General features: G+C 45.9%; 143 protein-coding genes, 6 pseudogenes, 1 riboswitch and 1 other annotated feature (1 of these 151 cut by a window edge). Of the genes and pseudogenes, 131 read left to right on the forward strand and 18 right to left on the reverse strand.

All coding sequences use genetic code 11. The annotated features are described in order from the left end of the window. Nucleotides 1–307: 307 nt before the first annotated feature. From RQP50_RS13700 to RQP50_RS13710, 3 genes are all read right to left on the reverse strand, one after another. The gene (locus RQP50_RS13700; protein WP_315745759.1) at nt 308–2,149 is read right to left on the reverse strand and encodes an ABC transporter substrate-binding protein; all 1,842 of its coding nucleotides are present in this window, start codon (nt 2,147–2,149) and stop codon (nt 308–310) included. 117 nt (nt 2,150–2,266) lie between these two features. Then, nucleotides 2,267–3,769, reverse strand: coding sequence for an ABC transporter permease (locus tag RQP50_RS13705; protein WP_315745760.1), 1,503 nt, complete (start codon nt 3,767–3,769; stop codon nt 2,267–2,269). A gap of 12 nt (nt 3,770–3,781) precedes the next feature. After that, nucleotides 3,782–5,224 carry an ABC transporter permease gene (locus RQP50_RS13710; RefSeq protein WP_315746146.1) on the reverse strand — a complete coding sequence of 481 codons (1,443 nt, stop codon included), beginning with the start codon at nt 5,222–5,224 and terminating at the stop codon, nt 3,782–3,784. Between the two features lie 132 nt (nt 5,225–5,356). Between RQP50_RS13710 and RQP50_RS13715 the strand changes: the two genes are divergently transcribed. Further along, nucleotides 5,357–7,090 (forward strand): ABC transporter ATP-binding protein, encoded by a 1,734-nt coding sequence (locus RQP50_RS13715; protein WP_072728052.1) that lies wholly within the window; start codon nt 5,357–5,359, stop codon nt 7,088–7,090. A gap of 104 nt (nt 7,091–7,194) precedes the next feature. Here RQP50_RS13715 and RQP50_RS13720 read toward each other — a convergent pair whose 3' ends face one another. After that, entirely contained in the window at nt 7,195–7,815 is a 621-nt protein-coding gene (locus RQP50_RS13720; protein ID WP_021253946.1) for a beta-class carbonic anhydrase, read from the reverse strand. Nucleotides 7,816–7,843: 28 nt separating this feature from the next. Continuing rightward, nucleotides 7,844–8,188 carry an iron-sulfur cluster biosynthesis family protein gene (locus tag RQP50_RS13725; protein WP_021253945.1) on the reverse strand — a complete coding sequence of 115 codons (345 nt, stop codon included), beginning with the start codon at nt 8,186–8,188 and terminating at the stop codon, nt 7,844–7,846. A 171-nt stretch (nt 8,189–8,359) separates the two neighbouring features. On the opposite strand from RQP50_RS13725, the gene RQP50_RS13730 reads away from it, so the two are divergent. The 18 genes from RQP50_RS13730 (at nt 8,360) to glnA (ending at nt 32,828) form a co-directional block, all read left to right on the forward strand. Continuing rightward, complete coding sequence (locus RQP50_RS13730; RefSeq protein WP_072728053.1) at nt 8,360–9,877, forward strand: carboxypeptidase M32; 1,518 nt, start codon at nt 8,360–8,362, stop codon at nt 9,875–9,877. 311 nt (nt 9,878–10,188) lie between these two features. Then, entirely contained in the window at nt 10,189–11,193 is a 1,005-nt protein-coding gene (locus tag RQP50_RS13735; RefSeq protein ID WP_065293001.1) for an ABC transporter substrate-binding protein, read from the forward strand. 38 nt (nt 11,194–11,231) lie between these two features. Next, nucleotides 11,232–12,032 (forward strand): ABC transporter ATP-binding protein, encoded by an 801-nt coding sequence (locus RQP50_RS13740; RefSeq protein WP_315745761.1) that lies wholly within the window; start codon nt 11,232–11,234, stop codon nt 12,030–12,032. After that, a complete protein-coding gene (locus RQP50_RS13745) occupies nt 12,010–12,867 on the forward strand; it encodes an ABC transporter permease (RefSeq protein ID WP_315745762.1) in 858 nt (285 codons plus the stop codon). The genes RQP50_RS13740 and RQP50_RS13745 overlap by 23 nt, the downstream gene beginning before the upstream one ends. A gap of 167 nt (nt 12,868–13,034) precedes the next feature. After that, nucleotides 13,035–14,021 carry an aromatic acid exporter family protein gene (locus tag RQP50_RS13750; protein WP_028533063.1) on the forward strand — a complete coding sequence of 329 codons (987 nt, stop codon included), beginning with the start codon at nt 13,035–13,037 and terminating at the stop codon, nt 14,019–14,021. A 124-nt stretch (nt 14,022–14,145) separates the two neighbouring features. After that, nucleotides 14,146–14,706, forward strand: coding sequence for an outer spore coat protein CotE (locus RQP50_RS13755; protein WP_021253939.1), 561 nt, complete (start codon nt 14,146–14,148; stop codon nt 14,704–14,706). Between the two features lie 259 nt (nt 14,707–14,965). Continuing rightward, nucleotides 14,966–16,633, forward strand: a complete 1,668-nt coding sequence (locus tag RQP50_RS13760) for a putative amidoligase domain-containing protein (RefSeq protein ID WP_315745763.1) — start codon at nt 14,966–14,968, stop codon at nt 16,631–16,633. A 75-nt stretch (nt 16,634–16,708) separates the two neighbouring features. Further along, the gene (gene mutS / locus RQP50_RS13765) at nt 16,709–19,495 is read left to right on the forward strand and encodes a DNA mismatch repair protein MutS (RefSeq protein WP_072728060.1); all 2,787 of its coding nucleotides are present in this window, start codon (nt 16,709–16,711) and stop codon (nt 19,493–19,495) included. A gap of 42 nt (nt 19,496–19,537) precedes the next feature. Then, on the forward strand, nt 19,538–21,886 hold the full coding sequence (gene mutL / locus RQP50_RS13770; protein WP_315745764.1) for a DNA mismatch repair endonuclease MutL: 2,349 nt from the start codon (nt 19,538–19,540) through the stop codon (nt 21,884–21,886). Between the two features lie 56 nt (nt 21,887–21,942). Beyond that, the gene (locus RQP50_RS13775; RefSeq protein WP_315745765.1) at nt 21,943–22,734 is read left to right on the forward strand and encodes a class I SAM-dependent methyltransferase; all 792 of its coding nucleotides are present in this window, start codon (nt 21,943–21,945) and stop codon (nt 22,732–22,734) included. Next, a complete protein-coding gene (gene miaA, locus RQP50_RS13780; RefSeq protein ID WP_021253934.1) occupies nt 22,727–23,668 on the forward strand; it encodes a tRNA (adenosine(37)-N6)-dimethylallyltransferase MiaA in 942 nt (313 codons plus the stop codon). The genes RQP50_RS13775 and miaA overlap by 8 nt, the downstream gene beginning before the upstream one ends. 50 nt (nt 23,669–23,718) lie before the next feature. Beyond that, nucleotides 23,719–23,958: an RNA chaperone Hfq gene (gene hfq / locus RQP50_RS13785; RefSeq protein WP_005549853.1), complete on the forward strand. Its 240-nt coding sequence runs from the start codon at nt 23,719–23,721 to the stop codon at nt 23,956–23,958. 207 nt (nt 23,959–24,165) lie between these two features. Beyond that, nucleotides 24,166–26,883 (forward strand): PBP1A family penicillin-binding protein, encoded by a 2,718-nt coding sequence (locus RQP50_RS13790; protein ID WP_315745766.1) that lies wholly within the window; start codon nt 24,166–24,168, stop codon nt 26,881–26,883. Nucleotides 26,884–27,190: 307 nt separating this feature from the next. Then, nucleotides 27,191–28,174, forward strand: a complete 984-nt coding sequence (locus RQP50_RS13795) for an AAA family ATPase (RefSeq protein ID WP_315745767.1) — start codon at nt 27,191–27,193, stop codon at nt 28,172–28,174. Nucleotides 28,175–28,256: 82 nt separating this feature from the next. Next, nucleotides 28,257–29,543, forward strand: a complete 1,287-nt coding sequence (hflX, locus tag RQP50_RS13800) for a GTPase HflX (RefSeq protein WP_065293008.1) — start codon at nt 28,257–28,259, stop codon at nt 29,541–29,543. Nucleotides 29,544–29,582: 39 nt separating this feature from the next. Continuing rightward, nucleotides 29,583–30,839, forward strand: coding sequence for a methionine gamma-lyase family protein (locus tag RQP50_RS13805; RefSeq protein WP_315745768.1), 1,257 nt, complete (start codon nt 29,583–29,585; stop codon nt 30,837–30,839). A 207-nt stretch (nt 30,840–31,046) separates the two neighbouring features. Next, nucleotides 31,047–31,457, forward strand: a complete 411-nt coding sequence (locus RQP50_RS13810) for a MerR family transcriptional regulator (RefSeq protein WP_065293010.1) — start codon at nt 31,047–31,049, stop codon at nt 31,455–31,457. Between the two features lie 42 nt (nt 31,458–31,499). After that, nucleotides 31,500–32,828 carry a type I glutamate--ammonia ligase gene (gene glnA / locus RQP50_RS13815; protein WP_021253928.1) on the forward strand — a complete coding sequence of 443 codons (1,329 nt, stop codon included), beginning with the start codon at nt 31,500–31,502 and terminating at the stop codon, nt 32,826–32,828. Nucleotides 32,829–33,711: 883 nt separating this feature from the next. On the opposite strand, the gene RQP50_RS13820 is transcribed toward glnA, so the two are convergent. Further along, nucleotides 33,712–34,077, reverse strand: coding sequence for a hypothetical protein (locus RQP50_RS13820; protein ID WP_315745769.1), 366 nt, complete (start codon nt 34,075–34,077; stop codon nt 33,712–33,714). Between the two features lie 58 nt (nt 34,078–34,135). Between RQP50_RS13820 and RQP50_RS13825 the strand changes: the two are divergent. The 4 genes and pseudogenes from RQP50_RS13825 to RQP50_RS13840 all read left to right on the forward strand — a co-directional run. Next, a pseudogene (locus tag RQP50_RS13825) lies at nt 34,136–34,395 on the forward strand (ran-binding protein 10); the annotation flags it as partial. 111 nt (nt 34,396–34,506) lie between these two features. Next, the gene (locus tag RQP50_RS13830; RefSeq protein ID WP_315745770.1) at nt 34,507–35,484 is read left to right on the forward strand and encodes a discoidin domain-containing protein; all 978 of its coding nucleotides are present in this window, start codon (nt 34,507–34,509) and stop codon (nt 35,482–35,484) included. Nucleotides 35,485–35,675: 191 nt separating this feature from the next. Next, complete coding sequence (locus tag RQP50_RS13835) at nt 35,676–36,095, forward strand: hypothetical protein (RefSeq protein WP_072728376.1); 420 nt, start codon at nt 35,676–35,678, stop codon at nt 36,093–36,095. Between the two features lie 308 nt (nt 36,096–36,403). Continuing rightward, the gene (locus RQP50_RS13840) at nt 36,404–36,859 is read left to right on the forward strand and encodes a hypothetical protein (protein ID WP_142542908.1); all 456 of its coding nucleotides are present in this window, start codon (nt 36,404–36,406) and stop codon (nt 36,857–36,859) included. 117 nt (nt 36,860–36,976) lie between these two features. Here RQP50_RS13840 and RQP50_RS13845 read toward each other — a convergent pair. Further along, nucleotides 36,977–37,738: pseudogene (locus tag RQP50_RS13845) on the reverse strand (SDR family oxidoreductase); the annotation flags it as partial. Further along, nucleotides 37,717–38,760 (reverse strand): thiamine pyrophosphate-binding protein, encoded by a 1,044-nt coding sequence (locus RQP50_RS13850; protein WP_315745771.1) that lies wholly within the window; start codon nt 38,758–38,760, stop codon nt 37,717–37,719. The gene RQP50_RS13850 and the pseudogene RQP50_RS13845, both read right to left, overlap by 22 nt. 864 nt (nt 38,761–39,624) lie before the next feature. On the opposite strand from RQP50_RS13850, the gene RQP50_RS13855 reads away from it, so the two are divergent. The 3 genes from RQP50_RS13855 to RQP50_RS13865 all read left to right on the forward strand — a co-directional run bounded on the left by RQP50_RS13855 (nt 39,625) and on the right by RQP50_RS13865 (nt 42,362). Continuing rightward, nucleotides 39,625–39,738, forward strand: a complete 114-nt coding sequence (locus tag RQP50_RS13855; protein WP_028533055.1) for a hypothetical protein — start codon at nt 39,625–39,627, stop codon at nt 39,736–39,738. 127 nt (nt 39,739–39,865) lie between these two features. Beyond that, nucleotides 39,866–40,120, forward strand: a binding site (T-box leader). 105 nt (nt 40,121–40,225) lie between these two features. Continuing rightward, the gene (trpS, locus tag RQP50_RS13860; RefSeq protein WP_315745772.1) at nt 40,226–41,212 is read left to right on the forward strand and encodes a tryptophan--tRNA ligase; all 987 of its coding nucleotides are present in this window, start codon (nt 40,226–40,228) and stop codon (nt 41,210–41,212) included. 517 nt (nt 41,213–41,729) lie between these two features. Then, the gene (locus RQP50_RS13865) at nt 41,730–42,362 is read left to right on the forward strand and encodes a LysE family translocator (protein ID WP_315745773.1); all 633 of its coding nucleotides are present in this window, start codon (nt 41,730–41,732) and stop codon (nt 42,360–42,362) included. Nucleotides 42,363–42,421: 59 nt separating this feature from the next. Here RQP50_RS13865 and RQP50_RS13870 read toward each other — a convergent pair whose 3' ends face one another. Together RQP50_RS13870 and lexA are read right to left on the reverse strand one after the other, a co-directional pair. Then, nucleotides 42,422–43,240 (reverse strand): DUF817 domain-containing protein, encoded by an 819-nt coding sequence (locus tag RQP50_RS13870; RefSeq protein ID WP_315745774.1) that lies wholly within the window; start codon nt 43,238–43,240, stop codon nt 42,422–42,424. A 397-nt stretch (nt 43,241–43,637) separates the two neighbouring features. Beyond that, the gene (lexA, locus tag RQP50_RS13875; protein ID WP_021253918.1) at nt 43,638–44,267 is read right to left on the reverse strand and encodes a transcriptional repressor LexA; all 630 of its coding nucleotides are present in this window, start codon (nt 44,265–44,267) and stop codon (nt 43,638–43,640) included. 277 nt (nt 44,268–44,544) lie between these two features. On the opposite strand from lexA, the gene RQP50_RS13880 reads away from it, so the two are divergent. The 5 genes from RQP50_RS13880 (at nt 44,545) to RQP50_RS13900 (ending at nt 47,493) form a co-directional block, all read left to right on the forward strand. Further along, nucleotides 44,545–44,907 (forward strand): LysM peptidoglycan-binding domain-containing protein, encoded by a 363-nt coding sequence (locus RQP50_RS13880; RefSeq protein ID WP_315745775.1) that lies wholly within the window; start codon nt 44,545–44,547, stop codon nt 44,905–44,907. A gap of 179 nt (nt 44,908–45,086) precedes the next feature. Beyond that, nucleotides 45,087–45,302 (forward strand): DUF896 domain-containing protein, encoded by a 216-nt coding sequence (locus RQP50_RS13885; protein WP_021253916.1) that lies wholly within the window; start codon nt 45,087–45,089, stop codon nt 45,300–45,302. Nucleotides 45,303–45,366: 64 nt separating this feature from the next. Continuing rightward, on the forward strand, nt 45,367–45,897 hold the full coding sequence (locus RQP50_RS13890; RefSeq protein WP_021253915.1) for a hypothetical protein: 531 nt from the start codon (nt 45,367–45,369) through the stop codon (nt 45,895–45,897). A gap of 56 nt (nt 45,898–45,953) precedes the next feature. Then, nucleotides 45,954–46,760: an HAD family hydrolase gene (locus RQP50_RS13895; RefSeq protein ID WP_315745776.1), complete on the forward strand. Its 807-nt coding sequence runs from the start codon at nt 45,954–45,956 to the stop codon at nt 46,758–46,760. Between the two features lie 286 nt (nt 46,761–47,046). After that, entirely contained in the window at nt 47,047–47,493 is a 447-nt protein-coding gene (locus RQP50_RS13900; protein ID WP_315745777.1) for a FixH family protein, read from the forward strand. A 137-nt stretch (nt 47,494–47,630) separates the two neighbouring features. Here the strand turns inward: RQP50_RS13900 and RQP50_RS13905 are convergent, their stop codons facing one another. Then, the gene (locus RQP50_RS13905) at nt 47,631–48,173 is read right to left on the reverse strand and encodes a 1,2-dihydroxy-3-keto-5-methylthiopentene dioxygenase (protein WP_315745778.1); all 543 of its coding nucleotides are present in this window, start codon (nt 48,171–48,173) and stop codon (nt 47,631–47,633) included. A 165-nt stretch (nt 48,174–48,338) separates the two neighbouring features. On the opposite strand from RQP50_RS13905, the gene metH reads away from it, so the two are divergent. The 22 genes from metH (at nt 48,339) to chrA (ending at nt 73,451) form a co-directional block, all read left to right on the forward strand. Further along, nucleotides 48,339–51,776, forward strand: a complete 3,438-nt coding sequence (metH, locus tag RQP50_RS13910; RefSeq protein WP_315745779.1) for a methionine synthase — start codon at nt 48,339–48,341, stop codon at nt 51,774–51,776. A gap of 259 nt (nt 51,777–52,035) precedes the next feature. Further along, the gene (gene rnz / locus RQP50_RS13915) at nt 52,036–52,953 is read left to right on the forward strand and encodes a ribonuclease Z (RefSeq protein WP_072728385.1); all 918 of its coding nucleotides are present in this window, start codon (nt 52,036–52,038) and stop codon (nt 52,951–52,953) included. A gap of 120 nt (nt 52,954–53,073) precedes the next feature. After that, complete coding sequence (locus RQP50_RS13920) at nt 53,074–54,069, forward strand: metal-dependent hydrolase (RefSeq protein ID WP_315745780.1); 996 nt, start codon at nt 53,074–53,076, stop codon at nt 54,067–54,069. 471 nt (nt 54,070–54,540) lie between these two features. Continuing rightward, a complete protein-coding gene (locus tag RQP50_RS13925; protein ID WP_174810255.1) occupies nt 54,541–55,635 on the forward strand; it encodes a Gfo/Idh/MocA family protein in 1,095 nt (364 codons plus the stop codon). A gap of 472 nt (nt 55,636–56,107) precedes the next feature. Continuing rightward, complete coding sequence (locus RQP50_RS13930) at nt 56,108–56,941, forward strand: HAD-IIA family hydrolase (protein ID WP_449411926.1); 834 nt, start codon at nt 56,108–56,110, stop codon at nt 56,939–56,941. Between the two features lie 83 nt (nt 56,942–57,024). Beyond that, entirely contained in the window at nt 57,025–57,912 is an 888-nt protein-coding gene (locus tag RQP50_RS13935) for a DNA-formamidopyrimidine glycosylase family protein (RefSeq protein WP_072728389.1), read from the forward strand. After that, on the forward strand, nt 57,893–58,804 hold the full coding sequence (locus RQP50_RS13940; protein WP_315745781.1) for a deoxyribonuclease IV: 912 nt from the start codon (nt 57,893–57,895) through the stop codon (nt 58,802–58,804). Before RQP50_RS13935 ends, RQP50_RS13940 begins: the two co-directional genes overlap by 20 nt. A 72-nt stretch (nt 58,805–58,876) precedes the next feature. Further along, nucleotides 58,877–59,218, forward strand: a complete 342-nt coding sequence (locus RQP50_RS13945; protein ID WP_072728391.1) for a cyclic-phosphate processing receiver domain-containing protein — start codon at nt 58,877–58,879, stop codon at nt 59,216–59,218. Further along, nucleotides 59,215–59,583 (forward strand): thioredoxin family protein, encoded by a 369-nt coding sequence (locus RQP50_RS13950; RefSeq protein WP_315745782.1) that lies wholly within the window; start codon nt 59,215–59,217, stop codon nt 59,581–59,583. The genes RQP50_RS13945 and RQP50_RS13950 overlap by 4 nt, the downstream gene beginning before the upstream one ends. A 298-nt stretch (nt 59,584–59,881) precedes the next feature. Beyond that, nucleotides 59,882–60,952 carry an SAM-dependent methyltransferase gene (locus RQP50_RS13955; RefSeq protein ID WP_315745783.1) on the forward strand — a complete coding sequence of 357 codons (1,071 nt, stop codon included), beginning with the start codon at nt 59,882–59,884 and terminating at the stop codon, nt 60,950–60,952. Nucleotides 60,953–61,140: 188 nt separating this feature from the next. After that, on the forward strand, nt 61,141–62,667 hold the full coding sequence (locus tag RQP50_RS13960) for a serine/threonine protein kinase (protein ID WP_315745784.1): 1,527 nt from the start codon (nt 61,141–61,143) through the stop codon (nt 62,665–62,667). Continuing rightward, on the forward strand, nt 62,664–63,560 hold the full coding sequence (locus RQP50_RS13965; protein WP_315745785.1) for an SAF domain-containing protein: 897 nt from the start codon (nt 62,664–62,666) through the stop codon (nt 63,558–63,560). Before RQP50_RS13960 ends, RQP50_RS13965 begins: the two co-directional genes overlap by 4 nt. A gap of 85 nt (nt 63,561–63,645) precedes the next feature. Next, nucleotides 63,646–63,915, forward strand: coding sequence for a hypothetical protein (locus RQP50_RS13970; RefSeq protein ID WP_315745786.1), 270 nt, complete (start codon nt 63,646–63,648; stop codon nt 63,913–63,915). 60 nt (nt 63,916–63,975) lie between these two features. Beyond that, entirely contained in the window at nt 63,976–64,713 is a 738-nt protein-coding gene (locus RQP50_RS13975) for a ParA family protein (RefSeq protein WP_072728396.1), read from the forward strand. Continuing rightward, nucleotides 64,700–65,524, forward strand: a complete 825-nt coding sequence (locus tag RQP50_RS13980) for a hypothetical protein (protein WP_072728397.1) — start codon at nt 64,700–64,702, stop codon at nt 65,522–65,524. Before RQP50_RS13975 ends, RQP50_RS13980 begins: the two co-directional genes overlap by 14 nt. Nucleotides 65,525–65,527: 3 nt before the next feature. Continuing rightward, nucleotides 65,528–67,447, forward strand: a complete 1,920-nt coding sequence (locus RQP50_RS13985) for an ATPase, T2SS/T4P/T4SS family (RefSeq protein ID WP_315745787.1) — start codon at nt 65,528–65,530, stop codon at nt 67,445–67,447. A gap of 196 nt (nt 67,448–67,643) precedes the next feature. Continuing rightward, nucleotides 67,644–69,473, forward strand: a complete 1,830-nt coding sequence (locus RQP50_RS13990) for a GTPase SAR1 (protein WP_315745788.1) — start codon at nt 67,644–67,646, stop codon at nt 69,471–69,473. Nucleotides 69,474–69,491: 18 nt separating this feature from the next. Next, nucleotides 69,492–69,962: a hypothetical protein gene (locus tag RQP50_RS13995; protein WP_021253895.1), complete on the forward strand. Its 471-nt coding sequence runs from the start codon at nt 69,492–69,494 to the stop codon at nt 69,960–69,962. A gap of 99 nt (nt 69,963–70,061) precedes the next feature. Next, nucleotides 70,062–70,436 (forward strand): hypothetical protein, encoded by a 375-nt coding sequence (locus tag RQP50_RS14000; RefSeq protein ID WP_315745789.1) that lies wholly within the window; start codon nt 70,062–70,064, stop codon nt 70,434–70,436. A gap of 11 nt (nt 70,437–70,447) precedes the next feature. Continuing rightward, nucleotides 70,448–70,999: a hypothetical protein gene (locus RQP50_RS14005; RefSeq protein ID WP_315745790.1), complete on the forward strand. Its 552-nt coding sequence runs from the start codon at nt 70,448–70,450 to the stop codon at nt 70,997–70,999. Then, the gene (locus RQP50_RS14010; protein WP_072728402.1) at nt 70,986–71,960 is read left to right on the forward strand and encodes a hypothetical protein; all 975 of its coding nucleotides are present in this window, start codon (nt 70,986–70,988) and stop codon (nt 71,958–71,960) included. The genes RQP50_RS14005 and RQP50_RS14010 overlap by 14 nt, the downstream gene beginning before the upstream one ends. A 267-nt stretch (nt 71,961–72,227) precedes the next feature. Further along, nucleotides 72,228–73,451, forward strand: coding sequence for a chromate efflux transporter (chrA, locus tag RQP50_RS14015; protein ID WP_315745791.1), 1,224 nt, complete (start codon nt 72,228–72,230; stop codon nt 73,449–73,451). A gap of 134 nt (nt 73,452–73,585) precedes the next feature. Here the strand turns inward: chrA and RQP50_RS14020 are convergent, their stop codons facing one another. After that, the gene (locus RQP50_RS14020; protein WP_083545000.1) at nt 73,586–74,254 is read right to left on the reverse strand and encodes a thiamine diphosphokinase; all 669 of its coding nucleotides are present in this window, start codon (nt 74,252–74,254) and stop codon (nt 73,586–73,588) included. A 216-nt stretch (nt 74,255–74,470) separates the two neighbouring features. Here RQP50_RS14020 and RQP50_RS14025 point away from each other — a divergent pair, with 216 nt between their 5' ends. Next, the gene (locus tag RQP50_RS14025; protein ID WP_072728404.1) at nt 74,471–74,965 is read left to right on the forward strand and encodes a low molecular weight protein-tyrosine-phosphatase; all 495 of its coding nucleotides are present in this window, start codon (nt 74,471–74,473) and stop codon (nt 74,963–74,965) included. A 120-nt stretch (nt 74,966–75,085) separates the two neighbouring features. Here RQP50_RS14025 and RQP50_RS14030 read toward each other — a convergent pair whose 3' ends face one another. Then, nucleotides 75,086–75,817 (reverse strand): alpha/beta hydrolase, encoded by a 732-nt coding sequence (locus RQP50_RS14030; protein ID WP_065291674.1) that lies wholly within the window; start codon nt 75,815–75,817, stop codon nt 75,086–75,088. 321 nt (nt 75,818–76,138) lie between these two features. Here RQP50_RS14030 and pdhA point away from each other — a divergent pair, with 321 nt between their 5' ends. From pdhA to RQP50_RS14195, 35 genes and pseudogenes are all read left to right on the forward strand, one after another. Continuing rightward, nucleotides 76,139–77,206, forward strand: a complete 1,068-nt coding sequence (gene pdhA, locus RQP50_RS14035) for a pyruvate dehydrogenase (acetyl-transferring) E1 component subunit alpha (RefSeq protein ID WP_021253887.1) — start codon at nt 76,139–76,141, stop codon at nt 77,204–77,206. Between the two features lie 94 nt (nt 77,207–77,300). Beyond that, nucleotides 77,301–78,278: an alpha-ketoacid dehydrogenase subunit beta gene (locus tag RQP50_RS14040; protein ID WP_021253886.1), complete on the forward strand. Its 978-nt coding sequence runs from the start codon at nt 77,301–77,303 to the stop codon at nt 78,276–78,278. Between the two features lie 35 nt (nt 78,279–78,313). Then, a complete protein-coding gene (locus tag RQP50_RS14045) occupies nt 78,314–79,585 on the forward strand; it encodes a dihydrolipoamide acetyltransferase family protein (RefSeq protein ID WP_072728405.1) in 1,272 nt (423 codons plus the stop codon). A 4-nt stretch (nt 79,586–79,589) separates the two neighbouring features. Beyond that, complete coding sequence (lpdA, locus tag RQP50_RS14050) at nt 79,590–81,008, forward strand: dihydrolipoyl dehydrogenase (RefSeq protein WP_021253884.1); 1,419 nt, start codon at nt 79,590–79,592, stop codon at nt 81,006–81,008. Between the two features lie 227 nt (nt 81,009–81,235). Then, nucleotides 81,236–81,712: a zinc ribbon domain-containing protein gene (locus RQP50_RS14055; protein ID WP_065291673.1), complete on the forward strand. Its 477-nt coding sequence runs from the start codon at nt 81,236–81,238 to the stop codon at nt 81,710–81,712. A gap of 1,015 nt (nt 81,713–82,727) precedes the next feature. Continuing rightward, nucleotides 82,728–83,255 (forward strand): antiterminator LoaP, encoded by a 528-nt coding sequence (gene loaP / locus RQP50_RS14060; RefSeq protein WP_072728407.1) that lies wholly within the window; start codon nt 82,728–82,730, stop codon nt 83,253–83,255. Nucleotides 83,256–83,938: 683 nt separating this feature from the next. Beyond that, nucleotides 83,939–84,619 (forward strand): MBL fold metallo-hydrolase, encoded by a 681-nt coding sequence (locus RQP50_RS14065; RefSeq protein WP_315745792.1) that lies wholly within the window; start codon nt 83,939–83,941, stop codon nt 84,617–84,619. Between the two features lie 69 nt (nt 84,620–84,688). Beyond that, complete coding sequence (locus RQP50_RS14070) at nt 84,689–85,669, forward strand: acyltransferase domain-containing protein (RefSeq protein WP_315745793.1); 981 nt, start codon at nt 84,689–84,691, stop codon at nt 85,667–85,669. A gap of 26 nt (nt 85,670–85,695) precedes the next feature. After that, nucleotides 85,696–85,935 (forward strand): acyl carrier protein, encoded by a 240-nt coding sequence (locus RQP50_RS14075; protein ID WP_072728410.1) that lies wholly within the window; start codon nt 85,696–85,698, stop codon nt 85,933–85,935. Nucleotides 85,936–85,951: 16 nt separating this feature from the next. After that, nucleotides 85,952–87,232 carry a beta-ketoacyl synthase N-terminal-like domain-containing protein gene (locus tag RQP50_RS14080; protein WP_072728525.1) on the forward strand — a complete coding sequence of 427 codons (1,281 nt, stop codon included), beginning with the start codon at nt 85,952–85,954 and terminating at the stop codon, nt 87,230–87,232. 70 nt (nt 87,233–87,302) lie between these two features. Further along, nucleotides 87,303–89,633: an ACP S-malonyltransferase gene (gene fabD / locus RQP50_RS14085; RefSeq protein ID WP_315745794.1), complete on the forward strand. Its 2,331-nt coding sequence runs from the start codon at nt 87,303–87,305 to the stop codon at nt 89,631–89,633. Nucleotides 89,634–90,109: 476 nt separating this feature from the next. Next, the gene (locus tag RQP50_RS14090; protein ID WP_227774462.1) at nt 90,110–90,790 is read left to right on the forward strand and encodes an ABC transporter ATP-binding protein; all 681 of its coding nucleotides are present in this window, start codon (nt 90,110–90,112) and stop codon (nt 90,788–90,790) included. Further along, a complete protein-coding gene (locus tag RQP50_RS14095; RefSeq protein WP_072728412.1) occupies nt 90,787–92,046 on the forward strand; it encodes an ABC transporter permease in 1,260 nt (419 codons plus the stop codon). Before RQP50_RS14090 ends, RQP50_RS14095 begins: the two co-directional genes overlap by 4 nt. A 16-nt stretch (nt 92,047–92,062) precedes the next feature. Then, nucleotides 92,063–93,430, forward strand: a complete 1,368-nt coding sequence (locus RQP50_RS14100) for an ABC transporter permease (protein ID WP_315745795.1) — start codon at nt 92,063–92,065, stop codon at nt 93,428–93,430. 166 nt (nt 93,431–93,596) lie between these two features. Next, on the forward strand, nt 93,597–95,033 hold the full coding sequence (locus RQP50_RS14105) for an AMP-binding protein (protein WP_315745796.1): 1,437 nt from the start codon (nt 93,597–93,599) through the stop codon (nt 95,031–95,033). A 16-nt stretch (nt 95,034–95,049) separates the two neighbouring features. After that, nucleotides 95,050–96,039 carry a hypothetical protein gene (locus RQP50_RS14110; protein WP_315745797.1) on the forward strand — a complete coding sequence of 330 codons (990 nt, stop codon included), beginning with the start codon at nt 95,050–95,052 and terminating at the stop codon, nt 96,037–96,039. Between the two features lie 80 nt (nt 96,040–96,119). Next, complete coding sequence (locus RQP50_RS14115; protein WP_175560640.1) at nt 96,120–96,887, forward strand: class I SAM-dependent methyltransferase; 768 nt, start codon at nt 96,120–96,122, stop codon at nt 96,885–96,887. A gap of 51 nt (nt 96,888–96,938) precedes the next feature. Beyond that, on the forward strand, nt 96,939–97,994 hold the full coding sequence (locus tag RQP50_RS14120; protein ID WP_072728417.1) for an alpha/beta fold hydrolase: 1,056 nt from the start codon (nt 96,939–96,941) through the stop codon (nt 97,992–97,994). A 25-nt stretch (nt 97,995–98,019) separates the two neighbouring features. Continuing rightward, nucleotides 98,020–98,274, forward strand: a complete 255-nt coding sequence (locus RQP50_RS14125; protein WP_072728418.1) for an acyl carrier protein — start codon at nt 98,020–98,022, stop codon at nt 98,272–98,274. 32 nt (nt 98,275–98,306) lie between these two features. After that, nucleotides 98,307–116,264, forward strand: a complete 17,958-nt coding sequence (locus RQP50_RS14130; RefSeq protein ID WP_315745798.1) for an SDR family NAD(P)-dependent oxidoreductase — start codon at nt 98,307–98,309, stop codon at nt 116,262–116,264. A 45-nt stretch (nt 116,265–116,309) separates the two neighbouring features. Further along, nucleotides 116,310–126,581, forward strand: a pseudogene (locus RQP50_RS14135) (SDR family NAD(P)-dependent oxidoreductase); the annotation flags it as partial. A 186-nt stretch (nt 126,582–126,767) separates the two neighbouring features. Further along, on the forward strand, nt 126,768–127,583 hold the full coding sequence (locus RQP50_RS14140) for a ParA family protein (RefSeq protein WP_072728421.1): 816 nt from the start codon (nt 126,768–126,770) through the stop codon (nt 127,581–127,583). A gap of 229 nt (nt 127,584–127,812) precedes the next feature. Beyond that, nucleotides 127,813–129,711, forward strand: a pseudogene (locus RQP50_RS29455) (beta-ketoacyl reductase); the annotation flags it as partial. 210 nt (nt 129,712–129,921) lie between these two features. Then, nucleotides 129,922–131,484: pseudogene (locus RQP50_RS29460) on the forward strand (type I polyketide synthase); the annotation flags it as partial. 99 nt (nt 131,485–131,583) lie between these two features. After that, entirely contained in the window at nt 131,584–142,524 is a 10,941-nt protein-coding gene (locus RQP50_RS14145; RefSeq protein ID WP_449411927.1) for an SDR family NAD(P)-dependent oxidoreductase, read from the forward strand. Then, nucleotides 142,521–155,648, forward strand: a complete 13,128-nt coding sequence (locus RQP50_RS14150; RefSeq protein WP_315745801.1) for an SDR family NAD(P)-dependent oxidoreductase — start codon at nt 142,521–142,523, stop codon at nt 155,646–155,648. The genes RQP50_RS14145 and RQP50_RS14150 overlap by 4 nt, the downstream gene beginning before the upstream one ends. Before the next feature lie 47 nt (nt 155,649–155,695). After that, nucleotides 155,696–167,758: pseudogene (locus RQP50_RS14155) on the forward strand (SDR family NAD(P)-dependent oxidoreductase); the annotation flags it as partial. A gap of 262 nt (nt 167,759–168,020) precedes the next feature. After that, nucleotides 168,021–169,280: a hydroxymethylglutaryl-CoA synthase family protein gene (locus RQP50_RS14160; RefSeq protein WP_315745803.1), complete on the forward strand. Its 1,260-nt coding sequence runs from the start codon at nt 168,021–168,023 to the stop codon at nt 169,278–169,280. Continuing rightward, nucleotides 169,280–170,044, forward strand: a complete 765-nt coding sequence (locus RQP50_RS14165) for an enoyl-CoA hydratase/isomerase (protein ID WP_315745804.1) — start codon at nt 169,280–169,282, stop codon at nt 170,042–170,044. The genes RQP50_RS14160 and RQP50_RS14165 overlap by 1 nt, the downstream gene beginning before the upstream one ends. A 168-nt stretch (nt 170,045–170,212) precedes the next feature. Next, nucleotides 170,213–170,971 carry a metallophosphoesterase gene (locus RQP50_RS14170; protein WP_142542838.1) on the forward strand — a complete coding sequence of 253 codons (759 nt, stop codon included), beginning with the start codon at nt 170,213–170,215 and terminating at the stop codon, nt 170,969–170,971. Nucleotides 170,972–171,025: 54 nt separating this feature from the next. Continuing rightward, a complete protein-coding gene (locus RQP50_RS14175; RefSeq protein ID WP_315745805.1) occupies nt 171,026–171,790 on the forward strand; it encodes a 4'-phosphopantetheinyl transferase family protein in 765 nt (254 codons plus the stop codon). Nucleotides 171,791–172,170: 380 nt separating this feature from the next. Beyond that, on the forward strand, nt 172,171–172,965 hold the full coding sequence (thyA, locus tag RQP50_RS14180) for a thymidylate synthase (RefSeq protein WP_021253882.1): 795 nt from the start codon (nt 172,171–172,173) through the stop codon (nt 172,963–172,965). A gap of 85 nt (nt 172,966–173,050) precedes the next feature. Then, complete coding sequence (locus tag RQP50_RS14185; protein ID WP_072728429.1) at nt 173,051–173,536, forward strand: dihydrofolate reductase; 486 nt, start codon at nt 173,051–173,053, stop codon at nt 173,534–173,536. A gap of 219 nt (nt 173,537–173,755) precedes the next feature. Further along, the gene (locus tag RQP50_RS14190) at nt 173,756–175,243 is read left to right on the forward strand and encodes a glutamate synthase subunit beta (protein ID WP_021253880.1); all 1,488 of its coding nucleotides are present in this window, start codon (nt 173,756–173,758) and stop codon (nt 175,241–175,243) included. Nucleotides 175,244–175,345: 102 nt separating this feature from the next. Further along, complete coding sequence (locus tag RQP50_RS14195; protein ID WP_072728430.1) at nt 175,346–177,646, forward strand: type IA DNA topoisomerase; 2,301 nt, start codon at nt 175,346–175,348, stop codon at nt 177,644–177,646. Between the two features lie 129 nt (nt 177,647–177,775). On the opposite strand, the gene RQP50_RS14200 is transcribed toward RQP50_RS14195, so the two are convergent. Further along, nucleotides 177,776–178,534 (reverse strand): HAD family hydrolase, encoded by a 759-nt coding sequence (locus RQP50_RS14200; RefSeq protein ID WP_227774464.1) that lies wholly within the window; start codon nt 178,532–178,534, stop codon nt 177,776–177,778. A gap of 84 nt (nt 178,535–178,618) precedes the next feature. Further along, nucleotides 178,619–179,542 carry an ArsR/SmtB family transcription factor gene (locus tag RQP50_RS14205; RefSeq protein WP_072728432.1) on the reverse strand — a complete coding sequence of 308 codons (924 nt, stop codon included), beginning with the start codon at nt 179,540–179,542 and terminating at the stop codon, nt 178,619–178,621. Nucleotides 179,543–179,665: 123 nt separating this feature from the next. Between RQP50_RS14205 and RQP50_RS14210 the strand changes: the two genes are divergently transcribed. The 12 genes from RQP50_RS14210 (at nt 179,666) to RQP50_RS14265 (ending at nt 192,354) form a co-directional block, all read left to right on the forward strand. Continuing rightward, nucleotides 179,666–180,847 (forward strand): MFS transporter, encoded by a 1,182-nt coding sequence (locus tag RQP50_RS14210; protein ID WP_021253876.1) that lies wholly within the window; start codon nt 179,666–179,668, stop codon nt 180,845–180,847. A gap of 117 nt (nt 180,848–180,964) precedes the next feature. Then, a complete protein-coding gene (locus tag RQP50_RS14215) occupies nt 180,965–181,693 on the forward strand; it encodes a phosphonate ABC transporter ATP-binding protein (RefSeq protein ID WP_072728434.1) in 729 nt (242 codons plus the stop codon). Between the two features lie 127 nt (nt 181,694–181,820). Further along, entirely contained in the window at nt 181,821–182,432 is a 612-nt protein-coding gene (locus RQP50_RS14220) for a DUF3298 and DUF4163 domain-containing protein (RefSeq protein WP_072728435.1), read from the forward strand. A 227-nt stretch (nt 182,433–182,659) separates the two neighbouring features. After that, nucleotides 182,660–183,955 carry a hypothetical protein gene (locus RQP50_RS14225; protein ID WP_315745806.1) on the forward strand — a complete coding sequence of 432 codons (1,296 nt, stop codon included), beginning with the start codon at nt 182,660–182,662 and terminating at the stop codon, nt 183,953–183,955. 28 nt (nt 183,956–183,983) lie between these two features. Further along, nucleotides 183,984–184,682 carry a response regulator transcription factor gene (locus RQP50_RS14230; protein WP_315745807.1) on the forward strand — a complete coding sequence of 233 codons (699 nt, stop codon included), beginning with the start codon at nt 183,984–183,986 and terminating at the stop codon, nt 184,680–184,682. Next, the gene (locus RQP50_RS14235; RefSeq protein WP_083545014.1) at nt 184,661–186,118 is read left to right on the forward strand and encodes a sensor histidine kinase; all 1,458 of its coding nucleotides are present in this window, start codon (nt 184,661–184,663) and stop codon (nt 186,116–186,118) included. Before RQP50_RS14230 ends, RQP50_RS14235 begins: the two co-directional genes overlap by 22 nt. 191 nt (nt 186,119–186,309) lie before the next feature. Continuing rightward, entirely contained in the window at nt 186,310–186,825 is a 516-nt protein-coding gene (locus RQP50_RS14240; protein WP_083545017.1) for a response regulator, read from the forward strand. Nucleotides 186,826–186,870: 45 nt separating this feature from the next. Then, entirely contained in the window at nt 186,871–188,712 is a 1,842-nt protein-coding gene (locus RQP50_RS14245; RefSeq protein ID WP_315745808.1) for a HAMP domain-containing sensor histidine kinase, read from the forward strand. Nucleotides 188,713–188,896: 184 nt separating this feature from the next. Continuing rightward, nucleotides 188,897–189,682 (forward strand): transporter substrate-binding domain-containing protein, encoded by a 786-nt coding sequence (locus RQP50_RS14250; protein WP_021253868.1) that lies wholly within the window; start codon nt 188,897–188,899, stop codon nt 189,680–189,682. Nucleotides 189,683–189,834: 152 nt separating this feature from the next. Further along, complete coding sequence (locus tag RQP50_RS14255) at nt 189,835–190,491, forward strand: amino acid ABC transporter permease (RefSeq protein ID WP_021253867.1); 657 nt, start codon at nt 189,835–189,837, stop codon at nt 190,489–190,491. Further along, nucleotides 190,484–191,206, forward strand: a complete 723-nt coding sequence (locus tag RQP50_RS14260; protein WP_065291663.1) for an amino acid ABC transporter ATP-binding protein — start codon at nt 190,484–190,486, stop codon at nt 191,204–191,206. The genes RQP50_RS14255 and RQP50_RS14260 overlap by 8 nt, the downstream gene beginning before the upstream one ends. A gap of 259 nt (nt 191,207–191,465) precedes the next feature. Then, nucleotides 191,466–191,634: riboswitch (cyclic di-AMP (ydaO/yuaA leader) on the forward strand. Between the two features lie 9 nt (nt 191,635–191,643). After that, nucleotides 191,644–192,354, forward strand: coding sequence for a 3D domain-containing protein (locus tag RQP50_RS14265; protein WP_021253865.1), 711 nt, complete (start codon nt 191,644–191,646; stop codon nt 192,352–192,354). 85 nt (nt 192,355–192,439) lie between these two features. On the opposite strand, the gene RQP50_RS14270 is transcribed toward RQP50_RS14265, so the two are convergent. Further along, nucleotides 192,440–193,612 carry a polysaccharide deacetylase family protein gene (locus RQP50_RS14270; protein WP_315745809.1) on the reverse strand — a complete coding sequence of 391 codons (1,173 nt, stop codon included), beginning with the start codon at nt 193,610–193,612 and terminating at the stop codon, nt 192,440–192,442. Between the two features lie 393 nt (nt 193,613–194,005). Here RQP50_RS14270 and RQP50_RS14275 point away from each other — a divergent pair, with 393 nt between their 5' ends. The 7 genes from RQP50_RS14275 (at nt 194,006) to RQP50_RS14305 (ending at nt 198,881) form a co-directional block, all read left to right on the forward strand. Continuing rightward, the gene (locus RQP50_RS14275) at nt 194,006–194,707 is read left to right on the forward strand and encodes a dihydroorotate dehydrogenase electron transfer subunit (RefSeq protein WP_174809420.1); all 702 of its coding nucleotides are present in this window, start codon (nt 194,006–194,008) and stop codon (nt 194,705–194,707) included. Then, on the forward strand, nt 194,688–195,623 hold the full coding sequence (locus tag RQP50_RS14280) for a dihydroorotate dehydrogenase (protein WP_315745810.1): 936 nt from the start codon (nt 194,688–194,690) through the stop codon (nt 195,621–195,623). Before RQP50_RS14275 ends, RQP50_RS14280 begins: the two co-directional genes overlap by 20 nt. A 45-nt stretch (nt 195,624–195,668) precedes the next feature. Continuing rightward, nucleotides 195,669–196,016 carry a prenylated flavin chaperone LpdD gene (lpdD, locus tag RQP50_RS14285; protein WP_174809418.1) on the forward strand — a complete coding sequence of 116 codons (348 nt, stop codon included), beginning with the start codon at nt 195,669–195,671 and terminating at the stop codon, nt 196,014–196,016. A gap of 290 nt (nt 196,017–196,306) precedes the next feature. Continuing rightward, a complete protein-coding gene (locus RQP50_RS14290; RefSeq protein ID WP_021253860.1) occupies nt 196,307–196,984 on the forward strand; it encodes a PspA/IM30 family protein in 678 nt (225 codons plus the stop codon). A 180-nt stretch (nt 196,985–197,164) separates the two neighbouring features. Next, the gene (locus RQP50_RS14295; protein ID WP_021253859.1) at nt 197,165–197,596 is read left to right on the forward strand and encodes a DUF350 domain-containing protein; all 432 of its coding nucleotides are present in this window, start codon (nt 197,165–197,167) and stop codon (nt 197,594–197,596) included. 31 nt (nt 197,597–197,627) lie between these two features. Next, nucleotides 197,628–198,134, forward strand: a complete 507-nt coding sequence (locus RQP50_RS14300; protein ID WP_072728439.1) for a DUF4178 domain-containing protein — start codon at nt 197,628–197,630, stop codon at nt 198,132–198,134. 9 nt (nt 198,135–198,143) lie between these two features. Next, nucleotides 198,144–198,881: a DUF4247 domain-containing protein gene (locus RQP50_RS14305; RefSeq protein WP_021253857.1), complete on the forward strand. Its 738-nt coding sequence runs from the start codon at nt 198,144–198,146 to the stop codon at nt 198,879–198,881. A 132-nt stretch (nt 198,882–199,013) separates the two neighbouring features. Here RQP50_RS14305 and xerS read toward each other — a convergent pair whose 3' ends face one another. Beyond that, on the reverse strand, nt 199,014–200,102 hold the full coding sequence (gene xerS / locus RQP50_RS14310; RefSeq protein WP_072728440.1) for a tyrosine recombinase XerS: 1,089 nt from the start codon (nt 200,100–200,102) through the stop codon (nt 199,014–199,016). Between the two features lie 146 nt (nt 200,103–200,248). On the opposite strand from xerS, the gene RQP50_RS14315 reads away from it, so the two are divergent. From RQP50_RS14315 to RQP50_RS14360, 10 genes are all read left to right on the forward strand, one after another. After that, complete coding sequence (locus RQP50_RS14315) at nt 200,249–201,610, forward strand: MATE family efflux transporter (RefSeq protein ID WP_315745811.1); 1,362 nt, start codon at nt 200,249–200,251, stop codon at nt 201,608–201,610. Between the two features lie 574 nt (nt 201,611–202,184). Next, nucleotides 202,185–203,942 carry a ribosomal protection-like ABC-F family protein gene (gene abc-f / locus RQP50_RS14320; protein WP_315745812.1) on the forward strand — a complete coding sequence of 586 codons (1,758 nt, stop codon included), beginning with the start codon at nt 202,185–202,187 and terminating at the stop codon, nt 203,940–203,942. 54 nt (nt 203,943–203,996) lie between these two features. Further along, nucleotides 203,997–204,641, forward strand: a complete 645-nt coding sequence (locus RQP50_RS14325) for a histidine phosphatase family protein (RefSeq protein WP_083545046.1) — start codon at nt 203,997–203,999, stop codon at nt 204,639–204,641. A 344-nt stretch (nt 204,642–204,985) separates the two neighbouring features. Then, complete coding sequence (locus RQP50_RS14330; RefSeq protein WP_072728444.1) at nt 204,986–205,975, forward strand: LacI family DNA-binding transcriptional regulator; 990 nt, start codon at nt 204,986–204,988, stop codon at nt 205,973–205,975. Continuing rightward, nucleotides 205,968–206,846, forward strand: a complete 879-nt coding sequence (rbsK, locus tag RQP50_RS14335) for a ribokinase (protein WP_315745813.1) — start codon at nt 205,968–205,970, stop codon at nt 206,844–206,846. The genes RQP50_RS14330 and rbsK overlap by 8 nt, the downstream gene beginning before the upstream one ends. Nucleotide 206,847: 1 nt before the next feature. Next, nucleotides 206,848–207,246 (forward strand): D-ribose pyranase, encoded by a 399-nt coding sequence (gene rbsD, locus RQP50_RS14340; protein WP_315745814.1) that lies wholly within the window; start codon nt 206,848–206,850, stop codon nt 207,244–207,246. Between the two features lie 144 nt (nt 207,247–207,390). Continuing rightward, complete coding sequence (locus RQP50_RS14345) at nt 207,391–208,872, forward strand: sugar ABC transporter ATP-binding protein (RefSeq protein ID WP_142542791.1); 1,482 nt, start codon at nt 207,391–207,393, stop codon at nt 208,870–208,872. 1 nt (nt 208,873) lies between these two features. Then, nucleotides 208,874–209,842: a ribose ABC transporter permease RbsC gene (rbsC, locus tag RQP50_RS14350; protein ID WP_021253848.1), complete on the forward strand. Its 969-nt coding sequence runs from the start codon at nt 208,874–208,876 to the stop codon at nt 209,840–209,842. An 18-nt stretch (nt 209,843–209,860) separates the two neighbouring features. Next, entirely contained in the window at nt 209,861–210,778 is a 918-nt protein-coding gene (gene rbsB, locus RQP50_RS14355; RefSeq protein ID WP_028533030.1) for a ribose ABC transporter substrate-binding protein RbsB, read from the forward strand. Between the two features lie 140 nt (nt 210,779–210,918). Next, the gene (locus RQP50_RS14360) at nt 210,919–211,200 is read left to right on the forward strand and encodes an IS3 family transposase (protein WP_315745815.1); all 282 of its coding nucleotides are present in this window, start codon (nt 210,919–210,921) and stop codon (nt 211,198–211,200) included. Between the two features lie 119 nt (nt 211,201–211,319). Here the strand turns inward: RQP50_RS14360 and RQP50_RS14365 are convergent, their stop codons facing one another. After that, nucleotides 211,320–213,320, reverse strand: coding sequence for a CAP domain-containing protein (locus RQP50_RS14365; RefSeq protein WP_315745816.1), 2,001 nt, complete (start codon nt 213,318–213,320; stop codon nt 211,320–211,322). A gap of 451 nt (nt 213,321–213,771) precedes the next feature. Here RQP50_RS14365 and RQP50_RS14370 point away from each other — a divergent pair, with 451 nt between their 5' ends. From RQP50_RS14370 to RQP50_RS14430, 13 genes are all read left to right on the forward strand, one after another. Beyond that, entirely contained in the window at nt 213,772–213,912 is a 141-nt protein-coding gene (locus RQP50_RS14370; protein ID WP_315745817.1) for a hypothetical protein, read from the forward strand. 111 nt (nt 213,913–214,023) lie between these two features. Then, the gene (locus RQP50_RS14375) at nt 214,024–216,579 is read left to right on the forward strand and encodes a flippase-like domain-containing protein (protein WP_268623474.1); all 2,556 of its coding nucleotides are present in this window, start codon (nt 214,024–214,026) and stop codon (nt 216,577–216,579) included. A gap of 225 nt (nt 216,580–216,804) precedes the next feature. Then, nucleotides 216,805–217,182, forward strand: coding sequence for a CidA/LrgA family protein (locus tag RQP50_RS14380; protein WP_021253843.1), 378 nt, complete (start codon nt 216,805–216,807; stop codon nt 217,180–217,182). Next, entirely contained in the window at nt 217,179–217,871 is a 693-nt protein-coding gene (locus RQP50_RS14385; protein WP_021253842.1) for an LrgB family protein, read from the forward strand. The genes RQP50_RS14380 and RQP50_RS14385 overlap by 4 nt, the downstream gene beginning before the upstream one ends. Nucleotides 217,872–218,161: 290 nt before the next feature. Next, nucleotides 218,162–219,316, forward strand: coding sequence for a hypothetical protein (locus tag RQP50_RS14390; RefSeq protein WP_315745818.1), 1,155 nt, complete (start codon nt 218,162–218,164; stop codon nt 219,314–219,316). Between the two features lie 302 nt (nt 219,317–219,618). Beyond that, on the forward strand, nt 219,619–221,373 hold the full coding sequence (locus tag RQP50_RS14395; protein ID WP_174809597.1) for a DUF4855 domain-containing protein: 1,755 nt from the start codon (nt 219,619–219,621) through the stop codon (nt 221,371–221,373). Between the two features lie 130 nt (nt 221,374–221,503). Then, nucleotides 221,504–223,186 (forward strand): DUF4855 domain-containing protein, encoded by a 1,683-nt coding sequence (locus tag RQP50_RS14400; RefSeq protein WP_315745819.1) that lies wholly within the window; start codon nt 221,504–221,506, stop codon nt 223,184–223,186. Between the two features lie 365 nt (nt 223,187–223,551). After that, a complete protein-coding gene (locus RQP50_RS14405) occupies nt 223,552–227,199 on the forward strand; it encodes a DUF4855 domain-containing protein (protein ID WP_315745820.1) in 3,648 nt (1,215 codons plus the stop codon). 242 nt (nt 227,200–227,441) lie between these two features. After that, on the forward strand, nt 227,442–228,368 hold the full coding sequence (locus RQP50_RS14410; protein WP_315745821.1) for a decaprenyl-phosphate phosphoribosyltransferase: 927 nt from the start codon (nt 227,442–227,444) through the stop codon (nt 228,366–228,368). Between the two features lie 24 nt (nt 228,369–228,392). Then, the gene (locus tag RQP50_RS14415; RefSeq protein WP_315745822.1) at nt 228,393–229,034 is read left to right on the forward strand and encodes an HAD family hydrolase; all 642 of its coding nucleotides are present in this window, start codon (nt 228,393–228,395) and stop codon (nt 229,032–229,034) included. Further along, a complete protein-coding gene (locus tag RQP50_RS14420; RefSeq protein WP_315745823.1) occupies nt 229,022–229,351 on the forward strand; it encodes an EamA family transporter in 330 nt (109 codons plus the stop codon). Before RQP50_RS14415 ends, RQP50_RS14420 begins: the two co-directional genes overlap by 13 nt. Beyond that, nucleotides 229,341–229,658 carry an EamA family transporter gene (locus RQP50_RS14425; RefSeq protein WP_315745824.1) on the forward strand — a complete coding sequence of 106 codons (318 nt, stop codon included), beginning with the start codon at nt 229,341–229,343 and terminating at the stop codon, nt 229,656–229,658. The genes RQP50_RS14420 and RQP50_RS14425 overlap by 11 nt, the downstream gene beginning before the upstream one ends. 137 nt (nt 229,659–229,795) lie before the next feature. Next, nucleotides 229,796–230,686, forward strand: the 5' portion of a protein-coding gene (locus tag RQP50_RS14430; protein ID WP_315745825.1) for a DUF6080 domain-containing protein. 450 nt of this gene lie beyond the right edge of the window; 891 of the gene's 1,341 nt are visible here — the first part of the coding sequence; its start codon is at nt 229,796–229,798; the stop codon falls past the right edge of the window.

The following is a 230,686-nucleotide window of genomic DNA, read 5'->3' on the forward strand; positions in this document are numbered from 1 at the left end:
AACCGTTCCTTTCGTAAATGGTGGGTGGTACTTCCATTTTACTAAAGAACGGTTTCTTTTTGTTTTACATATTTGAAAACAAGGGGGCGTCCCAAATCTTTTTAGACTTTTGGGACACCCCCTTTTTGATGGTCGACACCGCAGACGAAAATATGTGGTATGGCACTGTTCGGGGCTGCGAATGGTCTTGGCTTCGTTCTAGATCCTGCAATGAGTGGCATTCTATCCTTATCGGCTCCGAGATCGAGCAAGGCTCTGTGCCTCTACAAGGGGAGGACGCAGAGCCTTGCTGCATTCGAAATGATAATTAGGATTTGGATGCTGATCGATACTTGTCTAAGAATTCCTTTACCTTCTCAGGATCTGCCTTCAGTTCATTCCCGGTCTTTACGATTGGGCTGACCGTCGAGGCTGCCTTGAAGATATGGTTATTGTAGAATTTCAAGAAGTCTTCTTGGTTGATAGAGTATAGAACTGCTTTTCGCAGGTCTGCACTCTTGGCTACTTCTCGATTCGCTGTGTTGAAGAGCAGGTAAGATACTGCATTGCTCTCAATGCTTTGCAAGGACAACTTGCTGTCATTTTTCACAAGGTCAAATTTTGTTTCAGGCACTCCATAGTTGACATAGATTTCACCGCTTCGAAGTGCGGCCAATTGGCTGTCAGCATCCTTTATGAAGCGCAGAATGACTTTATTGATTTTCGGTTCATGCTTTGTGCCTCTCAAGTAACCCGGATTTTTGTATAGAATCGCTTCATAATCATTTTTATAGGACAAGATATATGGTCCGCTCGTAACCAGTACGTTATTGTATTTGTTTCCTTCCGTAACTGTATTCTGATCTCCATATGGAATGTCCTTGTTAACATCGAACTTCGCTACATCGTATGTATTGATGCGCTCTACCTGCTGCTTCGATACGATTCCTGCCGACTGATGAGCCAAATAATTTAATACTTGAGGGAAAGGTTCAGTTGTTGTCAATTTGATAACTTGATATTTGCCGGTCTTGCTGTTCGCATCATTTTTATTCGTGACAAGTGAGGAAATCTTGTTTTCAAGTCCTTGCTCTAGCACAGTCTTAATTGTGTCACTGCCTCCTGAGAGCTTCGCAGTTTCCAGCTCCTTCAGATCTGAGACAATCTCAACGGACTTAATATGCTCATGCAGGCTGTACGTGCGATGATCGGGAACAGAGTTCTTATCCTTTGCCCGATTCAGGGAAAATACAACATCGTCAGCTCCAACGCGCTCGCCGGTATCAACAGCAAGCTTGTTCTCAATTTTGGCAAAATGGATATCATCTCTCAAAATAAAGTAATAATCCGAGTTGCCTTCAGCAATTGCGTGATTGTAGGACAAGGAACCGTCTGAAGTGATGCGGTCATCATCGGTCAGATTAATGAGACGTACATACATATTCGTATTGATCATGTTGATCGATCCATCATTGCCTTTAATCGGATCAAGGGAGGTCAGCGTTGAAGATCCTTGCGACAAAATGAGAGGAGTTGCTTGACGCTTGGACGTATCCTTAAAGTCTACATCCTCCCAGGCAAAGGAACGAGACTTGGACAATCTCACGGAATCTCCATTCAGCAGGTCTTTATTGTAAGCTTGGCTCTTTAACGAAATATATAAGGGCGCAATATAAGCTTGATCAAACACGAGCCGCTGCTCCAATTGCTTGTAGGTCTCGATAAACTCCGCAGGGGTCTGTGAGGCCGCTTTGTCGATCAATGCATCGATTTCCGGATCAGCGAGGATACTGTAGTCTCCTCCTGATTTGAATAGGGAACGTACGGCATAATCAGGATTTCCCGTTACGGTGGTCCAGCCTGACAGTGCGATATCATAGTTGCCAGCTTCCTTCTGAGCCTTGAAGCTGCCGTAATCCGGCTGCAAGTTCAGCTTCACGTTGAAGCCATTTTTGGTTAGTTGATCACGAATGATGTTAAGATCGGATTCGCCAGTGCTCATGCCCAGCAGTTCGATGGTCACTGGTGCTCCTGTTTCTGTTTGCGGTTTATTTTCAGCGCTCTTGGCAGGCTCTTTGCCAACGGTATCGGATTTCGTACTTACCGAGCATCCGCTTACTAACACGAGTACAGACAATAGTAAGATGAAGAACTTGCTTTTGGATAGCATATGAGTTCCCTCCCATAATCTCGTATTTATGATTCTGACTTCTTTGTTCGTGCGCATATTTTTGCAGCATGACTTGCGGCCATTTTTGCCTATATTAGGCCAAGTAATCGCATTCCCTTAGTGCATTTTCGGATCTAGTGCATCCCGTATTCCATCGCCAAGGAAGTTAAAGGACAATACAAGTGCGATGATAGCAATGCCTGGGTAGATAGCGAGATATGAATGCGACTCAAGATAAGTGCTGCCAAGCTTCAAAATGTTGCCCCATTCTGGGATATGCGGCTCAACGCCAAGCCCTAAATAACTTAAGCTGCTTGTTGAAATAACAGCGCCACCGATTGTAAGTGTCGACTTCACAATCATCGGGGCAAGTGAATTCGGTACAATATGTTGGAATATAATTGCCAACTTCCGTTGACCGAGGGCCCTAGCTGCTTCTACGTATTCATATGTAGCTACGACCATGACGCTAGCTCTCATCGTGCGGGCATAGCTCGGAATTGATCCGATGCTTAGTGCAGCAATGAGATTGATCGTGTTGGCGCCGAATGCCGCGATGATGGCGATGGCTAGCAATATCCCCGGAATAGCGTAAATCACATCGAGCAGCCGCATAATGATATTGTCCGTCCGGCGTCCATAAAAGCCGGAGATGGCGCCGAGCACACCGCCCACAATGACAGGGATTGCTGTGGAAATGATTCCAACTATGAGTGAAATACGAGCTCCAAATATAATTCTCGAAAATAGGCATCTGCCAAAGTTGTCGGTGCCGAGCGGGTAGGTGAGGCTCGGTGATTGCAGAATCGAACTGTAATCATTCTCCACAGCGATGCTGTAGTCGAAGGTGAAGAAGCTGCAAATCGAGATTGAGAACAAGAAGAGGATAAAGAATAACCCTGACATGGCTGCTGCATTCCGTGTTATTCGTTCCCATACTTCCTTCCACTTCGCACCAGTCTCATCATGCCGATTGTTCAGAAGCAGCATGACTCCAAGCAGCAGAGCGAATAAATTCCCCGTAATCGCTGTGAACAGGAGTAGGACCGCAAAGGTCCGTATCCATAGCCTTATTCGGTTCTGTATAATGCCGCAAGCTATTAGAATGAGGATTGTGAGTTGAAAAATGGCGATCACGATCAGGATCAGCATCGCCGCTGGGAATGTATCGGCCACATAGGGCTTAAATAGGTTTAGAGCAGATACGCCGAGAACAAAGACCTGTGTCAGCAGCATGTATACAGCTAAGGAATAATGCAGCGAAGCTCTGTTCTTCAGCAATTGTAGTGAGGCGGCTGCAACGAACACATTCCCAGTAAGAAGGCTTAGTAATAACGGATAACCGGCAGCTCGTGTGGAGGTTCTGATGTCGCCACTGCAGCTGATATCATGCTTAATCTTGATCGTGACAGCCAACTGAAGCAAGGTGAAGAAGATATATAGGACAGCAGCGGTGAATACATAATGCCGTACAGCTTGATTTGTTACATCATAACTGTTCACCAGGAGGAGTAGAGACAATAAGGATGATACGATGGTCGCGAAGCTGGCGTACTTATATTCTCTGTTTGTTCTCAGTCGGTTTGTGTTATCGCATCGTTTGTCTAGTGATTTGTTCATGATTCACCTGCTTTAGTATTGTTTCATCTTGGTACGAATCCGTGGGTCAATGAAGGCGTACATAATATCCACCGCTAAATTGACCAGTGATATCGTAATCGCCGTGTAGACAACACCTCCCATAATGGCGGGAATATCCGGAATGAACTGCTTATCGATGATATAACTGCCGATACCGCTAATATTGAACACCTTCTCCGTAACAGCAGCTCCTCCAAGCATTGCTCCAAATTGCAATCCCACTACCGTCAGAATCGGAATGAGGGCACTTCTTACAGCATGCCGGAGCAGTACCTGCCGTTTGCGCAGCCCCTTCGCTCTAGCAGTTAAGATGTAGTCCTCATGAATCACCTCAAGAGTAGAAGCGCGGGTCATGCGGGCTACGGATGCTGTCAATCCTGTTCCAAGTACAATGACCGGCATAATGACAGACAGCCAATTATTCGGATTATAGGTGGCAGGCAGCCATTTCAGATGAATGGAGAAGTTAAGAATGAAGACCAGTCCCTGCCAAAAGTTAGGTATCGATAAACCAAGCAATGCGATGAAGATGAACGTATAATCGAACAATGTATTAGGTCGTGTTGCAGAAATGATGCCGATCGGCAGTGCAATGAGGAGAGCAAGTGCAAGTGAAATAATTGTTAGCGTTAACGTAATTGGAAATTTGGCTGCGATGGCAGTTGATACTTCTTCGTTGCCTGCAAATGAACTGCCTAAATCAAATGTGGCGATGCCTCTTAATGTGTTCCACAGTTGAATGAAAAAGGGTTGATCCAAGCCGTGCATCTTATTGAACGCCTCGATCTGCTCCGCTGTCGCCGTTTCTCCCAAAATATTAACTGCAGGATGGAATGGGGACAGCTTCAATATGGTGAATACGACAATAGAGACCCCGATAATTACAAGCAGACTCATCATCAATCGCTCAAATATGTATTTGAGATATGCGTTGTAATACAAGAGCACAAGCAGATACATCGGAAATCCGGGAAGTAAGGTCAAGATGATAAACAGCGGGTGTCGAAGCAAGGCTTGAAAGGTACCAGAGTAGGTAGTGCGTCTATGGAGTCGTTGGTCAAGCATTTTAATGGTATGTTCATGTACGGCTTGGCGGAATTGTTCTTCAGTCAACTTGTGAACCTGGCGATTGAACTGGAGATTGTCTATGTTCTCACCGAAGAAGCGATGCTTGCAGCGTAGTTGATCCTCGAAGTCGGCTTGAAGCTTCTCTTTGTAACCGGAAGCGAGGAGTTCCTGCGTGACCAAATCTCGTGCCGCTTGGACGTTATCATCCCTTCGTTTAACCTGATAGATAATGTATGCCGCAAGGTGGACAGGCAAGCCGAGCAGTATGGCAAGGCGTGCATAGATTGGGTTCAGGCTCAACTTTGTATAGCTGTGGCTGATTGTCTCTGTCCATTTTGGAAGCCTAGGCGCTTCAGTATATTCCATTTGCATGTAGTATAAGCACCTCCTTCACTTTTAATTTGTATAATTCCGATGGATATAGTATATTTTATTTCAAGGTTTTGTCAAGAACTGTTAGCAAACCTATTCATCACTACGATAGACGGGGGAACGGGCATGGAGCATATCCTTCAAGTTCAGGATTTATCGGTAGCATTTCAGAATCGGGAGCAAGAGATTCAAGCGGTTCGAGGCGTAAGCTTCGTGGTCAACCCAGGCGAGACTCTCGGAATTGTGGGCGAATCAGGGAGTGGCAAGAGTGTTACAGCACGATCCATCATGCGCTTGCTGCCTTCATCGATAGCATCAAAGCAGAGAGGTACGATTAGTTTCTTAGGTGAGGACGTGGCGCGTTATTCAGAGTCCGACATGGAGAATATTCGTGGGCGTCACATCGGGATGATTTTTCAAGATCCAATGACTTCGTTGAATCCAACGATGAGCATTGGAAGTCAAATTGCAGAGAGCTTAATCAAGCATCAGGATATGACAGCTGCACAGGCAAAGGCGGAAGCGATCAACATGTTGAAGATGGTTGGGATCCGCAATAGTGAAGTGCGTTATTCTCACTATCCTCATGAATGCTCAGGCGGCATGCGCCAAAGAGTAATGATAGCTATCGCCCTTGCCTGCAGGCCGGCACTCCTCATTGCAGATGAACCGACAACTGCACTGGATGTTACAATTCAGGCGCAAATCTTGAATGTTATGAAGCATATGCAGAGAGAATTTGGTACTTCAATCATTCTCATTACGCATGACCTTGGTGTCGTTGCAGGGATGTGTGATCGCGTGCTCGTCATGAAGGAAGGAGAGATTGTGGAGGAAGGCCCGACCGTAGAGCTATTCGCCAATCCACAACATCCATATACGCTAAAATTATTGAACGCGCTTCCCCGATTACATGAGAAGAAGGTGAAGTCTGCCCCATTCGTTCGTCCTCGGTCAACTGATCAACGTCCATTGCTGGAGGTTCGTTCCTTAAAGCAGCATTTTGATTTGGGCAAAGGGAATATCGTAAAGGCAGTTAACGATATCAGCTTCTATATCCAAGAGGGGGAGACGCTTGGCGTCGTGGGAGAATCCGGCTGCGGCAAATCAACAACAGGAAGAGCGATATTGCGCCTGTATGAGCCAACTGGTGGTGATGTGCTGTATCAGGGCATGTCGGTAAACCGATTGTCAGCACAGGAGATGAAAATCGTTCGCAGGCATATGCAAATGATCTTTCAGGATCCGTACGCGTCATTGAATCCGAGATGGAAGGTTATCGATCTGATCGGTGAAGCGCTGGATGTTCACCGATTGGTCTCAAGCAAGCAAGAGCGGAAGAAGCGGGTAGAGGAGCTGCTCGATATGGTTGGGCTAGAGCCATCTCATGCTATGCGTTATCCGCATGAATTCTCTGGAGGGCAGCGTCAGCGCATCGGAATCGCTAGAGCGCTTGCGGTAGAACCGAAATTCATTGTGTGTGACGAACCACTATCAGCGCTTGATGTATCGATACAAGCCCAAATTGTGCAGCTGATGCAGGAGCTTCAGCAAAATCTTGGCTTAACCTACTTGTTCATTGCACATGACCTGTCTATGGTCAAGCATATTAGTGATCGGGTAGCTGTGATGTATCGCGGCAAAATCGTAGAGTTGGCAGAAAGCGAAGTATTGTATTCGAACCCGCAGCATGCGTATACGAAGTCATTATTAGCCGCAATTCCTGTACCAGATCCGCAGATCGAAATGCAGAAGCCACGTGCATTCATGGAAGAATTGGGGGAATCCGATCCGTATCAGCTGGATCGTTCCCGATTGGTCGAGGTTGCCTCGGGTCACTGGGTGTCCATTCCTTCGTAGGTCAAGCATATATGGGATATTTGACAATAATAACAAAAAAGCTCCTGTATCAGAACGCAAGTTGGTTCTGGTACAGGAGCTTTGCCCGTGTCTATGTAACGGGATTATCGAGTAGCAGAGGGTGAATGCTGCCCATGCCCTGGTTCGGTATCTTTATCTTCCAAGAAGCGATATCCGTCTGCAACCCATTCCAATGCCCCCGTATCTGGATGGATGACCATGCCATGCACAGGTACGTCAGAAGGAAGAAGCGGGTGCTTGCGCAGCACTTGTACGCTGTTCATTACCCCTTCATGGACATCATTGAAGCCTCGCAGCCAGTGGTGCAGCTTAATGCCGGAGTTCGTCAGCGTATCCAGAACAACATCTTCAACGCCGCGCTTTTTGGCCTTGTCGATAATTTGTTGAGAGTTCAAGCCAGTCATCCCGCAGCCATAGTGTCCGATAACGATAACCTCATCGGCTTCCAGTTCATAAATAGCGACAAGCACACTGCGCACAACACTTCCGAATGGCTGTGAAATGATTGCACCTGCGTTTTTAATAATTTTTACGTCGCCATTTCGCAAATTCATTGCTTTTGGAAGGAGCTCGACGAGTCGAGTATCCATGCATGTGATAATGACCATTTTCTTGTCGGGGAATTTGTCAGTCAAGTACTGTTCATATTCGCGTTTCTCGACGAATTCACGGTTGAAATCTAAAATGTTGGACATGTTGGACATGTTTTTCCCTCCCTTGCATGTTGACGCTTCATTTGTTGTCACGTCGATCCTTGCATGCGACATGTGTTGAATAAATTTGTTGTGCACTGCTCAGCTTGTAAAAGCCGCCTGTCCCCGATACATCAAGGTTCAATTTCTCATCAAAAAACACCATGTGATGCCGGTTCATGTAGATGTCAAGCGGGGCATTGCTTTGCAGCTGCACGTCATCTGCGTCAGCCTGCGGGGCGATCCATATGGCGGGCACGCCGTTGACGGCGCAGCCGCAGCCTTCCGTATCGTGTACAAGCTTGATAATTCCGCCATCTGCGGAGCTGAGACGCTGCTTGAGCTGCTCTTCGGCAGCTTCAGTCACTTGAATCCAAATTGACATCGAATCTGCTCCTTTATGGCTTGACATGTTCGAGTAAGTGTACAAATAGCAATGTAACAATGATTCCAAAATACGAATCGTTATTCACAATCGCTTTCGAATGTTGATTATATCGTTTTCACCGCGTATCATCAAGAAGGAAGACTATACATAATTCGAGGTGAAATAGGCATGAATGCGCAAAATGAGGCAATCTTGCAGAAATTTCGGGATATAACAACGAAACTGAAAAGTTATGGTGAAGCATTAAGCATTTTGCATTGGGATCTGCGTACAGGTGCTCCACGCAAGGGGGCTGAACAGCGTTCTAAAACAATCGGAGCATTGTCCGAGGATATGTTCAAGCTGTCCGTATCGGATGAGATGGGAGAATGTTTGGATGCATTGGAGCAGGCTGATGTATTCGGCGAACTGTCCGATGCAGATCGTAAAATGGTTACAGATGCGCGTAAGGAATACAACCGCAGCCGCAAAATTCCTCCCAAGCTGTATCAAGAATATGTCGTATTAACCTCGCATGCAGAGACGATGTGGGAGGAAGCGAAGGAAAAGGCTGATTTTGAAATGTTCGCTCCGTATTTGCGTGACATCGTAGCGAAGACGCAGCAATTGATCGACTATTGGGGCGTGAAGGACACGCGCTATGACACGCTGCTTGATATGTATGAGCCAGGGATGACGGTGGAGAAGCTGGATGCCATCTTTGGTAAACTGAAAGAAGGTCTTGTTCCGCTTGTACATGCTGTACAGGAGAAAGATGAACAGCCGGCGTATGAGTTCTTGCATCGTGATTACGCAATTGAGCAGCAGAAGGAAATCAGCCTGTATTTGCTGAAGGAAATGGGCTACGACTTCGAGGCTGGACGCTTGGATGAGAGCGTTCACCCATTTATGATCGGGTTGAACTCAGGCGATGTTCGTATTACGACGCATTATAAGAAGGATGATGCGGCGAGTGCGATATTCAGTTCTTTGCACGAAGGTGGCCATGCCTTGTATGAGCAGAACATTACTAAGGAATTCGATGGCACTCCATTGTCAACCGGAACATCGATGGGCATTCACGAATCGCAATCCCGATTCTGGGAGAACATGATCGGCCGCAGCCGTCCGTTCTGGAATCGTTACTACGGGGAATTGCAGCGTCTGTTCCCAGAGCAATTGAACGAAGTGGAAGTTGATACCTTCTACCGTGCAATTAACCGGGTAGAACCTTCCTTAATCCGTACGGATGCAGATGAAGTGACGTACAATTTGCATATCATAATCCGTTATGAGATCGAGAAGATGCTGTTCAATGAGAATCTGCCTGTTGAGGAGCTTCCTCGCGTGTGGAATGAGAAATATGAGTCTTATTTGGGCGTGCGTCCGAGCCATGCTGGAGAAGGGGTCTTGCAGGATGTGCACTGGTCAGGCGGCGGATTCGGCTACTTCCCATCGTATTCCCTTGGCAACATGTATGCCGCTCAAATGATGCATACGATGGAAAGCGCGCTTCCTAACTTAGAGACCCTCGTTGAAAATGGCCAGTTGGAGCCAATTAAGCAATGGTTGACGGAACAAGTGTATCAATACGGGAAGCTTTTGACTCCATCCGAGATCATTATGAAGGTAACTGGAGAGGCATTGAACCCGCAATATCTGGTCGATTATTTGACGAAGAAGACGAATGAAGTTTACGGCATGTAACCGAATCAATGTTGAATGTAGAACGCAGTCCCGGATGGGGCTGCGTTTTTTTATGATTTATGCTACTCATTCGGCGGCAGGGAGCACCTCAATCGCAACGATGGAGGATAAGCTTTTTTCAAGCGTTGCCATTTGATTAGGGTCGGGCGAATAACCATTTCAGTAATGGATGCATACAATGCAATAACCGAACAACAGGGCAGGTTCAATTAGGTAAGAGTTTACGCGATTATGGGTCGAGCAGATTGACTCAGAAGAGTACGAACAGGTTCCATGGTATACCCATTCCAGATAAGGAGGACAGATATCGGATGAGACACAAGTGGCGAATAGGTACCTTGGCCATCGTAGTTTTTGCTGTGCTGGTGCTTAGTGCATGTGGTTCAAGCAGTGATTTAGTGAAGATCAAGGTAGGAGAAGTGACGCGCTCTGTATTCTATGCCCCTGAGTATGTGGCGCTTGGCAAGGGATTCTTCAAGGAGGAAGGACTGGACGTTGATCTACAGACGACTTCTGGCGGAGATAAGACAATGACAGCGCTGCTCTCAGGGGGAATTGATGTAGCGCTTGTTGGCTCAGAGACGTCCATCTATGTTGCACAGCAGGGGGCTGAGGATCCGGTTATTAATTTTGCGCAGCTCACGCAAACAGATGGCACGTTCCTCGTTGCCCGTGAGAAAAAGGACGGCTTCGATTGGGATCAACTAAAGGGAAGTACATTCCTCGGACAGCGCAAGGGCGGAATGCCTCAGATGGCAGGGGAATTTACGCTTAAGAAGCATGGCATTGATCCACACAAAGACCTGCAGCTCATTCAGAATATTGATTTCGCCAATATTGCGTCAGCATTCGCTTCAGGGACTGGCGAATATGTACAGCTATTCGAGCCGCAGGCTTCTATTTTTGAGAAAGAAGGCAAGGGGGTTGTTGTCGCCTCATTCGGTGTAGAGAGCGGCAAGCTTCCTTATACGGCCTTCATGTCTAAGCAGAGCTATATCTCTAAGAACAAGGATGCTGTACAGAAGTTCACGAATGCGATCTATAAAGCGCAGCAATGGGTAGAGAAGCAGTCCGCTGAAGAGATTACCGATGTTATTCTGCCATTCTTCAAGGATGCTGACCGGGATATTGTCGCAAGTGCGGTTAAGCGGTATAAGGAACAACAATCGTATGCCGCAGATCCAGTCCTGGATGAGCAGGAATGGAACAATCTACTGGATGTGCTAGATTCGGCAGGGGAGTTGAAATCTCGTGTACATCACGAGCAGATCGTTACGAATGAATTTGCCGAGAAAGCGATAAAGCTGGTGAAATGACGGATGCCCATAACGCTCATTCGAAGGGAGGCGCCTCAATGATACCTGCAGTAGAACTATCCCGTGTGACTCATGTCTATGTGACAGATCGAGAAGCGAAGCTGGCAGTAAATGAACTAACCGCTTCCATCATGCCGGGCGAGTTCGTTAGTCTGGTTGGGCCGAGCGGCTGCGGCAAGACAACAATACTATCCATTATCGCTGGCCTGATGAAGCCAACCTACGGATATGTAAATGTATATGGTCAGCGAGTGAGCGGTACCTCATCTCATGTCGGCTATATGCTTCAACAGGACTATCTCTTCCCTTGGAGATCGATTCTTGACAATGCATGCATGGGGCTGGAACTGACAAAACAGTTAACCCCTGAGATGATGGAGAGAGTTGTTCAGCTGCTTAACGGAATGGGACTCGAAGGGACAGAGAAGCTGTATCCTCATCAACTGTCCGGCGGAATGAGGCAGCGTGTTGCACTGGTCAGGACGCTTGCGACGGAACCGGAGCTTATGCTGCTGGATGAACCCTTCTCTGCCTTGGATTACCAGACGAAGCTGCAATTGGAGGATTTGGTCGTGGAAACTTTGCGTCTACGAAATAAGACGGCCATTCTCGTTACCCACGATCTGTCAGAGGCAATAGCCGTTAGTGATCGGGTGATTGTGTTGAACCGTGATCCAGGCAGCATTCGGCGAACATTCGTCATACCAGAGTCAATCCGCAACTCCCAACCCTTCTATGCACGTGAGCAGGAAGGATTCAATGATCTGTTCCATGACTTGTGGAAGGAACTTGAGGCGTCAGATCGGAGGGAAAGCAATGAGCCGACATTCGGATCTTGATGATTCAACGCCCATACCCCATCCCTCAGATAATACGAAGGAGCTAGTAGCATCGACCTATGCGCAATATCGCGCACGCAGACGTGCACTGTCAACATCAGTTACGGTGACACAGCTAATCATTCTAATCTCCTGTATAGCGCTCTGGGAGCTAGCAGGCCGACTGAAGTGGATCGATGTTCTGTTATTCAGTTATCCGAGCAAGGTAGGCGCGCAAATTGTGCAGGATGTCATGAACGGTTCCATTTGGCCCCATTTAGGGATGACAGTAGGTGAGACGATTGTAGGCTTTGTACTCGGTACTGTTTTCGGCACTCTGCTTGCCGTGCTCATTTGGTGGTCAGAATTTCTTGCGCGAGTGCTAGATCCGTACATGGTTGTCTTCAACAGCATGCCGAAAGTTGCGCTTGGCCCCTTGTTCATCGTCGGGTTTGGAGCGGGATTTACAGCCATTGTGGCTACCACTTTATCCATCACCGTAATCATAACAACCATTGTTGTGTACAATAGCTTTCGGGAAGTCGATCCAAATTACATCAAGGTTGTCCGTGTATTTGGGGGCGGGAAGCGGACGATATTTCGCAAGGTCGTTCTGCCGGCCTCATTTCCTGCGATCGTGTCCACGCTGAAGGTGAATGTCGGGCTTGCATGGGTAGGTGTAATTGTTGGTGAATTTCTTGTATCCAAGGTAGGGCTTGGATATTTGATTATATATGGATTTCAAGTGTTTAATTTTACACTGGTTATGTCATCGCTTGTCATTATCGCAATTGTGGCTACACTAATGTATAAAGCAGTTGCGTTCGCAGAGCGGAAACTCGTGAATCGTACGTAATCCGTATAAGTTCTCGTGGTTTGCCGAAGTGTATATGGAGTGACAGGGGAATGCCAATGAATGGCATTCCTCTTTTTTTGCAACACATCATCCGAGTCGATATAATGAACATGTATCATAAGAAGATAACATTACATAAGGGTCTCATTGAAGGAGCGTACTCGCACATGGTGTTCGGATTTGTTGGTATTCGTGTCATTAAGACAGCGATCGCGTCAATATTGGCGATAATCGTTGCTAACCTTGCAGGAGCAGTGAATCCGCTAGGAGCGGGCTTGCTAGCTATATTAGGAGTGGATGTTACCCGCAAGCGCAGCATAAAGACCGTGTCGGCGCGATTTCTGGCATCGGTTGTCGGCTTGCTGCTAGCTTCATTATTGTTCGGGCTTCTCGGTTTCGAGCTATGGGTGCTGGCTTTATACATATTAGTTGCATTCCCGATTATCGCTAAGCTTAATTTCAAGGAAGGAATCGTAACAAGCTCAGTCGTTGTGTTCCATATCTATGGCGCAGGAACCTTAACGCTGCATGGCGTGTTGAACGAAGTGCTTCTGTTGGCCATTGGACTTGGTGCAGCCAGTGTCGTCAATCTGGTGTATATGCCGAATGAAGAGGATAAGCTTGTCCGAATTAAGAAGGAAGTCGATGCTTACTTTTCCCTGATTTTCACACAAATTAGCTCCAATTTGAGGGATACAACCTATGTATGGGATGGACATGAAATTATTGATGCGGATGAAAAAGTAAATGAAGGAATCTTTATTGCCTCGAAGGCATTGGAGAATCGACTCATGCGTACGGATGATATTCATGCCGATGAGCAGTGGCTGATTTATTTCTACATGCGCAAGGCGCAGCTGGAAAATGTGCAGGGAATCCTTCAGCTGCTCTCTCAAGTGTATCAATCATTCCCTCAGTGCTATTTAGTAGCAGATGTATTCGATCAATTGAGCGAGGATGTGAAGGAGCCGCATTATACGGGCAAGACAGAACAGCTTCTGAATGATTTGGACGAGGTATTCCGTCAAATGGATTTGCCTGTTACACGTGGAGAATTTGAAGTGCGTGCAGCCGTCTTGCAAGTAATTCGCGAGCTTCAACAATATTTGAAGATAGCGAAAAGAGATAAGAAACAACTTCGACTTGGCGTGTAACCCGCGTCAGGCCAGCATATGTTGACTCTCAAAAAATGCGTTCACTCTTAAAAAATTGTTGTCACCCTAGACGACTGTCCTGCATACACTTTAATTGAATGATTGTATGGAGGAGGTCCACAGGATGGCAAACACAGAAAAACACCACTGCCGGGAAATCATCACGAAAGCAGTCTGCGGCAAAGGTCGTAAGTTCTCTGTCGTCACACATACCGTCTCTCCGCCTAATCATCCGACAAGCATATTGGGGGCTTGGCTCATAAACCATCAATATGAATCGGTGCGGGCAGGAGACGGCATTGAAGTAATTGGTACTTACGATATCAACATCTGGTATTCATACGACAACAATTCCCAAACTGACGTTGCGAAAGAAACGGTGTCGTATGTAGATCTCGTTCCGCTGTCGTATGTTGATCCGAAGCATCGTTCTTCCACTGTTGAGGTATCTGCGGAAGCAGTTCAGGAACCGAACTGCGTTGAAGCTAGTGTATCTTCGCATGGACGCGGTGTGACTATTCGTGTTGAGCGGGAATTCGTTGTGGAAATGGTTGCAGAGACAAAGGTATGTGTTCTCGTTTGTAAGGACGGGTGCAATGATTTCGAAGACAAGGATTTTGACTTTAGTGTTCAGGATGAGAGCTTCGACGACTTGGAACCGGACTTGACGGATGAGGAGTTGTAATCATCGCCGCAGGCCCTGACCGCTTGCGGCGGTTTCTCATTTCCTATTGAGGATACTCTCAACCAACATGCGCATGGTGGGTGAGCTGCTGCAAAACCTGTGCTTACAAACTTGATGATATACCCACAGGATATGCAGTAAAGGAAAGATTGTAGAGGGCGGGAGCCCTCCTTTTTTTTGGATTCGCAACAAAAATTCAGGTAATGTTGTTGGTTGGCCTCATAGCTGCAATGTGAATCTAATCAGGATGTAATCATATATGCTGGATGCGAAGGGGGAGGCGACGTTGAGCCGAGACCTTGCTTGTGAAGATAGCGTGGTTGTCATAACGGATGACCGGGAAGCCGCCAACATGTGGAAGCAGTATAAAGTGAAGGCGGTCTCCAATACGAGATATGTGCGAGCCGGAGCTAGGTCAATTGCTGTTCAGGAGCTTGGGAAATTAATCGTATGGTGGAAACGCAGTATGGCACAGCGGAATCGGGAGGATGCGGAGAGAGTAGTGGATCGTCAGGAGGAAGAGGGCGCAATCGTACTCAATCGCTATGCTGCGAGTTGGCGCTCAAGCACCATGCGTGAACGCTTGAAGCTATGGGGGTTGCCTGTGGCCGAATGGGCTACGTGGGCAGATGAATTGCCGCCGAATTCGGGCCAGCATTACGTTCGTTCTATATGCTTCTGGGTCAATGGCTGTCGTATCGTTGCTGCCGCACAGAGTTCAACTCCTCCGCAGGGTCTTCCCATGTATCGTGCGCTTGATGATTGGTCCAAGCCGCCTTATCGCCGGCTTGCCCGGCTGGCTCTGCGAGCTGCATATGCGGTAGGCTGGGACATCGCTGCAGTTACGCTGCGCTGCACACCATCTTCTGCCGTGGAGGGAATGACAGACTTGCCAGCGGGTGTGCTGGATGAGCCCCAGTTGGGTGATGTAATCGTGCATATCGACCCTATACCGCAGCGAATTCCATCATGGGTACGGGAGAGGTATGCTGCAGCATGGCATGAGGAGACAATACAGCATTCACGAATTCGGAACAAGGGAACACAACTGAAGCTTGGGATGGATGTAGAATTAATTCTATATGATGCCCATGCCGAGAAGATCGTCCCCGCCGTTCGGTACTTACCCAAGGGTGGGGCCGCAGGTTGTGATGCCGTGCGTCTGCAAGGACGTGTCATCTATCCTCTGATGGAGCTTCGTCCGGAACCTGCTGAGCGTCCGGCCCAGCTTGTGGAGCATTTGTGCAGGGCTATGCAGCTTGCAGACCGTATCATTGCAGAGAAGCGTGCTTCTCACATGCAGGATTCCAAGCTCGTATGGCTGGGTGGATCGCATCCAGCAGGAAAATTCTCGCTCGGCGGGCATATCCATGTTAGTGGAATTTGGCTAACCTCAGACTTGATAAGAGCGTTGGATACTTATGTAGCTCTGCCGCTGGCTCTTCTTGAGAATCCAGCGGGTTCATTAAGGAGGCGTCCAGGGTATGGGACGTATGGGGATGTGCGCGAACATGATCATGGCGGTGAGGGCGGATTTGAATACCGAACACTTCCATGCTTTATTATGACGCCGGTCCTGACATTAGAGGTTCTAACCTTATTCCGTACGGTTGCAGTGGTTTATCCAAAGCTGACTAGGCGCGATAGTGTGCGTGAAGAGGTGATTCAAGCATTCCATGCTTATCCGACAAGGCGCGATAATTATCTCACAGATGCGGGAAGACAACCTATGCGCATGCTGGCGTTAGAGCTTATGGACGACTTGCTGAGAGAAGTGAGGAAGTGCAGGAATGAATGGAGAGATGATATCCTATCGGTACAGGCCGAACATGCTATTCAAGCGCTGTCTCATCGCATAAGAGCACAATGGATATGGGATGAGCAGGAGGATTTGCGGAGTACATGGTTGGGATCGAGTGAGCGGTGACTGCGTGAAATGCGCGTGAGTCCCCGCTCTTTTTTTGATATAATAGAGTTCTACTTATGTTATCGGAGGGTGTTTATGGTGAAGCTGACACCGATGATGGAACAATATTTGAGCATCAAGGAGCAGGTTAAGGATGCCTTTTTGTTTTTCCGCCTCGGGGATTTTTACGAGATGTTCTTTGACGATGCGATTCAAGCATCGAAGGAATTGGAGATTACACTGACGGGTAGAGGCAGCAGCGGTGCAGAGGATCGTATCCCAATGTGTGGCGTGCCTTATCATTCGGCAGATAATTATATTCAGAGATTAATTGAAAAGGGATATAAGGTTGCCATCTGTGAACAGGTGGAGGATCCAGCGGAAGCTAAGGGAGTCGTCCGCCGGGAAATCGTCCGGATTGTGACGCCAGGCACAGTCATGGAAGGCAAGCTGATCGACGATAAGTCGAATCATTATCTAGTCTGTCTATCCCAAGGGAGTACCAGCAATGCACTGGCTGCCTGTGATCTTTCCACAGGGGAACTGATTGTTACTTCAGCACCGATCGGGCAATCTTGGCTTATTGATGAGCTGAATGTCTATATGCCGACAGAAGTTATTGGCCATCCTGCATTGCTGCAAGAGGCGGAGCCGCTTACGAAGGCGTGGAATCGTTCTGTTCTGTTTACCGAATGGAGCCGCAAGGATGAAGTATTGGCAAGGCAGCAGTTCGGCGAAGCCGTCTGGACTCGACTTGAGGATGAGCGGCAGCAGGCGCTTGCTATGCTGATGGGGTATTTGCAAGAAACACAGAAGCGCTCATTGAGTCAGCTGACGAATATTCGAACTTACGACCCGGATCAATATCTGGTGTTAGATCCTTTTACACGTCGTAATTTGGAGCTTACGGAAACCGTGCGTGAGCGTGCGAAGAAAGGCTCCCTGCTCTGGCTGCTTGATCGCACCGAGACGTCGATGGGGGCAAGGCTGCTTCGTCGCTGGATTGACAAGCCGCTCATGAATCGGCAGGCCATTGAGGAGCGCTTAGAGGCCGTTGATACGCTGTATCATCATCTCATATGGCGAGAAGAGCTGCGTGAGCAGTTGTCCTCGGTATATGATCTGGAGCGTCTTGTAGGCCGGATTGCCTTCGGTACGGCGAACGGTCGTGATCTCGTTGCACTGAAGTCTTCACTGAGTCAGATTCCGATGCTGAAGCAGTTATGCGTGCAGACATCGTCTGCAACACTTCACAATCTTGTTAGTGAATTGGATGCATGTGGAGATATCCACGATTGGATTGAACGTGCGGTGGTGGACGAGCCTCCGGTATCGGTACGTGACGGTGGACTTATTAAGCCAGGATACGATGAATATCTTGATCAGCTCCGAGAAGCAAGTGTGAACGGCAAGCGCTGGATCGCTGAGCTGGAGCGCAGAGAGAAGGAAGCGACCGGAATCAAGTCGCTTAAGATCGGATACAACAAGGTATTCGGCTATTATATCGAGGTAACGAAGTCGAATTTGTCATCCCTGCCGGAAGGACGATATGAGCGTAAGCAGACGCTGGCGAATGCAGAACGATTCGTAACGCCTGAATTGAAGGAGAAGGAAGCGCTAATTCTCGAGGCTGAGGATAAGATGCTCGGCTTGGAGTACGAGCGCTTTAGCGAGCTGCGTCAGCGCATTGGAGGCGAGATTCGCCGCCTGCAGGCATTGGCAGAAGCAGTTGCTGAAATAGACGTCTACCAATCACTCGCTGCAGTCAGTGCAGCTAGGAGATATGTTCGTCCGGCATTCACGGAGCAATTGGATATGCATATTGCTGAGGGACGCCATCCCGTTGTGGAGGCCGTCATGCAGGGTGGAGACTTCATGGCGAACGATACCGAGCTGACAGAGCAGAATGAGACGATGCTGCTCATAACAGGGCCGAATATGGCAGGTAAGAGCACGTACATGCGTCAAGTAGCCCTGATATCGATCATGGCGCAGATTGGATGCTTCGTTCCAGCTGAACGAGCGTCTATGCCGATTGTCGATCGGATCTTCACGAGAATTGGAGCTGCAGATGATCTAATTGGCGGTCAGAGTACGTTTATGGTGGAAATGATGGATATACAGGTGATGACAGAGAAGGCAACGCGCCGCAGTTTGGTCATCATTGACGAGCTGGGTCGTGGCACATCAACGAGTGAGGGGATGTCCATTGCACAGGCTGTAGTGGAATATGTCCACGATCGAATCGGCTGTAAGGCGCTCGTTTCGACCCATTTCCATGAATTGGCGCATATGGCGGATCGCCTGCCACGATTGAAGAATGTATGCATGGCCGTACAGGAAAGCGGTAATCAAGTTACCTTCCTGCGTAAGTTGATTTCAGGCGCAGCCAGCACAAGCTATGGTATCTATTGTGCACGTCTTGCGGGTCTCCCTGATCAAATTATTAATCGTGCATACGACCTGTTGAAGCAGTATGAGACAACGGATCGTGAAGGGACAACACATGCATCCCCTTCGAGTTCGCAGCAAGAGCTTCCTGTCAATCATGTGGAACAGCTGTCCTTATTCGGATGGGATCAGACTGCGGTATCTGCGGATAGTCCCATTCAGTCACCTACACAGCATGTGAAGCCTTTGCAAGACAGTCAGACAGATGACGAGCAATCTGTCATGAGTATGGCAAGTACTGCCGAGACCCATCAAGCGGCACAGCAAGAGAAGCCGGATCATTCCGTTCAATACAGTGCTGAAGTAATAGCAATGAAGGAGTTCATCGGCACTTTGACAGATGTAGATGTGATGTCAATGACTCCATTGGAAGCAATGAATCAACTGCATGATCTGATGAAGCGGGCACGTGAAATTACTCGTGAATCCTAATGAATAGAGCATGAGAAATCGAGAGTTAAGGAGGTGTGAGAGATGGCAATTATTAAAATATTGGACGAGCACATTGCCAACCAGATTGCCGCAGGCGAAGTAGTGGAGCGTCCTTCATCGGTTGTGAAGGAGCTGGTTGAGAACTCGATAGATGCAGGAGCTACACGTATTGATGTATCCGTTGAAGAAGGGGGCCTGCAGCTCATCCGAGTAAAAGACAATGGCTCCGGTATAGCGGATGATGATGCGGAAAATGCCTTTTTGCGGCATGCGACGAGCAAGATCCAGACAGGGAAAGATCTATTCTCGATTCGCAGTCTAGGGTTCCGAGGAGAGGCACTTCCGAGTATTGCGGCTGTTGCCAAGGTAGAGTTGGTAACGTCGACAGAATCCAGCGGGTTAGGCAGGCGGCTTGTTATTGAAGGCGGTGCGATCAAATCATATGAGCCCGCACAGTCCATGCAAGGGACGGAGATTACGGTACGTGAACTGTTCTATAATACGCCTGCACGGTTAAAGTATATGAAAACAATCCAGACGGAGCTGGGGCATATCTCTGATCTCATCTATCGTTTGGCGTTATCGTATCCAAGTATAGCGTTTACCTTGAAGCATAATGAGCACACTCTGCTGCAAACGATTGGCAATGGAGACTTATTGCAGGTTATTGCCTCTGTATATGGCGTTCAGACAGCGAAAGGGATGCTGCAGGTCAAGGGAGAACACTTGGACTTCGAGGTGCAAGGCTATATTGGCAAGCCTGAATTAACGCGCTCAAACCGCAATGCGATGTCATGGATGATCAATGGCAGATATGTCAGAAGCTTTCCGCTGAATCAAGCGATACTTCGTGCGTACCATACGTTCTTGCCGATCAATCGCTACCCGATGCTCGTGCTTCATGTGACGATGCACCCTTCTCTCGTGGATGTGAATGTGCATCCTGCCAAGCTTGAAGTTCGCTTCAGCAAAGAGGCAGAGTTGTGCGCATTCATCGAAGAGACCGTGAAGCAATTGCTGCATAAGCAGCGTCTTATTCCTGAAGCGGCTCCGAAGAAGGCGAAGGTGCGAACGTATGTCGAGCAAGCAGAGCTTCAATGGGAAGCTGCGGAGACGATAGCGGCCAATCAAGAGAAGCAATTAAAGCCAATGGGGGCGCTAGTCATTGAGTCTGATCCGTCCTCTGCCGCGCAATTAGCGAAGGAAGATCGGGAGCAGTCACGAAGCAATGCTGAAACATCCCATCAACCTAACGTGCAGCGACAACCTGAACTAACGGGGAAATGGAATCAGACCGCAGCAGCCGAAATGTCTCGTGTTGCTCCAGAAGCCTTGCAACCTCCAAATGAATCCGTTATTGATTCTATTGCACTAAGTGGCTCGGTAGAACAGAAGAAGACGGAGCAGCAACAACTGCAAGAGATAGGTCGCAAGAACGAGGATGAGCTGGCTGTAGCTGCAAGTGCAGATCCAGTGGCTATTAAGTCCTCTGAATCGACTTCTAGTAACGAGGACACCGTAGACAGTCCGGCGAAACTCAAGCAAGCTGTGGATCACGAATTGATTCCATCAACTTCCTATGATGCAGAGACAGCATCGATTGCAAACGGTCAAGAGGAGAGAGAGAGAGTTCGAGAGACGTCTCCTTCTTACGGTAGCCGCAATGCGGGAAGTTCCAATACGAGTGCTTATTCGAATCCTTATTCGAATGCTAAGCAGCAAGCAGGGCAAGCCGCAGTGAAGGCCGGTGCGGAGAAATGGAAGGAATGGCTGACGGAGGAAGGTAGTACGGACAACGCTGCATTGCCGAAGTTCCCCGCACTTTCTTACATTGGTCAGCTGCACGGAACATACTTGATCGCTTCGAATGAAGAGGGGCTCTATTTAATTGATCAGCATGCAGCGCATGAACGAATCAATTATGAATATTATTTTGAGCGATTCGGCAAGCCGGTAGAAGCCTCTCAAGAGCTGCTTCTGCCGATCACATTAGAGTTTACCCCTGCTGATGCGGAGCGGATTCGATCCCGTATGCATTTGCTGGAGCAGGTCGGGATCATCATGGAGCCATTTGGGGGCCAAACATTCCTAGTTCGTTCCCATCCATACTGGTTCCCTAAAGGGGAAGAAACGGATATTATTCAAGAAATGACGGACTGGGTGTTGAGCGAGAAGGCGCCCGATATTGCAAAATTAAGAGAGGCCTCAGCGACGATGTGCTCTTGTAAGGCATCGATTAAAGCGAATCAGCGCTTGACAGCAGCTGAGGCGGAGACGCTATTCGTCCGATTGGGAACATGCCGCCAGCCATTTACATGTCCGCATGGCAGGCCGATCGTCATTCGATTTACAACATACGATCTGGAGAAAATGTTTAAGCGGGTTATGTGAGAATAGCTGGGGATTTGTAATTCCCTTTCCACAGCGTATATAATGAGGAGGAGCAAATGATAGTCACGACAGGCGAGTATACGTCACCAGAGCTTAAGGAGCGGGCGCGGAAGATGGCCAAGCTGTTCGGATGGTTCTATGCAGAACGGCGCGATCAGACCTTGCCTCGCATGCAGCGTAGATATGGCGACGATGAATTTCTCGTCTACCTGAACGATTGTGTCCGCTATTTGAAGTTAGGGGTCACAGAGCTGACTTATCATCCGAGTATGGCCTATGTGCGGGCGAAGCGGATTTTGTCCGGAGATGCGGACGGGATGATTACAGCGAGTGGTGTTACGCCTGGCGATGAGGTGTTAGACTGTACGGCAGGCCTAGCAGGGGATTCTCTGGTGTTTGCCGTCGCGGTAGGCCCCAATGGGAAGGTTACAGCGCTGGAGAGTGAGCCATCACTTTTTGCGCTTGTGCACGAAGGGCTGCAGCTGTATGAGAGTGGTGTGGACGAGGTTACGGGAGCGATGCGCCGTATTGTGATGAAGCAGGCTGAACATCTATGCATGCTCAGTTCACTGCCAAGCCGTTCCGTCGATGTGGTATACTTTGATCCGATGTTCCGCTCTCCCGTTACAAGCTCGGCATCGATTGATCCGCTGCGTACGATGGCGAACCATAAAGCCTTGACGCATGAAGCGATTGCGGAAGCTTGCCGTGTGGCGCGCAAGAGAGTGGTCATGAAGGAAGTAAAGAACAGCGAAGAATTTGCCCGGCTAGGATTCACCCGTGTGTTACCATCCGGAGCGAAATTGGCATATGGGGTGATTGACATTGCTGGAGGCAACGATGAGTAATAAACCGAGGCTGCTTGTACTCATTGGACCGACTGCGGTTGGAAAGACGAAGCTTAGTCTTGACTTGGCTAAGAAATTCCAATGTGAGGTTATATCCGGTGACAGTATGCAGGTATATCGGCAAATGGATATTGGTACAGCTAAGCTGCCAGTAGAGCAGCGAGAGGGCATTCCACACCATTTAATGGATATATTAGATCCCGATGAGCCGTATTCGGTCGCTGATTTTCAACTTCAGTGCCGGACACTTATCGACGAGATCGCGAACCGCAATCATACCCCATTTATCGTCGGGGGAACTGGGCTCTATGTTGAATCAGTATGCTACGGGTATGAATTCAGTGAACACGGTGCAGATGAAGCATTCCGTCAAGAAATGGTGGAATTTGCAGCTTCTCACGGTGCAGAAGCGCTTCTGGAGCGCTTGCGGGGAGTGGATCCGGAAACTGCTGACAAACTGCATGCCAATGATCAGCGCAGAGTAATTAGAGCCTTGGAAGTATATCATCTTACAGGCGAGCCATTTTCGAAGCAATTAGGCCGTCAGAAAAAGGAGTCGCCGTTCGATCTGTGTATCATAGGTTTGACAATGGATAGGCAGATGCTATATAAACGAATAGAGGCAAGAGTTGATATGATGATGGAGGAGGGGCTGGTGGAAGAAGTTCGCCGGCTGCTCGAACAGGGCTACTCGCGAAATCTCGTATCGATGCAAGGCCTTGGCTACAAGGAAATCGCAGCGTATATTGAAGGTGACATGTCACTCGATGCTGCCGTTGAACTGCTTAAGCGCGATACAAGAAGATTTGCGAAGCGCCAGCTCTCTTGGTTCCGGCACATGAAGGATATTCACTGGGTTGATGTCACAGAATCAGATTGTGCAGATCAACAATTTGAACAAATTTGTAAGCTCATAGCAGGAAAGTTTCGATAACAGGTTGAATATATTTCAACACAATCTCATGATTATTGGGGGTACGGACGATGAATAAATCTATTAACATTCAGGACACTTTTTTGAATCAATTGCGCAAGGAAAGCATTCCAGTGACCGTATATTTGACGAACGGATTCCAGATTCGTGGTGTCATTCGCGCATTCGATAACTTTACCATTGTCATCGATAGCGAGGGACGTCAACAAATGGTGTATAAACACGCCATTTCCACATTCACGCCACAACGTAACGTATCCCTGATGCAAGATCATCAGAACGAGGCGTAAATTAGATGGATTGGGGCAGATTGCCAATGAAACTTTTTGCCCCTCCATCACGTCTAATGGAATATAGTCGCTGCCGAACAACCCTGAAGGGTTGTTCTTTTCATTCGTAGTCATATTGGGTATAAGTATGAGGGATATGCTTCAATCGTATCTCAACAAGGTATGAAGAGAGAGACAATCAAAGGAATAAAGGGAGTCGGATTGCAGATGACGAGAGAAAAAGAATCAACTCAACGTACGCGCACACCGGCACATGGAAATCCTAAGCGCAAAGCTAAGAAGAAAAAGAAATGGACTTGGAAAAAGACGTTTTGGCTTATGTTTTTCACGACGGCATTTGCCGTGTTCTGTGCCGTTGGCGGTTATTTGTTCGTATTATTGAACGGGGAGCGGCTGATGCGTGAATACAAGGATGCTGATATGTTCAAGCTGGCTGAGGTATCCACTGTATACGATGTGAATGGTACAGAGCTTGCTAAGCTTGGTAAAGGCATAGAGCATCGAGAGATTGCGGAGCCAAGAGATATTCCGGAATTCGTTAGCAATGCCTTCATAGCGACGGAAGACAGACGCTTCAAGGAGCACTCCGGGGTCGATCTGTGGTCAATTGGGCGTGCGATGGTTAAGGACGTTGTGTCACGAAGCCTTGCAGAAGGCGGAAGTACCATTACACAGCAGCTTGCTAAAAATATGTTCCTGACGAGTGATAAGACGTTCTTCCGGAAGGCAACGGAAGTGTCGATTGCGCTTTCGTTGGAGAATCATTTTACGAAGGACGAAATAATTACGATGTACTTAAACCGGATCTTCTTCGGTAAAGGTGCGTATGGGCTTAAAGCTGCTGCTAAGGTGTATTTCAATAAGGATGACTTGAATGATCTGAAGCTATGGGAAGTTGCGACTTTGGCAGCTATCCCAAAAGCGCCATCCCGATATAATCCGCTGTCGAGTCCAGAGCGATCGAAGGAACGCCGGGCTGTTGTTCTTCAGCTGATGTATGAACAAGGCTATATTACGGCTGAAGAGGCGAAGAGTGCTGCAGCGGTGGAATATGATCCGAAAATGTCGGGGCACGCGGCTAAGTCGGAGGATAAGCAAAATGAAGCATACAACGCATTCATTGACTACATGGTAGAGGAAGCGACTGAGAAAACGGGTCTTACCGAGGATGAGCTGTATCGCGGAGGATATCACATTTATACGACGATGGATGCGAATGCTCAGCGCATTATGTACGATGCGTTCAACAATGACGATATGTTCGAGCAGAGCCCGGATGATACGAAAATGCAAGGCGCAATGGTTATTACAGATCATAGCAATGGCTCCATCATCGCGATGGTAGGTGGGCGGGATTATGCTCGCAAAGGATTGAATCGTGCTACTGTAAAGCGTCAGCCGGGATCGTCCTTCAAGCCAATCGTGTCCTATGCGCCAGCGCTGGAGACGGGCAAGTACTTCCCGTGGTCGAAATTGAGCAATGAGAAGCAGTGCTTCGGCAAATATTGTCCTACGAACCTTGGGGGCTATACGACATCAGTAGAGATGACGGAAGCGGTTAGACGTTCCATCAATATCCCTGCTGTATGGACATTGAATGAAATTGGAATGAAAAAAGGGTTTGAATTTGCGAAAAGCCTCGGCTTCCCTCTGACGAATGACGATTATAACTTGTCAATCGCATTGGGAGGGATGACGTACGGGGTTACTCCGATCAATATGTCAGAGGCTTATAATGCATTCGCTAACGGAGGGAATTATTATGATGCCTATGCGATTGCAAAGATTACAGACCGCAAAAACAATGACTATTATGTGTATCACGTGCCGAAAGGCAAAAAGGTCATGAGTGAGAAAACGGCTTACTATATGACTGAAATGATGCGCGAAGTCGTTACGAATGGTACGGGTAAAAATGCACAAATCAGTGGTCGTACTGTTGCGGGTAAAACGGGTACGACGCAGTATTCTGTGCCAGGCTACACTGGCAAGGGCGACCGTGATGCGTGGTTCGTCGGATATACGCCAGAATGGACAGCAGCTGTCTGGATGGGGTATGACAAGACTGACAAAAATCACCTTGTCCATGAGAGCAGCCGCAGAGCATCGAAAATGTTCAGCGAGGTTATGGGTAAGGCGCTGCAAAGCAAGAAGTCGGGTTCCTTCAAGAAGCCGGATAAAGTGGAACAAAAGCCGGAAGAACTGCGGGCGCCTAGCGGGTTGAGTGCATCGTACTCTGAGAATACAAAGAGTGTGGCACTGAGCTGGAACAGCGTATCTGGTGATAATATTTCTTACCATGTTTATCGGAAGTCTTCTAAGGACAACACATTCACACAGCTGCTCAAAGGCTTGAAGAGCAACAGCGCTGAAGATGTTGGTGTCTTCCCTGGAGAAACGTACACGTACTATGTTACAGCGGTAAATGCATCCGAAGAGTCAGGAAGATCGAATCAATCTTCCGTCACGATTAAGGAGGAGACACCGGAAACGCCAATTGATCCACCGGCAGTAGATCCACCGGCCGTTGATCCGCCGACAACGGAACAGCCTACGAACCCGGATGAGCCGACACCGCCAACTGTACCGGAAAATCCGGATTCGAATAATAATCAGCCGGAAACGGGCGATAACGGTACAGGCATTGGAGACGGAGGTTCTACAGGGACATCTAGTGGGGATGGTTCCTCAGGATCTACAGATACGACGGGTTCCAATACGTCTAATGGATCATCAGGGATGAATAGCTTCGGAACGAAAGGGTCGGATCGCATTATTAACTCTGGCGGTCAGAAGGATAAAGACAACAGCAGCAAAGATAAGTCTGCAGGCAACGGGGCAGAGGATTCTTCGGTAGAAATTCAATCTGTTACTGGGAAGATAATGAATCACAAGCAGAATAAGAATTCGAATAAGGCTGCTTAAGATAAGAAATAGACCGTGCAAACCGTGAGCAATAGCGGTGTTCTTCATCCACATAAGGTAGCGTAAGGCGATGTGCAGAGTGTGCAGGAGAGAGTTCCTGCACACTTTTTTTGTGATTATGTTTGTGACGTAGTATATATCCATGTTCGGATTGCAATTCCCCTTGATATGAATCATGCTCAGGAATAGCTATAGTAACGAAACTGCTAATAACCTGTCAGACGATAGAATATATTGGAACATCGACTATTTGTGTTCAGTGTTGTGAGGAAACATGATTAGGATGAACGTCGAAAGGGTGACAAGCATGAATGTTAGGCTTCGAGCGGCAAATTCCGAAGGAAATGCACGTCCGTCTCGTCAAATAAATGTCGTGCTGCGACCTGTGGAGCAATCCAATCAGGAGACAGCCGCAAATCAGACAAATGGAGAAGCAGCAGCGGATAGCTTGGCTGTCCCACAGGATGGGCCATTTGGCGAGGTTCGCAAAGAACTTGATCGACTTGTCGGCTTGAAGCATATGAAGGACATTGCCTATGAGCTCTATGCGATTTTACAGATGAATCGTAGACGGCAGGATGCGGGGCTGATCTGCCAATCACATGTATATCATATGATCTTCAAGGGCAATCCTGGTACGGGCAAGACGACTGTAGCCAGGATCATGGCGAAAATGTTCCAGCAGCTAGGAGTGCTCAGCAAAGGGCATTTGCTCGAAGTAGAGAGGGCTGATCTGGTTGGCGAATATATCGGACATACGGCACAGAAGACGCGAGATTTAATTAAAAGGGCAATGGGTGGCATTTTGTTTATAGATGAGGCATATAGCTTGGCCCGTGGCGGAGAAAAAGATTTCGGAAAAGAAGCAATTGATACTTTGGTAAAAGCCATGGAGGATCATAAAAATCAATTTATCCTCATATTGGCAGGGTATTCGGATGAGATGGATTGGTTAATGCAGACGAACTCTGGGCTGCCTTCGCGATTCCCAATACAAGTGGAATTCCCTGATTATTCGGTAGATGAACTTCTGCATATCGCAGAATCTATGGCAAAGGATCATGATTATGTACTAATGCCAACTACACAGGCGCAGTTAAAACAGGTGATTTTGGATGAGAAAATTCTTGCCCCTAATCTGTTCAGTAATGCGCGCTTTGTTCGAAATGTAATGGAAAAGGCGATGCGTAATCAAGCGGTTCGCCTCCTTCAGCTATATCCGCAGCAATCTCCGGGCAAGCTGGAATTAATGACATTGAAGCCAGAGGATTTAAAATGGGAGCGAAAATGAGGTATACTGTACAACGTATATGGTCAATGATCATAGTTCGATGGAAATATGGATGATGAACCGATAAGGAGAATGTACGCGAATGCGAAAAGAGCCTCACCAAACGAATCAAAATATACCCGATCGAGCGGTGCTCGTGACTTTAATAACAGATGATGTCAAGCGGAGCGGGGTTGATCCTCAATATTCGCTTGACGAGCTGGTGCAGCTGGCGGAAACGGCTGGCGTTGAGGTGTTGACCACGATGACACAGCAGCGTGAATTCCGTGATCCTAGATGGTTCATAGGGAAAGGCAAGGTACAAGAACTCAAGGCGGTCATTGATGAGATGGGTGCAACGACCGCTATTTTTGATCAAGAGCTGTCTGGCGCTCAAGTCCGCAACCTGGAACAAGCGTTGGATGTGAAGATTGTAGACCGTACTCAGCTCATTCTCGATATTTTCGCACAACGAGCAAAAACAAGAGAAGGTATCATTCAGGTGGAGCTGGCACAATTGTCATATCTGCTCCCTCGTCTATCCGGACACGGGAAGAACCTGTCGCGTCAAGGCGGTGGTATCGGCACAAGAGGGCCCGGGGAATCCCAATTGGAAACGGATCGCCGCCATATTCGAGGACGTATAACTGACTTGAAGCGTCACCTGCATGAAGTCGTTCGCAACCGCAATCTGCATCGAGAGCGCCGCAAGAAGACAGGAGCGTACCAGGTTGCGCTTGTCGGCTATACGAATGCGGGGAAGTCAACGCTGCTGCGACAACTGACTCAGGCGGATGTGTATGTGGAGAACCAATTGTTTGCGACGCTGGATCCAACTTCTCGCCAGTGGGAGCTTCCTAGCGGCAAGGAAGTGGTCTTAACGGATACGGTTGGCTTTATTCAAAATTTGCCTCATGATCTCGTAGCGGCTTTTCGTGCGACATTAGAGGAAGTGAACGAGGCTGATCTCATTTTGCATGTGATGGACGCTTCTTCGCAGATGCGAGAGGATCATATGCGGGTCGTAGAGGATATTTTGCAGCAATTAGGAGCGGGAGCCAAGCCGCAAATTGTTCTCTATAATAAGAAGGATCTGTGCACCCCAGAACAACGACAGATGCTGCCGCATGATAAAGATCACTTTATTATAAGCGCTTATGATGAAGGGGATCTGGAGCGTATTCGGCAGGCAGTGCAAGATCAATTGTCCGGCCAAACGGTTACCTATCGAATATCCGCGGATCGTGGGGATTTGATTGCCTTGATTTATCGACTGGGAGAGGTTCTGGAACAGGAGATCGACGAGAATGATCTGCTGCTTAAGGTTCGGTTGGATCGGCTAGCTGCTGAGCAGCATGGATATAAGTTGAAAGATTACATCAATAAATAAGCTTTCCTTCATGGGAATGGATCAAGGGGAATGGATAAGATGCAATTTACAGCAAGACTGGAGCAATTGGAGCAGCAAATCGAAGAGAAGATTGCTGGGCAGGTACGGGGAATCGAGCGAATCGCAGAGCGGAATCAATGGAAGGTTATACAGGCCTTTCAGAAGCATCATGTGAGTGATTTTCACTTTGCGGGATCGACGGGGTACGGCTACAATGACCGTGGACGCGAGGTGCTTGATGAGGTATATGCTCAAGTGTTCGGTGCGGAAGCGGGATTGGTGCGCCCTCATTTTGTATCAGGTACCCATACGATTGGGACGGCTCTGTTCGCCGTACTTCGCCCTGGCGATGAATTGTTATACATTACGGGGACACCGTACGACACGCTGCATAAGGTGATTGGCAAAGAGAATGATGGGACGGGCTCTCTGCGTGATTGGGGAGTATCCTATAATGAGGTGCCGCTGACTGAGGCAGGAGATGTAGATTGGGAGCATGTGCGTGAAAGCATAACCGAGCGTACGAAAGTCATAGGCATTCAACGTTCACGCGGTTATGGATGGAGAGCATCCTTCACGGTTGAACAGATCGGTGAGATGGTACGGCAAGTAAAAGCGATTAAGCCGGATGTTGTTGTGTTCGTGGATAATTGCTACGGGGAATTTACAGAACTGCAGGAGCCGACGGAGCTAGGTGTTGATGTAATGGCCGGCTCGCTTATTAAGAACCCAGGAGGCGGTATTGCTGAAACAGGCGGTTATATTGTAGGTAAGCGCGTGTATGTGGAAGCAGCGGCCTCTCGCTTAACTGCACCGGGAATTGGCGGAGAAGTCGGAGCTATGTTAGGGATGACACGTTCGATGTATCAAGGTCTCTTCTTAGCGCCAAGCATCGTTGGACAAGCAGTGCGAGGCAGTGTGTTTGCAGCAGCCTTGTTCGAGGAGCTTGGGTTTGAGACCTCGCCGCATTGGAAGGCGCCTCGTACTGATTTGATTCAAGCCTTGCGATTCCATACAGCCGATCATCTAATCGCGTTTGTTCAGGGGATTCAGAAAGCCTCGGCCGTTGATGCGCACGTCGTGCCTGAACCATGGGACATGCCTGGTTATGAGCATCCAGTCATTATGGCGGCAGGTACCTTCATTCAAGGGGGAAGCTTGGAGTTGTCTGCCGATGCGCCGATTCGTGAGCCATATACAGCATACATGCAGGGTGGGCTTACGTATGCGCATGCGAAGCTTGGAGCGCTGACAGCACTGCAAACCATGGTTGATCGAGGCTTGCTAGAGCTATAAAATTATTTTGTTAGATTTCCTGACATCCATTGACACGTTTGCTTCCAGGGGATAAAATGAGAACAAGAAAGGCATAGCACATACTCTGATCGGAGTAAATTCACTGATGAGCGACCGCGCGAAACAGGCGTTGTTAGACTAGGATGTCAGTTAGCGCACACAGCACGTAAACTTTCTTTTATGACAAACTAGGAAGGTTGATAAGCAGTGGGAGATGAAATTCGCAGAAATATGGCGTTGTTTCCAATCGGCATCGTGATGAAGCTGACGGATTTGACGGCTCGTCAAATTCGTTACTACGAACAGCATGAATTAATTATGCCTGCTCGTACTTCTGGAAACCAGCGTCTCTTTTCCTTCAATGACGTAGAGCGATTGCTTGAAATCAAGACACTTATTGAAAAGGGAGTCAACATAGCAGGCATTAAGCAGGTACTGAATCCGGTAACGAAGGAATCGGAAGAGGCAACTGTGCTTAGTGAAGCTTCGGAGAGCAAACGCAAGGAATTGTCCGATCTCCAATTGCACCGCATGTTGAAGCAGCAGCTTATAGCCGGTAATAGACCGGGGCAAGTATCGCTGATCCAAGGCGAACTGTCTCGTTTCTTTACAAAATAGATATGAATCTAATCACGCTTATGGAGAAGGAGATGTTACCCTGTGGGTTATACCAGAGAAGACATTGAACGCATTGCCAAGGAACAAAATGTACGATTTATCCGTCTGCAATTTACGGATTTGCTCGGTACGATTAAGAATGTCGAAATTCCGGTAAGCCAATTGCCTAAGGCACTGGATAACAAAATGATGTTTGACGGTTCTTCGATTGAAGGTTATGTGCGTATTGAAGAATCCGATATGTATCTTGTCCCAGATTTGGATACTTGGGTTGTCTTCCCATGGGTAACGGAAGATCGTGTCGCTAGATTGATCTGCGACGTATACACAACGGATGGAACGCCGTTTGCAGGATGCCCGCGTGGAATTTTGAAGAAAGCCCTGAAGGAAGCAGAAGCACTTGGCTTCACGTCCATGAACGTAGGTCCAGAACCAGAATTCTTCTTGTTCAAGACGGATGACAAGGGCAATCCTACGATGGAATTGAACGACCAAGGCGGTTACTTCGACTTGGCACCGACGGATCTTGGTGAGAACTGCCGCCGCGAAATCGTATTGAAGCTGGAAGAGATGGGCTTCGAAATTGAAGCTTCCCACCATGAGGTGGCTCCTGGTCAGCATGAGATCGATTTCAAATATGCAGATGCGATTAAGGCAGCAGACCAAATTCAAACCTTCAAGCTCGTCGTGAAGACGATTGCTCGTCAGCATGGCTTGCACGCTACATTCATGGCGAAGCCGCTGTTTGGTGTGAACGGTTCAGGTATGCACTGTAACATCTCCTTGTTCAACGGTAAGGAGAATGCGTTCTACGATGAAAGTGATAAGCTTGGCTTGAGTCCGGCAGCACGTCAATTTATGGCGGGGGTATTGAAACATGCTCGCGGATTTGCGGCAATCACGAATCCAACGGTCAACTCCTATAAGCGTTTAGTTCCTGGCTATGAAGCTCCATGTTATGTGGCATGGTCTGCAAGCAACCGCAGTCCAATGGTTCGTATCCCAGCGTCCCGTGGTTTGAGCACGCGTGTTGAAGTCCGCAACCCGGATCCAGCGGCGAACCCGTACTTGGCTCTAGCGGTAATTTTAAAAGCAGGATTGGAAGGCATCAAGAAGAAGTCTGACCTTCCAGCTCCAACGGATCGTAACATTTACGTCATGACAGAAGAAGAGCGTCTGGCGGAAGGCATCCCAAGCTTGCCATCCAGCTTGAAGGAAGCATTGGAAGAGCTTCTGCGCGACGAGACGATTTGCGATGCACTGGGTGATCATGCATTGCAGCACTTCTTGGAATTGAAAGAAATTGAATGGGATATGTACAGAACGCAAGTTCACCAATGGGAACGCGATCAATACATGACATTATACTAATTCATCTAAACCCTAGAGCCGTAAGGCTTCTAGGGTTTTTACTTTGGGGGCAGGGGGATGTGGTGAATGTCTTTTTAGATTCGTAATAAAGCAAACAACACACGATAGATGACATTGCATCTGGATCGGATCCAGTTGAGAAAAAATCATTCAGGAATGATAAATGAAGCAAGACAGCTTGTGAGTTTCGAAAGTTTACACGTTCAATCTCGATCCCCCAGTAAGTGCGGTAACATAACAAAAGATAAGTTCTTTGGTATTTTCTAAATTAATGCTTGCATTTATTTCAATTGGGGCTTATTAGGGAGGGTATAGAGTGAACAACTTATTACATAGGGGCAAAGCCCAAGGGGAGAGTGTAGAACATGTGCGATTCCCTAAAAATTATGCGCGAAGTTTCAAAGGATACGACAGAAATGTGCTGAATTCATATGCAAGTACTCGGAGTTCAAGAAAAGTTAGAAGCGCGGATAGGCAAACTAAAATAACTGTATGGGGGCAACGACCTTCTAGGGGATGGCTATATCATAAAGAACTGTAAGGAAAAAAATAAGTACACAATCAATTGAATATAGTTACACGAGCGGAATGAACAGAATGAATAAGGGCAACCTGAATGTAGATATTGAAAAGTTTGGAAAGATAAACGAGGTTATCTCTGAACCTTGTGGTGCTTGAGAACATAAACAGGAGGGGCGAGGAAGTTATATGGCACTAACTTGTGAAGATTAACCAGTACAGTTGTGATAAGGTAATTTGCTGTCGCAATCATGTTCGGTTAGAAAGAAGTTTGTGAGGATCCCTGATACGATAGAAGATAGGTACATGCGTGAATACGTCAAGGACTTCCAGGTATACACCTTTGTTTTTGACCCACCAATTTTCAGGAAAAGCAAGAACTATAACCGTCAACAGTAATTTTTATTTTCTCATAATTGCCTGGGGTTACGCTGATAGGATCAGATGGTTCGTTACTTAAATCTACCCGTCTTACTTCTTTCTTGCTTATTGCTTCCCATGTTTCATTTTTATAGGCAAATATCTGATATTTCACATCATCTGTTGGGCCCGCTGCTCCTACGAATTGTACAAAACTCAAATGTAGTGTTTGAGGAAACGTGATTTCTAAACTTCCAGAAAAGAAGTCGGATGTGGGGCCCCATTGAGTGGTTAAATCACCATCAAACACATACTTAGCTAATTGATTATCAAAGTTATTACTATCTACTACCGTCGTACCTTTGGGCATTGGCGAAACTACGTTTGGCTACGAATTAAATGAAGTACCTGATCCAGAAAAATCAACAAATCCAGAGCTGACCAAAGGAAACAGAGCATTATTAGTAGTTACCATGACAACAGGTTTGGAGAAAGAATTCGACCTTAGCATGGAAGAAGTAAATGCGCCTTCATCACATGGTACGAAAATAAGCAGGCTGGATCGGGAACTGCTTCTTATGCAATCAACAAGCACAACAATAACAAAGAGTCATTCAGCGCACGTAAAGACTACGTTATCTTTGATAAGATCCTAACGTTTGAAGTGAACGAGTATACAACTAAATAAACTCAATGCCGCTCCTTCGGGAGAGGTAATTTGTTGACTTTGCAGATATAAATATTTTTCAGATGAGTGCCGATATAAGTTTAGTCAATAAGAAAAAAAGGAATGGCATTTTTGAAAATTACAAAGTTTCTATTGTGTGCAGTATTGATGTTCTCTCTTATTGCAGGTTTAGTATCTGCGCAAGAGGGAAAAAACGAAGTGGCTTTTTCTATTCCTGCAAATTCGTTTTGTGATGCATCACATAAGGTTCAATTGTCATTGAACATAACTAACATCGGTGGCAATGCTGCTGATATTACTTTACAGTTGTATAACGAAGAAGGAGCTCCGATCTCTATAAAAGGTGACTCTCACAACGGAATAAAATCTAATATTACACTTGGAGATTCAACTAATATCGTACCTAAAAAGACGGTATTCTACCAAGTTAGTTTTGGGCAAAACTACTTTTCTTGTGAAGAAATGCCATATTACGGTACATTGCAAGTGAAAGATTCGAGCAGTAAAGTAATTGCAAGTGGATGGATAAGTGCTACTAACGGGAATACACCAATTATTATTAATTCTGGATTGCCGATAACTGGTAGTCAAGGAGGAAACGACGTCAATGGAGGCGAGGAAACGACGCCGCCATCTGATACGAATTTAGTTAAACCATTAGATTGTAATGATCCCGAAAAGGCTATTTTGGCCTTTGCATCAAGTAGTTACAGTCAAAACTTCTTACCATGTAAGGCATTTGATGGAGATATTTATACAAGTTGGGCAACAAAGGATTATACAACGGCAGGGTGGCTAGCAGTAGATTTCGGCGAACCTACCTTAGTGCAAGAATATGAGATTGCTGCAAGAACTAAAGATATAGATGGAACCGGATCAGCACCAAAGACATGGACATTCGAGGGTAGTAACGATAAAATCAATTGGACTGAATTGGATACACAGGTAGACCAAAAATCATGGGAATTCGGTGAAGCAAGAAGCTTTTTAACAAAGAACAAAAATAGTTATCGTTACTATCGAATCAATATTACTAAAAACAATGGCCTAGAGTTATACACTGCTATCGGTGAATTACGTATGTTTTAATGAACAGATAAGAGTATCCTTCTATGGATGCTCTTTTAATTTCTATGTTTTTGTCAACCTCCATAGCCGCTCCTTAGGGGGCGGTACTTTTATTAAGATTAATAGAAAAAGTGATACAGTTTAAGTTAAATAATGGTATTATATAGGAGGGAGTTGGAAAATAACTCTACTACATATGAAGGTGGGATACTATGAAAAAGTTTGTATCAACGCTTCTGGTATTCGCATTAATGTTTGTTTTATCAACTAGCGCTTTCGCGTCAAAAGGCTATGCTGACACTAAGGAAACTGCGGTGGAATTAAACGGATTATCTCAAGCTGGTTCGTTCTTGGATTATCAGGACAGCGACTTTTACAAGTACACAAATAATACTGGAAGAACGATTGTGCTGAACTTTGTTGTTGAGCCGCAAGTAAGTTTTATTAACTATGATATCAGAGGGTATTTTCCTAATGGCGATATCCTTACGGCAAAAGATCAAGGTGCTGGCAACAAGGACATTATTTACGATGTAGAACTCCAGCCAGGAGAGGTTATTTACTTAGAAATTAAGGGTCATACAGTTAGAGACTTTGGAAGGGATGCCCCATATCGCATATACTACCTTTAAGCAAAGAAAGCCCTAATTAGCCACTGAACAATCAGTGGCTTTTTTCATGGAGAGTTCAAAGATCAAACTACTGATCCAGTAGATAAAAGTATTGAAGTAGAGGATCATTTCGCCAGTACATGAAGTAGTTGAGACAGCTAACATAAAAGTCCCTGCTAGGGATAGAAGGGTTAAGGATGGATAATAAAAAGTAGATAATTAGTTTAATAGACAATTCCTTTGTTATATTTACAATTTAACCCTACTGAGTTAATATATTGATATAGGTACAAAAACCCCTATTATATCAATGAGAGGGAAGTGAGACTATGAAAGCAAAAAAAATGTTTGTTGCGTTTTTAATGGCAGTAGTAATGGTAGTGACTTCACCTTCTGTTTTTGCATACACGGGTTTCGGCGATACCTTACAAGAAGCTGTGATGCTTTATAGATGGGGGTACTCATATGAAGACCAATTCACTTTACCAATTGATAATATCAATGACTATGATTACTATGTGATCGATTATACAAATGGTGATCAGAGTGCAATGGGTTTCCATATTAGTATGAAGCCCCAGCCAGGAGTTATTTACGATCTTCAACTTATCGAAACAGATTCAAACGGGAGAATTATTAAAGTAACCGACTACAACGACAACACAATTGAGAAAAATATTTGGCATTCGCTTTATAATGGGCATAAGGCATACATCAGAGTATCCTCACATGGGTTTAATGATTACGGTAAAGATTACACTCTGAAGTTTAAGAGAGTTGTATAATAGATATAACACGAGTATGAGCCGTAGGAATCCCGCGGCTCTTTTAGTTTACTTTGCTGTCCTAAATCTAGTTGTATGACCGTCACGATTTTCGAATCTACACGAAGCTGGATCTCCTCAGCTGTTCACAATAACACCACCTGTAGCATGAATGAATTGACCCGAAATATACGATGCGTCTTCCGATGCCAGAAATACATACGCGGGTGCGACCTCGCAAGGTTGGCCGGCACGGCCCATCGGATTTTTTTCCCCCCACTTCGCGACTTGAGCGGCAGGAAAGGATGCGGGAATAAGAGGCGTCCATATGCTTCCAGGGACAACGCCGTTTACTCGAATGCCTCGGCTATGCAACGATTTCGAGAGCGACCGGGTAAAAGCAACGATGGCGCCCTTGGTGGCTGAATAATCGATGAGCTGTTCATTCCCCTCATAGGCAGTGAGCGAGGCGGCATTGATAACGCTGCTTCCCTTTTTCATGTGGGGAAGGGCAGCCTTCGTTAAATAAAATACTGAGAAAAAATTGGTTCGAAACGTTCTTTCCATCTGTTCGGATGTAATACTTTCTAAATTGTTCTGAACATGCTGCTCAGCCGCGTTATTCACGAGAATATCCAGTTTGCCGAATTGTGTGACAGTTTGTTCCACGATTTGTTTGCAAAAATCTTCTTGGCCAAGATCCCCGGCAATACACAGACATTTACCCCCTTTTTGCTCGACAACCTGTTTGGTTTCTTCAGCATCCGTATGTTCGTTAAGATACACAATGACGACATCTGCGCCTTCTTTGGCGAAGGCTACCGCTATGGCTCGTCCTTGGCCGCTGTCTCCTCCGGTAATGATGGCCACTTTATTTTTTAGTTTGCCGCTGGATTTGAACGGTAGTCTGTCATGCCTTCTGTAAGTGCTTGGATTATCTCTGCGATATTACCGACGATCCCGACTTGTGACGGAATGACCTCGCCGATAGCTGATATCCGTTCTTCGATATGGATCACTTGCGCATTTTTAGGGACATGATATTCCGGCCACCAAGAGGTACCGATGGCAAGGACGACATCCGCTTGTTTGCATAAGTCGCTTGCAAAAGGATTCCCGCCTTCGCCCAAACCGCCGAGCAGGTAAGGGTGAGAATCCGGAATTATTCCCTTCGCTCCGTAACTCACGACAATTCCGCATCCCCAGCGATCAGCCAGTTTCCGGATCGCATCACAGGCATGATTTGCTCGATTGCCAGCAAGGATCAAGGGGCGTTTCGCCTTAAGCATAAGATTCGCCGCTTGTTGGAGTTGGCTCTGTCCAGCTATTTGATTTATTATTCGAATAGGTTCGCGCGGTTGTGTCCCGCAGGAAAGTGTCCATAGATCGGAAGGGATGGAAAGATGAACGGGAATTGCCTGTTCCATTGCCGTAAACATGGCCTGTGTTAAGGTGTCAACGACTGCATTAGGATGAACGACAATTCGGCTGAACCCGGTAATCGCCTGAACTAGTCCCTGCTGATCAATATACTGCTTATACGCTGTTCCGATCTTGGGGGTAGGCGCTTGACCTGATATAGCCAAGACTGGAACGCGATCTAAGTATGCATCTCCTAGGCCAGTCATTAAATTAGTCAAACCAGGTCCCATTTGCGCGGCGCATACTCCGATTCGACCGGTTAATTTGGCTTCGGCAGACGCCATCATTGCAGCGACAGACTCATGTTTTACCCCAATCCATTCCAAATCATTCTGGCGTGAGAGACCCTCCATCAATCCAAAAATGGCATCCCCGATCACCCCGTAAATCCGCTTAACGCCCCATAATTTCAGTTGGTTGATAATCACATCCGCAACCTTTTGAGTTTCGATTCCTTCCTGCAATTGATTTCCTTTGGCAACTTCCGGGAATATACTCATTTTGGCGCCAGCTCCTTGCCTTTTTCTTAGTATGGATGCGCAGCCTGTGTATTATGAACAAGCTTGGATGAATGTTACGGTTGCTTCGTTGGTTTTGATAGTGAGGGATTAATCGACCTTTTGAGAATGGGTCAAGAAGTAATCGGCACTTTCTACAGTCCATAAAATGAGGCAAGTAGGTAGCAGATGTTGAAGTAGAGAATGAGCTGTTTAAGCGCACTTGTTAGGCCGTTTTACCTATGTGTCGGTGCATAGAAGCTGCAGGCTATCTGATGATAGCTTGGAATGGGGAGTTGAATACGGTGTCTATCCAAAAACAATGAGCATGGTTTATAGCGGAATATGAAACAGGCTTAATAAAGCACTGCGGGAACGGAAGTCTGTGGATCTTAGTATTTTTTACAATGAATAGGGTATAGCCGAGACACGCACATAACTACCTTAATACTATATGTATTGTATCTAGCGAGAGGAGGGCATCTCAAATGAGTGAAATTGGTCATCATCATCGCTTTACTTCTACAGCCATAATATTGGTTCTGTTTATTTTGTTGGTCATCGTACTCTGTGGCAGCTTTTGTTAATTTGATAAAAGGATCTGAGCTCACACAATTCCCCCATAGGCATTTCACGAGGATCAAATTTACTAATGACGTATCTTCAGTATTGATAACTTGAATATCCTGTTGTCGAGGGGGCATAAAGGCCAGTTCGAATAAGAGCCGATTCAATGGACGGAGTCGTGGAATTCTACCCTTGAAGGGGCAACACCGCCTAATTAATTCAGTATAGGAAATAGCCGAGTCAGAATGAAGGTAACATTTATACGATGTAAATGTGCCAAACGAGAGGAGGTTAACGCATATGGGTGAAGTTGTTGGAGGTTTCTCATGTGGATTTGGAGGTTTCACTTCGATTGGTGTAATCTTGGTCTTGTTCATTTTGTTGGTTATCATTTCCCGTTCATTTATTTTTTAGCATCTAAGTAGATTGATTTCATAGCTCTGTATCTGTACACTGCAAATCTGTTTGAAATACTGGTGTTGTGCCGGCACACCGGTAAGCAAATAAGAGCCGTATGGGCATCCCCCGGCTCTTATACGGATCAACGATGTTGATGAAGAGCAAGTACGTATCAGATAATGAGGTTCAGAGAGTCGGTGGATGCTGTGAACCGATCCTCACCTGATGCCGAATGGACTTCTGAATCGCTCCGCTGAAATGAGTAGGCGTTGCCGGGATTCTCTCTCCGTTATCATGAGAGGAGTATCGTATTGATGGTTAAACCATCTTGCCGTACTTTAGAGTGAATCGCTAATAGCGATTAAAAAGGTGGTACCACGAAAACCTCGTCCTTTATTGGGCGAGGTTTTTTTATATTACTTGAAAGGGGTGATGGCCATGGATGATGGTTGGTGGATCACAAGATTGCATTTCAGAAATAACATTATGAGGAGGAACATAAGTGAAAGAACGGATTTTGACAGGCGATCGGATTACAGGAAAACTGCACCTTGGCCATTACGTTGGCAGTTTAAAAAATCGTGTGGAGTTGCAAAACCAATACGAAACTTTTTTAATACTTGCAGATGTTCAAGCCCTGACTACTCATTTTGAAAAACCTGAATCAATTAAACAAAACTTGCGCAATGTGGCATTGGACTATTTATCAGCAGGTATTAACCCTGATAGCGCAACAATATTTATTCAGAGTATGATCCCAGAGATTGCTGAATTAACCACTTATTTTTCCATGTTTGTTACGGTCAATTCGTTACGTCACAATCCTACTATAAAGGCGGAAGCCACAGAACGTGGATTCCATGATATGTATTACGGATTCCTGGGCTACCCCGTAAGCCAGGCGGCTGATATTACTTTTTGTAAGGCGACTTTGGTTCCAGTAGGAGAAGACCAAGTTCCTCATATCGAACAAACAAGGAAAATTGTCCGGCGGTTTAACCAACTTTATAAACCTGTGTTAGTGGAACCAAAACCACTTGTAGGTGATGTTCCACGACTGGTCGGATTAGATGGAAATAATAAAATGAGCAAAAGTCTAGGTAACACGATCAATTTGGACTCCACTCAGGAAGAGGTTAGTGAGAAGCTAAAGAAAGCGACAACTGATCCTGCTCGGATCCATAAAACGGATATCGGACATCCTGAAATTTGCCCAGTCTACGCTTATCATCAAGCATTTCGTAAAGAAGGCTCCGATGAGATTTATGAAAGTTGTAAAAAGGGGCAGATTGGATGTATGGAATGCAAACGAAAGATATCGCAAAGTATCAACCATTTACTTGAACCAATGAGAGAACGGAGAAGAATGTATCAAAACGATCCCAAAAAGGTCGATGAAATTCTTATGTCGGGTACAGAAAAAGCATGCCTTGTAGCAAAAGAAACGATGTTAGAAATACGTGATGCAATGAGTATGAACTATTTCTAAGCTGATTGTTTGTTGTACCCAATAGAGTATTAACTTACTTTATACATTCAATCCTACGCTTAGATATTGTGTAGAAGATAAACAGCCAATTTCCTACATGTTAGGAAATTGGCTGTTTGCTCAGTTATATCACTCGAATGAAATAGTGTACTTAAATAGAACGCAAGTTCACCGATGGGAACGAAATCAATACATGACATTATTTGCAGTTGAGTTGGATAAACGAGGTGAGGAATTTAATGTACGTGCATTATCTGATCACCCAGGAACGATTGTAACGAATTTATCTCAGAATTTATCGGATGAAGAAATGCGTTCAAATAGAGCTTTTGAGTAGTTAAATATGATGAAGTATTTACGTCCTCTTACATACATATCAATAGGGGTTCATTTTTAGTATGTGTCAACTTTCCTGAAATTTTCAAGTTTGTCATGCATAAATATATAATATTATGTATTTATATAGTATAGTGTATATTGACTAGCAACTATTAGATATAGAAAGTAGTGTTGGAAATTGAATCTTTTCTTCACGTATTTACTAGCGGGGCTTGCCGTTGCAATGCCTGTAGGTGCCATGACCGTTGAAATGACGAAGCAAGGGATGAAAAAGGGATTTATGCATGGCTGGGCTGTTGGACTAGGTGGGATGACCATTGATTTTTTATTAATCGTTTCCTTATATATGGGCTTGGCTTCCGTGCTTGCCATCCCCGTTATTCAAATCCCTATGTGGGTTATCGGAGCATGCTTTTTAATTTATTTAGGCTATGATTCCATCAAAAACTCGGATCAAGGCATTACATTGGCTGGCGATAAACCGAATGCATCATTTTTCAGTTCCTACCGAAATGGACTGCTCGTCGCTATATCGCCAGGTAATCTTGTGTTTTGGATTTCCGTTTTTGGTGCGGTGCTATCTGATTCGTATGATACGACACAACCGGCAAAATTTCTAATCGTAGGTGCAGGAATATTAGCTGGTATCCTCCTCCATGATGTTGGGTTGCTTGCCATTGTGGCTGTCACGAGAAGAGTAATGAGCCGAACTATGATTAAGCGGATGTCTATTATCGCAGGACTGATTTTATTTGGGTTCGCGGGGTATTTCTTATATGAGTTTATAGTAGCAATTCAAGGAATACCGTAACAAAACCTAGAGCTGTTAGGGCTCTAGGTTTTTTGCTTTTGTATTTAAAAGGTTGTGTTTTACTTCTGAAATGTCGACTCATTGAAGCGAGTATGACTATTTCTCTTGAAGTGTCCTCCTTTTACATGCTTCAGATGGGCGACGATCATGAAGGAAACGATGACAAGCAAAAACCATGAGCTGAATTTTCCCCACTTTACGAGATTCCAGCCGTTCGTCTGATGTGGATAATACCATGCGCCCAAGAAAGTCCCGATGTTTTCAGCCACCCATATAAAAAATCCGATTAAGACGAACGACAGAACAATCGGCATTCTTCGTGTCACGCCTAATACGGTATATTCCACGTAGGTTCTAAAGAAGATGACGAATAGCAAAATCATCAAAACCCAACGCAAATCGTAAATGAAGTGATGAGTCATGAAGTTGAAGTAAATCGCCGCACCTAGCGGAATCGTTAACCAAGCAGAAGGGTATCGATTTACCTTGACCTGCAGTCGTCGCCACGCTTGACATAAGTAACTTGCCACACTTGCGTACATAAATCCGCTATATAGAGGAACACCCAGTATTTTAGACCACCCGTCTTCCGGATAGCCCCATGATCCCATATGGATTTTAAATATTTCAAGTGCAAGACCGATGAAATGGAACATACAGATTACTTTACATTCATCCATTGTTTCTATCCCAAACCGGATCATTAGAACCTGCGCCAAGATACAAACAAGCAATAGGAAATCATAGCGATGCATGAATGGAATGTCAATGACCTTCGTGAGTGCCAACATCGCGAAAATATAAGCGGGGAACAAGCAGGACATTGCCTGGTGCCAGCCAAAACTGAGGAATGATTTTAGTTTGAAAAAGTTATTCATAGTTATCTCCTACCTTGTGTTCGTGAAAATGAATTTTGAACAGTTATACGAGGTGTATCATTAGGTATTATCCTATTCAAATACATGCTTTTAGTCAATAAAAAATTATTGTTATACAATAAATATTTATTGCTAAAGTTGATGTGTGTATATATTCGATGTGGTATAAATCTCTCGAACGATTAGGGTTCATAAGAGTGAACAGTGGTGAGGTTGTTTCGGTGAAGATAAGGAGAGAAAGTCGAATTTTATGAATAGAAAAGAGCGTTAATTTTAACTGCTTCTTTTCTAGTTGAGATTGTTCAGGTACTGTTCAGTAAATGATATGAAATAATGAGAAAGCAAAATGCCTCGCTCCCTTCATGAAAAGAAGAGAACGAGGCATCAATGTAATGTCTTAATGAAAATCACGGAACAAACCAATAACTTTGCCCAGAATCGTTACATGCTGTAAGCGAATCGGTTCATAGGTTGGATTCTCAGGCTGCAAGCGGATATGATCCTTCTCACGATAGAAAGTCTTAACCGTTGCTTCATCTTCTTCAGTCATGGCTACCACGATATCACCGTTGTTCGCTGTCTGCTGCTGACGTACGATGACAAAGTCGCCATTATGTATACCAGCTTCAATCATGCTATTACCCATGACCGACAACATGAATACATTCTCGTCATCTCCCACCATATGCATAGGAAGAGGGAAGTAATCTTCAATATTCTCTGTTGCGGTAATTGGCTCGCCTGCAGTTACTTTCCCAACGACCGGCACGCGTGCGAAGGAGCGAGAGAAGTCTGTTGAACGTTCAGATTGATCATGGCTAAGCAGTTCAATAGCACGAGGCTTCGTAGGGTCACGTCGAATGAATCCCTTCTTCTCGAGTCGATCAAGATGACCGTGAACAGTGGAACTGGATGCTAGACCAACGGCTTCGCCTATTTCACGAACAGAAGGCGGATAACCTTTAGCTCGAACTTCATCACGTATAAAATCAAGGATAGCTTGTTGACGACTTGATATTTTAGACAAGGGTATCAACTCCAATGAATACTCTTTTGACAAAATTATACCACAGAACCTCCGTTCGTACAAACATAAGTTCTAAAGATTCTGAAGAAAAAGATTGTGAGAAGTTCGAAAATTACGAGAGAGAAACAAGAGAAAGTTAAATGAGGCTAAATGCTTATTTTTCGATAATATAAAAAGGGGAACGAACGTTCTGAAAAAAATATTGACTCAAACGTGTGTTCGTGTTAGATTACATTATACAAGATAACAGAACAAGTGTTTGGGAGATGAGTCATTTATGATGTATACAACATATCGTTCAATCTATAAGGTGTCGACAACAGCTTCACAACCTATTCAGAAGAAGCGTTTGTTTCCTTTACGTGTTCGATTCATCATGAGCCTGATTGTATTGTTGTTCATTACTTGTGGAAGCATTGTTCAAGCGCTTGGCATGGATGATAGCCAAACGGAAATTGTAAATGGAGCTGCTGTGGAGCGCGTACTTGTTCAGCCAGGAGATACACTCTGGGGGATTGCATCCTCTTATAAGTCAGAACATACGGATACGCGTCAGTTTATATATGAAATCGTGGAGATGAATCAATTGAAAGGTGATATCTTACCGGCAGGAGAAGTATTGCTCGTTCCGATCCGATGAGTCGGGGTCATTGTCGAATTTACGGTTGAGAAGCTTTACATTCCTATACATAAGAGCAGACGGTTGGAGGCCCGAAGAGGCCTCTTTTTTGCGATATAAAAGCTTTCTTGCTGCTTGCTTGACAAGCTGTTACCTCCATGTCAAAGTAGAACATATGCTTACACACATGGAGGTTCCTGATGAATATCGACAAGCTTATTGCACGAATTAATGAATTGGCCCGCAAACATAAGACAGTGGGGCTGAGCGATGAGGAAATGGAAGAACGCGCGAAACTGCGCGAGGAATATTTGGTTCTATTCCGCAAGCAGGTACGCAATCAATTAGACACTATTCGCTATGTAGAAGATGAAGAAGGAACAGATAACTCTGGATCGAACGGGATCGTTCATTAAATGAACCTTCATCGATAACGATGGATTCACATTATTCGTTTACTATACAGGGGGTTGCGAATTCATGTCTCGCAGTTGGGAACGTAAAGTCCGTCAAAATAGTGAAAAGTTAAACAAACAGCGAATGAAGCAAGGCAAGCCGACGTTCGCTGCTGGCAAGCCTGCGCACGAAGAGTTTAAAGGACGCAGCTTCATTATGCCAATCGCTTTAATCGCCTTCGCCATTATGTATGGATTGTTGGGCGGTATCATTACGGACAATCAATATCCAACTCTATATTGGATCACAATCGTGTGTTACGTCGGATTGGGGATTATATTATTCCTGAGAAGACCATTTCTTCGTGTTGGAGCAGGTGAGGTATCTACGATTCGCTGGAATCGTCTCCGTACTCTGTCTGCAAAGGACATGAAGAAAATTGCGATCCAACCTGGTTATGTTGTTATTGAACACACGGGGAAAGGTGCGAATTGGATTTTCTCGCGAGTGCTGAATCGTTATGATACGAATGCAATGGGGGAACGTCTTCGTTCCTTCGCAAATCAACATAAGATTGAATTCGAAGATACATCGAAGAAAGACTCGAAAAAATAGAGAAATCCGATATAGAGGATTCGTTATCATTGTCGCTGTGATGGGAGAGATGAAACTTGGCTATTCGTGCTGTACTGTTCGACCTGGATGATACTTTGTTATGGGATGAGCGTTGTGTTGAGGAAGCTTTTGCTGCAACTTGTAAATACGCGCAAGATAAGACTGGGGTCAATGCAGAACAATTGGAAGCATTCGTTCGCCATGCTGCTCGTGAATTGTATGCCTCTTATGAGACTTATCCTTTCACACAGAATATTGGGATTAATCCCTTTGAAGCGCTGTGGGGGAGATTCGCAGAGGGAGAACATCCTGAATTTCGATTGTTGGAACAGCTTGCGCCGATGTATCGACAATCTGCATGGACACAAGGTCTTCAAGCCGCTGGTCAACCTAATGATGCATTAGGTGCCGAGCTGGCGGAGCGATTTATGAGTGAACGTCGTTCTCGCTCGTATGTGTACGATGAGACTTATGAGGTGCTGCGACAATTGATTGCGCAATATCCACTATTGTTGTTAACGAACGGATCGCCTGATTTGCAGCAGGAGAAGCTGAATGGAGAGCGTGAGCTTCTATCCTATTTCGATCATATCGTTATCTCTGGAGATCATCCACAAGGGAAGCCTGATCCAGAGCTGTTCAAGCACACGATGTCATTGCTCGGCATCGAACCGCATGAAGGGATCATGATTGGCGACAAATTAACGACGGATATTCTAGGCGCGCAGAATGTCGGCATGCATCATGCGTGGCTGAACCGCAAAGGCGTTGAATTGTCTGGCAATATTCACCCTGAATATACGATTGCAAGCTTGCGTGAAATTGAGCAAATTATTGATGAGATAAATTCGAAGGAATCATAAATCGGCGGGGATGTAATTACTTACTCCGCGTGTATGACAAAGAGGCCTGTGGGAACACAGGCCTTTTTGATATACGGTAATCTTCGCGAGGTGTCGGCAAGATTAGTGTGAGTACCTTAATTTGATTACCCTCCACATGAAACTATAAGGGTAAATGTGATAAATGTCATAGGATCGTCACACAATGATGCTCATTATAGCCCAATGGAGTCATGAGGAATTGGAGAATGCTGTCTATAATGTGATACGATAAATCTAGGATACAGTTGAGGAGTGAACGACGATTATGTTCAACAATAAGAGTAAATTAATCGTACTAACAATGGCAATAGGAGCAATGCTATTAGCCGGTTGTGGAAATAGCTCGTCAGCAGGTGGCGGTCATGAAGGACATGCAGGTCATGGCTCCAGTGATAAACAGGACAGTAAAAATGAGATGGCAGCAATGATTAAGGTAAACTTGCAAGTGCCGGAAGAAGTCAAAATCAATGAAGCTGTCACCATCTCTGCACAGGTCACACAAGAGGAGAAAGCGGTAGATGATGCAGATAAAGTAGAGTTCGAGTTGTGGCTGGATGGGGCTGACCACGAGAAGATTGAGGGAAAGCTCACGAAAGATGGCACGTATCAGATTGAGAAAACGTTTGATAAGGCCGGTACCTACACGGTCATTTCTCATGTGACTGCTCGTGACATGCACTCGATGCCGAAGAAGCAATTTACTGTAAAATAAGAATCTAAATACATAAGAAGAATTTATGCGAAGAAGGGGCAGCCTCAGAAGATCCAAATCGGGATCTTCTGAGGCTGCCCCTCTTAATATCAGTAATGGGACGTTTTTTATCGATTATGATTCCGATGATTCAGGAATTACGCCTGTTGGAAAGTAGGATCCGAATACGGATGCGCGATCCATCCTTCTGTTTCAATGAAGAGTCGAACTGCAACAATTTGACGATTATCCATCAGAGTGAAGTAGTGCGGCTTTTCTTCAGGGACGGAAATTACATCCCCAGCTTCCAATTCAACATCCATATAACCGATGTCGTCGCTTCCCTTAATTATGAAAATACCATTTCCGGCCGTAATAGCTCTTACTTCGTCTTCTGTGTGCGTGTGAACCTGTTCAAATTTCTTTAGCAGCTCTTCGATATTGGGAGTAGTGTCTGATAAAGAAATCAAATCCCACGTACGATAGCCCCGTCTTTCAGCCAAATCACGGATTTCTCCTTCATACGTGTCTAAAATGGCTTGCTTCTCTTCATCGGATAGTACGTACTTATCACGCAAAGATGGGGCAAGTTTGTTCGGATCCCAGTGTTCATACAGCACTCCTTGCGCTGATAGGAAAGAACGAACGTTTTCTTCGCCACTTATGATTTCGTTCGTGTTTCGGATACGTACCTGTGCCATTTGCAAAATCCCTCGTTTCCCAATGCGATTTATTTATTTAATTATAGTACAGAGGAAATGTTTGGGCAAGAAACATTTTACGATGACTCATTCATGAGTCTTTTCTAATCGGATCACATCTGCTAAACTAGGGTTTAACGTTTAAGACAGAGGGTGGGCAGAGCGATGAAAACAAGAACGATACAGGAACAACTACAAGAACGCATTCTCATTTTAGACGGTGCAATGGGCACGATGATCCAGCAAGCCGATTTAACGCCACTGGACTTTGGAGGCGAACAATTGGATGGGTGCAATGAGATGTTAGTCCTGACACGTCCAGATGTCATTTCTAGAATACACGAACAATATTTAGAAGCGGGCGCAGACATATTAGAGACGAATACGTTCGGGGCTACCAGTATCGTGCTTGCCGATTATGATATTGCTGATCAAGCACGTGAGTTGAACGTTGCCGCGGCGAAGCTTGCTGTCGAGGCAGCTGCAAAATACAGCACACCAGAATGGCCGCGTTTCGTTGCCGGTGCTATGGGGCCGACGACGAAGACTTTATCGGTTACCGGCGGGGTAACATTTGATGAGCTAATTGACAGCTATTATGAACAGGCAGTCGCGCTTATTGAAACAGGCGTTCATGCGCTCCTATTGGAGACTTCACAGGATACGTTGAACGTTAAGGCGGGTTCGATCGCGATTCAACGGGCATTCGAGTCTACGGGCATCACGCTTCCGCTCATGATATCGGGGACGATCGAGCCGATGGGGACAACGCTTGCTGGTCAAAATATTGAATCATTCTACATCTCCCTAGAGCATTTGAAGCCAATCTCGATCGGATTAAACTGTGCGACTGGGCCGGAATTCATGCGCGATCACTTGCGTACCCTTGCTTCCATCGCGAACTCTGCGATCAGTTGCTATCCAAATGCAGGGCTTCCCGATGAGAATGGTCACTATCATGAATCACCAGAATCGCTTGCCCGCAAAATCGCAACCTTTGCTGAGCAGGGCTGGCTGAATATTGCAGGCGGATGCTGTGGTACAACACCTGAACATATTCGTGTACTAAGAGAGACATTGCTCGAATACGCTCCACGAACTGCATTCGGCGAACATCCTCCGGCTGTATCCGGGATTGAGACGGTATATGTGGAAGATGAGAGCCGCCCTTATATGGTAGGGGAACGTACAAATGTTCTCGGCTCGCGCAAATTCAAGCGATTGATCGCTGAAGGTAAAATCGAAGAAGCCGCTGAAGTCGCACGTGCACAGGTGAAAAATGGAGCACATGTCATCGATGTGTGCGTTCAGGATCCGGATCGCGACGAAGCTCTTGATATGAAGGAATTTCTGCAGGAAGTTGTAAAGAAGGTTAAGGCACCACTCGTCATTGATACGACAGATGCCAAGGTATTGGAATTGTCGTTGAAGTATTCACAAGGGAAAGCGATTATTAACTCTGTTAACTTAGAGGACGGACTAGAGAAATTCGACCACGTCGTACCGCTTGTTCATCGTTATGGTGCAACCTTGGTTGTAGGTACGATTGATGAACGTGGTCAAGCGATTACGCGTGGAGATAAACTTGAGGTGGCGAAGCGATCCTTCGACATCCTTGTAAATGATTATGGTATACAGCCTGAAAACATTATCTTCGACCCACTCGTGTTTCCAGTTGGGACGGGCGATGAACAATATATTGGTTCTGCAAAAGAAACAGTGGAAGGGATTCGCCTCATTAAGGAGACCATTCCAAAGGTTCAAACGATTCTAGGAATCAGTAATATCTCGTTCGGTTTGCCTGAGGCTGGGCGTGAAGTATTGAATTCCGTCTTTCTATATGAATGCACGAAGGCTGGATTGGATTACGCGATCGTCAATACGGAGAAGTTGGAACGCTATGCATCCATCCCAGAACATGAACGCAAGCTTGCGGAAGATCTATTGTACGACACAAACGATGATACACTGGCTGCATTCGTAGCTGCGTTCCGCAACCGCAAAGTCGAGAAGAAAGAAAAGACTAGCAACCTGCCGCTTGAAGAGAGGTTAGCTTCATATGTAGTAGAAGGCACGAAGGAAGGTCTTGTTCCTGACTTAACGGAGGCGCTTCAGAAGTACTCGCCGCTTGAGGTCATTAATGGTCCCTTAATGGAAGGGATGGGAGAGGTCGGAAGACTGTTCAACAACAATGAGCTTATCGTTGCAGAAGTGCTCCAAAGTGCAGAAGTCATGAAGGCTTCGGTAAGCTTCTTGGAACCCCATATGGAAAAGAACGAGTCTGCTGTCAAAGGGAAAATTCTACTCGCAACGGTTAAGGGCGATGTGCATGATATCGGCAAAAATCTAGTTGAAATCATCTTATCGAATAATGGGTATGAAATCGTCAACCTAGGTATCAAGGTTCCGCCAGATCAATTGATCGAAGCCTATCGCAAGGAGAAGCCAGATGCAATCGGTCTGTCGGGCTTGCTTGTGAAGTCTGCACAGCAGATGGTCATAACCGCACAAGATTTGCGAACAGCTGGAATCGATGTGCCGATTCTTGTTGGCGGAGCGGCATTGACGCGGAAATTTACCAAGAATCGGATTAGCCCCGAATACGATGGATTAGTTTTATATGCGAAGGATGCCATGGACGGTCTTGATCTTGCCAATAAAATTATGGATTCTTCAGAGCGCAAGATTCTAGTGGAAGAGCTTCGCGCTCATAAAGAGCGTCTAGCTCGTGAAGCGGAAAATCAATCGAAGTTGCCAGAGCTTACACGTGCGGTACGCTCGGACATAAGAGAAGCAGAAGTATACATTCCGCCGGATTTGGAGCGTCATGTTCTTCGAGATATTCCAATTCCTCAAGTCATCCCTTATTTGAACTTCCAGATGCTGCTTGGCCATCATTTAGGATTGAAGGGATCTGTGGAACAGCTTCTGAAGAATCGGGATCCTAAGACTGTTGATTTGAAAGAAACCGTTGATCAGATTTTAGTGGAAGAATCACAAGCAGGTGTGCTTAAAGCGAACGCGATGTATCGTTTCTTCCCGGCTCAATCGGAAGGGGATTCTATTCATATATACAATCCGGACAACGTCCAGGAAGTACTGCATACCTTTACCTTCCCACGTCAGCAGGTTGAACCTTACTTGTGTCTTGCAGACTTCCTCCGTACGAAAGAAAGCGGAGTAATGGATTATGTAGGCTTCTTGGTTGTAACTGCTGGGGATGATGTTCGCGGCAAGGCCGATCAATGGAAGGAGAAGGGGGAATACTTGCGTTCTCATGCGCTTCAATCTGTAGCGTTGGAGCTTGCAGAAGGACTGGCAGAACGAATTCACCATATGATGCGCGAAGTATGGGGCTATCCTGATCCAGAAACGATGACGATGAAGGAGAGATTTGGTGCTAGATACCAAGGCATTCGAGTCTCATTTGGCTATCCAGCTTGTCCAAATCTTGAGGATCAAGAACCATTATTCAAGCTCATGCAGCCTGAGGATATCGGGATCCACTTAACAGAAGGATTTATGATGGAGCCAGAGGCATCTGTATCCGCGATGGTCTTCGCTCATCCGCAAGCGCAATACTTTAACGTGGATAAAGCATAAATAAGGCATAATTCTAATTCATTTTCGATTTATCAACGGAAATGGTAAGTTGTCTATATTAGGGACACCCTCTTATCTACAGATACACAATGAGCTCCGTATTGCCGGTAGGCGTGCGGAGCTTATTATATCTTTGCATAGTGAGGCATACTATGCACGTTAATCATTTATACAACAAATAGTTAACTAGGTTTAAAATATACATATCACCAATCTTAGCTGGATTGATTACTTCAGAAGTAGGAGGTATTACACGAGTATGGATATATACTTCTTGGGAACAGGAGCGGGTATGCCGACAACTAGGCGCAATGTAAGTAGTATGGCGCTGCGTCTGTATGAGGAACGCGGATCCCTCTGGATGTTCGACTGCGGGGAGGGAACCCAGCATCAAGTGCTGCAATCCCCATTAAAGCTAGGCAAGTGCGAATTTATTTTTATCACCCATTTGCACGGGGATCACATTTTCGGGTTACCGGGACTATTGTCCAGTCGTGCCTATCAAGGTGGAGTTTCTCCACTCACCGTCTTTGGCCCGGTGGGACTTCAACGATTTATACATACTGTGTTCGAATTAAGTGAAACGCATCTGCCTTACGAGCTTCATATTCAGGAGGTGGAGTCAGGAGTCATCTGGGAAGATGAACAATTTGCAGTTACGGCACTGCCTCTTGAACACCGTGTTCTATCCTTAGGTTATCGAGTGCAGCAGAAGGAGAGGCCAGGCAGACTTGATTTGAATCTGTTAAAGGAAAAGAATCTGCTGCCGGGGCCGTTATATGGTCAACTGAAACGAGGGCAAGATATTGTGCTGCCATCTGGTGAAATGGTAGAAGCGTCTTCTGTTCTTGGAAGCCCAATTCCCGGTAAGTCAGTGACGATACTCGGCGACACTCGTCCATGTGAGAATGCAATCAAGTTGGCTCAAGGTGTTGATCTGCTTGTGCATGAGGCGACCTTCATGGACGATAAACGTGAAAATGCAAATGAGTTTGGCCACAGTACGGCTCGGCAAGCTGCACAAATCGCAGTATCAGCAGGCGTTAAGAAGCTTGCGTTAACCCATTTCAGCTCGCGATACAATGATGAACGGATGGAGGAACTGCTGAAGGAGGCGTGCGAATTATTTTCTAATACCGTTCTTGCTGATGAACATATGATCGTTACAACATCTTAATATCACCACAATGCACCGTTAATGGTTCCTCGATACGCTATCCATAACTGGGTTAGTTGGATATGCAATTGCCTAGGCAATTGTATGTTCAGCAACCGTGATGCTAAGGAGGAGTTATGGATGGATACAGCGAGTCATTTGCTGCTTGGGACTTCATTGGCTGGAGCTGCTTGTCTGCACCCTCAGGTTGCGGAGCAGCCGGGATTGTTCTCTGCAATTTTGACCGCCACACTCATTGCTTCACATGCACCTGACTTTGATGCAATTACACGAGTTCGCAGCTATGCTGCCTATTTGCGCCACCATCGGGGCATTACTCATGCGATTCCAGCATGGTTCGTATGGCCAATTGTCATTGGTCTGCCGATCTCATGGTTATTTCAAGTGGGGGACGAATGGCCGCTTGTTCTGCTGTATACTTGGCTTGCAATCATGGTGCACATTGGCTTGGACTGGCTGAATGCATATGGAGTTCAAGCTGGAAGGCCTTTTTCGCTCAGATGGCTTCATGCTGATGTGTTATGTTTGTTTGATCCTTTCTTATTTGTCGTTCATCTAATAGGGGTTATTAGCTGGTTATGGCTGACGCGAACAGATGCTGCATGGTTATTTATCGGAGGATATGCGGTGACTCTGTTGTATATCGTGTGGCGTTGGAAGGTTCACCAGCGTCTCCTGCATCGATTGCAGGAGCAATTTCCAGGCGGCCTTCATTATCAACTTGTTCCAGAGGTCACTTGGCTTAGCTGGCAGTACGTTGTTGAGTATGAACAGCATTATGAGACAGGTTGGATACGACACTGCAAGCCGTTGCGGTTATCGTCAGCTGTAACTTTTGAGAAACACAGCATATACAACAAAATGTTCATAGACGACCGAGTTATGGAGCCGGCCCTAACGACAGATGGAGTACGGGCATTTCTTGGATTTGCTGAACGAGTGATCGTTCGAACACAGCGCTGGAGCGATGGCTACAAAATCATATGGAATGATGTTCGCTTCTGGCATCGAAGAGGGCTGCCGTTCGGCGTTGAGGTAGAGCTTGATGAGCAGTTTCGAGTAGTTAGAACGAAAGTCGGTTGGAGTAAAAAAGGCTGGGAGCCTCCTTATGTATAACAGAAACGTACAGCTTGAATAGCTGAAACATTCCAACTGAGAATAATATGCAAAGTGAATCTACATTAGGAATGACTGGCTCATCTACAAGAAACGGAGCAATCCGTTTCTTTCTTTTTCATCAAGGTTATGGTACAAGTCGTTGGTGATTGACTTGAGATCCAGCAGTCTGAAACGAGCGGAAGGGGAAAAGTAGGGGAGTAGAAAGGCAATTGTACATAAAAGTTTCCCGGGAAAGCGCAGAACCTGACAAATAGTCCGGCTTGCAGCTTGTTTGTATCACGCACTGCCTGCAATCGACAGTCTCTGACATCACTCTACGTCGACGCGACGCATTGTTGAGCCTTATATATGCTCTTGCCAGCCTTGAAATGGTTATTTACAATGTAGAAATAAGTTATTTCATTTCCCAAAGGCACTTCTATTCGAAACATCTTAGTCGTTGCTGGATAAAAGGAAGGTGGATCTGCTATGAATACACTTGGATTTACGATCGTAGGCTTCGGCAATATCGCTAAGACGCATATGATTGCACTGCGTACGATGCCGATTATCAAGCAGCTTCCCGTTACACCGGTATTGAATACACTCGTTACCCGTCGACCTGAACAGACGTTGGATCAGGCACGCCAAATTGGCTTTGTACATGTTACTTCCTCCTTGGAAGAAGCTTTGCAATACGATGGAGCGGAAGCAATTAGCATTTGCACGCCGAATGCGCTCCATGCTGAGCAAGTCCGTATGGCGGTTCAATATAATCAAGCCATCTATTGCGAGAAGCCAGTAACAGAAAGTGCCGCTTCTACCGCGCAAGTGCTGAAGGATGTCCCTTCAACACTGACACAGCAGCTTGCATTTGTCTATCGTTATCATCCGGCAGTTATGCGGATAAAGACATGGCTGGAAGAAGGGATTATCGGCGATGTGCTTCAGTGCAGACTGGCATATTTGCGCTCAGGATATTTAAGTGATGCCAGGCCTTACAGTTGGCGGGTAGACAACTCGTTATCTGGAGGAGGAGCTATTACGGATATCGGTGTTCATGCACTTGATTTACTCCGTCATTGGTTTGGTGAAATGAAGAGTGTGGATGGCAATACCGAAACATTTATTAAGAGCCGTAGAGCAGGAAACGGAACGGACGAACGGTTGGCTGTTCATGTAGATGATTGGGCACTTATGAATTATGTAACAGAGCAAGGCATTCAAGGAATCGTGGAAGTATCCCGTATTGCATTAGGTGAGGATGCGTTCCGTGTGCACATTGTCGGAACGAAGGGCAGCATCACTTGCGATTTGGAAACCGATAAGAAACCGCAGCTGCATCTAGTCAGCGGTCGTCATGGGGCGACACCAGAACCAGAATCACTTGCACTGCTTCCTGATGAGAAGGCAACAATGGGCATATTCCAGGACAGTCATTTCGCTGCGCTGCATCACTTTATTTTGCGCCACTGCGGGGATGAACGTTGGGATAACTTGGCTCCAACACTTGAAGATGGGCTTGTCGTAGAACGCTTGGTAGATCAAGTGATTCACGCCTCACAAGCACGGAAGCAGCGGTAAACGTTCAGAAGCACACAGAATGTAGGCGCAAGATATTCAATCCCAACACGCCAAGCATGGCTCCCGCCCCTCTACATGGGAATAGCGGGAGTTGTTCTATTTCATCGCGTCTGTTCTATGTATCGGAACACTCACTAGCGGCGGGAGTTCTCTACAATCAATAGGAAGCGAATAGGAATCGCCCTTGGATTTGATAAGGGGCTCTGTCCTTTTGGCTCGGAATTGCGTATACTAGCATTGATTCAACTGTATGGGCTTTGATGCTATGGATATCAGGGCAGCAATCTGTGGGGGACTCCAGACAGGTTTTGATTTTGAATCCAATATGTGATGGGGGATTTTCAGATTCTCTATTCGATGATTTGATGAGTACTTCCCATTAGATGGTGGAACGATTGTTCTTGCAGGTAGGTTGCTATTTTCCACAGCATGCTGCAGACATGTGTTAGGCAAGGAAGGAACGTGTATAGAAATGATGACAGAAAAATCGCGCAACAGCATATATGCGCTTATCGATTTAGATGGAACCATGTATCATGGGACTTCTCCGATTGAAGGAGCGGACAAGCTAATAGAGGAGCTTGGTCAACTTAGAGTTCCTTATCTGTTCGTAACAAACAATTCAACGCGCACGCCGGAAGAAGTGGCCAATCACTTGCAGCATTTTGGTATTTCTGCGGGTGCTCAAGATGTTCTCACCTCTGCTCAAGCGGCTGCATCGTATATTCAGAAGAGATTTTCGGATAAAATGGTATTCATGATAGGCGAGCTTGGCTTGCAGCAAGCGCTGGAGGATTCCGGAATATCGTGGACGGATCAAGTAGATGATGTGTGGAATTCTGAGATTGGAGTTGTCGTTCAGGGCTTGGATCGGAGCTTGACTTATGCCAAATTGGAGGCAGCTGCTTGTGCCCTACGTGGGGGAGCTGTATCCATCTTGACTAATCCAGATGTTATGCTGCCATCAGATCGTGGATTTTCCCCTGGAGCAGGTACAATAGGTGCCGCTCTCCAATCCGCTTCTAGTGTGGAACCTATTATTATCGGGAAACCAAGTGAAATTATTATGGATGAAGCTATGAATAGGCTTGGGTGTACGGCACAGGACGTTATCGTTATTGGAGACAACATGATGACTGATATTCTTGCCGGAGCGAATGCAGGATGCCGCACAGCACTTACCTATACAGGAGTAACGACGCCTGACAATTATGTTTCATTTTGTGCTCGTGCCGGTGTGGAGCCAAACATGGTGTTTCATAACATGAAGCAAGTACGTGAATGGTTCATTAAGGAAATGCTATAATGTATATCTTGAAATGTGAATGATTTAATTAATAACATAAAATACATGGCGATCATGAATGTGATTAGGAAGGAAGATGCAAGGTGCCGGAAATTCCAGAAATGGAACGCTACCGCAAACAGCTGGATCAGTTGATTACTGGAGAACGCATTCGCAGCCTTCATGTACAGCGTGAATCTTGGTTGAATACGGATCTCCATAGCTTGACAAATGGCTTGGTTGGGAGACAAATTCTGTATATTGAACGCAAAGGGACAGATTTAATATTGCATCTTGATGATGGCCGTAGGCTTGTTCTTCATGTAGGAACCGGTAGTCGTATGGAAGCAGTTTCTACCCTTCAAGCAGTTGCTCAAGGAGCATCAGGACATATAGAACCAGATGAAGAACAACAACTTGATGTCTCCCATGCACAATTCGCAATTACTACCGATCATGCACAGATGTACATTCATGGTGCACGAAGCTGCCAGATTATGTGGTTAACAGCGAAGCAGGTGGAGGAAATGCATCTCGAGATGGGGCCAGACCCATTATCTCGCTATTTGACAGCAGAGCGCTTCGCTCAGCGGTTCGCTAAGCGTCGTACGACTTTGAAGTCCGCATTGACCAATCCGAACATTATCGCTGGGATAGGAAGTCAGTTGGCGGATGATATCGCATTTGCTGCTGGACTGCTCCCAACTGTACGTACGGAGAAGCTTGAATCAGAACATTGGAATCGTGTGTTTTACGCGATGCTTGATGTGTTGCATATTGAAATTGAGCAAGATGGTTTAGTGAATACGCAGACACAACAACACCAGCCCGAAACAGGGGAAACAACGGGCATAACCATTCATGGCAAGACAGGAGAACCTTGTCCGAAATGCGGCACAGCGATTGAAGTCACGATGATTCAACGTCGTCCTGCGAACTTCTGTCCACATTGCCAGATTGATCCTGCAGCGGATGGCTCCGAACAAGAATGAATCCCGCCATGCTGCGCGCGCATTTGGTTGTCATTTGCCATTACGGGGAGGATATGCACACGCAGCGCGATTGGCAGTTCAACTGCAGCAGGAAGCAGGAGTTCGAAGTTATCAGTTTTTTAGCAAAAATCCGCGAGGTTTATCGATCAAAAGCGGATATGAGGCCGATGCTCAGACTGCACGTGAAATCTGTTCAGAGCATGGCATCCAGTCCATTGCTCATACGCCATATCCGACAAATTTAGCTGTGGATGCAAGCCGTTCACCTGAGAAGTTTCAGCTTACGGTTCAGTCATTACTGAACGATCTTATGATTGCAGAGGCTTGTGGAGCGGTAGGGATTGTCGTACATTTTGGTTCGTATAAGGGGATCTCAAGTACACCCGCCACAGATGCGGAGAAGCTGAGTTGCTACGAAAATATTATTGTTACACTGAACACTGTTCTTTCCGTATGGAATGGTCGAGCTAAGCTGCTGATTGAGAATCAGGCCGGGAATCACGGTGGGTTAGGTGCTACGTTGGAAGAATTGGTGAGTATCCGGCAATTCAGTCAATATCCCGATAAGATCGGTTTTTGCTTCGATACCTGTCATGCGTACGCAAGTGGCTTGTGGAACCCCTCTGCAACGAGTGAACTTCTCATGGCGGGGAACCGTCATGACTTTTGGAAACATGTGCATGCAGTTCATTTGAATGACTCTCGCGAGCCCTATCGTTCCAAGCAAGATCGTCATGCAAATTTGGGGCAAGGGTATATTGGAATTGACGGATTTACGGAGCTCCTCAGAGCGAAGGAATTGAAACGAAGTATGTTCGTGCTGGAGACGCCGGGCGATGCTTCTGGAGGGCATATGCGGGAATGGAAGCTTATCCAGGATATTTTGCAGTAGGCCAATCATTGTACGGTAGTTATGCTGCTGCTTGTTATCAATGGGCATCAGATAGGTAAGGAAGTGATAATGATGATACATGTGTACTTGGATGATTACCGTCGCTGTCCAGAAGGCTTCGTGCTTGCTCGCAATGCGGAAGAGTGCCTTCTGCTATTGGAACATGAACAAGTGGGGATCCTGTCCTTGGATCATGATTTGGGTGAAGATGAGCGAACGGGAACGGAACTAGTTCGAGAAATGGTTGTAAGTGGCTTATATCCGCAGACTGCGATTTATTTGCATACGTCGAGTATGATTGGTAGAAAGCGAATGTTCGAGATGCTCTATGCGAATAAGCCTGAGCATGTTGAACTGATTAATGGGCCGATGCCAGAGTCTTTGCTGATGCGGATACGAGGAAATAAGGTATGATTGAAATTTCGGAAATGCAGCTGAAGGCAGCACAGGTACAATCACAGAGCTTGTCTGCTGTAGAGCTGTTTTTTAGGCAATGGGATGCAGTATTCATACATAGTCCTTTTTGTGGGACTTGCCAGTTAGCATCGCGCATGCTGAACATTGTAGAAGTAACGAATCCGAAGTTGGAAATCGCAGCGGTCAATGTTAGCTCTATCCCTGTATGGGTGAACGCATTACGAATTGAAAGTGTCCCTTGTCTGCTTGTATGGGATCATCGAGAAGGCATGGGCAGCGTTGACAAGATATATGCCTTTCATTCTGTATCTCACATTTATGAACGTTTGAATCCTAGGAGAGAAGAGGAGACCTCTTCATAAATTTAATCCTAATGTGAGCAAGGAGTAGCTCGTAACTCAATCATTCAGTAGAGAATATTTGAATGTTCTTTATAGGGCTGTTCTTCATGCAAGGATTATGCTGGTCAATGGCCGGACGCAGAATGATCTGGTACACCTGATTGGGTGTCTCGTGTTGATTGTCTTAAGCAAGGAAATGTTCCGAACCGTGTAGTTTCGGCAGATAATTAATGACGTAAATAGATTGCAATTGGTTAACATAATGAAATGGAAACAGCTGAAGCAAGTTAAGTTGCTTAGCATTTGGAGGTTGCACTGCTTGGAATTATTACATCCGCTACAATTAGACACAAATTATGAATATGGATCACACTGGATCGTCACGTCCAATCATGGCTATATTGCCTACGCGCAGGAAGAGTGGCGAAGAAGGTTCGGTCAGTTGAAGAGTCGAATGATGGTTTCTGGTGAAATTGCACTAATGGAATTGCCTGTTGATCGCAACGAAGTATTCCAAGCGATGGAGTCTGAGCCGACGATGTTCATTCGCTATTTGCAACCGGTTGACATTGCATTCGATATTCAAGCATTGCAGACTGACACAGTTCAATCATTTGACAGTTTGCTTACTCATTTGATTCATGATCTAGAAGGTTCTATAGAGGGCATGCGACTAGGCGTCCATGTTCGTTCCAGCGCATCGGGTGATTCACTCGACAAGGAACTTCGAGATGCGCTGCGTACTGCTGTTGAGCGTACTGGAGCGTCTGTCGCGATCCAAGATCCCGAGCGAATTGTATCCTTATTTATTCATGATGGCGTTGGTTATGCAGGCCTCATGACAACAGCTGAAGCAGGTTCAGATTGGCCAGGAGGTACGGTACGCTTCCGCAGGGAAGAGGGGCAGGTATCTCGAGCAAAGTTCAAACTTCTTGAGGCGGAACGGACTTTCGGTTTGGACTTTACGGCTTATCGGAATGCCCTTGATATTGGAGCTGCGCCAGGAGGTTGGACAAGTCTTCTTCTGGAGCGAGGTGTGCAAGTTACTGCAGTCGATCCTGCTGCAATGCATCCGAGCCTGATTGATCATCCGAACTTGACTTACTATAAGAGCAATGCAGGGGACGTGGCTTTGGAACCTGGAGAATTCGATTTGCTCGTATGCGACATGAGCTGGAGCCCTAAAGTTACAGCGCAGCTTGTTATTGGCTTATTGGATTCGGTTATGCAAGGCGGTACTGTCATTGTGACTGTAAAGCTGATGCACAAAAAACCGCTGCAGACGATACGGGAAGTGAAGGAAATGTTCCTTGAGCATCTTCACATTATTCGCGCGAAACAATTGTTCCATAATCGCGATGAAATCACTCTGTACATGATGAAGATGTAGCGTATGCTGCGGTGTACTGGCATTGCCTGTTTGGGAAGTTTACTATTCTTTAGAAAAAAGACTGGACATATACTTCCGAATGGCATAAAATAACAACAAATGAATATGAGCGAAGGGAAGCACCCTGATTGTTCCAAACCGATAGGTTTGCAATCAGGGTGCTTTTTTTGTCGCCTGGAGGGAGAATTGTGGCGCATTCCATAACGAACCATTTGCAGGCTGGACACTTATTGCAAGACAGATATCGAATCGTTCGGTTGCTCGGAACAGGGGGAATGAGCGTTGTATATTTAGCCAATGACGAGCGATTGATCGGCAAGCAGTGGGCGATTAAGGAATCAAGACCAGTGGCGCAAGATGTGAGACAGCTTGTTCATGAAGCATCTATTTTAACATCGCTTCGACATCCACATCTTCCGCTTATTGTGGATTTCTATCCACCTGATGCCAGCGGCAGAGCATATCTGGTGATGGAGTATATTGAAGGGCACACGATAGCAGATTGGCTACGCATGAAGCCTCTAAGTTTTGAAGAGACGATGCATATTGTCATTCCGGTATGTGAAGCGCTTGCCTATTTGCACCGGCAGAATCCGCCCGTTGTATTCCGAGATGTAAAGCCATCTAATATTATGCTGGCGAAGGATGGCCAGGTGAAACTTATTGATTTTGGAATCGCAAGGAATGTGAATCCTTTATCTAATCAAGATACGGTTAAGCTTGGTACAGTAGGCTTTGCTGCTCCGGAGCAATATCGGGGACAACAGACCGATGCAAGAACAGATCTATATGGGGTAGGTGCACTCATTAGTCATATGTTGACCGGCGGCATATGGAAGGGAGAGCGTCCGCTAACCGCATCCATGCTGGCAGAAGATGTGCCAGAGAGCGTTTTTTCGGTACTGACACGATTACTCGCAAAGCGGCCTGAAGAACGCTATCAAACTGCTGATGAACTAATTGATCATCTACGACGTTACTATTCAGGACATTCTGAAAACCAAGGAGTTAACCGTGATGAGGTCAAGACATGGCAAGCTTCGAATGCAGGGGTGGTGATTGCTTTTCTGGGTGCTGCTTCAGGACTTGGAACTACACAATCAGCGCTCATGTGTGCCGCCATGCTTGCGAAGAAGGGGCGGAAGACGCTATATATCGATGCTAATGTTAAAGATCCATCTCTTGTTCCATTATTGGCTCAGGAATATGAGGGTGAAGAGGAGCTGTATTTAGCTGATGGGGATGTGTTCAAATTGTTTGGAGTGGATTGCATGGAATGGAAGTATGGTGCGAATCCAATGCCACCCTTGCTCGGATTCTATGACTATATTGTGTTAGACCTTGGTTGTGATGATCATGGAGAACGAATGGATGAATTCATGAGGGCTCATGTCCCTGTGCTCGTGGGAAGCCTGGCTCCGTGGAGAAAGAGTGATTGTACAACAATCGTTGGGGAGTTTGAGCGAAGAGGGTTCCATCGTTGGGTACTAGGCATTCCTTATTCGAATCGTTCTTATCCTGGTGGAACAGTGAAAGGCCGAGGAGCAAAGGTTACCTCCTACATTCCGATTCAAGCAGATCCGTTCGCATGTTCGGACAATACAGCCCGTTGGGTGGAACAATTAGTTGGTCCGATACAACGGGGAGGGCTTATCTATCATTTGCGGCGATGGATGAGTCGGAATAGAACAGAGAGAGGAGAGAGAAGAAGTTGAGAAGATGGACGAGGAAGACCAAGCAGATGATTGCGGCGTCGGTAGGAGGAGCAGCGGTAGCTGGGCTGCTTGTAGGAGGGTATCACTATTGGGCAATTGGCCAGAATGATGCGGCACAGCGTAAGGCAGCAGCGCATTATGAAGATGAGATTGCCAAGCTGCGCAAGCTTGCAGATGCTGAACTGCAAAAACGAACAAGCGTCTGGGTTTTCAATCAGCCACTTCTTGCAGGCAAGCGCATTCGATCCGATGATATTGCCAAGATTGAGATGTCGTCAGACCTAGCCCCGAAACAGGCGTTGAATCATCCTGATCAAATTATCGGGAAAGTATTGAAGATTGACACGGTTCCCCGAACACCCGTGATATCTACAATGCTATATGAAGATGGGAAGATGTCTGATGATTTGCGCTGGGTGGAGACAGCGGTTATTCAGCTTCCTTTACGACTGCAAGAGAAGGATATGATTGACGTACGAATCCGCTTTCCGAATGGTCAAGACTATATCATCCTTAGCAAGAAAGAGATTAAGAGCATGCAATATCCGACCGTTTGGGCACATATGGACGAACAAGAAAGGCTGCTGTTCTCAAGTGCTTGTGTCGATGCTTTTGTTAATGGTGGACAAATCTATGCGCTGCGATACATTGAACCTCAAATACAAAATGAAGCGGTGCCAAATTATCCGGCCAATGAACAAGTGTTGAAGTTGATTGAGGCGGATCCGAGTATTGTAAAGAAGGCAGATACAGACACGATTGGTTCGATCACGGATGGAGAAGGAATGGGAACGACAGAGTGCCAACAAGAGTCTAGCAGATGGTTGGAACAACATGGAGGGGAACCGAACAAATGTAAGCTATGTTTCTACGCATGGAGAGGGTTCGGCTGAAGTTTCAGGATACTCACCTTTAACCGGCAGAGCTGGGGCACCTATTCGTAATTCACCATTTGTTGGACAGCCTGGTTCTAATTCCGTGCAGTCCACGGATCTGTCATCTAATGAAAATCAACGGGAGACGGGTGTAGTCCAACAAGATAACGATACTCGCAAACAGCCAAATCCGAAGAATGGTGAGCAAGGGATCGCTAAGAAGGGGAGCACTATTACTCATGATGCCGAGAATCACCAAGATAAGATACTGAACCGGGACAATCTGAATAAAGAATCGACGGGAGAGGTATCGACAGGGGAAGAGGTCAGCTCTATTTTCTCAGAAGCGATACCGAGCTCAAAGAAGCAGTAGCGAAGAGGATTTCTGTCAAAGAGTAGTTACATAGATGAATATACAGGAGGAGTTAGGAAAATGACGATCGGTATATTCGTGGGCGCTTGTGATAAGAGCGATCATGTAGTGGCGCTAGCGACGTTCCTAACGAGATTAGAGAAGAAGGTGCTTATTGTTGATGCAACAACAACAAGACGGATTGGGACTGAGACAGGGCTGTTCATGCAATCTCAGCAACCTATTATGCACTGGAATGGTTATGATGTGCTGTCAGGAGCTATATCTTGGGACGATATGATTCAGTTGCTTGAACGGCATGGCAGCAGTGTTGAAGGCTACGACCATATCATTATTGACACGGATCGCGCATTGTTTTGTAATGCTGAACAATGGAAGCAGATCGACACTCGCTTGCTTGTGCAGACGATGGAACGCTTTTCATTGCAGAAGAACAGAGAATGGCTGCAAGCATTCCAGCAGCAATACGACGGAGATGAGGAGCTTGAATTCGTGCCCATGATCCTGCGTTCGCTCATGCCGGAGGATGAGTTTGCGTTTATGATCGAATGGTATTATTCCGTATTTGAGCACCGGTGGGCTCGAGAATGTATCGCTATTGAAGAAGATGAGCGTAATTGGACTGCACGCATGTCAGATATTCAGGATGGTCAATTGCACGCATCCAACTATCCACGTGCTACGAAGCGTGCTTGGCGCATCCTTACAGAGCATTTCACCGGTAAACTGACAGAACGGGCTTGGAAGCAGTGTTTAAGAACACCTAAGAAGGGACGAATGAAACATGTCGCTCTGTAAACATTGGATGATTTCGTCAATCGGAAGAGGAATGGCTGGAGGAACAACAGTTGCTGCGTGTACGGCAATTAGTCTCGCTTGGCACTATCGGATGAGAGTGCTGCTCATACATGTCAAAGGAAGAGGGGAAGGAGTTGAGAAGCTATTTCCTCCCACTCTTGATGTTATGCGCCAGGCAGGAGCAGGCGGGCGGCTAATAACTCCGAACGGCTGGAGTGCTCTTGCACGCATGCTTCGTCACCATCAAGTTGAGGAAGAATCGATCTCCTCCTATATGATAAGTGTGATGAGTCGATTAGATATTCTCCCTGGTTATGACTCAGAGGAGATGGGAGATACACTGCATGAGCAGCTTCTGCTTCATGTGCAGAAGCTAGTGAGCAAACGATATGATCTTGTGCTGTGGGATATGAATGAGCAGGATATAACCGCTCTGAAACTCATTGGCAAAATGAATATGCAAGGTACCATCGCAGTGTTGCCGCAGAACCGGTCTGAGATCCATATCTCAATGGAGAAAGCAGGAGAAAGCGCAGATGCATTCGTGATAGGACAGTATGATGCGGATGTTAAGGTAAATCCTATGAACGTAAAACGTATGTATTCGCTCCACCAGCCCTTTTTCACAATGCCGTATGCAGCAGCTTACCGCAATGCTGCAGACGATAGAATGGTGATGGACTGGTATTTGCGCCAATCTCAGCGCCATGAACGAGGGAAACGCTGCCCATTCATTTTAGAGAATATGAAGCTGAGTAAATATATTCTGGAAGAGTCCGGCTATCATCAAGGGAGAAAGGCAGGTGGATAGTGGATGTCAATTTGGGGTTATGTAGGATCCTCAATTTTGGGTGTTTCGGTTCTGCTCCTAGCGATGTTCGTTTGTTGGCGCTTGTTCCGTAACCCTAACAGACACACCTCTTATCCTACTAAGGATGAATGGACATGGGACTTGCTGGATCAAACAGTGAAGGATACGTTTCTTGCATGGACGAGTGATCTGCCGCTGGATTTGTACCGTAATGAAGAAGAATATTCTCGTGAAATGAATCGGCGTGTTTCTCTCCGCAAAACTCTCCGTACATGCTGCAGTGGGGATGTCGCGGATAAAGAGTACATTAAGGAATGGATTGTGGATATGCTCAAAGAGCAAATTAAGCTCAGCAAAGGAAATTCCGAACAGTTATTACCGATAGATCGACCCGAGCTTTTAACTTCACAAGACAAATTTGATCTATTACTGTATGCCTTTAAAAAGCGGTACAGCTTCGATGCCTTGCATAGGTTAATCGATAAATATGGCTGGAGTGAGCGTAAACGCATACCGATGGCACAGGGTGTTCATCAAATGCACGATGTAATTACGGAGGAAGATATCGATGCAGCATATCGGTTAGAAAGGCTTCAATTCAGTTGGGAGGATCGGATCTGGATAATCGCACAGCGGTTGTATCAACGTTATAAGGGATTCTCTGTTATTGATGAGATACGCGACATGCGGATAGATGGTGTCTCAGGTGGTGTGAGTGGTATACCAGATGATGCTATGACAAGAGGGGACTGGCAGAGTCCAAACAAAGCTTCACCGGCAAAGAATCAAGGAGATTTAGTTGCTGGCGGCCTACAGCGGGCATGTGATAGTGTGTGGATCTTTTATAAGGGTAAGTCGATTCAACTCTCCTTCCTATCATTTGGATCGGAAGCTGAACTGCGGCGGGTATGCCACAACATATATAAATACCAGACACCCGGATCATTAACGGAAGCGGACGGCTATCGGATCAATCATATGAAGGACGGGTCGCGTGTCGTTGTGCTGCGTCCGCCATTTGCAGAATCTTGGTCATTCTTTGTTCGTAAGTTTGATACGCAGGTTGTAACACTTCAGCAGCTCATACGAGACAAGAACGCTGAGCTTCCTACTGAATTGCTTCATTTCTTAATGCGAGGGGCGAGAGTGACCGCCATCACAGGTGCGCAAGGATCGGGGAAGACGACTCTGTTAATGGCATTAATTCAATCGATTTATGCGTTCTATCCGCTTCGAGTACAGGAACAGGCATTTGAACTGAATCTTCGTAAGTTATATCCCAACAGGAATATCCTTACGCTCCGAGAGACAGAGCGCATAGCGGGGCAGGCTGGTTTGGACGTACAGAAGAAGACAGACGGAACTGTGCATATTTTAGGTGAGGTGGCAACGGATCCGGTTGCAGCTTGGATGGTACAGATGGCTCAAGTCGCGAGCCTGTTCACCGTCTTCACGCATCATGCCAAGACATTTCCTGATTTGGTGCTGTCGCTTCGGAACTCGTTGGTTAAGACGGGAATGTTCCGTAATGAGTCGATAGCCGAGCAGCAGGTAAGCCAAGTGATTCACTTCGATGTTCATCTCTCTCGGGATGCCGAGGGCAAACGATATATTGAGCGCATTACAGAATGTATTCCACTTCTTAATCATAACGAAGGCGAAGAAATGATTGACACACAAAGTGATGCGAACATGACATGGGATCGCTATATCGAATCCTCGAAGCGTGTGCACCGACATATGATGCGAACTCGAACCTTCACTTACCGAAATATTATCGAATATCATCAAGGCCGATATTACCTCGTGAACCCGATATCCGTGAACCAGAGAGAAGCGATGGAAGCCGAAATGATTGCTGAGGATAAGCAACGATTCCGCGATTGGCTTGCTCAGGAGGGAGGATATTCGGTTGCTAGCTAGCAGCTTATTACTATGGATTGCAAGCGGGGCAATAGCTGTCTCTTTCATGTTATGGATGTTGTCTAGAAAGTTAATGTCGACTGGGATTGCTGAGAATAGGGTACGTACCCATGGACATCAGAATGGAGTTAAGGCTCTCACACAATTGTATAAAAAACTGCTGAGGGATGTCTATCGTTGGAGCTTGAGAGTTCCTATGCTAAAAAAGAAGACGGCGTCACTCCGCCAACAGCTTGCACCGTTATACAGTTATGACGAGTGGCTATTGCGTGAGCGAACAGCCTCCATACTGCTAGGGAGTGGAATAGCGATTCTCATTGCGCTCTCAATATTCGTCTCCTTCGATCAAAATCTGCTGTCATGGATCATGCTTATTGTTGTACTTAGTGTGGTGGAAAGTCTATATCGTGACGTTATGATCACACGTGCCGAAGTGAAGCTTCTTCATTTATCATCCATGTCGATTGGGCATATGAGACATGCCTATCATCGGTACAAGATGGTGGATGCTGCACTAGAAGATACGATTGAATGCTCGCATCCGATGCTCGCACCACATTTACAGCGTATTGCGAAGTTGATTAGCGATCCCGATTCCGATTCCGCTATGGCTGCTTATGAGGAGGCAGCTCCGAATCGTTATTATAAGATGCTTGGAGGCTTATCCAAGTTGGTAGCTGAGTATGGTGATCCGAAGGGAACAGATGGTTCTTCCTATTTGAAGGGACTTGCCATGATTGTTCGTGAAATGCAAACAGAGCTCGTTATGCGTGCACGACTCGATTATCTGCTTGGGGGATTAAAAGCAATTGCCGTTATTCCCGTTCTATTCACAGATCCACTGGAAAGGTGGGCGACGACCTATTTTCCATCTATGGAATTGTTTTATCATTCGAAGCTTGGTTGGTGTCTGCAACTAACAGTTTTCTGTTCCGTCTTGATGTGCCATCGCATATTACAACAGCTTCATTGGAGAAGCGCGATGGCTGAGAATCAATCACAGCGCACTGGGTGGATCAGAAGATTGCTGGAGCAGCGAATCATTCGAAGATTACTGGATGTCTGGGTGAACAGTAGGCAGATCGAGTCGCTGAAGCGTGCTCAGCGCTTATTACATGAAGCAAACGAATCGATGACCTTAGGGCATTTCTATGGCCATCGCTTCATACAAGCGATCGTAACTTGTGGAATCTGCTTTGTGTTAATTGTTTCATTGCACTTGGGATCTACGCAATGGATATGGAATCAGCTGAATACCAAATCGCTAGAAGCGGGACTAAGTATGGAGTTAACTAAGCAATGGATACTAAGTTCCAACCCAGAGACAGACAATCACGGACTTCAACTCGCTCTGAAAACTGCGATCTTGAAGGAACACCCAGACTGGAGCTATCAACGAATCGAACAATCGACGAAGTCGCTCGTACCACTTGCTATTTATCATCGTGAGATGAGAGTTTCATGGTGGGAAGTTCTGCTTCCATTCACCGTTGGGTGGGGTGCATATTATGCATTTGTTATGATTCTGCGGATCCGTATTCGGATTCGACATTTGGATATGCGTACAGAGATCAGTCAAATGCAGTCTCTTTGCATGCTGCTGCGTGCTTTCGAGCGGATGACGGCAGAATCGATGGTGGAGTGGATGAGTCGCTGCACGATTTTGTTCCGTCGCCCTTTACAAATATGTCTGCTTAATTGGGAGAGCGGTACGGATCATGCGCTTCAACAACTGCGAATCCATGCGCCATATCCAGACTTCGTCAGGCTTGTGGACAAGCTGGAGCTAGCCCACAATCATATTCCGCTTAATGAGGCGTTCGATGATGCAGAGCAAGACTGGTTCTATGAACAGGATATGCTTAGACAGCATTATGAGACAAGTATCGAAGCCAAAGCAGGCTGGGGAAGGTGGCTGGGGTTCGCTCCGATGTATACCTTAATTTTTTTGTATCTCGTGGTACCCCTTGTATGGATGAGCGCAGAGCAAATGCGTTCTTCCTTTGAACAAATCCAATCTCTATAACAAAGGAGTGTTAAAAGTATGAATAATGCCCAATCTGCATTGAAGGTGGCAGCAGGAATTTTTCTTACCATTGCGCTAATTACGATTGTTGTGTTGTTGTTCGTTAGTGCGCAGGAAGCGACAAAAACGGCTCAAAATGAATTTTCATCGATCCAGACAGAGTTAAGCAAGGCATCATTTACGGTTTATGATAATACCTCGGTTAGCGGTTCTCAGGTCATTAATGCAATACGTAAATTTTTCAAGCAAGATCAATTCGGGATTCGTGTTGTAACTGGTAAAAATCGTGCAGGAAAATCGGATGGAAATCATTATGGATATTACGTGCTGCCGAACGGTGAGATTGCGGGGAACAATCGAAATGACAGTATAGATTTGGCATTGAATGAATCATCTGATAACTACGTGAATCCTAGCGGAAAGTTTAAAGCAAAGCTAATCGTGGACTCCAGCAACGTTACAAGAGGGATTGTATTTGAACAGCAGTAGGATTTGGGGTGTCACCCTGAGTTTTCTTATATACATATCTCCACTGTGGAATTTTGGGAAACTTATATTTTGACATCAGTGCTTGAAAAGGGAGGCAGTATGCATAATGCGAGTCGAATAGCTGAACTAGCAGTAGCATCGATACTGTTTTTGGTCGCATTGACGGGGGCCTTACAACTCATTGGAAGTACGTCCTATACGATTCGACAAGTAGATCATGCCAATCAAGTGAAGGATCGGAATGTTCGATCTACGATGGAGCCTATACGATCTAAGCCATTAACGGGAGCTGATGTCATTCTATTTATCAGTCAGTTAAGGGAGAATGTTGAGCTTGAGGTTGAAGGCATGAGCGTCAAATCTACAATCCTCCTTGAGGATATTCAGTTCAATTCGATATCACGAACGAAACAATATCATCTTCATATCGAACGAAATGAAGATGGCGACATCCGTAAAATGATCTTCAGGTAGGAGGTAGCGGATTGGGCAATGCAGTGGTTAAGCTGCTTGGTGTGATGATAGGAGTGCTGCTGCTCTTTCTTTACCCGATATTAGAATCATATCAGCGGCAGGATGACCTAGCTGCGATGTATGTGCAGCGAAGTGCATCTACATTCTCAGATGCCGTAAGGGATAAGGGAGTAATCACTCCTGTCATGTGGAATGATTTTATGGCGGAAATGGAGAAGACGGGTAATGTATATGATGTGGTTGTTGAGCATTATGTGAAAAAGTATGATCCGATCTATAGGGATCCCGTTCAAGTCAATACATTTACTGGGGACTTTCTAATCCGTTACCAACTAAACAATAAAGTGATGCTGATGGAAAAGCTGTTTCCGGGAGATGGACAATCTGTTGAATCTCCGTCCCGTACGTATAAGCTGAGCATTGGAGATTATTTCTATGTGTCCGTAAGCAATACGAATCGAACACGTGCGGCCATGATTTTGGACTGGCTGACAGGCTCATTTGGCCCAAATGAACGGATTCGTATTCCTGTCGGAGGAATGGTTCGAAATGAAAGTAGTTAAATTTTCAATACTCTTTGTTCTGATCTGTTTCCCTTTGTTTTGGGTGAATAAGCTACAAGCAAGAGAGGAAGCGAGCAAGCTGCAGCTTGAACTAAAGTATAATGACGCTATGAATCAAGCCGTTGATGATGCAGCCCGTACACTGCAGATATCTGCTGTGTGGAAGGAAACGGAGGAAGGATATGAGTCACAGAAGCGGCTGGAACTGCGTCGTAATGATGCGATTAATTCATTCTTTATGACGTTATTTCTTAACTTTGGTTTATGGAATGAGGAGAAAGAGCAGGATGAATTGAAGCGATATATTCCGGTGATTGCAATCATTGGCTATGATGGTGTTGATATGTATGCTGAGGATGAATATATCGGCCAAAATGGTGAATCCCAGATGCAGCATGTATGGAAGCCGAAGTTGCCTTATGGGTTTATGGATCAAGGTGGAAATGTGATCGGATTTACGTTAGATGATTATATTACCGTGTATCGTCCATCATCGGGGAGCTGGCTTGCAGGATATCAACGGGAGTTAAAAAGCACGGCTGCAGATGTTCCGATACTACAGGATGATCAGTTATTTGATGCGGTAAGACGTACGACAATCGTAGATACCATTCAACAAGCGCTGGCCAACACCATCAATGAACACAACGAACGGGCTTTACGAAATGGTGTCTCCTATACGTTCACCTTGCCTTCCATTTCAGATGAAGAATGGCATAATACCATCAACGACGTGGGTGTTATGGCCTTCATACAAGGTTTGCCTTTAGGCTATTCTTCGTATAATCATTATGCTCTCGGCGGCTCACGGCTGCTTAAGAGAAACAATTATCATGGCGTAATCATGAATGGCATTAAGTATGCATTCCCCGAAAAATGCGCTCCATCGAATGCTTTGGAATCCTATCATTCAGCAGCTGATGCGGCCAAACAAGGATATTTTTTGAAATCATGTCCCTAATGCTATTTCAACTTAATAGGGGTCTTTGCTGTAATACATATCGCAAAGCGACGTTTTAATGAGCCGTCCTGAAAACAGCAGGGCGGTTGTTTATTTTACTGTAAATTTGCTGGGGCTGCTTCTGATTCACAAATTTAAACGCAGTTTGCACAATAATAAGATTATGTAAATCTATTGCTTCAATTCGGATGGTACCTCATCATATAAGAAATGAAGGAACAATGAAGATATATTCGTGCGAAATAGAAGAGGAGTAACAGGAATCGGATGAGAACCTATTGGCATGGAGTTAGAGAAACATTTGTGACCGCATTGCGGCTAGGATTGACTTCTTTTGGAGGGCCGGCTGCGCATATAGGCTACTTTCATAAAACCTATGTACAGCAGTTGAAATGGTTAGACGATCAGCAGTTTGCTGAATTGCAGGCGATTAGTCAAATGCTTCCCGGCCCATCCAGCAGCCAACTTGGAATTGGAATAGGTATGAAGAGAGCTGGATGGCTTGGAGGGGCGATGGCGTGGTTGGGCTTTACGCTGCCGTCTGCTTGTCTGCTTGCCTTATTTGCCTTCGGAATTAGTTGGCTGCCCAATCAAGATCCTGGGTGGCTGCAAGGATTGAAGCTTGCGGCAGTTCCGATTATTATTCAGGCGTTATGGGGAATGAATAAACAATTGACACCTGACGCGCTTCGAAGAACGATCGCAATTGTTGCCGCAATCCTATCCCTTCTTCTTATCGGCGTTTACGGACAGCTCCTTATTATGGGGGGGGCACTTGCTGCAGGTGTCGTCCTATTCCGAAATCGGGCGGAAAATAGCGAACCAGCGATCAGGACCAATCAAAACCAATATGAGTGTATTGAAGAAGGGAAGTCAAACATTTCACGTACATTTGCAAAATGGATGACTCTGTTATTTTTCGGACTGCTTATCGGGTTGCCAATGCTGGCGTATTATATACCAAGTGTAGTGACACAGCTTATGGAAATCATGTATCGTACCGGGTCAGCGGTGTTCGGTGGCGGACATGTTGTTCTTCCTGTACTGAAGCATGAACTGATGACGGCAGGGTTGCTGGATGATTCTTCACTGCTCGCAGGGTATGGGGCAGCACAAGCAGTACCAGGGCCTTTGTTTACATTTGCAGCATTTGTAGGTGCTTCTATTCATTCAGGTGGATTTGGAATCGTTCTTGCCATCGTTGCTACTTTATTTATTTTTCTCCCTTCTTACCTGCTAATGGGGGCAATACTCCCTTATATGTCGCATGTTCGGCAATGGAGAAGTGTTCGGGCAGCTTTTCAAGGGATCAATGCCGCTGTTGTAGGGTTGCTGCTTGCAGCACTTTACGATCCTGTCCTCACAACATCGGTAACGAGTCCGATTCACATGTGTATCGTGCTAATTGGTATATTATCACTAATTGTATGGAGGCAATCGCCCTGGATTACCGTTCTGCTGTCAGCCATGCTAGGTATGCTGTTGTTGTAAGCGGTGATGTAAAGATTATTTACAAATAAAAAATACGCCATTCGAACGTTCGCAGGTAGTTACATCATTGAACGATTGAATGGCGTATTCCTTTTACGAATGACACTTTGACAGAGATTGAAATCCACTTTATATTAATCGCGACTGCAAATAATTAAGAGGTAGCCTTCTCGCACACGAACCGAAGCAGTATCACCGTCATCCCATTCGTTGCTTATTCCTAGGGATTGTCCAATCTGCAGGGTTGCATCATAAAGCGGGTACTTAAATCCAGTTAACGTAATACCAGTTACTGTTGAGCTCAGTGGCAGCAATGATACATACGGGAAGGAATTCGTCTGTAATGTAACACTCGAATTCGTTAGCATAATGATATTGTGTTCGTCAACGATTTGACACTTAATTCCTTCATCGACGGCTTTGCGCAATAAATGAATATTAGACAGCGTATGATCAAGTCTCGTGCCGGTTACGCCGAATAGCGTAATTTGCGTTGGTTTCATTGCGAGAGCATGATTGAAAGCAAGTTCGGTGTCGGTATAATTTTTATCGACGGCGTCACAATCCATGTATTTCCGGCTCGAAGCGCGGATATGCTCCCGTTCATCCTCTGTTACGGAGTCGAAATCTCCTAAGGCCTGATCGGGAATAATGTTGTGCTGTACCAGATAGAGAGCTCCTCGATCAGCGCCGATGATGTAATCCATCGTACGAATCTGGTCTGCTATTTTCTCGGAAATGGTTCCACCCGCTACAATGGCAATATGAGCGGGTGTTGAAGTAACCTGTTGATCGTTTGACAACGTTATGACCTTCCTTTATATCGCAATGAGTATGATGACAAGTTGAATCCCTCCCATTATATCGAAATTTGAATGGGGAACCAAATAAATATATCCATTTGCAATAAATAAAGACTGCCGATACAATAAGTGAATCTTAACAGGATATACACCTTACATAATGAAACACTAAGTAAGGCAAGAAGCTATGGTATATAGAAAAGGGAGGAATGTTACGTGGCTGAAAGTACGAAGGTGAACGTGTTGTTCGTATGCCTGGGAAATATATGCCGTTCTCCTATGGCTGAAGCTGTATTCCGTGAGCAAGTGGAGCAAGCAGGCTTAGATCAGGTGATTCAGGTGGATTCAGCAGGTACAGGAGATTGGCATATAGGTCATCCTCCGCATGAAGGAACTCGCAAGCTATTGGACGAACACGGGATTACTTATGAAGGGATGAGAGCACGACAGCTTCATCCGACAGATTTTCAAACCTATACGTACATCGTATGTATGGATCCGAGCAACGAACAAAATGTGCTGGCGTGGGAAGGCTCGGACAACAGAACATCTGAAGTTCTGCGATTTATGACTTTGCTTCCTGAAGAGAACCTGGAAGAGGTGCCTGATCCGTACTATACAGGCAATTTTGAAGAAGTATATCGTTTAGTTCAAGCAGGGTGTGTACGATTGTTAGAGCGGATTAAAGAGAAACATCCTTTGATGTCATAAAAAATTTATGGGTTTGATGAAAAGTAGTGACATACATCCTTGTATGCCACTACTTTTTTTATGTTTAATAGGGGTGTTCCTCATCAATGCTTGTATGCTCATATGGAAATGGACAAGCAGCTAGTCAAGAAAATGACGAAGAGCATCTGGGACGTGTTTTTGCCAGAATCCCCACAAATGATGCCCTTCATGCTCACCATAGAGAACATGAGCATTTCGATCCGTAAACAGCTTGTGTGTATCCCGATTTAATTCAACAAAATTATAAGTCCCTGTATCGGTTGTGAACGCAGTCTCTTGCAGACCGACGATCATAAAGAGATGCAGCCATGATAGATCCTGCTCCTGCGCGATAAGCTGCTGCGAGTATGGGTAGTAGGCGCCGGACAAGGAGATTACCTGACGGAATTTGTCAGGATATTTTAGCGCTAGATGTAGGGAAACAGTGCCACCGAGTGAATCACCTGCGAGCGTGATTTCTGTCCAATCGGTGCGTACTGGATACATTCGCTCAATTGCAGGTACAATCTCTTCTGCAAAGGCGCGAGTATAGGATTCAAATCGTTCTCCATCCGGGGAATACTCAGAAGTACGGATTTTCTTATTCACATCAACTCCAACGATGATGAATGGCTCCATGTCACCTTCGATAATGAGCTGATTCGCGTGTGTCGCAATACGACCAAAATTAAAGAAATCTTCTCCGTCCTGACAATAGACAACGGGATAACTGAGTATTTCCTGATATCCTGGCGGCAAATAGACGCGAACGTGACGACTGCCTCCTTCAAGATATTTGCTTGGAATGTCGTGTTTTACAATGGTTCTCTTGAATATTGAAGAATCTGACATGCATAGCACCGCCTCATGCAAAATTTTATCAATGTTGGTGAATACTAATTTCGATGGTCTTGATTAGGGACTCACTATAGGAAAGAAATAAGAATCTTTGACTTTCTACTATATAATGTTCCGCGAACAAGTATCGACTATGTGAGTGAGTTCACAAATTTGTAACACCCTGTTATAGTCATTAACAACAGCTGTTATAACAACAATTCAACAAAATGTTCACTTTTTTCGCGTTTTCTTTTGACCAATCGACTAAAACAGGTGTATAATAATTCTATAACAGCGAAACAAAATCTTCAAACTTTTATTGAGGTGAAAAACATGAGCAAGTTCCCATTTGAAGTTCAGACGGAAGAGATTCAACCGTTGTCCGTCTTGTCTCCGGAAGGAGAAATTGTTAACCCGGATATGGTTCCGGATCTGACTGACGAACAATTGAAAGAAATCATGTACCGTATGGTATTTACACGTACATGGGATGATCGCGCAATCAACCTGGGCCGTCAAGGCCGCCTTGGTTTCTATGCACCGGTGTCCGGTCAAGAAGCTTCCATGGTAGGAAGCGTATATCCTTTGCAAAAAGAAGACTTTGTTGTACCAGCATATCGTGACATGCCGCAAATCGTATGGCACGGATTGCCTTTGTACCAAGCTTTCTTGTACTCCCGTGGTCATCAACATGGTGGACAAATTCCAGAAGGCGTTAACGTAATGATGCCGCAAATCATCATCGGCGCGCAAATCTTGCACGCGATGGGTATTGCAATGGGCTTCAAGTTGAAAAAGCAAGCACAGGTTGCAATCACATACACAGGTGACGGCGGTTCTTCCGAAGGCGACTTCTACGAAGGCTTGAACTTCGCAGGTGCATTCAACTTGCCAGTTATCTTCTTCGTACAAAACAACGGCTATGCAATCACAACTCCATTTGCGAAACAAACAAATGCGAAGTCGATCGCTCATAAATCCGTTGCAGCAGGTATCCATGGCATGCAAGTAGACGGCATGGACGTGCTTGCCGTTATCAAGGCTGTTCAAATCGCTGCAGAACGCGGACGCAAAGGTGAAGGCGCAACGTTGATCGAAGCGTTGACTTACCGTTACCGTCCACACTCCATGGCGGACGATACTACAAAATATCGTACAAAAGACGAAGAAGCAGAATGGGCAATCAAAGATCCACTCGTGCGCTTCGGCAAATACTTGGAGAAAAAAGGTCTTTGGACAGAAGAAGACACAGCTCGCGTAAAAGATGAAGCAAAAGCAAAAGTGAACGAAGAAATCAAACGTGCTGAAAAAACAGAGAAAATGACTGTTGCAGGCTTGATCGACAGCATGTTCGAAACTACTCCGAAATTCTTGGAAGAGCAAAAAGCGGATTTCCAATAATTCGGACAACGTTCTGAAAGTTAACGGGCCTCGTTGATGCGAGGACAACGAATCCATATATGGTTCTGTGATAACGGTAAGGAGGAAACAAGCAATGGCACAAATGAATATGAAAGAAGCAATTCGCGACGCAATGCGCGTTGAATTGAAAAGAGACCCTAATGTTGTGGTCTTTGGTGAAGACGTTGGCCATGTCGGCGGTGTATTCCGTGCGACTGAAGGTTTGCAAAAAGAATTTGGTGAAGAGCGTGTATTTGATACTCCGCTTGCAGAGTCCGCAATCGGCGGTATGGCAGTAGGTTTGGGCGTTCAAGGCTTCCGTCCTGTTGCTGAAATCCAATTCGTAGGTTTCATCTATGAAGCACTTGACCAAATGTGCGTTCAAGCAGCACGCATGCGCTTCCGTTCCGGCGGCCGCTACAACTCGCCAATCGTATTCCGCACACCATTCGGTGGCGGCGTAAAAGCTGCAGAATTGCATACAGACTCCCTTGAAGGTTTGATGGTACAAACACCAGGTATCAAGGTTATTGTTCCTTCCAACCCTTACGATGCAAAAGGATTGATGATTTCCGCAATCCGTGACAATGATCCAGTATTCTTCATGGAACACTTGAACTTGTATCATGCATTCCGTGATGAAGTGCCAGAAGGCGAATATACAGTTGAAATCGGTAAAGCCAAAGTTGTTCGTGAAGGTAAAGACGTAACAATTCTTGCATACGGCTTGATGGTTCACACAGCAATGAAAGCTGCTGCTGAACTTGAAAAAGAAGGCGTGCAAGCAGAAGTTATCGACCTTCGCACATTGGCGCCGCTTGATATCGACACAATCGTTGAGTCTATCAAGAAGACGAACCGCGCAATTGTGGTACAAGAAGCGCAAAAGACTTCCGGCGTAGCTGCAGAAGTTATTGCACAAATCAACGAAAAAGCGATTCTTCATCTGGAAGCACCTGTACTTCGTATTGCAGGTCCAGATACAGTGTATCCTTTCGCACAAATCGAAGATCAATGGTTGCCATCACCAGCTCGTATCGTAGCAGGCGTCAACAAAGTATTGAACTTCTAAGATAGAACCGGAACAGAGAGAAGGAGGATTTTACTGTGGCTAAATTTGAGTATCGCTTCCCTGAACTAGGGGAGGGCCTTCACGAAGGCGAAATTATCAAAATGCACATTAAAGCAGGAGACAAGGTAACTGATGATGATATCATCATGGAAGTACAAAACGATAAAGCTATCGTTGAAGTTCCTTGCCCTGTAAATGGTACGGTATTGGAAGTATTCGCGAAAGATGGTCAAGTATGCCACATGGGCGAAGTAGTAGCGATCATCGACGCTGAAGGTGAAATTCCTGAGCAAGATATGCCAGAAGAAGCAGCTCAAGAGGAAGCAGCTCCTGCACCAGCAGCTGAAGCTCCTAAAGCTGAAGGCGTAGCAGCAGCACCTAACCGTGATGTACTTGCAACTCCAAGCGTTCGCAAGCATGCTCGTGATCTTGGCGTGAACATTGCTGAAGTTCCTGCTACTGGCAAGAACGGCAAAATCACTCGTGAAGATGTAGAAGCATTCGCTAACGGCGGAGCACCTGCAACAGCTCCAGCAGCAACTGAGGCACCTAAAGCAGAAGAAGCGAAAAAAGCAGCTCCAGCGGCAGCAGCAACTGGACGCGATGCTGAAGAAGAGCGCGTACCGTTCAAAGGTATTCGCAAAGCGATTTCGAATGCAATGGTTAAATCGGCTTACACAGCTCCACACGTTACAATCATGGACGAAGTGGAAGTTGGCGAGCTTGTTGCATTCCGCACACGCTTGAAGCCAATGATGGAGAAGAAAGGTACAAAAGTAACTTACCTTCCATTCATCGTAAAAGCACTCGTTGCAGCTTGCCGTCAATTCCCTGCGATGAACGCAATGATCGACGAAGCAAACAACGAAATCGTGTACAAAAAGTACTACAATATCGGTATCGCAACAGATACAGACAACGGCTTGATGGTTCCTGTAATCAATGATGCAGATCGTCGCAGCATCTGGATGATCGCTAACGATATTAAAGATTTGGCTAGCCGCGGTCGTGAAGGCAAACTTGCTCCGAACGAACTGAAAGGCAGCACAATCACAATCACAAACATTGGTTCCGCTGGCGGTATGTTCTTTACTCCAATCATCAACTTCCCAGAAGTTGCAATCTTGGGTACAGGCCGTATCTCCGAGAAGCCAGTTGTGAAGAACGGCGAAATCGTGGCAGCGCCAGTTATGGCATTGTCCCTCAGCTTTGACCACCGTCTGATCGATGGCGCGACAGCTCAAAACTTTATGAACTACATCAAGCAACTGCTTGCTAATCCTGAGTTGCTTGTTATGGAGGTGTAACCAAATGGTAGTAGGAGACGCATCTTTGAACATTGACACTTTGGTTATCGGGGCAGGCCCTGGCGGTTACGTGGCAGCGATTCGCGCTGCCCAACTCGGCCAAAGCGTACTCATCGTAGATAAATCCGAACTCGGCGGTGTGTGCTTGAACCGCGGTTGTATCCCATCCAAAGCGCTTATCAGTGCTGCACACCAATATGAAGTAACACAACACGCTTCTGCAATCGGTATTACTGCAGAAAACGTAAAAGTGGACTTCACAAAAGTGCAAGAATTTAAAGGCGGCGTAGTTAAGAAATTGACTGGCGGCGTAGGCGCTTTGTTGAAAGCTAACAAAGTTCAAATCTTCAAAGGCGAATGCATGTTCATCAATGAAAATGAAGCACGTGTCTTCAACGATCAAGAAGCACCGCGCTACAAGTTCAAAAACTGCATCATCGCAACAGGTTCCCGTCCAATCGAATTGAAGCCTTTCCCATTCACTGGACGCATCCTGTCTTCGACAGAAGCTTTGGAATTGCCAGAAGTTCCTAAGTCCATGATCGTTATCGGCGGCGGCTACATCGGCGCTGAGCTTGGTCAAATGTACTCCAAGTTCGGTACGAAAGTAACTGTTATCGAAGGCGCGGACATGGTTCTTCCTGGCTTCGACAAAGACATGACACAACTTGTATCGAAAAACATGAAGAAATCCAATGTTGAGATCTTCACTGGTGCGAAAGCAGAATCTGCTACACAAACAGACAAAGACGTTACTGTGAAATTCACAGTTGGCGGCGAGTCCAAAGAAGTGACAGCTGACTACTTGCTCGTAACAGTTGGTCGTCGTCCGAACACTGACGGTGAGCTTGGTCTGGACATGATCGGCGTGAAAATGACTGATCGCGGCTTGATTGAAGTTGACCACCAAGGACGCACAAGCATTCCGCACATCTTCGCTATCGGCGATATCGTTGCTGGCCCTGCATTGGCTCACAAAGCTTCTTACGAAGGTAAAGTGGCTGCAGAAGCAATCGCTGGAATGCCTAGCGTTGTAGATTACAAGTGCATCCCTGCAGTATGCTTCACAGATCCAGAGTGCGCAAGCGTAGGCTTGTCTGAATCCGAAGCGAAGGAAAAAGGCTTCAAAGTAAAAGCTGGTAAATTCCCTTATGCAGGTAACGGTCGTGCGTTGTCCCTCGGCGGAAGCGTTGACGGTTTCGTGAAAATCGTATCCGATGCTGACACAGGTATCGTCCTCGGTTCTCAAATCGTAGGTCCTGAAGCATCGAACTTGATCGCGGAAATGGGCTTGGCAGTTGAAATGGCTGCAACTGTAGAAGACTTGGCGTTGACAATCCACGCTCACCCAACACTTGGTGAAATCGTGATGGAAGCTGCTGAAGTTGTTCTTGGTCACCCAATCCACACAGTAGGTAAGTAATCCCCTCTCTCTCTGAGGGTTCTGTATACGTTCTGTTACGGTTCTGTTTATATATTTGATTTGCTTTTGCCCTTGCAGCAGCGCTGCGGGGGCTTTTTTTTACCGAGATGTGAATAGTACTGGTTATGTAAGGTGATTCATGTAATAAACAGAGATGTTTTTCTCTATATTACTAATATCTAAAGTTATCATGATCAGTACTCATTTACGGAATGGAGAGGATTACGGTGAGCAGTTTTTTTGATAAATTAAAGCAAGGTGCAGCGGAAGCAGGAAAAAAAGCACAGTCCACGATAGAGGTAAATCGGTTGAAATTTCAAATTTCTTCAAAGGAAAAAGAAATTACGGGTATTTACAGTCGTATGGGAGAATGTGTGTATCATGCCATGCAAAATGGGACAATAGAAGAAATAAGCGATCAACTGCTGCTGTTTAGTGAACAGATCAATCAGAAGAAAGCAGAAGTTCAGGATGTTGAAAATCGGATTCGTACGGTGCAGAATGAGAAACTGTGTCCGTCTTGTAGTAAACCTGCTACATTAGATACAAAGTTCTGTTCAGGCTGCGGACATCATTTTGTAGGGCATTTTTCAGAAGAGGAAGTTGTAGATATAAAAGTGATGGTTGTATGTCCAGTGTGTCAGGTAGCAAGTGATAAAGGGTCGAGCTTCTGTGCGGAATGTGGTCATAAATTCGAAGAATAATTTAAATAGCAGATCTGTATACGTTCTGTAACGGTTTATGCATTGAAATTATTTTCGCCCTTGCAGTAGTACTGCGGGGCTTTTTTATGTCAACTATCAATTATGGACATTTGGAAATGGCCGTATTACCATTCTGATATTGTGGATATAACAGGAAGTGTTAGGCAGGAAAACATCTGCACATATCCTTGAAGTGAATATAACGTTTAAACTCCAAGAGGGCAAATATTCGAATTACGATGGCAGATTAGGATATGTATGACCAAAACCTTGAAAAACCGAAGGATGGGAAAATCACTTCCATGCAGGTGAAGCTGATGGAAGGCGATCAGTTAATTCGAATATGGCTCAGTGACAGGGATGGAAATACGCATAGGTTAGCGAACAGGTATCTTGTCGATTATACACCACCAAGACTATAGAGGTCATACAGCCTCTGTTCAAGCGTGGGAAGGTCGATGGTACCTCGTAGTCTATGAATGAAAGTATATTTACTATATCAAAAAATACAATATATTGACACAAATAGGATAAGATAATATTATGTCTGTAATAATAGTTCTGGAATAAAAAACAAGTTGAAAATGAGAGGAGGGTGAGGGTCAGAATAGGGAAGGCTAACGAGAACGTGAATTGTTGCGGAAGCCTCTGAAGTAATGAAGTATAATCTAACACAAATATGCTTGTTGTATCATCATGTAGATCAATTATTAGAATCTCAAATCACTTCCTCTTATCTTGCATAGTTTAGGTAAATACAGCGCAATGACTTGTGTAGGCAATTCTTTGAAGAGGCGTTACGATTAGTTGCCTACACGATACTATGAGTAGTTTAGAACACAAATAGTGAGTAAAAAATGGTAATCTACTACCTAAACTAAAGGGTTGCAAATGTAAAAATCTGTTGATTGCATTAGAAAAATACGGTAATATTGAAATATACGGAATCCTTGTACGCCTGTTATATTTTTCTTCCAAATAAGTATTTATAATACTAAAGTTTGCAGGAGGAACAATGGATTGGTATGCACTCTTTGTCGAAACAGGAAATGAAGAAATGGTTCAAGCATTGATTTATAAATTTTTCGATCAGTCCCTGATTCAAGCAATTGTGCCGAAACGGAAATTAAAAGAACGAAGACAAGGGAAATTCTACGAAGTGTGCAGGACGATGTTCCCCGGATATGTGTTTGTACATACGGTGCTGAATGTGGATACTTACTATGAACTCAAAAATATACCCAGGTGCTATCGGCTTCTGAACAAATTTAACTTCATTGATGAAAGTACAGGAAAGCATGTTTTCCATAAAATTGACGATGAGGAAATGGTGTACATCATTGATCTTATCAGTAAAAATGGTGAGATCGATTATTCCAATGTCTATGTGGAAAATGCCAAAGTAATTGTTCGCGACGGTCCTCTAAAGGGTAGAGAAGGAATCATTAAGAAAATTGACAAACGTAAGAGAAGAGCCCGTATCGAATTGAATTTTATGGGGAAAGAAGTCAGGTTTGATGTAGGTATTAATCTTTTGGAATAAAAAATAAAAGAATCAAAGTGAAATTCTATCGCTGCTTCGGTGCGTAGGTGTAACTTTGAGATCATAATGAGCTGATTGCGGTAGTGTAAATTTACATTTAGACGACAGGGCGAAGCTATGACCTTGTCTATAAATGATAGATAGAAGCGAAAAAAACGGTGCAGTTCAGCTTGTGAGTCTTAAAAATTCATTCATTCAGCCATTCCATGTTGAGCTTCCTCAGAAGGATTCCATCGGGGAATCCTAAGTTGTTATAGCACGGCCGAGACAAGTTCTGTTTTCATCCGGCTATCCATCGCCTAACCTAAGATCCTACACTCATACAGCTCCATTGCATTTGCGAGATTAAGCCATCCTTTAAACGTAAATATCCTGCTCCTTGAACTGCTACCGCACTGCCTTGACTGTCCCATAGTAACACTCCTCTTTTATTATAGAGGTTATCAATTTGTCTATCTATTGGATAAAGTCACTATTTCAGCACGAGTCTGTACATTATTGTTTTGTATTAGTTGAGACCTTTCCTTAAACAAATGATGTTATTTACTGTAGATGGTATGATGGCATATCAAAACAGATAGAAGTATGAAAAAATATCTGAGTTGTTATGGACAAAAAAAGATGCTGCCGCTTAAAAAACCGCCCGTTGACACGGGCGGTTTTGATTTAGGGGGATGAAAAGTGTGGAAAATAAAGCTTATAGACTCCATCAATTTAAGACCTCTTCTCTTAATTTTATAAATTACAACTATATCATAATAGATAAAGTTTCCGGTCAAGCTGCAATAGTAGACCCATCGTGGGACTTAGAATTAATAGTAAGGACATTTGAACACCTAGGAGTTCAACCTGCGTCAATTCTGTTGACTCATTCGCATATGGATCATGTTAATATGGTGAATCCATTAGTGGAACGGTATGACTCACAAGTTTTTATGTCCGCTGAGGAAATCAACTTTTATGGGTTTCGATGTAAAAATTTAAATTCCGTGCATGATTTTGATGTTCTTAATCTGGGTTTTACGGAACTAACTTTTCTCTTGACACCTGGCCACACTGTAGGGGGAATGTGTTTTCTATTGACGGATCATTTATTTACAGGTGATACCATATTCATTGAGGGATGTGGTGCGTGTACATCCAAAGGGGGATCACCGGAACAGATGTTTGAAAGTATCTGTAAGATAAAAAGAACCGTCAAGCCTCATGTTTGTATCTGTCCAGGACATTCGTACGGAAAAGAGCCTGGATATCCTTTGAGTTATCTGATGCATAACAACATATACTTTCAAATAGAAAAAGAGGAGTATTTTATTCAGTTCAGGATGCGTAACAACCAGAAAAATTTATTGCATTTTAAGTAATATCCGAGTCACTATGTAATACAGAAATTGGACGGGATATACATTTTGATATGTAGGAAGTGTTGGGGAATGGATAGGAGAAGAAAAGTTTTTATGTTCTCAGGACAGGGCTCTCAGTATTATCACATGGGAGAAGACCTCTTTCATAATAACGAAATATTTCAAAGGTACATGAAGAAGTTAGATCGAATCGCGTTAGACATGATTGGAAATTCAATTCTAGAACATCTGTTTGACAATAAAAAAAGAAAAATTGACCTATTTAACCGGACACTATTTAGTCATCCGGCCATTTTTATGTTCGAGTATTCAATGGCGATGACTTTTTTAGAACTTGGATTGGAACCGGATTATGTATTTGGTTCAAGTTTAGGAGAATATGCGGCTTTATCGATTGCTAATGTTGTACATGTTGAGGAGATGTTAGAGATCGTTATCAGGCAAGCTCAGCTATTTGAGGGATTTTGTATGAAGGGATCCATGTTGGCTATATTAAACAACTTTCATTCCTATGATGAGATACCTCTGATTCATAATAATAGCGAGTTAGCAGCTATTAATTTTAATTCCCATTATGTGATATCTGGTACGCATGAGAATTTGATAATGATCGAGAAATATTTGCGTAGCAAGGAGATAACGTGTCAAATGCTGCCTGTATCTTTTGCCTATCATTCAAGCTTAATCAATTCCATTGAAATTGAATTTAAGAAGTATGCATCTCAAATAAAATTTGAATGTCCGAAAGTAAAAATCTTGTCTTCATCGTATGGAAACGAAATAACAGGTGATATAACAAAAGATTACATATGGGATGTAGTCAGAAAGCCTATTCTATTTCAAGATGCAGTAGAGTATCTTGAAAAAAAAGAGGAATGTATCTATTTCGATTTCGGCCCATCAGGTACGTTATCAAATTTTGTTAAGTATAACCTGAATCGTCATACGGCATCGGAGACTCATGCAATTGGGACTCCATTTTCAAATGATATAGATAGATTTGAGTTTATTTGTAATAAGTTTATAAGAAAACAGTTAGAGTGGAAGTGAAAAAAACGAGAAGGAAGGTGTTTTGGTTGACAAAAGAATCAATTTTCAATGCAGTTAAAGAAGCAATTGTTGAGATTCTTCCAGATATAGAAGTGCATGAGGTTCAACCTGAAATGAGTTTAAAGGACATAGGCGCGAACTCTGTAGATAGGATGGATATTATTATAAGAACAATGGAATTGACAGACATAAAAGTACCACTTGTGGAATTTGGTAAACTGAGTAATATCCAAGGCATAATAGATCTTCTTGATGCAAAGAAATAAACATCTGGGTGATAAAATGAGGAATAATCGTTCTGTTGCCATCACCGGAATGGGTGTAGTTAGCTCCATTGGGCAAGACATAACAAGCTTTGCAGCTGCTCTTCAAACGGGTAAAAGCGGAATTGGATATTTGCAAAGGAATATTGATTTAGACATCCCTGTCAAAATCGGAGCAGAAATTAGAGGCTTTACTCTCGAGAACAAAAAAGGGACTATCCATCCTAGAATGGAGAGAATTATTAACAAAATTCAAAAATGTGTGAGACGTTCTCCTGAACCCCTTCACTATGCTGTTGCTGCTGCAATAGAAGCGTGGGAAAGTTCGGGTATTTGTGATGTCGATTTTGATATGGAAAGGGTTGGACTTGTAGTAGCAGGGAATAATCTTAACCAACACTTACAATATGACTTATATGAAAAATTCAAAAAGAATCCCGAATTTGTATCTTCCAGTTATGCGTTACAATTTATGGATACAGATCATGTAGGCACATTGAGCGAACTCTTTGGAATTAATGGGGAAGGTTTCACGGTAGGCGGAGCTTCAGCAAGTGGTAATGTGGGAATAATCAAGGGTCTGCAATTAATTAGGCTTGGAATCGTTGATGTTTGTGTTGTAGTGGGTGCAGCGGCCGTTTTTTCTCCTATGGAGCTCCAGGCATTTTACAATATTGGAGCGATGGGAGGGAAAATATATCATGATCGACCTGAACAGTCTTGTCGCCCCTTCGATATTGACCATGAAGGATTCATCTATGGGCAAGCCAGTGGATGTATAATTCTTGAATCTATGGAAAGCGCCAATGCGAGAAAAACGAAAATACTGGCAGAAATACTAGGGAGTTCGATTATTCTGGATGGAAACAAACTGTCTGACCCAAATGTACATGGAGAAGAAAGAGCCATGGCCAGCGCTCTTAAGCAGGCAAATATAAGGATTGGCGAGATAGACTATATAAATACTCATGGCAGTTCTTCTCCTCTTGGGGATAGGACTGAGTTAAAAGCTATTTCAAAGATATGTGGAAACGAAAAAGAGCGTATATGGATTAACTCAACGAAAAGTCTAACAGGTCATTGTTTATACTCTGCAGGAGTGATAGAAGCAATTGCAACAGTTCTACAGTTAAATGGGGGATTTGTGCACCCAAATCTCAATCTGGAAAGGCCTATAGACGAAACGTTTAGATTTAGTAAAGAAACCTACAATGATGTATCTATCAAAGTAGCCTTAAGTAACTCTTTTGCTTTTGGGGGAATCAACACAAGTCTTATCATTCGCAAAGGTGAATATTGAATAGGAATAGGAAATGAAGTAATAACGTTTTCAATGAGCGTCTAACATTGTGTACACGAGGAGGGTTGCAATGATCACATATTTGTTTCCAGGACAAGGATCTCAACAGAAGGGAATGGGAAAGGATTTATTTGATGAGTTTCCTGATATGGTTCATGCAGCAGATCAAATATTAGGTTATTCGATTAAGGAGTTGTGTTTGGAGGATCCTGAAAACAAATTAGGCTTTACACAGTTTACTCAACCTGCATTGTTTGTTGTCAATTCGTTACTATATCTCAAGAAACGTCTGGAGACTGGACAAATACCGGACTATGTTGCAGGTCATAGCTTGGGTGAATATAATGCACTTTTCGCTGCAAATGCGTTTAACTTCGAGACAGGTTTGAAACTAGTCAAAAAAAGAGGGGAACTGATGGGTAAAGCTTATGGCGGCGGAATGGCCGCGGTTATAGGCTTGACGGGCGATCAGGTACGTGAGGTACTGGATACTGAAAGGCTAGCAAAAATTGATATTGCAAATTACAATTCTCCGACACAAATCGTAATATCCGGCCCAAAAGAAGATATTGACAAAGCAAAATCCGTATTCGAATCAAATAATCATGTTAGGATGTACTCCCCTTTAAAGGTTAGTGGTGCATTTCACTCAAGGTATATGGAAAATGCCCGGCAGGAATTTGAAAAATATATAGATGAGATGCCGATTCAACAACTTGAAATATCTGTGATTTCAAATGTCTATGCTAGGCCCTATACTCAAAAGTCAATAAAAACAAATTTGATCAAGCAAATAACCCATTCTGTACAATGGACTGACAGTATACGTTACTTATTAGGCCGTGGCGAGATGAATTTTGAAGAAATAGGAACAGGCAAGATTCTTACGGGTATGCTCAATCGTATAAAAAGGGAAGCTGAACCGATTACTGAAGTTGAGGAAATTGAGGTTCCTAATTTCGATAGAAGTAATAAGTTGGGAAATGTATTAGCTATACACGAAGAAATAGTTGTTAAGAAACCTGTGGAGGAAGTCGTACAAAAGCCTTTTGAAATTATTGCTGCTTCATTGGGGAATAAGGAATTTAAAAAGAATTATGGTTTGAAGTATGCTTATCTAACAGGTGCTATGTATAGAGGTGTGGCCTCAAAGGAATTAGTTGTGAAGATGGGAAAATCCGGAATGATGGGATTTTTGGGTACCGGCGGAATGCATTTGGCTGCAATTGAAGCAGATATTCAATTCATTCAAAAGGAATTGTCAGAAGGACAGGCCTATGGTTTGAATTTTTTGTATAATCTTAACAATCCGGATAAGGAACATCAGCTTGTTGATTTGTTATTGAAATATAAAGTAAGAACTATTGAAGCTTCGGCATTTTTGGGAATTACCTCATCATTAGTGAAATATAAGGCTAAAGGCTTAAGGCGAGATGGAAATGGAAATGTCATAACTGACAACAGGATTATCGCCAAAATATCCAGGCCGGAAGTCGCGGAAGCTTTTTTGAGCCCAGCACCAAAGCGGATTGTTGATAAGCTGCTGGATGAGAACGTGATTACAGCGAATGAAGCTGAATTATTGAAGAATGTACCTATGGCGAATGACCTAAGTGTAGAAGCAGACTCTGGGGGACACACGGATAGTGGTGTAGCATATGCATTAATGCCTGCGATTACTGTACTTAGAGATGAGATGATGAGCAAGTATAGATATACTACTCCCGTGCGTGTCGGAGCTGCAGGAGGGATCGGAACTCCACAAGCCGCAGCTGCTGCATTTGTAATGGGAGCGGATTTTATTGTAACCGGATCGATCAACCAATGTACGGTGGAGGCTAATACTCACGATACAGTAAAGGATTTGCTGCAGCAAATGAATGTACAGGATACTGAATTAGCACCTGCTGGAGATATGTTTGAATTTGGAGCTAAGGTTCAGGTCTTGAAGAAAGGTTTATTCTTTCCTGCCAGGGCGAATAAACTTTATCATTTATACTGTCAGCATAATTCAATTGTTGATATAGATGAAAAAACAAAAAAACAGATACAGGAAAAATATTTTAAACGAAGTTTTGAAAGTGTATTTGAGGAATTGAAAAGTTATTATCCTCATAGTGATATAGAGAAGGCAGAAAATAATCCCAAGCATAAAATGGCATTAATTTTCAAATGGTATTTCGCTTATAGTACTAAATTAGCACTAAGTGGGAATATTGAATGCAAGGTGGATTATCAGGTGCATTGCGGCCCTTCTTTAGGTGCATTTAACCAATGGGTCAAGGGAACAGAGCTAGAAAACTGGAGAAACCGCCACGTAGATGATATTGCACTAAAAATTATGCATGGTTCTGCTGAATTGCTCAACAAGCGTTACAAAGAAATACTTATGAATGCGTAATTTAAAGAAATAGAACACAAGCAACATTACCTTCAATTTCATTTTCCATCTTGTATGACCAGATCATATAACCCCTCTTTTACCTTGAACATAATTTCCAATCAATAGAATTTACACAATACTCTATCATATTAGGAGACATCTCTTCTGTTTGGTAGTGTTTACTCTGTAAATTTACTACACCAACAATATGAGATGTCTTTGTTATTTCTTTTATTCATGGATTAACCATTAAACCCAATTATTTAGATGTGAAGAGTGAGCTATTAAGCAAAATTTCATAAGTGGGAAACAGAAGGAAACTTCAGTTGATGCATAAAACTCAAATCCATTTTGGATGAGATGTTCGAACTGATCAAGATCGGTAAGTTTCTCCTCATCAAAACCTATCTAAGGCAGTTTGAGTGTCAAAGATGAAAATCTGTGTAAGAGCCAGGAAAACGCAGAAAACATTATTTTTTGATGGAGGTATTACATTGATCAACATTAAACATGTCACCAAAAACTATCATTTAGGGAAAACCATTGTACCGGCTTTGCGCGGGATCGATTTACAAATTGATCAAGGCGATTTTGTTACAATCGCCGGATCCTCAGGGAGTGGTAAGTCAACCTTGCTCCAATTGATTGGCTGTTTGGATTATCCAACTAGCGGTGAAGTATGGATTCACAATACCAAAGTAAGTGATCTGCGGGAGAAAGCGTTAAACCGTATCCGGCTGTATACTATCGGCTTTATTTTTCAGTCATTTAACCTGATTCCAGTGTTGAATGTGTACGAAAATGTTGAACTGCCGCTTCTCATTATGAAAGAAGTCTCACCGGCAGAGCGCAAAGAACGGGTAAACTATTTTATTCAGGAAGTTGGGCTCTCCGGTCAAGCAAAACATAAACCGTCCGAACTTTCCGGTGGGCAACGGCAACGAGTGGCCATCGCCAGAGCGCTGGTTACCAAACCCAAATTGGTTTTAGCAGACGAACCTACGGCCAATCTCGACTTCCGGACGGGGATGGAAATTATTGATTTGATGCAAGAGATCAACCGGAGAGAACAAACTACATTTATCTTCTCAACCCATGATCCTAAGGTTATGCAAAAGGCAAACCGGATATTTCATTTGCAAGACGGTGTGATTGAAAGTGAGGGAAAATCATGAAGATATTTTTAATTTCCATCAAAAATATCTTTGTAACTCAATGGCGGACATTGATTTTGGGTTCATTCATTTTTTTTATTAGCTTTTTGATGGTTTTTTTTCAGTCCTTTGTTTCAACCATGAAGGCTAATATGGAGGGGCACCTCATCAATTCCCTGACTGGAGAGATTCAATTCCGTTCCTCGCAATCAGAAGAAGGAGACATGGCCACAACCAACAAAAACTGGGGAGAGATTAACTATCTGAATGGGGATCAAGTGGCGCTACTGGAAAAGTATCTGGATTCCCAGACGGAACGGCTGAGCTATGTCAAACGGGTACGTGAAAATGCCATGTTAACCCACGATAAATGGAAAGTCCCCGCGATGATTATCGGGCTTGACACAACTGCAACCAATTATCAACAATCTTATAAACTGATTGACGGTCGGTATTTGGCTCCTAATAAAACCCATGAGATTATGCTTACCGAATCTCAAGCCGAACAATTCAAAGTCAAAGTTGGGGATGACATTAGCGTGTTGGCTCAGACGAAGGACGGACATCCCATCAAGTTGGATTTGAAAGTGGTTGGGGTTGGTAGTCTAGAGCTGAATTCTGCGGTGGCCCAGTTTGACTATGCCTATGTGGATCTGCAAAGCGCCCAGGAATTAATGGGTCTTAAGGCTGGGGAGGTTACCGATTTTATTATTTATACCAAAGACCGCACGACAATCGAGCAGACGCTTGACGCCATAAACTCAGATTTAAGCACTTCAGGATTCCCATTGGACAAGATAAAAATATCCACCTGGGAAACCATGGGTGGCACTATTTTGGGCGGTGTCGACTTGTATGTCATGACCTTTTATAGTTTCCTCTTTATTCTAATGCTGATTAGTTGCTTATTGATTATCAATTTGGTGAATATGATGAGTTTGGAGCGGTATCAGGATATTGGAACTTTAAGAGCCATTGGTTTCAGCCGCTTCCGGATCATTCAGATTTTTATGGGAGAGATTCTGATTATCGTAACTTGTTTTGCTTTAATTGGAACCATCGCTGGGTCCGCTCTGGTTTTATACTTTTCAAAAGTAGGTATGAATACTGGGCCCGTGCTGGGAAAATTATTAGGAGAACACTTTTTCATGAAGTTTGAATTTTCCCAAATTATACCTCAATTTATCATCATCTTTTTCTTTGCCTTGATTTCGTCGCTCTATCCCACATATAAGGCGGCCTCGTTAAAACCAGTCGAGACCTTAAAGGAAATCTAGTAAAGGGGAATGATTCATGAAAAATATTATTAAAATTGCCTTTCGGAATATTTTGGCAAAGAAAAAACGCTCCATTTTAATAGGTTTGGCGATTTGGCTGTCGTTATTCCTTCTAATGACCACTGATGCCATTATGAATGGCGCGCAAAAGCAAGTTTCCAAAAGTTATGTCAATCTTCAGTCCGGGGATGTGGCAGTAATTTGGGAAAACACCAAAAAGGTCAAGAACAGTGATCCGTCTCGGTTGTTAGCCATTCAAGCTTTTGAGGCCGAGAAAAAAGATCAGAATCAACAGGCGATTAGCCGATTGGAGACCTTTGTAAAGGATCACTCGGAAGAGATCCAGGCATATTATCCCACCATTATCCGGAATGCTCAAATGACCAAGGGTAACACTGTGGATACCGCCAAAGTATTTAGCTTGACTCCGCAATACCAAGATATGCTCCTTGCCAGCGAAACCGTGAAAATGGATCAGGGAGTGCTATTATCGGATCAACCTTATTCCATTTGCATCAGTGCCGACAAGGCGAAAGCCAATCATCTGAAATTAGGCGACAAGGTCACGTTTGAGGCGATAACTCCCGATGGAACCAGTAAATCGCTGGATTTTGTAATCACGGGTATTTACAGCAACATGGCTATCTATGACAATAAATACTCTTTTATGTCTTATAACAATGCCAAGGAACTTTTTGATTTCGAATCCGGTTACTTCGATGTAGGAAGGATTTTTTTGAAGCATCCAGATCAGAGGGGCAGATTTGCAGAGACAATGGATCAATATTTAACCTCCGAAAGTCCCATATTGCGGGCTGAGTCATCGGAGATGGCTTCCTCGTTTTTCACCAATACTTCAACTATGTTAAAAGCATCCTTTGAAGTTTTTGTGGTGTTCTTTTTATGTGTCATCGCGCTCGGCATTTATTCCACCATTAAAATGAATCTGTTTGGACGAATGAAGGAATTTGGGACTATTCGAGCGATTGGCTATAGCCGTTTTCAAAGTTTCTTGATTATTTTCTTTGAATTTTACTTTTTGTCTATCATCGCCATGGTGGCTGCTTTGATAATGGTGGTGGTGCTGGTTCTAATCGTTGGCAATACCGGAATCTATTTGGGTTCAGGGGCGATTACTACGGTCATTGGAGGCGAGAGAATTTATCCCGTTCTAAAAGTTGGAGATACTATCTTGGCCTTTTTGATCATTACCCTGTTTACGATTATCTCTTCGGGCGGCCCTGGATTGAAATTGTGTTACCAAAATATCACGGATCTTATGCTGAAACGGCAACGGAAAATTTCGCTTTTCTCGATATTCTTCCGTAGTATTTTTCCGGGAAGCGAGCCTAAATCGAATCAGGGGAAATTCATTGGTTCGTAATTGAACTGGTGTTTGATAGGGATACTCCCCATAAAGTAGACAGGTTAATTAACAAAAACCTTCTGCTTTATGGGGAGTTTTTAGTGTGCGGTTTAATTGTTTCTTACGGCTCAAATAGTCAGTTTTGGATTAATGGCTAGATTCGGAATTGATGGTGGTGTCAGAAATGAATTTATTATTTAACTTTGCGGCATTTAAAAATCGTAAGGCAATCATCACTCAATCGGGTGAACATTTTTCATATGATGACTTAATCCGAGAATGTGATCGGTTCCAACCGTTTTTTGAATCAAGGGATAAAAAACTAGTGATGATCCTTGCCAAAAATAATATCGAAACCATAATTGGTTATTTGGCCGCAGTGCAAAGCAATAATGCTGCCATGATGATTGATGCCCATTTAGACAGTGAAATTCTTAATAATCTAATCTCGACATACCAGCCAGATTTTATTTGGCGTCCTGAAAATGGAGACGGTGTGTTCGGATACCAAGAATACGAATTAATAGATTATCGATGGGAACAGCAGCCAGAAATCCACTCGGATATCGCCGTGTTGCTTTCCACATCGGGATCGACTGGTTCACCTAAACTGGTGCGTCTGACGAAGCAAAATGTTATTGCTAACGCTAGATCCATCGCCGCTTTTCTTCATTTAAATGAGACAGAACGAGCAATCACTAATTTGCCAGTGCATTATTCCTATGGATTATCGGTTATTAATAGTCATTTGACTGTAGGCGCGACCATTCTACTAACGGATACCCCCATCGTCAAAAGAGAATTCTGGGACTTCTTCAAAGCCGAAGGAGGAACATCCCTCACTGGGGTGCCGTATACCTATGAAATTTTGAAACGAATGGGATTTTCTCAAATGGAGTTACCCTCATTACGCTATATGACCCAGGCGGGCGGGAAACTCAGTATCGAATTGGTGCTGGAATATGCTGAACTATCCCGATTAAAGAAATTTGATTTTTGGGTGATGTACGGTGCTACCGAAGCTACGGCTCGAATTGCTTACCTGGATCCGGCGTACAGCGTCTCCAAATCGGGGAGTATTGGGAAATCCATCCCCGGTGGGAAACTTTGGCTGGAGGATGAGGAGGGAAATCCGGTTACGGATCCCTTACTCGAAGGAGAGTTAATTTATGAGGGACCGAATGTGATGATGGGTTATGGGTATTGTCGGGAAGATCTCGCGAAAAGCGATAAATTGTTAGGCGTCTTAAAAACCGGTGATATAGGATATTTCGACAATGAAGGTTTTTTTTATATTACCGGACGTAAAAGCCGTTTTCTGAAGATTCTGGGAAAACGTATCGGGTTATCGGATATCGAGCATCATTTACAGTGTTTGGGGTTCAATTGTTATGTTGGTGGACAGGACGAACTGCTTCTGATTGCGTACCACCAGGAGGAGTTGCAAGATGTAGCCAAAGTGATACTGAATAACATCAAGAAGGAAGTTTTTACTCGGTTTAAAATCCCTATGGATCTCATTCAAGTGATTCCAATGCAACATATTCCCCGGACTTCTTCTGGGAAAATTAATTATGCTAGTTTTGGATTTAAGTTAAATCAAAAATCAACATTCAAGTGAGGTGGAGTTGGAAACCATGAATACAAATCAAAATCAGCGAATTCTCTATGCGACTTTCGAAAATGAAATTCAATTGCCAATCCTGGATATTACTCATCCCCTTTTTAACGCTAGTATTGATGAACAGGCGTATCATTTGAACTGTCTCAAGTCAGCTCGGAGCATTGAATCACTAAAGAAGATGCCAGGTTTTATTCGGAACATCTTTGTGAAAATGTCAAATGTCGACAATTCTTATCTTAGCGGCATGCGTACGTTGCTGTACAAACTTGGCCCCGGCTTAAGTCGGGGGATAAAATTAGGTTTCCGCGACAAGTGGGCGGTGAAACAGACCTCTTTTATGGGACTACGGATCAGGCTGAGAGATCTTTGCCGCAGCCAGTCGAAAATATTGCTGCCTCAGCTAAAGCAATTTCCTGAGCGCAACCTTTGTTTCTTCAATATCGCCGGAGGATCCGCTACCGACAGTATTAACACCCTGATTCTAATTCAGGAATCGGATCCGGAGTTACTCAAAGGTCGGAAGATTGAGATAAACATTTTAGATATCGATACCGTTGGTCCAAATTTCTCAAAACGATGCATTGATGTTATGAAGCAACCGGGTGAACGCTTCCATGGTCTGGACATTACCCTCAATATTGTTCACTATGACTGGAGCCAACCCGAGGCATTAGTAAAGTTGAGTTTGGAACGTTCCGATTGGATTCAGCTCTGTTCGTCAGAGGGGGGGCTTTTTGAGTACGGTTCGGATTCAGATATCATTGAAAATTTAAATCGTTTCTTTACCAACTCCCCGGCAGACGCCCGGGTCACAGGCTCCTTAATATTCGACCGAGCAAATGTAAATGCGGGATATCTGGGATTTACAGAGTTTATTGGCGTGCAGATCCGATATCTGGGGCTGGAGGGGTTGCAGCGAATTTTATCACAAACCTCGTGGGTTTTGGAAGAATCCCATGAAATTGATAAGATCTATATTCTGTTTTCATTGAAGAAAGCTTGATTTAGTTAAAGATATGGCTGTATTCATTTTGTACGCCATCAGGCGGGCCCACGGAGGTCGGGAAAGGTAAGGTGATGGGTATGGCTGAGAGTTGGATCGTCAGGGATCAGTTTAATAAACAGGCAACCCAATTTGACAATTGGACGATAACACAGGATGAAAAAACCCATCAGTTTCTAATGGAATTTTATAATATCAGCGCTGCTGACGAACTGTTGGAATTTGCTTGTGGGACGGGGGCATTTGCTATCTATGCGGCCGGGCGGGCCAGGACGGTTTGGGGGGTGGATATCTCCGAAGGGATGATTGAAGTTGCCACTACGAATGCCAGAGAACGCCAATTGGAAAACATCCGGTTCATCTGTAGTAATGCGGAAAAGGTGTCATTTGAGAGTGAGCAGTTCTCCTGTGTCAGTTCAAAAGCGGCATATCATCATATGAAAAACTATCCGGCAGTATTTCAGGAAATGAAACGCTACTGCCAAAATCAAGGGCGAATTTGTATCCAGGATATTATTTCGTATGAGGATTCAAAACTGGACGATTTTTTTGAGCGGTTGGAACTGTTAATCGACTCCTGCCATCATCGTACGCTTTCCAAACAAGAGATTGTCGACTTGTATAAACAAAATAATGTTGAAGTTTTTCGAGCACTGGTATCCGTATCCACACTGAATTTTTACGAATATGTCAATCACGCCGTGCAAACTGAAGAAGACAAAGCCGAGATTGACGAGCTGGTGCGGATGGGATTGAATGATCCTCTCATCTCTCAATGGCTCTTCACGGAAAACGATACACTGTTCTGGAAACGCAAGGTGTTGACCATCGCCGGTTACAAAAGATAAATAAGACGCTGCGCTGGCGATAAATAAAAAATGAAAAGAGGTATATCATCTGTGGAAGCAGCCAGCCAAACGCAAAGAGATATATCTATGGAAGTTGGGCAGACGAAAAGAAAATCCCGGCGATTGCTAAAGGTAAGCCTGTTAGTTGTCGGGATTTTGCTGGTAATGATGACGGTGTCAATTTTGTATATTGTCAATGAGGTAACCCCGAAAGCAGCGGCGGTATTTTCGGCCAGAACCCCTGACAAGGAAGGTAAAATAATTCCTGTAAATGGTTTTAATCTCTGGTATAAAGAGACAGGAAACCCTAATGGTGAACCCATCATCGTCATTCATGGAGGCCCGGGATTATCCTCGTATTATTTCCATGATTATTTGGATTTTTTGAAGCAAAAAAACAAGGTAATATTCTATGATCAACCGGGTACCGGAAATTCCGAGTCGAAGAGTGATTTGCAAAATTATAGTTTTCAACATCTCACGGATGATCTGGATGTTATTGTGAATGATTATGCAAAAAAGAAACCAGTAACTCTTTTGGGTCATAGTTTTGGAGCCATTGTAGCACTCCAATATGCGCTGGATCATCCAGGAAATGTCGATCAACTTATACTGGTTTCCACTCCCTTTATTCAATCCACGATGCAACCGGAAATGTTGCTCAAACTATATCGGACGCTGCCGCCAATTAATGACCCAGAAGCTACTAATCAGTGGTATCATCAGCGGTTGACAGAGTATTACAACACTACTTTCTATCATCCTGGCGGTGGCGAAAAGCTGGATCTCGGCCCTGCAAGTTATGCGCCGATGATGTCGATCTTTAAAACGATGCAAAACTTTAGCCTGAAGGATCGACTCCCGGGTTTTGATAAAAAGACATTAATTATTTACGGGGAGGCGGATAAGGACGTGATTTCCATAAAGGATCAGTTGATCCTACATCAAGACTTGCCCAACTCCACCTTGATTAAATTCGAAAATTCTGGTCATTGGTCATTTATCGAAGAACCTGAAAAATTCCGGAAAACGATTATGGATTTTTTAAATAATGGTCATTCATCGACAAACCTAAAAAATTCCGGAAAACGGTTATGGGATTTATAGAAAATTGATATGGGGAGGTAGAGTTATGGAGGTAGTGGAATTGAAGGGAGAAATATTTGATTTTATGAACGAAACATTTTTACTGGAGTTCAATGATAATATCACAGAGGGTACGGATCTGTTTAAAGCTGGGATCATTGACTCCTTTGGATATTTGAAGTTGATAACATTTTTAGAAAATGAATTTCATATTAAATTTTCTGAGGATGAGATTTTGGACAATGTTTTTGTTTCGTTTTCAGACATTGTGAATTGTATCTCAAGAAAGCTGTATAGATAAGGTTCGATTTTGGGACGTTTGGGGGTAAAATCGTGAGTAAGGTAGAGACAAGCCAAGGAATTGCGATAATTGGAATCAGTCTTCGTTTTCCGAAATCAGATACCCTGGATGAGTTCTGGGATCATTTAATATCCCGGGATTCGTTGATCACCGAAATCCCGTTGGAGCGCTGGGATAAAAATGATTATTACGGTGATCCGCAAAAAGATGTAAATAAAACAAACAGCATCTGGGGCGGATTTATTGATCGGGCCAATTGTTTTGATGCTTCCTTTTTCAATATATCACCCCGCGAAGCAACCTATATGGATCCACAACAACGGATCACTTTGGAACTGGCTTGGAAAGCCATTGAAGACGCAGGTTATAGGGCTGGGGCATTGAAATCTACCAAAACCGGCGTTTTTATGGGGGTTTGCAACACCGATTATACAGAGATGATGGAGAAATACCTTCAGGATTTCGATACATACGTACCGACGGGAACTTCCAACGCCATACTGTCCAACCGAATTTCTTATTGGTTTGACTTTAAAGGACCCAGTATTACTATTGACTCGGCCTGTGCCAGTTCACTGGTGGCGATTCACCAAGCTGTTCGTTCTCTGGAAAACAAGGATTGCGAATATGCATTGGCAGGTGGAGTCAATCTGTGCTGGTCGCCGCGACGCTTTATTGCGCTCAGCAAAAGCGGCATGCTGTCCAAAGACGGTTCATGCAAAGCCTTTGATGAGAAGGCCGATGGTTATGTTCGGGCGGAGGGTGCGGCGGTTTTATTACTTAAGCCTTTGGACAAAGCGATAGAGGATCGGGATACGATTTATGCGGTAATCAAGGGTGTGGGCACCAACCATGGCGGAAGAACCAACTCGCTAACGATTACCAATCCCAAAGCCCAAGCGGAACTGATCGTTGATGTTTACGAAAAAGCCGGAGTAAGTCCGGATAGTGTTAGTTATATTGAAACCCACGGGCCGGGAACACCTCTCGGTGACCCCATTGAGATCCATGGCCTGAAGAATGCATTTAAACACTTATATCAAAAGGTTGGGAAGGATCCCAAAGAAGCCACCTGTGGTTTGGGATCGGTAAAAACCAACATCGGACACCTGGAAGCTGCCGCGGGAATTGCGGGAGTAATCAAGGTACTGGCTGCGATGAAACATCGAACGTTGCCCGCCAGTATCCATTTTCAGCAGAAAAATCCCATTATCAACTTTGAGGGTTCTCCATTTTATATTGTAAATGAAACTATTCCGTGGAATACCTTCGGGGATGCTCCGTTTCCCCGTCGGGCGGGTGTGAGTTCCTTTGGGTTCGGTGGAAGCAATGCGCATATCTTTATAGAGGAGTATGTTCCAGAATCGCAAACAGAGTTACCGACACAGGAGCTTGAAGATAGCAATGATTTCGCATTGATTCCTTTTTCCGCCAGGAATGCTGCTCGGCTCCGGGAGTATGTAGCCATGTTTTTGGAGTATTTACAGAAATCATCCAACCTTGTCCTGCGGGATATGGCGTACACCCTTCAGGTGGGCCGAGAAGCCATGCCGGAACGGGTGATTTTTCTTACTCGCAGTGTCCCGGAACTTATTTCTCAATGCGAAGCATTTCTGCAAAATGAGGAGAATCAGGCTAATGGCTGGCGGGGTGGGCAAGTCAAGGAAGTGAAAGGTCTTGACCAATTGCCGGAGGTAGAATCATTCACTATGGAATCAAAGTCTCAGTGGTACGCCGATTGCCCCGCGGAAAAAATAGCCGAACTATGGACTGAAGGGTATATCATTGAGTGGGAGTTGCTGTACACCAAAAATTTAGCGAAGCGAATCAATCTGCTCACCTATCCTTTTGCCAGAGAATCGTATTGGTTTCCAATTGGTGATCCCGGGAGTAAAGGTCAAGACGCAACTTCCAAAAACGTGATCACGGAGATTGAGCATTCGCCGAAATCTTCTCAGAATAATCCTGTTTCGTTCCCTCAAAATCCTCCGGTTTATACTGATCCAACCGATAAGGCTGAGAGGATTAGCTTAGTACCGTTATCCGCCATTAACATTCCATCGGTTCATATCCAATCCGGAGGTAAACCACGCATTACCCTGACGGCGCTCGATGTTTCCTCAGAACTGCCTGAATGGAAAAACACGCAGCTATCGGCAGTCGTAGTGCCAGAGGCGGACATTGCAATGGATGTACTGATGAATGAGCTGACGATCAGCCTGGCGGAGGCCCTAGCTATGAATCCTGGCGAAATTGATATAGACGCCAAATTCATCGATCTTGGACTGGACTCTATCATCGGTGTGGAGTGGGTTCGGAAGGTTAATGATCGTTATCATACTTCCTTGGCGGTGACAAAAGTATATGATTATCCGTCTATTCGCGAATTTACCGGATTAATAGCCGGAGAAATAAATAAACAACCCGACCGGGAGTTAATTGAATTTGAGAAATCATTGGCAAACCCACCAATAGATGATCCGACGGATGACTTTGATGGATACGGGGATACGGGTCTTCCACCGCTTGAACCTGTCATTCTTGAGGGATTGTGGGATTCTTTCGCTGTGGAAGGATTGCGGGAGGATTTAAAGTCCAGTCTAGCGGAAGCCCTATTCATGAAACGCAATGAAATTGATGATAATGCTAAGTTCGTGGATCTCGGCTTGGATTCCATTATTGGAGTGGAATGGATCCGGAAGGTGAATGAGCAATATCAAACATCGATTTCGGTAACTAGAGTTTATGATTATTCCACCCTGTATGAGTTTGCCGAATTTTTGGCACAGGAACTACAAAAACAAGGAAAGTCAGACTACCGCCGTGAGGTGAAATCACCTAAAAGCAGTTCACCCGCGAATCAACCGGTTTCCATTCAAGCAGTAGCTGTTGTCTCCTTTGAGACCTTGCGGGAAGAGTTGAAGGCCGGGCTGGCGGAAGCTTTATCCATGCAACCTGGTGATATCGATGATGATGCTAAGTTTGTTGATCTGGGCTTGGATTCGATCATCGGCGTGGAATGGATCCATAAGGTGAATGAGCGTTACAGCACTTCCGTTGCAGTAACCAAAGTCTATGATTATCCCACTATCGCTGAATTTACTGGGTTCATTCTACAGGAAGTAAACAAGACGAAAAAATATACGCTTAGCAAGCTGGAGTTAACAACGGTGGCACCTGTTTCACCATTTCCGTCCAGGGCAATCCCAATATCCAATGTGGTTCCACCTGCTCCTGAAGGGAATCAAACCAAGCGGTTTGAAGAACCTGTTGTCTCGAATCAACCGGTGGTGGCTTTACGGGAGATTGGTTCCGGAGTTATCCAGATAACTATGCAGGATCGAATGAATAAGAACAAGTTTTCTGAAGAATTAATTCAAGTGCTGATACAAACCATTGAATCCATTCAGACGGATCCGAAATATAAGATCATTATCTTAACCGGGTATGACACCTTTTTCGCTGCGGGCGGCACTCAGGAGAATCTTCTGGATATCTTTCAGGGAAAGGCAAAATATACGGATTCGAATCTATACCGGGTTGCCTTGGATTGTAAGATTCCCATTATCGCTGCAATGCAGGGTCATGGGATTGGTGCCGGCTGGTGTTTCGGAATGTCCTGTGATTTCGTGGTGATGAGTCAGGAAAGTTATTATTCCACCAATTTTATGAAATTTGGTTTTACACCCGGTTTCGGATCCACTTTAATTTTCCCAGAGAAGCTTGGGATTGGTCTGGCTCAAGAAATTTTATTTACGGGTAAAAGGTACCGAGGTTCGGAGTTGCAAACCCGGGGAATTCCATTCCCGGTATTGTCGAGGGCGGAGGTTCTACCCTATGCCATTCAATTGGCGAATGAATTGGCCGAATCCCCAAGGGAAGCTTTGATCTTACTTAAAAATCATATGGTGGAATCCTTGCGGGAGAGGATCTCTATTACCATTGAGAAAGAAATCCGAATGCATGATCAGACCTTTGTGAATCAAGCCGAAGTCAAGGATCGGATTCAATCTTTATTTGGACAGTTTTCTCCCGATGGTCAATCCAACACGTCGAATAGCGTGTCCTGTGAAGGGTTAAACACTTCAACCCGGTCAGAAAGCTATTCGTCCATCTCTTCTGAGGTTTCGATGAAAATATCCAGTTCTCCGGATCAAGCCTTGCAGAATAGCATTGCGATAATCGGAGTGTCGGGTCAGTTTCCGAAATCAAGGAATCTCACCGAATTTTGGGATAACATAGCGAACGGCAGGGATTGCATTTCCGAGGTTCCCGCCAACCGTTGGTCGGTGGATCAATTTTACGATCCGGATCCGGAAGCCCCTGGCAAAAGCCATTGTAAATGGATGGGCGCTTTAGAGGATGCGGATCTTTTCGATCCATTATTCTTCAATATCTCGCCTGCCGAAGCGGAATTGATGGATCCACAACAACGGCTATTTTTGGAGCATTGTTGGAGTAGCATTGAAGATGCTGGTTTGAATCCCGCTTCGTTGTCTGGAAGCCGCTGCGGGGTTTTTGTGGGTTGCGCCACAAATGATTACGGGCAATTCATCGCTGGGCAGGAGTTGAATGCACAACGCCTCATGGGGGGCTCCAGTTCGATTCTATCGTCCCGGATATCCTATTATCTGAACTTAAAAGGGCCTTGCCTGGCCATTGACACGGCTTGCTCGTCCTCATTGGTGGCAATCGCCGAAGCTTGTAACAGTCTGGTGTTGCAAACCAGTGATTTGGCCCTGGCCGGTGGTGTTTGTGTGCTGGTTGGACCGGAAATGCATATTATGACCAGCAAAGCTGGAATGTTGTCCAAAGATGGCCGCTGTTTTACGTTTGATAATCGAGCCAATGGCTTTGTACCGAGTGAAGGGGTCGGGGTTGTTTTATTAAAACGGCTCGCTGATGCTATCCGTGATCAGGATCATATACACGGAGTCATTCGCGGTTGGGGAATAAATCAGGACGGGCGGACTAACGGAATAACCGCCCCTAGTGTGAATTCCCAAATATTTTTACAAAAAGAAGTATATAAACGTTTTGGTATCAACCCGGAGAGCATATCTATGGTGGAAGCCCACGGTACCGGAACCAAACTGGGTGACCCCATTGAAGTAGAAGCGCTTACTAAATCGTTTCAAGCCTATACTCAGCGGAAGAATTACTGTGCCTTGGGGTCAGTGAAAAGCAATATTGGTCACCCCTTGACTGCTGCAGGCGTCGCTGGGGTTATCAAAGTATTGCTGGCGATGCGGCACCGGATGCTGCCTCCCACCATCCATTATGAAAAACTCAATGAACATATTTCGCTTTCCGATTCTCCGTTCTATATCAATAATCAGATGCAATCATGGGAAACAGCGCAATCGGTACCTCGGCGGGCCTGCGTCAGTTCTTTCGGATTTAGTGGAACCAATTCTCATGTTGTCATCGAAGAGTACTCCCCTACGGAGGTCAAACGGAGTAAAGAGGAAATTCATTCGGGAAATCCGGCGCTGTTTGTATTATCGGCGAAAGGTGATGCGCAATTAAATGTCTATGCCGGCTCCATGGTTGAATTTCTGAAATTGCATCCGGAGCTTGACTTGGCGGATATGGCCTATACGTTACAGGTTGGCCGAGAAGCCATGGACTATCGACTGGCATTTATAGCGGATTCCAGAGAAGCGGTTTTAAAAGCACTTATGGAGTTTATGAAACATAACTCCGTTCCAGGGATTCTTACCGGACAGGTGAAAAAGGGTAAGGATGGCATGGGGGTCTTGGAGTCGGATGCAGATGCCAAATCACTGGCACAAACTTGGTTCCGCAAGAAAAAGTTCACCCAGATTGCAGATTTGTGGGTCAAGGGATTAAATCTCGACTGGAACCAGCTTTATGACAGTAACCGACCGCGTCGGATAAGTTTACCTACCTATCCTTTTGGCAAAGAGAGCTTTTGGGTTGAGGTAGACCCGGTTCAGGTTTCTGCAGGTGCGAAGGGGCTGGTGTTGGCTCAGCATTTGGATATCGCCTCTCAGGCGAAATTGGCAATTAGCCAATGCGGCTATAAGGACTCTGTTCCTCCTGTGTCGGAACAACCGGAACCCTATGAGATCATGACTTTTGAAGAAGTTTGGAAGGAAAAGGGCTTGGAACCTGGCATTTCTGCTGGTGTGAAAACTTTGGTTTGTTTTCTGTCACAGCCCCAGAATCAGCAAGCATTTTCCAAAGCATGGGATGCCTCTGATCCGGGAACCAACATTATTTTCATAGCTAAAGATACCGCCTTTATAAAGCGTTCATCCCATGAATATTCGATATCGGCCATGGATCCCGAGTCGTATCGCAGAGCTTTGCAAAGCATCCAGAACCATGTTGGCAATATGGACGCCGTGTTGTACCTGTGGGCATTAGAAGATCAGAGCTGCATTCAAGATCCTTCAGCAATTGTATATATTCTACAAGCCTTTGCCGGGCTCAATCGAAAACCCGGCCGATTCTTGCTGGCCGCGCAAATCAGGAATGCACTGGATCGTTGTTACCTAGAATCCTGGATTGGTTTTGAACGTTCTTTGGGGTTGGTGTTGCCACAGACACAGGTGGCTGCAATTTATCATGAAGACAGCGCAGCAGAACGAGAATTTTCTATGGGTGACTGGGCGCTAACTCTCCGATCCGAACTAGGTGCTGCGAAAGCACAAAGCGGATTATATAAAGCGGGAAAACGCCATGTGTATCAGATCCAACCAGCCACGGTTACGGCAGAGAAACCTTCGTTCCGTTCCGGTGGTACCTATCTGATCACAGGTGGCTGTGGCGGATTGGGATATTTGTTTGCCGAACATTTGGCGAAAGCCCAGTCGGTCAATTTGATTCTTACTGGTCGGTCGGCCTTGGATTCCGCTAAACAATCCCAAATCAATCGATTGCAAGCATTGGGCAGCCGCGTCATTTATCTCCAGGCGGATATCGGTGATCGGGAGGCTATGACTAAGGGATTGCATCAGGCTAAAGAATCCTTTGGAGAAATTCATGGTGTAATTCACGCGGCTGGGGTCGCGATACAACTTAGTATCTTTGATAAGGGAATCGAAACATTTCAAGCTGCTTTAGCTTCAAAGATTAAAGGTACTCTCTTGATTGATGATTTACTGTGTCGGGAACCCCTTGATTTTATCTGTTATTTTTCTTCATCTTCAGCAATCTTGGGGGATTTTGGCGCCTGTGACTATGCCGTAGCCAACCGTTTTCAAATGGCTTATGCCCGCTATCGGAATCAATTGCAATACCAAGGTGAGCGGCAGGGTAAGGCAATTGCCATCAACTGGCCGCTGTGGCGGGATGGCGGCATGGGCTTCGAAGATGAACAAACTGAAATGTATCTAAAATCCAGCGGCCAGCGTTATTTGGATTCCCAAGAAGGCACTGATATATTTGATCGAATTTTGGGACAAGGCCGGGAACAACTTTTGGTGTTGGCGGGCCAGCCAAGCCGAGTGCTTCGTTTTTTAGGTCTGTCATCGGAACCGACCTGGTTACTTCCGGCGACAACCGTTCGTTCAGGCGGTAAACAACGGCCTGTTGCATTAAAAGGGTTAAGTTTGGCCCAATGCCTTGAATGGGACCTGAAAGAACAAATTAGCAAATTGTTGAAGATTTCCCGGGAGAAGATAACGCGGGAGGAGAACTTGGCCGATTTTGGTTTTGACTCCATTTACTTGGCCAATTTCGCTACGATATTAACTGGCCATTTTGGATTTGAGATCTCGCCTGCTGTATTTTTTGGTCATACGAGTTTGGAAAAATTAGTTCAGTATTTTATCACGGAACATGCAGAAGCAGTCCGGGAGTTTTATCCGGAGGATGTTCCTGAATATGTCCTAGCTACGACTGCCAAGCCGGCGACATCCACCGTCCAAACCGTGTCCAAAATCCAAGGAATCAAGAAACTCCGGTTTGCGGAAGAGGCTATTCCGAAGAAATCGGATGAACCCATTGCCATTATTGGGATGAGTGGACGATTCCCAGACGCCTACAATATTGAGGAGATGTGGACGCTGCTTGCCGAAGGGCGGAATGCGGTGAAAGAGATTCCAAGTGACCGGTTTGATTGGCGTTTATATTATCAAGATTCCCCTTCGGAACCTGGAAAAACCAACTCTAAATGGTGCGGTTGCATACCAGGCGCAGCTGAATTTGACCCTTTGTTCTTTGAAATTTCGCCGCGGGAAGCGGAGTCGATGGATCCAAGACAACGGTTGTTAATGCAGGAAGCCTGGAAGGCTCTAGAGGATGCTGGTTACGGCCCAGCACGAATTCAGGCCGGTAAAATCGGCATGTTTGTTGGGGTTGAGGATGGCGATTATCAGAAACTGGTTCAGGATAGGGGCAATGTAACTTCTAATCATACTGCAATATTAGCGGCAAGGCTTGCTTACTTTTTAAATCTCAGTGGCCCGGTGATGGCGATTAATACAGCCTGTTCTTCCGGACTCGTGGCCGCCCATGAAGCCTGTTTGAGTTTGAGGGCAGGGGAATGCGATACGGCTATCGCCGCCGGAGTTAACTTAATGTTGACGCCGGATCCATTTATTAATATGAGCAAGGCGGGAATGTTGTCGGGAAGCGGCAAGTGTCACGCATTTGACAAGCGAGCCGACGGATTAGTTCCCGGCGAAGCAGTTGCCGTAGTTGTATTCAAGCGGTTATCGCAGGCGCAAGCGGACGGTGATCCCATCTATGCCGTTATCCGTGGCAGCGGGATTAATTATGACGGGAAGACCAACGGGATCACTGCCCCAAGTGGAGTTTCACAAGTCAATCTTTTGAAATCCGTCTACAATCAATATCAGGTGAATCCAGAGGAGATTGAATTCATCATCTCTCACGGTACCGGCACCAAATTGGGGGATCCCATTGAGATCAACGCCCTGAATGATGCATTTAAGGATTATACTCATAAACAGGGTTATTGCGCGGTGACTTCCACCAAGACTAATTTTGGGCATACGTTTGCGGCTTCGGGATTAGTTAGTTTAATCGCCCTGGTTCAGTCATTGCGTCATGAGACCATTCCTGCGAGCCTACATTGTGAGCAGGAAAATGATTATATCAACTGGCATGGAAGTCCATTTTATGTAAACAAGGCGAATCGGCGCTGGCCCGCGAAACCTGGTCAGGAACGGCTGGGCGCGGTCAGCGCGTTTGGTATGAGTGGCACCAACGCTCATCTGGTTGTCCAGAGTTATTTAGATGGGAAGTCCCAATCAAACTACCGGGATGATGGAGGGGTTCCAGCACCGTACACCATCCTAGCGGTCTCAGCTCGCACCCCCGAAGCATTGCAGGAAAAGATCGCCCAGATCATTGCGGTGCTCCGAGATCTTAGGACTGGAACACGCAACCTGTCATCCATGAGTTATACCTTATTGGAGGGGCGGCAACATTTCGATTACCGCTGTGCAGTAGTGATTCAGGATCCGGTGGATGCGGTCTATGCATTGCAGCAAGCCGGAGGCACGGAGAAGCTGCCGAATCTGTTCCAGGGAAGGGTATCCCGGGAATTCACCGGACAGAAAGCGATTTACGAATATACTCGGGAACTATTGATCCAAAGCGTGGCAGTCCAGAATGACCGAAGCAAGTATCAGGAAATACTTTGTGCTCTGGCAGATTTTTATTGTCAAGGATATGACCTTGCCTGGAATTTGCTGTTTGGGGAGCGACGCCCGTCCATGATTCATCTCCCAACCTATCCGTTTTCACGGGAAAACTATTGGGCGCCTCAGGCTAATACCTTGAGAGAGATCGTGACGACTGTCACCGACGTGATTCATCCGTTATTGCATCAAAATACTTCCGACTTCATGGAACAACGTTATAGTTCCGTCTTTAGCGGTCGAGAGTTTTTCTTGGCGGATCATAGGATAAAAGGTCTCCGGGTTCTGCCGGGAGTCGCTTATCTGGAGATGGTTCGGGCGGCGGTCGCTCAGGCGGCGGGGGTTTCCGAACAGACATGCATTCGGATAGAAAATATGGTTTGGGCTCGGCCGATTACGGTTGATGACCAGCCGGTGAAGGTTCATATCGGTCTTTTTCCAGAGGCTGACGATGAAATCGCTTTTGAAATCTATACTGAAACGGGTGGGCTCGAATCGGCTCCCATCATCCATAGCCAAGGCACGGCCCGGTTGAACCCTATTACTCAGAGTACTGCTATAGATTTGCAAGCATTACGGTCAGCGGATTACCAGCAAACCTATTCTGGTGCCCGATGTTATGAAGAGTTTCGTTCGATGCAACTACAATATGGCACGGAATTTCAAGGGATAAAGAAGATCTATGTCGCTAAGGATCGGGTATTGGCTGAACTGTCCTTACCTTCCATCCATTCGGATCAGGGACGGCAATTTGCATTGCATCCTGGGATGATGGATTCCGCTCTTCAGTCGTCCATCGGTTGGATTATGCATTCCTTGGGAAGCTGCAGCGGGCAAAATCCGTCAATTCCCTTTGCTCTAGATGAGGTGGAGATATTCGGCAAGAGTACCAGTACCATGTGGGCGTTGATTTGGAATCACGGAGTCAGTTCTGCCGGGATCCAGGGGTGGGAACGCGGCGGAATGCGGAAACTGGATCTGGAGCTATACGATGAAGAAGGAACACTTTGTGTAAGAATGAAAGGCTGCGCGTCCCGGGTTATGGAAGGTGAGCCGGGGGCTGTTGGTTCCGAGACGGCGACAGGCACTCTTCTGGTCGAACCGTATTGGCGGGAAGCACCGATTACCGGTGGGGTTGCGGACATGGAATACAATCGGCATTTGGTTGTCTTATGCGATCTGAATGAAATTGATCCTCAAGCCATTGAAAAGAATCTGATCAATACACGATGCTTGGCGATCAAAGCCGCGTACCCGATTGAGAATATGGCTGAACGTTTTGAGACATATGCTATTCAATTATTTGAGGAAATCCAAAACTATATTCAAACCACAACTTCAGGAAAAATGCTGATTCAGATTGTGCATCCATCCCAAGGGGGCTCGGCTCTTTATCGTGGATTTTCCGGGTTGTTGCGTACGGCCCAGTTGGAAAATCCCAAACTCATCGGGCAAATCATTGAGGTGGAATCAACCGAGAACGCTGTTACCCTTGGTGAGAAATTATCCGAAAACAGGAACCGATCCGTGGACTTGGAAATCAGTTACCGTGTAGGGAAAAGGTATAGCAAAGGCTGGAACGAATTGCAAATTCCTTCGGAATCCCGGCACATTCCATGGAAAGATGACGGAGTGTATCTAATCACCGGAGGTACGGGTGGTCTGGGACTGATTTTTGCTCGAGAGATCTTGCGTCAGACCCAGCATGCGACCTTGATTCTTGCTGGCCGGTCCACGCTTGACGAGGAGAAATTGGATCAATTAAAGCAATTAGAGCGATCCGGAGCCTGTATTGAGTATCAACAAATGGATGTGACCCAGAAAGAGGCTGTGGACTCGCTTATAAAAAACATCCAAAAGAAATACGGCAACCTCCATGGGATCATCCATAGCGCCGGGGTAGTTCACGATAATTATATCCTAAAGAAGAACCCCAAAGAGTTGCAGGAAGTCCTTGGGCCCAAAGTCGCTGGTCTGCTGAATCTGGATGAAGCAAGCCGGGATATTGAGATTGATTTTCTCATTCTCTTTTCTTCAAGCACCGGTACCTTGGGGAATCCTGGCCAGGCCGATTATGCAATGGCGAATACCTTCATGGATGCCTTTGCCGGATACCGTAATTCACTGGTAGCGGCAAATCAACGTCATGGCAAAACTCTTTCCGTTAACTGGTCCTTATGGAAAGAAGGCGGAATGCGTGTCAATCCAGAAATGGAGAAATTCATCCGAGAGAATACCGGCATCAGCCCAATACGTACTGAGACAGGAATCCAGGCTTTGTATGACGCCCTCGGCTTCGGGCGGGATCAAGTCATGGTACTGGAAGGCGACCGCACCCATTTATATCAAAAGTTATTGGCGCCAAACCATAACGAGCCGGAATTCCGGGTTACTTCTCAAGTAGTAGCGTCGGATACCAGCAATATACTTGAAAAAGTTCAAGCTACGCTGGTTCAAATTTTGGCGCAATTACTCAAAGTAACCACCGCGGATATTGATGCCGATGTGGAACTGAGTGAATATGGACTCAACCTGGTATTGCTGGCTGAATTAGTGGATCAACTGAACCAGATTTATCAGCTTGATTTGTCCGCGAGAATGTTCTTGGAACAATTCACTCTGAACGGTATGGCGGATTATCTCATTAGCAATTACGAAGCATCCCTTTTCCGGAAATATAGCATGAGCGTTGCCAAATCACGGGAAGAGAACAAAGTTACGGCACCAGTAGCCCAGAATATGTTAGCAGAAAAATCCTTGAATTACTTTAAGAAACTGATTTCATCCTTTATAAAACTACCGCTTCATCATATCGAAACTGATGCGCATATGGAAAAATACGGTCTGGATTCCGTAATGGTTCTAGAATTGACCAACCACTTGGAGAAGACTTTTGGATCATTGTCCAAGACACTGTTTTTTGAGTATCAGAGCATCCAACAATTAACAAGCTATTTCCTAGAGAATTATCAGCATAAATTGGTGGAGTTGTTGGGATCCGGTGAGAAAGTGACCGTAGCCAGCAAGGAAATTCCTCCAGCGAGAGTGTTGAACTTGCCAGTGGCATCACCACCAGTGGCCCGCCGCCGTTCGCGGTTTGCGACTATCGCCGAACAGCGGGAAGAAAAGGCAACCGGGAAGGCTTTAGATATTGCCATTATTGGTCTTTCCGGCCGTTACCCTGGTGCGGAGAATCTACAGGAATTTTGGCGTAATCTCCGAGATGGAAAGGATTGTATCACTGAAATTCCTGATGATCGTTGGGATCATCGGTTATATTTCCAAGCAGATAAAAATATACCTGGGAAAACTTACAGCAAATGGGGCGGATTTATTGACGGGGTCTCGGAATTTGATCCGCTGTTCTTCAATATTTCTCCCCGTGAAGCAGAGATGATGGATCCTCAGGAACGCTTGTTCTTGGAATGCGTCTATTCCACCTTGGAAGATGCGGGGTATACTCGGCAAACCCTTGGCACGTATCAAGGAAACGGGATGCCAGGCAATGTGGGCGTATTTGTCGGCGTGATGTATGAAGAATACCAGCTTTACGCCGCTCAGGCTCAGATTTTGGGTACACCCATGGTCTTGTCAGGGAACCCCGCATCCATCGCCAACCGGGTGTCATTTTTCTGTGATTTTCACGGGCCAAGCATGTCAGTGGATACCATGTGCTCTTCTTCGCTTACGACCATTCATCTGGCTTGTCAAAGCCTGCAAAGAGGCGAATGTGAGGCCGCTATTGCTGGTGGTGTGAATGTCTCCATTCACCCCAACAAATATTTAGTGCTTGGCCAGGGCAAGTTTGTATCCAGTAAAGGTCGCTGTGAAAGCTTCGGACAGGGAGGGGACGGCTATGTACCGGGTGAAGGAGTGGGTGCTGTATTGCTCAAACCGCTTTCCAAAGCTGTTGCTGATGGGGATCATATTTACGGTGTCATCAAAGGAACTGCCATTAATCATGGTGGAAAGACCAATAGTTACACCGTCCCTAACCCTAATGCCCAATCCGAAGTAATCAAGCGTGCCTTTGTTGAGAGCGGTGTTCATCCTCGGACCATTAGCTATATGGAAGCTCATGGAACCGGAACATCTCTAGGTGATCCAATTGAAATCGCCGGTTTGAATAAGGTTTTCCGGGAATATACGAATGACCATCAGTTCTGCGCTATTGGATCGGTAAAATCCAATATTGGTCATTGCGAGAGTGCAGCGGGCATTGCAGGTATCACCAAGGTGCTGCTTCAATTAAAATACCGTCAATTAGTGCCATCGTTGCACTCCGAGGTGTTAAATCCGAATATTGATTTTAGCAATACTTCCTTTGTAGTTCAGCAGGAACTTGCCGAATTGAAAAGGCCCGTAGTTACCATCAACGGTGAAACCAGGGAATATCCTATCATTGCGGGGGTCTCATCCTTTGGTGCCGGAGGTTCTAATGCCCATGTACTGATCAGTGAATATGTTCCCGAGGAGATGGGACAACCCGTGGTGGTTCCAAAGAGCCCCACGGATCAAGAGCGTGTGATTGTTGTCTTGTCGGCGAAAAATGAAGACCGGCTGAAAGCCCGGGCGCAACAGTTGCTAACTGCTATCCGGGAGCGGCAAGTTCCGGAGGAGAGTCTGGTGGATCTGGGTTATACGCTCCAGACTGGACGTGAAGCCATGGAAGAACGCCTGGCGACGGTCGTGTCGACGATACAAGAACTTTCTGAGAAGCTGGAATGTTTCATTGCCGGAACTGAAGGCATCGAGGACTTATATCTTGGGCAGGTCAAACGCAACAAAGACACTCTGGAAGTATTTGCAGCGGATGATGATTTACAAAAGGCAATTGAAGCCTGGATCATCAAGGGGAAATATTCGAAACTGATGGATTTGTGGGTAAAAGGGCTGAATGTTGATTGGCACAAGCTCTATGGCCATTTCCAACCCAAGCGGATTAGTTTACCAACCTATCCCTTTGCCAGAGAACGATATTGGATCCCGGACAGCGATAAGATTTTTACCGACCCCATAAAGGCTGTGTCAGATGTTGGGGGAGATCAAGGAATCCAGCGGATAGGAAGCATTCTCAAAAAACAATGGGAACTCTGCCCATCAGCGCGGAACATTCTGCCCGATCGGACGATTGTCATATGTACTACTGAGCAAAATCGTTCACTGGCAACTTTACTTACAAAATATTTCCCTAATCATCGGATCATCGGCCCGGAGAATTCCAAGATCCATACCGAACTGACCGAATCACAGTGGAAGAACTACGGGGGCTGGATCGACTTGATTGGCGGGGAAGCGGATTCTGATGAGTCTCAGGACTGGATTGTCTGGCTGCAGCATTTGATTGAATATGGATCTAGGGAAGGCCAGGGACTAAGGTTGCTCGGTGTGACCAGTGGCTTGGAAACATTCCATAATTCCACCGTCCGTCTCTGCGGAGCCGAGCGGGTTGGACTCTATCGGATGCTGCAAAACGAGTACAGTTATCTACGCTCGCGACACCTGGATACGGATCCAGAAATCAGCGACTTGGAGCGGGCTGAACAAATTGCCATGGAATTCCTGGCGGACAGCCAGGATCCGGAAGTTTGCTACCGGAATGGTGAGCGTTACCGGGCTTACCTGGCTGAATTTCCCGAACCTAAGAATCTCCATCCTTTCATGTTCCCCAAGGATCATGTTTTGTGGATTACCGGCGGTACCCGGGGGCTCGGCTACTTATGTGCCAAACATTTTGTGACGCGTTATGGCGTCAAGAGATTGGTGCTCACCGGACGGGAAGCTTTGCCTCCGCGTGAGGAATGGGATGGCTTGGAGCGGAAGAATACCCCGTTGTCTCAAAAAATTCGGGCCATTCGCGAGCTGGAAGCGGAAGGAGCTAATGTATCAGTCAGTTCGGTTCCGCTGACCGATCAGGAGAGTCTGCAAGGATATCTGGCGGAAATTCGGAATACCATGGGGCCAATAGGAGGGATTATTCATTGCGCCGGTATCGGCGACGCGGATAATCCGGCTTTTATCCGGAAAACTGTGGCAGGAATTCAATCAATCCTTGAACCCAAAGTGGTGGGACTTGAAACCTTATATCGAACATTGAAAAATGAACCATTGAAATTCTTTATTTTGTTTTCATCCGTATCGTCCATCATTCCCACATTAGCGGTGGGACAAAGCGATTATGCCATGGCCAATTCCTATATGGATTATTTTGCAGAAGCCTATGGCAGCGAAACCCCATTGGTGTCTATTCAGTGGCCTAGTTGGAAAGAGAGCGGAATGGGCGAAATTAAAAGTAGAGTCTATCAACAAACTGGTTTATTAAGCATGACCAATGCGGAAGGCCTGCAACTGCTGGATCATATTTTATCAAGGGCTATTGAGCCAGTAGTTCTCCCCGCAATAGTGAACCCGGAAATATGGAGGGCGGAACTACTTATGCGCACCCCTGGATCAGAGCGGATCACTGGGGCAACTGTATCTCCTGTCACCCAATCCAAGCCCTCTGGCATTCAAAGGGTGAAGGATAGGGGGGATACCGTAGAAACTGCCGTGCATCATTGGTTGAAAGATTTGTTTGGAGAAGAGTTGAAACTTGATCCGGAGAAGTTGGACTTGGATACGGAGTTTCAAAATTATGGATTGGACTCGGTTTTACTGGCGCAAGTCGTCCGTAAAATAGATCAAAAGCTGGGAGAAGTGGCCATGGAACCGTCGGCGCTCATTGAATTTCCAACCATCAAGAGCCTTGCCGATTACTTGGTAAAAACTTATCCAGAAGCATTTGATTCCATGCTCATCGCCACAAATCAAACCAGTCCGATGGAACCCGAGTGTAGTCCCGAATTCCTAGTGGCAGCAACCATGCCACTGACGATGAGCACCCCAGTTGTCCCTCATCCGCCTCAGGATATAGGGGATAGAATAGCCGTGGTAGGTCTGGCATGCCACTTTCCTGATGCGGAGGATGTTGGTCAGTACTGGATAAATTTAAGAACCGGTCGTGACAGTATACGGGAAGTGCCGAAATCACGCTGGAATTGGGAAAAGTACTATGATCCCCGCGGTTTTCAGGAAGGAAAATCAATAAGCAAATGGGGAGCTTTTTTAGCGGAGATTGAGGACTTCGATCCCCAGTATTTTAAAATTGCTGAAGGCATCGCTCACCAAATTGATCCGCTGCAACGGCAATGGCTGGAAGTAAGTGCAGAAGCCTTGGCTGATGCAGGGTTTTCCAAAAATGATTTATGGGGAAAAGCGGTGGGTGTTTTTGCTGGGGCCAGAACAGGTAATTTTAGCAACAAATTTTGTCAAACTGACAAAGACAGGATTATCGGCACCGGGCAGAACTTTATTGCTGCCCATTTGGCGCATATCTATAACTTCAAGGGGCCTAATATGGTTATTGATACGGCTTGTTCCAGCTCCTTAACGGCAATCCATTCGGCCGTTCGGAGTATTCAAAGCGGAGAATCTGAACTGGCACTGGCGGGTGGGGTTGATATATTGCTGGATGAGGCGGTATATCTTACGCTCAGTTCTGCCAAAGTTCTGTCTCCTGATGGACGCTGTAAAACTTTTGACGCTGAAGCTAATGGAATCGGATTGGGTGAGGGTTGTGGGGTATTGGTGTTAAAATCCCTATCCAAAGCAATTCAGGATGGTAATAAGATCTACGGTGTGATCGACGGATCGGCGATCAACAATGATGGAAACACAATGGGAGTGACCACACCAAATCCAGAAGCACAGCGGGATTTGATTGAGAAAACAATTGCTGTCGCCGGGGTTAACCCAGAGACCATCAGTTATGTGGAAACCCATGGAACAGGAACTTTAATCGGTGATCCGATCGAATTGAAAGCCTTAACTCATATTTTTGCCAAGTACTCAGCACAAAAACAGTTCTGCGGAGTTGGCAGTGTCAAAAGTAATATTGGACATTTGCTTAGCGCCGCAGGCGCTGCGAGTATCATAAAAGTTTTGCTGGCTATGATTCATCAGGAATTGCCGCCTACTTTGCATTGTGGCAAGCCGAATCCTCGATTTAATTTTCAGGATTCCCCGTTTTATATTGTTCAAGACGCAAAGCCCTGGACAACTTCAAACGGGATCCTTCGAGCTGGAATTAGCGCTTTTGGATTGGGTGGAAATAATGCCCATATCATTATCAGCAATGAAGGAATTCCTGCTCATCTAAGAGCATCCGTGGTTCCACGGGGTGAAAAAATAGAGTATAACCGGAAATGGTATTGGCCAGAGGAGATTTCCGAGATCAATAGGGATGACAATGATCTGTCCAGGCAAGATGAAGAAGAAGAGTTTTTGGAATTTTTCAAGTTCAATCAAGAATGATGATCGGGGGAGGAAGCTATGTCGGGTCAAACGAAGAAAACATTTCATCAGATAATCAATGATAAAAATTTGATCGTACGGGATCACCGGGTTCATGACATCCGGACTCTTCCGGGAGTCACTTTGCTGGACTTAATTTATCGGCTATCCACTGTTTATCTTGATACGCAAGCCATTGAATTGCGCCAGGTGGTATTCAAGCAGCCCATTGTAACTTCCAAGGAGTTTGACAACGACGTTTCGGTCACCTTTATCCCTGAGCAGTCCCGTTGGAAGGTTACTGTCACCAGTCAAAAGATGAAGGGCAATACTCCCATGGACGTACAGTCTGATGAAAATATGGAGTGCCTGCTTTTTCTGCGGGGTTGCTCTGACTCCGGCCACTCTCTGGATGTGAAGGCCATCATGGACAACTATACCCGGAAGTGGGATATGGATGATATATACGGACTGGCGCGCCGAGTGCAGATTCAACATTATGGGTTTATGAAAACCATGGGAACGGTCTATCGAAGAGATCAAGAAGAGCTCATGCAGCTTCATTTAAGCGATTTGGCGGAAAAATACCGGAGTAAATTTTACGCTCATCCGGCGTTTTTGGACGGAACCACCTTCGCGGGGGCAACTTTCCGCATGGATGGTACCCAGTCTAATCTGTTCGAGGATCGCACTCCCTATATCCCATTTATGATTGAAAGGTTTTGCATTTATAAGCCGCTCCCGGCAACCATTTATAGCTACACGAAAAACACTGGAACCGGTGTCAATTCAGTGGAGACCCCGGACATCATCTCCACGGATATCACGATATTCAACGAAGAAGGCACTGTGTTGGCTGAATTTGAGAAGTTAACGGTAAAACGGATCCGGGAACCCCAGTTGATTCAAAAATTGGTGGAAACAGATGTTTCGCAAACCAATCAAGCGGTAAGCCCGGAATCTCCGACTCAGGAGGCTGGCCACCATTCCGTTCAAAACACTGTGGAGACCGGGAATGAACGTCAATTTACAGGTGATCCCAAACAACGGTTGATTACGTATTTACAGAAAGAAATTGGGGGGATTTTGAACCAGTCTCCAGATAAGATAGAACTTACCTGTGGATTTTACGATCTTGGACTGGATTCCACTAATTTACTGGGACTGGTCAAAAAGCTTGAACAAACATTAGGCCAGCAGTTTTACCCGACCTTATTGTTTGAATACTCCAATATTCAGCGGTTGGCGGATTTCCTGTTGGAGAACAGTGAAGATCTTTCCGTTTTGGCGAGCTCATTGTCGGGTTCGCCGCAAGTCAAACTGGATGGAGTTCGGGCTGAACGGGATTCCGCTACGAGTCGAGGGAAGAATAATCATGAGCTGCTCTATTTGCAACCTATATGGTGTCAACAAAACCTAAATCGTCGCAATGAAGTCCAGTTCTATGATCAACATTTGATAATTCTTGACGATCCGAGGGAAACACTCCGAGCAGAAATCATGCCATTGCTAAATCAGGCAAACATAGCTCCCCGTGTTATGGTATTGAATTCCGAGGATGAAGATATACCTTCCCAGGTGGAAGTGAAATTTAACAACGTATTGGCCATCCTTAAGGAACAACTGAAGTCGAAGAGTAACGGAGGATTGCTGGTGCAGGTTATTGGAGATGCGGGTGAGGAAGGCAAGTATATTCATGTATTAGGGGGCCTTTTCAAATCCGCATTCCAGGAAAATCCCAAGATTCACAGCCAAATCATCACCATGGAACAGTTTCGCACCCAATCGGTGGTCGGAATTGCTCGACTGCTTAAGGATGAGGCTGAGGCAGCCGAAAAAGGCGCGGCGGAGATTTGCTACCAAGGCGAGGAGCTACAGCGGTGTATTAGAAAATGGAAAAAAACCAAGATGGAAGCGGTGCACTGCGCCACTTCCATTAAAGAGAATGGAGTGTATGTGATTACTGGTGGCATGGGGGGGCTAGGGCTCATCCTTGCTGAGTATATAACGAGGCAGGCTAAGGTTAAATTGGCTCTAATCGGTCGCTCCAAGCTGTCCATAGCTAAGGAGGAACATATTCAAAGGCTCCAGCAAAAAGGCGCAGAGGTATTGTATGTGGAAGCTGACTTGGGCAAGCAGGTGGAACTTGCCAATGCGCTGACCAAAATTCGGAATGAATTCGGTTCGATTAGCGGTATCTTCCATAGTTCCGGCGTATTACGCGATCAACTTATCATCCACAAAAAAACGTCTGAGATTCACGCGGTATTTCAACCGAAAGTCCAAGGGCTGTGGAATTTGGATCAATTGACCCGTGAGGAGCCGTTGGATTTTATCGTCTTGTTTTCTTCTACGTCAGCGGCTTTGGGAAATCTGGGGCAGGCGGATTATGCCAGCGCCAATGCTTTTATGGATATCTTCGCTGCAAACCGTCAGAAAATGGTGCAATGTGGCTTGCGCCATGGCAGAACCTTTACCATTAACTGGCCTTTGTGGGCGGACGGCGGGATGCGGGTCGATGATGGAATGGAACAGATAATGTATTCAACGTCCGGCCTGAAAAGCTTACCAGTTCGGGAAGGTATGACGGCGTTGGGACATATTCTGGGGCTATCTCAGACCCAAACTATGGTTCTTTACGGAGTGGAGAGCAAAATTGACGATTTCATCAGCCCTTATCTAGTATCCATCCCAGAATCAAGGGATTCCGCTACGATGAATCAAGGTTCCGTGAACTTGAATTCCAGCTCCGTGCAAAAGGCATTACCATCTCAATACAGCCAGGATGATATCGCGATTATCGGGTTGGCGGGCCGTTACCCCATGGCCGAGAATATTGAACAGTTTTATCAAAACCTACGGGATGGCAAGGATTGCATTTCCGGAATACCCAAAGAGCGTTGGAAAAATTATGAGTTTACCCTGGATGTGGATCAATTTTATAATCACGGTGGCTTTATTGAGGGAATCGATGAATTCGATCCCCTCTTTTTTAATATTTCACCACGCCAGGCGGAACTGATGGATCCGCAAGCCCGCTTATTTTTGGAGATTGCCTGGGCGGCTTGCGAAGACGCGGGATTTTATCAAAATCGTACCGAACATCATTACCCGTCATTAAGTGATCAAAGCGTGGGTGTATTTGCAGGGGTTTTCTGGAGCCATTATGAACTATTCGCGGCAGAGATGGCTCAAAAATATGGGACCCCGTTGGCTTTCGGGATAAGTCCTGCGTCTATCTCCAATATGGTTTCCTATTGCATGAACTTTCATGGGCCGTCTGTGGCTGTTGATACGATGTGTTCATCGGCATTGACTGCCATTCATCTGGCATGTGAAAGTATACGCAAACATGAATGCAACTATGCCATTGCTGGGGGAGTCAATCTAGTGACCCATCCCCATAAGTACATGTTTTTGAAACAAGCGCAATTTCTGGCTTCGGATGGGCACTGCCGTAGTTTTGGAGCGGATGGGGATGGCTATGTGCCGGGTGAAGGGGTGGGCGCGGTGTTGCTCACTACCTTGGAACGTGCCAAACAGGAAGGATACCCGATTTATGCGGTTATCAAAGGTTCGGAGATGAATCATGGCGGGAAGACCTCGGGCTTTTCCGTTCCGGATCCCGGGGCCCAGGCGGAAGTCATTACCCGGGCACTAAATAATTCCGGGATTCACCCCAGAACGATCGGCTATGTGGAGGCCCATGGCACCGGCACCTCTCTGGGAGACCCGATTGAAATTCAAGGGCTCAAAAAAGCCTATGGCCGGTGGACGAATGATCAGCAATTCTGCGCCATCGGTTCATCCAAATCAAATGTCGGCCATCTAGAAGCCGCTGCAGGAATCGCAGGCCTGACTAAATTATTGCTGCAACTGAAATACGGGGAGATATTCCCGTCCTTGCACGCGGAAAAGCTCAACCCGTATATTCCGTTTGATAATACGCCGTTCTTTGTGGTGCGCGAGTTGTCTCAGTGGAAACCCACGGAACTGGAAGTTGACGGTGAAAAGGTTACATATCCCCGCCGCGCTGGACTAAGTTCCTTCGGGGCCGGGGGATCCAATGTTCACATTATTCTTGAGGAATATCAGGCAGAGGCGTTTGTGCCCGAGCAGCATCAGGAACCCGAAATTTTGGTGCTGTCGGCTAGGAACGAGGATCGGCTTAGGGAAAAAGCTCGGCAACTGGAAAAATACTTAATGGTGACCGGTACTGATGTGCAGTTCGGCAATGTTGCTTACACCCTTCAAATTGGCCGGGAGGCCATGGAAGCACGCTTAGCAATAGTGGCCCGAACTCCACAGGAATTACAATCGAAATTGAGTGAATTTCTTGCCGGCAAAGCAGATTCCACTGGGGTTTTCTGGAATGACCCGACGCGGGCGGCTAATCCTTCATTACTAATAAAGCAAGAGCAAGAGGATCTGGAATATGTAACTGCACTGATTCGTAAAGGGAATTTAGAAAAGATTGCGGCATTATGGACCTTCGGATCATTCATTCCATGGGAACGGTTATTCCGGGATCGTGACCGGAGCCGGGTGTCATTGCCATCGTATCCGTTTATCCGGGAACGGTATTGGCTTCCGGAGCCGACAGATCAGGCAGGAACTAAGGGTACAATTCGCGGACTCCATCCTCTTATTGATTTCAATGATTCAACCTTCGAGGAACAGCGTTTCGTCAAGGTATTAAATGGAAGCGAATATTTCCTAAAAGATCATTGTATCGATGGAAATCCTGTTGTGCCGGGAGTTATCTATCTTGAAATGGCTAGGGTCGCAGGGAAGTTAGCGAATTGCGGCAATCCGGTCAAAGTGTTGAAAGACATTATTTGGGCGACACCGTTGGTCATGGCCGGAGCTCCTCAGGAGGTCAACATCTGCCTATACCCGGATGGCGATTTGGCGGATTTTGAAATTGTTACTATCGGAGCGAACCGTTTAAGAACGATTCACGCTCAGGGAAGAATCGGCTATGGGGATGAGAAATCTACCACAGAAACGACGGAATTGGATATCGAATCGATTAAGCAACGTTGTCACCAGAATGTAAACTACCGGGATTTCTACCGGGAGTTTACGAGCTATGGGTTTACATATGGTTCAAGTTTTCAGGCCGTCCGGCAGATTTGGAACAGCGAAACCGAAGCTATCTCTTATCTTGAATTTCCGGAAGAGATGAACGCAACTCTCTCCGAGTATAACTGGCATCCTTCGATGATGGATGGTGCATTCCAGACCGTCAGCCGGCTAATCCCCAGATCCGCTAGAGGGGGAGAGATGTATCTTCCGTTTGCTTTGGAAGAATTGGAATTCATTCAATCATTGCCTCAAAAATGTTATGCCCACACAGAAATTGCGTCGGAGCAGGCGAGAAAATCTGGGACATTAAAGTACAATATCACACTAACGGATCCCCATGGCCGGATTTTGGTAAGGATGCGTGGATTTACTGTCAAACAAGCGATTTCCCATCAGCTGGATCTAGGGGGAAATGTATCTCAAATTTACTACAAGCCCGAATGGGTGGCGATGGAAGCCAAACAGGTGCGAGGATCCAAACCTGAAATGGTCATCCTGTTTGATCTCGACGAGGAACTAAAAGATGTCATTAGGTTGCAAGTGGCTAACGTCATTCTGATCAAGCCAGGAAAAGCGTATCGGGTAACAGGTGAGGGGACTTACGAAATTGACCCTTATATCCAGGAGGACTACCGACGTTTATTAGAGAGTCTGTACCTCCAGCATTGGGAATCATGCAGGATCGTCTACCGTTGGTCCCAGAGAGGGTTCAGCGAGATGGAAGCGGAAATACGCCGGGAACTTGACCTTGGAATATATGGACTTTTCCTGTTGACTCAGGCTCTGATGGAGCAAAAAACAGAGGAGAAGATTCGTTTATTCTATGTATACGAGTCCACTGACGCGGGAGAACCTCACCACGGGGCGGTAAGTGGTTTCGCGAAAGCCCTGCATCGGGAAAATCACAGGTTTTTATATAAGATAGTGGAGCTGCGCCTGGAACGACCGGGATTACCGGAAGAATTGGCCCGAAACATTCTAGCAGAAATGGAAACTGGGGATAGCGGGGTTGAGATCCGTTACCAACAAGGCATCCGTTATGTGAAACGCCTTGCCGAAGCGCAAGTGGAAACGGAAAATCACCGTAACTTACCTCTGAAAAAACATGGCGTGTATGTAATTACCGGTGGCGCAGGTGGGTTAGGATTGATTTTCGCCACCTACTTAGCTCGGGAATTCCAAGCCAAATTGGTGCTTACCGGACGTAGTCCGCTAACCAAGAAGATAGCTGAGAAATTGCATGAACTGGAAGCATTGGGGGCCGAGGTTATCTATGTCTCTGCCGATGTTACTGACCGAGATGAAGTGATGAAGTTAGTCCAGAACATGAAAGCGCAATTCGGGGCTTTACATGGGGTAATTCACAGTGCGGGACTTCTCCGGGATTCTTTTGTACTGAAAAAAAACCGAACAGAAATGGAAGAAGTTCTAGGCCCTAAGGTATTTGGAACGAAATTCTTGGATGAAGCCACTGCTGATGAAAAACTGGACTTTTTCGTGCTGTTTTCATCAACAGCAGCCGAATTTGGAAATTTGGGTCAATCAGATTATGCGTTTGGTAATAGTTATATGGATTACTTCTCCAAGTGGCGTGAAGCCAAAGGACGGCCTGGGAAGAGTCTTTCTATAAATTGGCCTTTATGGCGGGACGGCGGTATGCAAGTTGGTGAGAATCTAATCGCGCAAATGAAAGAAACCACGGGATTGATTCCACTACTTACTGAAACCGGAATTATGGCCTTTGAGACGGCGCTGCGGCAACCAGGCTCCCAAATCATGATCCTGGAAGGTAACGCCACCATGATCAGTGCACTTATCGAGGAAAAACCGGTGGATGTAACGGCTAACCAAACAGGGAAAGCCGAGTCACGCCCTAGTGGTCTGGATTTGGAAGACGCCAATTTACGGGACAAAACCGAAGAGTTTCTGAAAAAAATACTTGGGCGGCAGATTAAACTGCCGATGGAAAAGATCCATTCAAGAGAACCACTGGAGAAGTATGGGATCGATTCGGTCACGGTGCTGAATGTAACCCGGGAACTGGAACAGGATTTTGGTGAACTCTCCAAAACTTTGTTTTTTGAGTATCAAACGATTGCCGAACTGACCGGATATTTTCTGCAACGTTTCCCCCGAATATTGAGGGGGATGTTGGGAGACAGCTCGAAAGCCTCGACAAAAGAACCTGTTGTTTCCCATGAGAACCTGGCCGGAAAAATCCGTCGGCCGAGATTCCAAAGCCCAGTCAGGGATGAAGCTAGTGCGATCATGGAAGATATCGCTATCATCGGTGTAAGCGGCCGTTATCCAATGGCTCGTGATGTAGACGAATTTTGGGAAAATTTAAGGTCTGGCAAGGATTGTATCACCGAAATACCGCCACAGCGTTGGGACTGGCGGGACTTTCCCGGCAGCTGCAAATGGGGTGGGTTTATCGATAACGTGGATAAGTTTGACCCTTTGTTTTTCAACATCACTCCCCGTGTCGCCCATTTGATAGATCCTCAGGAACGCTTGTTCTTGGAGACGGTATGGAATACGGTGGAAGACGCTGGATATACTCGTGCTGGTCTATGGAATCAAAAGGTGGGCGTTTTTGTCGGAGTGATGTATGGGCAGTATCAGTTATTGGGTGCCGAGGAGTCACTCAAAGGCCATATTATGGCTACTAATTCCATCTACGCGTCCATCGCCAACCGGGTATCCTATTATTTCAATTTTCATGGGCCCAGTATCGCCTTGGATACGATGTGTTCATCATCATTGACCGCAATCCATCTGGCTTGTGAAAGTATCCGGCGAGGGGAGAGCGAAGTCGCGGTGGCTGGAGGGGTGAATGTGACTATTCACCCGGATAAATATATCTCGCTAAGTCAGGGGAGTTTCACATCCAGTGACGGACGTTGCCGTAGCTTCGGGGAAGGCGGAGACGGATATGTGCCTGGAGAAGGAGTCGGTGCAATCCTATTAAAACCGTTGCAGCGTGCAATAGCTGATCAAGACAGGATATACGCAGTCATTAAAGGGAGTTCGGTGAACCATGGTGGAAAAACCAACGGTTATACGGTGCCCAATCCCAATGCCCAGACGGAAATCATTACGGAAACGTTGAAGAAGGCCAGGATTGATCCCCGAACCATCAGCTATATTGAAGCTCATGGAACGGGAACATCACTGGGAGATCCCATTGAGATTACTGGACTGATGAAAGCCTTCGGTGAATCTACCCAAGCTGGGCAATACTGCTCCGTCGGATCGGTAAAATCCAATATTGGACATTTGGAATCTGCCGCTGGAATCGCCGGAATCACTAAACTTTTGTTGCAATTTAAACATAAGAAACTGGCACCGTCGATTCATTCTCAAACCCTGAACCCATATATTCAATTCCAAAATACCCCGTTTTATATTCAGCAAGAACTGACAGAATGGGAGAGGCCTTTGATCGAGTCCGGGGGCGTAATCCAACAATACCCGAGGCGGGCGGGTATTAGTGCTTTTGGAGCCGGAGGTTCCAATGCTCATATTATTCTGGAAGAGTACGACAGCCCCGATCGGGTGTATGAAACTGAACGAGGCGGACAGGAACAGTTATTTGTTTTTTCCGCTCGGAATCCGGAACGTCTTAAAGAATCCGCCCAGCGAATGGTCAAGTTTTTGCAGCAAACTATAGCTCCAAAATCCTCGGAAGAGTTGATTCCCGACGGATTGCCGGAGCGGGTTCGAAAAGATATGGTCAGGATTGCCGCGGAACTGTTGCAGATCAATGAAAATGAAGTAGCGGTAACGAACGAGATTGCCGATTTTGGTCTGAATCAGGTGGATTTGGCAAACTTGGCCCAGCGAATAAATGAATACTTTAACATGGAGATTTCTCTGGCGGTTTTATCGGAAAGCCGTTCTCTGGATGCTGTTTCTCAATACATTATCCAAACGTTCCCGGAACTGCTTAAGTGTCGTTACCCATCCGAAACTATGTCGCCGGAAATAAACGAACACAGGGCAGCCCCAACACTGACGGATATTGCCTACACATTGCAAGCAGCAAGGGAGCCGATGGAGGAACGGATGGTAATCATCGCCGCCACCTATGAGGAGCTTACCCATCGGTTGATCGAGTATTGCCGGGGAACTTCAGAGGTCTCCAATCTATATAGTGGAAATATTCAATCCGCCGGTTTGAATGCGGAATTATTATTAAGCGGGAGGGAAGGCCGGGAGTATCTCCGTATCATCATTGATGACCGGCAACTGGATAAACTGGCGCAACTCTGGATTTCCGGTGTGGAGATTGACTGGAACCTGTTGTATCCTCACGGGGCACCGCAACGAATCTCACTTCCACTCTATCCGTTTGCGGGGGAACGGTATTGGGTTACTCCAAGCGCACCTAGGCGGGAAAAAACATCGGGTCAAGGAGAAGGTACCCGGCTTCACCCGTTGATTGATCGCAATGAATCTAACATGGACGGGCTTCGCTTCATAAAAACGATTCATTCGGCGGAAATTTTCCTGAATGATTACCAGTTGTGCAGTGATCGACTTATGCTGGGAATTCTGTACCTCGAAATGGCCAGAGTCGCGGGGAATATCGCCAATCCTCACGCCCAGGTCAAAAAACTCTCCCAAATTATACTGGGCTTACCCGTGAGTTTGGCAGATGATAAGTTGCTAGAAATTCGGTTATATCCAGGCGGCTCCAATGTGCAATGGGAGATTGCCGCCATCATGAATGACAATCGGAAATCCATATCCGCCCAGGGAGAATTCTTGTATGAGGGGGAACCGGAATCAGGTGCCCAGCCGATCGGGGCAATTTTGCCGGTCAAAGCCATTCAGACACGCTGTCCGAACCGTGCCGCTGGTCTGGATTTTTACCGCACTATCGCTACTTGTGGACTGGAATACGGTCCGAGTTTAAGGGGAGTGCATGAGATCTTCAGCCAAACGGGGGAAGCACTGGTTCGTTTTCAACAACCAACAGACTGGAATAACGATTCGGATCTCTATTTATTACATCCGTCCTGGCTGGAAGCTGTGCTTCAAACCATTACTTGGCTATTGTCCCAAAACGGACAGGTTTCCAAAATCTATCTGTTATACTCCATAGCCGAAATTGAGTTTACTAGCAAATTGCCGAACCAGGGTTACATCCATGTAACTCAGTCCAAGACAAGCGAACAGGAGTTTGATGCGGTGCTGGCGGCAGAGGATGGACGCCAGATCATTCAAATCCGAGGACTGACAGTCAATGAATTTGAAAGCTCATTCCTGCCCCCATCGGAGGAACCAGCGCAAGTGAAGGAACTATTGCAACGGCTTGAAGCTGGTGAGTTGGATGTGGATCTGGTCAATGAAATCATTATCGAAAAATTGATCATGAAATAACCAAGGCCGAAGCTTGATGTTTTTAGTTAAAGGAGCGGAGCTGTAAACATGGCGACTACCATCAGTTTTATCAATGTCAAAGGCGGGGTTGGAAAAACAACCATCATCTTAAATGTAGCCCACGCTTTACAAAAGTTAGGGAAGAAGATCCTGTTAATTGATATGGATTTACAAGAGAATTTATCAGACAAGGCCATTGCCGACCCCAAGTCAGTGAATCATACCATCTATGACTTGCTCCGCGAAGACAATCTAGCTATCGACATGTGCATCTACGATACCCAGTTGGAGGGTGTTCAGATTATTCCTTCAGAACTGGAAATCGTTCGGATTAAAAAGGAGTTGGATCCGGCCTCCAATCCGGAAACCTTGTTTCGTCTGAGAGATAAAATCGAAACGGTGAAATCAAGTTATGATTATATTCTCATTGACTTGCACCCGGATGTGGATATGCTGACTACCCTGGCGTTGATTGCATCCGATAAATATATGATTCCCATCAAGTCGGATGCGGATAGTATCAAAGGATTAAAAATTGTGGATGAATACGTCGGGAATCTGTGTAAGATCAACAATAACCTGAAAGAGCTGGGAGTTATCATCACTGATTATGATAAACGAACTGCCTTGGCTAAAAACTTCTACGAAGGGATGGAAAAATTGGTTGGCGAACGGCTGATGAAGAGCATTATTGGAAGAAATGTAGCCATTACGGCGGCCGCAGTGGAACGTAAAACCATTTTTCAATATGATTCTCGGCAATCCGGATGCCAATCATTTCTGAACTTGGCTAAGGAAATTGTTCAAAAATGCGAAGGCGTTGAACTGGGGATTCGTAACAAGGAGGCGAGTCTCCATGGCTAAGAAAAAGACAAATGAAAGTTTGCTCTCAATATTGGGGGATATTTTATCCGAAGAATATTTGGATAAACCGACTGAGCAATCAACTTCGTCCAAAAATGAAGCTCCTTTAGTGGAAACCCAACCGGAAACCCTTGATAAATTGCGACAACAGGATGAGGAACGTGTGGAGATCCATGTTAATCATACGTTTCATGAAGATTCCCTAGCCGAATGTGTTGAAGTCATGAATATGGAAGACGTTCATGACTTTGGCATCCAGCGTTCCGAAACACCCTGGTTCTCTGAACAAAGAAGCATATTGGAACAGGTGAAAAAGCGAGTAATCACAGCGGCGGAGGGATACCGGCATATTAACGAGTTATTGCAAAAATATCAGGGCTCTGTAAATCATCTGACTCATTCTGGAGGAGAGCTGGATGTCGGATATTTTCAAGAGGAATGGATAGAATCTGAGCCGGATACCCGTAAGAATGCTGCACTATTTCACCGTATCTTGTTCTTTGATACCGATGGCCTGGCTGGAGATGCTTTGGCGGTTGGCTTGAAAATGCAAGATTCACCTGCTCGTGTCATGATTGTGCGGCCTGGTTCCTCTTTTCGTGAACTGGGCCCTGACCATTTCGAAGTTAATCCGGTAGTGAAGGAAGATTACCAGCAACTTGTTCAAATCATGGTCGCACGAAATATTATACCGGATAAAATTATCCACTGGTGGTCGCGGACTACATATGGTGGTTATGCGTCATCAACATTACAACAACAGCTTGATCAGGGTGTATTTTCGCTCTTATATATCACCCAATCGTTGATGGAACAAAAACTAGGGAGAAAAGTATCCTTGGATTATGTTTATAGCGGTACCGAGGTTCAACCTCAATATGCTGCAGTTAACGGTTTTGTGAAAACTCTCCGCCTGGAAAATCCAGATTTCGCTTATAAGACAGTAGGAATCCAAAATCAGGAGGAAGCTGTCGGATCGGAATTTTACACCGCGGTCGCCGGGATCATTGCTGGTGAAATTGGCATGAATGATATCGAAGTTCGTTACAACGGCAAGCGCCGCTTAGTGAAGCAATATCGGAAGTTGGAAAATCCAGATCAATCGGAGGATGGATCCGTACGATTGAAGGATAAGGGAATCTATTTGATTACCGGTGGTGCCGGTGGTTTGGGACTGGTTTTTGCCGAATATTTGGCTCAGAAAGTGGCTGCTACCTTCATCCTCATCGGTAGATCAGAGTTAACGGTTGAGAAAAATAAGAAAATACAGAAAATGGGATCCAGTGGATCGGAAATCATCTATATTCCGGCGGATATATCCAGTAAAACCGATGTTGATCAATTGATTTCCCAGGTTAAATCAAGATTTTATCGGATTGATGGGATAATTCACAGTGCGGGCATTTATCAAAATGGGTTAATTCTGAAAAAAAGCAAGGAAGAAATGGATAAGGTTCTGGATTCTAAAATCTGGGGAACCGTTTATTTGGATGAAGCATTGCGAGACGAACGGTTGGACTTTTTTATTGTGTGTTCCTCCTTGGCTGGTGAGTTCGGAAAAGTCGGCCAAAGTGACTATGCTTTCGGGAATTCCTTTTTGGATCACTTCGTCAAAATACGGGAACAATTCCGCAAGCAAAACAAACGTCACGGGAAAGCCGTTTCCATCAACTGGCCGTTATGGGAAGAAGGTGGGATGACCCTGGAGCGTGAAGAGCAGCGGTCATTATGGGAACAAATGGGGATGAAATCCTTGCCAACTCGGGAAGGACTGGCGAGTTTAGACTTCGCCATGCGGTATGACTATGACCAAATCATTGTGACATATGGCGACCAGTCGCGGATTTTTCCGCATCTCTCTCGTAGTACGAAGCAACCGGAAACTCCTCAATATCCAGCACAACAGACCATGGTTGCTCAGGAACTGTATCATCCTACCGAAGCGTTATTAAAAGAGATATTGGTCAATGAAATCGGATTGTCGGCGGATAAGCTCGATTCCAGTACCAATTTTGAGAAATATGGTATCGATTCCATCGTGGTCAATCGTTTCAATGCGGAAATTGAGAAAAAGCTTGGCGCATTGCCGAAGACATTGCTGTTTGAGTACCATAGCGTCAATGCATTAACTGAATACCTGGTGAAAAACCAAACCGCGAAATTAGCAGAGTTTTTTGGAGCAACCCAAAGCGGGACGGAACATACTGGCGCCGTCTTGGAGACGAGAGGATGGAAAGCCCTCACCCCCATCAGTTTCCAAGGGAAAAACATGAGTTATCAAACACAGACCAGCCCACTCCCAGCTGGGGACATAGCAGCAGATGGTACCATGTCGACAGAAATAGCCATTATTGGTCTGAACGGCCGCTATCCGGGGGCCAATGATTTAGAGGAGTTCTGGACCAATCTGACTGTCGGCAAGGATAGTATTACGGAGATTCCTCCCCAGCGATGGGATCTCGCGAAATATTATGATTCCAACTTTGACAATGTGAAAGAAGGAAAGATGTATTGTAAATGGGGCGGCTTTATTGAAGATTTCGATAAATTTGAACCGCTTTTCTTCAATATTTCCCCACGTGAAGCGGAAGCTATGGATCCTCAGGAACGGATTTTTTTGGAGACGGTTTGGGCGACTCTAGAGGATGCCGGATATAGTTTCAACAAACTACGTAAGCTGGCGCCCAAGGAGAATGGTTTGGATGTAGGGGTGTTCGTGGGGGCGACCTCCAATACCTATCCTCAGGCTGCCATGGAAGAATGGGCCAACGGGAACATGGTCACATTCAGTTCATCGCCATGGTCTATCGCCAATCGGATATCTTATGTGTTTAATTTTCACGGCCCAAGTATGCCGATAGATACTGCCTGTTCATCGTCGCTAATTGCCATTCATCTTGCTTGCGAAAGCTTGAGAAATGGGGAATGTTCCTTGGCGGTGGCTGGTGGGGTCAATCTTTACCTTCATCCGTCCAAGTATGTCGGCATGAGCCAGGCCAAAATGTTATCTCCAACCGGAATATGCAGTAGTTTTGGAGATAAGGCTGATGGCATGGTTCCCGGGGAAGGGGTGGGGGCGGTTTTACTCAAACCGTTACATCGGGCCGTAGCTGATCAAGATCATATTTATGCGGTGATTAAAGGAAGTGCGGTGAATCACGGTGGGAAAACCAACGGATACTCGGTTCCCAACCCCAACGCCCAAGCCCGGCTCCTCTTGGATGCTTTCCAAAAGTCCGGTGTGGATCCACTCACCATCAGCTATATCGAGGCTCATGGCACTGGAACGACATTAGGTGATCCCATTGAAATCGCTGGACTTACCAAAGCTGTGCGCCACTATACTGATAAGAAACATTTCTGCGCCATAGGCTCGGTGAAATCTAATATTGGCCATTTGGAATCTGCTGCAGGGATTGCCGGACTGACCAAAATACTATTGCAAATGAAGTACCGACAATTGCTTCCTTCTATACATACGGAGCGTCTCAATCCCAATATTGATTTTGAGAATTCCCCGTTCTTTGTGCAGCGGAAATTGGAGCATTGGACGGAACCTGAGATGGAAATCGACAATGAAATCAAAACATGCCCGCGTAGGGCAGGAATAAGTTCTTTTGGCGCGGGAGGTTCTAATGCTCACTTATTGCTTGAGGAATATTCGCATGCGCCAAGAGATATACCAGCCACTACCGAACCGCAATTATTTTTGCTTTCCGCCAAAAACGAAGCTCGGATCAAACAATACGCCAAGCGGTTGCGGGAGTTTCTTCAGGCAACACCAATAGATTTGAATCCGGCGGATGTTGCATATACCTTGCAAGTTGGCCGGGAACCCATGGAGGAACGGCTGGCCATTGTTGCTACGGAAGTGAATAGCCTGATTCAAAGTCTAACGCATTTCCTGGAAGACCATTCCGATCCGGCGGTTATTTTCTGGGGCAACTGGAAACGGAATAAAGAAACACAGACACAGCCTTCTGGGGATCACTTGAGCCACATGTTGAAAAACAGGGAACTCCATGAATTAGGACGGATTTGGGCTCAGGGGACGGAAGTGGATTGGTTGGGGTTATACTCCGGAGTCCGTCCACGCATTGTCTCTTTACCCACCTATCCTTTTGACGGTAAGCGCTACTGGCTGTCGCAAACCGGGAGGAAAACGGACGAACAATGCCATCAGTTGTCGGGCCAGATACATCCTTTGGTTCACAGGAATCATTCAACCCTGGAAGAACAAAAGTTCAGCACCACCCTTACCGGGATGGAGTTTTTTACGGAAGACCACCGGGTGAACGGGCGAAAAGTGCTTCCGGGGGTTGCATACATAGAAATGGCGCTAACCGCGGGGAAGTTGTCCAGCAACCGGCCAGTGACCGGAATGAGGAATCTGGTTTGGATAAGACCGGCAATGTTGGTGGAAACCCCTGAGGGAACCCAGCCGTTTCAATTGAATATCAGTCTGTATGGTGGACAGGATGAGGTGAAGTATCAGGTGTGGAGCGGTACCGAACCTGAAAAGCGGATCCTTCATGTTCAAGGCGGGTTAGTTTATGCAAATCCATCCGAACCTTTGGATTCAGCTGAATTTATTGATCTGGACGCGCTAAAAAATCGATTATTCCAGTCTATGGACGATCAATCCTGTTACCAACTTTATGAACAAAGTGGTTTGCGTTATGGTACTCGATTCCGTGCTATCCGAAAACTGTATTACCGTAAGTCGGAAGTGCTAGCAGATTTGGAATTACCAGCCCAAATTGCGTCGGAATATGGAAAATACCAGTTAAACCCGGCATTAATGGATGGCGCATTGCAGTCGATTATTGCGCTGAAAGACACCAGTACAGATGATGCCGCAAAAACATATGTACCCTTTGAATTGAATGAAGTCCGGATTTACGGTTCCTTACCCCGAAAATGCTACGCCCATGTTATCATGCAGGATTATTCCGGAAATAGTCCGGTGAGACGATACAATGTCCAGATCGCTGATGAAACGGGTAAAGTTCTAGTATCTTTGAAGAATTTCTCCTTCCGGGTTCTGGAACAGGAATCCAGAGAAGCGGTTGTGTCTAACGGAATGGCCGAACGGCTTTATTTCCAGGGCCAATGGAAAAAAGCGGATTTGGGTCAGAGCGCATCCCCTCTGAAGCTAGATCGGACAATGGTGGTTTTCGATACGGATGATCAATTTCCGGCTGCAATGCAACAAGTTTATGGATTCGGAACTCGGATTATCCATGTCAAACCGGGGCGAATGTATCAGAGTTTGGACAATTTCCGATATGAGATCAATCCGGATAGCTCAGAAGATTACGGGCGTCTTATCGTTGAACTTCAGCAAAACAATCTAACGCCGGACATTTTCATTCACCGCTGGTCGCAAGTCCTGTTTAACAAGGATTCGGAAGTGTTACAAAATACGCTTCGAACCGGGTTTTATGCTTTATTTCATCTGATCCATGCTTTGCTTGAGAATCTATCCGGACGTAAGATTCAGTTGTTATATTTGTATCCATCAAGCTCGGGATCAAAGTATTCAAGCGGAATTCAACCTCAATATGCTGCTGTCAGCGGATTTGTCCGATCGGTTCACGCGGAATGTCCTGATTTGATTTGCAAGGTCATTGAAGACGGGACAGCCAGGAATCCATCCGGAATATTAACTCAATCTGGAATGCTTGAACTGGAATTAGAAACTTACAATGCGGATGAAATGGAGATCCGTTATGATGACACTGGACGATGGGTGAAGGAGATCCGGGAATTTGTCCCGACTGTTTCCTCGGAACCGGTGGCATCTCAAATCTCTCCGTTTAAACCCAACGGTGTCTATTTAATTACTGGTGGGGCAGGGGGCTTGGGGCTAAATATCGCAAATTGCCTGGCGCGGCATAGCAGAGTGAAGCTGGTCTTATCGGGCCGTTCTGATTTGGACGCCGCCCGGGAACTAAGGATTCGGGAAATGGAAGATCTGGGAGCTGAAGTCATCTATGTAAAAGCAGATATTTCTAAGTCCGATCAAGCTTCCCGTTTGGTGCAAACGGTCAAGTCCCGGTTTGGAACGATTCACGGGGTAATCCATTGCGCCGGAGTCATTCATGATAACTCCATCCGCCGGAAAACTTTGACGGAGACGGAAAAGGTGTTGGCGCCCAAGGTATTCGGGACTATTTTCTTGGATGAGGCGCTGGTCGATGAAACGCTAGATTTCTTTGTAATGTTCTCATCATTGGCTGCGGTTACCGGAAATCCCGGTCAGAGTGACTATGCGTTCGCTAATGGCTTTATTGGACAATATGCGGCAATGCGGTCGCAAGAACCCCGGTTGGGGAAGGTGTTGGCGATTCATTGGCCGTTATGGGAAGACGGTGGTATGAAGGTCAATGATGCTACGGCCGCTATGCTCCGTGGCGCTGTAGGTATGAAACCCATAAACGCAGCCTCCGGGTTCCAAATCATGATGGAGGGCCTTGGCCGGCCGGAATCTGAAATTACCGTAATTGAGGGGGATAGTGGTAAAATCCGCCGATTCTTCAGTAGAAAATCTGCACCTGTCACGTCCGGATCCGCTGCTATTCCCCCGCAGGTGGCGCTGAATGAAGACAGGCTGTTGCAAAGAATTCAACGAGACTTCGCAACCGGAGTCGCTGATATTCTGAAGATTAGTCCAGGAGAAATTGACATCGAGGCGGATTTAAGCGAATTTGGCTTTGATTCCGTCACGTTTACCCAATATAGCAACCTGCTGAATGAGAGATTCAATTTGGGGATCATGCCTTCGGATTTGTTTGAATTCCGATCTCTGATCTCCTTTTCTAAAGAGATGTTGGCCCGGTATCAGACGCAGTTTCTAATAGCTTATGAGAATTCTGCCGGAACGGCTTCAGTGGAAGAACAAGAGGTATTGGAAAGCATAGAAACGGTGGATCCACTCTGCAAATCAACAATTGTATCGAATAACATGGAATCGGAGCAACTGTTGCTCAATATTCAACGGGATTTGCTGGCAGGAGTTGTGAAAATCCTAAAAATCAGTGAAGAAGATGTAGATGTCCATGCGGAAATGAGCGAGTTTGGCTTTGATTCGGTTACATTTACCCAATTCAGCAATTTGCTTAATGACCAGTTCAATATAGGAGTTACACCTTCACTTTTCTTTGAACACCGATCCCTGGACTCTTTTGCCCGGGCGATTCTGGCGGAATACGAGCCGCAGTTGGACAAGTATTATCAAGATACAATCGCTTCGGTGGCTGCAACAACGGCAGAACCCGAAAGTAAGGCAACTGTGGTTGAAGATAGGAAAACATCACCTATGTCGAGATTTACGAACTGTGGAACCGGCTCGGCGCCAGAACCGGCTCGAACAGTAGATGGAAACTACATCGCCATCATCGGGATGAGCGGCGTAATGCCGCAGTCGGAGGACTTTGAAGAATTTTGGCGCAATATTGAAGCTGAACGAGACTTGATCACTGAAATTCCAGCGGATCGCTGGGACTGGAAGGCTTGTTACGGTGACCCCAAGGAGCATAATAAGACCAACATCAAATGGGGGGGATTTATGAAAGAGGTCGACAAGTTTGATGCCCAATTTTTCGGAATCTCCCCTCGCGAAGCGGAAATGATGGATCCTCAACAAAGAATTTTTTTGGAAGTTGTTTGGAAGACCATCGAAGATGCTGGTTATAAGGCCTCCGATTTGGCGGGAACTAAATTAGGGTTGTTTGTCGGAGTCTCCAGCGCGGATTATGCCGATTTATTAAAGGAATCGGGTATAGGTATTCAAGCTCAAACGGCTACCGGGAATTTTCATTCGGTATTACCCAACCGGATCTCCTATCTCCTGGATTTCCATGGACCGAGTGAACCTGTGGACACGGCTTGTTCCAGTTCCCTGGTAGCAATCCACCGGGCGGTGGAAGCAATCCGCAATGGAGATTGCTCCGAAGCCATTGCGGGAGGCATCAATGTTATCGCCAGCCCTTCCACTTACATTACCTTCGGTAAGGCGGGGATGTTGTGTGAAGACGGACGTTGCAAGACCTTTGATCAACGGGCCAACGGTTATGTACGTGGGGAAGGAGCCGCAGCCATTTTTCTGAAACCATTGCACCGGGCGATAGCTGAGGGCGACCACGTGTACGGGGTGATCCGGGGTACGGCGGTAAACCATGGCGGGCATACCAACTCGCTAACCGCCCCCAATCCAATAGCGCAGGCAGATTTGTTAATCGATGCATGGCGCAAGTCCGGTCTTGATCCGCGCCGGGCTACCTATATTGAAGCTCACGGTACGGGAACCAGCTTGGGAGATCCTATTGAAATCAACGGATTGAAAAAAGCCTTTGATCAGCTCTACCGGGATTGGAATTGTGAGAAACCCGTGTTGCCTCACTGTGGGCTTGGATCCATTAAAACCAACATTGGCCATTTGGAATCGGCATCGGGCATTGCCGGGATCATTAAGGTATTGTTGGCAATGCAACATGGGAAATTGCCGTCCAATATCCACTTTCAAGAACGGAATCCCTATATTCAATTACAGGACTCTCCCTTTTATATCGTGAATCAGACCCTCCCATGGAAACGTCTCCAGGATGAAACCGGCACTGAGATTCCACGGGTTGCGGGGGTCAGTTCATTCGGTTTTGGAGGAGTCAATGCCCATATCATCATCGAGGAAGGCGCGGTTTCCATGCCGGCGGCGGATCCAGTAATCGGACGCCGACACGTAATGGTATTGTCCGCCAAAAATACAGAAAGGCTTCGGGCATACGCTGCCCGGATGCTGGCATTTTTTGAAGCCAACCCGAAGCTCTCGGATGAGTTTCTCGTAAATATTGCCTATACCTTGCAAACCGGCAGAGAGTCCATGGATGAACGGCTGGCGTGGGTTGTTTCCAATCGGAGTGAACTGATAGAGACCTTGACTGCTTATTGCTCCGGACAAATGGTTCCGGCGATGATGCAAGGAAATATCCGAGCAAATAAAGGTAAAACCGGTATTACTCAAGACGGTAGCGGGAAAGAGTCCCTAAACAGCTTGCTTCAGCGTCGAGAGTTAACTGCCCTTGCCGATCTTTGGATTCAAGGTGTTGATGTCGATTGGAAAGGTCTATACAGGGAAACAGCACCTACCAGATTGTCGCTGCCCGTGTATCCGTTTGTCAAAGAACGTTATTGGATCCCCCATGTTGCCAAACCCGTTAACCAATCGGGTTCAAACAAACTACATGTGCTGATTGATTCCAACGAATCTACGTTGGAGGAACAATGCTATCGAAAGACATTCAGCGGGGAAGAGTTTTTTATTAAGGATCATTCCAACATCCTTCCAGGTGTTGTTTACATGGAGATGTTGCGGGTGGCCGGCAATTTGGCCAATCGTTCCGCTCAGGTTAAAAAACTGAAAAACATAATCTGGGTCAGCCCCATTGCTGTAAATCCGGGCGAACCAAAGCAGGTTACCATCGGACTTTATCCTGAAGGCGATCAGATTCGCTTTGAGGTTTCCCACCGGGGAGATGATTCCTCGCGGCAAGATGAGTCCTATACCGTTCATTGCCAAGGAAGGCTGATCTATGAAAATGGAGTCAGCATCCCGGCCCAACCGGAATTTGTGGATGTATCAGCGGTCAAAGAACGGTGCCAGGGAGGCAAAGAAGAAGCGGATGCCTATTATCAAAACCTGGAAAATATAGGGGTTCATTTTGGCCACCGATTTAAGGGGATTCAGGCCTTTTATTGCAATCAGAATGAAGCCTTGTCGGAAGTAGGCATTCCACCCGAATTGGAAGCGGGGGTGGAGGATTATTTATTGCACCCTACCCTGACCGATGGTGGGTTGCAGACGGTGGTGGTTTGGGCCTATTACAATGGTGCGGATCCGAATACGGTATATTTGCCGTTTGTATTGGGAGAAGTTGAATTGGTTCGGCCAGGAGAGCGGATTACCTATGTATATGCCAAAAAAATGCCTGGGCAGGAGAATCTTGATCCTGTCGCCTCGCGCTATCAAGTATGGCTGTTGGATCGGCAAGGTCAAGTTGTAATCAAGCTAACGGATTATTCCGTCAGTGCTTTGAATGTGGATGCTGCAAAAGGGGGCGCGGGGAAAGCCGTGAATACGGATCTGATCTGTGCTCGGAGTCTCTGGGAGAACCGACCTTTGAAAAACTCCAATCCTGTTCTGGGTGAATCCTTTGGTACTTTGCTGTTGTTTGATCTTGGGAACCATACAGCCGTCCGATTGCAAAAAATGCTTTCCGGTTTCCACCAGGTCATCTTGGTTAAACCGGGTCGGAGTTTTACTGAATTGCCTGATGACACCTTTGAAATTCGTCCCACATGTCCTGAGGATTACCGTAAACTGTTGGGGTTACTTCATGAGCGGAAAAAAACTCCACAAAAAGTGTTACATCTTTGGTCGCAGGAATCATTCACTGGCAGAGGAGATACGCTGGCTGATCAGTTGGCCCGAAGTATTGATTCAATGTTGTATGTAAGCCGCGCGTATTTGGAAACCCATCCCGGCCTGAACGTGAAGTTGCTCTATGTTTACTTTGAAGCTCTTCGGGGGGAAAAAGGCGTGGGCACGCAATATCTTATCCAACCACAATATTCGGCGGTCGGTGGCTTTGCCAAAACCAACCGCATGGAGAATCCCAATCTCCACATAAAAACGATAGGATACCGGATCGCTCCCACACCTGATTCACTCAACGAGGGTGAAGTGGAGTGGATGCTCCGAGAGTTTACCCAGGGCAATCCGGAAGACATCGAACTGCGTTATCAGGACGGCCAACGGTGGGTTAGAACTTGGCGGGAGTTTATTCCGGATGCGGCGTCCTTCAGTGATTTGCCATTGCGGGAGCGGGGAGTTTATTTGATTACCGGCGGCACTGGTGGATTGGGGCTAATTTTTGCCGAGTACCTAGCGAAAAAGTGCCGGGCCAAACTGGTTTTAACCGGCCGGACTCCAGTGTTGTCTCCGGAACTATTGATGAAAATCAAGGGGCTGGAAGCTGCAGGGGCGGAAGTGACATATATAAGCGCGGACTTATCCAGTCGGAACGCCGTAATGGATTTGATAAGCCGGGTAAAACACCGATTCTCCGGAATTCACGGAATTATACACAGCGCAGGAGTCATCCGTGATTCCTTAATCCGGGAGAAGAACCTAGAGGATTTTGAAGCGGTATTGGCGCCCAAGGTTTATGGCGCGGTATACCTGGATGAAGCCACTCACAGCGAACAGTTGGACTTTTTCGCCTTGTTTTCATCCATTACCGCTGTTACAGGAAATGTCGGCCAAAGCGACTATGCGTACGCTAATAGCTTTCTAGATGGTTTTGCTGCTTGGCGGGGAGAACAAAATCGCCCTGGGAAAACCCTCTCCCTCAATTGGCCTTTATGGATGAACGGCGGGATGCAGGTGGATCACAAAATCCAAAATATGCTGGCGAATTTGGGGATGACTCCCATCAGCAATGAAACAGGTTTGAATGCTTTTGAAACCGCGCTGGGTGAATCCATGTCTCAATTCGTTTTTCTGCAAGGCGACCTTTCTAAATTGCGACGTTTATTGCGTTTGGAAATCCCCCAACAGGTTCCGGCAACCGGAACACAGCCCGGTCACGGGCAGGGGGAATCCCTGCTGCCACAGATCCGGAAAGAACTGATTCATATCATGGCCGGAATCTTAAAATATGACGAAGCGAAGCTCAAGTTGGATGACAATATGAGCGGTATCGGGTTTGATTCCATCACCTTGACTGAACTTGCTAATCATCTTAATGAAACATTCAAAATCGACATTACACCAGCGCTTTTCTTCAAACATACGACTCCGGGCGCGTTGGCTTTGTGCCTAATTAATGAACATCACGAAGCGATGGCTCGTTATTTTCATAAAAAATCGCCACTCGCCGCCGAGAAACCGTCACGGTACCAGTCAGAGAATCCGGCAGAGCTTAAGACACAACCTAACATTGGATTTCGATCCCGGTTCGAAAACATGAGTCTACCGCGAAATGAAGGTTACGATAATACCCCGGAACCGGTGGCTGTAATCGGGATGAGTGGCGTGATGCCTCAATCTGATGATTTGGACGAATTTTGGCGGAATATGGAGAGCCAGCAGGATCTAATAACCGAGATTCCTGAGGATCGCTGGAATTGGGAAGCCATCTATGGTGAACCCAACGGTGAGTCATTTCAGACGAACATTAAATGGGGCGGTTTTATGCGAGAAGTGGATAAATTCGATCCCCTGTTCTTCGGCATTGCCCCTCGGGATGCGGAAATGATGGATCCTCAAGAACGGATCATGATCGAAGTGGTCTGGAAAACCATTTGGGATGCGGGATATAAGGCGAAGGATTTTTCGGGAACTCAGACCGGTATGTTTATTGGAGTGTCCAATGCTGATTATAAAGAGTTGTTAATCAAAGAGAATAAGACTCCCGTCGTAACCCATTCCTTGCTGGCCAACCGAATCTCCTATTTACTGGATATTCATGGTCCTAGTGAACCAGTGGATACAGCTTGTTCCAGTTCGTTAGTGGCCATTAACCGGGCGGTGGAGGCCATTCAGTCAGGAAACTGCGAGATGGCACTGGCAGGCGGTATAAATATTATTGTTAGCCCTAATTTATATGTGTATCAAAGCGCATCCGGAATGCTTTCCCAGGATGGCCGTTGCAAAACGTTTGATAAACGGGCAAACGGTTATGTCCGGGGTGAAGGTGCTGGGGCAATCCTATTAAAGCCTTTGCACAAGGCCCTAGCGGATGGGGATCATATTTATGTGGTGATTAAAGCTTCTTCCGTAAATCACGGCGGTCATGCCACTTCATTGACCGCACCCAACGCCGGCGCGCAAGCAGATTTATTAACCGACGTTTATCAAAAAGCAGGGATTGATCCTTCCACTGTTAGTTATATTGAGACTCATGGGACGGGTACCAGCTTAGGAGATCCAGTGGAAATCGAAGCACTGAAAGATGCGTTTCGCAATCTTTATCAGAAATGGGGTTTACAGAACCCGCCAACGCCTCATTGTGGTCTGGGCGCGGTCAAGACAAATATCGGCCATTTGGAATCTGCATCAGGAATTGCAGGGTTCCTTAAAGTCATGCTGTCACTGAAATATAAAAAATTACCGCCCGTTCTTCATTTTGAGGAACTGAATCCCTATATCAAACTGGAAGGAAGCCCATTTTACATTATCCAACAGACCCAACCTTGGGAGCCGCTAGTGGATAGTTCTGGACAGGAAATCCCTCGGCGGGCGGGAATCAGTTCCTTTGGGATTGGAGGCGTCAATGCTCACATTGTCCTGGAAGAGCATCAGAATACCATCGATTTATCCGGGACATATAGCGGTCAACCACATATTGTCGTTTTTTCCGCCAAGAATCAGGATCAGTTGCAAGTCTATCTCCGATCCATGCTGGATGATGTTCAAAAAATGCTAGCCGGCTCGGGGGTGGGTCACCCGAACCGTTTCCTCCCTAGTATCGCTTTTACGTTGCAAACCGGCAGAGATGCCATGGAGGAAAGAGTAGCGTTGGTGGTATCAAGCTTGGAAGAGTTGGTTGATAAGTTGCAGCAATATCTGCAAGGTGAACCTGTCATTGAAAATTTATTTTCAGGGAATACCAAACCGGATCTGGGGAAGCCTCCGCTTTTATCTGAGGGTAAAAGTTGGAATTCTTTTGTTCAAGCCCTGATTACGGAAGGTAAATACGTTCAAATTGCACAACTATGGGTAACCGGAAATGAAATCGACTGGAATATTTGCCATGAAGGGAAAAATCCCGGAAGAGTTCCACTACCGCCGTATCCTTTTGCCAGGGAGCGTTACTGGCTTCCGGGCTCGGTTGAAAAATCTGGGTTGATAGAACAACATCGGTTGTATCCATCGGCTAAACTGCATCCATGTATTGATAGGAATACCTCGACCTTGCGGGAACAAAAATTCAGTACTTTGTTATCCGGTGATGAGTATTTTTTACGGGATCATGTAATTGATAAACACAAGGTGTTGCCAGGAGCGGTGTACCTGGAAATGGCCCGGGCAGCAGCGGAGATTGCTGGAGAACAGCCAGTGGCCAAACTAAAGAATATTATGTGGGTTCAGCCTTTCAGGGCGGGGGACGATTCCCAAACTCTAGATATTTGTTTAGTTCCCGAGCATAACGTTGTAGCTATTGAATTCGTCACTCATGCCGGGGTTGGTTCAATGATCCATGCCCAGGGACAGGCAATTTTCACTACTGACCAATCTGTTACACCGAAGGATGAAAGAATCAATATTGAAACGATCAAACAACGATCTATACAAACTGTGATTGACGATATGATGTATCAGAAACTACAGGTAATCGGTATCGAGTTCGGATTGAGTTTCCGGACGCAGCGCTACATCTACCGGAATGAAACCGAAGTATTATCCTATCTGGAATTACCATCGTGCTTGCAGGAAGGGTTGGCTGATTACGGGCTACACCCGGTGCTGATGGACGGCGCTCTCCAGACCGTCGTTCACTTAGCAAGAGATTTCGCTGCTGGGGAAGGGGCTTTGATGCTTCCTTTTTCAATTGAGGAACTGGAGATTTTCGGCCCAATTCCGGCTCATTGTTATGCGTATGTTACCTTCTCCAACACGGAATCCCCAGGTAACTTGGGGCTCCAGACATTCGACATCCAGATTGCCGCAATGGATGGACAGGTCGTTGCCAAAATTCAAAAATACGCCATTCGGGAATTCCACCCACTGGAATCGGGAGATTCAGCCAAACAATACTCGGCGCTGGATAATGGCGATAATGCTTCGGTGGATGAAGCCATCCGGGATTTGCTATACCGGTTGGAAAAGGGCGAAATGCAGGTTGAAGAGGTAAATCGATTGTTGGAGGTTTTAAAATGACTAGATCAGAACAGGGACGCATGAAAATATTGGAGATGGTCGCCAAACATCAAATTTCATCCGAAGAAGGGCTATCCCGGATCAAAGCATTGCAACACGACCCCGGTGGTGAACTAGGCGTTCTAACCAACGCAGCGGGTTCCGACTCTATGGATCAGGCAACTTTATATTGCCAAAGTTATTGGGAGACAGTGCTGGATTTCAACCCCGATCCTATCAAGTCTGTGGATTGTATCGTAATTTTCACCGACGACACCGCATTGGCCGCCAGCCTCCATAATCTCACCGGCGCCCGGTTGATTTTGGTGAAATCCGGGGAACGGTACCGTAATCTGGGTGAAGATACCATTGAAATCAACCCTGGGATCCCTGATGATTACTTGTTATTACTCCGGGAGTTAGAGCAGCAGCAGCTGACTCCCAAAAAAATCATTCATGGGTGGTCGAACGCCTATTTTTCACCCGAAGCGGTTGCCTTGCAAAGGCAATTGGAACATGGTATTTATTCGGTTTATCATCTTTGTCGGACGCTAATGGAACAAAAAATGAAGCATCCAGTTCAATTGTTGTATGCCTATTCTGGAGAGGCTCATCCCAGGGATCTGGGAAGCCTCCCCCAACCCGTATATGCAGCGGTCAGTGGTTTTGCGAAGACCATTTGCCAGGAAAATCCACAATTTGCGGTGAAGACAATTGGGATGGATGCGAGTTCAGACTCATTGCGAACGTCAGAGTCTTTAGCCGAATTGCTGAAGCGTGAAATGGCCGTGGATATAGTGGGAACGGCGGAGATTCGCTATGAGAACGGCTTGCGGCAGGTGAAACGATATGTTGACGTTACATTGGATACGGAAGTGAACCGGTTACCGTTCCATGCCGGTGGAGTTTATCTGATTACTGGAGGAACCGGAGGTCTGGGATCTATTTTCGCAAAATACCTAGCACAGGAAGTTCAGGCAAAGCTAATCCTAGTGGGTCGTTCCGAGATCAATGATCATGGACGCCACCTGTTGCAGGAACTGGAATCCTTGGGTGCAGAAGCGATCTATGTCCAGGCGGATATCGCCAAAAGGGCGGACGTGGAGCAATTGATAGCGAAAGCTAAAGCTCAGTTTAAAAATATTCATGGAGTAATTCATAGCGCAGGGATCTTAAAAGATTCATTTGTACTGAAAAAGGATCGGGCGGAGATGGACGCTGTATTAGCACCAAAAGTATACGGTACAGTTTACTTGGATGAATTTACCCAAACCGAACCGTTGGAATTCTTTGCTGTATTCTCTTCTATTGCTGGAGTCTTCGGAAATGTTGGACAGAGTGATTACGCCTTCGCTAACAATTTCTTGGATGAGTTTTCTGGATGGCGCTCCGCGATGAGACATCCTGGTAAAACTGTCTCCGTCAACTGGCCATTCTGGCAAGAAGGACGAATGAACGCTGATGAAGCTTCATTCCGTCAAATGAGTGAAACTACCGGCCTGGTAGCTTTGAGTACGGAGGCAGGAGTCAAAGCTTTTTGCGCCGCGCTTAATTCCGCTTTAACTCAGGTTGTGATCCTGACCGGTGCTGCCGGGAAAATCAAAAACTGGATCCAGAAACTGAATCATGACACGACTGCCCATACCAACGATGTACCGGTAATTGCATTGGATGAGGGAGCAAAAGTTCGATTCAGACAAAAAACGGAGACGTTCTTAAAGGAAATATTGGCCGATCAAACCAAACTGCCTATCTCCAAAATCGATTCCCAGGAGCGGTTTGAGAAATACGGGATTGATTCGGGAATGATCCTCCGTTTGAACCGAGAATTGGAGCGTCATTTTGGAGAATTGTCCAAGACCTTGTTTTTTGAATATCAAAATCTCCATGAACTGGCCAATTATTTTATAGAGAATCATTCACAACAATTACTGACCAAAATTGGCGGCAACGAACGTCAGTCTGAACCGCCTATCCCTCACGCGAAACCGATAGATAGCGTGAAAAACCAGGAACGTAAGCGGACCCGTTTTTTGGATGAACGTTCCCGGGCTAATCAGGTGGAGACGGCTCAGAGCCGAGATATTGCTATTATTGGAGTCAGCGGGCGCTATCCTGAAGCAAGGAATATCGAAGAATTTTGGGAAAACCTGAAGATGGGGCGGGATAGCATTGTGGAGATCCCTCCGGAGCGTTGGGATTATCATCGATTCTATGATCCCGACAAAACCAAACGCGGAGTCAGTTACTCCAAATGGGGTGGGTTTATTGATGGTTATGATCGATTTGACCCGCTGTTTTTCAATATTTCGCCCATTGAAGCCGAGTTCATGGATCCCCAGGAACGGTTGTTCCTGGAGACCGTATGGCATACTCTGGAGGATGCCGGGTACACCCGGAATGGCTTGCAAAAAAACGTAGGCGTATTTGTTGGGGTGATGTACAGCCAATATCAGTTATTCGGTGCAGAAGAGATGCAAAAGGGGAATATGATTGCCAATACATCTTCCTTCTCCGCCATCGCTAACCGGATATCCTATTTTTTTGATTTTCAGGGTCCGAGCATTGCCGTGGACACAATGTGTTCCTCGTCATTGACGGCGATACATTTGGCCTGTGAGAGTATTCTCCGTGGCGAATGCAGTCAGGCCATCGCTGGCGGTGTGAATCTCACCATTCATCCTATGAAACATCTGCAGTTAAGCCAGGGGAAATTTGCAGCGAGCGATGGCAGGTGTCGCAGTTTCGGGGTTGACGGGGATGGGTATGTTCCAGGGGAAGGCGTAGGTGCGATTCTGATAAAACCATTTCAACAGGCAGTCCAGGATGGGGATCATATTTATGCGGTCATCAAGGGGAGTTCCATTAATCATGGCGGGAAGACCAACGGCTTTACCGTACCCAATCCCAATGCACAAGCGAATCTGATAAGCCGTGCTATCAAAAATGCCGGCGTGAGCCCTCGAAGTATCAGTTGTATTGAGGCTCATGGTACTGGAACTTCACTGGGAGATCCTATTGAGATTGCAGGTTTGATCAAGTCTTTCCGGGACTATACCCAAGATAAGCAGTATTGTTCGATTGGCTCCGCCAAATCGAATATCGGGCACTTGGAGTCGGCGGCGGGTATTGCAGGGCTGACCAAGATCATTCTGCAGATGAAATACCAGCAATTGGTTCCGTCTATTCATTCGGAGCAATTGAATCCCAATATTAATTTTCAAGAATCCCCCTTCTATGTCCAGCACGAACTTACCGGGTGGAACCGGCCAGTAATCCGGGAGGATGGTACTGATCGGGAATATCCGCGTCGGGCGGGGATTAGTTCGTTTGGTGCGGGAGGCTCTAATGCCCATATCATACTGGAGGAATACCTTGCTCCGGATGCTCCGGCGAAACTGGATACACAGCCCCGCGTGGCGGTGTTTTCCGCGAAAACCCCCGCCGCTCTGAGAAAATATTTGCACGTTTTTCATAGCTGGATAGAAAAAATCTGCGATCCAACCCGGGTGGATGCTAGAGGAATGATTCCATTTAGAGATTTCATCTACACGTTGCAGGTCGGGCGTGAGGATATGGATGAGCGTGTGGCCGTGGTGGCCGCTGGATATTCCGAACTGAAGGAGAAACTGACCCGGTATCTAGAAACCAGGGGGAACCAGGACGGGGTGTATTCTGGTTCACTCCGGGATAAGACAGCTTCCAACTTGCTCCCTATCGAAGGAGATGAGGGGAAAGCTTTTGTGCATGCCCTGATTCAAAAAGGAGAACCGGAACAACTCGCTAAATTATGGGTATCCGGTGTTGCCATACCATGGGAAGTCGAATATGGAAATGATATGCCTCGGAGGGGTTCATTGCCTTCCTATCCCTTTGAGGAGGAACGTTATTGGATTCCAACCATAGAAACACCAAGCACTGTTGGTTTTTCAAACCTTCATCCCCTCATCGACACCAATGAATCGACCTTGGAGCGACAATGTTATCAAAAACTCATGACCCCTGATGAGTTCTATCTCCAGGATCACATGATATCAGGGGGGATGATTTTGCCTGGCTCGGCATATTTGGAGATGGCCGTTGCCGCAGGAAATTTGGCTATTCAAGACCGGCAAGTACGCAGGATCCAAAATGTGATATGGATGAGCCCCATTGGAATTAGCGATGAATCCAGACAGGTACGGATTCATCTATATCCTGAAGGCGGCGGCGTGGATTTTGAAATAATGACCGATTCCGAGAGCCGATCTGGTGTGGTTCATTCCGGCGGTAAGCTGTATTTCGCTAATCCAGAGGAGATGATGGAGACTAGCTCCATTCAGCCGGAAAAGATTCAACGAAGATTCTCTGTGGTGAAGGATGGGGCTGAATGCTATTCGGAGTTCCAAAAGATTGGGTTCCAATACGGACCCGGGTTCCAAACCATCCAAAAATTATTCATCAATGAGAATGAATGTTTGGCGCAACTGGAAGTGGCCGGGTTTTTGGAAGCCGATTTTTCAAAATATATTCTACATCCATCCCTATTGGATGGGGCGTTTCAAACGGTGGCCGGATTTACCCAACTAGCAGAGGCCCATCTGAAAATGCGGTTTCTGCCCTATGCACTGGATGAGTTGGTCATCTTCGGCCCGTTACCGTTGAAATGCTTCGCCTATGTTACAGTGTCCGATGATTCGACTCCGGAAATGCCCAAATATAATATTGAACTTGCTGATGTAACGGGGGATATTTTGATTCGGCTGAAGGGTTTTACTTTGAAAGCGGCTGCAACGACTGCTTTGCCGCACGGTAATTCTACTTCTCAACGCACGATTTATTATCAACATGACTGGATCCCGATGGACTTGGCGATTGAACCGGGGAATCAACCGTTAGGGGATACGATCATTTTTGATAGCGGGGCTGCCTTTGCCAGCTCTTTACGGGAAAGATGCGAGCTTCGGAATGACAGTTCCCATGTGATTCTCGTCAAACCGGGCGCAACGGATCGGGATTTGGAAGCGGGAGTATATTCCATGAAGATGGATGATCCCCAAGCATATCTGAAGTTACTAGATCATTTGCTAGACCAAAATAGTAACTTGAAAAATATCATTTACCGGATGCCATATGAAAGTTTCACCACCCGGGAGTCATCCATCAAAACACGACTTACCCAGGGCGTTTTTTCGTTGCTCCAAATGACCAGGGCCTTAATCCAGAGGAACCTGAACCGAGAGATTCGTCTGTTGTATCTCTATGAATCTCCTAATCAGGATATTCAGCCATTGGATGCGGCATTGGGCGCATTTATGAAAACCATCCGTCTTGAATATCCGGGATTGAACTACCAAATCGTCGAAATCCGCGGAGATATGGAGTCGCCTGGAAGCAATTCAAATCATATGGGATGGATTGCGGAGTTAGTTTGCCGGGAACTTCAACACTCTCAGAATATTCCGGTAGAAGTACGTTATGATGCACAATCTCGTTATATTCATCAACTTCAGGAACATCAACCGGAAGTTAAAGTGCAACTATCCACCGACATTTGGCGGGAGAAGGGTGTCTACTTGATTACCGGCGGAGTAGGGGGATTAGGCTTTATATTTGCCCGTCATTTGGCAGAGCAGTTTAAGGCTAAATTGGTGCTGGTGGGCCGTTCCCAGTTGACTGCCGAAACGGAAAGCAAATTGCGAGCCCTAGAAATGTCTGGTGCCGAGGTCATGTATGTAGCAGCGGATGTCTCTAAACGTGAAGATGTGATTGAGCTGGTGCGAACAATCAAGTCCAAATTCAGCCAGATTAACGGAATTATTCACAGCGCGGGGGTACTCCGGGATTCATTAGCCTTACGGAAAACGAACGAGGAAATAAATGAGGTTCTGGCTGCTAAAATTTACGGCACCATTCATTTACACGAGTCTACCCGGGAGGAGAATCTGGACTTTTTCACACTTTTCTCGTCCACTTCCGCCATCATCGGGAATATTGGCCAAATCGATTACGCTTATGCCAACAGTTTCATGGATTATTTCGTGGATGTTCGAATCCGGGAGAACGCGCCAGGGAAAACCATGGCCATCAACTGGCCGCTTTGGGAAAATGGTGGAATGAGGGTAGATGAGAATGCCATATCCCTTATGCGTCAAGCCGGTCTCATGCCTCTTAGTGATGCCGAAGGCATACGGATTTTTGAAACAGGCATGGCCGCGGGACTTTCCCAACTGATTGTCTTGGCGGGAGAACCGGAAAAAATCAACCGTTTCCTTAATCCAGAGCCGGCAAAACCTGTTGTAACTCAGTCGCAAGTTCAAGAGAATTCGTCCGCCGAACAATTCCGGGATGAAGTGGAAACCTATATCAAAGTCACCCTGTCCAAGGAGATTAAACTGCCGGTTCATAAAATGGATGCTCAGGCGCCGCTGGAACAATACGGGATAGATTCCGTAATGGTCTTAAACTTGAGCGGGGCGTTGGAAAGTTTCTTCGGTAGTCTTTCGAAAACGTTATTCTTTGAATACAAAAGTGTAGCGGAGTTGGCTACTTACTTTATCAAATATCATCCGGAAAAGGTGGCCAAGCTGGGCAAGAAACCGGCACAGCCGATAGTCAAAGCCCAGGCCCCAGATCCGGTGGGGGAAATGGTATCCCGATCCCGATTTATAACCACTAGTTTCGATGAACATAACCTGAAGAACCAAGCGATCGAAGACATTGCTATTATCGGCGTTAGCGGTCGGTATCCTATGGCCGCTGATCTTCATGAATTTTGGGAGAATTTAAAAAGCGGCAAAGACTGTATAACCGAGATTCCTCGTGAACGATGGGCGTATGAAGATTATTTTGATTCCGATAAGAGTGTCCGAGGCAAAAGCTATAGCAAATGGGGTGGATTTATTAACGGTGTTGACCTGTTTGATCCGCTGTTTTTCAATATTTCCCCCCGAGAAGCGGCCTACATTGATCCGCAAGAACGGCTGTTTTTGGAAACAGTCTGGCATACCCTTGAGGATGCGGGGTATACCCGTGGGGAATTGTCCAAAAACAAAGTTGGTGTTTTTGTCGGTGTAATGTACGGACAATATCAGTTGTTGGATGGGGGTAGCAGTGGGATATCTCCCGGCTCATCGTATGCGTCCATCGCCAACCGGGTTTCTTATTATTGCAATTTCCGGGGACCAAGCATTGCGCTGGATACGATGTGCTCATCGTCATTGACTGCGATTCATTTGGCTTGTGACAGTATCCGTAACGGGGAAAGTGAAGTTGCAATTGCCGGTGGAGTCAATCTATCCCTTCATCCCAACAAATATTTGCAACTGAGCCAAGGGAAATTTCTCGCGAGCGATGGTCGTTGCCGCAGTTTTGGGGAAGGCGGGGACGGTTACGTGCCGGGTGAGGGAGTAGGTGCAGTCCTTTTAAAACCGTTACACCGGGCCATCGCTGATGAGGATCAGATTTACGCGGTTATTAAAGCCAGTTCGGTAAACCACGGAGGAAAGACCAATGGTTATACGGTTCCTAACCCTACCGCTCAAGCGGATCTGATTGCGGAGACACTGAAGAAGGCCCAGATTGACCCACGTACCGTCAGTTATATCGAGGCACACGGAACCGGAACATCCCTGGGCGATCCTATTGAAATTACCGGTTTGGTCAATGCTTTTCAAGGGTTTACCGAGGGTGACGCGGGACGGGAGAAGCGATATTGCGCCATCGGATCGGCCAAGTCCAACATCGGACATCTGGAATCGGCCGCGGGCATTGCTGGAATTACCAAGGTGATTCTGCAGATGAAGAATAAGCAATTGGTTCCTTCACTGCACTCCGATCACTTGAATCCGCATATCGAGTTTGAGCAGACGCCGTTTTATGTTCAGCATGATTTAACCCCATGGGAAAATCCGCTTGTCATGGAAAATGGTATCGCGAAACGTTATCCGTTACGGGCAGGAGTAAGTTCCTTTGGTGCAGGGGGTTCCAATGCCTATATCCTCCTGGAGGAGTATACCCCTCCGGTACGGGAGAGTTACACAGGCAATCAGGAATTTATCTTTGTCTTTTCTGCCAAAAACGATGAACGGATTAAAGTCTATGCCAAGAGAATGGTAGAATTTTTGCAAAACACCGCCCGAGAATCTAAAGCTATACCACGGGACAATGATTTAATGAAGCGGGTGCAGCATGATTTGGTGAAGAGGGTTGCGGAAATATTGCGCATTAGCGAATCTGAAGTGGCCGCTACCGAGTTCGTTGAATATGGTTTAGATCAGTTTAGCCTGGCTGATTTAGCTAGCCAACTGAATGAGATGTATCATTTGGAGATCGGTGCCGCATTATTTTTCGATTATCCAACCTTTGCAGCTTTGAGTAATTACCTACTCCAGACCCACCTAGATAATATCTCTAATTACTACAGGGATTCCGACACAGGAACCTCAGAAGATGTCTGGGAACCAGTCTCCTTGGCGGATCTGGCTTTTACTCTTCAGACCGCACGGGAATCCATGGATGAGCGGTTAGCAATTGTCGCTTCCAGTCAAGAGCAGTTGGTGGATCGGTTAATCGCTTTTAGCGAAGGGAATACGGATATTCAGGATGCATATACAGGCAATGTCCGGGATAACCGGCTGAACTCCCAGTTGCTTGTCAGCGGTAGGGAGGGTCGGGAATTTCTGCGGATTATCATTGAAGAGCGCCAATTGGGGAAGTTAGCGCAGCTTTGGATAAGCGGGATTGATATCGATTGGAAACAGTTATATCCTGGACGTTTTCCCGCCCGAATCACTCTCCCAGGGTATCCGTTTGCCGGAGAACGGTATTGGGTATCCCCGGTGGAATCTACGGAGGCCAAGCCGCTAGTGTCCCGGCTGCATCCACTGATTGACCGTAACGAGTCCACTGTGGCCGGGCTATGCTTCAAGAAAGAATTTGCCGCCGAAGAACAGTTAGTATCAGAATACCGGATAGGTGATCTGCAGGTCGTTCCGGGCATCATCTATTTGGAGATGGCTTGGGCTGCTGGGAGCCTGGCAAACCAACCACTTCAGGTGAAAGAATTAACGAATGTGGCTTGGGGTCCCCCGATTCCTTTGAATGAGACACGGGAAGTGGAGATAGGTTTCTATCCTTCCGGCGAAAGCATGAAATGGGAAATTCGTACGATAACCAATGATGGACAGAAGAAAATATCTGCCCAAGGAGATTGTTCCGTTACCGCGGACTCCGATTCTATCCCGCCGGAATTTATCAGTATTGGAACGTTACAAGCCGATTGTCAATATCGATTCCAAGCGTCGGAGTTTTATCAACTCATGGAAAGGAACGGAATGAAGTATGGAGCCGGGCTGCAAATGATTCGGGAATTTTTCGCCAATAATGGAGTGGCTCTGGCCCGCTTCGAACTTCCCTCCCAGTCCAAAGCAACATTGCCGGAAATGGGACTCCATCCGGTGATACTGGAAGCGATCCCCCAGGTCATCATGGCGCTTGGGGCCAACACTGGGGCGGTGGACAGCCAAAAGAAAGCCCTGTTTAAAGCAGCCCGGGTAAAACTGGTTCAACCGCTCTCTGAAACGGGCTATGTAAATATTCAGGTCTCCAATCAACTTGCCGAACCAAAAGAAAAAGTATTTGATGCAAAAGTTACTTCAGTTGACGGCCGGATTTTGGCGGTCATCGAACAGATCCAATTGGCGGACATCAATATTGACCGTAATCAAGAAACGGCGCAATCGGGAAAAGGAACGAAAACTGAATATTTCCTCGAAAAATCATGGCGAGCATCAGAGATTACTGGCTCTAATATCGGAAAAACTTTAGGAACTACAATCATTTTGGGGAATGAAGAAACGAAAACGCTGGTTGGTCTGCTTCGTAGTGGAAATCCCGGTTCTTATATTTTTATTGAAGACACACGGAATTTCGAAATGAAAATGAAATCCAATCAAGAGTATGGATTAAATTTCAATGACCCGGCTCAAGGTGCTAGGATGATTCAGGAAATCCTGAAACAGAAAGCCGAAATTACGACGATAATTGATATATCCGACTTGCACAGCCGCCCTACTGGAACCGGCCGCTTGGCTATGGGTAAAGTGTCCTTGCTGCAGGAACTAATCAAAGCGATCAATCCTAAACCGCTCACTATCATTCATACAACCAGGGGATTACATGGGTTTCAAGTGGTTCAACCGTCGTTAGACGGAGCGGGCATGGCCGGACTCGTAAAAATGCTGGGCGCTGAATATCAGAAGGTTAATTCCAAAACCATTGACACTGATTTATCGTTGGATCAGGCCGAGGAATGGGCAGAAATAATCCAGCGGGAGCTGGGCTATCAAGACATAGAGGGCGAGATCGGTTACTGGGAAGGAAAGCGGTACCTTCCATATCTGAAACGAATAGATCCGGGAATGGGAAGAGCCGGTGGCCTTGTCGTAAATCCCGAGCAAGTGATCGTAATCACCGGAGGAACCCGGGGAATCGGGGTGGAAATCGCCAAACATCTGGTCCGCAATGGAACCCGGAAGCTGGTTCTAATGGGAGTTCAGCAATTGCCGAGCCGCAGCCAGTGGCGGATGTTAGCCGGCAGTCCCGATACAGATCCTGGAGTTGCCGCAAAATTAAAAGCTTTGCTGTCGCTGGAAGACGCAGGGGCAAACTTCGAGATATACACGGGTTCCTTGATACAGCGCGTTGAACTGGAGGAGTTCTTCCAAGGAGTAAGACGGCGGATGGGAGATATCGGCGGAGTCGTTCATTGCGCGGGAACCCTAACCCAAACCAATCCGGCTTTTATCCATAAAACCGCACGAGACATCCAACAAGTAGTAGAACCGAAAATGGATGGTTTGGAAGTGTTGCATGAGCTCTTCAAAAACGACCCGCTGCAATTCTTTATTTTATTTTCTTCCGTTTCCGGGCTGATTCCAGCTCTGGCCGCGGGGGTCAGCGATTATGCAACCGCCAACGCCTATTTGGATTATTTTTCTGCTTATCAGAAGCGGCAAGGATATGGATATTACAAATCCATTAATTGGCCAGTGTGGACGGGTACCGGAATGGCTTCCGAAACCGCCCCTTTCTATTATAAGTTAGGATTTGCTCCGCTTTTGGTGTCAGAAGGTCTTGCATTATTCGATAATGTCTTGCAATTCACCAATCGATCACAGATTATGCCATGTTTGGCAGTAGCGGATCAATTTAATCCGGACGGATTGCTATATATGAAACAAACCTTGAAGGCACGAACCGTACATGAGTCCATTCCAACGCCTAAATCGCAACCGGAAAGGGGCACCACGGGTACGATCCACGCGTTGAAAGCATTATTTGCGGAAGAACTGAAAATTCCGGAAGATCAGCTAAATGAAACTACCAATTTCGCGGATTTTGGAGTGGATTCCATTTTGCTTGCCGAACTTGTCAAAAAAGTGGAGGTCAGGTTCCGGCGGAATCTGGAACCTGGAGTATTTTTAGAATATCCGACATTATCGTCGTTGGGGAGTTATTTGGATCGTCAGGAGCATCAGGAGACACCACCGCCAACAGTTTCCGCAGCGCCGCAACCGGTACCTGAGGAGCGGAAATCATACCGGATTACGTTCCGAAACGGTAGGGAGCTCCGAACCAAAGAAAATGGGGGTAGCCGAAATCATGGTATTGTCAGTGCCGTTGAACCAGAGGGGTTCAAGGTCGCCGTCATCGGTATCGCCTGCCATTTCCCAGGGGCTAACGACAAAGAAAATTATTGGGCGAATTTGGTGGCTGGGCGGAGCAGTATCAGAGAAGTCCCCATTTCCCGCTGGGATATCCAGCGATATTATTCCTCCGAATATCAGTCTGGAAAGAGCATTAGCAAATGGGGTGGCTTCATTGATGATATTGAGTATTTCGATCCCGAATTCTTTAATATCAGTGAAGATGAAGCGCTGCAAATGGATCCGCTCATCCGTCAGTTTTTGGAGGTCAGCGTCGAAACTTTCCAAGATGCGGGGTATACGCGGGAAGAGTTGTCCAACAAGAAAGTTGGAATTTTCGCGGGTTCGCGGGTAGGGTATTTTGCCTCCCGAATCCCCAAAATGTTGAAAAATAGTGTTACTGGCACAGGTCAGAACTTCATCGCGTCCTATGCCGCCCATTTCCTCAATCTGAAAGGTCCGAACATGGTAGTGGATACCGCATGCTCTTCGTCGATGGTAAGTATTCATTTGGCTTGCCAGAGTTTAATGCTGCATGAATCTGAGTTAGCTCTTGCCGGGGGAGTGGATATCTTGCTGGACGAGAAATCGTATATTGTCTTAAGTGAAGGCCGGGCCCTCTCCCCGGATGGAAAATGCCATACTTTTGACGAAAAAGCCAATGGTTTCGTGCCTGGTGAAGGTTGTGGGGCCGTATTATTGAAAAGGTTGGACAAAGCAATGGCTGATGGTGATCAAATCTATGCGGTGATTGAAGCTTCGGCAATCAACAATGACGGCCGAACCATGGGGATCACCACTCCCAATCCGGAAGCCCAAAGTAATGTGATTCAGGAAGCGTTACTCAAGGCCGGAGTCAATCCTGCTTCCATCAGTTATATTGAAAACCACGGTACGGGCACCATGATCGGCGATCCCATTGAATTGAAAGCCCTAACCAAGGTGTTCCAGGAATCCACCATGGAAAAACAATTCTGCGCGGTGGGCAGCGTAAAAACCAATCTGGGTCATCTGCTCAGTGCGGCGGGGATAGCGAGCTTCATTAAAGTAGTATTATCCCTTCATCACAAACAATTGCCGCCAACCTTAAATTGTGAGACTCCTAATCCGCGCTTTGAATTTGAGAGTTCACCTTTTTATCCGAATACGAGGATACAGGAGTGGAAACCCAGGGAGGGAATCCGCCGAGCGGGGATCAGTTCATTTGGATTTGGAGGAACCAATATTCATATGATCGTCAGTGAAACTCCTGGCCAAATGGAGTGGAGAAAAATCAGGCAACCGCTGCCACGGGTAAAGTTCAACCGCAGATGGTTATGGTTTGATCCTAATCCCAGTCTGGACGATGGGGCCGAAAGACGAAATACCGCTGATCCGGTTCCGGACTCCGTCGCTCCGCTGGATGTAACCGTGGAAACATCTACACCTGACGCCTTTTTAAAATTCTTGGGAAATTGAGGAGAATGACCATGGTTAAGCCGATATCTATCAATTTTAGCTCAATGATGACCCATGATAACATCATCGTTAAAAGTCATCAGGTGCATGGTGTCCGGATCATGCCTGGTGTTACTTTCCTTGATATCATTTGCAGGGGGTTGCAAACACAAGGATTTTTACTCGATCAAGTGGTATTGCGCAACTTAGTATTCTTAAAACCCATTGCCACAGATGAGGAATATGATCAGGAGATTCAAATAGCCATTGAAAAAAATGAAACCACCGGGAATCATGGCATAATTACCGGGAAAAGTCGGAAAGTGAAAAACGGACAGATTTTAGGCCCAGAGTGGGACATTAATCTGCAAGGGGAACTCCATATTCATTCGGAACAGTTATCCCAGCAGATTGACATTCCTTTATTGAAAAGCCATGCACATCGGGTATCAAACATGGAGGAAGCTTACGCCGATGAGCGTAAAGTCAATATTGTGCATCATGATTTTATGAAAATACAAGGGAAGGTGTACCACGGTGACGGTTATTGTCTGGCGGAACTTCACTTAAGTGAAACGGCTCAGCCATATCTGAATTATTTTTATTACCATCCAGCGTTTCTGGACTCTGCCACCATCGTCCCGAGTTTCTTATTCTTTAAGGATAAACCCTCCTCCTCGGGGGAAGAACGTCCTGAACTCAAGCCGTTTATTCCTATGTTTATTGAATCATTTTGGTCCGGAGGAAATTTGGCGGGGAAATGTTACGTGTATATCCGGGAACAGCAGACGGATTTTGTACCCGGCCGGGATGTGATTTACGCTGATATTGAGCTTTATAATGAATCCGGCCAACGGGTGGCGGTTTTAAAAAAAATGACGTACAAGGAGATCCGCTCCAAAGCAGCAATTACGAAACTTCAGACAACGACCGAAACCACCAAATCCCACCATCGACCCGTTACGGAAAGTAACAAGACCCAGGGATTGCTAGAGCGAGTGGAAGGCTCCCTGAAGGAACCGGGTGGGGTCGGGCAAGCGGAGATTGAACAGGATTTACAGCGGATGGCCGCTGGTTTACTCGGGAAACTGCCGGAAAGCATCCGGGTGGAAGTTCCCTTTTACGAACAGGGGTTGGATTCCAATCATTTGCTGCAATTAGTCCGGGAATTGGAAGCCCGGCTGGGGCGGCAGTTATATCCAACTCTATTATTCGAGTATACCAATATCCGGGAACTGGCAGCTTTTCTAGTCAAAGAAAACTTGGGAGTTTCCAAGCCGCCAATCACAATGGCGCCATCCGCAACTACTGTTCCGGGGGACGTAGGGATCGAATCCCTCTCTCCGGCAACCGATTCTGTGTCCTTCGAGGAAATCGAACAGGATTTGCAGCGGATGGTGGCTGTGTTCATTAACAAAGCACCGGAGACCATCCGGGTGGATGTCCCTTTCTACGAACAGGGGCTGGATTCCAATCATTTATTGCAATTGGTTCGAGAATTGGAAGCCCGGCTAGGGCAGCAGTTATATCCAACCCTGTTATTCGAGTACACCAATATCCGGGAGCTCACAGCATACCTGTTGAAGGAATATGGGTATGCCTTTCCCGGAAGCAGAAGTGGTAAATCGCCCAAACAGAATCTGGAAGAGAAATCTACGGTGCTGTTTGCAGCTCCAATGTGGGAGGCATCTCCGTGCAATGTTACTGGGCTTTACCCGCCCGGCAACAATCTGCTGATTTTTGATACGGGTCATCATTTCCAAAGCATGCTGAAAGAACGCTTCGGGAATGATGGTTCTACCCGCATCACGTTGGTCAAACCGGGTACCCATTTTCAAGTCGCCGGGGATGAATCTTTTGAAATCAACCCTCATCAGCCAGGCGACTATTTGCACTTGATTCAAGCCCTGAAAGAACAGGGGACATGGCCCCGGAAAATGATTTACTTTTGGGCTAGTGCCCCTTATGAATCGTGCTCGGAGATGATTACCGCCCAGATGGAGCAGGGGTTATTCTCCCTCTTTTATCTCCACCGGGCAATGTTGGAAGAGAAAATCAAAGACAAGATAACCATCATGGTCGTTTCCCAAAGCACCACGGGGCCAACTTCGCCCCTATTTGGTGCTATTGGTGGTTTTGCTAAATCAGCCTTTCTCGAAAACCCGATTTTCAATGTACAACTGGTAGAGTTCATCCATTCATCCCACGGCACCGTGAAAGCAGAGCAGATGGCGGATGCCATCCGGCGGGAGTGCCAGACGGAAAGCAGTGGGGTGGAAGAAATACAATACCGTGGCGGGGAACGGTGGGTGAAGCGTCTTCAGGAAAAGAAATCAGAGCACGAAGTGTTAGTTCCTGTGAAAAAAGGCGGAGTCTATCTGATTACCGGAGGCATGGGGGGATTAGGCCAGATTTTTGCCGAATATCTCACCCAAAGAGAACAGGTTCGATTGGTGCTTACTGGCCGCTCCGTCTTGAATGAGGAACAACAACAGCAGCTACGTGAGTTGGGAGACGGCGGATCGCAAGTCCACTATATTCCGGCGGATATCTCCCAGCGACCGGCGGTGGATGACCTGATTGTGGAAATAAAGGCACTATTCCATGAGATCCACGGTGTAATTCATTGCGCAGGAGTAACCCGGGACGCGATGATTCTCAAAAAGACCCTTTCGGAGATGGAAGTCGTTTTGGCTCCTAAGGTTTACGGAACGGTGCATCTGGATGAGGCATTGGCCGTAGAACCGCTGGACTTTTTTGTGATGTTCTCCTCCACAGCGGCCCTCTTCGGGAATGTTGGACAATCCGATTATGCGTATGCCAATAGTTTTATGGATCATTACGCGCACTGGCGGGAAGCGCTACGAACCGCTGGCCAACGATCTGGAAAAACGTACGCCATTAACTGGCCGTTGTGGGAACAAGGCGGAATGAGGGTTGATGAATCATCCCGCCGCTGGATTCAGTCCCAATCGGGAATGATTCCTTTACGTAACCCCGAGGGTATACGAGCCTTTGAACAAATATTTTCCCTTCCCGATCCCCAAGTAATGGTTGTAGGGGGGGACACGGAAAAAATCAGGCAGGTCTTCCTGCAAAGCCACTCCAAAAACGAAGATCTCGTCAATATGCCCGCAACAGCGGTTGAGCAGGATCAGCGGGATTATGTAATGAGGAAGTGCGGGTTGGAATCCTTGGAGCCTGTTGAGATTCCCTCCCAAGATGCCGAGAAACCCATTGCTATTATCGGTTTGAGCGGACGTTATCCAATGGCTCCTGATATCGATACTTTCTGGGAAAATCTAAAATCGGGAAAGGATTGCATTACAGAGATTCCTAAAGAACGCTGGGATTATCGCAGGTATTACGATGCAGAACCGGGCAAGGAAGGAAAAACGTACAGCAAGTGGGGCGGTTTTATCGATCAGGTGGATTGCTTCGATCCCTTGTTCTTTAATATTTCACCCCGGGAAGCCGAGTACATGGATCCCCAAGAACGGCTGTTTTTGGAAGTAGTATGGCAAACCCTTGAGGATGCAGGATATACCAAGACCAGCCTCCGGAAGCGCAAAGTGGGTTTATTTGTAGGCGTCATGTGGAGTGAATATCAGTTACTCGGCATGGAAAGATCGGAGGAGATGATAGCGCCCATGCAGGCTCATGCCTCCATTGCCAACCGCGTCTCATACTTCTTTGATTTCTGTGGGCCGAGTATTGCTTTGGATACCATGTGTTCTTCCGCACTCACCGCGATTCATCTGGCTTGCGACAGTATCCGCAAAGGCGAAAGCGAAGTGGCCATAGCTGGTGGAGTGAATCTATCCATTCATCCTAACAAATATCTGAATTTAAGCCGGTTACGGTTTACTTCCAGTGACGGTAGATGCCGCAGTTTCGGGGAAGGCGGCGACGGCTATGTACCGGGTGAAGGAGTAGGGGCTGTATTATTAAAGCCATTACGGAAGGCCATGGCGGATGGTGATCAGATTTACGCTGTGATTAGAGGAAGTGCCTTAAATCATGGCGGAACATCCAGTGGTTATACCGTTCCAAGTCCTATCTCACAAGCTAATGTAATCAGTGAAGCATTACGCAGAGCTCAGGTGGATCCCCGCACCATTAGTTATATCGAAGCTCACGGAACAGGAACCTCCCTGGGAGATCCCATTGAGATTACCGGTTTAACCAAAGCATTTCAAGAGTATTCCGACATTGATAGGGATTCAAGGACACAAAACCAATACTGTGCCATTGGTTCTGCCAAGTCCAATATCGGACATCTGGAATCGGCGGCGGGTATTGCCGGACTGACCAAAGTAATCTTACAGATGAAGCATCGACAATTGGTTCCGTCCCTTCATTCCGGTACGATGAATGCCAAAATCCATTTTCAGCAGTCGCCTTTTTATATTCAACATGAATTAACCCCTTGGAAGAACCCGGTCATCGTTGAAAACGGAAACTCAAAGCAATACCCGCTCCGAGCGGGGATTAGCTCATTCGGGGCAGGGGGTTCGAATGCCCACATCATATTGGAAGAGTTTACGGGGCCCACTAGAACCTCCACCGCGCAGATGCACCGACAAATCTTTGTATTCTCCGCCAAAAATAAAGAACGACTGGTCGCCTATGCCGAGGAAATGGTCAAGTATTTACAGGGCTCGGATCGAATCGGTGCCCCGGTGGATATGGCTTATACCCTGCAAGTAGGGCGGGAAGCTATGGAAGAGCGACTAGCGGTGGTTGCCACGACATTAGAAGAGCTCACTCGCGAGTTACAGAACTTTTGTGCGGGAAAGGCTACTATTCAACATATTCATCGGGGAAATTGCGGCGCCGCAGCGTTGAAAACTCATACTTCGGTTGGTTCAACGGAGGATTTATGGAATAACGGTGAATTGGAGAAGTTGGCACGGCTTTGGGTTTCAGGTGCCGACATAGAGTGGGAAAGGCTCCACACTGGTCCAAAACCTCCTAGAATTTCGTTGCCGACGTATCCATTCACTCGGGAACGGTACTGGCTTCCAGAAACCGCGAACCGGTCAAACCGCAATGGCGGCCTTACCGGACTGCATCCAGTGTTGGATTATAACAACTCAACTTTCAAGGAACAGAGTTTCGTTAAAATATTTACGGGGAACGAGTTTTACCTAAAGGAACATATTATTGGCGCAGACAAAGTGTTGCCTGGTGTTATCTATCTGGAAATGGCAAGAGCTGCTGGAAAATTAGCCAATTCCGGTAGCCCGGTCAGAAAGCTGAAAGACATTATCTGGGCGGCTCCGGTGGTGATGGGGTCAAGCTCTCGTGAGGTGGCGATCTACCTCTACCCGAATGACATGTTGGCGGATTACGAAGTCGTTTCTTATGGATTGGATCAGCAGAAAATCATCCACGCACAGGGTAGAATCAGCTATCAGGACGATAGCAATAAAGATCTTGTGAATATGGATATCGAAGGCATCAAACGTCGCTGTACCCGTCATCAAAGCCGCCGGGAATGCTACCGGGAGTTTAAAAGCCACGGATTTCAATATGGCCCCTCTTTCCAAACCATCCGGGAGATTTGGGGAACGGAAACGGAAGCCTTATCGTATCTTGAATTGCCAGATGAACTGGCTGGGAGCCTGGCAGAGTTTGACTGGCACCCTTCCCTGATGGATGGGGCACTACAGACCGTAAGTGGGTTGATCCGGAAGCAAGACGAGGGGGACGGAGGCTTATATCTGCCTTTCGCCTTGGGAGAATTGGAATTAATCCTCCCATTACCAGCCAAATATTATGCTCATGTCGAAATGGCGCAGGATGCGGCAGAAAAATCCAAAATAATCAAATTCCATATCACCCTAGCTGATGAACAGGGTCGGATTTTGGCTCGGATGCATGATTTTTCTTTAAAAGCCTTTGCTGATAAGCAATCTGGGTTACTCACTGAATCCACTTTACCTATTTACTATAGTACCCAGTGGATGGAGCAGGAAGCAGAATTGGTTACAAACACCGACCTTGGAATGATCGTCGTTTTTGATGATAACGAAGAATTGGCTGAAAGCTTACGTCAAAAAGCGCTGGAAGTTCTAGTTGTCAAACCGGGGAATGGGTATCGAGCCATCGGGAGGAACCGTTTTGAGATAGACCCACAAAACCGGGATGACTACCGTCGGTTATGGGAGGGTTTAACCCAAAGAAACATTATACCGACCCGGATTGTGTACCATTGGACAGGCGAAAGTTTGGGACAGACTCTAACCGCAAGCAACGAACTTCAACGGGGGATTTATGGGTTGATGTATTTGACCCAAGCGATTATTGATCAAAAACAGGCCGAAAGCATTCAATTGCTATACGTGTACAGCGCCGGAACAGCAGGACGTCCTTTGCAGGCGGCGATTGGCGGATTTGCCAAGTCATTGCGGCTGGAGAATCCTAAGTTTATCTATAAACCCATTGAACTGGAAGTTGGTAGAAAGCCATTAAAAAATTGGCGCACACCGCTGGCGGAGATTATTCTATCAGAATTTCAGGCTGGGGATGATCCAACCCAAGTCAGATATGAAGATGGGCTCCGCTATGTGAACCAATTCAAAGAAGTCGCGGTGGATACAGAAATAGTCAGGGATCTGCCGCTGAAGGAACACGGTGTATATCTAATCACCGGTGGCGCGGGTGGTCTGGGATTGATCTTTGCTTCATATTTGGCCGGGAAAGTCAAAGCGAAGCTGGTGCTGACCGGACGGAGCTCCTTGTCCCCGGACAAAGAACAAAAGCTTTATGAACTGGAAGCCCTTGGCGCCCAAGTTATGTATGTGGCCACGGATGTTACCAAGCCTGATGAAGTTGCGGAGTTGATCCGGAGTATTAAAGCTCGTTTTGGGCAATTGAACGGGATTATTCATAGTGCGGGAATACTAAGAGACTCCTTCATTCTTAAGAAATCAAGGGAAGAAATGGAGGAAGTTCTGGGGCCGAAAGTTTTTGGAACCATTAACTTAGATGAAGCGACTATTCAAGAGAAGTTAGACTTCTTTGTGTTATTTTCATCAACTGCCGCAGTACTTGGAAATTTAGGCCAATGTGATTACGCATATGGAAATCATTTCATGGATCATTACGCCCGCTGGCGTTCTGAAAATCAGCGCTCCGGTAAGAGCCTTGCGTTGAACTGGCCATTATGGCGGGAAGGCGGCATGCAGATCGGGGAGGATTTGGTTAGGTTAATGCAACAGACCATGGGGCTGGTTCCACTGGAAACCGGGAGGGGTCTCGAAGCTTTTGAGGTGGGATTAAAGGCTGATGTTACGCAACTCATGATCCTGGAAGGGGATACTGCGAAGATTCGTGCCTGGGGCAAGCCAGAAACCCAGATTTCAAGTTCCTCTCAAGCTATGGTCGAACTTCCGAATCCTGAGGATGCCGGACTGCGGGTCAAAACCGAAGATTTCCTTAAGGAAATCCTGGGCCGGGAGATTAAGCTGTCGGTGGACAAAATTAGTTCCCGGGAGCCTTTGGAGAAATACGGGATCGATTCGGTAATGGTCATGAGTTTAACCCAGGAACTAGAACGGGATTTTGGTGGATTGTCCAAAACTTTGTTTTTTGAATATCAAAACATCAGTGAACTTACCGGCTATTTTTTGAAAAACCACCAGCAGGTACTGGTAGAGAAATTGGGCGGCGGGGTGAAACTCGAACGTAAAGCCCATGTCCAACAAATAACAGAGCCGAGTACCAGAACTATCAAGCGTTCACGATTTGCCAGTAATTCAGGAAAAATCGGGAACCTGGCAGAAGAAGATATCGCCATTATTGGCGTAAGCGGCCGTTACCCGATGGCGGAGAATTTGTCGGAATATTGGGAGAATCTGAAGTCAGGCAGGGATTGCATCACGGAGATACCTCCAGACCGTTGGAACTGGCGAGATTACCAAGCAGGGGAACCTATTAGCAAATGGGGCGGGTTCATACCTGATGTGGATAAATTTGATCCCCTGTTTTTTAATATCTCACCTCGTGAAGCCGCATATCTGGATCCTCAAGAACGCTTGTTTATGGAGACAGTCTGGCATACTCTGGAGGATTCTGGTTATACGCGTGAGCAGTTGTGGAGCAAGAAGATTGGCGTCTTTGCCGGAGTAATGTACGCCCAATATCAGTTATTTGGTGTGGAGGAAACCCTGAAGGGCAATCAAATGGCCCTGAACTCCATTCATGCATCTATCGCCAACCGGGTATCATATTTCTTCAATTTCCATGGCCCAAGTATCTCCTTGGATACGATGTGTTCTTCATCCCTGACGGCGATTCATCTGGCCTGTGAGAGCATCCGGCGTGGGGAGAGCGAACTGGCCATCGCCGGTGGAGTCAACGCCATTATCCATCCGGATAAGTATATCGGATTGAGCCAGGCTAACTTCACTTCCAGTGATGGAAGGTGCAGGGCGTTTGGAGAAGGCGGTGACGGATATGTACCTGGCGAAGGAACCGGCGCAATACTATTAAAACCTTTATCTAAAGCTATTGCGGATGGTGACCAGATTTATGCAGTCATCAAAGGAAGCGCTGTGAATCACGGCGGGAAGACCAACGGTTATACCGTCCCTAATCCTAATGCACAAGGAGAATTAATCGCAGAGGTCTTTAAGAAATCCGGTATCGATCCAAGGACTATCAGTTATATCGAAGCTCATGGAACCGGAACAGCGCTTGGCGACCCCATCGAGATTACAGGATTGAAGAAAGCCTTTGGAGAATATACCAGCGATAAGCAGTATTGTTCGATCGGCTCGGCGAAGTCCAATATCGGCCACTTGGAATCAGCCGCCGGAATCGCAGGAATCACCAAATTGTTACTGCAATTGAAGCATAAACAATTAGTGCCGTCGCTCCACTCTGAAGTTGTAAATCCGAATGTCAATTTCCAAGACTCTCCGTTTTATGTCCAGCGGGAATTGGCACCTTGGGATCAACCGTTGATTAACATCGGCGGGATTACTAGACGATATCCAAGGCGGGCGGGTATTAGCGCCTTTGGAGCAGGAGGATCTAATGCGCATATTATTCTAGAAGAGTATGAGAATCCGATCCATGCGGTGGCTCACGAGACTAAAGAACGATTGTTTATCTTTTCCGCCCGGAATGAAGAGAGGCTGAAAGCACATATCCGCAACATGATAGAATTTTTAGACCGCACCGGGGCGAAGAATACTCTTGTAACCACTGACCAGTTCGACCTGCTGGACAAACTCCGACAAGACCTGCTGCGGATCACCACGGAACTATTACAAATCAGTGAAGCGGAAGTATCTGCTACGGATGAGATCAACGAGTATGGACTGGATCAGATAGGTTTGACCAATCTGGCCGGACGGATGAGTGAAATTTTGAATTTGGAGTTATCCGCCACCCTCTTCTCCGACTACGGGTCATTGGATGGGGTTGCTCAATATTTGGTTGGTACTTATCCGGCTGCACTCCGCCGCCTCTATCACGAACCGGAAGGTCGCGTGCAGCTGGAAACGGGGATCGAGGCATCCATATCCCTAGAAGAAATCGCCTTTACCCTGCAAAGGCGGGAAGTGATGGAAGAGCGTTTGGCAATTATCGCATCGGATATTGATGAATTGCGGGATAAATTAATGGGTTTCCTGGAGGATAAGACTGATATTCCGGGTTTATTTATGAGCATCCCCCAAAGTGAAGGTATTTCCAGGTTTTTAATGGACGGAGAAGAAGGTATGGAGTTTGTGAACCAGTTGTTCCGGAACCGGAAGCTTGCCAAGCTGGCCAGTGTTTGGGTGACGGGAGTGGATTTGGACTGGAAATTATTATATTCCGGTTCCTATCCGCGTCGGATTTCCCTGCCCTTGTATCCATTCAAACGGGAACGGTATTGGCTCGACCGCCGATCGCATGGAAAATTCGGGTTAGTTTCAGGGCGGATTCATCCTTTAATTGATAAGCTTCAGCCCGAATTAAGCCTTTGGTCCGAACTGGTTTATCAAAAAACAGTTCAAAGTTCCGAACCGCTGACAAATCATTATCAAATATTGGGCCGGACACTGTTGCCAGGCATGAGTTGTTTGGAAATGGTATACAGCGCATTTAATCACACCCGGGGAGATAGGAACTTTATTTTAGCGGACGTGAGTTGGCGAAAACCTTGGGTAGAAGGTACGGCGACAGATGTAAGCATCAAGATCACCCATGATAATCAGCGGTTCTTATTCAGGGTCATCAGCAATAATAATGGACATTCCACGGTTCATGCCCAAGGGGAAATACAACAAATTGAAAAAACTTCTGCTATCAGGCAGCGAATATCCCCGGAGGCCGTAAAAGGGCGTTGTACCCGGAAGATGGATCGAGAAACGTTGGTAGAGGAATTGAATCGGACTGGACTTGAACTGGGATCGTATTATCAAATTATTCATGAAGTTTATGCCAATGATTTCGAAGCATTGGGAAGCATCCGCCTGCCCGAGGCGTTTGAAAATGAAATGGAAGCTTATACGCTGCATCCGGCTATGTTGGAAGGCTGCCTGCCAATCATTGCGGCTTTCTTTGGCGGTAGTCCCGTTGCGGGACATCATCCTCTGCTTCCGTTTGCTATCAAGGCGGTGGAAGTTCTGCAGCCGGTAAGGGCTCAAGGTTACGCCTATTTTCAGCTAATAGGGGATAACTGTTTGAATATGGCGATTTTGGATGATTCCGGACAGGTCTGTGTGAAACTGCATAGCCTGGTGGTCAGGGAAATCACGGATCATTTTGAGTTTCACGGCCAAGGAGAAGGGTTCGTCATTTCGCTGGGAACTCCGGCAACGGAGGCTGTGGATGGGGAACGGAAGCCGGTGGATGTTGAGCAACCAGGACAAGCTATCGCCCCCGCGTTACCTGCAACCCGAAGCGAAGATTTGCGGGAAAGTGCCAGAGATTACGTGCAAAGCCTGTTCGCCAAGATATTAAAAATTAGCAACAACGATATCAATTCCCGGGAGAATTTCGATAAATATGGCGTTGATTCCATCGTGGGCATGGAGATTTCCAAACAGCTTGAACGGGATTTCGGGACATTGCCTGTGACCATATTGATTGAGCATCCCACCATCGAAAAATTAAGCGCATATTTAGTAAGTCATTATGGTAACGTCATCGAGGCCCGCGTGAGCATGTGCGCCGGGCCGCAAGATAGCGAGGGAATATTCACAATTCCCGTGAATCTTTCTTCTGGGGATTCTACGGGATTCCAGGCACGCGGATCTGATAGGGAGCTTACATCACAATCAGTCGACCCACAAATTGAAATCATGGCGGTCAGTGAACAACTAGTTACAGAGCACAATAATTACTGGAAACAAATCCGGTCTAGTGATGGAGGAGCGCCGGAGAAGGTGGATTATCTGAAAGAATATCTGAAACTGGTAGGGAAAGAGCGCGGCCAAATCGCTCACATGCGGGTGAAAACCAAAAATTCCGCCCGTATGGAAGTAGTAATGGCCGGAGAAGGGAAACCGGTGCTACTGATTCCAGGATTCGGAATGACTGCTGCCCAATGGACTTATCAGTTGACCGGATTAGCTCAAAATCATCAGGTGATTGTTATCCATGCGCCTGGGGTTGGATTTAGCGAAGATAACGGGGATCTATCCTTCACTGGTTTTTGTAGAACCTATCTAGAAGTTCTCGATGAGCTCGCGATTCAATATCCAATACATGTGATTGGGGCTTCTTGGGGCGGCATGGTTGCACAGACTTTTGCTAGAGAATATCCTGACCGGGTGGCTTCGTTAATCCTAACATGCAGTCTGTGTCAGTTGCACATGACCGATCAAAACGAGCTAAAAGACCGGGTTCGAAAAGATTTCGAGAATATTAATGCTCACCAGTACTACCATTTATTGATGGAAAGCCAGATTACCAACCCGGTAGCCATAAAATATGCAGAGCAATTTCCGGAAGCTGGGTTGTCTACGGTGGGTATCCTGCCCGAAATCTCGGTTCCCACTTTAGTCATCACTGGAAAAGAGGATCTGGGCGTTGATATGAAGGAATCCCAATTGATCCGCACGAGCATTCCGGATTCGCAATATTATGAAATGGAGGGCGCTGGTCATTTTCCGATGCTCACCCATCATCAACAGTATAATCAGAAAGTGCTCGAGTATCTGGCAAGACAGGAATGAAAGTCCTTAATATTTGAAGATATGAACCCCACTGTAGGTATGAAGTAATAGGCACCTAAGGAGGCCGGGAGAAACTATTCCTATTGGATCGACCCAATTAGGAGACTACCGGTCTCCACTTCTTGTAAGGTAGAAAGAAAGATGATGATGAAATCATGAGGAAAAGGAAGAAAAACGGAAGAAACATAGATAGAATAAGGGAGGATTGTTTTTTATGATTTCCGTAGGAATAGAAGCTATAAATGCTTTTGGTGGAATGGCATACCTTGATGTAATGGAACTGGCAAATCATCGGGATTTGGATGCTCCAAGATTCAAGAACTTATTGATGAAGGAAAAAGCGGTGGCATTGCCATATGAAGATCCGGTTACTTGCGCTGTGAATGCAGCAAAACCAATCATTGATTCTTTATCTGAAAGTGAAAAAAACCGGATTGAGCTAGTGATTACCTGTTCGGAATCCGGTATTGATTTTGGAAAATCAATGAGCACCTATATTCACCATTACTTGGGATTAAATCGCAATTGCCGTTTATTCGAGTTGAAGCAAGCCTGCTATTCTGGAACTGCAGGTCTGCAAATGGCGGTAAATTTCATTTTGTCCCAGACTTCTCCTGGAGCAAAAGCATTGGTTATTGCAAGCGACATTTCACGGTTTTTGGTTGCTGAAGGTGGAGATGCACTGACGGAAGACTGGTCCTATGCAGAGCCTAGCGGTGGTGCTGGGGCTGTGGCGGTATTAGTTAGTGAACAGCCCTATGTATTTCAAGTTGATGTAGGTGCAAACGGTTATTATGGCTTTGAGGTTATGGACACATGCCGTCCTATTCCAGATAGTGAAGCCGGCAATACAGATTTGTCTTTGATGTCCTATCTCGATTGTTGTGAACAGACATTTCTGGAATATCAAAAAAAGGTTGCTGGAGTGGATTATAGGAATACTTTTAACTATCTTAGCTTTCATACTCCTTTTGGAGGAATGGTTAAGGGAGCCCATCGCACTATGATGAGAAAAATGGCTAGAGCAAAGCCTGATGAGATTGAAGCAGATTTTGAGATGCGTGTAATGCCAGGAGTAACCTACTGCCAACGGGTAGGCAATATAATGGGGGCTACGGTACTTCTTTCTTTGGCAAGTACAATTGATAAAGGTAATTTTGATACTCCTAAGCGGATTGGATGTTTTTCTTATGGATCCGGATGCTGTTCGGAATTTTATAGTGGAGTTGTTACGAAACAGGGACAGGAACGTTTGCGCCGCTTCAATATAGAAAAAGAACTGAATGAACGCTACCAACTATCCATGGAAGAATATGAACATTTATTGTTGGAGAGTGGAACGGTAAAATTCGGAACTCGAAATGTCAAGCTGGATCTGGGATTGATTCCGGGTGCCCTGGATAAAAGCCGTGGAAAACAGAGGCTTGTGCTAGAGGAAATCCGGGAATTTCATCGTGAGTACAGGTGGATATAATGAACTATCAAACGATAAAAGTCAATTTCCAAAACAAGATATGTTACATCCAGATCTATCGTCCGGATGAGAAAAACACAATAAATGAACTTCTGATAGAAGAGTGTCATGCTGTTCTGGATCAGTGTGAGGAATCTATAAACATTGTAGTGTTGGAAGGCCTACCGGAAGTGTTTTGCTTTGGGGCAGATTTTCAGGACATGTACGCAAAATTGTCAAGCGGTCAGCTGGTCGAACCCAAACCGGAACGCTTGTATGATCTTTGGTTGCGATTTGCCACTGGTCCATACATAACGATTTCACACGTCAGGGGAAAGGTAAATGCCGGGGGGGTTGGGTTTGTTGCTGCCAGTGATATTGTGCTCTCGGATATGACTGCCCAATTCAGCCTGTCTGAATTATTATTCGGAGTTTTCCCAGCAGCAGTCTTGCCTTTTTTAATTAGAAGAGTCGGGATTCGTAAAGCTAATTATCTGACGCTTATGACCCAACCGTATTCAGTGCAACAGGCACTTGAATGTGGGATGGTTGATGCCTGTGATAACGATAGTCAAGCATTGCTTCGAAAGCACCTACTTCGTTTAAGACCGCTGTCTAAAAAAGCGATCTTAAGGTATAAAAGGTATATGGGCAGGCTTGTTGAGACGCTTGAACTGTCCAAACAACTAGCTGTTGAAGCGAATAAAGAAGTGTTTTCTGATCCGCAAAACCTTGAAGGCATTCGCAGGTACGTCGAAAAAGGAATATTTCCTTGGGAGAACTGATTAAGTGACGGAAGTATACGGTTCGCGCTTCAAGTATTTGAACGTTCACCAAGAGCGGCTGTTTACTGCCGTCAATATAGCTATTACCATTCATCGTCTTTAGTAAGATTTATTTATGCTCATCTACTTTTGTTCGTTTGGAATGATACCTTTATAAAGGAGAATACCTTGAGAATATTTGCTATTTCTGACATACATATAGATTTCCCTGAAAATTACAATTGGCTTAAGCAAATATCCTGCGAAGACTATAAAAATGATATTTTGATTCTGGCAGGAGACATTTCTAATCAGATCATACACATAGAGGAGACTTTTACAAGCTTAACTGCAAAGTTTTTAAAAGTTTTTTATGTGCCGGGGAATCATGATTTATGGGTAGTGAAAAATGAATATTCTAATTCCATAGAAAAGCTTAGAGCTATAGAAATAATAGCACAACATACAGGCGTTATTATGGAACCATATAGTATGGAGAACGTTTTGATTGTTCCGCTACTTGGGTGGTACGATTATTCATTTGGTAGCCCTAATCAAGAAATTCTAAGTAATTGGGTAGATTTCATCGCATGCAAATGGCCTTTTGGAAATGATGTAGTCCAAATTACGAAGTATTTCACAGACCGAAATCATATCTCTATGCAGAAGGGCGATAGATTTATCATATCATTTTCTCATTTTCTTCCGAGAATAGACTTAATGCCTTACAATATTCCCACGAGTAAACAATTTCTCTATCCAGTACTCGGAAGTGTGCTGCTTGATAAACAGATACGTGAATTGGGATCTGATTTACATATATATGGACACAGTCATATTAACAGAAAAATATGGAAAGATGGAATTCTTTATATTAATAATGCCTATGGGTATCCTTATGAAAAAAGTTACACGCATAGAAAATTATTGTGTGTGCATGAAATTTAGTAAACATGTGTTTTCATGTAATAATTTTTGCGGGAAGGCATGGGAGTAGACATAATGAATCCGTATATTGGGGAAATAATTGTTGTAGATTCGGATAGTGCACTCTATAAATGTAGTGTTTGTTTTTGTAACTATTCTTATATCGTGGGACATTGTGAAGCGAAATCATTTCTCCATGTTGAGGAGTTAGAGTATTTTAATAAGTTGAAATTTGAAAATAGAATAAAAAGTTACCTGATCGGAAGATATGTAGCTAAGCGAGCTTTTTTACATCAAACTAGCGAAAATAGCTTACAACATGTATATATCAAAAGTGGAGTTTTTGGTCAGCCTGTGTTTGGAAGTCCATTTACGCATAATTTGCAGCTTAGTATAACTCATAGTGGTGATATGGGAGGGGCAATAGTTTTCCCAGAATCATGTCCGATGGGCATAGACATTGAGTGTATTTCAAATGTCTCTCGAAGTGGATTTATATCGCAAATCACTAACTCTGAAAAAAGTTTGGTTTTCAATTCGCAGTCGGAAAATAGAATGAATGAATCTGGCGTTCTTGCAATAATATGGTCTGCAAAAGAGTCTCTTTCAAAAGTATTAAAAACGGGATTAACCGTGCCATTTGAAGTGTTGGAGATAAGTGATATTACAAATGTAGGGGACTATTATATTTGCTATTATAAGAATTTTATCCAATACTATACTCTTTCTACTTGCAAAGATGATTATTTATTGTCAATAACTTATCCTAAGAATCTGAAATTACAAAATATCGAACATGTTATTAAGGGATTTCATGAGTCTGTGGAAAGTGTAAGATGATGTGAATAATAGAATGTCCATGAATCAAGTTTATCATCCATTATTGTAGGCATGTTTATGTCATGAGTTTGTGACAAAAACATGCCTACATTCGTTTCTAGGGACATCATCATATCAACATACCTCAATTTTCCATCAATGATCTGCTACATCTAAACTGTTATATAAAGAAAAATGAATATCTCGAAGAACAGTATTATTACGTGTGTAACAGACATAGCTCAAGGAATATTGCACAATTGAAGGGCAAGCCTTGCCGCTGATGGTCAGGCTTGCCTCTCTTGTCATAATGGAATGGGATACCGATGATTTTTTTACTCTGGAATGGTACACTAGGTAAGATACACTTCAGAACGGTAAGGAAAGAGAGTGAATAGAGAATGAAATCATATTTGGCATTATTGCAGGATATTTTGGATCATGGCGTGAAAAAAGAAGATCGTACAGGCACAGGTACGATTTCCGTATTTGGCCGCCAGCTTCGATTTGACCTAAATGAAGGATTCCCGCTCGTGACGACGAAGCGTCTGCATCTTCGTTCGATCATCCATGAGTTGTTGTGGTTCCTTAGCGGCGATACGAATATCGGCTACTTGAAGGAGAACAAGGTAACGATTTGGGATGAGTGGGCGGACGAGAACGGCAATCTTGGCCCTGTATACGGTTCGCAATGGCGGAACTGGGAAACGAAAGACGGTCGTACGATTGACCAGATTGCGAATGTGATTGAACAAATTAAGACGAATCCGGATTCCCGCCGGTTGCTCGTATCCGCATGGAACGTAGGCGAGGTCGATCAGATGAAGCTGCCTCCATGCCATTATTCCTTCCAATTCTATGTGGCAGATGGCAAGTTGAGCTGCTTGTTGAACATGCGCTCTGTGGATACGTTCCTTGGTTTGCCTTTCAACATTGCAAGCTATGCGCTGTTAACGCATATGGTGGCGCAGCAATGTGATTTGGAAGTAGGCGAGTTCGTCTGGAGCGGTGGAGACGTTCATATATACTCGAATCATCTGGAACAGGTGAATACGCAGTTGCAGCGCGAGCCATTGCCGCTTCCGAAGCTGGTTATTAAGCGCAAGCCAGAATCAATCTTTGATTACCGCTTTGAAGACTTTGAGTTCGAAGGCTACGAATATCATCCAGCAATCAAAGCGCCTGTCGCTGTGTAATCGATGGTTGTTGTGCAATAACGCGCACGAATATTACATTCGACTTCTGTGACTCTGCTAAGAACGATCGAGGGAGGAATTGAAATTGTCGATTACGATGATATGGGCAATGGACGAACAACGGCTTATTGGCAAGGACAATGGAATGCCGTGGCATCTGCCGAATGATATGAAGTTTTTCCGAGAGAATACAAAAGGCAAGACTGTTGTGATGGGACGCAAAACGTATGATTCGCTGAACGGAGCACTGCCGAAACGGCGCAATCTTGTCTTGACGCGCAACCCAGCGTGGCGTACAGATGACGCTGAGGTGATCTCGGACATCACTTCCGTGCTTGAGCTTGCTCAAGATGAAGAAGTGATGATTATTGGCGGAGCCCAAATTTATAATTTGTTTATGCCGTATGCGGACAAGCTGCTTGTTACGCGAATCGCGCAGACATTCGAGGGCGACGAGCATTTCCCAGAATACGATGAGCGTGTATGGGAGCTTGAGTGGGAAGAGTCAGGAATCGTTGATGAGAAGAATGAATACGATCATCTGTTCCAATCTTTTGTACGCAAAAAATAATTGAGATCGTAAATGTGTTGATGTGCTATTGTGTGAAGAAATGCAAATGATTTGTTCATGACTCCATTGGAATATAGGCGTAAATTGAGTAGGATAGGTTGAAAAACATGTCGAAGAGTGCAATGAATGTCTGCATGAAAATCCATGAAACCGCAACAAAAGAATGACCTATCGACCTTACTCATACAAATATACGGATGGACGGATGGAGGAAATCGCATGTCAACACCTACTGGATTTATGGAGTATCGCCGTCAGATTCCGGCTGATCGCGATCCATTGGAACGGCTGAAGGATTGGGAAGAGTTCCATAAGCATTTAAGTGAAGAAGAGCTTCGCACACAAGGCGCCCGCTGTATGGACTGCGGAACCCCATATTGTCATACAGGTATTGAAATGACGGGAGGAACATCAGGCTGTCCTGTGCACAATTTGATTCCAGAATGGAATCAGCTCGTGTATCGAGGGTTATGGCAGGAGGCACTTGAGCGCCTGCATAAGACCAATAACTTCCCTGAGTTTACAGGGCGTGTATGTCCTGCACCATGTGAAGGCTCTTGTACGGTAGGGCTAATTGGACAGCCAGTTACGATTAAGACAATAGAAGAAGCTATCATCGAACGAGGATTTGAAGAGGGCTGGGTGAAGCCCGATCCTCCAGCTCAGCGAACAGGTAAGCATGTGGCTGTTGTAGGATCAGGTCCTGCTGGCCTAGCTTGTGCCGCGCAATTAAATAAAGCCGGCCATTCCGTAACCGTCTTCGAACGTTCAGATCGTCTTGGTGGCCTCCTCACGTATGGGATTCCAACGATGAAGCTGGAGAAGCAAGTTGTAGATCGCCGTATTCAGCTATTGGAGGCGGAAGGCATTCAATTTGTGACGAATACGGAAATCGGCAAGGACATCCCAGCTGATCAGTTAGTTGCCTCTCATGATGCGGTAGTTTTATGCGGAGGCGCAACGAAGCCGCGTGAGTTCCAAATAGAAGGAAGCAATTTGCACGGAATCCACTATGCGATGGATTACTTGAATGGTACGATTAAGAGCTATCTTGACTCCAATCTGGAGGATGGTCAGTATATTAATGCCGAGGGCAAGGATGTGATCGTCATCGGAGGCGGAGATACTGGAACAGATTGCGTTGCAACTGCGCTCCGTCACGGGTGTCGCAGTGTTACACAATTTGGTACGCATGCGAAGGCTCCGCTAGAACGAGATGCAAGTACAAATCCTTGGCCGCAGTTCCCGAACGTCTACACGCTGGACTATGCCCATGAGGAAGCCAAAGCCTTATATGGCAGAGATCCTCGTGAATTCTCCATCATGACAACGAAGTTCGTCGGTGATGAAGATGGACAGGTGAAGGAACTGCATACGGTGCAGATTGAACGGATTGTCGATGAGACTGGACGGAAAATTTATCAGCCGATTCCCGGTACGGAACGCGTATTCCCGGCCCAACTCGTGCTGATTGCGATCGGCTTCGATGGGCCGGAACAGACCATTGCAGGGCAACTCGGACTGGCAACCGATCGTCGGACGAATGTGAAGGCCGACTATGGCAAGTATGCGACGAATGTAGGTAAAGTATTTGCCGCAGGAGATATGCGCCGTGGACAGAGTCTCGTCGTATGGGCGATCAATGAAGGACGAGAGGCTGCAAGAGAAGTCGATCGATATTTGATGGGAACTACACTATTGCCTTAAATGTGAAAGTAGTGAATAATAGAACATAGTAACGTTAGTAAGAAGCTGCGCTTATTCTCACATGCGCGGCTTCTTCTGTTGTGTATGGAAAGAGGTGGTAGGATGAAGACACTTGTCGTGGCTGAGAAGCCTGATATGGGACGCAACATCGCTTCTGTCATCGAGCCAAGGGGTCGTAAGCACCGGACGCATATTGAAGGGGATCACTACATTATTACATGGGCAATCGGCCATTTGCTCGGATTAGCAGAGCCGCAAGCCTATGATGCGAAATATAAACGATGGAACTTCTACGATCTGCCGATTCTACCGAACAGCTTCAAGATTGTGGCGGAACGCCGCACGAAGGATCAGTTGAAAATGATCGGGGAGTTGGCGAAACAATGCGATACAATCGTGAATGCATGCGATGCCGGGCGCGAGGGGCAATATATTTTCGCCCTAATTCAACAGCACTACAAATGGAAACAGCCCGTTAAGCGCTTATGGATATCCGACCTGACAGCAGACACGATTCGCCGAGGATTCGGAGAGATGAAGGGTGCAGAGTATTATGAAGGGCTTACAGCTGCAGCAAGAGCCCGAAGTCAGGCAGATTGGATTATTGGGATGAACGCTTCTCGCGCCTTTACAACGAAGCACAAGGCACTATTGTCGGTTGGACGCGTTCAGACACCAGTCCTTGCGCTTATTTATGACCGGGAGCAGGAGATTGCGGCGTTCCAATCCGAATCCTATTATGAGGTTACAGCTGTATTTCAGCAGGGAGATACAACTTATAAGGGAACTAGACAGGGCGATCGAATTACGGACGAGCAAAAGGCGACTGAGATTGCTGACAAAGTGAGAGGGAAGAGCGGACGAATTGCCGATTACCAGATCAAAGAAGGCAAGGAGTATCCGTACAAGCTTTATGATTTAACACTGCTGCAGCGGGATGCTAACGCGCGTTTCGGATTCTCGGCAAAGAAGACACTGGATATAGCTCAAGCATTATACGAGAAGCACAAGGCGATTACGTACCCGCGGACGAACTCGAACTATGTGACGGAGCAAAATATTGGGGGCATGCATCAGGCGCTCAAGATGCTAATGAGTATGCCGGGTTATGCGGACTTGGCGGCGCAAGCAGAACCGAGTCGGGTTCATAAAAATAACCGCAGCGTGTGCAACCCAGACAAAGTTGAGGATCACCATGCCATTCTGCCAACGACGAAGCGCCCGGGCACCTTATCGCCTGAAGAAGGCAAAATCTACGACTTAATCGTTCGTCGCTTGCTGGCGCACTTCTATCCAATTGCAGAGTATACACTTTATACGGTGTTAACCGAGGTCGAGCAGGAATCATTCAAGACGAGCATGAAGCAATGGCGAATACGGGGCTGGAAGCTCCTATATGATCATGATAAGGAGAAGTCCCGCACTAAGCGCTCGAAAAAGAAAGATGAGGATGAAGGGGATTCTCAATCATCCTCGGATCAAGTAGAGGAACTTAACGATACGGAGCAGTTCAACCTGGACAAGAATCAGCCTGTGCATTGTCGCGAAGCGGAGATGGCTGCCAAGGCAACACAGCCGCCAAAGTCTTATACAGAGGGCACATTGCTGAAGGCAATGGAAAGCGCAGGGAAGCAGCTGGACAATGAAGAGCTGCGTGAAGTAATGAAGGATGCAGGGCTGGGAACCCCTGCGACGCGGGCGGCGACAATTGAACGGCTGAAGCAAGTCGGATATATCTTGATGACTGGCAAACGTCTTACACTCGCAACCAAAGGTAAGACAGCTGTTGAGCTGATTCGCGGGGCAGGGGTACATCTTCTAACCTCACCAGAGATGACAGGGCAATGGGAGAGACGATTAACGCAGATTGCCAGAGGAGAGGCATCGGAAGATGTATTCATGGAAGCTGTGCGCAAGTTCACGCTTCATGTCATTGATTGTGTCGGCAAGCAAAGCCCTGTATCAGCCGAAGTTCTTGCATTGATCGAATCGGACAAGTCATCCAAGGGGAGAGGCAAGCCGCAAACCAGCGCCAAGACATCGAAGAGTTCCAAAGTGAAGGGTTCGGCGACGCAAGCTTCTGGTTCTAGCCGCTCATCAGAAGGAAGCGGACAACATGCAGCACCTGAAACCTTCGGCATATGTCCTCGCGAAGGCTGTGGCGGTACGATAATTGAAGGGCGCAAGGGGTTCGGCTGTTCGAACTATAGGCTAGGCTGCAAGTTCGTTGTGTGGAAAAAGCAGTTGGCTACAGGGAAGACGATATCTCCGGTGATGATGCGCGAGCTATTGGAGAAGGGAAGCACGAAGAAGCTTAGCTTTACCAGAGGAAATGCAACGGTGAAAGGAAGATTGGTTCTAGCCAATCGATCAACTGGGGATTTGAAAGTGGTTGAAGAATAGCGGAACACGAATATTCGTTTCTCCATTAGAAGCATACATGAAGAAGCCATATGCCCGCCCCATAGGGTGGAAACGAGACAGCATGGCTTCTTCATGTTGTGTTCCGAATTGAACTTGGGTCTGCTTGATCTAGCTCAGCTTGGAGGTGAGCAGCCATTCCTCGATAACACGAGGTACGTCAGCAAGCTTCTCTAAAGTGTACAGCGCTCCTTGGGGCTCGATCTCAATGTCAATGACGTTGTAGAGCCACTCATTCGGACGCTTTAAATAAATGACATGAAGTCCAGCTAAGAGGCCGGGTTGTACATCTGTCCGTACGGAGTTGCCGATCATCCATGTATTGGCAGGTGAGAAGCCTTGCTCCTTCACAATCTCTGCTAATGCTTCAGCTGTCTTATGCTGACGAATAAAAATGCGATCTCCGAAGTAGGCGGACAGCTTCATTTGGTCAATCTTGCGCTGCTGGATAACAGGCTCACCGCCTGTATACAGGTACAATTCATGACCTTGATCACGAAGCAGTTCTAGTGTTTCAACCATTCCTGGATAAGGCTCAATTTCCATGTCATACACGCTAAGTCCGAGCTTCCAGAGCTGTTCCTTCTCCTCATCAGAGGAATCTCTGCCTGTCAAGTTGCACAAGTGGTTGTACGTTTCAATGAAGGAACGAGGGAAATGCTCGCTCTGAAACCCGTTTTTCTGTACGCCAGCGATGTCGAACTTAGATTGGACGGACTTGATTTCTTGCGCGCTCATGTTCGATGAGTTGAACCAAGTCGTCATCGTATCCAAAAATTGATGAATGACAATGTCAAAGTATTTGTTGCAATAAATGAGCGTGTCGTCCATGTCGAACAGTATTGTTTGTTTTGGCATTGATGTAGTCAATGTGATTTCCTCCTTGCGCCTTTCAGACATGACAAGCGTGAGGAGGATAGCGATAACCTTCCATTACGCATACTTTGTCAGTCGTTACAATTGTACTTGCACATAATCTTCTAGAAATACGGACAAGTCGGACAACCCTTCCCGACGAAGGGCGATGGATTCCGAATCGCCGTCCCAATAGGTACGTATGTATCCAGCGGATCGAAGAACGGCCAAATGATGCTTCACGGTTCCTTTGGATAATGAGAGATGCTGTTGGATATCAGCGAATGAGCGTGAACCTTGACTAACGAAACGCAGCAGCTGCAGCCGTTCTTGGTCAGCAAGCGCTTGCGTCATGCGAAGCAGGCTGTGAGACGGCACGCAATCATCTTCAGCGGGCTCGTCAACCGCGTACAGGACAAGCAGCTTGTTCTTAAACGTGCACGTATTGTTCATCGGACGATAGTGCCACATTGGAGCAAGAATGCATTCGCGAATATGATTCTTCTCATCACGAATGACGATGCCATTCGTTGCAACTTCGACAACTTCTTCTGGAGTTATTTTGCTCATTAAGAGCCGCTTCTCATCCGCATCTTGCAGCAAAATAGGCTCCCATTGCGGCAAGGTGTGCGAGATGTAATGCTCATACCAGCATTTCAATGCGGGTACATAATATCGTTGGCAATCCTCTCTGGTGAGCGAAATGTCTAGCAGGCCATACTGCTCCTGAACATGCTTCCATTGCTGATCAGTTGTCTGTTCCAGATGCTCGATGTACCCTGTAATATGACTGCCGCCTGTATATTCAAGCGCTATAGCATACAGCATGTCATAATCCGTTAGTGAATAACGCTTCACCTGACGAGCATGCTCCTCCCATTCACTGGGCATCATTTGCTCTGCTTGACGTACCCACGTCATGCCGTTGTCAACATTGCGAATCCATTTGCGGTGTACAAATAGCATGAAGCTTCCAATAAGTTCATATACCGATGAACAGTCGATACGAACATGATAGGTCATGCCTGCGTAGCCTCCTTGGTAATGACAATGAGTGTCTACATTTATTATGAATTGTATTGCATAGCATTGTCTACTATAATTGTGAAATGTTCATTTGATAGAGATAAATGGGGAGGTTTAAGAATGGCATCTTGGCGGAACACGACAGATTCCCCAACTTGGAAATTTATAATTCTGATTATTGTTGTTATGATTACAGGTCTTAGTCAGGGGTTATTGCTGCCCTTACTTACGATCTTCTTGGAGCGGATGGGGGTTCCATCCGATCTGAATGCATTGAATGCTACCGCCCTCTACTTAGGGGTATTCTCCATGATGTTCCTAGTAGAGCGGATACTTATTCGGCTTGGCTATAAGAAAATGCTGCTTGCCGGTATGGTGTCGGTTACGATCGCACTAGCGTTATTTCCGTTCTTCCCGAACATTTGGGTATGGTTCGTTCTGCGAATTGTTGTTGGTCTAGGTGACAGCGCGCTGCATTATGCGACACAGCTGTGGGCCGTGTCAGTCAGTCCAGCGAATCGACGGGGAAGAAACATCTCCCTATATGGGATGGCGTATGGGGTAGGCTTCAGCTTCGGGCCATTAGGCATTAATTTGTTGTCTATCCATGATTCAGCACCGTTCATCGCGATTGTTCTCCTGTTCCTCATTGTTATGGCAATTGTATATGTGAAGCTGCCAAATGAAGAAGCTGCGATGATGAAGGACGGATCGAGACCGGAGAAACGCTATCGCCGTTCCTACCAATGGGCCTGGTTCGCTCTGATGCCAGCATTCCTATACGGTTACATGGAAGCCTCGATGAATAGCAACTTCCCTGTATACGCGCTTCGTCTCGGCATGGAACAGCATTGGATATCGTATTTGCTTCCATTCTTCGGGATCGGGGGACTTATTCTGCAGCTGCCGTTAGGCATGCTTAGCGACCGCATCGACCGCAAAAAAGTATTGATGGCATGCGGTATCTTAGGGGGATTAGGGTTCCTTATCATCCCGTTTGTGGGTACGAACATCTGGGGAATTCTCATTATGTTCATGCTCGTTGGAGGCTTGGTTGGTTCTTTCTTCTCATTAGGACTCGCGTATGCAGCAGACATATTGCCTAAGGAATATTTGCCGTCCGCTAACGTGATTGCATCCATTCACTTCAGCTTAGGGAGCATCATTGGGCCGAATTTAGCGGGCATTGGGATTCAATACGTATCAATTGGGAGCATGTTCTACTTGCTCGGGGCTTGGTATATTGGATTCTCACTACTCGGCTTCATCTTCAGACGGCGCAATAAAACGCTTGCAAGTTAGGGGCTACCTTCCTTACACTAAGAGTACATGTTCGTGAACCGCTGCGCACATATAAATAGTCTCTCGCAGCAAACAAGCAGCGAACTGCCATTGTCGGAATGGAGAGGAGTCTTGACGGTGATTAGAGTAGATCAGTTAGTGAAGCAGTACCCTCCTGAACAGAAGGTATTGAAAAATATTAGCTTCGAAGTGCAGCCGGGCGAGTTCATTGGTGTAGTAGGTGCGAGCGGCAGCGGGAAGTCGACACTGCTGAAATGTTTGGCGCTTCAGGAGAGATGGACAAGCGGCAAATTTATCGTTGACGGTGTGGATATCTTCGCGCAGCAGCTGAGCGGAAGACGGAAGGTGAAGCGGGAGTTCGCCTACTTGGAACAGAACCCAGTGCTGTCGGACAATCGCAAGGCATTGAAGAACGTCTTAATCGGACGCTTCCATCAAACTCCGCTATGGAGAATGGCTACCGGAATGATACGCTCAGACGACTACATGGGGGCAATGGATACCATTGAACAGCTTGGCCTATTGGACAAGGCCCATAAGAAGTGTAGTGATCTGAGTGGTGGGGAGAAGCAGCGGATTGCCATTGCCAGGGCGCTTGTACACGGAGCAGACGTGCTGCTTGCAGATGAGCCTGTTCTCGGACTAGACCCGCAATCGGCTGAATCTGTATTGTCGACATTTCGAGACCTGTGCACGAAGCAGCGCAAGATCGTTATTGCGGTATTTCATCAGGTTGAACTAGCAGAGAAATTCGCTACACGATTATGGGGACTTCATGACGGCACTATCGCAGTCGATGTGAAGGGCAGACGGCTTCTTCAATCAGAGAAGGCTCTCATATTATAATGAAGATTGGGAAAAAGTAAATAGGCAATTGTCACGCCATCTCTTATGGATGCATATGTTGTAAGGTGGGGGAAGAACGTTCTTTTCTCTCCGAACACTCACGCATCCGTAGGAGGTGGCTTTATTTATGCTGTATCCATTGCCGATTCCGATCGAGCCTCATGTTATTCGCAAGCCGAACCTGGAGGTGTACGTTCCTGTCGTTGTGGATCCGAAGCATCCACAAGCGGCGGAGCGTATGAATCATACCATACAAAATCAGGTCAGGGAATTAATTCGAACTTCCGGCTATGAGGAAGATCCGAAGAATATTCAGGTTCAAGGTTGGTACGAAATCAAATTAAACGAAAGAGGATACCTTAGTCTTACTTTAAGTGTATATGACTATCCCTATCATGCAGCCCATGGGATGACCTATCAGCGTGGGTTGACCTTTGAGACAGAGACAGGCAAGCTGATAAAGCTATCTGATTTGTTCAAGCCGGGGGCCCCTTACGTAGACGTGTTGTCTAAGCATGTCGCCGCACAGATTAAGACGCGGGATATCCAGACGCTAGAGCCATTCAAGTCGATTCGTCCGGATCAAGATTTCTATATGACGGATAAATCGCTCGTTCTCTTCTTCCAGTTGTACGAAATTGCGGCGTATGTATATGGATTTCTGTACTTCCCGATATCAGTATACGAGTTGAACGACATTAAAGCGGATAATGGCATTATAGATAAGTTGTCATACTAAGCATCGAGGTAAGCATCGAGGCTCAAATATAGTACGAAGCATGTGTGCTGAGCAAGGAGGAAGTTTCTTTCCCAATGAATCATCGCTTTGTCACGGGTTTGTCACCATTAGGTGACTCTTTTTTTTTATAATGAGAGAGTATGCCTGTGAATAGGCTACAAAGACGAAGAGTAATGCGTTTCGACGAAAGAACGAATAATAGAAGCAACAAAGGAGGAATGGCATGTATGATAAAAAGCCGAACAATACGAAAAGCATCGCTACTCCTTCTACTGGCTAGTGTCATGTTAAGCGGCTGTCAGTGGGTTCAAGACCCCAAATCCATGCTTAAGGAACCACGATTGTCGACAGATAAAGCGAATTTAAAATCGATTATTGACTCCCAAAAGCCTGAAGGAGCAAATATCATCCGGCCTCGCAATGCAGACGATCGCAGCACGATTCGCATTGCGGATTTGAACAATGATGGCAAGGGTGAGGCGATTGTATTCTATGAGACGCCAGACAAGGAAGTTCGAATCCATGGTATGATCTTTAAATCAGATGGTGACACATGGACGAAGGTGTTCGACTTCGATGGTGAGGGTACTCAGTTGGACCGGGTTGAGCTGGTTGACTTGACAGGTGATAAGAGTCTTGAACTTGTGGTAGGTTATGGCAGCAATGACCCGAAGCTGAATAAGGGACTTGTTGTGTATCGATTCACAGACACAGAGATGGTCAGAATGTTCGAACAGCCGTATTCTCAATTCGTGATCGATGATCTGGATCAAAACGGTAAGAATCGATTGTTTATATTGAATAACCGCTCAGGTCAAATACCTGTCCTCTTTTCATTCGATTATCAAAATGGCAGGATGGTTAAATTTCATGAGTTGAGGTTATCATCTAATGCTAATGCGTACACGAATATGGTGTCTGGATTTATATCAAAAGACCGCAAAGGACTCGTGCTTGATTCAGATGCAGGGGCCAACTACTATATATCAAATATTATCGGAATGAATAAGGATCATATGCTTGAATCCTTGTTGCAAGAGGGCTTAACGGAAAGCAAATGGGGCGGTATTAAGAGCTCTGACATGAACGGCGATGGCATTATTGAGATCGGTATTCCCGAGCAGCCTCACGGCTGGGATCTGTATCAATCTCATGAAATCCCTTATTTTACAAACTTCTTCCAATGGGATGGACAGCATGGCTTGAAGTTAGTGGAGAAGCAATACCGCGACCATATGGATCGCTTCCATTTTTCTTTCCCAAAATCTTGGTATGGACGTGTGACTGTGGATACAAAATCGAAAAAAGATGAAATGCTCCGCTTTGTCGATCTTCATACGAACGAAACATTCGCCATTATCCGATTCTTTACACCGGAGGCATGGGAGTCTTATAAGGAAAAATGGACATACCTCAGTTCGTTTGGTGACAAGATTATCGGCATTTACAGCAAGGAGCCACTGAATGCGAAACAAGGGGTTCCTAAAATACCAGAACTCGACAAAAATGATAGTGATTCTTAAAAGGAAATGAAGTAAGGAGATAGTAGAGATGACAAAAATACTCATTCTTGAAGATGAAGAATCAATCCGCAGCTTTATTGTCATTAATTTAAAGCGCAATGGATTCGATGTGGTGGAAGCAGATAACGGCAATGATGCTTATCAAATGATAATGAGCGATCCGACGATAGATATCGCCCTACTGGACGTGATGGTTCCGGGTATTGATGGCTTTGAGGTGTGCAGACGAGTTAGGGAACAGAATGAGCGGCTCGGAATTATCTTCCTGACTGCCAAGGTTCAGGAACAGGACAAAGTATATGCCTTATCTGTTGGTGCGGATGATCATGTGAGCAAGCCGTTCAGTCCTACTGAGCTCGTTGCGCGCATTCAGTCCTTGCTGCGCAGGGTCAGCTCTTATCAGCATTCTACCCAGAAGGTAGTATATCAATCTGGCCCATTCTCACTAGATTTAATTGCGAAGCGGTTTACCAAAAATAATCAAGCAATCGATTTAACTCCTACGGAATTCTCGCTGGTACAGTTTTTCATGGAGAAGGAAGAGATGACATTAAGTCGAGACGTACTGCTTGATCATGTATGGGGCAAGGATTATATGGGTGATCCTAAGATTGTGGATGTAAACATTCGCCGTTTGCGTCAAAAAATTGAGGATGAGCCATCATCACCAAGATTTCTTGAAACGGTATGGGGGCACGGGTATAAATGGAAGGGAACAACTCCTTGATTAAGCCGGGCATACGCCGCTCGGTAGTCATGCATTACTTCATCGTCGTCTTTATGACGATGCTGATGCTGGAAGTGGTCTTTCTCATCTCGGTGCGAACGTATTATTATGATTCAGTATCCAGCAATTTAACTAACCATGCATCCGTAACGACGAAATACTATCAGCAATATATAAGTCTTAGTTCCAGTGAAGATGATCAAGGCATATTGCCGGAGCTGCTCGAATTATTCAAATTGCCGGGTGCCGAGGTGCAAATTCTGGATCGGACTGGGAAGGTGCTTATCTCCTCCAGTGGGTTCCGAATCGACAAGCCGATCAACTCACTCGATGTGATTACTGTACAGCAGCAAGGGAAGCTGGAACAATGGATCGGCAAGCAGCCTGGAACCGGTGAGTCGATAATGGCTGTGTCTGCTCCATTGTTAGAGAGAGGCGACATCAGCTACATTGTCAGACTTGTCACCTCACTAGAAGTAGTGAATAGTCAGTTGAATAGCATTGTGCTCGTGTCTATACTGATTTCGATTACGATATTAATCATTGTATTAGTGATTAGCCTTGGACTGGCGAATTCGATCGTGAAGCCAATTAATGAGATTACGGCTGTATCCGCTCAGATGGCGCGGGGACGATTCGATGTCAGAGCCAAGGATGGATATAAGTACGAGCTTGGAGAGCTGTCTAAGACACTCAACTTCATGGCTCATGAGATTGTGCGAAGCAACCAATTAAAGAATGACTTTATCTCATCGATCTCTCACGAATTGCGGACTCCATTGACGGGAATCAAGGGATGGAGCGAGACCTTGCTGTCTGGTCCGTTAGATGAAGGGGAGACGAAGCTGGGGTTGAACGTTATTCATAAGGAAACGGATCGCCTAATTGGTCTTGTTGAGGAATTGCTAGACTTCTCGAAGCTGCAGGAGAATAAATTGCAGTTCCACTGGCGGCAGGTATCCATCGCGACAATTATCGAAGACACGATCCTGCAAGTGAGAATGAAAGCAGAGAAGAAGCAAATTCGATTGGAGGAACGCGTCAGAGGCAACGAGCAAATTCTGAATGCGGATCCGAATCGATTGAAGCAAGTATTCCTGAATCTGATTGATAATGCGGTCAAGTTCTCCCCAGAAGAGTCGGTGATCACGATTCATACGTCGTGGGATGCGGAGAAAGTGGTTGTTCGTATTGTTGACCAAGGAATTGGAATAAGCGAAGAACACTTGACCAAAGTAATGGACAAGTTCTATCAAGTGAATCCTAGTCATGGCGGTACAGGGCTCGGACTGGCGATTACGTACGAATTGGTGAAGGCTCATGGAGGAGAAATGTCCATCGAAAGTGAGCCTGAGGTAGGGACGACGGTTATTGTGACCTTGCCGGTCAACATGCCGATTGAAGCAGATACGATAGAGGAATCTACGGATTTATGATCTCTTCGAATATCATTTGAATTTATACGGCCTTTGCGTGATTAATTCATGCAAAGGTCTTTTTTTCGGGGAAATTAAGAAAATAGCATATCTTACTTCGACAAAACATACTATAATATGTATCATAATCATCCATGATGTTGTCGTAATAACTCGATTGTTGTCGTCCTCATCGGAAGGAGGATAGGATAGTGGAACTATTTTTATTCGTTATATTTTCCGCGTCTGTCCCATTTATTATTTACTTATACTTTGTCATCAAGCAGCGTTCATGTGTACAAGAAGCAGCGGTTACGGTAGATCGTAATGCGCTTATGCATGGACAGATGGACGAAGCTGAAGACGTGACGAGTCACTGCTCCATTCTTGTCGTGGAAGATCAGATGCCTATACGGATTTTATTGAAGGAAGCACTTGATGAACTGCCACTGGAAGTAAGGGAAGCAGAGACGGGAGAGCAGGCGCTTAATTCAATGCGTGCGTGTCCAAGTAAAATTGTGCTCATGGATGTGAGCCTACCGGATATGAATGGCCTGGATGTACTGCATACGGTTCGTACAATGCGTCCAGATACCGAAGTTATAATGATGTCTGCCTATAGCGATGCAGACAAGGTTAACGAAGCGAAGGCGGCAGGAGCGATTGGCTTCTTCTCGAAGCCGTTCGACTTAGAAGAACTGCGCGCGTACATATCATCCAGACTGTAACGGGCTACGATATCTTGTCTTGACAATTGTCAATCGGAGGATGTTATGTTTAGAACGATACATAGCCAACTAAGCGCCCGGGTAGTGACGACACTAGTGGCTGCGTTGGCCATTATTTTTTCATTTTCGTATGAAGCTGTTCGTTCGATTATTGAGACGAGCATACAGAACAATTATTTGAATCAAGTTAAGATGGCCGCTCACGATGTTGAAGCGGCCATTCGTCACCACAAGCTAATGGTGGAGACGTATGCGAGAGTCATTCAGGGCATATTCGACACATCTGGGCGAATCAAGGCTGAAGTGAATCAATTGACAGAATGGTATGCATTTCAACCGAAGGATCTCGTATTCGGGTACTGGTTCACCATGCAGACCGGTTCGAAATGGAAGGAGAAATTTACATCCTGGTTTGGTCATGATGAATCCGGTCTGCTCCGTAATTTCAATAAACAAGAACATGTGGACGAGTCACTGCCTCAGTATCGAGATGACCCGCAATACGACTATTATCATGGTTCAGTGAAGAAGAATGGAACCTATTTGACAGCACCATACATTGATCCTTATGTAAACCTACCGATGATATCCGTCAGCACGCCTGTATACGACTCAGGAGGCACACTGCTCGGTGTGGCCGGAGTTGATATACGGTTTGGCGATTTGAAGCAGTTAGCAAACAAGCTAAGTGTACACCCCAGCAGCAAGATTCTACTTACTTCCCTACAAGGCAATTTATTATACGACCCAGATGAAGAACGAACGATTTATGACAATATATACACCAATCTTAATGAAGATACAGCGACTTTATTACGCAAAGTAAATGACTCTAAGGAGTCTATTATCATTGATGACTATCGTGGGAACTCCATGTATATATTCTCAATTCCGCTTGAGGAGACGAACTGGAGAGCAATCATTATGCTGCCTGCGGGAGTTATTAGCAGCGTGTTGCTTTACGTATGGGTCGTAACCCTAATTACGATCAGTTTACTTATTGTTGTGATTTACATCCTAATAAACTGGTGGATCCGCCGTTTGATCGTGACTCCACTGCATCAATTAGTCGAGGCGTCTCATCGTATTGCCGGTGGGGATTATGACGTGACAGTGAGAATCGAATCCAATAATGAATTTTGCCAGCTCGGCTCAGATATGAATCGGATGAGTGAGGCGCTGCGTCAGAAGGCACAGATGGAGCAAGAAATGAAGCGTATGAGCGCACTGCAGGTTGTGGGAGAGATGGCTGCCGCGCTTAGTCATGAAATTCGAAACCCGCTAACGACAATCAAAGGATTTCTGCAGCTGCTTCGCAATAAGCCGGAGCATGCGGATGAGCATGTCTATTTCCGTACGATGATGGAGGAAATTGAGCGGGCGAACATGATCATTACGGAGTATTTGACCTTGGCTAGACATAAATTCGTCCAATTTCGTCCTCATTGCTTGAATGAAATCATTACACAATTATACCCGCTTGTGCAAGCATCAGCGTCGGCTCGCTGCCAGGATATCCGCCTGGACATATCACCAGTTCCTTCTATTGAAATGGATGAGAAAGAGATGAAGCAGCTTCTTCACAATCTCATTCGGAACGGACTTGAAGCGATGAGTGAAAACCAGGTGTTGACGATTCGAACTCGTATGAAAGGGGATAGGGTTCTTCTATGTATTGAAGATGAAGGGCCAGGCTTCCCAGCCGAGGTTTTATCCAGGGCAGGAACTTCTTTTGTCACGACGAAGGAGAAGGGGACAGGACTAGGCTTGTCCATCTGCTACAGTATCGTTGAGCGCCATGAAGGAGACCTTATCATTGAATCAGTGCCAGGTCGCACAGTTATCACAATTAGTCTCCCGCTATTCCGCAAGAAGCAAGAAGGATAGTTTGGATGTTGCCATAATTGACCAATGTATTATAAAATGGAAGAGTTATGCGCTAATATTCTACTTTTAAATCCAATTCCTAAGAAATAATGGTTGTATAACTATGCATCTGCGTGTATAATGATGTTACCTCACTAAGAGCGAGCGGGGAATATTACACATATACAGAGCGGGGTTGGAGCAAATGAAATCATTAAAAATTGTTGCAGCATGCACACTCATTCTATCATTATTAGTTGGTTGCGGTGCGAAGGAAGACCGTCTAGCAACTGTACAAGAGAATAAAAAGCTGGTACTCGGCACGAGTGCTGACTATCCACCATTTGAATTCCGTAAAACAATCGACGGCAAGGATCAAATTGTCGGTTTCGATATTGAGATAGCGAAGGAAATTGCGAAGGATTTGGGCGCTGAATTAGAGATTAAGGATACATCACTGTCGTCATTGCCTGAGGAACTGAAGACAGGCAAGATTGACATCGCAATCGCGGGACTAGATCCAACGCCTGAGCGGGAGAATGCAATGGAATTCTCTACACCTTATTACTTGGCGGAAGCAGGGGTTATTGTACGTGCTGCAGACAAGGATAAGTATAAGTCACCTGAAGATTTGAAGGGCATGAAGATCGGCGTACAGCTTGGCTCAACCTTCGAGGATGTCGTTCAGCAAATCCCTGATGCGAAGAAGGAAATGCTGGATAAGGTGAACGACCTCGTTCTTGCACTGGAGTCGAATCGTTTAGAGGCTGTCGTTGTGGAGAAGCCTGTGGCAGCGGCATTTGCTGCGAATCGCAAGGAAGTCGCTGTCGCGCCGGTGGAATTGAAGCCAGTAAGTGAAGGATATGTAATTGGAGTACGCAAGGGCAGTGTGAAACTGCGTGATGAAGTGAATAAGACGCTTGAACGCTTGAAGCAGCAGGGCAAGCTGGATGAATTCATTACACAAGCGGTACAACTGGCGGAACAATAAGATCAGATGGATTGCATCTATATGCGGTCTATACGGATCTCGATGTGATATGTTCGCTCCTCGTGGGAATTCAACCAGTGAGGAGCTTTTTCTCTTTATATAGAAGAAATGCAGATTAACAGTCGTGATAGATAGGGAAGGGGAAGTTTGTCATGTTCGATTGGTTCGACATGTTATGGACGTATAAATTAGGATTTGTATCCGGTGCTGGCATAACCGTACTGCTATCCGCGATATCCGTTCTGTTCGGATTACTATTGGGAGTGGCCATTGTCTTGATGCGGATGTCTAAAATAAAGCCGCTTAAATGGTTTGCTGTCACCTATATCGAGGTGTTCCGTGGAACACCGCTGCTTGTACAATTATTCATTATTCATTATGGACTTGCAGAGTATGGCGTAGAATTCAGTGCACTAACATCTGGAGCGATTGCTCTATCCTTAAATAGTGGTGCGTATTTGGCTGAAATCTTTCGTGCCGGCATACAATCGATCGACCACGGTCAATTGGAAGCAGCTCGTTCTCTCGGAATGTCAAAACCAATGGGGATGCGCTTGATCGTACTTCCACAAGCGTTCCGCAATGTTATTCCGGCGATCGGCAACGAATTTATTACGATTATTAAGGAGACTTCAATTGTCAGCACCATCGGGATTGCAGACTTGATGTTTGAGACAAATATCGTTCGTGCCAAAATTTATTCAGCGATGGGACCACTGATTGGAGCAGCGTGTATCTATCTCATTCTAACCTTCACTTTATCGAAAGTGGTGGCACGTTTGGAAAGGAAGTTGAGCGAGCATGATTAAAATTCAAAATTTGCATAAATCGTATGATAAATTGGAGATTTTAAAAGGGGTAAATGTCTCTATTGATCGTGGTGAAGTGGTTGTAGTCATAGGCCCTAGCGGATCCGGAAAGAGTACTCTCCTTCGTTGCATTAATTTGCTGGAAACTCCGACACAAGGGGATATCCGCTTCGAGGATCAGTGCATCACTGACAAGTCGCACAACATTAACAAAACACGTGAAAAAATGGGGATGGTATTCCAATCGTTCAACCTATTTCCCCATATGACCGTGCTGCAAAATATTACCCTTGCTCCAATAAAGGTGAAACATGTGCCAGAGGCTGAAGCAAATAAACTAGCAATGGAGCTGCTTGGCAAGGTTGGATTGGCGGATAAGGCCAAGGCATTCCCTAGACAATTGTCCGGTGGACAGAAGCAGCGTATCGCGATTGCGCGAGCACTTGCTATGCAGCCGCATGTGATGCTGTTCGATGAGCCGACATCAGCGCTTGATCCAGAGATGGTCGGCGAAGTGCTTGAGGTCATGAAATCACTCGCCGGAGAAGGAATGACGATGGTAATCGTAACTCATGAGATGAACTTCGCACGTGAAGTGGGCGATCGTATTTTGTTTATGGATGGCGGCAATATTGTGGAGGAAGGTTCTCCAGACCAATTATTTAACCATCCTAAGCATGCTAGAACGCAGGATTTTCTAAGCAGAGTATTGTAAAGAGGTATTGTAAATATATAGGTGTTCGAATAGGCATCCTTAGGGGGTGCCTATTGTTGTTTGCTTTATTATGTAAGCGTTTTCGTTTACAAATCTGAAATATGTGCTATGATAGAAACAGAAAGATTACAAAAATGTCATCTCTGATTACAAATTTGTTATGAAATAAAAAAAGTTTGAAGCTTCAATCCATTGGGGGGCGCGGGTTCCAGAGACTTACCATCATATTCCTGCGCACAGGTTACAAAATTGTGATATGATGCAATCCGAGCCGAAACGACACACCCGTACGGGGGACTATTGACCGGTGTTCGATATTACGAGAACACCTTGGGGTGAATCGCTTATTCCGCAACTTGGAATGGCGTAGGGGAACTCCTTGACCCGAATCCGACAACTAACCCCGCAGGCTAATGCACAGGAGGAAAACAAAACATATGCGTAAAAGAATTACACTAACGATTACAGCAGCTTTACTTGGACTTGCGTCCATTCTTCAAATTTTGCCGGCACAGGCTGAGCCCTATACGGTAAAAGAAGGAGAAACGTTCTATTCAATTGCTAAGAATTACAACATGAGTGTTGAATCCGTATTGTCGGCAAACCCGACAATTAATCCGAAAAATCTGTATGGTGGACTCTCCATCGAACTTCCAAGCCCTGTTGTTCAAAAGTCGGTTTTGGAAGGGATGCCAGTCAATAATGCTTTGGGTGTAGCAAAAAATGACGAACAGGCAGTCAAAACGGCTTCGAATAATCAGAAAGCAGCAGTACAACAAGCTGCTCCTAAAAATGTAGTTCAATTGTCCTCTGGACGTACAGCGACATACAAGAAAACGATAAGCATGCGTGCAACAGCTTATACCGCTCATCCGAGTGAAAACGGAAAATGGGGCGCAGTAGATGCTTTGGGTAATGCATTGAAACTAGGTACAGTTGCGGTCGATCCAAAAGTGATTCCGCTTGGTACGAAATTGTATATTACGGGATATGATTTCAAACACTTGCCGACAGGCGGTATGGTTGCTGTAGCTACGGATACAGGCGGTGCAATCAAGGGGAAAAAGGTTGACATATTTGTACCGGTAAGCAAGAAGACAGGCAACACATTCGGCGTGCAAGACGTTAAAGTATACGTGTTGAAATAATATCTACTATTATATATAGATGTAGATGAATACTTACAATAGCAATTGAACAACAAGCCTCGCCATTATGGCGGGGCTTGTTTGTTTATTCCTTCTTTTCCTTCTGATCTTGGAGCAGATCAGGCAGGGTGACGAATTCATATTTCCGCTCCCTTAACTGCTGAATAATCGATGGGAGTGCTTTCACGGTTCCATGCAGATACCCATTATGTGTGCTTCCGCTGGCATGCTGCAATACGATGGAACCTGGGCGTACCCCACGCATCACATTTTGCAAAATACGTGAAGCGGTTAATCCACGCCAATCGTTTGTATCTACATCCCAATTGACGACCATGTATCCATTATCTCCTGCCCAGCGCAATTGCTCTTCGTTGATTTCTCCATATGGCGGACGGAAGTATCGAGGCTTATATCCGGTAGACTGCTCGATAATGCGTTCAGTATCCTTCACCTGGTGTTCAAAAGCTGGAAGCGTCAGCTTTGTCAGCAACGGATGATTGTACGAATGATTACCGATCACATGCCCCTCGCGCACCATCCGCTCGACGAGTCCTGGATAAGCCTTGGCACGAGAGCCAACGAGAAAGAAAGTGGCTCGGATATTGTGCTCCTTCAATATATCCAATACAAGCGGCGTAATGCGGTTATCCGGTGCGTCATCGAAGGTGAGCGCAACTTGTCGTTCTCCATGACGCTGCTTCGCATTCAATTTAAAGATATGTGGGTACTTCAACCGCAGTTCCGCAATCGTGAGATGCTGTTTCTTCATCTTATGCATGCTGGAGCGGGATGATTGTGAAGCTTGCGCCGCAGATTGCGACGGGGTTGATTTCTGACACTTGTGCTGGCGTTCATTCGAAGAGGAAGAACGCTGTTTCTGCTGGCCAGATTCTGACTCTGCCTGCTGCGACTCCAGTCTCTTCTGACTTTTCTGGTTATCACGCTCTTTATGCTCAGCTGATATGGTGAATTTAGGCATCTCAAGATGATCCGATGAAGCTGCATTCTCTTGCTTCTCCTTAGCATGTGGGGAATGCATGTTCACAGAGTCTGCCTTGAAGATACGTGGTACTGGATGAGTGCGATCTTGTCTCCACAGACTGTCTGCTGATGAATGGATCGATTCCGACTGATTTGGCTTGCTTGGTGGAAGATTGGGTATGGGAGGCGTTGCTTCCTGCGAACGATGGAAGCAGCCAGTAATACAGAGCAAACAAAGGGATAGTACAGATAAGCAGATTCGACAATGTTGCATAGCGCCATTCCCCCATTCCATAAACAGTTCAATGTTCTTGTTATGTCCTTGGGGTGGTAGAAATATGCCCTTCCACTTACCTAGTACGGTAGGGAAATAATCTCATCGACTATAATTGTTAGGATGTTCACTTGTAACTTCTTGCTAATATTCTGAAAATTTGCGAAACCATTGTCACAATTCATACGCTAATGTGACATGGGTCACAGTGGGATGTCAACCAGAACATGCATAGTAGAAGTGTAAAGGTGAGAAAAGCTTATGCATAGGCCATATAGGCAGCAATCCATAAGGTTGTGAATGTGGGCTTTTCTTACGAGCAGGAATCTGCACATCTCAATAAACGTGAGAAGGATGCAGACTGTCCTTACTCGTGAAAAAAGGAGCATACTTGTGTATACGATTCTTTCCAACGAACGCATCTCTGAAGGCATTTACCTCATGACGGTGGAGGGTCAATTTCAAGCAAGCATGGGTCAATTCTTTATGCTGCGAGCCTGGAATACGGCACCTATTCTGTCTCGTCCAATTAGCATCTGCAATTTGGAGAAGGATAGCATCCAGTTTCTGTACAAGATTGCAGGAGAGGGTACGCGTTTAATTGCACAGCTACGTGATGGAGACCGTATCCAGCTAGAGGGGCCATTCGGCAATGGCTTCCCGCGAGTGGAGGGACGAACTGCACTTATCGGAGGCGGTATTGGCATTGCACCCTTATTATATACGGCGAAGCAGTTGGATAAACCGGATATCTATCTTGGCTTTCGAGGGCAGTCCTATTTAACGGAAGCATACGAACCTTACGCGAATGAGTTGGTTGTCCGTGTAAACGGCAACCTCCTAGATGACGTGGACTTAAGTAAATACGATAATGTGCTGGTGTGTGGTCCATTGGGAATGATGAAGGCAGTTGCCTTGCAAGCAGAAGGCTTGGATACGAAGGTGTATGTATCTTTTGAAAAACGTATGGCCTGCGGAATCGGGGCTTGTTATGTATGCTCAGTAAAGAATAAAAACGGCAACCGCAAAGTATGTGCGGATGGACCTGTATTTTTGGCGGAGGAGGTGGAATGGCATGCGGAACTTAGCTTGTAATGTAGCCGGCATTCCGTTCAACAATCCGATCGTGATGGCATCGGGAACGTTTGGCTTTGGGCAAGAATATGCCAAATTATATGATATTAACAAGCTGGGGGGCATCTCCTGCAAAGGACTCACCCTACATCCACGTCTAGGGAATAACGGAACCCGGGTGTGGGAGACACCAGGCGGCATGATGAATAGTGTTGGGCTTGAGAATCCTGGTATCGATGCATTTTTGGAAGAGGAAATGGAATTCTGGGAAACGATTGAGCCCGTGAAAATTGCCAATCTTGGCGGCAGTAATATAGAAGAATACGTCCTCGGGGCCTTGAAGATAACGAAGGATGCAGAAGAGCGGCGCAAAGCACGTGTTCGGGCTGTAGATATGATTGAGTTGAACATTTCATGCCCGAATGTGAAGGAAGGCGGTATTGCCTTTGGTGTGAAAACAGACGTTGCTCGTGAGGTCATTCGCGAAGTACGGCAAGTCACTTCACTGCCGCTTGCTGTGAAACTATCGCCGAATGCTGAGAATATTGTAGACATGGCCGTAATGTGTGAAGACGAGGGAGCGGATTGTGTCTCTTTAGTAAATACGTTCTCGGGAATGAAGATTGATATTTATCAGCGGCGCAGTGTTTTTTCCAATACGTACGCGGGCTTGTCTGGGCCAGCTATTAAGCCAATTGCGCTGCGCATGGTTCATCAGGTGTCCCAGCATGTATCCATCCCCGTCATGGGCATGGGCGGCATCGCCTCCGCTTCGGATATTATTGAATTTATTATGGCCGGGGCTGAGGTGGTTCAAGTAGGCACATACAACTTCATGAACTTGCGTGCTGGCGAAGAGTTGCTTGCTGGTCTTCTAAGCTTCATGGAAATGGAGAACATTCAAAGTCTGGATGAGATTCGCGGCATTATTAAGTAAGGCCTTCTGGACAAATGTATTTCATTAAAGGGGGGCTCTGAATACATGCAGGAGCAACGACCGGGTGCAGACATAACCATTCAATATCGCAAAATTGGGCGAGACTACCTGTTCATCATTGCCGGGGGAGACGAGCATATTGGGGCGGTATCTACCGCATATAGGGATCCGAGTACGGATGAGCACGAATGGGTTGTGCAGACGAATGGAGTTCCTGGGCATAAAGAATATGTACTGACAGAGCCAATGGCTAAGCAAGCGGCGAGTCAGCTTCAGGCTACGGTTACCGTATGTGCAGGGATACATTATGATAATCTAAGTTCGGCACATATTGATGCAGTTGTTGATCATGCGTGGTCACAATTTTTGCTTATGCTGTCCACCCTTGATTAAATCACAATGGTTAGAATACGGAGAAGAAGATTGGGCAATCCTGATCTTCTTCTTTTTTTATGGCTACCTACGAGTCATTATGTAAAGAAAGTATGAATGGAATGAAGATTTCTTTAAGCAGCGAGAGGAGTATACAATTTTCCACATTTCCGTATACAATAGAGATATGATTTTTTTGTTTTTTTGAAACAACTTCGGAACTGATTCGTATGAATGTGTAATGAAACATAATATTGAGCTGATGGGTATTTTGTTTCAATGGTTATGCACACAAAGGAGGAAACAATACAATGTCCGTATTTAAACGTTTGCGTGATTTAACGATGTCTAATATTTATGCCTTGATCGAGAAGGCGGAAGATCCAATTAAGATGACAGATCAATACTTACGTGACATGCAAGAGGATTTGGAAGAAGCAGAACGTGCAGTAGCCCAGCAGATCGCGATCGAGAAGCGTTTCAAGCAGTCCTATGAAGAGCAAGAAGCACTTGTGAACAAGCGTGCTGAGCAAGCAGCAATTGCAGTACAGGCTGACAATATTGAATTGGCACGCCGCGCTCTGGAAGAGAAGAAGGCAGCAGAAGCGAAAATGAACGAGTACAAAGCGAGCTATGATCAGAACAAAGCTTCAGCAGACGCTCTTCGCGCGAAGCTGGAAGAAATGCGCAAGCAGTACACAGATATGAAGAACAAACGCGAAACGTTGGTCGCTCGTTTCAACGCTGCGAAGGCGCAAACGGAAATCAACAAAGCAATGGCGGGATTCAGCTCCGATACTGCGATGTCAGGCTTGAAGCGTATGGAAGACAAAATGCTTCAAATGGAAGCTCAAGCAGAAGCAAGCAACGAAATCCGTGGAGCGGGAGGCAAGTCGCTCGATGATGAGTTCGCGAGCTTGACGAAGGATAAAGGTGTCGAGGATGAATTGGCAGCCCTGATGAAGAAGTACGACAAATCTGCCGAATAATCGGATACAGAAGACGCTTGTTATCTGTGTTACAAGCGTCTTTCTTTATTCTTGTACAGGTATATGGGCTCGTTAATGAAATAAAATGAAGAGAACACACTTTTACACGAGATTGCCGATTCTGGACAAACTGCTGTGTAAGCAGGCTTTCGTCCAAAGGGCAATGGGGGAGGATTCGAATTGAGTTTCGGATTGGAAAACTGGTCAGTCCTGCTGGAGAATGTGCCGCGTATTGCGGTGTGGACAGCGATAGGAGCGGTGCTCTTATTCATTCTCATGATTGTAGACTCCTTGTTTACAGGTTATAAGGATGTCCATGAAATGAGACAAGGCAATGTAGCGGTAACGACTCGCTTTATTATGAAGCTGTTCTCGCAAGGCTATATTTTATCTAGTTCTATTCGTGTTGCTTACAGCTTAGGCGAGGCATTGTTGATGTCTCTCTTCTCATTTGTCATATTGCTTATTCTAGAATTGCTAATCCGCTTGTTGTTCCGTACTGTATTCAACATGAACCTGGAAGAGGGGACGAAGCAAGGCAATATGTCGTATGCACTCGTGGCTGGTTCGCTGCATGTGGTTGGCGCGTTAATTATTGCAGCCTGCATATAACAAGGGATTCAACAGGAAGGAGGCAGAACTAATGAGCTTATGGAAACGCATTAAAAATATTATGGCGAAGCCGGAAGCACCTCAACCAGAGAAAACGCCCTCTACGCTTGGCCCTGGGGATATTTGTGAAATCTCACTCGTCAGTTATGAAGTTATTGGCCGTACAGATTGGCGTACACGCAATTCTGCATGGCTGACACTGAGAGACGGATCACACATTAAATATTTATTCGTGGAGCAAAGAGAGCAGGCCTATTATAGTCTGTACGATTCTATTGACGGACGTCTGGATGATGTAGAGGAAGTTCCTACAGAAATTGAACTGGATGGTAAGTGGTATTACATGGAAGACCAATATAACGGCAGAGTCGTGTGTACAGGACAAACGCCATTTGGCGTATCTGGGGAGCAGTACGTGTGGCATTATCAAGCCGATGATCGTAAGCTGCTTCGCATTGAATGGCAGGATGGACGATTCCAGTTGTATGAAGGAGATTCCGTCATATCCGCCGACGTACGTATTCTGCGCGGTTCTTAAGAGGCGCCTATGCGAAAATTCGGATTGGATTCAATCAAATGGCTTGTCATTTTCAGCTTACTGATTCCGTTGCTAACGGCTTGTGGACAGTATGATGTAGCGGAAACGTATCCGCTGGAGTCTGTTAGTCGTGATGGTAAGAGCACTTCCTATATTTATCGCGCTGAGAATACGACCGTGCCTGAAGTGGCCAAGGAGATTGCGGATAAACGCAAGCCGAAGCAGACTTCTGAACAGAGCGATGAGCGAATGTTTCTCGTCTATGATAATGAGCTCATACAGGTGCAGCGCGACAAGGACAAACCAGAAGATTCGATTATTGAAGTGGCTTCACAGGAATACGTAAGGCAGAATTATGATCGAAGCTTCTTGGAGATGTACCTGCAATACAAGCTTCTCGATACACTGTTCGATTCATTAAGCGGGTATGGGAAGTACCGGGGTTATAATGAGCGTCGTACATACGAGCCGACGAAATCATACCAAAAGCCTACGGTGGAGGATAAGAAGAAGGCTCCTCCAATGACAGTGGATCGCAAGGGATCCATCTTCCGCAGAGGCTCCTCGACAGATACGTCGAAGAATACGGGGGGCGGGTTCTTCTCAAGGCAGCCGAAGGATAATAGCAATCGCGGCTCCATATCACGAGGGGGGAGCGGGGGAAGTTATAATCCACCGAAAGTAAAAAAATCGAAACCGCCGAAGACTCGTTCCGGTTCGGGAAGTATATTCCGCCGAAAGCGATAGCAGAAGGCAAATAAGAACCGCTCTTCTAGGATAGAAGAGCGGTTCTTATTTGATACTATTTCATTACAGTTGGTACACAATGGATTTTCCATCCAATCCTCCTGATATTCTTCCAGGGGAAATTAGAAGAGATTACTCTTCCTCGTCCTGCCGCCGCTCAATAGCTTCAGACATTGTCTTATCTGTCAGGTGTGCGTAGATCTCCGTTGTCTCTGTCGAAGCGTGGCCTAGCTGTTCCTTTGTTTTGTAGATGTCATTTTGCAAATAATAATCTGTGGCGAATGAGTGTCGGAGTTTATGTACAGTTAGAGCAGGCTTGCCGTATCTCTTTGCATATTTAATAATCATCTGCTGAATAGCACGCTTCGTCATGCGGTTTCCTTCCTTCTCGCCATTCTTGATCGCGAGGAAGAAGGCTTTTTCCTTTTTAGGCGCTGCATACCGAGTTGATCTAGCCTCCAAGTATTCGGCCAAGTCCTGTCTTGCGCTGTCACGGTAATAAACTGGAGTCTTGAACGTCTCATCATTATGACCCTTGCGGTATACATAGACGAGCTTGTTGTTCATATCGACATCATCCATGTTGAGATTCACAACTTCGCTAACCCGCAACCCTGAATTCAGGATTAGGCTGACAATGGCAGCGTCCCGAACTGCATTCTGCGCATGCGCATATGCAGCTTGTTTGTTATTGGCTACATCTTGGCCATAACCATCCCGCACATAATGAATGAACCCGTTAATTTCATTATCTTCAAGCAGCTTACCCTTCAGCTTAGAGGCGCTGTCTTTTGGTTTATGCACGCGTTTGATTTCGATTTTGGCCATTACATTGCGCTTCAATAGCGGGTAGAAGTTCTCATCCTCCGCAATTTGACTCAAGTAATGGAATAAGGAGCGCAGGGATGACAGCTTGCGGGACACGGTCACGCGGGCATTGGTTGTTTCTTTGTATGTCGTCAAATAAATGCGAAACGAAGTGATATGCTCCATGCGAAGCGATTCCAAATCTAATAAGGTAACATCCTTCTGATCATGCGCATCGGTTAATCGCTCGGACACGAGCCAGCCCAGAAATATTTCGTAGTCCCGCACATATTCCAACAAGGAGGATGGAGATAAATCGGGCATTTTATATTCAATAAATTGTTGCACGTACCAGGGCAGGGACGGCAGCTTGTGCTGAAGCACAGCACGGTCTCTCGTCTTCTGAATCGTCATATTGGGCAGAGACCTCCTTCCATACTCCTTCTATTGTAATGAACGAGTGATCCCGCGTAAAGAAGCCAATGGTCAAATAGTTGTTCAAACCAATGGGGAGAGATGCTACAATGGTTAAAGTTGTGCATACAAGGAGATAAGAAGACATGAAACAGACTTACTCATTAAAGCAAAAATTGATTCAAATGCTACATATTTTATTGCCTATTTTCGTAACGCAAGTGGCAATGCAGCTGATGACATTCTTTGATACGGTCATGTCAGGCAACTACCGAACTTCTGACTTGGCAGGTGTAGCGATCGCTACGAGTATTTGGGTGCCTGTATATACAGGGATAAGCGGGATATTTCTTGCGGTGACGCCAATTGTGGCGCAGCATATGGGAGCAGAACGCAAGCAGTTAATTGCTCCAAGTGTGACCCAGGCAGCATATTTAGCGGTTATCTTCGGAGCTGCTGTCATTGGGATTGGTATATTTGCGGTTGATCCGATTCTAACCTTTATGAAGCTGGATGCGGATGTTCACCGGGTGGCAAGAGAATATTTGACTGCAATCGGATTCGGAGTCATTCCTTCCTTCCTGTATACCGTAATGCGCGCTAGCATTGATGGACTTGGCTTAACTCGGGTTACGATGATCATTACCCTGCTGTCCTTCCCAATTAACGTGCTGTTGAATTACTTGTTTATTTTCGGAAAAATGGGACTTCCTCAGTTCGGTGGGGCAGGGGCTGGAATAGCAACGGCAATTACGTATTTCATTATTACATGCATCGCATTTGCATTTTTGCGTCGTAACGATCGCATGCGGGAAATGGGCATGTTTCGTTCTTGGAAGGGGATATCGCTTACCCATTGGAAAGAGATTCTTCGCATTGGGATGCCGATCGGATTATCGATTTTCTTTGAAGTAAGTATTTTCTCCATGGTAACCATATTCATGAGTGAATATGACACGGCAACAATTGCAGCACATCAATCGGCACTCAATTTTGCTTCATTATTATACATGCTTCCGATGAGCATCGCGATGTCATTAACGATTCTCGTTGGATTCGAGGTAGGCGCTAAGCGATTCAAGGATGCGAAGACCTATGCGAGACTTGGTATATTTACAGCGGTGGGCTTATCCTCGCTATGTGCGGTATTTCTGTTCTTGTTCCATAATGAAGTGGCAGGCATGTACACGAAGGAAGCGGGTGTGCGTGAGATTACATCAACGTTCCTGATGTACGCGATATTCTTCCAGCTGTCTGATGCAGTTGCGGCACCAGTGCAAGGAACGCTTCGCGGCTATAAAGATGTGAATGCCGTGTTCATGATTGCATTCGCCTCATATTGGATTATTGGTCTACCGTTAGGCTATGTCCTGGCGAACTGGACGGATCTGCAAGCGTATGGCTATTGGATCGGACTGATTAGCGGTCTAGCAGCAGGCGCTGTTGCGCTGTTCACACGGCTTGCAATTGTAGAGCAGAGAGTAATGAAGAACGTACAAACAAATTAGTTAATGATTTAATAAAAATTGCATTTATCAAACTCATTTCAGTAAACGATTTGAAGAAACAAGAGGGCATCTGCTCTCTTGTTTTTTGTTTGGTGTTGTTATATTGAGTTCATGATTTAACCAACAATTTGCTACCCGCAAATTTTTTATATGAATTAATGATCAATACTTGTATACTTTTTTAGTTTAATGTGATAGGCTAGAAACGAATATGTAAGAGGAGGTATCTATTTAAGGACATGTGGACTAACTAATTGGACTCGTTATGGAATTGGATAACAACGATCCTGTGCTCTGCCACAATGGTGGAATGGTTAGAAAACACGTGTGCCTATTTACAGATACTCCTTATCGTAATAGTTCGGACAGAGGAAGCAGTGCAGGCTGAATTAGCTTGCTCCTGTTTTGTTTTGCCGCGACCTGTACCTATGCGTAAGCTACAGAGTGCTTATGGAGGGTATGCTATTTGTTTACGTTAGGGTTTCTTTATCGCACAATCTAATCGTGACTCATCGGCAGAGGCCGGTGAGTTTTTTTTGTTGCGCTTAGTTGCGCGGATAAAGGAGGTAAACGTATGACGTTGTTGTTAAGCTGCAGAAATTTAGCGAAAGCCTTTGGAGATTTACAGGTGCTACGAAATGTTCAGCTCGATATTGCCAAGGGGGATCGCATTGGACTGGTCGGATGCAATGGTGCAGGCAAAACGACACTCGCCCAGTTACTATATGGAACAGTAAAGCCGGACACAGGTGTGATCACTTGTTTCGGAGATTCGATTGATATCGGATATTTAAGGCAATCGACTTCGTATTCAGTTCAAATGTTCAGTGAGATGTCGGAGTGCATGCTGGAGAAGGATGGGGCTTCCTCATTCATGACTGCAACAAGCATGATGGGCGTAAGACAGGTGCAGTCGTGGGAAATGGAGAGAGCTCGTCATCTGAGCGGAGGGGAGCGCACGAAGATGGCGCTAGCTCATATCTGGTCAACTCGCCCTCATTTATTACTTTTAGATGAGCCTACGAACCATCTAGACTTGGATGGCGTGGAATGGTTGATTCGAGAACTGAATTCATACGATGGTTCGATGCTTGTCATCTCGCATGATCGATATTTTCTTGATCGGACGGTCCAGCGCATTATTGAGCTAGAGGATGGGGTTGCTCATGAATACATGGGGAACTACAGCGCGTATCGGGATGAAAAAGCTCGAAGATATCAGAATCAGCTGCATCAATATGAGACCGAGCAAAAGTATAAAGCAAAAATAGAAGCGGAAATCCACCGCTTGGAACAGTGGTCTTCCAAGGCGCATCGAGAAGCAGGTAAAGTTGGCAAAATGGCAGAGATGCGTACTGGCATCAAGGAGTTCTATCGTACCAAGGCCAAGAAAATGGATCGACAGGTGAAATCGAGGATAAAAAGGCTTCGTCGAATCGAATGTGAAGGAATTCAGAAGCCGCGAAAGGAGCAGCAGATTTATTTTGAATTTGATCATCCCGACAAACGGGGGAGACGAATGTTGGAAGCCAATCGGATTCATAAATCTGTAGGGAATAAGCTGCTGTTCCAGGATAGTTCATTTACCGTTCAGCGTGGAGATAGAATCGGACTTCTAGGGCCAAATGGGTGCGGGAAATCAACACTTATCCGGATGTTAATAGGGCAGCTTCAACCTGATCGTGGAGAGATCTGGCTAAGTCCAAGCATCAAGCCCGCCTACTTATCTCAGGAGCTGGACGATCTGGATGCGGAGCAATGCGCATTGGAATGGTACGGGTACGACTCTGATAGTCTTGCCGAAGTACGCATGGTACTCGCTCAGATGGGGATTGAGGCAGAAATGTTGATGAAGCCGATGAAGCAGTTGAGCCTAGGAGAACGGATGCGTCTCAAAATCGCGAACTTGATCGTCAATCGTTCCGATGTGCTTGTTCTGGACGAACCAACGAACCATTTGGATTTACAGAGCAGGACGCAACTGGAGGAAACGTTAACCTCGTATTCTGGAACGATGCTGATCGCTTCCCATGATCGGTATTTTCTCGAACGAGTATGTCAAAAATGGCTGGTTTTTCATGACGGCAAAGTGACACTGTCACAACGCTCATTAAGTCAGGCAGTGCAAGTTGGCGATGATGGACAAGGTTCGGATCAGATGGCCTCCTCAGATGAGGTGTATGATCGGTTAATGGTAGAACATAAGTTATCCCACATTTTAGCCGAGCTATCACTGTGTAAACCAGGAGATAAGAAGTATACGGTACTAGATGAGGAATACCAGTTGTGGCTCCACAGAAAGAAGCATTTGGATCAATCTAGGCATAAATAGCTGAATGTAACGAATCATAGGAGTACATACGTGCATGAGAGGGTGTCCAACAATATGAGAATGAAAAAGCATGTACTCCTGCCAATATATATGGCTATTCTGATGTTCATGTCGGGTTTCCAAAGCGGAAGTATTGTGCGATTGAATATGCCTGAAAATGAATTAGACTCTGTGGTGCACGCCTTACAAAAAGGCGGATATATTTTGTATATGAGGCATGGCGAAGCTACGGTTGGGCAGGATCGACCGACCGTGGATTTTCATGATTGCTCGACGCAGCGCAATCTGAGTGATACCGGAAGAGAGCAGGCTAAAATGCTTGGGGAGTCTATGCGCAAACTCAATATTCCTGTTCAATATCCAGTTGTTGCGAGTCCATATTGCCGAACCCGAGAATCGGCAGAACTTGCCTTTGGTTCAGGCAATGTGGCTGTCGATCCTTCTTTGGCGGCTATCGCTAAGCTTAGCGATAGCACAATTTCAGCTGCAGAGAAACAAAGCATTGTGACGCAGGTAGAGAAAATGTTCGAGGTAGTACCCCTGTCTGGAACGAACAAAGTAATTATCGGTCACGCTTTTCCTGCCGGTGTTGCTGTCGGTGAGATCCCTTATATGGGGACTGTTGTGATTAAGCCCAAAGGGCCGGGGAATGGGTATGAGATTGTCCAAAAAATCAGTCTTCAAGATTTCATGAGATAGGATTCCGAACAAGCAAAAAGTTCCTTCATTTCGGAGGAAGGCGGTCCGCCCTCCGTTTTACCGCATTACAGGATGATTGTAGAACGACACAAACATTGGTTCAAAACATCTTTACTAAATGGGTGGAAATCCAAGGTCAAGGACTAATGTTTGTGTCGTAGATTTTCAACTACAAACACTCCTCAGATACTACTTGATCAGAACCGCAGCCTGCCATGACCACTAAAAAGATGCTGCCAGCCATCTTACCTAGATAATGGAACAGCCATAAACCTTGTCAAAGGTAAATGATTGTGTTATTTTATATGTGTAACCGGTTTCATATTTAGAGGTGAGTAACAACGATGGCAACGATTAGAGACGTAGCGAAACATGCGGGCGTATCCGCAGCAACCGTATCGCGGGTAATCAACGACACTGGATATGTGCATGATGATACCCGTAGGAAGATTGAAAGCGCAATCAAAGAACTTCACTATACGCCGAATGAAGTAGCTAGATCCTTATACAAGCGAAAATCCAGACTGATCGGTTTCCTACTCCCTGATATCACCAACCCTTTTTTTCCTGAGTTGGCGCGTGGGGTGGAGGATAAGATGCAGGAGAATGATTTTCGAATCATTTTTGGCAATAGCGATGAAAATATACAAAAAGAAAAAGAATATATCCAAACCTTCGTACAAAATAATGTGGTTGGTGTGATTGCATCCACGAATCATCCGGATGCAGATATTTATCGGAAGCTGAAGATTCCAGTAGTATTTCTCGACCGTACGGTGGACAATCGCCCATCGGTATATGCGGACGGACATGAAGGTGGAAAAATAGCTGCCCATGAAATGATTGCCCGCGGCAGTCAGCGGATTACGGTCATGCAGGGGCCGGCTTCCATTCGGCCGGCACAGGATCGTTATCAGGGCGCAATTGATGTGTTGAACAGTCATGGGATGGATTATAACGTAATCCGGACTACATCGTTTTCGTTCACGGAAGCAGGAAAATGGGCGAAGGAATTGTTCGAGCGTTATCCGGACACGGATGGCATCATTGCCAGCAACGACATTGTTGCTACGGCGGTGCTTCATGAAGCGCTTAGGCTTGGCAAGAATGTACCGGATGACGTGCAAATCATCGGCTTTGACGATATTCCGCTCAGCAGTCTCTTAACACCAGCACTGACGACGATCAGGCAGCCCGCTTATGATATGGGCAGAGCCTCGGCAGACCTTTTAATACAATTATTAGAGAATGAAAATGTAGATCAGAAAATCATACAAATGCCCGTGACATTTACAGAGCGGGAAACAATGAGGAAGGTGGGGCAACATGGCTAAAATTATTGTAGTAGGAAGCTCATCAATTGATTTGGTCGTTACATCATCCAAACGCCCGGGGGCCGGTGAAACGGTTCTCGGGGAAAGCTTCAAAACCGTTCCTGGAGGCAAAGGAGCGAACCAGGCCGTTGCCGCAGCGCGGCTCGGAGCCGACGTAACCATGATCGGGCGCGTAGGAGACGATGCATTCGCAGCGCAAATTTTGAACAACTTTAAGCAAAACAACGTTTGTGTCGACAATGTGGAACCGGTTCCACACATGGAAAGTGGAACAGCGCATATCATTTTGGCAGAAGGTGATAACAGTATTGTTGTTGTGAAAGCAGCCAATAATGAAGTTACCCCGGAATATATCGACCATACGAGGGAAGCTTTTGAAGGAGCGGATATGGTGATGATCCAGCAGGAGATTCCGGTGGAAACCGTTACTCATGTCAGCCGGATCTGCAAGAACCTGGGGATTCCGCTGCTGCTCAACCCAGCGCCAGCACGTCCACTTGATGATGAAGTAATCGAAAATGCCGCTTATATTACACCAAATGAGCATGAAGCGAAAATCCTGTTTTCATCTCTAACCGTTTCCGAGGCGCTGCGCAAATATCCGAACAAACTGTTTATTACCGAAGGCAGCAAAGGAGTACGTTATTTCGACGGCTCTAATGAAGTACTCGTACCATCTTACCAAGTGGCCGTGGTGGATACGACAGGCGCAGGGGATACCTTTAACGCCGCTTTTGCGGTCGCACTGGCTGAAGGAACAGCGATTTACGATAGCGTCCGTTTTGCCAACCGTGCAGCTTCCTTGTCTGTAACGAAGTTTGGTGCGCAGGGCGGCATGCCATATCGTCAAGAAGTGGAGGCGCAGATGTAACATGAAAAAACAAGGCATCTTGAACAGTCATATTTCGAAAATTTTGGCCGATTTGGGCCATACAGATACAATCGTCGTCGCCGACGTCGGTCTTCCCATCCCGGAAGGGGTCAAGAAAATTGATTTGGCGCTAACGTTAGGTACACCAAGCTTTGAGGAAACGGTCAATGCCATTGCAGCCGATATGCAAATCGAAAAAGTGGTAATTGCGAAAGAAATCAAAGCGAAAAATCATGAAGCAAATGCTTATATTCAGCATAAATTCGGAGATTGTGAAATCGAGGATTGTCCTCACGAAGAATTCAAGGAACTGACTCGCAAGGCCAAAGCTGTGATTCGCACGGGCGAGGCTAAACCGTTCGCCAATATCATTTTACAAGCAGGTGTCTATTTCGGTTAGCAAGTGCTTACGAAGTAAGTTTTGCTGCAAAGAACATCCAGAGAAGCAACGTTCGCAAAACTAAGCGTAAGCTTCCGAAGTAGTTTTGCTGCGAAGAACAATCAAAGGAGCCATGCTCCGCAAAACTTGTAAGGAGGAGCCATTATGCAGATTCAAATGAAAGGAATCCACAAAGCCTTCGGCAGCAACCAGGTACTATCCGGCGTTGATTTTGACCTGCGCGAAGGCGAGGTTCACGCCCTCATGGGCGAAAACGGTGCGGGCAAGTCCACCCTAATGAACATTCTGACGGGCCTGCATGCAAGAGATAAAGGAACCATCCTGATCGACGGCAAGGAAACGTATTTTGCCAATCCGAAAGAAGCGGAGCGGCAAGGTATCGCTTTTATCCATCAGGAGCTAAATATATGGCCTGACATGACCGTGGTGGACAACCTGTTCATCGGGAAGGAGATGTCCTCGACTTGGGGACTTCTAAAATCCAAGGAAATGAAGGCGCTTGCAATTGAGCAATTCAAAAGACTCTCCGTTGATATACCGTTGAATATAGAAGCAGGACAATGCTCGGTAGGACAGCAGCAGATGATTGAAATCGCCAAGGCACTGTTGACGGACACCAAGGTCATAATCATGGACGAACCAACCTCTGCGCTGACGGAAAGAGAAATTCAGAAACTATTTGAAGTCATTCAGTCCTTGAAAAAAGAAGGAGTATCGATTGTTTACATTTCACACCGGATGGAGGAGATCTTCGAAATTTGCGACCGGATCACGGTTATGCGTGACGGCCGGACGGTAGACACCAAGCCAATTCCAGAAACCAATTTCGATGAAGTCGTAAAGAAAATGGTCGGCAGGGAGCTGACCGAACGCTACCCTGCTCGCAACCCTTCACCAGGTGAGGTTGTCCTGGAGGTAGAGCATGCAACTCGCAAAGGATCGTTTGAAGATGTAAGCTTCAGCGTCCACCAAGGTGAAATCGTTGGTTTCTCTGGCCTGATGGGTTCTGGACGCACCGAAATCATGAGAGCACTGTTCGGATTGGATCGGCTGGATCAAGGCGAGGTCCGTATGTTCGGCAAGAAGGTCGAGATCAGAAAGCCGGTCGACGCAGTTAATCATGGAATCGGTTTCATTACGGAAGACCGCAAAGACGAAGGCTTGGTACTGGACTTTTCCGTTCGGGATAACATGGTTCTTCCAAGTATCAGCGGTTTTACAAAGAAAGGAATCATCTCGACGCAAAGTGAGAAGGTGTTCGTGGATGCCTTAATTAAGCGGCTGCAGATCAAAACACATTCAGCGGAGACCGCAGCTGGAAATTTGTCCGGCGGTAATCAGCAGAAGGTGGTTATTGCCAAGTGGATAGGCATCGGTCCGAAGCTGTTAATCCTCGACGAACCGACACGGGGCGTAGACGTTGGCGCTAAGCGCGAAATCTACCAGCTCATGAACGAACTGACAGGCCATGGCGTTGCCATCATTATGGTATCTTCCGAATTGCCTGAAGTGCTCGGCATGAGCGACCGCATCGTTGTTGTTCACGAAGGGCGAATCACAGGAGAATTAACGAAAGCAGAAGCGACACAGGAAAAAATAATGACGCTGGCGACAGGGGGAAAGTGATATGACAACCATCAATGATACAAAAACAAGCAAAGGCTTTCAACTATCGCAAATGACGCAGAAACTCGGACCACTACTTGGTCTATTCATACTGATTGTCATTGTATCCATTCTTAACCCAAGTTTTTTGGAACCGCTTAACATTTTGAACTTGCTGCGGCAGGTATCCATCAACGCGCTGATTGCGTTTGGCATGACCTTCGTCATTCTTACGGGCGGGATCGACTTGTCCGTCGGCTCAACCCTGGCATTATCAAGTGCGTTTGTAGCCAATATGCTCGTAGCCGGATATGATCCGATTTTGTCAATCCTCGCCGGCTGTTTGCTCGGTGGTGTGATGGGGATGATTAACGGTCTTCTGGTTACACAGGGTAAAATGGCTCCGTTTATCGCTACACTTGCAACCATGACGATATTTAGAGGACTGACACTTGTTTATACGGACGGAAATCCGATTACCGGGCTTGGTGACAGCATGACATTCCAATTGTTCGGTCGCGGTTATCAGTTCGGTATTCCGGTTCCAGCAATCACGATGATTATTGCCTTCGCAGTACTGTGGGTGATTTTGCACAAAACGGCTTTCGGACGCAAAACCTATGCAATCGGGGGTAACGAGAAAGCGGCTATCGTATCCGGTATTAAAGTGTCACGCGTTAAAATCATGATTTATTCTTTAGCAGGTATGCTCTCCGCTTTGGCCGGGGCTATCTTGACTTCGCGTTTGAACTCGGCACAGCCGACTGCAGGTACATCTTATGAACTTGACGCAATCGCTGCGGTAGTCTTGGGCGGTACAAGCCTTTCCGGAGGCCGCGGACGAATTGTCGGTACGCTGATTGGTGCGCTCATTATCGGTACTCTGAACAACGGACTTAACCTGCTCGGCGTATCTTCCTTCTATCAAATGGTGGTAAAAGGTATCGTTATTCTGATTGCGGTGCTCATCGACCGGAAGAAATCTGCTTAAGCGAGAGGAGAGAATCACATGAAAAAGCTAACGATAATACTGTCAGCGTTATTGCTCATTTTAACTACCGGCTGTTCTCTGGAGCCTCCAAGCTGGGCGAAGCCAAAAGCGGGTGGGGACTTAAAGGATATGAAAATCGGTTTGTCCGTCTCTACATTGAATAACCCGTTCTTTGTTTCCTTGAAAGATGGCGTTGTAGCCGAAGCTAAAAAACACGGCATAGAAACAATTGTCGTCGACGCGCAAAACGATTCGGCGAAACAAAGCAATGACGTTGATGACCTGATGCAAAAAGGCGTTAATGTACTTCTGATTAACCCTACCGATTCCGCAGCCATCTCGACTGCCGTGCAATCGGCGAATAGCCTTGGTATTCCTGTCATTACGCTCGACCGTTCGGCGGATCACGGCAACGTTGAAGCACTGGTGGCTTCAGATAATGTCAAGGGCGGCCGCATGGCGGCTGAATTTATCGAGAACCTGGTCGGCAAAAATGCGAAAGTCATTGAGCTTGAAGGTGTAGCGGGAGCATCAGCGACCCGTGAACGCGGCAAAGGCTTCCACGAAGTGGCCGACCAGACTTTGAAAGTTATTGCGAAGCAAACGGCGGACTTTGACCGTACAAAAGGTCTCAACGTGATGGAAAACCTGCTTCAAGCAAATCCTGATGTACAAGCTGTGTTCGCACACAATGACGAAATGGCGCTAGGTGCGATTGAAGCCATTAAGAGCACCGGCAAAAATATTCCGGTTATCGGATTTGATGGCAATGACGATGCATTAAAATCGATTCAGGAAGGCAAGCTGACAGCAACCGTAGCACAGCAGCCTGACCTGATCGGACAGCTTGCGGTGCAAGCCGCATATGATGTGCTGCAGGGCAAGACAGTGGAAAAAACCATTCCTGCGCCGCTGAAGCTGGTGACTAAGGAATAAGTTGTGAAATAAGCGTGGACGATTATCCGTTTAAGAAGCTTCCATAATAGCAAACAGGCTCATGTTTGGGCCTGCTGCTGTTAAGGGAGCTTTTTTTGTTAAGCACTAATCATGATGCTGGGTGAACTAAGAGCCGAGAAATGGACACTTTAAAAAAAGTGCCTCTCTCGGGTCTGTACGTTAGAAAGGCAGGCGAAGCAAGACAAACATTAAGCACACCATTGCTCTTCGAGCTAATTAATCGAACCATTCGTCAATTCGGTCATATGAAAGACGAATTAGAGTACAAAGATTGTACAAGTATTGACGAACTTCGGAATCGCATTAACGAGTATACTCACTTTTACAATACCGAGCGATATCAATGGACATTAAAGAAGATGACTCCTAACGAATATAGGAATCATCTTCTGGCAGCGTAGTGCTTTCTTTATCCTGTTCACATTAAGGGTTATAGTTCATCTAAAGTACAAGGAGTTCGTTTTATTACATTCGAGATATGTTCACCCTAAAAAGGTTCATACAAAATCCACTATTAGCATTATGGCTTGGGTGTATATTCACTGACATTCATCGCATTGGCTTCGACAGAAATCCAATACGTAACTCCAGGTGTCTTCAAGTCTAGGTTTAAGGAATCTTCTGTGTACGGGCCAGAGGTGACTTTGAAGTTGCCTTCACGATCAACGGATACCGTTACATCTTCAATTTGTTTTGGCTTCTTCCCGCCCGTCTGTACCATCATCGTCGTCTGTTGGCCAGCAAGAATGGTGAATTTGCCTTCTACCGTTAAGGTGCGATCAGGATGATAGGTAGCGATAAGCGTATAATCTTTGATCACTTCAGGCTTTATGTAGACTTCTCGTTCAGGTAAAGGAGGCAGGAATTCAACAGGTGTCCGACTGGCTGGTCTTGCGCGCAATGACTTCAGCTTCGGCTTCAGTTCTGTAAGCAATTGAACAGCCTCTCCGCGAGTCATTGTACGGTCTGGCTCAAAGCCAGTGAGCGTTGAATCCGTCGTCCCTTTCATATAATTCATACCAAGCACATACCAGATGGCATTGTAATTGACGTAATGGACGCCGTCAGCCGCAGCTATAATTTCTGCAACTTTTCCTCTCGTAATTGGCTTATCTCTAGCTGGAATGCTGGTCAATCCAAGCAGCGGGATGTTTCGCATCTCAGCAATCCGGTAGGCAGCATCAGCGGCATGCTTCTGTTTAGATGGGGCGTAAGCCTCAATATGGATTTGATACTGTTGCAGGAACATCATCCAGAATTCAGCCTCTGTTACCGTGCTTGCAGGCTTACTTGCATTGAGTGGCGGATAAGTCTTCGTCTTTAAGCGCGGCAGCACCTTGACCTGAATTCGTTCAGAGGACAAATTCCCCACATGAGCGGTAACGTAATAATTGCCTGCTTTTATTCCCTTGAAGGTAGCAGGGGACACGAGCTTAAGACCTGCTGCGTTGCTGCTGACATAACGTACTTGGTCTGTCAACGGTTCCGTGACATTATCGTCATATCGTCCTATCATCTTAATGGAGGTCTCTTCGCCTTCATTTATCAGAATCTCTTTCAGAGCTCCCGATATGCTTACTATTTGATGGCCCTTGCCAGTCTTGAAGGACCAGGATAGGCGCTGTGGCTCGGATGAGCTATCGGTACGGTATGCCAGATTGATGCGATATGTATGATAACCCTGTAATATGGACTTCGGATAAAGGAATAGGGTACGCCCGCTCGAGACTTCTGCATAAAAAGGAACGTTATTTCCCTTCTCGTCCAAGATGCTTGCTTCATGCCAATCCAGCTTGCCAGGGACTGACGCGGAAATAATATAGCCTGAATGCTCGACATTGAACTGATCCAATGGATTCGGCACTTCATTCCCGTAGAATCCTACTGGCACATTGGTCATCCCTTGATAAGGATAGACAAAGATACGGTTACTTTGCATGGAGGACTGGTATGAACCGCCTAGATTCACAACAGCTGTTCCATCAACAAGCGCGATCCCGATCTCGTTATAGGCAGAACCTAAAATAATGTCACGATGATAGGCGGTATCCAGCCATCCTTGCATGGCCATCGTGCTGCTCTTCTGTCCAAAATGCATGACTTCACCCGTTCGGTATGAAGTTCCATAATTCCAGCCGGCGGCTTTCATTCGTTCAAAAGGTCCAGTCCCCGTGAACCCTTCCAGTCCCATTTTTTCTTGATGGGCACTTAAGGTAACCTTCTTTCCGCGTTCGTGCAAATTATAATATTTTGCATGATTGATGGCTGCTTGCGTTATTTCTTTATTAAGCTTTACAGGCGGCAGGCCAACACTTAGGCGAACCCCATTCAGCATCTCAAGGGCATCTAATTGATCCTGTGTGTAAGCCGTTGAGTCAGCGCTTGCGGCTGCCTTATTAAGCGGCATAAAAATAAAGTAAAAGACTAGCGCAAGGAATAGTGCAAAAAGCCCAAGGCGCGCAATGTTCATGCGGAATCGCCTATGGCTTAATTCGCTATTCCAATTTGTGATTGTAAACATGATGCATAATCGTCTCCTTGTAGGAATTTGTAGATCCTTGTAATAGTTCGACAGGACGATACCAATTCCTTTTTATATAAGTCAAAATACCCATGTGAAAAAAACCTTGGAAAGATCTCCAAGACTCTTCATATGCTGCCTTCTCTTTTAACAACAACTTTATAGCTATGATGCTATGGTATTGTAATGTAATGGTTGTCGCTTTTCTATGAATGGTTGAAAGGCTAGCTTAATCAATTGATGCGGTCAGATTTATTTGCCACTCAGATCCAAAACTACGTATAATATCAATTATACGCAGTTTTTTTGAGGCTATTTTGCAGCATAATCGAGGGAGAAAATGCGTTATGGATCGCAAGCATTGTGCGGTGACAAGTTTCTATAAAGCACTAAATGAATTCGAGCTGACGAATGTGAATCCATCCATCGGTGTGAAGAAGTCGAAGACGGAGTGAATCGTGCACCGGTGTATATGAACTCGGAACAATTGCGCCAGCTTCTCGTGCGGACAGAAGGAAAGTATCGGGATCGCAATCTGGCAATTCTGCAGAAGGAAGAAGCCATCAATCGTCTGCAGACCTTCATCAATTGAAGCAGATATTTGCAGCAATGCAGCTGATGCGTTTACAATAAGAAGGCAAACGAATAACGAACCTGCCCTCACTACACACTATATGGTATCAGGGAATAGAGGAGGGGTTGAATGAATGCAATCAAGACGAAGCTGCAAGCGTTATTGCATAATAAGCGGCTTGTTCAGACGCTGAAAATAGCCTTTCCATTAGCAGTCATCATTTTCGTCTTTATTCAAGGAAAGAAGGAATTATCCAGATTTTCACTTCGGGAATCGCTCCATGCGATACGATTAATATCGAGTGAGTATTTTACGGGGCTCATAGTTCTAGGCGGACTAGCGGTTGCGACCATGTTTTTCTATGATCGCCTGCTGCTGCGTTCAATTAAAGCTCCTGTTACCATAGGGAAAACGTTTCGAGTATCCTGGATCGCGAATACCTTTAACGGGATTGTCGGCTTTGGTGGGATCGCAGGGGTAGGGATTCGAACCGTTTTGTATCGTCAATTTACAGGCGATGCCAGCAGGCTGCTGATTGCAATTGCATGGATGGCGCCTTCTATGATTAGTGGGTTGTCCCTATTGGGCATCTTAGTACTGCTGCATGTGTTCCCTGCGAGTGAACTGCTCGCCGCTAAGGGGTGGCTATGGGTTGTCTTAGTCGGGGTCGCTTTGTTCTTCCCCGTGTACTTACTCTTCTCACGTTGGAAGGGAAGAGCGAATGCGAACGCCAAACTGACATTCGGATATACGGTTGTGTCATTTATCGAATGGCTCGCTGCAGGATCAGTTGCTTACGTTATCTTGCTCATGCTGAAGGCAGACGTCTCCTTCGCTGAAGTCATCGGTGTATTTACAGTTAGTGCCATAGCCGGCCTTATCAGTATGGTGCCCGGTGGATTCGGAACATTCGATATTACGTTCTTAATCGGCTTGCAAGCATTAGGCGTTGCAGACAGTACAGTATTTACAGCACTGCTGCTGTACCGGACCGTGTACTATTTCATCCCGTTTACACTTGGCTTAATCTTCGCAGCATTCGAGTTCGGTGAAGTTGCGGTGAAGAAGTTCGAGGATCACCCGACGTTAGGTTCATATATTGAATCTGGCAGCATCTTGTGGTTCGTACAGCGCTCGTTATGGAATTCGCTGTCTGCTTGGTCAGTCGTAATCTTGTTGTTTATGACTTCCGTATTTTTATTTACATACACGTTCACTGAGCCATCATGGGAATCATCCATGTTCGTTCTTCCGTTATTCCATGGTCAAGTATTTCCAATTGTGAATGGTATCTTACTTGGTGCCAGCCTGTTGATCCTGCTGCAATTGAAGGGACTCTTCGAGCGAACAATTAGGGCATATGTGATGACCCTGGCAGCCTTAGCGATATGTACGCTGCTGACGTTCCTGCTAGGAACGACGATTCGCCATACATTGTGGCTGTGCGGGATGCTGCTGTTCCTGTTCCTCATTCGCTCACAGTTCACACGTTATCGATTCCCGTTAACGAAGAGTACGATATTCTTCACAACCTTATTCGGATCACTACTCATGGTTCTGTACATGATGCTGGGATACATGCTGGCAGAATTCCATGAGAAGGTTGCGGATGCAGCAACTTACACTCTTAGCTATGGCCAATTTACAACAACGCTAGTTACTGGTCTGCTAGTAGCGGCTATTATGTACGTGATTGGGGTACTTGTATTCGAGCGCCATCTGAAGAAGCCGCTAGGTAGAGATTGGCGTAGCGATGATCAAGTGCTTCTGACAGGCATTAATGGCTGGATGTATCAGAATGTTGCGGACAAGCGTGTCTTCTCAGTCAACAGCGGCAAAATTCGCTTTCCCTTCATTATTAAGGGACGGCGGGTAATTATGCTTGGCATGCCACAGCTGGAGCGGATGAAAGCGAAAGAACATGATGCTCTTCATTCTCTGTACGAACATGCGGATCGCTTCGGTCTCGATATTGTGTTCTATCAAGCAGGCATAGATGGCATGCCACTGCTTCATGACTATGGCAATGACTTCTTCAAAGTAGGGGAAATTGCACGGTATGAATTCACCGAGCCGAGCATGGCATCGCCGGTGCACCGGTATGAGCTAAGCAGCTTCCCGTTGGAAGCTGAACATGTTCAGCAAGTCATAGACGCGGCCAGCAGCTGGGAGTCTGCGACACCAGGGTATATCGAGACGCTTCAACGATTGCTGACGGTATCGGATGACACGCTCCAACTCGTTCGCTTATTTAATGAAACGGATGGAGATCTCTTGCTTGGATACGTTGTGCTGAGAGTCGATGAGGCCTCTGGGACGGTAATGATCGGTGATATTCGGTCTTGCCGCGGCTTATGTCAACCCGAACAGGATGAAGTACTTCAGCAGTTGCGTGATATCATCGTATGGATCGGACAGCATCATCATTGCAAGCAGCTTGTCAGCGGATTAATTCCATTGTCCCATGTTGAGTCGGATCGTTCACCCTATTTATGGACAGAACGAACTGCTGTTGCGATTTTCCGGAGAATCCGTGAGCTGTATCCAATGAATAACTATAGAAGAATATGGCTAGCATTATTCGATGTTACGTGGGAGCCACAGTATATTGCTTTCCGCAAGCAGCGTCATATGAACTGGACGGTATGGCGGGTAACGCGTATTATTCGGCGTTTGCAGCGATAGTGTGATTCATTTCATACGAAAATGATAAAATTTTGAAAGTTACAGAAAATACATGAAAAGGCTTGGAGGCTGCTCCAGGCCTTTTTTATTGTGAAAAACCGCTTACAACTCTGCTTTTCGACCGTACTCGCGGGTGGGACACGCTCGATAGTTCTGTTACAATAGGGGTGTTTCAGAATAGGAACGGATTTTCATCAAAGTCTTATCATCAGAAGGTGGTTCCTTATGCTAGGATTTGCAATTTTATTAGGCTTCAACATCGCAGGTGTGTGGCTGCACAATTTGCTTCATCTCCCGCTGCCCGGCAACGTGCTTGGCTTGGTGCTGTTCCTGATTGCACTTGGCATGAAGTGGGTGAAGCTGGAGTGGGTTGAACAATCCGCTCAATTCCTGCTTGATCATATGTTGTTGTTCTTCATCCCTTATGTAGTCGGTATTATGGCATTTATGCCTGTTTTGAGTGCACATTGGTTCAGCATTTCTGCTGGAATTATCGGCAGTACACTGGTCGTTCTCTGGATGACGGGCTTCGTTGCTTCGAAGATGGAGAAGAAACCGGATGAAGCTAATGAGATGCCGACAAGAAAGGAAGATGCAGCATGAACCTTTTATCATGGACACAACAGCCATTGTTCGGAATAGCTGCAACGATCGTTGTATATGCATTATCCCGTGTACTGCATGTGCGTTTCAAATGGATGCATCCGATCCTCTTTTGCTCGGCGGTGTTGATCGGTTTTCTCGTCATTGGCAATATCCCGCTCCAGGATTACAAAAATGGGGCAGATATTTTGGCACTTATTCTTGGGCCAGCGACAATCGCGCTTGGTGTTCCTATTTATAAATATCGTGAGCTTGTCAAAAAGCAATTTGCTGCAATCTGCTTGTCCATTACGTGCGGCTCTATCGTGGGAATTGTGAGTGTTGCGGCGATCATGATGAGTTTAGACGGGGCGAGGGAAGTTATGCTGAGCATGCTGCCGAAATCAGTCAGTTCTCCAATCGCAGTTGAAATTTCCAAGTCATTGGGTGCTATGCCTGAACTGTCTGCTGTATTTACCGTATTCACAGGGGTTGTTGGTGCATTGTTCGGTACAACCTTCCTGCGGATGACTGGGATTCGCGGCGAAGTGCCACTTGGGATCGCAATGGGGACGGCTGCGCATGGATTCGGGACTGCGAAGAGCTTGGCGGACTCAGAGAAGCAGGGGACATTCAGTGGATTGGCAATGGGGTTAGCGGGCCTGATTACCTCCATTCTTTTCACACCGATTTATATGTTCCTTATGTAAGAGGTAAGAACCTGATCTATGGTCTGCATGGATCGGTTAATAGGAAGATCAGGACGTTCTTCGCAATCTGCGGGGGGCGTTTTTTTGTATGTTCTGTTATCTATGATGCAACGAATGAAGGGGAGCCCCCCTACTGTTGCGTCCCATATGTATCGTTATCCCTTCGGGGAAATGAAAAATGAAACATTTTTGGTTCTATCACGTTGATACTTATGTGGACTTATCTGAGCATACAATTCAGATGTATCACTAATTTCGTATAAAAGGTATGAAAGAAAGGAGTTGATTCCTTGAAAGCAACGATATGGGCATGGGGGATCCTCTTGGGATTAAGTTTGCCGTCTCTCGCAGGTGCAGCAGGTACATACTCTGCCGAAAAGGTGTACATCGATCAGCAGAGCGGAGCGGTCTATTATAATGTTGAGCGAATTGATCTGGAGGCGCGTGAGGAGCGTGTCGTCGTTCAAATGGCTGATGGGCAATGGAAGAAATGGGATCCGAGCATTCGGAGCATGCGAGTAGAAAAGGGTCAGCAGCATCCTCTGCTCAAGACCAATTATGCAGATAATATTGAAGGCGGGATGCAGTATACGTATGATCCTGAGGATCAGGAAGTTGTGAAGGGTAAAGTGTTTCGTTCCTCGCCAGACCGCAAATGGGGAATCCATGAGCGGCTATATTTTGAACCGACTGCAGAAGGGTACATGACCACGGTTCATAGCTATATACTGCGCAACAATCAAACAGGGCATACGAAGGAATGGCTTCGAGCTAGCTATTCGACAGGGGCTGTATGGCTCTCAGACAATCGCATCATATACAGCCGGTTGAATGGAGAGAAATCGAATCAAGAGGAGATTGTGATCTTCGACCCTGCAACAAGTCAATTGGAACGGATCGTATTCGGCAATCTTAGAGGCGTTGATCCTGAGAAGGGATACGTGGTATATACATTGAATAAGCCGGATCGTCCTCTATATGTGTTGGACTTGAAGAAGCGGATATCCAAGCCGTTGAAGGATTGGGCTGCTGCAGAGGCATATTTGCCGAAGATGGACAATGCCAAGGATGCTACCGCAGATTTGCCGACTGACTTCGATCTGGATGCATTGCCCGAGGAAAAAATAACGATGAAGATCCAGCGCGATTACGAGGTTAAGGTTGATAAGGCATCGATTCGCGTGCCGATCGTATTTGAAGAAAAAGGGTATATTCGTATCCCTGTTAAACCGCTCGCGGATGCATGCGGCTGGCAGCTTATCAAGCTAGAGAAGCTGAAAAAGCAGAATGGCGCTCATCGATTTAAGCTTGTGAATGGCAGCCGAACTATGGAGCTGAATGCGGAGAATAGTGTGCTGGAAGAAGGAACACTCTATGTTACACCTGATCAGATTAAGCAGCTTGGATACAAGTCAGTTCATGTGACTTACAATCCAGAACGCTAATCCATACTCATAACGATAAGGTATTGGTTTCGATAGGGGATGCATCTGCATGCCCTATTTTTATTCGTCCATAATAGGCGCTGCAACCGATCCACAATACCATCATGCTGTGTTCCAAATGCTATCTTACGGTGGTATATGTGATGGTCGTAAACATGCCTCCTGCTGGATTGGTAAATGATTCAATCCGTCTCCTTCGGAAGGTGATGTGCTGGTTCTTGATTCGTATCTGGTAAGTGGACAATAAGTCGATAAGTATGGACTATAATCAAAACCATAAACCTGTACAGCAGGTATAATAGTTGCAACATCTTGAAAACGCTTCCTTCGCGATGGAGTTCGCAATTCAATCATTTCACGTAACGAAAGGAGTCGAATTGATGATCAAGATGAAGAAATGGGCCAGCTTCATTGTTGCTGCCGTCATGCTTCTGTCCACCTTTCACACAGCCTTTGCCGAGGATAATGAGCTCAAGGAGCCAGATGGAATGAGGAATGTAGCGAGCGGAATATCTTATTCTTATTCTCAGCCCCCTCATGAAAATTACCCAGATGATGGAACGAAGTTGACAGATGGCAAATATGGAGACGTCAATGACTTCATGGATGGGAACTGGACGGGATTGTTGAAAGGGAAGACGAGAGAAATCACATTTGACTTAGGAGAGAGCAAGTCGATCGGACGAATTAAATCACACTTTCTCTATAACAACAGCGTAGGCATTTATACACCGACCATATTGTCTTACTATGCATCCGAGGATGGCCAGAATTGGGCTCCAGTGAAGTACATGAATTCTCCAGCCCCGCTATGGTCTGATATTCCGACAGCTGGCTATGAATATGTATGGGATGCTGCAACAGATCGAGTTCCTCATCCTTCCAGTCAAGCGAAGAAGATCTATGCGCGCTATGTGAAGATCGCTGTCACTACACAAATATGGGTGTTCATGGATGAGGTAGAGATCTGGGGTGTTGACGGCAAGACGTCTGATGCGTATGCTCTTCGTCCAGTAACACCATCGTATTTGAAGCCGGGTAATGATACAGCAGGAATCCGCGATCTGTGGCTTATGTACAATGGAATGTACGATAACAATCGAGGCAATTGGACGAAGGAGAAGCTCATGCCGTATGTCAGCTACGTCGATAGTAATGGTCAGCCGACAGACTGGATGTATGACGGCACGCTCGTGCTAGGCCTTCGTACGCCGGATTTTCAGCGGGATTTTGGTTATTCAGCAAATCTTGAAGACTGGAAATGGTATTTGGATAAGACGTTTAAGCCGGGCGGGGATCTGAGCGCATTGAATGACACGGTTAAAGAAGTGGGAGAGAAGCTGAATGATCCATACCATAAGATGAAGGTTGTTATCATGATCCCGAATCCGGGTGAGGGGATATCCAACTTCGGAGATATCGACGGAGATGGCATTTCTGAGAGCTTCGTACCGAGTGAGGTAGGGGAAGAGCAGTCCTATGCGAATCGGCAGAAGGCTGTTGACTGGTATTTGGAACAAGTCAGAACAAAATGGATGAAAGGCCGCTATGACAGCTTGGAGATCTCTGGCATGTACTGGCTGGACGAAGGGGTGTCAAACGGGAAGACATCCGATGAAAAGTTGATTAAGCATATTGGAGAGATTGTGCATAAGCGCGGACAGAAGCTGTTCTGGATTCCATACTTCGGTGCGAATAAGAATTATGCGGCTCGTGCTCTGGGATTCGATGCAGCAGCACTTCAACCGAACCACTTCTGGGACGGCAGCAATCCAGAACGAATTGAGGACGCAGCTTATTTGGCGAAGCATCATGGTCTTGGTGTTGAGTTAGAGACAGACGAAGCAATGTTCGAGAATGAAGCCTCACGCGGCAATTATATTGATTACTTGAACGGTGGGGTCGATTATGGGTACATGACGGAAGCGTTCAAGGCCTATTACCAAGGGGTTGATTCCTTGCTCACCAGTTCACGCAGCAGTGACCCTCGGATTCGTGAGCTTTATGATTGGATGTATCAATTTGTAAAGGGAACGTATCAGAAGCAGCCTCGATAAGCCTCGATAAACGATGAATGGGGAGCGCAGCGAAGCACGGAATAGACATAAGTCATCAAGAATGGGTGATCAACCCATGCTTACTCAATACACGATTTTATTGAAAAATCGACGAGAGGGGTTTTTATTGATGATTAAGTTGAAGAGAGTCGTGAGCTTCGTCGCAGCTTCTATCATGCTGCTGTCCACCTTCCAAGCTGCATTAGCGGTAGATATTGAACCTACAGTGGCCACCGATGGGATGAGGAATTTGGCAAGCGGGATTTCGTATTCCTTCACCCATCAGCCACCTGATGAAAATTACCCAGACGATGGAACGAAGCTGACAGATGGAAAGTATGGAGATGCCAATGATTTTATGGATCCGAACTGGACCGCATTGTTAAAAGGAAAGACGCGTGAAATCATATTTGATTTGGGCGAAAGCAAATCGATTGGGAAGATTAAGTCTCACTTTCTCTACAATCATGAAGTAGGCATCTATACACCAGAAATTGTCTCCTATTATGCCTCAGAAGACGGGATGAATTGGGCCCCTGTAAAATACATGAATTCTCCGGTACCGCTCTGGACCAATATTCCGACTGCAGCCTATGATTATGTGTGGGACGCAGCGGTAGATCGAGTTCCCCATCCATCCAGTCAAGCGAAGAAAATCTATGCCCGGTATGTGAAAATTGCCGTTACGACAGAGATTTGGGTGTTCATGGACGAAGTGGAGATATGGGGTGTAGAAGGAAAAACAGCGGATGCATATGCGCTTCGCCCAGTCACACCTTCTTATTTGAAGCCGGGAAATGATACGGCAGGCATTCACGATCTGTGGCTCATGTACAACAGTATGTATAGTAACGATCGCGGCAATTGGACAAAGGAGAAGCTCATCCCGTACGTCAGTTATGTTGACAACAACGGAGAGCCGCAGGACTGGATGTATGATGGAACGCTTTTATTAGGCATTCGTACGGCGGATTACCAGCGGGATTTTGGGATTAACGCAGTACTTGATGACTGGAAATGGTATCTGGACAAAATGTTCAAGCCGGGGGGGGATTTGAGCGAGTTAAATGCTGCTGTGACAGAAGCAGGGAATAAGCTGAATGATTCGCATCATAAGATGAAAGTCGTCATTATGATTCCGAATCCTGGTGAGACGATTTCCAATTTTGGAGATGTCGATGGGGACGGGATCTCTGAGAACTTTGTGCCTAGTGATGTTGGCGCGGAACAATCCTTTACGAATCGGAAAAAGGCTGTTTATTGGTATTTGGATCAAGTAAGAACAAAATGGATGAAAGGCCGATACGACCGTTTGGAATTGGTTGGAATGTATTGGATGGCCGAATCGATGGGACGAGACAATTCATCGGACGAGAAGTTGGTCAAGTATGCTGGAGATATCGTGCATAAGAGAGGACAGAAGCTGTTCTGGGTTCCGAATTTTGGTGGCAACAGGAACTATGCAGCACGTGCGATAGGGTTCGACGCGACAGCGCTGCAGCCGAACCATTATTGGGGTGGAACTAACCCAGATCGGATTGAAGATGCGGCGTACTTAGCGAAGCATCACGGTCTAGGTATTGAGATGGAGATGGATGAGGATGCATTCACGAATGATGCATCACGCGACTATTACATTGATTATTTGAATGGAGGGGTCGACTTCGGCTATATGAACGAAGCATTCATGGCTTATTACCAAGGTGTAGATGCCCTGCTCGACAGTTCTCGCAGCAGTGATCCGCGGATTCGTGAGCTTTATGATTGGATGTACCAATTTGTGAAGGGTACGTATCAGAAGCAGCCTCGATAATTGGTTCGGCTTATAGAAGATGGCTACGGTGCACTCCGGTTCATCTTCTTTTTATTTCTATGGGCCATACTCTGGTCATCCATCGGTGTTTTTGAAGCCGCATGATGAGATTACGGAACTGCAAGTGCTAATACAGATGTTCTAAATAATGGGGCTGCCGCATGGCAGCTCTTTTGCATGACTTCTCAGAGAATAGAATATTTATTAGTTGAATAGTTTATCCAGTTTGATATGATGAGATAGGTTGAATTATCCAAAAATGAGAGGTCGATTCATGAAGGGAGTGGGTACGAAGAGAATTGTAAGCGTTTTGCTATCAATTTTATGTAAACGCTTTATTGCAAAGATTAAAGGAGAGTGAATTTGTGAAAGTAAAGAAAAGCATAAGCCTGCTGACCGCTTCCCTCATGCTTGCTTCTGTGATCATGACATCGTTATTCTCAACTGTTGTGTCTGCAGATTATTTGCCCAAAAACAGTGACAAATCCAATGGCGCTTCGAATATTGCGATAATGAACACCGGATATGATAACCGAGTGAATACGAATGGCACGAAGAGAGGGGAGTACGGGAAGGATCATTTTCTCCCTTATGTAGGATACTTGAATCAAGATGGAATTGCAGAGGATGCGTTCTTCGATACATTCCTCCTGCTCACGAAGACATCCCCCTACAAGGGCAGTCTCACTCGCTATTACCCATGGGCGGCAGGAAGCAAGCCAGGAACTTGGCAGGATTGGAAATGGTCGATAGATCGCTTGTTCGAGAAGGGGTTGCAGCTTGATGGCTTGGATGCAGCAGTTGAACAGGTGGGGAAGGATTTGCATGAACCAAATAAAAAGGTAAACGTGTACGTTACATTGCCTTTCCCAGATCCACAGAGCAAGAACTTTGGGGATTTCAATGGCGATGGCACAGTGAAAAATCTAGAAAACTTGAACACGCGCAAAGAGTTAATCCGCTGGTACATCGACACGTTAACCGCTCGTTTCGAGCAACAGCAGTATAAGCATTTGAAGCTGAGCGGCTTCTATTGGCTCCAAGAGGATCTCGATACAACTGTACCTGGGGAGCAGGAGAGTACGGCATTCGCATCCCAGTATTTGCAGCAGCACGGCATGCGTCTGGGCTGGCTTCCGTGGTATGGTGCAGGGGAGAAGGCGAATGGGAACCGGCTAGGCTTTGACTTCTCAGCCCTTCAGCCGAACCATTATGGCGACGACAGCACCACAATTGAGCGGGTGGAAGAGATAGCGGACTTGGCTTATGCCAATGAAGCGGGAGTCAAAGTAGAGCTTGATCAGCGTATTGTGGACGCTCCGCGGTATCGTCAAGCATTTTACAACTATTTAATTACAGGTGTGAAGAAGCAGTTTATGAATCAGTCTCTTCTTGCGTATTATCAAGACGTGTACGCAATCTATGATCTCTATCATTCTGAGGTACCGGAGGCGAAGCAGATGTATACGGATCTATACAGGTTTGCCACGGGCAAGTTTATTCCTCCGCAAGGGAATTTTGCAGGCAGAGTAGTTGATCGTCAGGGCAATGGTATCGCAGGAGCAACGTTAACGGATAAGGCAGGGAATGCTGTCACCACTGATACAGATGGTCAGTTCGCGATGAACGGTCTGTATGCAACAGAGAATTCCTTTGTCGTAGAGAAACAAGGATTATCCAGCAAATCTATTGGCGTCAACATCCATGATAAGCAGACGATTTATCGCGATATTATGCTAGAGAATTCTGGTGAGTCGACAGTAACAGAATCTCGTTCGCTCGTAGATTTTGAAAGCGATATTAAATCTGGAACGAATAACGGTGACCATGTCAAGCGGACAACGGTTACAGATGCTACATACGTGCTGCAAGGAGAGAAGTCGCTGAAGATTGATTTCAAGGCGTATCCACATAGCTGGATCGCGGCGTATATCGACTCCGATTATGACGGGTTCGAGAAGGAGCTTCCAGAAGAATCCTATCCAGCCTATGCACTCAAGGATTGGAGCGAGTATGATGCTGTTAGCTATGCGGTATACAATGCTTCTTCCAAGCCACAGGAGATTCGCGAGGTCTATATGTATGAATATGATTGGGGCAAGACCTATGCCAGAAACATCATGTTCCCGCCTGGTCAATGGACCATTATTACGAAGTCGATTCAGGAGCTGAAGCAGGCAGGAATCAATACGGAAAATATCATTCGCTTTGCCCTTATGCGCAACAGGCAATCGGAGGACGCCACGTTCTACCTTGATGATCTGAAGCTATTAAAATATGAAGCGAACCGTACTGCTCCGGAATATCGGATCATGCTTCCTTCTAAGCTGGAAACCATGGATGTTGGGGCGTTGTGGACACCTATTGTAATCGACAAAAATGATGCCCAACAAAAGAAAGTACATGCGGTCTTCGCGAGCTCGGACTCAAGCATTGTTGAAGTGACCTCAGATGGCAAGCTGCAGGCTATCAAGCCTGGAACTGTCGTGATTCGCGCACAAGTAGGTCCGGTAGAAGTGGAGTCTGTCGTAATTGAGGTTGCTCCTTGGGCCTATAATCAGATAATGGGGAATGAAACACCACTATCTATCAACCATGGCTTCCAAAATCCAGTACTTCACGATCCATTGCAGGGTGGAACGCAATATGTCATGAAAAACGGCAGCAACTTGAAGATTGCTCACAAGTACAATGACTGCAATGATATGTGGATTGTGTTCGATCATGCTGGTGCGAATAAGCTCTACGGGATGAAAGAATGGAGGCTTAGTCCGAATGTGGACAAGGATGCCGATCCCGACTTGACGCGCCCATCGACTATGTTGTGGCCTGATATATCGGATTGGATTGGCCCTTATATCGTTGGTGCCAATGATAATGGCAACGGCAAAGGTCAGGATTTCACGGGTGGCAATCATAATTATGATGGCGGCGAGAACAGTTCTACGACAGGAAGAACCGTTAAATATAATGTGTGGGTGGACGGGAAACAGCTTCAAGATGGGACAGCAATCGCCGGGACCAAGGTGAAAATTGAGGTTGTGAATCGAATTCAGGGCTTCAATACGAAGGAGCAGGACGGACGTGGTCGTGAAATCTTGCAGGAGACGGTTACGTATGAAATCGAAGGCGGCAAAGTACAAGTTCATACGGAAATTATGCCTCTGGAAGAGATTACGTTATATCGTTATTATGGATTGCAGTCCGTCAACGGAGCATGGAATCAAGAAGTACGCTACTATGCAGGGGAGACGGAAGTAGGCAGAAGCGGCTCGGGTGTGTATAGTGATTCGGGAACGAAAGCCCAGCATCCAGACGTAGATAAGTATTGGCTGAGTTCAGCAGTACAGGATGGGAGCCAGCATCAGCTGCTCGTGACGCTGAATCGCAATTACGGACTTGGTAAATTGCAATATCTGGCTGATGATCAACCGATTGTCTTTACTCAGAAGTATGGGAAATCCTACTTCCTGCAAGTCTTTAACAAATCAGTTGTATTGGAACAGGGAGAGAAGGTTGGCTGGCAGGGAACCTATCAATTCTTTTCTACTCCAGCACAGGAAAGAACGATTAGATTGCTGAGCCAGTATGCCAATGGATATGCTGTACCTACAGAAGATGCTATCTATCATTGGGAAGTCATCGGTGATGCGGTTGAGAAAATCAGTGAATCCAGTAACAGCGTGACCATGAAGGGGGTAAAACCAGGTACGGCAGCGGTTAACGTTACAATGAACTACAATGGCAAGTCAGAAACCTTCCGTTCTACGGTACAAGTAGGGGACAGCGGGATCGTAGATACTACTGAACTTCAGCAGCTGTATGAGGAGGTATCGTGGTTGCTTCAACAAACAGGTAGCGAATTCATTCAGGCCAAATGGCAATTGGGAGATAAAACGATTGAGGTCATGAGACATCTGAAGTCAGAAGGATACACGCGAGCGAATGTAGATGAAGCTGTCCGGGAGCTTAAAGACGAGATCGCCATCTTTAAGAAGAGCACACAAATTTAGTATGGCTCTGCTCCTTCTTATATCGTAGTCTCAAAGCAACTGGAAACAGGCAAAATAGAATGAAGCGTCCCAATTCATTGGGGCGCTTTTTTATGATGCAGGAGTGGAATCTAGCACTAATACTCACTAGTAATCATATCCTCGTGATCCATAATAACCATATTCATTCGATAGGTTCTGTATTATAATAGGTCGGTATGTAAAGATGTAAATATTGCTACTACAGCTAGGAGGTGCAAGTGATGAAGTTGCAAGCAAGTCATACCGCTGATCGATCAGAGGCATACCAGGAAGTGAGTCAAAGCTCGGTTATTCGATTGCTGTTCAAGCAGCTGAGACCGAAGCAGTGGACGAAAAATTTGCTCGTATTTGCAGCGCTTATCTTTTCCTTAAAAGCCATTAACGTGTCGGCAATCGTGAATACCCTGACGACTTTCTTTCTATTCAGCTTCGTATCAGGATGCGTGTATATATTGAATGATTATGTGGATCGGGAAGCAGACCGCAATCACCCGGTCAAGAAGTTTCGTCCTATGGCGTCCGGTGCATTGAATCCAACAGGCGCTTTGGTATTTGGGGGGATATTGCTCGTTTGCTCATTGGTGGTATCGTATAAGATTAACCCGCTCTTGATGCTCTTGTTAGCCGTCTATTTTGCCATGAATGTGTCGTATTCCCTTAAGCTGAAGCATGTGGTCATTATGGACATTATGGTGATCGCCTCAGGCTTCGTGCTTCGAGCAATCGCAGGAGGATTGGCCATTAACGTGCATCTGACGCCATGGTTTTTGCTGTGTACGATGCTGCTGTCCCTATTCCTTGCAATTGGCAAGCGGCGGCACGAGCTGTTCTTGCTTGACAAGCAGAAGGATGCCCATCGCAAGGTGTTGGACAAGTATTCGTTCACACTGCTTGACCAACTAACGAGCATCGTTGCGACGGCTACGATTATTAGCTACTCGCTATTCACGTTTACAGCTGGCCGAACGATTTATCTCATGTGGACGATCCCATTTGTCATTTACGGCATCTTCCGCTATTTGTACTTGATTCACATCGAGAACAAGGGTGGAGCACCGGATCGCCTGCTGGTAGAGGACAAGCATATTCTTGTGACGGTAGTGCTGTATATCGCGAGTGTGTTGTCTATACTGCTTATTTTTGAATAATTGGATAGGGGATGAACGGACGGTTTGACACGTACTAAACTAGCTTTATTTGATATTGACAAAACGATTACGAAGCACGATTCGATGCTGCTGTTCTTGAAGTACGGCATCGCAACCAGACCGCGGGCTGCTGTTCATTTGACCTCGGTGTTATGGAATTTGCTGCTGTACAAGACGGGGAGAATTCCTGCCGATAAGGCAAAGGAAGCCTTTTTCTGTGCAATTAATTATATGGACGAAGCAGATCTTGAGGCCTTCTATGACAAGATTCTCGCCAACGATGTGTATGAAGAGGCAGTTGAGGAAATTCGCCGCAAGTATACGGAAGGATACCATGTACTTCTAGTGTCTGCGTCTCCGCATGCTTATATGAAATACTTCAAGAAGCTGGGCTGTGTGCATGAGGTCATTGGAACCCAACTGGAGAAGAGCAACGATCGATATACATCTCGCATTGTCGGGGTAAATTGCAAGGCGAATGAGAAGGTTGTTCGTATTCGCCAATATGCGAGCGAACAGCGGTTCACGATTGACTATGAATCATCCTGTGCGTATTCGGATTGCTTGAGCGACCTGCCTATGCTGCAATTGGTGAAGCACCGCTATGTTGTCAATCGTGCTTCCGAGCCTGCTCACGGATTGGAGGAACGTAGATGGAACAGATAACATCCCGACACTTGGGGAAGCTGCTTATGATCTTCTCCGCCTTCTGCACGGCAACAGGACAACTTTTTTGGAAGTGGGGCGTGCACCACATTTTATATGTCGGAGTCGGATTCGTTTTTTACGGCGTGGGGGCGCTTCTCATGATCAAGTCGCTTTCCATGGAGAAGCTGTCCGTCGCGTATCCACTGATGTCCAGCAGCTATATATTTGCCTTGATTTACGGAGGATTGTTCTTGAACGAAGCCATTACCTTGCAAAAGGGAATGGCCGTGCTGCTGTTAATGCTTGGCGTGGGGTTGATCAGCTATGAGAAATGAATGGTTATGGCTGCTGCTTATCTTCATGACGTGGTTCGGTTCATTAGGAAGCGCGTGCTTTAAATGGTATTCCATTCGCCACCGCAAGTGGATTCTGCTTACCGGATTTATGCTGTACGGGATCGGGGCGCTTCTCAATATCTATTTACTTCGTTTTTTGCCGTATACACTTGTTCTTCCAGCGAATGCGCTAACTTATGTGTGGACACTCTGTTTGGCTAGATGGTGGTTCAAGGAATCGGTAGGTTGGCATAAGGTAGCGGGAATTGGTGTCATCGGGTTAGGATTGGTTATTCTAGTTCAATAGCGAGCTTAGTTGTACATAGGAGGAAATCGGTAGGGAGGCGAAATATTCTATGAGGTCGGGATCGAGTGGGTACTCATACGAGTACCCGCCTAATCATGATTTCCAGTCATTTTGTAGTAACGGAGGATTATATCATCATGAAGTTTTGGAAGTCTGTGTTTGCTGATAAGAAGGATAATCGCACCGCGCTTATTCTTTTTGTTATTTTTTCACTGCTCTATATTCTACTGAATATTCCTTTTTTAACTTATATGGAAGAGTATAAAAACATACTGTTGCCGCGCAGTCCATTTAACGACGCGCCTTTTACCTTGAATCTCTTCAATTTCGACCCGTCGTTTTATTATGCGCCGCAATCTTCTTTCATTCATCCACTGCTCAATTTTGTTGCGACACCCTTGAAGGCACTCGCCAAAGCAACAATTGGCAATGCGCTCTTTGTTGGAGTTCAAAGTATGATGAATGCGCTCTGTGTTGTCATTCTGTATTATTACTTGCGCCGCAATCTGTGCTGTAATTGGTTGTCTATTAGTACTGCTGCATTCTTCGGGGCGAGTTCGTACAGTATTTTCACTGCCCTTATTCCTGACTCCTATCCATATGCGGTATTCGGGATTCTTCTGACGGTATTGTATGCTCAGTATTGCAGACTGAATAACCGATTTTCCCTTATACCGGTCGCACTGCTGCTTGTATTGAACTTTGGGATTACCATTACGAATGTTGCTACAGCGGCTGGTGTCCTATTCTTCTGCTCACTGGGACAAGGCAAGCAGTTTATTGTGAAATGGGTGAAGGTTGCGGGGATATTTGCCGTGATGGTTGCGCTGTTGACAGTGCTCCAGCATGTCTTATTTTCCGGCAATACGTGGGTATCCTCCTGGCAGCATAACATTGAAGCTGGGGGCATGAGCTATGTCTCTCCATTCTCGTTCAAGCATCATTGGAAGGCAGTCTATTCCATGATCGAGAGTCCGATTATTACGCCGAACCTTGTTTTAATGAGCGACTCGATTATGGCGTTTGTC

The organism is Paenibacillus suaedae (assembly GCF_032337355.1).
Lineage (GTDB): Bacteria > Bacillota > Bacilli > Paenibacillales > Paenibacillaceae > Paenibacillus_B > Paenibacillus_B suaedae.

Coding starts and splice junctions, on each gene's coding strand:
- RQP50_RS14110 (WP_315745797.1), top strand. CDS start 95,050: ATGAATACAAATCAAAATCAGCGAATTCTCTATGCGACTTTCGAAAAT.
- rbsB (WP_028533030.1), top strand. CDS start 209,861: ATGAAAAAGCTAACGATAATACTGTCAGCGTTATTGCTCATTTTAACT.
- RQP50_RS14265 (WP_021253865.1), top strand. CDS start 191,644: ATGCGTAAAAGAATTACACTAACGATTACAGCAGCTTTACTTGGACTT.
- RQP50_RS14105 (WP_315745796.1), top strand. CDS start 93,597: ATGAATTTATTATTTAACTTTGCGGCATTTAAAAATCGTAAGGCAATC.
- RQP50_RS13710 (WP_315746146.1), bottom strand. CDS start 5,224: ATGGAATATACTGAAGCGCCTAGGCTTCCAAAATGGACAGAGACAATC.
- RQP50_RS13890 (WP_021253915.1), top strand. CDS start 45,367: ATGTCTCGCAGTTGGGAACGTAAAGTCCGTCAAAATAGTGAAAAGTTA.
- RQP50_RS13775 (WP_315745765.1), top strand. CDS start 21,943: ATGATAGTCACGACAGGCGAGTATACGTCACCAGAGCTTAAGGAGCGG.
- mutS (WP_072728060.1), top strand. CDS start 16,709: ATGGTGAAGCTGACACCGATGATGGAACAATATTTGAGCATCAAGGAG.
- RQP50_RS14220 (WP_072728435.1), top strand. CDS start 181,821: ATGCTGTATCCATTGCCGATTCCGATCGAGCCTCATGTTATTCGCAAG.
- RQP50_RS13740 (WP_315745761.1), top strand. CDS start 11,232: ATGATACCTGCAGTAGAACTATCCCGTGTGACTCATGTCTATGTGACA.
- RQP50_RS14325 (WP_083545046.1), top strand. CDS start 203,997: ATGAGAATGAAAAAGCATGTACTCCTGCCAATATATATGGCTATTCTG.
- RQP50_RS14230 (WP_315745807.1), top strand. CDS start 183,984: ATGACAAAAATACTCATTCTTGAAGATGAAGAATCAATCCGCAGCTTT.
- RQP50_RS13790 (WP_315745766.1), top strand. CDS start 24,166: ATGACGAGAGAAAAAGAATCAACTCAACGTACGCGCACACCGGCACAT.
- RQP50_RS14095 (WP_072728412.1), top strand. CDS start 90,787: ATGAAGATATTTTTAATTTCCATCAAAAATATCTTTGTAACTCAATGG.
- RQP50_RS14225 (WP_315745806.1), top strand. CDS start 182,660: ATGATAAAAAGCCGAACAATACGAAAAGCATCGCTACTCCTTCTACTG.
- lpdA (WP_021253884.1), top strand. CDS start 79,590: ATGGTAGTAGGAGACGCATCTTTGAACATTGACACTTTGGTTATCGGG.
- RQP50_RS13840 (WP_142542908.1), top strand. CDS start 36,404: ATGAAAGCAAAAAAAATGTTTGTTGCGTTTTTAATGGCAGTAGTAATG.
- miaA (WP_021253934.1), top strand. CDS start 22,727: ATGAGTAATAAACCGAGGCTGCTTGTACTCATTGGACCGACTGCGGTT.
- RQP50_RS14175 (WP_315745805.1), top strand. CDS start 171,026: ATGAATCCGTATATTGGGGAAATAATTGTTGTAGATTCGGATAGTGCA.
- RQP50_RS14165 (WP_315745804.1), top strand. CDS start 169,280: ATGAACTATCAAACGATAAAAGTCAATTTCCAAAACAAGATATGTTAC.
- RQP50_RS13905 (WP_315745778.1), bottom strand. CDS start 48,173: ATGGCACAGGTACGTATCCGAAACACGAACGAAATCATAAGTGGCGAA.
- RQP50_RS14410 (WP_315745821.1), top strand. CDS start 227,442: ATGAAGTTGCAAGCAAGTCATACCGCTGATCGATCAGAGGCATACCAG.
- RQP50_RS13855 (WP_028533055.1), top strand. CDS start 39,625: ATGGGTGAAGTTGTTGGAGGTTTCTCATGTGGATTTGGAGGTTTCACT.
- RQP50_RS14270 (WP_315745809.1), bottom strand. CDS start 193,612: ATGCAACATTGTCGAATCTGCTTATCTGTACTATCCCTTTGTTTGCTC.
- hfq (WP_005549853.1), top strand. CDS start 23,719: ATGAATAAATCTATTAACATTCAGGACACTTTTTTGAATCAATTGCGC.
- thyA (WP_021253882.1), top strand. CDS start 172,171: ATGAAATCATATTTGGCATTATTGCAGGATATTTTGGATCATGGCGTG.
- RQP50_RS14235 (WP_083545014.1), top strand. CDS start 184,661: ATGGAAGGGAACAACTCCTTGATTAAGCCGGGCATACGCCGCTCGGTA.
- mutL (WP_315745764.1), top strand. CDS start 19,538: ATGGCAATTATTAAAATATTGGACGAGCACATTGCCAACCAGATTGCC.
- RQP50_RS14365 (WP_315745816.1), bottom strand. CDS start 213,320: ATGTTTACAATCACAAATTGGAATAGCGAATTAAGCCATAGGCGATTC.
- hflX (WP_065293008.1), top strand. CDS start 28,257: ATGCGAAAAGAGCCTCACCAAACGAATCAAAATATACCCGATCGAGCG.
- rbsK (WP_315745813.1), top strand. CDS start 205,968: ATGGCTAAAATTATTGTAGTAGGAAGCTCATCAATTGATTTGGTCGTT.
- metH (WP_315745779.1), top strand. CDS start 48,339: ATGAAAACAAGAACGATACAGGAACAACTACAAGAACGCATTCTCATT.
- RQP50_RS14040 (WP_021253886.1), top strand. CDS start 77,301: ATGGCACAAATGAATATGAAAGAAGCAATTCGCGACGCAATGCGCGTT.
- RQP50_RS14300 (WP_072728439.1), top strand. CDS start 197,628: ATGAGCTTATGGAAACGCATTAAAAATATTATGGCGAAGCCGGAAGCA.
- RQP50_RS14030 (WP_065291674.1), bottom strand. CDS start 75,817: ATGTCAGATTCTTCAATATTCAAGAGAACCATTGTAAAACACGACATT.
- rbsC (WP_021253848.1), top strand. CDS start 208,874: ATGACAACCATCAATGATACAAAAACAAGCAAAGGCTTTCAACTATCG.
- RQP50_RS13725 (WP_021253945.1), bottom strand. CDS start 8,188: ATGTCAATTTGGATTCAAGTGACTGAAGCTGCCGAAGAGCAGCTCAAG.
- RQP50_RS14255 (WP_021253867.1), top strand. CDS start 189,835: ATGTTCGATTGGTTCGACATGTTATGGACGTATAAATTAGGATTTGTA.
- loaP (WP_072728407.1), top strand. CDS start 82,728: ATGGATTGGTATGCACTCTTTGTCGAAACAGGAAATGAAGAAATGGTT.
- RQP50_RS13985 (WP_315745787.1), top strand. CDS start 65,528: ATGTCAATTTGGGGTTATGTAGGATCCTCAATTTTGGGTGTTTCGGTT.
- RQP50_RS14195 (WP_072728430.1), top strand. CDS start 175,346: ATGAAGACACTTGTCGTGGCTGAGAAGCCTGATATGGGACGCAACATC.
- RQP50_RS14080 (WP_072728525.1), top strand. CDS start 85,952: ATGAGGAATAATCGTTCTGTTGCCATCACCGGAATGGGTGTAGTTAGC.
- RQP50_RS13945 (WP_072728391.1), top strand. CDS start 58,877: ATGATACATGTGTACTTGGATGATTACCGTCGCTGTCCAGAAGGCTTC.
- RQP50_RS13795 (WP_315745767.1), top strand. CDS start 27,191: ATGAATGTTAGGCTTCGAGCGGCAAATTCCGAAGGAAATGCACGTCCG.
- RQP50_RS14210 (WP_021253876.1), top strand. CDS start 179,666: ATGGCATCTTGGCGGAACACGACAGATTCCCCAACTTGGAAATTTATA.
- RQP50_RS14000 (WP_315745789.1), top strand. CDS start 70,062: ATGCATAATGCGAGTCGAATAGCTGAACTAGCAGTAGCATCGATACTG.
- lpdD (WP_174809418.1), top strand. CDS start 195,669: ATGCAGGAGCAACGACCGGGTGCAGACATAACCATTCAATATCGCAAA.
- RQP50_RS14420 (WP_315745823.1), top strand. CDS start 229,022: ATGGAACAGATAACATCCCGACACTTGGGGAAGCTGCTTATGATCTTC.
- RQP50_RS14140 (WP_072728421.1), top strand. CDS start 126,768: ATGGCGACTACCATCAGTTTTATCAATGTCAAAGGCGGGGTTGGAAAA.
- RQP50_RS13720 (WP_021253946.1), bottom strand. CDS start 7,815: ATGTCCAACATGTCCAACATTTTAGATTTCAACCGTGAATTCGTCGAG.
- RQP50_RS13900 (WP_315745777.1), top strand. CDS start 47,047: ATGTTCAACAATAAGAGTAAATTAATCGTACTAACAATGGCAATAGGA.
- RQP50_RS13940 (WP_315745781.1), top strand. CDS start 57,893: ATGGCTCCGAACAAGAATGAATCCCGCCATGCTGCGCGCGCATTTGGT.
- RQP50_RS13745 (WP_315745762.1), top strand. CDS start 12,010: ATGAGCCGACATTCGGATCTTGATGATTCAACGCCCATACCCCATCCC.
- RQP50_RS14290 (WP_021253860.1), top strand. CDS start 196,307: ATGTCCGTATTTAAACGTTTGCGTGATTTAACGATGTCTAATATTTAT.
- RQP50_RS13715 (WP_072728052.1), top strand. CDS start 5,357: ATGGAGCATATCCTTCAAGTTCAGGATTTATCGGTAGCATTTCAGAAT.
- RQP50_RS13820 (WP_315745769.1), bottom strand. CDS start 34,077: ATGCCCAAAGGTACGACGGTAGTAGATAGTAATAACTTTGATAATCAA.
- RQP50_RS14190 (WP_021253880.1), top strand. CDS start 173,756: ATGTCAACACCTACTGGATTTATGGAGTATCGCCGTCAGATTCCGGCT.
- RQP50_RS13990 (WP_315745788.1), top strand. CDS start 67,644: ATGCTAAAAAAGAAGACGGCGTCACTCCGCCAACAGCTTGCACCGTTA.
- RQP50_RS14380 (WP_021253843.1), top strand. CDS start 216,805: ATGCTAGGATTTGCAATTTTATTAGGCTTCAACATCGCAGGTGTGTGG.
- RQP50_RS14385 (WP_021253842.1), top strand. CDS start 217,179: ATGAACCTTTTATCATGGACACAACAGCCATTGTTCGGAATAGCTGCA.
- RQP50_RS14100 (WP_315745795.1), top strand. CDS start 92,063: ATGAAAAATATTATTAAAATTGCCTTTCGGAATATTTTGGCAAAGAAA.
- rbsD (WP_315745814.1), top strand. CDS start 206,848: ATGAAAAAACAAGGCATCTTGAACAGTCATATTTCGAAAATTTTGGCC.
- RQP50_RS13805 (WP_315745768.1), top strand. CDS start 29,583: ATGCAATTTACAGCAAGACTGGAGCAATTGGAGCAGCAAATCGAAGAG.
- RQP50_RS13760 (WP_315745763.1), top strand. CDS start 14,966: ATGCTGGATGCGAAGGGGGAGGCGACGTTGAGCCGAGACCTTGCTTGT.
- RQP50_RS13735 (WP_065293001.1), top strand. CDS start 10,189: ATGAGACACAAGTGGCGAATAGGTACCTTGGCCATCGTAGTTTTTGCT.
- RQP50_RS14260 (WP_065291663.1), top strand. CDS start 190,484: ATGATTAAAATTCAAAATTTGCATAAATCGTATGATAAATTGGAGATT.
- RQP50_RS14425 (WP_315745824.1), top strand. CDS start 229,341: ATGAGAAATGAATGGTTATGGCTGCTGCTTATCTTCATGACGTGGTTC.
- RQP50_RS13920 (WP_315745780.1), top strand. CDS start 53,074: ATGGATACAGCGAGTCATTTGCTGCTTGGGACTTCATTGGCTGGAGCT.
- RQP50_RS13870 (WP_315745774.1), bottom strand. CDS start 43,240: ATGAATAACTTTTTCAAACTAAAATCATTCCTCAGTTTTGGCTGGCAC.
- RQP50_RS14250 (WP_021253868.1), top strand. CDS start 188,897: ATGAAATCATTAAAAATTGTTGCAGCATGCACACTCATTCTATCATTA.
- RQP50_RS13850 (WP_315745771.1), bottom strand. CDS start 38,760: ATGAGTATATTCCCGGAAGTTGCCAAAGGAAATCAATTGCAGGAAGGA.
- RQP50_RS13700 (WP_315745759.1), bottom strand. CDS start 2,149: ATGCTATCCAAAAGCAAGTTCTTCATCTTACTATTGTCTGTACTCGTG.
- RQP50_RS13705 (WP_315745760.1), bottom strand. CDS start 3,769: ATGAACAAATCACTAGACAAACGATGCGATAACACAAACCGACTGAGA.
- RQP50_RS13835 (WP_072728376.1), top strand. CDS start 35,676: ATGAAAAAGTTTGTATCAACGCTTCTGGTATTCGCATTAATGTTTGTT.
- RQP50_RS13995 (WP_021253895.1), top strand. CDS start 69,492: ATGAATAATGCCCAATCTGCATTGAAGGTGGCAGCAGGAATTTTTCTT.
- RQP50_RS14160 (WP_315745803.1), top strand. CDS start 168,021: ATGATTTCCGTAGGAATAGAAGCTATAAATGCTTTTGGTGGAATGGCA.
- RQP50_RS14145 (WP_449411927.1), top strand. CDS start 131,584: ATGTTGAAAAACAGGGAACTCCATGAATTAGGACGGATTTGGGCTCAG.
- chrA (WP_315745791.1), top strand. CDS start 72,228: ATGAGAACCTATTGGCATGGAGTTAGAGAAACATTTGTGACCGCATTG.
- xerS (WP_072728440.1), bottom strand. CDS start 200,102: ATGACGATTCAGAAGACGAGAGACCGTGCTGTGCTTCAGCACAAGCTG.
- RQP50_RS13885 (WP_021253916.1), top strand. CDS start 45,087: ATGAATATCGACAAGCTTATTGCACGAATTAATGAATTGGCCCGCAAA.
- RQP50_RS13750 (WP_028533063.1), top strand. CDS start 13,035: ATGGTGTTCGGATTTGTTGGTATTCGTGTCATTAAGACAGCGATCGCG.
- RQP50_RS14280 (WP_315745810.1), top strand. CDS start 194,688: ATGCGGAACTTAGCTTGTAATGTAGCCGGCATTCCGTTCAACAATCCG.
- RQP50_RS14205 (WP_072728432.1), bottom strand. CDS start 179,542: ATGACCTATCATGTTCGTATCGACTGTTCATCGGTATATGAACTTATT.
- RQP50_RS14360 (WP_315745815.1), top strand. CDS start 210,919: ATGGACACTTTAAAAAAAGTGCCTCTCTCGGGTCTGTACGTTAGAAAG.
- RQP50_RS13930 (WP_449411926.1), top strand. CDS start 56,108: ATGATGACAGAAAAATCGCGCAACAGCATATATGCGCTTATCGATTTA.
- pdhA (WP_021253887.1), top strand. CDS start 76,139: ATGAGCAAGTTCCCATTTGAAGTTCAGACGGAAGAGATTCAACCGTTG.
- rnz (WP_072728385.1), top strand. CDS start 52,036: ATGGATATATACTTCTTGGGAACAGGAGCGGGTATGCCGACAACTAGG.
- RQP50_RS13950 (WP_315745782.1), top strand. CDS start 59,215: ATGATTGAAATTTCGGAAATGCAGCTGAAGGCAGCACAGGTACAATCA.
- RQP50_RS13880 (WP_315745775.1), top strand. CDS start 44,545: ATGATGTATACAACATATCGTTCAATCTATAAGGTGTCGACAACAGCT.
- RQP50_RS14245 (WP_315745808.1), top strand. CDS start 186,871: ATGTTTAGAACGATACATAGCCAACTAAGCGCCCGGGTAGTGACGACA.
- RQP50_RS14070 (WP_315745793.1), top strand. CDS start 84,689: ATGGATAGGAGAAGAAAAGTTTTTATGTTCTCAGGACAGGGCTCTCAG.
- RQP50_RS14400 (WP_315745819.1), top strand. CDS start 221,504: ATGATTAAGTTGAAGAGAGTCGTGAGCTTCGTCGCAGCTTCTATCATG.
- RQP50_RS14115 (WP_175560640.1), top strand. CDS start 96,120: ATGGCTGAGAGTTGGATCGTCAGGGATCAGTTTAATAAACAGGCAACC.
- fabD (WP_315745794.1), top strand. CDS start 87,303: ATGATCACATATTTGTTTCCAGGACAAGGATCTCAACAGAAGGGAATG.
- abc-f (WP_315745812.1), top strand. CDS start 202,185: ATGACGTTGTTGTTAAGCTGCAGAAATTTAGCGAAAGCCTTTGGAGAT.
- RQP50_RS13730 (WP_072728053.1), top strand. CDS start 8,360: ATGAATGCGCAAAATGAGGCAATCTTGCAGAAATTTCGGGATATAACA.
- RQP50_RS14305 (WP_021253857.1), top strand. CDS start 198,144: ATGCGAAAATTCGGATTGGATTCAATCAAATGGCTTGTCATTTTCAGC.
- RQP50_RS13980 (WP_072728397.1), top strand. CDS start 64,700: ATGTCGCTCTGTAAACATTGGATGATTTCGTCAATCGGAAGAGGAATG.
- RQP50_RS13975 (WP_072728396.1), top strand. CDS start 63,976: ATGACGATCGGTATATTCGTGGGCGCTTGTGATAAGAGCGATCATGTA.
- RQP50_RS14345 (WP_142542791.1), top strand. CDS start 207,391: ATGCAGATTCAAATGAAAGGAATCCACAAAGCCTTCGGCAGCAACCAG.
- RQP50_RS14150 (WP_315745801.1), top strand. CDS start 142,521: ATGACTAGATCAGAACAGGGACGCATGAAAATATTGGAGATGGTCGCC.
- RQP50_RS13755 (WP_021253939.1), top strand. CDS start 14,146: ATGGCAAACACAGAAAAACACCACTGCCGGGAAATCATCACGAAAGCA.
- RQP50_RS13925 (WP_174810255.1), top strand. CDS start 54,541: ATGAATACACTTGGATTTACGATCGTAGGCTTCGGCAATATCGCTAAG.
- RQP50_RS14125 (WP_072728418.1), top strand. CDS start 98,020: ATGGAGGTAGTGGAATTGAAGGGAGAAATATTTGATTTTATGAACGAA.
- RQP50_RS14315 (WP_315745811.1), top strand. CDS start 200,249: ATGAAACAGACTTACTCATTAAAGCAAAAATTGATTCAAATGCTACAT.
- RQP50_RS14375 (WP_268623474.1), top strand. CDS start 214,024: ATGAATGCAATCAAGACGAAGCTGCAAGCGTTATTGCATAATAAGCGG.
- RQP50_RS14330 (WP_072728444.1), top strand. CDS start 204,986: ATGGCAACGATTAGAGACGTAGCGAAACATGCGGGCGTATCCGCAGCA.
- RQP50_RS14010 (WP_072728402.1), top strand. CDS start 70,986: ATGAAAGTAGTTAAATTTTCAATACTCTTTGTTCTGATCTGTTTCCCT.